This window comes from Chitinophaga silvisoli (assembly GCF_003412465.1).
In the GTDB taxonomy this organism is placed as follows: Bacteria; Bacteroidota; Bacteroidia; order Chitinophagales; family Chitinophagaceae; genus Chitinophaga; species Chitinophaga silvisoli.
This window is the reverse complement of sequence record NZ_QTJV01000001.1, coordinates 692057-922742: the sequence shown is the minus strand read 5'-3', so window position 1 is coordinate 922742 and position 230686 is coordinate 692057. Positions and strand designations below refer to the sequence as shown.

166 protein-coding genes and 1 other RNA gene (1 of these 167 only partly in view) are annotated in these 230686 nt (G+C 45.5%); 57 read left to right on the top strand and 110 right to left on the bottom strand.

Translation table 11 applies throughout. From position 1 onward, the window contains the following. The 3 genes in view from DXN04_RS03725 to DXN04_RS03715 are tightly spaced (at most 49 nt apart) and all read right to left on the bottom strand, a layout consistent with a single transcriptional unit that may run on beyond the window. Positions 1-1171, bottom strand: the 5' portion of a protein-coding gene (locus DXN04_RS03725) for a DUF5458 family protein (protein WP_116851942.1). It extends 212 nt beyond the left edge of the window; 1171 of the gene's 1383 nt are visible here — the first part of the coding sequence; its start codon is at positions 1169-1171; the stop codon falls past the left edge of the window. Between the two features lie 23 nt (positions 1172-1194). After that, positions 1195-1638, bottom strand: coding sequence for a hypothetical protein (locus tag DXN04_RS03720; protein WP_199414978.1), 444 nt, complete (start codon positions 1636-1638; stop codon positions 1195-1197). A 49-nt stretch (positions 1639-1687) separates the two neighbouring features. Further along, positions 1688-4126 (bottom strand): AAA family ATPase, encoded by a 2439-nt coding sequence (locus DXN04_RS03715; RefSeq protein ID WP_116851940.1) that lies wholly within the window; start codon positions 4124-4126, stop codon positions 1688-1690. 616 nt (positions 4127-4742) lie between these two features. Between DXN04_RS03715 and tssD the strand changes: the two genes are divergently transcribed. From tssD to DXN04_RS03695, 4 genes are all read left to right on the top strand, one after another. Further along, on the top strand, positions 4743-5135 hold the full coding sequence (gene tssD, locus DXN04_RS03710) for a type VI secretion system tube protein TssD (protein ID WP_116851939.1): 393 nt from the start codon (positions 4743-4745) through the stop codon (positions 5133-5135). 107 nt (positions 5136-5242) lie between these two features. Then, a complete protein-coding gene (locus DXN04_RS03705; RefSeq protein WP_116851938.1) occupies positions 5243-6577 on the top strand; it encodes a hypothetical protein in 1335 nt (444 codons plus the stop codon). A gap of 253 nt (positions 6578-6830) precedes the next feature. Next, the gene (locus DXN04_RS03700) at positions 6831-7478 is read left to right on the top strand and encodes a redoxin domain-containing protein (protein WP_158568835.1); all 648 of its coding nucleotides are present in this window, start codon (positions 6831-6833) and stop codon (positions 7476-7478) included. Between the two features lie 57 nt (positions 7479-7535). Further along, the gene (locus tag DXN04_RS03695) at positions 7536-7823 is read left to right on the top strand and encodes a hypothetical protein (RefSeq protein WP_116851936.1); all 288 of its coding nucleotides are present in this window, start codon (positions 7536-7538) and stop codon (positions 7821-7823) included. Here DXN04_RS03695 and DXN04_RS03690 read toward each other — a convergent pair. From DXN04_RS03690 to dnaK, 3 genes are all read right to left on the bottom strand, one after another. Continuing rightward, positions 7792-9024, bottom strand: coding sequence for a DUF6807 domain-containing protein (locus tag DXN04_RS03690; RefSeq protein ID WP_116851935.1), 1233 nt, complete (start codon positions 9022-9024; stop codon positions 7792-7794). The genes DXN04_RS03695 and DXN04_RS03690 overlap by 32 nt on opposite strands. A 6-nt stretch (positions 9025-9030) precedes the next feature. Beyond that, positions 9031-10041, bottom strand: a complete 1011-nt coding sequence (locus DXN04_RS03685) for a dipeptide epimerase (RefSeq protein ID WP_116851934.1) — start codon at positions 10039-10041, stop codon at positions 9031-9033. A gap of 106 nt (positions 10042-10147) precedes the next feature. Next, positions 10148-12049: a molecular chaperone DnaK gene (dnaK, locus tag DXN04_RS03680; RefSeq protein WP_116851933.1), complete on the bottom strand. Its 1902-nt coding sequence runs from the start codon at positions 12047-12049 to the stop codon at positions 10148-10150. A gap of 183 nt (positions 12050-12232) precedes the next feature. Here dnaK and DXN04_RS03675 point away from each other — a divergent pair, with 183 nt between their 5' ends. Continuing rightward, positions 12233-12817 (top strand): porin family protein, encoded by a 585-nt coding sequence (locus DXN04_RS03675; protein WP_116851932.1) that lies wholly within the window; start codon positions 12233-12235, stop codon positions 12815-12817. A gap of 88 nt (positions 12818-12905) precedes the next feature. Then, positions 12906-14831, top strand: coding sequence for an arginine--tRNA ligase (locus DXN04_RS03670; protein WP_116851931.1), 1926 nt, complete (start codon positions 12906-12908; stop codon positions 14829-14831). Between the two features lie 69 nt (positions 14832-14900). Here DXN04_RS03670 and DXN04_RS03665 read toward each other — a convergent pair whose 3' ends face one another. From DXN04_RS03665 to DXN04_RS03640, 6 genes are all read right to left on the bottom strand, one after another. Beyond that, entirely contained in the window at positions 14901-15491 is a 591-nt protein-coding gene (locus tag DXN04_RS03665) for a tetratricopeptide repeat protein (RefSeq protein WP_158568834.1), read from the bottom strand. A 60-nt stretch (positions 15492-15551) separates the two neighbouring features. Then, positions 15552-16040, bottom strand: coding sequence for a cytidine deaminase (cdd, locus tag DXN04_RS03660; RefSeq protein ID WP_116851929.1), 489 nt, complete (start codon positions 16038-16040; stop codon positions 15552-15554). Positions 16041-16214: 174 nt separating this feature from the next. Beyond that, positions 16215-16700 carry a nuclear transport factor 2 family protein gene (locus tag DXN04_RS03655; RefSeq protein ID WP_116851928.1) on the bottom strand — a complete coding sequence of 162 codons (486 nt, stop codon included), beginning with the start codon at positions 16698-16700 and terminating at the stop codon, positions 16215-16217. A gap of 156 nt (positions 16701-16856) precedes the next feature. Beyond that, positions 16857-18038: a signal peptidase I gene (gene lepB, locus DXN04_RS03650; protein ID WP_116851927.1), complete on the bottom strand. Its 1182-nt coding sequence runs from the start codon at positions 18036-18038 to the stop codon at positions 16857-16859. Between the two features lie 102 nt (positions 18039-18140). Next, on the bottom strand, positions 18141-18803 hold the full coding sequence (locus DXN04_RS03645; RefSeq protein ID WP_116851926.1) for an alpha/beta hydrolase: 663 nt from the start codon (positions 18801-18803) through the stop codon (positions 18141-18143). A 59-nt stretch (positions 18804-18862) separates the two neighbouring features. Beyond that, the gene (locus DXN04_RS03640) at positions 18863-20047 is read right to left on the bottom strand and encodes a sigma-54-dependent transcriptional regulator (RefSeq protein ID WP_116851925.1); all 1185 of its coding nucleotides are present in this window, start codon (positions 20045-20047) and stop codon (positions 18863-18865) included. Positions 20048-20240: 193 nt separating this feature from the next. Here DXN04_RS03640 and DXN04_RS03635 point away from each other — a divergent pair, with 193 nt between their 5' ends. Both DXN04_RS03635 and cysM read left to right on the top strand, forming a co-directional pair. Next, positions 20241-21050: a serine O-acetyltransferase gene (locus DXN04_RS03635; RefSeq protein WP_116852424.1), complete on the top strand. Its 810-nt coding sequence runs from the start codon at positions 20241-20243 to the stop codon at positions 21048-21050. 16 nt (positions 21051-21066) lie between these two features. Beyond that, positions 21067-21954: a cysteine synthase CysM gene (gene cysM / locus DXN04_RS03630; protein ID WP_116851924.1), complete on the top strand. Its 888-nt coding sequence runs from the start codon at positions 21067-21069 to the stop codon at positions 21952-21954. 122 nt (positions 21955-22076) lie between these two features. Here cysM and DXN04_RS03625 read toward each other — a convergent pair whose 3' ends face one another. Next, positions 22077-23207, bottom strand: a complete 1131-nt coding sequence (locus DXN04_RS03625; RefSeq protein WP_262512428.1) for a pyruvate dehydrogenase complex E1 component subunit beta — start codon at positions 23205-23207, stop codon at positions 22077-22079. Between the two features lie 36 nt (positions 23208-23243). Between DXN04_RS03625 and DXN04_RS03620 the strand changes: the two genes are divergently transcribed. After that, the gene (locus DXN04_RS03620; RefSeq protein WP_116851923.1) at positions 23244-23882 is read left to right on the top strand and encodes a hypothetical protein; all 639 of its coding nucleotides are present in this window, start codon (positions 23244-23246) and stop codon (positions 23880-23882) included. Positions 23883-23993: 111 nt separating this feature from the next. Here DXN04_RS03620 and DXN04_RS03615 read toward each other — a convergent pair whose 3' ends face one another. From DXN04_RS03615 to DXN04_RS03575, 9 genes are all read right to left on the bottom strand, one after another. After that, a complete protein-coding gene (locus DXN04_RS03615; RefSeq protein WP_116851922.1) occupies positions 23994-25166 on the bottom strand; it encodes an acetyl-CoA C-acyltransferase in 1173 nt (390 codons plus the stop codon). Positions 25167-25315: 149 nt separating this feature from the next. After that, positions 25316-26104, bottom strand: coding sequence for a DUF3575 domain-containing protein (locus DXN04_RS03610; RefSeq protein WP_116851921.1), 789 nt, complete (start codon positions 26102-26104; stop codon positions 25316-25318). A gap of 18 nt (positions 26105-26122) precedes the next feature. Beyond that, on the bottom strand, positions 26123-26755 hold the full coding sequence (locus DXN04_RS03605; protein WP_116851920.1) for a DUF3575 domain-containing protein: 633 nt from the start codon (positions 26753-26755) through the stop codon (positions 26123-26125). An 8-nt stretch (positions 26756-26763) separates the two neighbouring features. Next, entirely contained in the window at positions 26764-27504 is a 741-nt protein-coding gene (locus DXN04_RS03600) for an LVIVD repeat-containing protein (RefSeq protein WP_116851919.1), read from the bottom strand. Continuing rightward, positions 27504-28040 carry a hypothetical protein gene (locus tag DXN04_RS03595; protein ID WP_116851918.1) on the bottom strand — a complete coding sequence of 179 codons (537 nt, stop codon included), beginning with the start codon at positions 28038-28040 and terminating at the stop codon, positions 27504-27506. Before DXN04_RS03595 ends, DXN04_RS03600 begins: the two co-directional genes overlap by 1 nt. Before the next feature lie 149 nt (positions 28041-28189). Further along, positions 28190-29764 carry a RagB/SusD family nutrient uptake outer membrane protein gene (locus DXN04_RS03590; protein ID WP_116851917.1) on the bottom strand — a complete coding sequence of 525 codons (1575 nt, stop codon included), beginning with the start codon at positions 29762-29764 and terminating at the stop codon, positions 28190-28192. Positions 29765-29776: 12 nt separating this feature from the next. Further along, positions 29777-33190 (bottom strand): SusC/RagA family TonB-linked outer membrane protein, encoded by a 3414-nt coding sequence (locus DXN04_RS03585; RefSeq protein ID WP_116851916.1) that lies wholly within the window; start codon positions 33188-33190, stop codon positions 29777-29779. Positions 33191-33350: 160 nt separating this feature from the next. After that, a complete protein-coding gene (locus DXN04_RS03580; RefSeq protein ID WP_116851915.1) occupies positions 33351-34319 on the bottom strand; it encodes a FecR family protein in 969 nt (322 codons plus the stop codon). 38 nt (positions 34320-34357) lie between these two features. After that, positions 34358-34945 carry an RNA polymerase sigma factor gene (locus DXN04_RS03575; protein ID WP_116851914.1) on the bottom strand — a complete coding sequence of 196 codons (588 nt, stop codon included), beginning with the start codon at positions 34943-34945 and terminating at the stop codon, positions 34358-34360. Between the two features lie 167 nt (positions 34946-35112). On the opposite strand from DXN04_RS03575, the gene dnaG reads away from it, so the two are divergent. Then, complete coding sequence (gene dnaG / locus DXN04_RS03570) at positions 35113-37092, top strand: DNA primase (RefSeq protein WP_116851913.1); 1980 nt, start codon at positions 35113-35115, stop codon at positions 37090-37092. Between the two features lie 63 nt (positions 37093-37155). Here dnaG and DXN04_RS03565 read toward each other — a convergent pair whose 3' ends face one another. From DXN04_RS03565 to DXN04_RS03555, 3 genes are read right to left on the bottom strand one after another with little or no spacing between them, the layout of a single operon-like run. Continuing rightward, positions 37156-37653, bottom strand: a complete 498-nt coding sequence (locus tag DXN04_RS03565) for a dihydrofolate reductase (RefSeq protein ID WP_116851912.1) — start codon at positions 37651-37653, stop codon at positions 37156-37158. Positions 37654-37681: 28 nt separating this feature from the next. Continuing rightward, complete coding sequence (locus tag DXN04_RS03560; protein WP_116851911.1) at positions 37682-38476, bottom strand: thymidylate synthase; 795 nt, start codon at positions 38474-38476, stop codon at positions 37682-37684. Positions 38477-38508: 32 nt separating this feature from the next. Next, positions 38509-39687, bottom strand: a complete 1179-nt coding sequence (locus DXN04_RS03555; RefSeq protein ID WP_116852422.1) for a proline dehydrogenase family protein — start codon at positions 39685-39687, stop codon at positions 38509-38511. 201 nt (positions 39688-39888) lie between these two features. Between DXN04_RS03555 and DXN04_RS03550 the strand changes: the two genes are divergently transcribed. Then, on the top strand, positions 39889-40668 hold the full coding sequence (locus tag DXN04_RS03550) for a FecR family protein (protein WP_147319825.1): 780 nt from the start codon (positions 39889-39891) through the stop codon (positions 40666-40668). Between the two features lie 24 nt (positions 40669-40692). Further along, positions 40693-41970 (top strand): MgtC/SapB family protein, encoded by a 1278-nt coding sequence (locus DXN04_RS03545; protein ID WP_116851909.1) that lies wholly within the window; start codon positions 40693-40695, stop codon positions 41968-41970. Between the two features lie 105 nt (positions 41971-42075). Here the strand turns inward: DXN04_RS03545 and DXN04_RS03540 are convergent, their stop codons facing one another. From DXN04_RS03540 to DXN04_RS03480, 13 genes are all read right to left on the bottom strand, one after another. After that, positions 42076-42573 (bottom strand): hypothetical protein, encoded by a 498-nt coding sequence (locus tag DXN04_RS03540; RefSeq protein WP_116851908.1) that lies wholly within the window; start codon positions 42571-42573, stop codon positions 42076-42078. A gap of 165 nt (positions 42574-42738) precedes the next feature. Next, positions 42739-43737 carry a sugar phosphate isomerase/epimerase family protein gene (locus DXN04_RS03535; protein WP_233525511.1) on the bottom strand — a complete coding sequence of 333 codons (999 nt, stop codon included), beginning with the start codon at positions 43735-43737 and terminating at the stop codon, positions 42739-42741. A gap of 378 nt (positions 43738-44115) precedes the next feature. Continuing rightward, complete coding sequence (locus tag DXN04_RS03530; RefSeq protein ID WP_116851906.1) at positions 44116-45117, bottom strand: bile acid:sodium symporter family protein; 1002 nt, start codon at positions 45115-45117, stop codon at positions 44116-44118. 16 nt (positions 45118-45133) lie between these two features. Then, the gene (locus tag DXN04_RS03525) at positions 45134-46051 is read right to left on the bottom strand and encodes an RraA family protein (RefSeq protein ID WP_116851905.1); all 918 of its coding nucleotides are present in this window, start codon (positions 46049-46051) and stop codon (positions 45134-45136) included. A gap of 3 nt (positions 46052-46054) precedes the next feature. Then, entirely contained in the window at positions 46055-47290 is a 1236-nt protein-coding gene (locus DXN04_RS03520; protein ID WP_116851904.1) for an amidohydrolase/deacetylase family metallohydrolase, read from the bottom strand. Positions 47291-47378: 88 nt separating this feature from the next. Beyond that, entirely contained in the window at positions 47379-48617 is a 1239-nt protein-coding gene (locus tag DXN04_RS03515) for an aminotransferase class V-fold PLP-dependent enzyme (RefSeq protein WP_116851903.1), read from the bottom strand. Between the two features lie 81 nt (positions 48618-48698). Beyond that, positions 48699-49160 (bottom strand): RidA family protein, encoded by a 462-nt coding sequence (locus DXN04_RS03510; protein WP_116851902.1) that lies wholly within the window; start codon positions 49158-49160, stop codon positions 48699-48701. A 19-nt stretch (positions 49161-49179) separates the two neighbouring features. Continuing rightward, positions 49180-50700: a SusD/RagB family nutrient-binding outer membrane lipoprotein gene (locus DXN04_RS03505; RefSeq protein ID WP_116851901.1), complete on the bottom strand. Its 1521-nt coding sequence runs from the start codon at positions 50698-50700 to the stop codon at positions 49180-49182. 24 nt (positions 50701-50724) lie between these two features. Continuing rightward, a complete protein-coding gene (locus DXN04_RS03500; RefSeq protein ID WP_116851900.1) occupies positions 50725-54171 on the bottom strand; it encodes a SusC/RagA family TonB-linked outer membrane protein in 3447 nt (1148 codons plus the stop codon). A gap of 51 nt (positions 54172-54222) precedes the next feature. Then, positions 54223-55251, bottom strand: coding sequence for a FecR family protein (locus DXN04_RS03495; RefSeq protein WP_116851899.1), 1029 nt, complete (start codon positions 55249-55251; stop codon positions 54223-54225). Positions 55252-55296: 45 nt separating this feature from the next. Next, positions 55297-55911, bottom strand: a complete 615-nt coding sequence (locus DXN04_RS03490) for an RNA polymerase sigma factor (RefSeq protein WP_116851898.1) — start codon at positions 55909-55911, stop codon at positions 55297-55299. A gap of 43 nt (positions 55912-55954) precedes the next feature. Further along, entirely contained in the window at positions 55955-57019 is a 1065-nt protein-coding gene (locus DXN04_RS03485) for an acyltransferase family protein (protein WP_116851897.1), read from the bottom strand. A gap of 99 nt (positions 57020-57118) precedes the next feature. Continuing rightward, the gene (locus tag DXN04_RS03480) at positions 57119-57517 is read right to left on the bottom strand and encodes a hypothetical protein (RefSeq protein WP_116851896.1); all 399 of its coding nucleotides are present in this window, start codon (positions 57515-57517) and stop codon (positions 57119-57121) included. A gap of 127 nt (positions 57518-57644) precedes the next feature. Here DXN04_RS03480 and DXN04_RS03475 point away from each other — a divergent pair, with 127 nt between their 5' ends. Together DXN04_RS03475 and DXN04_RS03470 are read left to right on the top strand one after the other, a co-directional pair. Beyond that, positions 57645-58217, top strand: a complete 573-nt coding sequence (locus DXN04_RS03475; RefSeq protein WP_116851895.1) for an RNA polymerase sigma-70 factor — start codon at positions 57645-57647, stop codon at positions 58215-58217. Between the two features lie 2 nt (positions 58218-58219). Continuing rightward, positions 58220-59101, top strand: a complete 882-nt coding sequence (locus DXN04_RS03470) for a FecR family protein (RefSeq protein WP_116851894.1) — start codon at positions 58220-58222, stop codon at positions 59099-59101. Here the strand turns inward: DXN04_RS03470 and nfi are convergent, their stop codons facing one another. The 4 genes from nfi to DXN04_RS03450 all read right to left on the bottom strand — a co-directional run bounded on the left by nfi (position 59102) and on the right by DXN04_RS03450 (position 66379). Next, positions 59102-59773 carry a deoxyribonuclease V gene (nfi, locus tag DXN04_RS03465; protein WP_116851893.1) on the bottom strand — a complete coding sequence of 224 codons (672 nt, stop codon included), beginning with the start codon at positions 59771-59773 and terminating at the stop codon, positions 59102-59104. A 230-nt stretch (positions 59774-60003) separates the two neighbouring features. Continuing rightward, on the bottom strand, positions 60004-61470 hold the full coding sequence (locus DXN04_RS03460) for a RagB/SusD family nutrient uptake outer membrane protein (RefSeq protein WP_116852421.1): 1467 nt from the start codon (positions 61468-61470) through the stop codon (positions 60004-60006). Between the two features lie 16 nt (positions 61471-61486). After that, entirely contained in the window at positions 61487-64705 is a 3219-nt protein-coding gene (locus DXN04_RS03455) for a SusC/RagA family TonB-linked outer membrane protein (RefSeq protein ID WP_116852420.1), read from the bottom strand. 282 nt (positions 64706-64987) lie between these two features. Further along, the gene (locus DXN04_RS03450) at positions 64988-66379 is read right to left on the bottom strand and encodes an alpha-L-fucosidase (protein ID WP_116851892.1); all 1392 of its coding nucleotides are present in this window, start codon (positions 66377-66379) and stop codon (positions 64988-64990) included. A 225-nt stretch (positions 66380-66604) separates the two neighbouring features. On the opposite strand from DXN04_RS03450, the gene DXN04_RS03445 reads away from it, so the two are divergent. Next, positions 66605-67462, top strand: a complete 858-nt coding sequence (locus DXN04_RS03445; RefSeq protein ID WP_116851891.1) for an OmpA/MotB family protein — start codon at positions 66605-66607, stop codon at positions 67460-67462. 330 nt (positions 67463-67792) lie between these two features. After that, positions 67793-69844, top strand: a complete 2052-nt coding sequence (locus DXN04_RS03440) for a tetratricopeptide repeat-containing sensor histidine kinase (protein ID WP_158568832.1) — start codon at positions 67793-67795, stop codon at positions 69842-69844. Between the two features lie 6 nt (positions 69845-69850). Here the strand turns inward: DXN04_RS03440 and DXN04_RS03435 are convergent, their stop codons facing one another. The 21 genes from DXN04_RS03435 to DXN04_RS03335 form a co-directional block, all read right to left on the bottom strand. After that, positions 69851-70438, bottom strand: a complete 588-nt coding sequence (locus tag DXN04_RS03435; protein ID WP_116851889.1) for a sigma-70 family RNA polymerase sigma factor — start codon at positions 70436-70438, stop codon at positions 69851-69853. An 89-nt stretch (positions 70439-70527) separates the two neighbouring features. After that, positions 70528-71061 (bottom strand): collagen-like triple helix repeat-containing protein, encoded by a 534-nt coding sequence (locus tag DXN04_RS03430; RefSeq protein WP_116851888.1) that lies wholly within the window; start codon positions 71059-71061, stop codon positions 70528-70530. A 137-nt stretch (positions 71062-71198) separates the two neighbouring features. After that, positions 71199-72224 carry a PorP/SprF family type IX secretion system membrane protein gene (locus tag DXN04_RS03425; RefSeq protein ID WP_116851887.1) on the bottom strand — a complete coding sequence of 342 codons (1026 nt, stop codon included), beginning with the start codon at positions 72222-72224 and terminating at the stop codon, positions 71199-71201. 6 nt (positions 72225-72230) lie between these two features. Further along, the gene (locus DXN04_RS03420) at positions 72231-73994 is read right to left on the bottom strand and encodes an OmpA family protein (RefSeq protein ID WP_116851886.1); all 1764 of its coding nucleotides are present in this window, start codon (positions 73992-73994) and stop codon (positions 72231-72233) included. 16 nt (positions 73995-74010) lie between these two features. Next, a complete protein-coding gene (locus tag DXN04_RS03415; protein WP_116851885.1) occupies positions 74011-75018 on the bottom strand; it encodes a PorP/SprF family type IX secretion system membrane protein in 1008 nt (335 codons plus the stop codon). Positions 75019-75035: 17 nt separating this feature from the next. Then, positions 75036-79121, bottom strand: coding sequence for a PKD domain-containing protein (locus tag DXN04_RS03410; protein ID WP_116851884.1), 4086 nt, complete (start codon positions 79119-79121; stop codon positions 75036-75038). Between the two features lie 93 nt (positions 79122-79214). Then, complete coding sequence (locus DXN04_RS03405) at positions 79215-88139, bottom strand: Ig-like domain-containing protein (protein WP_116851883.1); 8925 nt, start codon at positions 88137-88139, stop codon at positions 79215-79217. A 38-nt stretch (positions 88140-88177) separates the two neighbouring features. Next, positions 88178-89458 (bottom strand): DUF4302 domain-containing protein, encoded by a 1281-nt coding sequence (locus DXN04_RS03400; protein ID WP_116851882.1) that lies wholly within the window; start codon positions 89456-89458, stop codon positions 88178-88180. 24 nt (positions 89459-89482) lie between these two features. After that, positions 89483-90394, bottom strand: coding sequence for a zinc-binding metallopeptidase (locus DXN04_RS03395; RefSeq protein WP_116851881.1), 912 nt, complete (start codon positions 90392-90394; stop codon positions 89483-89485). A 23-nt stretch (positions 90395-90417) separates the two neighbouring features. Then, positions 90418-91869 (bottom strand): RagB/SusD family nutrient uptake outer membrane protein, encoded by a 1452-nt coding sequence (locus tag DXN04_RS03390; protein WP_116851880.1) that lies wholly within the window; start codon positions 91867-91869, stop codon positions 90418-90420. Positions 91870-91885: 16 nt separating this feature from the next. Next, entirely contained in the window at positions 91886-95521 is a 3636-nt protein-coding gene (locus DXN04_RS03385; protein WP_116851879.1) for a SusC/RagA family TonB-linked outer membrane protein, read from the bottom strand. A gap of 419 nt (positions 95522-95940) precedes the next feature. Continuing rightward, the gene (locus DXN04_RS03380; protein WP_116851878.1) at positions 95941-96945 is read right to left on the bottom strand and encodes a FecR family protein; all 1005 of its coding nucleotides are present in this window, start codon (positions 96943-96945) and stop codon (positions 95941-95943) included. A gap of 226 nt (positions 96946-97171) precedes the next feature. Beyond that, a complete protein-coding gene (locus DXN04_RS03375; protein WP_116851877.1) occupies positions 97172-97762 on the bottom strand; it encodes an RNA polymerase sigma factor in 591 nt (196 codons plus the stop codon). Positions 97763-98093: 331 nt separating this feature from the next. Further along, a complete protein-coding gene (locus DXN04_RS03370) occupies positions 98094-100175 on the bottom strand; it encodes a zinc-dependent metalloprotease (RefSeq protein ID WP_116851876.1) in 2082 nt (693 codons plus the stop codon). A gap of 35 nt (positions 100176-100210) precedes the next feature. After that, positions 100211-101371 (bottom strand): carbohydrate-binding protein, encoded by a 1161-nt coding sequence (locus DXN04_RS03365; protein WP_116851875.1) that lies wholly within the window; start codon positions 101369-101371, stop codon positions 100211-100213. 58 nt (positions 101372-101429) lie between these two features. After that, a complete protein-coding gene (locus DXN04_RS03360; protein WP_116851874.1) occupies positions 101430-103031 on the bottom strand; it encodes a glycosyl hydrolase family 18 protein in 1602 nt (533 codons plus the stop codon). A gap of 27 nt (positions 103032-103058) precedes the next feature. Continuing rightward, a complete protein-coding gene (locus tag DXN04_RS03355) occupies positions 103059-104861 on the bottom strand; it encodes a carbohydrate-binding protein (RefSeq protein ID WP_116851873.1) in 1803 nt (600 codons plus the stop codon). Between the two features lie 385 nt (positions 104862-105246). Next, entirely contained in the window at positions 105247-109359 is a 4113-nt protein-coding gene (locus DXN04_RS03350) for a glycosyl hydrolase family 18 protein (protein ID WP_116851872.1), read from the bottom strand. 436 nt (positions 109360-109795) lie between these two features. After that, positions 109796-112138 (bottom strand): OmpA family protein, encoded by a 2343-nt coding sequence (locus DXN04_RS03345; protein ID WP_116851871.1) that lies wholly within the window; start codon positions 112136-112138, stop codon positions 109796-109798. Between the two features lie 21 nt (positions 112139-112159). After that, a complete protein-coding gene (locus DXN04_RS03340) occupies positions 112160-113170 on the bottom strand; it encodes a PorP/SprF family type IX secretion system membrane protein (RefSeq protein WP_158568830.1) in 1011 nt (336 codons plus the stop codon). A gap of 31 nt (positions 113171-113201) precedes the next feature. Then, a complete protein-coding gene (locus tag DXN04_RS03335; protein WP_158568828.1) occupies positions 113202-114953 on the bottom strand; it encodes a T9SS type B sorting domain-containing protein in 1752 nt (583 codons plus the stop codon). A 1355-nt stretch (positions 114954-116308) separates the two neighbouring features. On the opposite strand from DXN04_RS03335, the gene DXN04_RS03325 reads away from it, so the two are divergent. Further along, positions 116309-116974, top strand: coding sequence for a response regulator transcription factor (locus DXN04_RS03325; protein WP_116851867.1), 666 nt, complete (start codon positions 116309-116311; stop codon positions 116972-116974). Positions 116975-117129: 155 nt separating this feature from the next. Beyond that, positions 117130-119220: a S9 family peptidase gene (locus tag DXN04_RS03320; RefSeq protein ID WP_116851866.1), complete on the top strand. Its 2091-nt coding sequence runs from the start codon at positions 117130-117132 to the stop codon at positions 119218-119220. Positions 119221-119342: 122 nt separating this feature from the next. Here DXN04_RS03320 and DXN04_RS03315 read toward each other — a convergent pair whose 3' ends face one another. From DXN04_RS03315 to DXN04_RS03295, 5 genes are all read right to left on the bottom strand, one after another. Continuing rightward, the gene (locus DXN04_RS03315; RefSeq protein ID WP_116851865.1) at positions 119343-119780 is read right to left on the bottom strand and encodes a carboxymuconolactone decarboxylase family protein; all 438 of its coding nucleotides are present in this window, start codon (positions 119778-119780) and stop codon (positions 119343-119345) included. Positions 119781-119845: 65 nt separating this feature from the next. Beyond that, a complete protein-coding gene (locus tag DXN04_RS03310; RefSeq protein ID WP_116851864.1) occupies positions 119846-120415 on the bottom strand; it encodes a Crp/Fnr family transcriptional regulator in 570 nt (189 codons plus the stop codon). Between the two features lie 134 nt (positions 120416-120549). Further along, entirely contained in the window at positions 120550-122070 is a 1521-nt protein-coding gene (locus DXN04_RS03305; RefSeq protein ID WP_116851863.1) for a S10 family peptidase, read from the bottom strand. A gap of 93 nt (positions 122071-122163) precedes the next feature. Beyond that, entirely contained in the window at positions 122164-123663 is a 1500-nt protein-coding gene (locus DXN04_RS03300) for an alpha-amylase (RefSeq protein ID WP_233525510.1), read from the bottom strand. A gap of 25 nt (positions 123664-123688) precedes the next feature. Next, complete coding sequence (locus DXN04_RS03295; protein ID WP_116851862.1) at positions 123689-125938, bottom strand: DUF5703 domain-containing protein; 2250 nt, start codon at positions 125936-125938, stop codon at positions 123689-123691. A 226-nt stretch (positions 125939-126164) separates the two neighbouring features. Between DXN04_RS03295 and DXN04_RS03290 the strand changes: the two genes are divergently transcribed. From DXN04_RS03290 to DXN04_RS03280, 3 genes are read left to right on the top strand one after another with little or no spacing between them, the layout of a single operon-like run. Then, positions 126165-126596 carry an RrF2 family transcriptional regulator gene (locus tag DXN04_RS03290; protein ID WP_116851861.1) on the top strand — a complete coding sequence of 144 codons (432 nt, stop codon included), beginning with the start codon at positions 126165-126167 and terminating at the stop codon, positions 126594-126596. Between the two features lie 41 nt (positions 126597-126637). After that, positions 126638-127000, top strand: coding sequence for a group III truncated hemoglobin (locus DXN04_RS03285; protein ID WP_116851860.1), 363 nt, complete (start codon positions 126638-126640; stop codon positions 126998-127000). A 32-nt stretch (positions 127001-127032) separates the two neighbouring features. Next, complete coding sequence (locus DXN04_RS03280) at positions 127033-129279, top strand: nitric-oxide reductase large subunit (protein WP_116851859.1); 2247 nt, start codon at positions 127033-127035, stop codon at positions 129277-129279. Between the two features lie 55 nt (positions 129280-129334). On the opposite strand, the gene DXN04_RS03275 is transcribed toward DXN04_RS03280, so the two are convergent. Both DXN04_RS03275 and DXN04_RS03270 read right to left on the bottom strand, forming a co-directional pair. Beyond that, positions 129335-130096, bottom strand: a complete 762-nt coding sequence (locus DXN04_RS03275; protein WP_116851858.1) for a class I SAM-dependent methyltransferase — start codon at positions 130094-130096, stop codon at positions 129335-129337. Then, positions 130084-131043, bottom strand: coding sequence for an ABC transporter ATP-binding protein (locus DXN04_RS03270; protein WP_116851857.1), 960 nt, complete (start codon positions 131041-131043; stop codon positions 130084-130086). Before DXN04_RS03270 ends, DXN04_RS03275 begins: the two co-directional genes overlap by 13 nt. Before the next feature lie 99 nt (positions 131044-131142). Here DXN04_RS03270 and DXN04_RS03265 point away from each other — a divergent pair, with 99 nt between their 5' ends. The 3 genes from DXN04_RS03265 (at position 131143) to DXN04_RS03255 (ending at position 133694) form a co-directional block, all read left to right on the top strand. Continuing rightward, positions 131143-132090 carry an aldo/keto reductase gene (locus DXN04_RS03265; protein ID WP_116851856.1) on the top strand — a complete coding sequence of 316 codons (948 nt, stop codon included), beginning with the start codon at positions 131143-131145 and terminating at the stop codon, positions 132088-132090. Positions 132091-132226: 136 nt separating this feature from the next. Further along, complete coding sequence (locus tag DXN04_RS03260) at positions 132227-132994, top strand: ferritin-like domain-containing protein (protein WP_199414977.1); 768 nt, start codon at positions 132227-132229, stop codon at positions 132992-132994. Positions 132995-132998: 4 nt separating this feature from the next. Further along, the gene (locus DXN04_RS03255; RefSeq protein ID WP_116851855.1) at positions 132999-133694 is read left to right on the top strand and encodes a DUF1361 domain-containing protein; all 696 of its coding nucleotides are present in this window, start codon (positions 132999-133001) and stop codon (positions 133692-133694) included. 63 nt (positions 133695-133757) lie between these two features. Here DXN04_RS03255 and DXN04_RS03250 read toward each other — a convergent pair whose 3' ends face one another. Next, complete coding sequence (locus tag DXN04_RS03250) at positions 133758-135167, bottom strand: sugar MFS transporter (protein WP_116851854.1); 1410 nt, start codon at positions 135165-135167, stop codon at positions 133758-133760. A gap of 186 nt (positions 135168-135353) precedes the next feature. Here DXN04_RS03250 and DXN04_RS03245 point away from each other — a divergent pair, with 186 nt between their 5' ends. After that, positions 135354-136067: an NUDIX hydrolase gene (locus DXN04_RS03245; RefSeq protein WP_116851853.1), complete on the top strand. Its 714-nt coding sequence runs from the start codon at positions 135354-135356 to the stop codon at positions 136065-136067. Positions 136068-136317: 250 nt separating this feature from the next. Then, positions 136318-137697, top strand: coding sequence for a 4-alpha-glucanotransferase (gene malQ, locus DXN04_RS03240; RefSeq protein WP_116852418.1), 1380 nt, complete (start codon positions 136318-136320; stop codon positions 137695-137697). A gap of 151 nt (positions 137698-137848) precedes the next feature. Here the strand turns inward: malQ and DXN04_RS03235 are convergent, their stop codons facing one another. Further along, on the bottom strand, positions 137849-139315 hold the full coding sequence (locus tag DXN04_RS03235; protein WP_116851852.1) for an RICIN domain-containing protein: 1467 nt from the start codon (positions 139313-139315) through the stop codon (positions 137849-137851). A 153-nt stretch (positions 139316-139468) separates the two neighbouring features. On the opposite strand from DXN04_RS03235, the gene DXN04_RS03230 reads away from it, so the two are divergent. From DXN04_RS03230 to DXN04_RS03220, 3 genes are all read left to right on the top strand, one after another. Next, entirely contained in the window at positions 139469-139801 is a 333-nt protein-coding gene (locus DXN04_RS03230) for an MGMT family protein (RefSeq protein ID WP_116851851.1), read from the top strand. Between the two features lie 114 nt (positions 139802-139915). After that, positions 139916-140992, top strand: coding sequence for an aldo/keto reductase (locus DXN04_RS03225; RefSeq protein WP_116851850.1), 1077 nt, complete (start codon positions 139916-139918; stop codon positions 140990-140992). A gap of 3 nt (positions 140993-140995) precedes the next feature. Beyond that, positions 140996-141787: a helix-turn-helix domain-containing protein gene (locus DXN04_RS03220; protein WP_116851849.1), complete on the top strand. Its 792-nt coding sequence runs from the start codon at positions 140996-140998 to the stop codon at positions 141785-141787. Positions 141788-141834: 47 nt separating this feature from the next. Here DXN04_RS03220 and DXN04_RS03215 read toward each other — a convergent pair whose 3' ends face one another. The 3 genes from DXN04_RS03215 to DXN04_RS03205 all read right to left on the bottom strand — a co-directional run bounded on the left by DXN04_RS03215 (position 141835) and on the right by DXN04_RS03205 (position 147784). Beyond that, positions 141835-145209, bottom strand: a complete 3375-nt coding sequence (locus DXN04_RS03215; RefSeq protein ID WP_116851848.1) for a gliding motility-associated C-terminal domain-containing protein — start codon at positions 145207-145209, stop codon at positions 141835-141837. 282 nt (positions 145210-145491) lie between these two features. Further along, entirely contained in the window at positions 145492-146955 is a 1464-nt protein-coding gene (locus tag DXN04_RS03210) for a serine hydrolase domain-containing protein (RefSeq protein ID WP_116851847.1), read from the bottom strand. A gap of 25 nt (positions 146956-146980) precedes the next feature. After that, on the bottom strand, positions 146981-147784 hold the full coding sequence (locus DXN04_RS03205; protein ID WP_116852417.1) for a helix-turn-helix domain-containing protein: 804 nt from the start codon (positions 147782-147784) through the stop codon (positions 146981-146983). A gap of 284 nt (positions 147785-148068) precedes the next feature. Here DXN04_RS03205 and DXN04_RS03200 point away from each other — a divergent pair, with 284 nt between their 5' ends. After that, positions 148069-148608 (top strand): hypothetical protein, encoded by a 540-nt coding sequence (locus DXN04_RS03200; RefSeq protein WP_116851846.1) that lies wholly within the window; start codon positions 148069-148071, stop codon positions 148606-148608. Between the two features lie 63 nt (positions 148609-148671). Here DXN04_RS03200 and DXN04_RS03195 read toward each other — a convergent pair whose 3' ends face one another. From DXN04_RS03195 to DXN04_RS03175, 5 genes are all read right to left on the bottom strand, one after another. Continuing rightward, complete coding sequence (locus DXN04_RS03195) at positions 148672-149241, bottom strand: dihydrofolate reductase family protein (RefSeq protein ID WP_116851845.1); 570 nt, start codon at positions 149239-149241, stop codon at positions 148672-148674. A gap of 273 nt (positions 149242-149514) precedes the next feature. Beyond that, complete coding sequence (locus DXN04_RS03190; protein WP_116851844.1) at positions 149515-150948, bottom strand: TolC family protein; 1434 nt, start codon at positions 150946-150948, stop codon at positions 149515-149517. Continuing rightward, entirely contained in the window at positions 150941-154108 is a 3168-nt protein-coding gene (locus DXN04_RS03185; protein WP_116851843.1) for an efflux RND transporter permease subunit, read from the bottom strand. The genes DXN04_RS03190 and DXN04_RS03185 overlap by 8 nt, the downstream gene beginning before the upstream one ends. A 24-nt stretch (positions 154109-154132) precedes the next feature. Beyond that, positions 154133-155227, bottom strand: coding sequence for an efflux RND transporter periplasmic adaptor subunit (locus tag DXN04_RS03180; protein WP_116851842.1), 1095 nt, complete (start codon positions 155225-155227; stop codon positions 154133-154135). A 111-nt stretch (positions 155228-155338) separates the two neighbouring features. Then, positions 155339-155728 carry a hypothetical protein gene (locus DXN04_RS03175; protein WP_116851841.1) on the bottom strand — a complete coding sequence of 130 codons (390 nt, stop codon included), beginning with the start codon at positions 155726-155728 and terminating at the stop codon, positions 155339-155341. Between the two features lie 284 nt (positions 155729-156012). On the opposite strand from DXN04_RS03175, the gene DXN04_RS03170 reads away from it, so the two are divergent. Beyond that, the gene (locus DXN04_RS03170) at positions 156013-158445 is read left to right on the top strand and encodes a TonB-dependent receptor (protein WP_116851840.1); all 2433 of its coding nucleotides are present in this window, start codon (positions 156013-156015) and stop codon (positions 158443-158445) included. A gap of 72 nt (positions 158446-158517) precedes the next feature. On the opposite strand, the gene DXN04_RS03165 is transcribed toward DXN04_RS03170, so the two are convergent. From DXN04_RS03165 to DXN04_RS03150, 4 genes are all read right to left on the bottom strand, one after another. Beyond that, positions 158518-158898, bottom strand: a complete 381-nt coding sequence (locus DXN04_RS03165; protein WP_116851839.1) for a YidH family protein — start codon at positions 158896-158898, stop codon at positions 158518-158520. Beyond that, positions 158891-159289, bottom strand: a complete 399-nt coding sequence (locus DXN04_RS03160) for a hypothetical protein (protein WP_116851838.1) — start codon at positions 159287-159289, stop codon at positions 158891-158893. Before DXN04_RS03160 ends, DXN04_RS03165 begins: the two co-directional genes overlap by 8 nt. 90 nt (positions 159290-159379) lie before the next feature. Continuing rightward, positions 159380-159910, bottom strand: coding sequence for a Crp/Fnr family transcriptional regulator (locus DXN04_RS03155; protein WP_116851837.1), 531 nt, complete (start codon positions 159908-159910; stop codon positions 159380-159382). A 56-nt stretch (positions 159911-159966) separates the two neighbouring features. Then, positions 159967-162102 (bottom strand): S9 family peptidase, encoded by a 2136-nt coding sequence (locus tag DXN04_RS03150; RefSeq protein WP_233525509.1) that lies wholly within the window; start codon positions 162100-162102, stop codon positions 159967-159969. A 170-nt stretch (positions 162103-162272) separates the two neighbouring features. On the opposite strand from DXN04_RS03150, the gene DXN04_RS03145 reads away from it, so the two are divergent. Further along, positions 162273-164075, top strand: a complete 1803-nt coding sequence (locus tag DXN04_RS03145; RefSeq protein WP_116851835.1) for a DUF262 domain-containing protein — start codon at positions 162273-162275, stop codon at positions 164073-164075. Further along, a complete protein-coding gene (locus DXN04_RS03140) occupies positions 164065-166266 on the top strand; it encodes a DUF262 domain-containing protein (RefSeq protein WP_116851834.1) in 2202 nt (733 codons plus the stop codon). The genes DXN04_RS03145 and DXN04_RS03140 overlap by 11 nt, the downstream gene beginning before the upstream one ends. On the opposite strand, the gene DXN04_RS34710 is transcribed toward DXN04_RS03140, so the two are convergent. The 3 genes from DXN04_RS34710 to DXN04_RS03130 form a co-directional block, all read right to left on the bottom strand. Beyond that, a complete protein-coding gene (locus tag DXN04_RS34710) occupies positions 166255-166428 on the bottom strand; it encodes a hypothetical protein (RefSeq protein ID WP_158568826.1) in 174 nt (57 codons plus the stop codon). The two genes, DXN04_RS03140 and DXN04_RS34710, sit on opposite strands and share 12 nt — an antisense overlap. 4 nt (positions 166429-166432) lie before the next feature. Then, the gene (locus DXN04_RS03135; protein ID WP_147319823.1) at positions 166433-166702 is read right to left on the bottom strand and encodes a hypothetical protein; all 270 of its coding nucleotides are present in this window, start codon (positions 166700-166702) and stop codon (positions 166433-166435) included. Positions 166703-166792: 90 nt separating this feature from the next. After that, positions 166793-169891 (bottom strand): glycoside hydrolase family 2 TIM barrel-domain containing protein, encoded by a 3099-nt coding sequence (locus tag DXN04_RS03130; protein WP_199414976.1) that lies wholly within the window; start codon positions 169889-169891, stop codon positions 166793-166795. Positions 169892-170052: 161 nt separating this feature from the next. On the opposite strand from DXN04_RS03130, the gene DXN04_RS03125 reads away from it, so the two are divergent. Then, the gene (locus DXN04_RS03125) at positions 170053-170385 is read left to right on the top strand and encodes a HopJ type III effector protein (protein ID WP_116852415.1); all 333 of its coding nucleotides are present in this window, start codon (positions 170053-170055) and stop codon (positions 170383-170385) included. Positions 170386-170436: 51 nt separating this feature from the next. Here the strand turns inward: DXN04_RS03125 and DXN04_RS03120 are convergent, their stop codons facing one another. The 7 genes from DXN04_RS03120 to DXN04_RS03090 all read right to left on the bottom strand — a co-directional run bounded on the left by DXN04_RS03120 (position 170437) and on the right by DXN04_RS03090 (position 183965). Then, the gene (locus DXN04_RS03120) at positions 170437-170922 is read right to left on the bottom strand and encodes a DUF2004 domain-containing protein (RefSeq protein WP_116851832.1); all 486 of its coding nucleotides are present in this window, start codon (positions 170920-170922) and stop codon (positions 170437-170439) included. A 107-nt stretch (positions 170923-171029) separates the two neighbouring features. After that, entirely contained in the window at positions 171030-173585 is a 2556-nt protein-coding gene (locus DXN04_RS03115; RefSeq protein ID WP_116851831.1) for a glycoside hydrolase family 31 protein, read from the bottom strand. 115 nt (positions 173586-173700) lie between these two features. Then, entirely contained in the window at positions 173701-175839 is a 2139-nt protein-coding gene (locus DXN04_RS03110; RefSeq protein ID WP_116851830.1) for a DEAD/DEAH box helicase, read from the bottom strand. 2 nt (positions 175840-175841) lie between these two features. Continuing rightward, the gene (locus tag DXN04_RS03105) at positions 175842-177155 is read right to left on the bottom strand and encodes an ATP-binding protein (RefSeq protein WP_116851829.1); all 1314 of its coding nucleotides are present in this window, start codon (positions 177153-177155) and stop codon (positions 175842-175844) included. Next, positions 177156-178532: a tellurite resistance TerB C-terminal domain-containing protein gene (locus DXN04_RS03100; RefSeq protein WP_158568825.1), complete on the bottom strand. Its 1377-nt coding sequence runs from the start codon at positions 178530-178532 to the stop codon at positions 177156-177158. It lies immediately after the preceding gene. A gap of 155 nt (positions 178533-178687) precedes the next feature. Further along, positions 178688-182872, bottom strand: a complete 4185-nt coding sequence (locus tag DXN04_RS03095; RefSeq protein WP_116851827.1) for a CheR family methyltransferase — start codon at positions 182870-182872, stop codon at positions 178688-178690. A gap of 52 nt (positions 182873-182924) precedes the next feature. Continuing rightward, positions 182925-183965 carry a chemotaxis protein CheB gene (locus tag DXN04_RS03090; RefSeq protein WP_116851826.1) on the bottom strand — a complete coding sequence of 347 codons (1041 nt, stop codon included), beginning with the start codon at positions 183963-183965 and terminating at the stop codon, positions 182925-182927. A gap of 208 nt (positions 183966-184173) precedes the next feature. Here DXN04_RS03090 and DXN04_RS03085 point away from each other — a divergent pair, with 208 nt between their 5' ends. Then, a complete protein-coding gene (locus DXN04_RS03085) occupies positions 184174-184533 on the top strand; it encodes a hypothetical protein (protein WP_147319822.1) in 360 nt (119 codons plus the stop codon). Between the two features lie 41 nt (positions 184534-184574). Here the strand turns inward: DXN04_RS03085 and DXN04_RS03080 are convergent, their stop codons facing one another. After that, on the bottom strand, positions 184575-185678 hold the full coding sequence (locus DXN04_RS03080; RefSeq protein WP_116851824.1) for an erythromycin esterase family protein: 1104 nt from the start codon (positions 185676-185678) through the stop codon (positions 184575-184577). 44 nt (positions 185679-185722) lie between these two features. Here DXN04_RS03080 and DXN04_RS03075 point away from each other — a divergent pair, with 44 nt between their 5' ends. After that, positions 185723-186826 (top strand): WD40 repeat domain-containing protein, encoded by a 1104-nt coding sequence (locus tag DXN04_RS03075; RefSeq protein WP_116851823.1) that lies wholly within the window; start codon positions 185723-185725, stop codon positions 186824-186826. A 189-nt stretch (positions 186827-187015) separates the two neighbouring features. Here the strand turns inward: DXN04_RS03075 and DXN04_RS03070 are convergent, their stop codons facing one another. Next, positions 187016-187432: an SH3 domain-containing protein gene (locus tag DXN04_RS03070; RefSeq protein WP_116851822.1), complete on the bottom strand. Its 417-nt coding sequence runs from the start codon at positions 187430-187432 to the stop codon at positions 187016-187018. Between the two features lie 6 nt (positions 187433-187438). Beyond that, complete coding sequence (locus tag DXN04_RS03065; RefSeq protein WP_116851821.1) at positions 187439-187798, bottom strand: BON domain-containing protein; 360 nt, start codon at positions 187796-187798, stop codon at positions 187439-187441. A 906-nt stretch (positions 187799-188704) separates the two neighbouring features. Here DXN04_RS03065 and DXN04_RS03060 point away from each other — a divergent pair. Together DXN04_RS03060 and DXN04_RS03055 are read left to right on the top strand one after the other, a co-directional pair. Then, positions 188705-190924, top strand: a complete 2220-nt coding sequence (locus DXN04_RS03060; protein WP_199414975.1) for a GH92 family glycosyl hydrolase — start codon at positions 188705-188707, stop codon at positions 190922-190924. A 203-nt stretch (positions 190925-191127) separates the two neighbouring features. Next, on the top strand, positions 191128-193278 hold the full coding sequence (locus DXN04_RS03055) for a glycoside hydrolase family 31 protein (protein ID WP_116851820.1): 2151 nt from the start codon (positions 191128-191130) through the stop codon (positions 193276-193278). Between the two features lie 380 nt (positions 193279-193658). Here DXN04_RS03055 and DXN04_RS03050 read toward each other — a convergent pair whose 3' ends face one another. Next, on the bottom strand, positions 193659-193976 hold the full coding sequence (locus DXN04_RS03050) for a winged helix-turn-helix transcriptional regulator (protein WP_116851819.1): 318 nt from the start codon (positions 193974-193976) through the stop codon (positions 193659-193661). Between the two features lie 113 nt (positions 193977-194089). On the opposite strand from DXN04_RS03050, the gene DXN04_RS03045 reads away from it, so the two are divergent. Further along, on the top strand, positions 194090-194956 hold the full coding sequence (locus tag DXN04_RS03045) for an SDR family oxidoreductase (protein ID WP_116852413.1): 867 nt from the start codon (positions 194090-194092) through the stop codon (positions 194954-194956). A 275-nt stretch (positions 194957-195231) separates the two neighbouring features. Here the strand turns inward: DXN04_RS03045 and ssrA are convergent. Then, positions 195232-195605: a transfer-messenger RNA gene (ssrA, locus tag DXN04_RS03040) on the bottom strand. A gap of 326 nt (positions 195606-195931) precedes the next feature. Between ssrA and DXN04_RS35565 the strand changes: the two genes are divergently transcribed. Next, positions 195932-196066: a hypothetical protein gene (locus DXN04_RS35565; protein WP_262512427.1), complete on the top strand. Its 135-nt coding sequence runs from the start codon at positions 195932-195934 to the stop codon at positions 196064-196066. A gap of 61 nt (positions 196067-196127) precedes the next feature. Here DXN04_RS35565 and rseP read toward each other — a convergent pair whose 3' ends face one another. From rseP to DXN04_RS03025, 3 genes are all read right to left on the bottom strand, one after another. Then, positions 196128-197462: an RIP metalloprotease RseP gene (rseP, locus tag DXN04_RS03035; protein WP_116851818.1), complete on the bottom strand. Its 1335-nt coding sequence runs from the start codon at positions 197460-197462 to the stop codon at positions 196128-196130. Between the two features lie 97 nt (positions 197463-197559). Beyond that, positions 197560-198726, bottom strand: a complete 1167-nt coding sequence (locus DXN04_RS03030) for a 1-deoxy-D-xylulose-5-phosphate reductoisomerase (RefSeq protein ID WP_116851817.1) — start codon at positions 198724-198726, stop codon at positions 197560-197562. Positions 198727-198788: 62 nt separating this feature from the next. Continuing rightward, positions 198789-200285 (bottom strand): GH3 auxin-responsive promoter family protein, encoded by a 1497-nt coding sequence (locus DXN04_RS03025; RefSeq protein WP_116852412.1) that lies wholly within the window; start codon positions 200283-200285, stop codon positions 198789-198791. A 253-nt stretch (positions 200286-200538) separates the two neighbouring features. On the opposite strand from DXN04_RS03025, the gene rplU reads away from it, so the two are divergent. The 6 genes from rplU (at position 200539) to DXN04_RS02995 (ending at position 204946) form a co-directional block, all read left to right on the top strand. Beyond that, positions 200539-200934: a 50S ribosomal protein L21 gene (gene rplU, locus DXN04_RS03020; protein WP_233525508.1), complete on the top strand. Its 396-nt coding sequence runs from the start codon at positions 200539-200541 to the stop codon at positions 200932-200934. A gap of 28 nt (positions 200935-200962) precedes the next feature. Then, positions 200963-201235 (top strand): 50S ribosomal protein L27, encoded by a 273-nt coding sequence (gene rpmA, locus DXN04_RS03015; RefSeq protein WP_116851816.1) that lies wholly within the window; start codon positions 200963-200965, stop codon positions 201233-201235. Between the two features lie 73 nt (positions 201236-201308). After that, positions 201309-201935 (top strand): histone H1-like repetitive region-containing protein, encoded by a 627-nt coding sequence (locus DXN04_RS03010; RefSeq protein WP_116851815.1) that lies wholly within the window; start codon positions 201309-201311, stop codon positions 201933-201935. Between the two features lie 234 nt (positions 201936-202169). Further along, on the top strand, positions 202170-203825 hold the full coding sequence (locus DXN04_RS03005; RefSeq protein WP_116851814.1) for a DNA polymerase/3'-5' exonuclease PolX: 1656 nt from the start codon (positions 202170-202172) through the stop codon (positions 203823-203825). Between the two features lie 6 nt (positions 203826-203831). Next, on the top strand, positions 203832-204455 hold the full coding sequence (locus DXN04_RS03000) for a DsbA family protein (protein WP_116851813.1): 624 nt from the start codon (positions 203832-203834) through the stop codon (positions 204453-204455). After that, positions 204452-204946, top strand: a complete 495-nt coding sequence (locus DXN04_RS02995; RefSeq protein ID WP_199414974.1) for a GNAT family N-acetyltransferase — start codon at positions 204452-204454, stop codon at positions 204944-204946. Before DXN04_RS03000 ends, DXN04_RS02995 begins: the two co-directional genes overlap by 4 nt. A 288-nt stretch (positions 204947-205234) precedes the next feature. Here the strand turns inward: DXN04_RS02995 and DXN04_RS02990 are convergent, their stop codons facing one another. Beyond that, positions 205235-206137 carry a PorP/SprF family type IX secretion system membrane protein gene (locus tag DXN04_RS02990; RefSeq protein ID WP_116851811.1) on the bottom strand — a complete coding sequence of 301 codons (903 nt, stop codon included), beginning with the start codon at positions 206135-206137 and terminating at the stop codon, positions 205235-205237. A gap of 50 nt (positions 206138-206187) precedes the next feature. Beyond that, the gene (locus tag DXN04_RS02985) at positions 206188-212226 is read right to left on the bottom strand and encodes a T9SS type B sorting domain-containing protein (protein WP_116851810.1); all 6039 of its coding nucleotides are present in this window, start codon (positions 212224-212226) and stop codon (positions 206188-206190) included. Positions 212227-212750: 524 nt separating this feature from the next. Here DXN04_RS02985 and ahcY point away from each other — a divergent pair. Further along, a complete protein-coding gene (ahcY, locus tag DXN04_RS02980; protein ID WP_116851809.1) occupies positions 212751-214079 on the top strand; it encodes an adenosylhomocysteinase in 1329 nt (442 codons plus the stop codon). 83 nt (positions 214080-214162) lie between these two features. Beyond that, positions 214163-214900 (top strand): pyridoxine 5'-phosphate synthase, encoded by a 738-nt coding sequence (locus tag DXN04_RS02975; protein ID WP_116851808.1) that lies wholly within the window; start codon positions 214163-214165, stop codon positions 214898-214900. A gap of 4 nt (positions 214901-214904) precedes the next feature. On the opposite strand, the gene porQ is transcribed toward DXN04_RS02975, so the two are convergent. The 5 genes from porQ to DXN04_RS02950 form a co-directional block, all read right to left on the bottom strand. Next, entirely contained in the window at positions 214905-215939 is a 1035-nt protein-coding gene (gene porQ / locus DXN04_RS02970; protein WP_116851807.1) for a type IX secretion system protein PorQ, read from the bottom strand. Between the two features lie 128 nt (positions 215940-216067). Continuing rightward, positions 216068-218470, bottom strand: coding sequence for an endopeptidase La (gene lon, locus DXN04_RS02965; RefSeq protein WP_116851806.1), 2403 nt, complete (start codon positions 218468-218470; stop codon positions 216068-216070). A 226-nt stretch (positions 218471-218696) separates the two neighbouring features. Then, entirely contained in the window at positions 218697-219311 is a 615-nt protein-coding gene (locus DXN04_RS02960) for a porin family protein (protein WP_147319821.1), read from the bottom strand. A 162-nt stretch (positions 219312-219473) separates the two neighbouring features. Further along, the gene (locus DXN04_RS02955) at positions 219474-220421 is read right to left on the bottom strand and encodes a hypothetical protein (RefSeq protein WP_116851804.1); all 948 of its coding nucleotides are present in this window, start codon (positions 220419-220421) and stop codon (positions 219474-219476) included. A gap of 53 nt (positions 220422-220474) precedes the next feature. Continuing rightward, complete coding sequence (locus tag DXN04_RS02950; RefSeq protein ID WP_233525507.1) at positions 220475-221668, bottom strand: metallophosphoesterase; 1194 nt, start codon at positions 221666-221668, stop codon at positions 220475-220477. Between the two features lie 430 nt (positions 221669-222098). Between DXN04_RS02950 and DXN04_RS02945 the strand changes: the two genes are divergently transcribed. From DXN04_RS02945 to DXN04_RS02905, 9 genes are all read left to right on the top strand, one after another. Continuing rightward, complete coding sequence (locus tag DXN04_RS02945; RefSeq protein ID WP_116851802.1) at positions 222099-222779, top strand: metal-dependent hydrolase; 681 nt, start codon at positions 222099-222101, stop codon at positions 222777-222779. Positions 222780-222876: 97 nt separating this feature from the next. Beyond that, positions 222877-223698, top strand: coding sequence for a ParA family protein (locus DXN04_RS02940; RefSeq protein WP_116851801.1), 822 nt, complete (start codon positions 222877-222879; stop codon positions 223696-223698). Continuing rightward, positions 223682-224614: a ParB/RepB/Spo0J family partition protein gene (locus DXN04_RS02935; protein WP_116851800.1), complete on the top strand. Its 933-nt coding sequence runs from the start codon at positions 223682-223684 to the stop codon at positions 224612-224614. The genes DXN04_RS02940 and DXN04_RS02935 overlap by 17 nt, the downstream gene beginning before the upstream one ends. Continuing rightward, positions 224607-225335, top strand: a complete 729-nt coding sequence (locus DXN04_RS02930) for a DUF5683 domain-containing protein (protein WP_147319820.1) — start codon at positions 224607-224609, stop codon at positions 225333-225335. Before DXN04_RS02935 ends, DXN04_RS02930 begins: the two co-directional genes overlap by 8 nt. 25 nt (positions 225336-225360) lie before the next feature. Then, positions 225361-226077, top strand: coding sequence for a 4-hydroxy-tetrahydrodipicolinate reductase (gene dapB, locus DXN04_RS02925; protein ID WP_116851798.1), 717 nt, complete (start codon positions 225361-225363; stop codon positions 226075-226077). A gap of 30 nt (positions 226078-226107) precedes the next feature. Then, positions 226108-226533 carry an RrF2 family transcriptional regulator gene (locus DXN04_RS02920; RefSeq protein ID WP_116851797.1) on the top strand — a complete coding sequence of 142 codons (426 nt, stop codon included), beginning with the start codon at positions 226108-226110 and terminating at the stop codon, positions 226531-226533. Positions 226534-226679: 146 nt separating this feature from the next. Beyond that, a complete protein-coding gene (locus tag DXN04_RS02915) occupies positions 226680-227363 on the top strand; it encodes a phosphoadenylyl-sulfate reductase (protein WP_116851796.1) in 684 nt (227 codons plus the stop codon). A gap of 81 nt (positions 227364-227444) precedes the next feature. Then, positions 227445-228353 (top strand): sulfate adenylyltransferase subunit CysD, encoded by a 909-nt coding sequence (gene cysD, locus DXN04_RS02910; protein WP_116851795.1) that lies wholly within the window; start codon positions 227445-227447, stop codon positions 228351-228353. A 33-nt stretch (positions 228354-228386) separates the two neighbouring features. Further along, complete coding sequence (locus DXN04_RS02905; RefSeq protein WP_116851794.1) at positions 228387-229634, top strand: sulfate adenylyltransferase subunit 1; 1248 nt, start codon at positions 228387-228389, stop codon at positions 229632-229634. Positions 229635-229731: 97 nt separating this feature from the next. On the opposite strand, the gene DXN04_RS02900 is transcribed toward DXN04_RS02905, so the two are convergent. Beyond that, the gene (locus tag DXN04_RS02900) at positions 229732-230685 is read right to left on the bottom strand and encodes an L-threonine 3-dehydrogenase (protein ID WP_116851793.1); all 954 of its coding nucleotides are present in this window, start codon (positions 230683-230685) and stop codon (positions 229732-229734) included. Position 230686 lies beyond the last annotated feature (1 nt).

Here is a 230686-nt window from a genome sequence, read left to right as displayed (position 1 = left end):
GGATGATTTGTTTCATCAGGTCCTTGCGGGTATTGGCATTAAAGTTTTCAAATGCACGGCGGTTCAGGAAGTCCATCAGTACCTTGGTCACGTAGTCAAATACACGAACTACAGAATAGGTTTGCAGACCAATATTATCTCCATTGAACAAAGTTTTTGCACTGAAGGCCATTACCTTGCCGTATTCTTTAACCATGGGGATGAGGCCCATTTTTTCGAGGCTGGCAATTTCACTTTTCTTCAGTTCGAATTTCACGCCATCTACTTCGTTGATACCACCGAATTTTTTACCGGCGGTTACCTGCGACATGAGTGTTTTATAGATCTTACCTGCCAGTGCGCCGGAAGGGGGAACGTAAAGATTGTCCTGTTCATTGATCTCGTCAAACTTGCCACGGCCTACGAGCCAGTTGGCGGTCATGATCACATTGGAACGATGAATCTCGCCACCAGTCAGGTTGGCCAGTTCAAACATTTCCATCACGTCGTCTGGTGCATCCAGGTGAGAGAAGTCTGTCACCAGCATGGCTTTGTTTTCGTAGGCGATCTTCGCCCATTTCTCCAGCACCTTGTTGGAGCCCAGGTAACCGGGCAGCACCAGGAGGCTATAGTTATCACGCAGGTCAAGGCGATCGTAGTTCTGCACCAGTTCCTGATGAATGGCATCGATGAAACGGGTATTATCCAGGTCTTTGATCTGATCAGCTTCCACATTGATGAAGGAAATATTCTTCACCTTGTCGGACTCAGTATTTTTAAAGAACAGGGCGACGTTGCGGTAGGACTGTTCCAGTTCCCTGGTAGCTTCTACAGCTTCGGCCAGGTTATGGGTGAGTACATTGCCAGCCTGTTCGGAATGTTCAGTACAGTAGGTCACCATATCCGGAAGGTCCTGTGCTTCGGTGAGCACTTTCTCCCAGAGTTCCAGTGTTTTTTTCAGGTATTCTCTTTCTCCTTTTTTGGAGCTTTCGGTCAGGAAGATATTGCGGCGGGCTTTACGTTCGGGGTTCAGGTTTTGTACGCCTTCAATGGTGCCTTCCAGCAGATCGAATCCACCGTATTTGGCCAGTATATCAAGATTTTCCTGTAATGATGCGGATTGCTTTTGTCCGGGCGCGGTTTGCAGTTGTTCTTCCTGCTGTCCCCCCTGTTGTTTTTGTAATTCTGTCATGGGTAAGAATTAAATGGTACGAACTACTTTTTCAGATCGGCGAGCAGCTGTCTGATAGAACCGAGTAAAGCTTCTCTGGCGGAAGGGTCTGCCAGTGCGGCTTTCAGGATCTTGTTTGTTTTCAGGTGTTTCATGATCCTGAGATACTGTTCTTTCTCGGTAGCGAGATCGTTCAGGAATTGGCTTTGGGCGGTAATACCTTTCACGCCAAAATCACCCAGGTTATGAAATTCCAGGTTTTCGGGTATGGTACGGCCTTCGGCATCATGAAAGAGCATGTTTACAGTGGGTTTGTAATGCTCAAACACATCTTCCACAGACGTTAATCCCTGTACTATCTCTGGTTTAACAGGGGTTTGCTGGGTCAACTTTTCAGCAAACAGGGTCCGGTTGTGGGAGATTTCAACAATGGCCTCATTGGCGTCGAGCTTCACCTCGGTGCCGCCAATTCCGTAATTATCATTCATAATAAATGGTTTTTACTACAATAAATGCGCTATGGTTCTACATTCTAAGTTAACGAATATCCCAGACTAATCCACCATTTCCATCCACATCCAATGCTACCTGCCGGTGTGGTTGTAAACTCCCTTCTATGATCATTTTTGAAAGCGGCTTCCGCAGTTTGGCACGAATCACTTCTTTCAGCGGTCTTGCTCCGTACTGTGGGGAATATCCTTCTGCGGCCAGCTGTTCTTTTGCTGCGACAGACACTTCCAGTTCAATTTGCTGTTGCTTCAGCAATTGCAGCAGGTGTTGCAAGTGGATGTCAAATATCTTTACTACATTTTCTGCCTGTATGGGTCCAAACGGCACTATTTCGGTCAGTCGGCCTAAGAATTCAGGTCGGAAATTCTTTGCCATAATTTCCATCAGTTGTTGTGATGGAGGGATGATGCCCTGGCGGAAAGAACTGGCAATGATTTCACTGCCTATATTGGATGTGAACAGGATAAGGGCATTGGAGAAATCGCCTGTTTTACCAAGACGGTCATGCAATTTACCTTCATCCATGATCTGTAAAAATATATCGAATACAGAAGGGTGGGCCTTTTCAATTTCGTCAAACAGTACAACAGCATAGGGTTGCTGACGGATTTTGTTAACCAGCAGACCACCTTCTTCGTAACCAACATAACCCGGAGGGGCTCCATACAACAATGCGGCTGAATGTTCTTCTTTAAATTCAGACATATCAAACCGGATCATGCTTCTCTCATCCTGGAACAAAAAATTTGCCAAAGATTTGGCCAGTTCGGTCTTCCCGGTGCCTGTAGGGCCAAGGAAGAAGAAAGAGCCGATAGGCTGCCCCGGCCGGCTCAGCCCGGAACGGGATTCGAGAATCGCCTCGGATACCGTTTTCAGGGCATGATCCTGGCCTACTACCCGCTTGCGCAATTCTACATCCATGTTCACAAGTCGCTCACGCTCACTACTTTGGATCTTCCCAAGTGGAATACCGGTACTTTCGGCAATCATGGTAGCCAAATCCACGGTTTTAACCGCATTGTGGACTTCCGTGACATAAGTATCGAGTTGGGCCAGGATATCGCCTAAAACGGCCTTTAAAGTGGCAACATCTTCAATCTTCGTTACCTCCTGTTCAATATGCAGTCTTGTAGTCAGCAAAGCACTCAGTCGCTGCATACATTGCTGGTACCACCAGAGAAGTTCAGTACGGTCCTCTTCAATCGCTTCAAACTGCTTCCGCAAATCGGACACTACCTGTTTTCCGGTATCCGCTGTAGTCCGGATGGCAGCCAGGGTACGATCCAGCAAATTGATTGCACTATCCGGCAGGCTACGTTCTTTCAGATAACGGCGGGAAAGGCGGATCGCTTCAGTAATCACCTCGTTATCCACAGTCAGGTTGTAATAACTTTCATAATCAGGAATGACTGCTTTGATCATTCTTGCTGCCAGCGATTCATCTGGTTCTGCTAAGTTCATGGTCTCAAAACAATGACGCAACAGGCTATCCGGTTCTATCATTTTGCGGAAACCCTCAGGTGTACAGGTACCAATGACAATAATTTCACCCTTTCCGATAGCGGCTTTGAGCACATTGCCCATCCCGCCTGCAGAGCCGGGCTGCTTGTCCAGCAAGGTATGCAGGTTGTCAATGAATAATACATGACGACCTCGCTCCTGTAAATGAGCGATAATTTGCTGTAGCCTGTCTTCCAGTTCGTTCTTATAAGCAGCGCCGGCTATGAATGCGCCATAGTCGAGTGCATAAATATCAGTATGCTGTAACTGTGCAGGGACTTGTTTTTGCACGATCGCCCTTGCGAGGGCTTCTGCCATAGAAGTCTTGCCCACACCACCTTCACCGATCAGGAGAATGCTGGAACGGCCTTTACGGGAAAGGATTTCCTGCATGGTACGTACTTCTGCATCCCTGCCTGCAAGCGCATGCTTCATTTGCAGGAACTGTGGATCAGTGAGGCGATAAATGTATTTCAGTTTCCCGGCAGCAGCTGTTTTTGGAATGCCGTTCAGGTTAGGCTGCGGCACATCTTTAATGAAATGAGTAAGCAGCTGTGTACGCTGTACCGGAAATGATTTGAGTTGTTCGAATGTAAAACCTACACCGGGGGTACTGATAGCTACCAGGAGGCACCAGGCATCTGCCAGATCCATATCGTATTCAAGCCTGATAGCATCAGCTTCCTGCAATACGTTGGCGGCATTCTCATCAGCCTCAGGTTCGTCCGGAATCCGGGACCCTTTGGGTAATCCGTCCAGTCTCACTTCAGCCCATTCTTCGAGGTAATAGACATCAATCCCCATTGCCTGCAAGGCTGCAGTGAGATTCAATTCTTTGTGCAAACATGCCAGTAAAAGGTGTGCAGGAGTATATTGCACATGCTGATGTTCTTTGGCCAGGGCCTGGGCAATACGTATGGCAGCCTGCACCTCCGGAGCTTGAATTGTATAAGTAGCCAGGGTCATTTGGATGATCTAAGGTTTTTCTAAAAATATTATCCGATCAAGGGTTAATACTGTTTTGGGTCATTATTTCGCGGTAAAGATACGCGAAAATGTATATAAATTATTTAATAAGCGGTTAATCATTAAGGTTTTCCTGTTTACTGTTGGAACGGTAAAAGGACCTACCATATAGTTATATTCATTACGGTAATAGTTAAACGACTACAATTCAATCAGATTTAATCACAATGCAACGTAAATTTAAATTCAATTTATTTATCATTTTAAAATTAATCATTAAACGATAAGCATTAATTTTTTATTTTATTAAGCCGCATTTGAAAAGTAATTTTAATCGAAGAAGCGTCGAACTAGCGTCGAAGAAGCGTCGAAGAACGGTCGAAGAAGCGTCGAAGAACGGTCGAAGAACAGTCGAAGAACAGTCGAAGAACAGTCGAACAATCCCCTTGCAGCATTTGAAGAACATTCGAACAAAAAAAATTCCCAATATCTACCAGAATATTTATTTTCGTGCTGACCATATTTACTTAGAGCGTTAATCCGGCATCTGAAATTGATATAACCCCAATTCATTTGCTGCACCATAAATTTATTGTTAAAACAAAACCTTCAAGGTATGTCATTCAAAGCAGTAATGCGATTAGACGGAGAAGAAATCAATGTACTGGACTGTCAGTATTCTTTTACCCAACACACAGATCATAATGGTAAACCCGCCGCCCGCCCTATCGGGGGATCTTTGACTGTATTGCTTGAATCAGACGGCGACACCAATCTGTTTGACTGGATGATCTCTAATACGCAAACCAAGAGTGGCAGTATTATCTTCTATCGCCGCGATGCTATGTCCAAAATGAAAGAGCTTAAATTTACCGATGCTTACTGTGTAGAATATTTTGAGCACTTCAAAGCCAGTGGTGAAATTCCCATGCAGGTAAAACTTGTACTCTCCGCCAGAGAACTACAGCTCGGTAGCTCTACCTTCCAGAATCCATGGCCACAGGCTTAAAGTGGATGAGATGAAGCTATATCAAAAGTCATTTGAATGTGCTGCTACTGCAGGCTTCCGGTATTTGGAATCAGCCATGAGTGTTGAAAGGGAAACAATAAAGTAGCATGAATGAACATAATCCGATTGCCCAACTGGTCATGAAAATCCAGCAGGCCTGGATGGAAAAGGTATCCGGCAATCCAAACCTACATTTTGTACGCGTACTGATCAAACCCGAAGAATCGCGGGTATATGAAGGCTTTTGTAAACTGGAATCGACACAACACGGAAGATTGCCGGAAGTGTTTGTAACGCAGCTCACTGATTTCGAAGACAATGATACTTTTAGCGCTGCATTAATGAAAGACTGGCTGGCGGAATATGATAAAAGTGAAGAGATTATTGCACAGGCAGATTTTAAATGGGATCCACAGCCATGGCGCAGCACTGACACCCACCAACGGGATGAAGCGTTTCTTTCTATGCTGGGTTCATTTCGTACTGCTTTGTCAAAAGACTTAGTGCTCGCACTCATTCCAAGACAAGTAAGCAATACTCTTCACTTAAAAAACTGGATCATCACCTTATTAAAAAAAGGCATGCCTCAAGGTGTAAAGATCATGTTAATTGACCATGTAGGCAAAGAACAATTCGCTATTGCAGATAAGCAATTCCCGGGCATGATCTGTAACCTGCATGTACCTATGAATTTATCAGATGCTATCCAGAAACTGGCAGGACAAGGCGATCCAAACAATCCCGAAATCATGCTGCGGAAATGTGTGTTTGAAATGGGGAATGCATTAAAGGACAAAGACCTGAAACGCTTACACAGATGGGGCCAGCAGGCATTAGACTGTACACAACGAAGCGGCAACAAAGGCCTCTTTGCCACCGCGCATATTATGTACGCAGGCCTGCTCTTTCATTATAAACGTGAACCACAGATCCCACAATTATTAGAAAGAGGTTTACGCATTGCCAAACAAGGAATGACACAGAATGATCCCGCCTGCCTGCCACTGGTCATACAGTTCTACGGCTACCAGGCAGCCTATGCACAGATCCGAAGACGATTCTCCGAAGCCATTCCTCTCTATATACAACAGGCCGAATTTGCAGAACAACAACACATGCAGACCGCAGCGCTGAATGCATGGTACCAGGCAGCAGAATTGTGCAGACGAAAAGATGCAGGCCGCTATTACGATGTACTTGAAAAAGGATATAAAGCAGGTCTCAGTTTATCCGATGACGAAGTCAGCGCCTCTATCTATATCTATATCCTCCGGGATTACTATAATTATGCCTTCTCCAATAAGCAGACCAGTATCGTCCATGAAATAGATGCAAAAATGAACCGTTTATTTGGCCCGGAATGGAAAACTGACGTGGATAATATCCGGAAAAACCGGGCTCCGATGCCCCTCCCCCTGGAAATATCCAACTTAAGCAACTGATAATCAATCTTAAAAAATATTACCCTACAAAGTTGGTAGAGTAATAATAATTCCCTTATCTTTGTGTTGTTAATAACAGGCAATCATCTAAAAATTTATCACATGCCTAACAAGACAACATCAGAAAAATTCAATGGCCAATTTTGTTCTACAACCCCAGGTGCCTGCTGTTGTATGTGCATGTGACCCTAGCCTTTTATTCCGTTTCTTAAAAATCGAACTACCATTAACAAATCAAATCAACCTTACTACCATGGCCACTAACAATAATAATTTATATAGATACGCTGATATCGCTCCTGAATTTGAAGTTGAATTTTTTCCTAAAAGAAGTCAGGACAGAACACCGATCAATCCATTACAGGCAGGTGAGCATTTACCTACCTTCCATATACATAAAAAGAACATCATTGCTACTTCTGATACGCTCAAAACACTGAATGGTTCCCTGCCTGTTACACAGGTGATAGACCGTCCGCTGGTACTGGCGTTTCACTCTATTCACTGGAATAATTATGGTAATACCCTGCTGGAAAAACTGCAGGAAGTATATGCTGATATCCGTGTACTGGGTGGTCAGCTGCTGGTAGCAACTACTGATGATAAACAAACTTTCGAAAACGCAACCGCGCAATACCAGCTGCCATTTGCTACCATCTTTGACCAGTACAATGGTATTGCAAAGAAAGCAGGTTTGTATGCTAGCACCGATCCTATCTGGGACAGAGTAGCAGGCATTGAAGCAGACGTACCGGTTCCGGGTATCTACGTACTTACCCCTTCTCTGAAGATTGTGTATGCCAGTGTAGATAAGTGGTTTGACCAGCCGTTTGCAAAAGAAGCCTTACTGGAAGCTTTGGAAGCAGCCAGCCAGGAACAGGAACACGCTATCGCAATTTAAAATCTTAGATATTAGAACAGTTAAAAAAGCTTTTGTCTTCCGGCAAAAGCTTTTTTTATGTATATTACTATCATGTCTACAAAACGTCATGATGAAGATGTCTCCACCTGGACCACTGTCGTCTGGACGACCCTCCTTACCCTCGTTGGATTTGGTTTTGCTTTCTTGCGGTACATGCAGTTTTACCATAATTTCGATGCAGGGAGCTTTAACCAGCTTTCCAGGATAGAACGATTCATATACCGGGCTACCGGTCAGTGGGGCCTCATCGTCATCCTGCTGCTCATGGGTTTTGTGGGCCTCTTTAACGCTATTATTGCTTACCGGGAAGTAAGACGCAGGTAATCCCGGGCGGATGCGCATATGCCTGCCACGCAGCTTCTGCTTCTGCAACTGACAGATCATTATCAAACACCACTACACGATAACGTTGCCTGTATTCCCTGCCGTAATTTAATCGCCATTCCTTCATCTTCGTCGGACTATAATTCAACATCAGTTCTCCATGTTCTGCTTTATCGTCCCAAATACGCAAAGGTTGCGGTGCGTCAAAATTGTCAGGTGCACAGAGGATTAACATGCCAGAACGGCCTTTGGCTGTATTGCCCGTAATCTTTACCCAGCGGGCACGGGTACTGTCTGTATTATTCCGGGTGGTACCGGCATCGGTGATCAATGTGGTGTTATCACCCTTCCATTCCGCAGTAGCACGTAAACCAAATCCGCCGCCATACCTGTATTGCAGCATTGTGATGCCATCAGGGGTGGCACAGTTCAGGGTAGAAGTATAGTCCCATGTATAGCGGGTAGTATCTGAACCGCTGTGATATACTTTTACATCCAGCAGTTCATCCATGACCTTGTCCGACCCTGCTATATGGGCCTGTAAAGCCTTGAAACCACCATATACATTGCCCATGGTTTTACTTACAAAACTTACGAATTCCACGCGACCTTCCCTTTTCTGCAGATTCCAGAAGTCTACTTCTTTCCCCCCGGTTTTCGTATGTGTCCAGGGGTTCCAGATGCCGTAATGATGATAATGATCTTTCGGCTGAATATTGGTCAGCACCTGCCCGTTAGGGGCATATAAAGGGTGGATAAATCCACTGCGCTGATAAATACTATCTACACCCGGAGGTGCTTTCATCACTGACGCATGGTATTTTAAACGGGCTTTGCCAAAATCGGTGATAATCAATCCATCTGTGCTATCAGGCATCACCCACATGGCATTTATTGTCAATTTTGGCTGGCGTGCCTTCTCTTCCAGCTCAAATACCCTTGTTTCTCCTGCCCGGGTATTCCCTTCCAGCAGTATCCAGATATTCCCGGGTTCGAGCTGAAATGGCCTTTGAATGCGTTCATTTCCCTTCAGCTCTACCAGCTGTAATTCCTCTGCATCTACCAAAGTATCGAAAGCACAATGAAGGGGTAAATCCGCGCAGGGATAAGCTCCTGCTTTTACTGTAAAACGGGCTATCTGCTGTGCCTGCAAAAGGATGGAGCAGCACAGCAACAGAACAAGGGTTACTGTATATTTCATAACGTTTTATTTCAGGATTGCACCTGTACCGGGCCTGTCGGCATAGTAGATTTTCCCATCTACGATCTTTACGCCATCCGCCACATCTTCCGCCAGTAACAAGGGACCATCCATATCCACATAATCCAGGTAAGGCAACAGGTGAGCTACTGCCGATGTACCTACTGTACTTTCATTCATGCTCCCCGTCATCAATTTCAATCCCAGTTGCCTTGCTTCAGCGATCATCCTGCGGGCAGGCGTGATGCCCCCGCACTTGGTAAGCTTAATATTGATGCCATGAAACAGGCCTTTGCAGGCGGCTACATCCGATTCGGTAATACAGCTTTCATCAGCAATCAGTGGCAATGCGGATTTTGCAAACACCTCTTTCATCCCTTCCCTGTTTTCAGCAGGCATGGGTTGTTCTATAAACTCTACGCCCAGTTCCGCGAAGGCAGCTGCGTTTCGCAAGGTTTCTTCCACTCCCCAGGCACAGTTTGCATCGACCCTGAAGGTGGCATTTGTATGCCTGCGTAATTCTTTTATGATAGCAATGTCATCCTTTGTACCCAGCTTGATCTTATAGATCGGCCAGGGAAATTCTTCCAGCTTCTTCACCATGTTCTCCACCGTATCGATCCCGATTGTATAATCCGTCATTGGGTTATGAGAAATGTCCAGTCCCCACACTTCATACAGCTTCTTCCCCTGCATTTTAGCATACAGGTCATGTGCTGCCAGGTCCAGTGCACAGAGTGCAAAGAGATTATCTTTCAGCAGTGGATACATAGTTTCCCAGAATGCTTCAGGAGTAGTGAGATGATAGTTTTCTATAAGGGCACGGTGAGCGTTGATATCTTCCATGAGTTTGGGTACGGTGATGTGATAATAGGCATTATCAGCAGTTTCCCCCAGACCACTAAAACCATCCTGTTCAAGTGCTACGACCAGTAAGGGTTGTACATCTTTGGACTTGCGCGAAATCGTGAATGTATATCTGAACTTTAATTCGAAAGGATGTAGTGTCAATTGCATAGGATATAAATATAATAAAACTGGTATTGTATTTTATAAAAAAGCCCAAAAAAAAGAGGATGTACCATTGTTATGATACATCCTCTTTTAACTATTTGATGGAAGCTTATTTCACTTCTTCGAATTCTGCATCGGTTACACCGTCGTTACCTGCTGCACTGCCCTGAGGTGCTCCCTGGCCGCCTTGTGCGCCGCCCTGAGCATCCTGAGTAGCTTTGTACATTTCTTCACTTGCTGCAGTCCATGCACCGTTCAGTTCAGCAACTGCTGCATCTACAGCTGTAACTTCCTGAGTTTTGTGCGCTTCTTTCAGCTTAGCCAGTGCCGCTTCGATCGGCGCTTTTTTATCAGCAGAGATCTTGTCACCGTATTCCTTCAGTTGTTTTTCTGTCTGGAAGATCAGGCTGTCTGCCTGGTTCAGTTTCTCGATCTTTTCGCGTGCTTCTTTATCTGTAGACTCATTCGCTTTCGCTTCAGCCTTCATCTTTTCGATTTCTTCCTTGCTCAAGCCGCTACCTGCTTCGATACGGATGTTCTGGCTCTTACCAGTTCCTTTATCTTTCGCAGTTACGTGCAGGATACCGTTTGCATCGATGTCGAAGGTTACTTCGATCTGAGGCACACCGCGTGGAGCAGGTGGAATATCGCTCAGAATGAAACGGCCCAGTGTACGGTTTTGGTTAGCCATTGGACGCTCACCCTGCAGGATGTGGATTTCAACGCTAGGCTGGTTATCAGCTGCGGTAGAGAAGGTTTCAGATTTCTTGCTTGGAATAGTTGTGTTAGACTCGATCAGTTTGGTCATTACACCACCCATTGTTTCGATACCGAGAGACAGTGGAGTTACGTCCAGCAGCAGTACATCTTTTACTTCACCGGTCAGTACACCACCCTGGATAGCAGCACCAATTGCTACTACTTCGTCAGGGTTCACACCTCTGTTTGGTTTCTTACCAAAGAATTTCTCAACCACTTCCTGGATCTTAGGAATACGGGTAGAACCACCTACCAGGATTACCTCATCGATTTCAGAAGCACCCATACCTGCATCTTTCAGTGCTTTACGGCAAGGTTCCAGTGTTCTTTCCACCAGGCTGTCGCTCAGCTGCTCGAATTTAGCACGGGTCAGTTTCTTCACCATGTGTTTAGGCACGCCGTCAACAGCGGTGATATAAGGCAGGTTGATTTCAGTTTCCTGAGAAGAAGAGAGTTCGATCTTCGCTTTCTCTGCTGCTTCTTTCAGACGCTGCCATGCCATTGGATCTTTGTGCAGGTCAACCGCTTCGTCCTTCTTGAACTCTTCAGCCAGCCAGTCCATGATCACTTTATCGAAGTCATCACCACCCAGGTGAGTATCACCGTTGGTAGATTTTACTTCAAATACGCCATCACCCAGCTCCAGTACGGATACGTCGAACGTACCACCACCTAAGTCGAATACAGCGATTTTGCTATCCTGGTGTTTCTTGTCCATACCGTAAGCCAGTGCAGCTGCGGTAGGTTCGTTGATGATACGGCGTACATTCAGACCAGCGATTTCACCAGCCTCTTTTGTAGCCTGACGCTGTGCGTCATTAAAGTAAGCAGGAACAGTGATAACTGCTTCGTTTACTTCCTGACCCAGGTAGTCTTCAGCAGTTTTCTTCATTTTCTGAAGAATCATTGCAGAGATCTCCTGCGGTGTATATAATCTACCGTCGATGTCAATACGGGTAGTATTGTTTTCACCTCTGGCTACTTTATAACTCCAGTGAGGAATTTCATTAGACACTTCGTCAAAGTGGCGTCCCATAAAACGCTTCACTGACATGATGGTGTTAACGGGGTTTGTGATAGCCTGACGTTTTGCTGGGTCACCTACTTTTCTTTCCCCATTCTTCAAAAACGCCACCACAGAAGGGGTCGTCCTACGACCTTCATCATTTGCGATTACTACCGGCTCGTTACCTTCCATTACGGCAACGCAAGAGTTGGTAGTTCCTAAGTCGATACCTATTATCTTTCCCATAGTTTATATAATTCTCGATTGTAGTTGTAGATAGATTGTCTTCTATCCGCTATAAGTCAATCTTTATGCCAATGGGATATAACATGAAATTATGTCAGTCGAGGTTGTCAGTATCGTGGAGGGCCTTACCCATAAAGGTTCGGCATAATATTTGACTTTGAAGCGAAAATTTGACCTTATATTATGAAAAAATCTATCCTCGCTGTACTGCTGGTAGCCTGCGCTGCTGTAGGAGCCAAAGCACAAACCCTCACTTTTGGCGTGAAAGGCGGTTTAAACGTTGCCAAACTGACAAACATCGATGATTCCCACACCAGGGCATCCATTTACGCAGGTGGTTTTGCCAATTTTGCGCTCAATGACATGTTTGCCATTCAGCCGGAACTGCTGTACTCCGGCCAGGGATATTACTACAGGGACGCTTTCGATAATAAGTATACTACCAAACTGGGTTATATCAACATCCCGGTGATGTTCCAGGTACACCTGGTAGAGGAGTTCTTCCTGGAAGCAGGTCCTCAGGTAGGTTTCCTGGCATCCGCCAAGGCAAAAGCAGGCAAAGTAACCGTTGATATCAAAGATGATATGTCAACTGCTGATTTTGGCGTAGGATTCGGCCTGGGCTACCAGTTCCCTATCGGCGTAGGTGTTACCGCCCGCTATATGTTTGGGCTGACAGATGCTTACAAGAATGCTACTGAAGCCCACAAGAACAGTGTAGCGAGCATAGGTCTGACCTATACCTTCAATAAGAAGTTTAAGTTATAAGTACAATGCTAATTTTTATAGAAAACGCTCCCATCTGAGGTGGGAGCGTTTTTTATTTTACCTTTGCCGTTCGCAACAATGTTTCAGCATGAGTGTAGTATTAAATATTAAAACGGCTGCGGCCACCGCCATCAAGGCCCTGTTTGACCAGGATGTTCCTGCACAGGATATCGCTATCAATTCTACCAAACCTGAGTTTGAAGGAGAATACACTATCCTCGTGTTCCCTTTCACCAAATTCAGCCGACTGAAACCGGAAGATACTGCCGATAAACTGGGAACCTACCTGGTGGCAAATTTCCCAGACCTGATTGCTGGCTATAATGTCATCAAGGGGTTTCTAAACCTGTCCATTGCTGAAAAGTACTGGGTACAGGACCTGCAACAGCGCTTCAACAACAGAAATATTGGCAGAAAACCAGCTAATGGCCAGAAGGTAATGGTGGAGTACTCCTCCCCTAACACCAACAAACCACTTCACCTGGGTCACCTCCGCAATAACTTCCTCGGTTACTCCGTATCCGAAATACTGAAAGCCAATGGTTATGAAGTCATCAAGGCAAACCTTGTCAATGACAGGGGTATTCATATCTGTAAATCCATGCTCGCATGGCAGATCTTTGCCCATGGCGATACCCCGCAAAGCACCGGTATTAAAGGTGATCACCTGGTAGGCGATTACTACGTGAAGTTCGAAACCATCCTGAAAGAACAGACAGCACCTATCATGACAAGGGCGCTGGAAAATGATTTCAGAGACTTCAGCGGCGAGGACCTCGACAAAGTACAGAAACTGGTCACGGCCTCCCAAAAACCTGAAGTAAAGGCCGATGCTGAAAAGTCCAAAAAGATCCTCGATGACATCAGGGAACTGGCCAGGAAACAAACAGAGATCATGCAGCAGGCTAAGATCATGCTGCAACAGTGGGAAGCCGGTAATCCTGAAGTACGCGCTCTCTGGAGTACTATGAATGGCTGGGTGTACGAAGGCTTTGAGCAGACTTACAAACGCCTCGGCATCAACTTCGATAAGATGTACTATGAGAGCAATACCTACCTCTTAGGTAAAGATCTCGTAGAAGACGGCCTTCGCAAAGGCGTTTTATTCAAAAAAGAAGACAACTCCGTTTGGATTGACCTCACCGCTGACGGCCTGGATGAAAAACTCCTGCTGCGTGGCGATGGTACCTCTGTATATATCACACAGGACCTGGGCACTGCCCGTCTCAAGTACGAAGACTTCCACATGGACCGTAGCGTATATGTGGTAGCCGATGAGCAGAATTATCACTTCAAAGTACTGCAACTGATCCTGCAAAAAATGCAGGAACCGGGTGCCGATGGCATCTTCCACCTGTCTTACGGCATGGTTGAATTGCCCCATGGCCGTATGAAAAGCCGTGAAGGTACCGTAGTAGATGCAGATGACCTGATCGATGAAATGATTGTGACAGCAAAGGAAAATACTGATTCAGAAAAACTGAAAGACCTGAGTGATGATGAGATGGATGCACTGTATGAAATGATTGGCCTGGGTGGTCTGAAATTCTTCCTGCTGCGTGTGGATCCTAAGAAGAAAATGGTCTTCGATCCAAAGGAATCTATCGATCTCCATGGCTTTACCGGTGCTTTCGTTCAATATGGCCATGCACGTATCAAATCAATACTCCGCGACTTACAGCCTGATGTCACAAAGCTGGAAGGCTACTGTCATAAGGGCAGCCTGTTGCCACTGGAGAAAGAGCTGATCCTGCTGAATGAGCAGTATGATACTGTGTTGGAAGAAGCGGCAAAGGAAATGAGTCCATCTGTCATTGCTAACTATGTATATAAACTGACCCAGACGTTCAACAGCTTCTATGCTGCGAAAGAAGATGGCGTATATACATACGCGGTAAGAAATGCGGAATCGCCTGAAAAGCAGAAACTGCGTACGCAGATCATTATGCTGACGGCTAATACTATTACTGCGGCAATGAAACTGTTAGGTATAAATGTACCTGAGAGAATGTAATCATATTATACTAAAAACGGAGGCTGCTTTTTAAAAAGCAGCCTCCGTTTTTTATTCAGCTGTATGTATTTATAAGTCTGCAGTTGCCTGCTCACACCACTCTTCCCCCTTCTTCTTATCACCGTGTTCCATATAAGATTTGCCAAGCATGAACATGGCAAATGCATTCTTTGGCTGAATGCGCAACAATTGCTCCCAGTAAATGATGGCTTGTTTGTAATCCTGCTGCTGGTAATAAGCCTGCGCAATAGTCTGCAGAGCCACGGTATCATTTGGACGCAGGTTCAGACAATGATTCAGGTGATGAATCCCCTTGTTGTATTGTTTGGATTGCAGGCAGGCAGTACCCAGGTGCAGGTAGTAATCAGCATCCCGCTTATATCCTTTTTCTCCTGCTTCTTCAAATGCAGCTGCCGACTCAGCAAACTGGCGGTTATTAAAGTAAATAACACCTAATGCATAATAAAAGAGTGGCTCCTTAGGTTCCTTTTCTATAGCTGCTTTGATAGCATGCAGGTAGGAGCTGTCTCCTCCCGGAGATTCACTATTATAATACATGATAGCAGGACATATTGGATTGAGTTCCCCCTGGCATGGAATCATTCTATAACGTGTGCGGCTGTAAGCAGTGTGCACAGTAAGCACAGCCAGTATTAGCATACATAGGATACGGATATACAACATAGGTTTGAGTAGACCGTAAAGATAATCAAATTCTCTCTACTCCATATCTTCTGCTGTGAATCCGAATGGCAGCAGGTGTTTGGCTGTCTGTAAGATGTAAACTTTTCCGCTCTGCCCGCTCATGATGATGCGAATGGGGGTATTTTGCCTGTTTTCATATTCGGTGATGGTCTGCCGGCAGATTCCACAGGGGGAAATGGGGGCATCGTTTTTCCCTCCGTTATGATTGTTGTAGCTCACAGCAATTGTATCGATGGCTACACCAGGGTAGAGGGAACTGGCCGCAGATAAAGCTGTTCTTTCCGCACAGATGCCTACAGGGAAAGAAGCGTTTTCCTGGTTAGTTCCTTTCACTGTTTCCCCGTTTTCTAAATGGATTACAGCGCCTACAAAGAAATTGGAATAAGGTGCATAGGCTTGCTCAGTCACTTTGCGGGCGGCACTCAGCAGTTGCTGATCTGCAGGTGTCAGTTCGCTGATATCTGAAAAAGAGGTGTATTCAAATGTAAATTGTTGCGTCGTCATGCCTGAAATTACGAAAAAAATGCTTCTGCCTTTGGCATCCGCATTTTTCGGCCGTGTTGTAGTTTGAATGATACCGGGTTGTATGGTAAATGGACTTCGCTCAAAGGTTTGCAGGAAAGGGTGATTATTGTTGTTAATTGGAATTTTCAGAATGGATGAAAGGCCGCCGGGGCGCTATTTGGCCCGGTGATCATAGCTCAATGCTTCGCTTGCTTTCCATTTTCCATCGACTAATAACCAGACAATCGTAAATCTTGCTACACCTGCCTGGTGACGTTCCTTGCCCTTCTCCGTCATATAAAAAGCATGGTCACCATTTTCAATGGCCCCATATAGCACGCCATTTTTCTCTAAGGGAAACACCTGGAGCGAACCGGGGATTAATAACCTTTCCATTTTATACTCCTGCTTGCAGATGCCGGTTTGCATGCTTTCAATAAAGGCGGCTTTGCCGGAGGTAATACCACCTTTATCATGAAAAAACCGGAAATCATCTGCAACAATATCATTGTAGGGGGCAAGGTTACAGGTATTAAAACCGATATCGAAGATGAGGCTATCCCCGGTTTTGATAGCTTTATACAGGGCACTGGTATCGGCTACCTGTGCGAAAAGTTGCGTGCTGATGAGACAAAAACAACAAAGGAAGAAGGCTTTCATGTGTCATTGATTTTATAACACAAAGAAAGGGGAGCCATGTGAGGCGGGAAAAAAGAACTGACGAACTGAAGGAAATCAATGACAGAAAAGCTGCTGAAACAAAAAAGCTATTGTCCGAAGACAATAGCTTTTTTGATATTTATAAGGTCTGTTTGCTTATTTGATCGTGCGGAACAGGCGGCTCCAGCGAATACTGCCTTTACCATAACTCATCCAGATCAACCATGCCTTACCTACGATATGATCTTCCGGAACGAAACCCCAGTAACGGGAGTCCAGTGAGTTATCGCGGTTATCTCCCATCATCCAGTAGTAGTTCATCTTGAATGTGTAGGAGTCAGCCGGTTTACCGTTGATAGAGATCTGACCGTTGTTAATTTCCAGTTTGTTGCCTTCGTACACGCTGATAATACGATCGTAGAAAGCAATATTAGAAGCATCTATCTTCACTGTTACCCCTTTTTTAGGGATGTACATCGGCCCGAAATTGTGTTCTGTCCAATGATAGTGTGCAGTATCGTGCGGGAACACAGCTACTTCTTCAGCACTTGGATTTACAAATGGCGTGAGGTTTTTCACTACCGGCCAGGACTTGAGGGTTGCTGCTGCTGCCGGAGTCAGGTTATACCTGTACTTAGCAGAATCATAAGGGCCGTCAGTACCGGGATCGATGTCCATTTCATCCAGGCGGGAAGGGTTCAGGGCATCGCCTGTAGTAGTTACCCAGTAACGGCGCTCGCTCTCCGGTGGAATAGGAGCCTGTTGCCCGTTGATGAATACAACACCATCTTTTATAGAAAGGGTATCACCTGCAACACCCATACATCTCTTAATATAGTTCTCTCTTTTATCTACCGGGCGGGAAATCACATGGTTCTGCTCCCACACTGCATCACGGCCAAAAGCACGCACCATCTGGTAGTAGCTCTGGTCCTGGTTTTCCAGGGCCACAGTATCACCTTCCGGGAAGTTGAACACCACTACATCATAGCGCTTTACATCCGAGAAACCAGGTAAACGTCTGTATTTCCAATGTACTGCTTCAGAATAGGCTTTGGAATATTTTGTAAAAGGCAGGGTATGATGTGTGAAAGGTACTGCCAGCGGCGTCATTGGGATACGGGGGCCGTAACTGATTTTGCTTACGAACAGGAAATCGTTCACCAGCAAAGTTTTTTCCATAGACGGGGTAGGAATAGTGTATGCCTCAAAAATAAAAGTGCGGATCAAAGTAGCAGCGATGATGGCGAATATGGCTGCATCAAACCACTCTCTTACGGCAGATTTTTTCTTCTTTGGCTGACCCTCGTTATTCTTTTTCCAAAAAGCCAGGTTCATTCAGATGGTGTTTAAGATAGTTAATTTTACAAATATAATATTCTGTCGTTTGCAAGCTACTGAATAACAGATAAAAGTTTTCTTAAAATATTTTAACCTTGTTTAGTTCAGCTCGTTTTTTAGTATGGCGCTGATTTCCTTCGCCCTGTTGTAGACCATAAAGTGGCCTCCGTCGGGAATCACATAATCCGCCTTGACGGTATGGATGGGTAAAGTAAGGTCTTTCCCACCATGGATGTGCACCAGTGGGGAGGGCACCGTTTCGTTTTCCCAGCCGATCAGGACCCTGATTGCCCAGCGGAGGTACACAAAATCAGTATTCTTCACATAATCCAGGAGTAATTCCTTCTCTGCCGGCGATTCGGCCTTCAAAAAGAAAGGAATGATCAGGTTGCGGTGCTTTCCAAACAGGATGGCATCCGGCAAAGCCAGTAGTGCCAGCAGGCGGGTACGGCGAACCAGGTTAAAATAGACTGGACGCTCAGCGCTGGTCTTGATGCTGCTGATCAGGATTACCTTGCTCACCGGGCGCTGCCGGGCTATTTCTATTGAGAGGATGCCGCCCATAGATACACCTACCAGGGTGATATCTTCATCGGCTGGAATGTGGGCTGTCATGCGGGAAGCGTAACCGGCAAGGGGTTCATCCGGCAATGGGGTAAGCCAGGGAATGAAATGGAGCGTATACTGATCCGGGAAAGTAATGTTTTGAAACACCCGTTCATCGGAGCCCATACCACTAAGCAAGTATAGGTGTTTTGCCATGGGAATAACAATTGGGAAAAACGCTCCCACCCTGGGCAGGAGCGTTTTCTTAAATATGATCAGGCATTCACTTTCTTCTTATCTCTCGCAGGTACGACGTAGTCTACCACGTCTTCGGTGGTGATGGTCTTGCCTGACAGGATGACGAGTCGTGCTACCACGTTGCCCAGTTCACGGATATTACCGGACCAGTTGTGGTTCTGCAGCGCTTTCATAGCATCCTTCTCAATACCTTTTTTCGCCATACCGTACTCCTGGCAGGCACTTTCCAGGAAATGTTCTACCAGGGCAGGGATATCGTCACGACGATCGTTCAGCGAAGGAACGTGAATCAGGATCACGCTGAGACGGTGATAGAGGTCAAGACGGAAGTTTTTGTCTTCCACCTCTTTCAGCAGGTCTTTGTTGGTAGCGGCTACCACACGCACATCCACGCTGATTTCCTTATCGCCACCCACCCGGGTGATCTTGCCTTCCTGAAGGGCACGGAGTACCTTGGCCTGTGCGCTGAGGCTCATATCGCCAATTTCATCGAGGAAGAGGGTACCGCCGTTCGCCTGTTCGAATTTACCAATACGTTGTTTTACGGCAGAGGTGAAGGAGCCTTTTTCATGACCAAAGAGCTCACTTTCTATCAGTTCGCTGGGTATAGCAGCGCAGTTTACTTCTACGATAGGACCAGCTGCACGGTGGCTGCGCTCATGGAGCCAGCGGGCTACCAGTTCCTTACCCACCCCGTTTTCACCTGTTACCAGTACACGGGCATCGGTAGGTGCCACCTTTTCGATGGTTTCCTTGATCTTGAGGATAGGAGCTGACTGGCCGATCATTTCCTGGGTTCTGTTCACTTTGCGGCGGAGCACCTTGGTTTCTGCCACAAGGGTACTCTTGTCCATCGCATTGCGCAGGGTGACTAACAACCTGTTCAGATCCGGTGGTTTGGAGATATAATCATATGCTCCCTTTTTTACGGCTTCTACCGCTGTATCGATATTGCCATGGCCTGACACCATCACAATGGGAACATCCGGATTGGCTTCTTTGGCTTTTTCCAGAAATTCCAGCCCATCCATCTTGGGCATTTTAATATCACAAAGCACTGCATCGTACTGCTTGTCTTTAAACATCTTAAAGCCTTCAGCACCATCCGCAGCTTCGTCTACTTTGTAGCCCTCATAGCTTAAGATCTCCGACAGTGTTTTGCGGATACTCTTTTCGTCATCGATTATCAGAATGTTGGCCATATCTTGGTTTTAGTGAACAACAGGCAAAAATAATATAAAAAAGGATTGGGTAACAAATCGCATTTCGGGGGATCTTTTGACAGGAAAATGAAAGCTATGCACTACCAAATGATATTTATCTACTACTTTTATGGACTTTTCCGTAATTTCAGGAAATAGGAAGATTCACTATAGGCCTGTAATTCACTTGCATATGCAACAACTTTTAGAAGAATTAAGAAGGAGGCACCAGCAGGCTGCTGCAACTGCCTATCCCTCGACCAGTGCGGTAAACGATTTTGCGAATAATTTTATCAATTGGTTATTCCCCGAATACCAGGGAAAGGTGATGCCTGATCTCGTGTTGCTGGAAGAATACGCGCACATGTTGCAAAATGAATTGCAACACCTCTTACAACCCATGCAAACACAGTTGCCGGGTGATGCTGCTAAGCTGAGCCAGCAGTTCATGGCCCAGGCACCAGATATTTATGATGCACTGAATAAGGATGCAGAAGCCTTGCTGCAGGGAGACCCCGCAGCCACCTGCCTTTATGAGGTGATCAGGGCCTATCCCGGTTTTTATGCAATTGCATTTTACCGGGTAGCTCATGCTTTACAGCGACTTCACGTCCCTCTCCTGCCCCGTATGATTACTGAGCAGGCCCATAGCCGTACCGGCATCGACATACATCCTGCTGCAGTCATCGCTCCCTACTTTTGCATGGACCATGGAACAGGGATCGTAATTGGTGAAACCACCGAAATCGGTGCACATGTAAAACTCTACCAGGGTGTCACACTGGGTGCCCTGAGTGTGGATAAGGATATGGCCAGGAGCAAAAGGCACCCGACGATCGAAGACCACGTAGTAATCTATGCCGGCGCTACCATCCTGGGCGGGGATACCGTAGTAGGCCATCACAGCATTATCGGTGGTAATGTATGGCTGATCAAGAGTACAGAGCCTTTCAGCAGGATCTACTACAAGGCAGACGGGAGTATGAACACAGTGAACGTGTGATAAAACAATATAACTGATGCAAGGAAAAGGAATTTTGGAATTGGTAGGCAACACGCCTATGGTTACGCTGAAAAACATCAGCGCCAATCCGAATGTGACCATTCTGGCAAAGCTGGAAGGCACCAACCCGGGAGGTAGTGTGAAAGACAGGGCGGCTTATGGCATGATCAAAGGCGCACTGGACAGAGGAGAACTGAAACCCGGAATTAAACTGATAGAAGCGACCAGCGGCAATACCGGTATTGCACTGGCCATGATCGCCAGCCTGTTTGGCGTAGAGATAGAACTGGTAATGCCGGAAGATGCTACCAGGGAAAGGGTACTGACCATGGAAGCCTTTGGTGCAAAAGTGATTCTCACTCCTAAGGAGCAGTCTATGGAAGGGTCTATTGATTATGCCAATGCCCAGGTGGCCAAGGGCGGGTATCATATGCTCAACCAGTTCGGCAACCCGGATAACTATGGTATGCACTACAAGACTACCGGACCTGAGATCTGGAGAGATACAGAGGGTACTGTGACGCACTTTGTGAGTGCTATGGGTACTACGGGTACGATTATGGGAGTTTCCAAATACCTGAAAGAAGTGAATGAAGCCGTGCAGATAGTGGGTTGTCAGCCTACAGACGGGTCGAAAATTCCCGGCATCCGTAAATGGCCGGAGGCTTACCTGCCGAAGATTTTTGATCGCCAGCGGGTAGACAGGATTATGGATATAGCGGAGGAAGAGGCGAAGATCATGACGAGGAGACTGGCGAAGGAAGAAGGAGTCTTCTGTGGGATGAGTAGTGGTGGTGCGGTGTCTGCAGCTGAGAGATTGTCGAGGGAGTTGGATAAAGGGGTGATCGTGTGTATAATATGTGATAGAGGAGACAGGTATTTGTCTTCAGATTTGTTCGGATGATCATTAGGTTTAAAAACTAATTCATTCGGACTGATTTATCCGGTTGAAAACAATCTGACAATTTGGTTTAAAATAAAAAAGCCGCCTCTATTGAGACGGCTTTTTCTATTTCCCTGAAATAATTACTTCTTCATGTACATTACTTCTTTCACCAGTTTTACTGTTCTTTCCACATCAGGCAGATATGCTTTCACCAGGTTTGGTGCATAGTGCATAGGCGCATCAGCAGCAGTAATACGACGAATAGGAGCATCCAGGTAGTCGAAACCTTCCTTCTGGATTCTGTAAGAGATCTCGGAAGAAATGCTGGAGAATGGCCACTGTTCTTCAACGATCACCAGGCGGTTAGTCTTCTTAACAGACTCCAGGATGGTGAACCAGTCCAGCGGGCGAATAGTACGGAGGTCAATTACTTCTGCCTCGATACCTTCTTTAGCCAGTTCTTCAGCTGCACCCAGTGCAACCTTCATCATTTTATTGAAAGATACGATGGTAACGTCTCTACCAGCGCGTTTGATATCAGCTTTACCAATAGGAATGATGTACTCTTCTTCAGGTACTTCACCCATATCACCATACATCTGCTCGCTCTCCATGAACACAACCGGATCATTGTCACGGATAGCCGCTTTCAACAGACCTTTAGCATCGTATGGGTTGGAAACAGAGATAACTTTTAAACCTGGGATATTTGCATAGTAGCTTTCAAAAGCAGTGGAGTGCTGAGCACCCAGCTGACCAGCAGAACCGTTAGGGCCGCGGAATACGATCGGGCAACCTACCTGTCCACCACTCATAGCGAGCATTTTAGAAGCAGTATTCAGGATCTGGTCCAGGGCCAGTACGGCGAAGTTCCAGGTCATGAATTCCAGAACCGGACGAAGCCCGTTCTGAGCAGCACCTACTCCGATTGCAGTAAAACCCAGCTCGGCAATAGGGGTATCTATCACTCTTTTTGCCCCAAATTCATCCAGCATTCCCTGGCTAACTTTATAGGCACCATTGTATTCGGCTACTTCCTCTCCCATCAGGAAAACCCGCTCGTCACGGCGCATTTCTTCCTGTAAGGCTTCTCGTAAGGCTTGTCTGAAAGCTATCTGACGCATGCTGTTACTCTTAAAGTTTGAAAGATGATTGCCTTTGTTTTTCTCAAAGGCAGGGGCAAAATTATTGTTTAATGGTGAAAAAAGCAAAGATAAATTGATAGCTGCCTGCTTCGGTGGCTCACAAGCTTTTCTATTTAAATAATACATATATATTATATATATTAGCTGCGAATATCCTTACCTATGTTTACCTTAACTGTCCTATCTATCTGCTTCCTTGCAGCCATCTCCTGCAAGATCAAAAAGGTGAAAGCACCTGTCATCACCCAGCTGATGTGGTATTTCCACCTCTCCATGCTCTTTTTCTCCGTACTCTGCGTGATCCTCCTCATTGCCGGCTATGGGTTTAAAGGCACTTACACCGAAAGAGTCTTCTTCACCTTTTACGCAGGTTCTGCCATCATTTTATACGGCCTTACCCAACCAGAGGTGACCGGAAAAAGAGTTTACCTGGCAGCATTCTATTGCTTCCCCTTCGTACTGGCAGCAGGCCTGCTCCTGCCTCCTTTACGTACCCTGGCAGTAATTATGGGGTTGGGACTCCTGTCGGACGCAAAACTGGAAAGGTACCGGATAGATGATGACTTTGCCCTGCAAACCAAGACTATAGATATCATAGACAGGCATCCTACTTTTAGCCTGGTACAGGATAAATATTATTTATTCGAAAAGATTACCAGTGATGTGATTATGCCGGAAAAGAATATCCTGGCGGTAAAGATGGAAAAAAGAGGAAAGGATAGCGTATGGCTCCGATTGAATATGGTGGAAGAAACCGGGAAAGGGGCAAAACTGGATACGACCTTAAGCTTATATAGATAAGAGGTTGTAGCAAAAGTAATTTCCCGGATTTATCCGGGAACCTGATGGAGAGAATTTTCTTTTATTGAATGCTAAATTCCATCCTATTACTTTTGATACAACCTCTTTTTTTTAGACTCTTTCGATGATAATGGCACTCGCTCCTCCGCCTCCGTTACAAATCCCCGCCACTCCATATCTTGCATTATTCTGATGCAGTATTGAATTCAGCGTCACTACAATCCTCGCTCCGCTACAACCGATCGGATGCCCCAGGGCTACTGCCCCACCCCACACATTCACCTTCTCCATATCCAGGCCCAGGTCCCGCTGATTTGCAATCGGCACACAGGAAAATGCTTCATTGATTTCCGCAAAATCCATCTGATCGATGCTCATTCCCGCTTTCTTCAGGGCATTGTTCACCGCTTTCACAGGCGTAGTGGTAAACCATTCGGGGGCCTGAGAGGCATCTGCAAAACTGATGATCTTTGCCAATGGCTTCAAACCCAGTTCTTTCAGCTTCTCACCGCTGACCAAAACGACTGCGGCAGCCCCATCGTTGATGTTGGAAGCATTTGCAGCTGTAATAGTACCGTCTTTCTGGAATGTGGGTTTGAGTGTTGGGATCTTTTCGAAGTTAACCTTTTTATAATCTTCATCTTCGGCGACTGTAACGACTGTTTTTCCGGGGATTTCTACTGGTACGATCTCATTTTTAAAATATCCTTTCTCAAAGGCGGCTGCCGCTCGTTTATAACTCCGCGAGGCATATTCATCCTGTTCCTCCCGCGATATTTTATATTCAGTGGCGCAGATCTCAGCTGCATTGCCCATGTGAAAGTCCTTGTATGGATCCCAGAGGCCATCCCGGATAATACCGTCCGACAGTGTACCATGACCGAGTTTGTATCCGTTTCTTGCCTTATCCAGGTAATAAGGTACGGCACTCATATTCTCCATGCCACCAGCCACGACCACATCATTATCTCCCAGCAGGATGCTCTGCGCTCCCAGCATAATAGATTTCATGCCCGAGGCACAGACCTTATTTACAGTGGTACAAGGCACGGTATCCGGCAGTCCGGCATAGATACTCGCCTGGTTGGCTGGTGCCTGTCCCAGGTTGGCACTGAGTACATTGCCCATAAATACTTCATTGACAGCACTCGCTGCAACACCCGCCTGTTCCAGGGCGGCTTTGATTACAATTGCTCCCATCCGGGTAGCTGGCAGGGTCGACAAAGCGCCATTAAACGAGCCGATTGGGGTACGCACAGCGGCGACAATAAATACTTCTTTCATTCCGTGAATTCTTTAAGATTGATTTGGTGACTATCAACCAAATATAACGGAATCGGCAACGGTATCCAAAACCGGAACGATTCGAAAGAGTAGATCATTTCACATTTAATCCCAAAAGCAATACATACCCATCCATTAATTATAAGCCGTCAAAACCTATACCCCAACTTCACACAAACCGGCAGATACGCATACTGGTTCGGGTACATATACCCATATTTATAAGAGAACCCGAAATCAGTCGGGACATTTGGATCATTTCTCCTATTTGCCAGGAAAGCCGTCCGTTCAGCCGAACGACCCGGAAAACGCTTCCACTTCCCCCCTACTCCCATATACACCTCCAACGCCAGGCGGTGCCTTTCCCTATCCAGGTATTTCTTAAACCCAAAAATGAACGCATACCCCAGCATCCGCTTATTCTCTACCGTCGTTTTCGCAGCTGTAAAACTCGGTCCTCCTGCCATCCCATCATCCGGCAGTGATGTATATGCCTTGTAATGCACTTGTGTAAACAAAGCTCCCACTCCTACAAAAGGCATGATCTTATGGTGCCTGGGCAGGATATAATATTTCAGGTCCGGTTGAAAACGAAAACCATAATGCGGAAAATCGTCTGAACCGGTATAAAGCACCCAGCTCCCCTGTAATCCCACTTCCAGGTGTTTTGAAAACCTGTATTCCACCCACAATGATGGTCCTGCATCTTCCTCTGCCAATGAAAGGAAGTTCGTACCCACAGTCAGCCCAGGCTCACTGGGAGATGGAGGCCTTGAGTTCCGTGCCTGATCTTTGATATATTTCTTCCTCAACTTTTCTTTACGAATCAATTCTGCCTTTGTTCGTCTTATTGACTTCTCCGGGTTCAGGCCAATGTCCTGTGACCTACCTTCCAATGCAAACATGAGGGTTATATAAATGAGTAATGTTCTCTTCATATTCTAAACAATCTGTGATTATAAACGATATCCGAATCTTACTTTAAATGGCACATCCGGCAGCCAGCCCTCTGTATCAAACAAGGGCTTACGTCCGCGCTTCATACTCCCCTCAGGTGGACGCTGAATGAAATGTGTCCCTTTCCATCTGAACCCTGATCCCACAGAGAGCTCCACAAAGAATTTCTCTTTCTTTCCCCCAAAATTGGATTGCACGCCAAAACGCCCTCCAAAAGCAAACACCTGCTTTTGCTTCTCAAAAGTTCTCAGTTCCTCGTATACCTGTTCATTATCTTCATAATGCGGGATGATGTAGTCTTCAAATGAATTCACCTGTTTATATAAAGCCTGCGCAGCAAAAAACCATTTATAACGATGCTTTCTGCCGGGGAGAAAGAACTTTATCTCCGGTGTAAATCGGAAACCATGACTTTCTGCGTCCCAATCGTTTGCATCGTATAAGATCCACTGCCCTTCCAGTGCTACGCTGATATTATTTTTGATTCGGTACTCCAGTCCCAGCGCCGGCCCACCATCAAATTCTGTAAATGAAGGTACGTTCACGAAAATGCGCATCCCCTTCAAAGATGATTGTGCCCTGGCTACCATCATGCAACCCGTCAGCAAAAAAATAAAGTATAATTGTTTCATGCTTTGAATCAGTTTGGAAACTGTGAAATCAATACAGGTTTTTGAGGATTGCTGATGTCATAGCAATCCAGTGTGCTTTTTGTCCGGGCATACAGCCTGGTGCCGGCAATTTGTAACTGATAACAGGCCCTGGCGGGAAACGAAGTTTTCACAGTATTGCCGGGTATATCCACTACGACTAATCCATCTTTCTCATTGGATACATAAAGGGTATTTTCTGTTGCTACCATGCCGGATACATTTTCCATGTAAATACTACCTGCCAATTCAGGGGTAGCAGTAGTGTTTATGTTGTAGATCCGCACACTGTTATCAGGATTTTCGCCGGTACAGGAATAACCTGGTTTATCAGTGACGAATGCTTTATCACCATATAAGGCGACTTTATTACAACTCCCCCATGGCCAATAGATGCCTGAACTGTTGAAAGCTCCCGAAGACACATCAAATACATCTGTGCCATAAAAATTGTCACGGCATACCACGAGATTTTGATGATACATGTATAAAGAATCTATCCCTGCGCTCAGATGCTGACGATCTTTTTCTGCAGGAGTAGCAGGTTGGGAAATGTCGTAACTGACTAAATCGGCATTATCGGCAATAAACAGGTTATTGCCATCGATGATGATGCCTGCCTGTGCCACCGTTTTGTAAGGTGCTACATAACGTACGCTGACAGGAGTAGAAGTAGACATCAATAAGGGGGCTGACAGTAAGAACAGATAGCGTATGTAAATTTTCTTCATTATCTACGGCATTTTACAGAGGTTCCGGAAAGGTCTTCACTAAGTTTCCAGGCAACGATAGTGCCTTTGGTCGTGTCGGCGCATTCAAAGAGTACACCGGTGAAGGGAGGATAATCGTCCAGGTGCCATGCCTGTGAAATCCTGCCTGCTTCCTGCATGGTAGTGAAACTGTTCAGGCGAATGGTGACAAGATCGTCGTAGTTACTGACGTACAGGTAGTCGCCTTTGATAGCAGCAGCGCGGAAACCGGGAATGCTGATGAAAGCCAGTTTCTTGGGATGAGCAGGATCCTGGTAAGAGATGACATGTAAACCGGCGTCTTTTTCTTCTTCCAGTACATAATCGCCGGAGGTGTAAAGATTTCCACCGTTAAGGGTGGAACGGGGAGCTAGGAAACGAACATGCTTTGTGCTGGGGTCTGCATTATAAACGGGTTCGTAGGGGGTCGAACTGGTGTCCCATTCATTCTCCGACCTACAGGCATTTAATAGTAACAGTCCCCCGAACAAGGTACAGAATAACAGTCGGGTAGGCATAAAGATTTTTAAGTAAAGCGAAATATAGGGGCCGCAAGTTACTTTATGTTGGAGATATTAACATGCCTTTAACTAGTGGGCTACACAAATACTAAAAAAGCTCCTGCATATGCAGGAGCTTTTTTAGTATTGGCGGGGGATTGACTAAATCACCATCCTGTGTTATTGGGCAATGCTGCCGAATTCACAGAAATTTCAGACTGAGGAACTGGCCAGAGATAATCACGTGGATTGGTAAAGTTCCTGGTTTCAATCACTACATGACTACCGTAATCAGAACGGCTTGCATCATAATTGTTCAGGATACCATGTGCTACTCCCGGCATTACATTCTCAGCTATTTTCCAGCGACGGATGTCGAAAATGCGGTTATCTTCCATTGGGAACTCCACATGTCTTTCACGACGTACCAACTGTCTCAGTGCTTCCTGTGTAGGCGCAGTAGCTGCAGTTACAGCAGGCATCCCTACTCCCGGACGCTGTCTTACCAGGTTGATCGCATCATACACTGACTGGTCGATCTGGTTCAACTCAATTTTTGCTTCTGCATACGTCAGCAGCACCTCTGCATAACGCATCAGCACCATGTCATTGTAAGAGTTACTATCCCAGTTACCATTAATATCAGCAGGCACATATTTCTTGTAATAATAACCAGTGAATGAAGCATTGTTTTTACCCAGGGCATCCAGGCCACTCTTATTGGTTACATCAATCACTACACCATTCAGGGTATCTCCTGGAGTTACCACCACCTTTCTCAAACGTGGGTCACGATTTTTGAAAGGATTCGCTGGATCATAGAGCGGAGACTGATCGATAGGCAAACCATCGGTACATTCAAACGCATCTACGAGGGATTGCAAAGGTACTACCTGTGACCAGCCCCCCATTGAAGGACCACCCACCCAGGTAGCTATTGCATTTGCTTTGGTCGTCTTCACATAACCTGCTGTCAGGATCAGTTCCAGGCTATTCTTGTTTGTACCGTTGAACAGGCTGTTGTAGTTCGCATCAATCTGGTAGTAACCCAGGTCCATTACTGCTTTAGCAGCAGTAGCAGCATTTGCATAATCGCCTTCGTAGAGCAGTGTACGTGCTTTCAGTGCCAATGCAGCACCACGGGTAATTCTACCCTGATCAGTAGAACCATAGGAGACAGGCAGTAACGGTGCAATGGCATCCATTTCATCTACGATCCATTTCGCTACCGTAGCACGGGGTGTACGTGCCTGGGTGAATTCAGATGCTGATGGCGTATGGTCTCTGAACACAACGTCGCCATACAGCCCGATCAGCTGCTGATAGGAATACGCCCTGATAAAACGTGCTTCGCTTTTCAGACGTGCTTTCAGGTCAGCATCCATATTCACCCTGTCAATATTATCCGTCACATCATTACAGGTGGCAATCATGTGGTATAAATTGCTCCAGAAGTTGGCAAAGGTACCTGTACTGATAGAACCACTACCGTTGCCCACCAGCCTTACATCACTAGGCCAGTCGCTCCAGCTGTAACTATCATCTGTAGCACAGGAAATGAAGATGCGGTTATCCACATCACCCAGACGTGTATAACAATTGTTTACAGCATTGGTGGCATCTGTGGCAGTCGCCCAGTAAGTTGCCTGGCTGGTACTGGATTGTGGCTGATCATCCAGTTGCTTATTACAACCGGCAAATGCGATTCCACCCAGCATTATTAAGATCGATAATTTCTTCATGGCTTACTAAGTTTAGAATGACACATTTAATCCGAAAGTGAAGGTCTTCACCTGTGGGTAATACCTGCTGTCGTTTGGAGATTCCGGATCTATATCATTAGGCAGTGAAGAGAAAGTAAGGAGGTTAGCACCACTTACATACACACGCACTCTGTCAAATCCTGACTTGCCCAGGATGTTTGATGGCAGGGAATATCCCAGCTGTACGTTCTTCAGGCGCAGGTAGGCACCACTTCTTACCCAGAAGGAAGAAGCCTGGTAGTTCTGTGTAGTTGTCAGCAATCTTGGGAAAGCAGCACCGGTGTTGGTTGTAGACCAGCTATCCAGGTGTTCTTCCCTGAAGTTACCATCGTTACTGATAGGTGCCCTTTCAATCGGCATGGTCATGATATCAACCTTACCTACACCCTGGAAGAATGCAGAGAAATCGAAGTGCCTGTAAGAAGCACCCAGGTTGAAACCATAGGTAAAGCGGGGCATAGTGTTTCCAAGATAAACCATATCACCACCTTTGCTATCCAGGGCCTGTGTGATGGTACCATCACCATTGATATCTTTGTACATCAGGTCACCGGGGCCGGTAGTACCAACGGTTTGTTTGGCATGGCCTGCTACCTGTTCTGCTGTCTGGAAGATGCCTTCTGATTTATAACCATACAGCGCGTTGATTGGCTGACCCGTAACGTACCCAGTGTAAATGCTGTTGGTATTGGCACTGATCTGGTCTGTACCTTTTACATCCAGGATCTTGTTTTTCACATCAGAGATGTTGAAACCAACATTGTATTTAAATCCTTTGTCTCCAATTGTATTATGATAGTTGAGACCCAGTTCCCATCCAAGGTTCTGTACTTTGGCAGCATTCATTGCAGAAGCCCCCAGACCTACAGAAGACGGGATAGGCAGTGTCATAAGAATGTTCTTTGTAGTCCTGTTATACCAGTCAAAAGTTACATCGAATACCTTCAGCACAGTCGCATCCAGACCGATATCAGTCATGGTAGAAGTTTCCCATGTCAATCCACTGTTTGGATAAATAGTGATCCCCGCAGTTGGATTCAGCACTCCTCCAAAAGGATAGCTACCATAGCTGTAAGTAGTCTGGTAAGGATAGTTGAAAGAAGTAGGATCATCACTTACAATCACCCTGTCATTACCTAACTGACCCCATGATCCACGTACTTTCAGGTCATTCAGCCAGTTTACATCCTGCATAAATGATTCCTGAGATACTCTCCAGCCCAGTGAGAAGGAAGGGAAGGTGCCCCACTTCTGACCTTCCGGGAAGCGGGAGGATCCATCACGACGGATGTTCGCTTCGAAGAGGTATTTCTCATCGTAATTATAGTTTAACCTGCCAAAGAAAGATACCAGGTTATATTCCATTGCATAACCTTTGTTGCTCTGGCTGGCCTGATCACCACCATTTAACTGTGTGGTACCGGTAGCAAGATTTTTTCTGAAACCGTACAGGTAGTCGGTTGTTTCATTCAGCTGAGAGGCACCGCCTAACAGTTTGAAGGAATGTTTACCTAATTGTTTGGTGTATTCAGCTAATGCCTGGAAGTTCCTGAACCAGTAACCCTGTGCTTCTTTGCTCAGGTCATCCTGGCCCAGCTGCAGGATAGTGGAATTAGTAGGATGATCAGTATAATAATTCAGCGTCTTGTCACGGAGTGAGTTGAAATCAGATTGGTAGTTGACTGCTGCGGTACCTGTCAGTTTCAGACCTTTTGCCAGGTCATAAATACCTTTGAAGTTGCCGGAGAACAGGTTACTCTTGTAATTGTACAAACCACCTTCTTCCTGTAAGCGGATAGGGTTTTGACCACCTCTTACAATACCCCAGGTACCATCTTTATATTTGTTTACGGTGAGCGGGTTGATCACAGCTCCCTGGCCAAACTGGTACCATGCGGAACCGGATACACCCTGTGGTTCGTTCCTGTCATTCAGGCGGGCAGAGATGTCTGCACTGAAAGTCAGTTTCTTTGTCACATTGATATCTGTGTTCAGACGAACAGTAATCCTGTTGAAGTCCATGTTCTGAATCAAACCTTTCTGATCGAAATAGTTAGCGGAGAAATGGTATTTCACATTCTCGGAACCACCTGCTACACCCAGGCTATGTTCCTGTTGAAACCCGCTACCGGTCAGAATTTTCTTCAGCCAGTAGTTGTCAGGGTAAAGATCTGTATCACGGTTAGGATCATTATAGGCGGAGATCTGGGTATCAGAATAAACCGCAGCACCACCACTGTTGAGGGCTGTCTGGTTTACCAGTTTCATGAAATCCTGTGCACCAACATACTTTGCAAGGCGTGCAGGATTCTGCCAGCCGAAATAGTTGGAATAAGTCACTTTTGCTTTGCCGGTACTCCCTCTTTTGGTAGTAATGAGGATAACACCATTTGCAGCGCGTACACCATAGATGGCAGCGGCAGCAGCGTCTTTCAGAACAGAATAGGTAGCGATATCATTGGCATCTACATCGTTCATGCTCATCTGTACACCATCTACCAATACCAAAGGATCGGTATTGTTCAGGGTACCGACACCACGAATCCTGATAGTACCCTGGTCTACACCCGGCTGGCCGGAAGCTGTAGTAACGGTTACACCAGGAGCCACCCCCTGCAGTGCAGTAGATACCTGGCCTACAGGCTTCGCGCTGATTTCCTTACCATCGATGGCTGTCACAGCACCTGTGAGGTTTACCTTTTTCTGGGTACCATAACCTACTACCACTACTTCGGACATACTTGTTACATCTGAAGCAAGTTTGATAGAAAAGTTAGTGGTGCCGTTCACAGGCACTTCCTGTTTTACATACCCGATAAAGGAAAATTCCAGTACCGCATTTGCATCAGGTACATTCAGTTTCCATGCACCATTTACATCGGTAGTCGTACCGGTAGTAGTACCTTTTACGATAACGGTTACACCGGGAATAGGTTGTCCTTTATCGTCGGTAACCACACCTGAAACAGGAATGGCTCTCAGTGCAGCAGCAGTGATAGCTTCAGGAGCGATGGAGGAAGAAGTGATTGTATTTAATTCGCCATTGGAAGTAGTAGGCGTAGCCGGTTCATCATCCTGTGCAAAGATGATATAGAAACCTTCTCCGAGTTTTTTATAACGCAGTTTATTTGGAACGGTGATAGATTTCAGTTCCTCTTCGATAGAATTGGTGCTTTCCTCTACGTTCGACAACTGCAATTTGGCCAGCTTACTTTTGTACATGAAATGCACATTGTACTTGAGCTCCAGTCTGTCCAGAACTGTCTTCAGCGATTTTGTCTGCGTTCTTTCGAAGGGTGCAGTGCCGGATTTCGCCAGCATAGCCAGGTCCTGGGCACTGGCAGGCATGTTATTTAAACATGCCATGCCCATAGCCGCCATAAAGGCACTAACGAACTTGTTCATGTGAGTGTGGTTTGTGTTACTTTACCTAAAAGTCATAGGAAGTCCTGCTCCGCTATTGAGCGAATAGTGCTACGGCCTTTAAGCATAAAATGAAATTAAAGCGCTGTTACTGTGCATGCTGTTGTACACCAACATACATCTCTTACGGCATTGGTTGTTTTTACTTCTCTTTCTCTATTACTACTGTGTTGTTTTCCTTTGTAATCTTTACATGAAATAGTTCCGATAATCCTTCCAGCAACATATCCATTTGCTGACCGGGTACAGTGCCGGTAAACTGCTGGCGTAACAGAGAGGAGTCCCTGATCTCTACTGTCACTCCATAGGTATCTTCCAGTTGCTGTGCCAGTTGTGCGAAAGTGGCATTTTCAAAATGGAGGTTTCGCTTGGTCCAGGAAGTATAAGTCAACGTATCTGTATGCTTCCTTTGCACCGTCTGCTGTTGCTGTTTGAATTCAACCAGGTCCCCTGGCTGCATAACGATTGCCTTTTCAGGTTCTTTGCTGCTGTGCAGACGAACTTTACCGGAACTGAGCACTACCTGCATACGACCATGCCTGTCGATGAGATTGAAGGTCGTTCCCAGTACTTCTACCTGCATTTTGCTGGCTGTATTGACCAGAAAAGGACGTGGAACGGGTGTTGAGTGAACGGAGAACCAGGCTTCCCCTTCTATCCACACTTCCCTGTTTTTCGCGTGTTTCCAATTATCATAATAGCGTAAAGTACTGTTGGCATTCAGGGTAATTACCGATTGATCCGGTAATACGACGGTACGCAGTTCTCCATAAGCTGTATGAATTACTTTCAACTGTTGATAATGAAAAAGGGCTACTCCGGCATAGGTGGTCACTATCAACCCAGCGGCGACAGCGGCTACTCTCAGCAAAGTATGGATGCGGCGGCGACGGGGCTGGCCTGTGATCGTGTTCATCACGTTCTCAAACATGGCCGGTGGCGCAGTGACATCACTTCCTTTTTCTTCCTCCAGGTCACGCATAATCGATTCCTCCAGGTATTTTTTACCATCATCCGTGGAGAACCATTCCAGTACAATCCTGTATTCTTCGGGTGTACACTGGTCCTGTCTGAATTTTTGTAAAAGATGCTGGTCGATAAGCGGCTTCATATATAGTACTACACCTGAAGATTAAGAAAGTATTATACCTAAGAAAAAAAAACTTTGCAGACGATTACAGAGAGGAGAAAAATAACCTTCAATACAGATTTAAGAGCTTTGCTGGCTTGTGAATACTGGAATTTAACAGTGTTGATACTCAGACCTAAGCGCTGGGCGACTTCCTCGTTGGAAAGGCCCTCTTCTGATTTCATTTTAAAGATATGCTTCTTTTGGGCAGAGAGGCTGTTGATCGCCGTATCTACTACCTTTTTATAATCATTGAAAATAATGGCGGACTCAGTTTCCTGGTGAATTTCGCCTGCATTGTAAGAAATCTCATAGTTCTTGACAAGCATACGCTTGTTGTTTCTGATGAGGTTCAGGATATGGAATTTAAGGGTTTTGAACAGGTAATTGCGCACGCCCTGCAACGGATCCAGTCTGTCTCTGTGGGTCCACAGTCTGACGAAAGTTTCGTGAACAGCATCTTCAGCAACTGCTGCGCTCTTCAAGTATTTGAATGCCACACTGTACAGTAACTGGTGATATGTAGCATACAATTCCTCAAATGCGGAGTGGTCGCCGTTCTTCAGACGCGTGGCCAGAATTTGATCGTTGTTGATTATTGATTCCATTCCGAGATAGATAAAATTAGGCCGGTTATGGAACTTAATTAAATGTAAAATTACCCATTACAGGTATTTTTTTATCAGGAAGGGGTAATTGGGGTTGATTATAAAGGAATTACTCCGGCTATGCCAGCAAGCGCCCCCCATTCCCCTAAATACCCTAACTTTACGCCGTGATATCGCAACAAACCATACAACAGATCCTCGCCCGCATTGACATTGTAGAGATCGTCGGCAATTTCGTTAAACTGAAAAAGAGGGGAGCCAACTACCTTGGCCTCTGCCCTTTTCACAACGAAAAAAGCCCCTCTTTTACTGTCACCCCCAGCAAGGAAATCTACAAATGCTTCGGTTGCGGTGCCAGCGGAAACGCCATCAAATTCCTCATGGAGCATGAAAAATACTCCTATGTGGAAGCCCTCCGATGGCTCGCCCAGCGCTATGATGTCACCGTAGAAGAGACGGAAGTCAGCGCCGAAGTAAAGCAACAGCAGCAGCTGGCTGATAGCCTTTATATCATCAACAACTTCGCAAGAGAATACTTTTCCAATACCCTCTTTAATACGGAAGAAGGCCAGAACGTAGGCCTCAGCTACTTCGAGGAAAGAGGTTTCACACAGGAAACCATCCGCAAGTTCCAGCTGGGTTACAGCCTAAATGCATGGGATGCCTTTACAAAAACTGCCCTCGCCAAAGGATATAACCTGGAATACCTGCAAAAAACAGGTCTCGTTACCATCCGGAATGAACAACCCGGGGATAACTACAGGGGCCGCGTGGTATTCCCTATCCACAACCAGAGCGGGAAAGTACTGGGATTTGGGGCCCGTATCCTCGTCAAAAACGACCGTGCACCCAAATACGTTAACTCGCCGGAAAACGAGATCTATGTTAAAAACAGGGTCTTGTATGGTACCTACTTCGCCCGCCATTCTATCGACAAACTGAATGAATGTCTGCTGGTAGAAGGGTATACCGACGTGATCTCCCTGCACCAGGCGGGGATTGAGAATGTGGTGGCCTCCAGCGGTACCTCCCTTACACAACACCAGCTTCGCCTCATCAAGAAATACACGAACAACCTGACCATCCTCTTCGATGGTGACAATGCCGGTGTAAAGGCTGCATTGCGCGGCCTCGATATGGCGATTGAAGAAGGGTTGAACGTGAAGCTGGTACTAATCCCGGATAAAGAAGACCCGGATAGCTATGTACAAAAAATAGGCGCAGAAGCCTTCCGCCAGTTCATTGCAGATAATAAACAGGACTTCATCCTGTTTAAACTGCAGATATCCATGCAGGATGCTGGTAACGATACTACCAAAAAATCACAGCTGGTAAATGAAATCGCGGAAACCATTGCCAAGATTGATAAGACGGAAGACTTTACCCGGCAACAGGATTACATCCGCCAGTGTAGCCAGGTGCTGAAAATTGATGAACAGGGCCTGATCAACCTGGTCAATAAATTCATCAGGGAGAAATTTCAGAAGAAAGAACAACAGTTTAACAGGGACCAGGAGAAGAATGCCCCTCCACATGACGATGATTTGTCGCCGGAGGCCATTGCCGCCATGGAAGCCATGGAAAATGGCGGTGTCGTGGCGGACAACTTCTTTAATCCTGATGAAAGACAGGAAAGAGAACTCGTAAAAATACTGCTCCGCTTTGGAGATAAACCGTTCAGTGAAGAAGATCAGAATACGGTTGCTGATTATATTTTCCACCTGCCTTATGATTTCGAATCACTGGCGGATAATGAAATTGTGAAACGCATACTCAGGGAATATAAACAGATGTATGATGAAGATAATCTGCCCGATAAAAAATGGTTCCTCTATCATAGCGATCACGATGTAACTGCACTGGTGGTACAGATCATGGAAGATAAAGAAGCAGAGCTGAGTCCGAAATGGAAAGAGGAATTTGAGATTGATACGGTGTATGGTGATAATGCTTACCTGAAAGATACCATCTCTACGACGAACTATCTCATGCTCCGGAAGATAAGAAAGATGATCATCGAAAACCAGCAGGAGATGGAGCGATCGACAGATTTTGAGGCGCAGATCAATTGTATAAAAATGCATAAACACCTGAAGCAACTGGAGAATGAGTTGACGAATGGATTGGGGACGGTGATCTTCAGATAATTAAAACAAAAAGCGCTTGTACCGATGGTACAAGCGCTTTTTTGTTACGCCGTAAGGGCCTTATTATTTCTTAAATTCCCATACCTGGAAACTCATTGAGTACTTGTGTCGCTCATCTTTCTCATACTTCTCATCCTTCACCTTCTCCCACTTTGTCTGGTCAAAAGCAGGAAAATACGTATCTCCTTCCACTTCCGCATGCACCCTGGTCAGGTAGATCCTATCCACAATTTCCTTTTCAATAGCCATTTTGAAGATCTCCCCACCTCCTGTCACAAACACTTCCTCCGTACCAAAGGTCTTCGCCTTTTCGATACCCGCTTCCAGGGAAGGAACTACAATCAATCCGGGACTGGTATAATCCGGCTGACGGGTGATCATGATATTAGGTCTGCCTGGCAGCACTTTCCCTAACTCTTCAAATGATTTACGACCCATGACAATTGGTTTCCCCATTGTCGTATCCTTGAAATATTTCATATCCACCGGCAGGTGCCATGGCAGATGATTATGAATACCGATTACATTATTTTCAGATGCAGCAACGATGATAGAAACCATGCAGAAATTTTAAATTAAGAGGAATTACTTAGACAGCTACCGGCGCTTTGATATGCGGATGGAACTGGTAATTTACCAGCTCGAAATCTTCATACTCAAAGGAAAATATATCCTTCTTTTCAGGATTGATCTTCATCTGCGGCAGTGGGTAAGGAGTACGGCTCAGCTGCAGCTTTGCCTGTTCTATATGATTGCTGTACAGGTGTACGTCGCCAAATGTATGTACAAAATCGCCCGGTTCCAGGTCACAAACCTGCGCGATCATCATGGTGAGCAGCGCATAGGAAGCGATGTTGAAAGGTACGCCCAGGAACACATCCGCACTACGCTGGTAGAGCTGGCAACTGAGGCGGCCATCTGCTACATAAAACTGGAACAGGCAGTGGCAGGGACTGAGCGCCATCGCTGGCAGATCGGCTGGATTCCATGCTGTTACAATGATACGGCGGGAGTCAGGGTTCTTTTTGATGGTATTGATAGCATCCGCGATCTGGTCAATGACTTTGCCGTCTTTGGTTTCCCAGCTACGCCATTGTTTACCATATACAGGACCGAGATCGCCGTTTTCGTTGGCCCATTCATCCCAGATCCTTACGCCATTGTCTTTCAGGTATTTAATATTCGTATCGCCCTTCAGGAACCAGAGCAGTTCGTAAATAATGGATTTCAGGTGCAGCTTCTTGGTAGTGACCAGTGGAAAGCCTTCCTGCAGATTAAAACGTAACTGAGCTCCAAAGCAGCTGATAGTGCCTGTACCAGTACGGTCGGTTTTTACAGCCCCCTGGTCCAGGATATGTTGGAGTAAGTTGAGGTATTGTTCCATTTCGCAAAAGTAAGGAAAAAGGATCCTTCTCCCTACAAGCCCCTTCTTTTCATTTCCCTGCGCAGCAATCCCAACTCACGGCCCATTTGTCCGGAGATGGAAGTATTTTCCTGTGCACGGCGGATCAGGTAGGGCATTACATCCTTTACAGGTCCATAAGGCAGGTACTTGGATACACGGTAACCAGCATGTGCCAGGTTAAAGGTGATGTTGTCGCTCATTCCATATAATTGGGAGAAGCTGACATGTGGGTGTTGGTGAGGCAGATTTTGTTGTTCCAGCAGCCGGGCCCCCAGCATACTACTGTCTTCATTGTGTGTACCAATGAAAACAGCCAGTTGATCGAGGTGTTGCATGCAGAATGCTACCGCAGCGTTGTAATCAGCATCGGTAGCTGCTTTGTTTGGTTGGATAGGGGATGGATATCCCATTTCTTCGGCGCGTTTACGCTCCTTTTCCATATAAGCCCCTCTTACCAGTTTAGCACCCAGCAGGTAGCCCTGTTGCTGTGCTTTCAGGAAAGAGGCTTTTAAAAACTCCAGGCGATCGTGACGATACAACTGGAAAGTATTGAAAATGATTACGTTTTCTTTGTTGAACTGTGCCATCAGCATATCGGCCAGGTCGTCTACCGGCTGTTGGAGCCAGCTCTCTTCCGCATCAATCAGCAGCCCTTTGCTGTATTTGGCAGCAGTCGCAGCAATGGTCTGGATCCGCTTAGTCACCCTGTCGAACTCCGCTTTTTCTTCAGCACTGAGGGTTTCGCCGGCATGCATTTTTTCCAGCAGGGAAATACGGGCAAAGCCGGTGACCTTGATGGCAATGAATGGAATGCTGGCCTTGTTACCGGCATATTCGATGGCCCGGATGAATTCCGGTACCGCGTGGTCATAGTTCTCCTCCCCTTCCATCGCTTCTACACCATAATCCAGTGCTACGCCTACATGGTATTTATCCAGCGTTTCAGCGGTACGGGCCGCTTCTTCCAGGTTTTCCCCGCCGCAGAACTGGTCGAAAATGGTTGTTTTAATCAGGCCCTTGATGGGCAGGTGCATCTTAAAGGCTAAGGGCGTAAGGGCTGCTCCCAGCTTTACCAGCCAGGGCTTGCCAATGTTACTAAACAGGAAATCAGCTTTTTTCAATGCTTTATCCGTTCTGGATTCAAAGGCGATAGCGGTATTCTCAAATGACAAAGGTTGCTGCTTTTCCATGGGGCGCAAAGTTAAGGTGCCACCCAACATCATTAACAAAGGGGGCTTCCTGCTCCTGGTCAGGTTTAGATAATATCAAATCAAGTGAAGTTTTAATTAAATAAATTGACAATAAAGGATCATTTTTTATTTGATCCTATTGGGGATACGCCCTATAATTTTTTCTTTATTTTTATACCTTCAACAAAATCAAAATTCCCAGTGCCTTCAAACACAAAGTCCAGCAAGTGGCTGTATATCATTATCGTTGTTATTTTATGTGGCACCACAACCGCCATGTGGTATTTTAAAGGGGGAAAGAAGCCTGCCCTGGCATCGTTCAGGGAACCGCAGGTGAATTATACACCACATACCGGTACACAGGGAGCCCGTACACGCTTTACTTTGCCGGATAGTACTGAAGTACTGCTGAACGGGAAATCGACGGTGCTGGTGCCTGACAATTATGCACAGACTCATACTTTACTGCTGGATGGGGAAGCCTGGTTCAATACACGGCATAACCTGAAGGTGGTGACCAATATTCTCACGATTACCAATACTGCTCCTGCTGCCTTCAGGATCCGCTGCTTCGAAGTACAACAGGGAGCTACTGCTTACCTGGGCAGCGGCACCGTACTGGCAGCCAAGTCTTACCATTCCACTACCGATAACCAGTCGGAAACACTGGGTATTGGCAATATGGTGCTGGCAAATAAAGAGATCGATCTGATGGAAAAGGAAACTTACCAGCCGGCAGAACTGGAGCGCTGGCTGAAAGGGGAACTGAGTTTTGCCAATGTACCCTTTATGAATGCAATGCATACACTGGAAGAATGGTATGGTACGGAGATTTATGTAGAGGGCAATGTGTCTGAACTGGGCAATGTGAATGGAGAATTTCCAAATCAGTCATTGGATCAGGTATTAAATACCCTCCGGGATAAAATGCGTTTCACTTATCAGTTCAAGGGAGATAGGGTGAAGGTAAAAGTGAATTAGTCAATTAAAAAAGGTTTTTAACCCATGAATGAAATCGCGCACCTGGATGCTACCCCGATAGCATTGAAAATGGCAGTAGCCATAGGTATTGGAATGCTGGTAGGAATGGAACGAAAATGGTCACAAAAGGAGGCCGGCATTCGTACATTCTCTATCGTTGCATTGTTGGGTATGCTGAGTGCTGTGATCAGCGAGCAGTTTATAGTGATTGCAATGATCGGCGTATTCCTGCTGGTGATTGCCATCAATGCCCGGAGTCTGCTGGCAGAGAAACAGGTTGAAATCACCACCTCTGCTGCCCTCATCGTCAACTGTGTATTGGGTGTCCTGGTAGGCCTGGGGCATATCTTCACGCCGGTGGCAGGGGCTATTGTAATGACCATGCTGCTCGCCTGGAAATCAGAACTGAATAAATTTGCCGGTGGCCTGCTACCTTCAGAAATCCGGAGTGCCATCCTGCTGGGCCTGATTGGTTTTGTCATCTACCCTATACTCCCGGATAAATATATTGACCGCTGGGAACTGTTTAATCCCAGCGATGCCTGGCTCAGCGTCATTGCCATAGCCGGAATCGGTTTTGTCAACTATGTATGCCTAAGGGTTTTCAGTACCAGTGGATTGTACCTGGGTGCTGTATTTGGCGGCCTGGTGAACAGTAGCGCTACAGTGGCTGAAGTGAGTTCGCGGGTGCAGACATCTGGTCTGACTTCCAAAATGACGACGCTTTGTATGCTGACTACCATCGCCATGTTTGTCCGCAACCTGGTGATCGCTACTTTGTTTTCTCCGGCCTCCCTGTCTTCTACCCTGATTCCATTACTGGCTATGTCTATCATAGCAGGACTTTTTATCTGGAGAGAAAAATTTCATGAATCCAAAATCTCAGATGATGAAGGTACCTTAAAACTTGCCTCTCCTATTTCATTGCCAAAAGTGTTGTGGTTTGGCTTACTGTTTATCATGATCCAGGTAGGAGGCACCTTACTGACAAGGGTATTTGGTAGCTATGGTTTACTTGCCACCGGGGTGTTCGGGGGATTGGTGAGTAGTGCCAGTACCACAGCTGCAGCAGCTACCATGGCTATGCATAACAGGATCAGCCCTGCCCTGGCAGGGAATGTCGCGATCTTATCTTCGCTGGCAAGTGCGGTAATCAACCTGCCGATTGTCTGGAAAAATATCCAGGATAAAGGTGTTGTGAAAAAAATGACAGTTGAGTTAATGGTGGTAATAGGCGTAGGAATTGTGTTAGTGATCCTTGACAGGGCCTTCCAGCTTTCTGAAATGCTTTTGAAATTATAAACAGGGATTGATCTGAGTATGAGTTTTCTTTTCATTCGGGTGTGTCACAAGCCTCCTGCATCGGACATGCAAAAAGAGCCCTGTTTCATTGAACTGCAACCAGGATCAGTTCTCCTGCATCCAGTCCAGCGTCCAGGTATCCGCCATATCATCCGCAGTTAGCTCCACCGCATCAACCACTACCGTGATCTTATTACTCACCCGGTCCATGGTATCATAAGCGGCATATTGCAGGGTAAACTGCTTTCCCTGCAGCTTTTCAGGAATTCCTATGACAATAGCATCATCCCCATAGTTCCCGATCTTGTACAGCAGGCGTGTGCCCACAACCTGTACAAAATACCCTGCCAGAAAAGGGTCCCTGGGATTGGGATAGAGATACACGTACTGGTTATCCACATTCCTGTGAATACCAATCAACAGTTCCGGCGCTTCCGGAGAAGCTGATGCGACAGGGAATCCTCCTTTGATACAGGTTCCATAACCTACTTCCAACACCTCATTTTCGCCTATATCCTCAAAGAAGGATATCAGCTTATCGATATAAAAGGCAAGGATAAACATCGTACTTGCCAGGACTCCGAATAAAATTAACTTATCCATTAAGGGAAGTTGTGCTACAAACTTAAAGTTGCTGACAAAGATTTTCGGGATGAACTGCTAAACGGCGGACGAAAGAGAGAGGTAAAAACCGACTACTAAGATATTATAAAATTATCATTCCAAATATAATGGATAAATGATAAGAAAAAGTAAAAAGGGAGGAACTTAGCTAAGTTCCTCTCCCACTTTCTTCAGGAGTGCTAATGTTTTTTTCACTCCCTCGTCTTCGGACAATTGGTTGCCCTCGAACTCTATACCGATATGACCTGTATAACCGGCCTCTTTCACGATCTTCAGCATTTTATGATAGTCTGTTTCTACGCAGTTGCCATTTGCATCGAAATCATAGGTCTTGGCACTCACGCCTTTTGCAAAGGGCATTAGTTCGGTTACTCCCTCATAGCGATCATACTCTTCCAGGCATTTTGTTTTTGCCCAGGCCTCAGGCGTGTTCGCTTCGGGTTTGGTTCTGTTCAGGCAGAAATTGCCAAAGTCAGGGAGGGTACCGCAGTTAGAGCGGTTGATGGTTTTCATGACACCAGACAGCCACTTACCATTAGAGGAAATGCCGCCATGGTTTTCTACGATGACATTGATATTGTGCGTACTTGCGAATTCTGATAATTTAGTCAGGGATTCTACCACCCTTTTGGCTACCTCCTCCGGCTTCCCTTCACCGGCAGCGTTTACACGGATGGCGTGACAACCCAGGTATTCTGCGGCCTCTACCCACTTGTAATGATTCTCTACTGCCTGGAGGCGTTTCTTTGCATCCTGATCGCCCATCTCACCTTCTCCATCACACATGATCAGAACGCTCCTCACACCATTGTCACTACAGCGTTTTTTCAGATCAGCCAGGTAACCTTTGTCATTCGCCTTATCTTTGAAAAACTGGTTAACATATTCAACTGCCTCTATTCCGAAATCCTTTTTTGCTTTTACAGGAAAATCCAAATGGCTCATCTGGTTGGCAAATAATGCCCGGTGAAAGGACCATTCAGCCAGGGAGATTTTAAAGAAGAGGGACCTGGCCGTACCCAGCGCTTCGGCTTTGGTGGCGGCAGTAGAATCCTTTGAATCTGATTCTTTTGTTGACTGACCATTATTACAAGCTGCAAGGAGACCTGGAACCATACCGGCACCCATTGTGTATAATGCCATTTGACGAAGGAATTCCCGACGATGAGAGGGAGAAGTCATATACGTGGTTTTGATTGATGAATGTGGATTCCGGCCTCGTTTTTGAGACCTGCTTAGTCTCTAATTTATCAAATTAACAGGACAAAAGAAAGATGACTGGAGATTATTTATAAAAATTTCGCCTAAAGGCATACTTTTTTCGCTTTTAGTTATTATCTTTTGCCTCTCATTCCCCGTTTGTCTTTATTATAGATTCCACCACGTGATGCCGAAAGGTGTCTTGTATGATAAAACTTGAGCCGTACTGCTTACGGTAGTACGGCTCCTCCACGTTATCTCTTCCTTATTTTTCATTTATTCTTCAGACTAATATTTAACTCCCGGGCTATTTTTTTAAAATCATGCCTGCTCCTCCGGCGGATGCCTGTGCCACCAGCTTGCCAGCAAAGACCCCGTCACATTCATCAGGGGACCAAACACTGCAGGTGCCAGCCCCACCGTCGCTATCTTGCCCATACTCTTGGCGATCGCCGATGCCAGCCCGCTATTCTGCATCCCCACCTCTATCGCAATCGTCCTGCAATCCTGTTCTTTCATCCTGATCAGCCTACATAACCAATATCCCAGTCCATACCCCGATAAATTATGAATAAGCGAACTCAATATGAGCAACAATCCCACGTCCAGCAGGCTATCCCTCCCATGTGCAGTAATGATCACAATGATCAGCCCAATGGCTGTCATAGAGATCTTCGGCATAATATCGTCCAGCCATTTCGCCCTCCCACTCAGGAAATGATTAAAGATCAAACCCGCTGCCACCGGCAGGATCACCAGCTTAAAAATATCCCACATCATATGCGTCACACTGATATCGATATAACTACCTGCTAACCAACGCATGAGCAAAGGCGTTACAAAAGGTGCCAGCATTGTTGAAATAGCAGTCAGCGTCACAGACAATGCTATGTTCGCCTTCGCCAGGTAAGAGATCACATTGGAAGCCATCCCACAAGGCACAGTGCCAACCAATACCACGCCCGCAGCTATCTCAGGCGGAAATCCAAACAAATGCGCAAGCCCCCAGCCAATGAAAGGCATAATCGTAAAATGACAGAGTACTCCCGTCAATACCCCCATCGGCATTTTGATCACACCATAAAAATCTCCCAGACTCATCGCTGTTCCCATACCAAACATGATGATCTGTAATAATGGAGTAATCAGCTTTGCCAGGTCATAATCCCCAATGTGGGTAAAATATTGCGGATAGTATAGCGAAGTTGTTACAGCGGCAAAAATCATTAACGTGTATACATAACCGCGGGTCTGTGGTTTTCTGGAAAATAATATTGCCAACAGGATCCAAAAACCAATAATATAAGGGCCCAGATGATTCATAAGTGGATATTTATTTTTACCATGTGCGTTTTTCTAACATTTTGTCCAGCTCCTGTCTGGTCATAGGTAACTTACCTACCTGCTTGTGCTGCCAATCCAGGAAAGCCTGCCTGATTGCATCTGTCCAGTTGTTATCCAGTTCACCGGGCGTATATTTTCCCGCCTTCAGCATCTCAAAACTAAATGCATCTTTCACTTGTATAAATGCTGCAATACCTATTACTTTTTCTGCCAGGTGTGCCGGTACAAAGATGACACCTTCTTTGGAAGTCAATACCAGGTCACCGGGCAGCACTACCGCTTTCCCCATACGAATCGGTACATTCATACCGGACAACATGACATTTTTTAAAAACGACGGATCCCAGTCTCTTACCAGTGCATTAAAGCCGGGTATTTCTTCCAGCCCTTCCAGGTCGCGCGCCGATGCATTGAAGACTACACCATTCCCTGTGCGGGCAAAGATAGCATTACCCAGCGTAGAACCAATGAGGGTACCATCGGCAATTTTTCCAAAGCCATCCGCCACATATACATCTCCTTTTGTCAGTTGCTGTATCGGCCATGAATTGGTATTTCCCTTCCAGCCTTTCTGCTGCCCGCGTTCCTTCAGGTGCTGCTCTACGTCGGGTCTCGCAGGAATAAACATTGCCGTCACAGCCCTCCCTGCAATCACACTATCCGGATGAATCATCTTAAACCCTCCTTCGAACTGGCAATGATAGCCTTCCCCTTCCAATATAGTCCATACATCATCCAGGCCTACTTCTTTCGCCTGTGTAATCACCGCATCCGGAATACGGGGCCGGCCGTCCGGAAAGCGTTCACCTTTCCAGTCGGCCGTTAATAAAATCAGTTCCTCTTTAGATATGGTCTGTGCTGCCAGGTGCAGATATCCCAGCAGGCAGAGTGGAATCAAAAAAAACAGTTTCATATTTTAATTTTCGGTTTGTACTGAAATACTATCCGCCAGCCCATTCAGGTCGTAAACGACTTTGCCCGCACGGATTGTCAACTCACAGGCTATACGCTCTGTTCCCTTCAGTTTTACGCCCATAGGATCTGCAAAGCCAAACTGCCCCTTCTCCAATCTTAAGATCGCAATGTCCGCCACAGTATTTTCTGACAGGCTTCCCAGTTCTTCATGGTGAATAGCTTTTGCCGCATCATCTGTCGTTGCCCTGATCAGTGCCGGAAAATTCATGCCCATTGCCAACATTTTCGACATCACATTCAGCAGGTCCTTCATCGCCGCATTCATACTGCCGGTGTGAATATCCGTACTGATGGTATTCGGCAGGAAACCAGCTTTCATAGCCGGCATTGCAATCTTGTAGGAGAAACTGGTACCTCCGTGACCTACGTCAAAGAGAATTCCTTTTTTACGCGCTGCCCAGATATAATCAGGTACTTTTCCATTTTCATCCACTACAGGCATACGACCTTTTACATTCGCATATACATGTGTAAAGATATCTCCGGGTCGCAGGTGTTTTTCAAATAGTTCATTCAGCGGTAAGGGCGGGTTACTGCCCCCAAAATCAATCATCACCGGTGTACCCGTCATCTCCCCTGCCTGTACGGCCCTGTCTACCGGTGTCCATTCCGCACCTTCAAAGTGTGCCACCTTGATACCTACCAGGTATTTTTTATACTGGCGAATGGTCAGTGCCGTCATCTTCGCATCCATATCATTCGTATCCTGTTCATAGGCACCGCCCCGCATACCACCACCTACAATATTTAAGAATGCCAGCACCCGCGTCTGCGAATGACGGATCGTCTGATCCAGGAATGTTTCAAAGCTGCGCCATCCCGAACTGCCTGCATCTACTACGGTAGTCACACCACAACGGAATGTAAAACCATCCGGTGCTACAGCACTGTAACTGTTGTTCAGATACCTGTTAGGCGTGGTCCCGATAAAATTATGTGTGTGAAGATCGATAAGCCCCGGTGTCACATAGAGTCCTTTTGCATCTATGACCATGGTGGCTTTCGTGGCATCTATGTGTGATGCTACCTTTGCAATGGTATCGTCCCTGAGTGCGATATCCATGACTGCATCAATATGATTTCTCGGGTCAATGACGTGCCCGTTTTTTATGAGGAGGCTGTATTGTTGTGCATGCAATGCACTCCCAGCCAGCATGAGTAATAGTAAGAACCTCATATGCCGTTACTTTAATGTTAAGACCTGTAGTAAAAATTAACAGGGAGCCCCAAAGACTCCCTGCGGTGACTAAACACACTCCAATTTATCAACCATGCGTTTCCGTAAGTGCCTTTTCTGTCAGCGCTTTTTTGAGTGCCGCAGCTACTATCTTTTCCTGTCCGGGTACCAGCATCCATGTAGTAATGGCAATGGCATGCTGGTTTTCCCCGTCTGCTACCTCAATAGAAGGAGAACCACTTCTTAATTTCTCTTTTAATTCGGCTGCCGTAGCAGGAATCTTCTTTGCATCCCAGGCTACATGCAGGGTAGGTACATGATTGGCGATAGCCGGCACTTTCACGGTGGTCGTCACACCCCCTACCGAAGTTGCTGCATCTCCAATCAGTTTGATCTGCGCTTCCCACATCTTCCATTCTTTATCATGGTCAGTAGCCAGATAGGTTTCCAGTGCTATCAGCATACCGAGTATTTCTTCTTTGTTTACTTTCAGACCACGGCCAATAGTATTCCCTCTTGGAGGTGCACTGAGCCTTGCCGCCTGAATGTATTTCTTTCTGCCCAGCAGCAGGCCCGCACTCTGCGGACCACGGATGCCTTTACCACCGGAGAAGCAGACCAGGTCATACCCCATGTTCGTATACTTCCACAGGTTTTCCACGGGAGGTACATCTGCCGCACAATCTATCATAGTAGGAATATTGTGCGCCTGTGCTATCTTCAGGAATTCTTCTACCTGTACAGGACCGTCAAAGTTGTTGGCGTTCAGAAAGTACATCAGTGCAGTCTTGTCAGAGATTGCATTGACCAGGTCTTCCTTTGTATCAGTATACACGATCTTTAAACCTGTATTTTTCAATGCATGTGCATAAGCAATATCATGCTTACGCTGGATGATCACCTCCGTCTTCATACCTGTTCCTTCCAGGTGAGGCAGCTGGGCGACTTTCTTCTCATCCATGCCGGTGAGCACACCTGCTGCACCCAGGGTCATGGCCGATGCACAACCGGAAGTTACCGTTGCATATTCACATTTCAGTAATTGTGCAATGCGTTCGCCTACCTTGTCCTGCAGCTCATCGAGCAATACAAAATCTTTAGAAGCATAGTTAATGGCATTCATTACCTCAGGTCGCATGAGCGACCCCGTCATTGCGGTATAAGTACCAGCGGCATTGATGAAGGTGCGAATACCCAGTTCTTTGAAATAGTCTTTGGCCACAGCAGTAGTTGCTGCGTCCGTTAATGGCAATATATTAGCGCTGCCTGCGAAAGCCCCGAATACAGGGATCACAGACATATTTTTCAATAAGTCTCTGCGGTTCATGAGTCGTAAAATAAAAACGTGAGGAAGAAAGAAGAGGTTGTATACTTTGATACAACCTCCGTAGAGAAGGGGGAACTATTGTTATAGAGATGCAATACAATCCATCTCTACAAGAGAGTCTCCCGGTACTCCTCCATATACAGCCACGGTAGTTCTTACCGGAGGATTAGGTCCAAAACGGCCTCTGAATACCTCGTTCATGGCCTTATAATCGTTCAGGTCATGCAGGAATACGCTTACCTTCAATACCTTGTCCATCGAAGAACCTGCCTTTTTTAACTGTGCTTCCATTTCCTTCAGCACATGATCTGTATGTGCCTTGATATCGCCTTCAAAGTGGGCACCGATACCTGCAATGTATACCGTGTTGCCATGTACTTTGAAACTGGAGAATAAAGGTACTTCCTGATCATAAACTACATTTCCGTTTTCAGTGGTGGCAGGCAGCGTAGCGCCGGCAGCTTTTGCAACAGCACTGATACCGGTGAATCCGGCTGCCGCAGCCAACATCTTCTTTAATACTGATCTTCTTTGGTTTTGCATGATAGAAAATTTGAGAGGATTATTCTTTATCCCACCATACGCGGGTTGTCATAAGGTTTGCTCCCTGCCTGTCTACTGCTTCCTGTAAGCTTGCAGCATTTACACTCTCTTCTGAAGGTGGATACAGCAGGCGGCGGGGAATAGTACCACCAGTAATGTTCCCGGAGATGTTCACCGGTGTCAGTGCAGGATAACCCAGACGACGCCAGTTAGCATGAATCTGCTGCTCATCGAGGAAGAGTGATACATAGAACTCATTGCCGATCATTTCCAGCTGTTGTGCAGTCGTACCAGCCAGTACATGTGTAGCCTGGTAAGCGGTGATCCTGCTTTCAGCAATGACACCGGCAGCACCAAACTGTGCCCAGTTGCGCATAGAAGCACCGATGGCATTTGCAAACAGCGTTGCCGCAGTACCGGTATACCAGCCTCTTACAGCTGCTTCTGCCAGGTAGAGATTTACTTCTGCAGCACTCATCACGATGATAGGTGCGGTATATTGTAAAATAGTAGCAGGATTTGGTTCTGAGTAAGAAGCAAAATTATCAGGCTTCAGCAGCAGGCCATTGGGCATACCTGACTGTAAAGCGGTACTTGTATCGGCCTTACCATTATTCCATACAATGGCTATTACGTTCAGGCGCGGATCATTATTATTCTTCAGCATATTGATGAAGGTCTGTGCCAGTTTACCACCTTCTGTATTACTCTTACCATCGGCTACGGCGTAGTCGTTCGAGAGCAGTGCAGCCGCCTTTGGATTTCTGTTCAGCGCTGTACCATCTGTATACTTCATGGTAGCAATGTCTGCATCATCAGTGATCACACCACCTGCAATTGCTTTCTGCACCCATGTCTGAGCAGATGCAGCATCTGCTTTTGACATACGCATACCCAGGCGCAGCATGAGTGAGTAAGCAAATTTCTTCCACCTGGTCACATTGCCTGCGTAGATATAATCACCGGCACCAAAAGTTGGCTTGGATGCATCGAGTGCAGTTGCAGATTCATCCAGTTCCTTCAGCATGTCAGCATAGATTGCCTGCTGCGCATCGTACTTCGGTGTGAAGTTGTTCGAAGTATATCCCTTCGCAGCTTCAGAATAAGGAATATCACCATAGATATCCGTCATGCGGCTCATGATGAATACACGCCAGATACGGGCAATAGAAAGTTTGTTGGTTTCTGATGTATCAAGTGCGTTGATCACTGTGGCTATTTCATTCACAGCGCCGGGATAACCGGTAGTAAAAAAATCATAGGGATAAGTACCCTGCTGAAAATAATATTTGTCCCCTATACCCGGTACATCCTTGTAAGTGGCGAACTGCTGCATGGAGCCACCGCAAGCCAGTGCATCGGTAGCAAACCAGCTATTGTTCAGCGCATCCAGCAATGATTTGCTGAACATATATTCCGGTACTACAGTAGTAGAAGCATCCGGGTTTACATTCATTTCTTCAAAGCCTTTGTCACATGACTGGACCGTTAAGGTAGCTGCTATGGCTGTATATATCAGGAAGTTAAAACGCATTTTCATAATTCGAGTGTGTAACATGAACAATTAGAATTTAGCCATCAGGTTCAGACCAAAGCTCCTGGTGCGTGGAATACCAAACGCTTCAAAGCCCTGTGCATTACTGTTAGTGTAGCTGGATTCCGGATCAAAGTTGTCCGTATTCTTGTACAGGGTAAGCAGGTTACGTGCTACGAAAGACAGGGAAGCGCTCTGTAAGATCTTCAGCCTTTGTACAGGAATCTGGTAGCTCAGTACTACCTGGCGCAGTTTTACAAAACTTCCATCGTACATGAACTGATCAGTGTAGTTCTTGGTATTGTCGTAGTAAAGACGCAGGTTCGATACGGGAATGGTGTTCGTGTAAGGATTTCCATTCTGATCTACGCCACTCAGTGCGAGTCCGTTTTCACGACCAGCCAGGGTCTTCTTGTGCAGACCGAAACGGGTAGCGTATACGTCCATTACAGAGAATACTTTGTTACCGAATTTGCCGTCAACAAGGATGTCGAGTGACAGGCGTTTGTAGTTGAAGGTATTGCTGAAACCCATCGTCAGTGGCGGTACACCATTGCCTAAATATTTCAATGCACTCTTTTGTTCGTAGCCGGTAGCACTGTTATAGATGGTTTCACCCTTCTCATTTTTCGCTACTGAATACCCCATGATCACGCCATAGGGGCGACCTACGGAGTTGTGTACGAATGCCCAGCTACCTACGCTGGTCGCCATCTGTAAGGTGGTCAGACCTGCTGCCAGCTGTTCTACTTCGCTCTTGTTGTAAGCCATATTGTAGCTCACATTCCAGGTGAAGTTTTTAGATTTTACAGGCGTACCTGTCAGGAGTACTTCAATCCCTTTGTTGGACAATTTACCTACGTTCAGCAGCGCATTGTTATAACCGGAAGCAGTAGAGATAGCGGTACTAACAATGTCGTTGGTCGTTTGCTTGCTATAGTAAGTGATGTCAAAACCGATACGGTTATGCAGGAATTGAGCTTCCAGACCTGCTTCGTAGGTAGTAGAGGTGAGTGGCTTCAGGCTGGAATTCGTCACGAGGTTTACACCGCCGGACTGGGTAACCGTCTGAACAGGCTGCCCTTCATGTCCGCCCTGTACCATGGTGTAGCTCTGGTTTAAGATGTATGGGTCAGGTGTAGCACCGCCCACTTGTGCCCATGAGGCACGTGCTTTGGCATAGCTTATGGCTTTAGGTAACTGAATCGCATCGGAGATAATGAAGCTGGTACCTACAGCAGGATAAAAAATGTGGTTATTCTGAGGACTCAGGGTAGAGAACCAGTCCTGACGGCTGCTGAAGTTCAGGAACAGCACAGATTTGTAATCCAGATCAATTGCTCCGAATACAGAGTTGGTCGCTACATTATTTCTTGTTGGCGTAGTAGTAACGGTACTTAAGTTGGTATAGCTATAGAAGAACGGGATGATGAACTGTGTACCTGTGATGGCAGTCTGGTTTGATTTGTAACGGCGTGCGTTGGTACCCGCCAGTACATTCAAACCAATCGTTCCAGCCAGTTTGGTATTGTAGTTGGCAGTCAGCATAGAGTTGGTTTCTGACACTGCGTTTCTCAGGCCGCTGTACTCACCCGCCGCTCCTGTAGTATATACAGTACCGGTAGGAATGATACCTACATAATCGTAGTTAAAGAAGTCACGGCTCACATTTGCTTTCACATACAGGTTTTTCATGAGATCGTATTTCACGCTTGCCTGACCAATGAAACGGTTCTTGGTATCATTGTTCTTAAAGCGGTTCACTACGAAATAAGGGTTGGAAGCATAAGCTGTTTCATTCCACTGTATTTCACGACCTGTTGCATCATAACCCGGATCCAGGGAGCGGATGTCTACTGTATTTGCGATCATGTATACGCCCCAGTTGGGGTTGCCGGTGGCATCCCCGGAACTGGAACGGTTTGTGGCATTCTCTACATTGTATTGCGCTATAGCTTCTATGCTCAGTCTTTTACCCAATGTAGCATTCAGGTTCAGGTTCGCAATTTTCTTGTCGAACTTGGAATTTGGAACGATACTTTTACTGTTGGTATTGGACAGCGAGAAGCGGAAATTCAGTGATTCATTACCACCGTTAAAAGCAACGGTGTTTGTATAGGTAGAACCTGTACGGTAGAAGTTCTTAATATTATTCTTTTGTGGGGAATAGGGATGTTCCTTACCATCGAAAGCGATGTAGTTCTGGCCATCCATTTTCGCACCCCAGCTACGGCGGCCCCAGGTCACCGCCTGTGATTGTGACGAAGGTTTTACGCCGCCATCACCCTGGCCATATTCATATTGCCAGTCAGGATATACAGAGGGTGTCTCTGCGGTGAAAGTGGTGTTGTAGTCTACCCCGATACCTTTGCGGGAACGCCCTTTCTTGGTGGTGATGAGGATAACGCCATTGGCTGCACGGGAGCCGTAAAGGGCCGCAGCAGTACCACCTTTCAGCACGCTGATGGTTTCGATATCATCAGGGTTGATACCACCGATACCATCGCCACGGTCTACGTTCTGACCACCCCCACCGGTAGTAGGGCTACCACCTGGAGTCGTGTTGTCGATCGGCATACCATTTACCACATACAGGGGTTGGTTATCACCATTAAGGGAGGTGTTACCACGGATGATCACACGGCTGGAACCACCAGGGCCGCTAGCCAGGCTGGTGGCGTTCACGCCTGCAATTTTACCCGTCAGTGCATTGGCTACATTCACCTCGCGGGCCTGCGTAAAATCGCTACCCTTTACTTCGGTGACGGCATATGCCAGTGCTTTCTTATCCTTTTTGATACCCAATGCGGTCACTACAACTTCAGAAAGTGCCTTATTGGATTCAGCCAGTTTCACGCTCACAACATCCGCGGCACTGTTTACAGTGATCTCCTGTTTGTCAAATCCAATGGATGAAACAACCAAAACTACAGGTAGTGCAGCATCTTTCAGATTGAGTTCGAATTCTCCTTTATCATTGGCAACAGTTACGAGAGAAGGATTACCTTTTACAGAGATAGTGGCACCTGGTACAGGAGCGCCATCAGGACCGGTAATTTTACCTTTGAGTTTATCGGCAAAGAGTGAATTATAATTAAGAATAGTCGCATTTGCTTCACTGGTATAAATAGAATACTGTGTCTTGTTGACACGCATATAAGCGAGTGCGAAATCTGACAGTAATAATTTTAAGGCAGCTTCTGCCTCCATTGTTTCTGCTCTGTCTACGAGGTCCGCAGGGACCATTTTACCGTCCAGCAGTCCCTCCCTGTATGCGAAACGGATATTTTGCAGCTTTTTCAGCCTTACCAATGCATCTTTAAGTGACATTGTTCCTGCCTTATGGTGTGGGATATTATCTGTCTGCCTCATGGAAGCATACATCGCGGGCGTCTGTGCGCTGACAGGTGCAGCAATACCTGGTAGCAGGGCACAGGAAAGCAGCCCCAAAAGTAGATTTTGGTTTAAGATGTTCATTAGTTTTTTTTTACGTGTACTGTTTATACGCGCTTCCTTCGCGTACTCCCTTTACTTTCCTGATGTGATGACCAGTTCCTTTTTGGAAGGTTGATCGATTTTTACGTTTAGCGTAGTGGTAATTACGGTTAAGAGTTCTTCGACATTCGTTACGTTAATATCTCCTTCAATCATTAACTTCCGGAGTGAGGCATCAGCTACTTTTACGGTATAGCCATAGTTGTCCTGCAGTGTTTCTATGATCTCACCTAAAGTGGCATCTGTAAACGTAAGCTGTATCTCGGTCCAGCGCTTAATCTTCTCGGGCTTATCTAATTTCCTTGTTACTGACAGTTGGTTGTTTGCGTATTCCACATAGTCACCGGGCAACATGACGAGCGAGCGATCCTTATTATAATCTACTTTAATCTTACCGGTAATCAGTCCGACTTTGGTTCGGCCATGACGGCTTCTTACATTGAAGGATGTACCGAGTACTTCTATACTAATGCCATTGCTATGTACTATAAATTGCTGGCCGGGGCCGGTTCGGTTGATATGCTTTACATCGAAATAGGCTTCACCTTCTATCCATACTTCCCTTGCTTTTTTATCGCTCCATTCTTCATTGAATGAGATGGCAGAAGATGCATTGAGTGTTACGGTGCTGTGGTCTGGCAAGGTCACTGTTCTCATTTCTCCATAACCAGTTGCTATCTGCTCCATTTGTGGCCGGAAGTAATGGTTCACAATCATATAAACTCCGGCGCTGATGACAAGAGCCACTGCTGCTGCACGCATCCAGTTGTTCAACCAACGCATACGTACAGGCCGTGCATCCTGTATTGCTATAGTAGCCGTGATCCTTTCGAGTACACGGGCTTTGCTATCTTTATTGTCCCAGAACTCCTGTGACCGGTAGGAACGGATCACAGTGACAGCAAACTCAAAGTTGGCAGCTGCTGCAGGATACAGTACAGGGTATTCGCTCCAGAATTGTGCTGCTACAGGGTCTTGCTCCTTACCTGACACCCACTTAATGAAAGCATCATCGTCCAAAAAATCCTGTAGTGAATACTTTAAATATTTATCATTGTTCATCACGCTATCCCCTGTTTATTGGTATTATACATGACATAGTGAAAATTATCCCTCCGGAATCGGAATTTTTTTTGAAAAATTTTTCAGGAGGAAAAAAAGGCAGCCGATCAGCAGCCAGGTTTGTTTGTTGGAGGCCTTTTGCAGGTTATCGAGGGCTTTATATAATAATTTATACGTGGAACTCATATTGATGTCCATAATGACAGAGATCTCTTCGTAGGACATACCTTCATAAAAACGCAGGAAGATAATTTCCTGCTGCCTGGCAGGTAGTGTGTTCACCATTTCTATTACCTGCTTTCGCAGTTCCTGTTCTTCCTGCCTGAAAGAGGCATCAGGAATAAAGTTGACAGTAAAGCCGCCCCCTTCTCCATCCAATTCCACAAACCTGGACAGAGACTGGATTTTGCGGAATAAGGTAGAACGGAATGCCTTGTACAAATAATTTTTTACAGATACAGGTTGACCCAGACGTTGACGCGTGGTCCATATTCTAACAAAAAGATCGTGCACTACGTCATGAATGAGGTCCTCATCGCGCGTGAACTTTCGGCCATAGTTGTTCAATAGTTCGTAAAACTCTCCATAGAGAGCGGTAAAAGCATCCCAGTCGCCCTGTTTAAACGCATTCCACCATAATACGTGACTCTCCGATTGCATGGGCAGTTGATTTTGGAAGACGCTTAATAATACAAAAAACTGGTCAAATCTTCACGATAATATTTCGCTTGTACATAATCCATACAGGTATGAGCATGAGTAGTACCAGTGTGATAGCCGCTGCCAATGAGGCATTCAGCGGTGACAACAAAGGCATGAACAGGGAGGATGGGATACTGTGTATACGTGGTACCAGGCCGGACAATACATAAGCCGTAATCGCGTTACGCCCGAAGGCCACAAAGGGTGCCGTACCTTTTTTATAGCCCTGTACATCTATCAGCCAGTAACACAATGCCAGGCCCATGCTGGCCAGGCCAGCCGTAAACAGGACAAAGGAACTGGTCCACAATTGTTTGTTGATAGGGAAAAAGCCATCCCATATCAATCCTGCCAGTACAGCGATAAATCCAGCTGCAAATAACCAGGCTACTTTTTCTGCTTCAGGTGTATCTTTCCGCCTTACCCAATCGCCCACCATGATTCCTAATAAACCGGTACCGATCGCCGGCAGGGTGCTCAGGATGCCCTCCGGGTCCCAGGTCCGGGATGATTTCCAGAGATGATCAGGCGTGAGAATGGTTCTGTCCAGCCATGCACCCAGGTTGGTTTCCGGCTCCAGGTTGGGATAGCCCACTCCTGGTACAGGTACAAGGGTCATGAGCAGGTAGTATACAAGCAGCAGGCCGGCGCAGATCCAGATGCGGGTTTTGCTGCCGGTCTTCAGATACAGGAGGGAGATGATGAGGTAAACGACCGCAATCCTGGCCAATACACCGGGTATACGAACGTGTGCAAAGTCAAACTTAGGTATGAGTCCAAAAGCCAGGCCGATGCCAAATATGATGGCCGCACGGCGAAATATGTGGAGGATGAGTGATTTATGTAGCGTTGGGTCTTCCCGCCTGCTGCTAAGGGCAAAAGATACTGCCACACCCACCATAAAAAGGAAGAAGGGAAATACCAGGTCCGTAGGCGTGCAGCCATTCCATTTTGAGTGCTCCAGGGGGGCGTAGATATGGCCCCAGTCGCCAGGATTATTCACGAGGATCATTCCGGCTACGGTAACGCCGCGAAAAAAGTCTAAGGAAAGTAAGCGCTGTTTCATTGAATGAAAAATATAAAAAAAATGGGAATCATTATAGTGATTCCCATTCTGGCATTATATCAATTTTATTTTAAGTTCAAAAAGAGACTCCTTTTCTCTTTATTCAGTTTTCCCGGACTGCATTTTCACCAGGGTAGCCCGGTCATAAAATATCAGTTTGCTGATTTTTAATGACTTTTCATCGTCAAACTGTATATCCACCTGGTAATAGCCGGGGAATTTATCCTTTGGCGAATAATACCTGCACCTGAAAAACACGGTACTATCCGTCTTCATGGCTGTGATGGCCGGAATCGTCATCTCTGCTACCTCCCTGATGCTTTCGGCCGTTATCTTCATCCCCGACTTCAGGTGATCATCGTACTTCACTTTGCCCGGATCCGGTAAAGTAGCTGCCCTGTCTGGTTTACCATCCTGCACATATTCCATAAAGCTGATAGCGGCTTCCCGCTGATTAATATTTCCCAGGGACTGGGCAAAAGAGGGTTGCCATGCCATTCATGCACTCGTACAGGCCAAAGACCTGGAAACCGCCAAAGCCATGCTGCCTGAAGAAAGGATTTATCAAAAATAATTTCCCCTGTAAGGGTGTTTGTAATTTCCGGTTGTCTACCTTTGGGCATTCGTGAAAGAAAAACTATCAGATAATAATGCTATAGAGCAATATTTCTTCGAATATTTCGAAGCATTGCATCGCTATGCCTATACGCTGCTGAACGATAGTGAGGAAGCTAAAGATGTGGTGCAACAGATCTTTATGCACCTGTGGGAGAAGAAAGAAACGCTCACTATCACACAGTCAGTAAGGGCTTATCTCTATACCACCACACATAATCACTGTCTGAACAGGATCAAGAGCCGGCAAACCCGGCAGCGGCATTATCATCAGTTTGCGAGCGGGCAGGAACACGCGACCCTGGACAATGAAGAGCAGCTCTCCGTCCGCGCACTGAAACAGGAAGTTTTATCAGCCATGGATACCTTGCCGGATAAATGCAGGGAGGTATTCTATAAGAGCAGGTTTGAAGAAAAGACCTACCCTGAAATTGCAAAAGAACTTGACATCTCCGTTAAAACAGTTGAAGCACACATGGGCAGAGCACTCCGTACCTTACGAACTATGTTGTCAGACAGAACGTATTTCTGGCTCCTGATCTCATTTCGTTTATTGTCTGACATTCAAAAATTCTTTCACTGATTATGGCAAATATTCAAATCACCGACGAGCTGCTGTCTAAATACTTCGCCGGAGAGGCCCTCCCGGAGGAAGCAATGGCAATTGATGATTGGAAGAACAGCCATGCGGACAATGCCAGTCTTTTCCACGCCAGTTGGGATGCATGGCAGATGACCAGTGCACATCCCTATATAAAACCAGACTTACAGGCCATATGGCAACAAACAAATGCCAAACGCCCTCAAAAAATACGTGTACTGCCCTGGGCAGCAGCTGCTGCAGCACTGCTTACCGCCGTCGTCCTGATATGGTTGCAACAACGTAAACCGGTGACCATGACCATCGCTGCCACCCAGCAAACGGTCACCCAGACATTGCCGGATGGTTCCGTAGCCAAAGTAACACCAGGCAGCACCATCAGCTATACCAACCGGACTATCCAACTGAAAGGAAATGGTGATTTTGATGTAAAGTCTGATCCTGAAAAACCATTCATCGTGCAGGCAGGCCCTGTGCAGATTACAGTCCTGGGCACCGCCTTTCACGTAGAAGAAAGCGATTCACTGGTTATAGTTCAGGTGAGTAGCGGAAAGGTGAGGATGGATAAAGCCGGTAAAGACATCACGGTCGCTGCCGGACAAATGGGCTATTATAAAGCAGGTGCACTGGTACTGGAAAACTACCACTTTACTTTTGACAACAACTCACTGGGCAGCATTCTCGAAAGGCTTTCCATGGCTTATCATAAAAAGATCGTATTGCAGGACCCCGCTATGGCAGACCTGAGAATTTCCAGCGTGTTTGAAAACAAACCGCTTGACTATATGCTGGAAGTAATTACTTCTACCCTCAACCTGAAATATTCCTATCGCAACCGGGATGAAATCTATATCGAAGAAGAATAGTTATTGCCCATTCGCCTTATACGCAATCATGGCTTCCCTCCCATAATGATCCGCCTTGCGGGTCGTCTCCGGCAGGCGATATTCAGCCGCCATTTTCAACACTATTTCTGTAGCTGTATCAATACTGATCTTATGCCCCGGCGATACGAATACGGGGTTGATACCCGCCTGTGTACGCAATACATTGCCCACCTGCTCCTTATTATCTTCTGCCAGTAAGGGAGCGATACTGCCACGTGCTTCGGCCAATGGCTCATAATCGCCAAACAGGCGCGTTTTTCCGCATCCTAATGTTGGAATGTCCAGTACTATTCCGAGGTGACAAGCCAGCCCAAATCGCCTCGGATGAGCCAATCCATGGCCATCACAGACAATAAGATCAGGGTGTAGCGCCAGTTTTTTCCAGGCCTCCAGTAAGACCGGCATTTCCCTGAAAGAAAATAAACCCGGGATGTAGGGGAAAGTCACATGCATAACATGGGTAGCAAGTGCTTTTACTTCAAGTGTGTGAAAGTCCAGTACAGCAATAGCACCGGCTATCAGGTCGGATTCTTTATCATATTCTACATCCACGCCAGCTATGAGTTGTAGATCTGTTGGTAACTGATCTCTGAGAATCAGTTGTTCGCGAAGGTTTTCCTGTAGTTCGATCGCAGCTTGTTCAGTTAGCATGCTATAAAAGTAAAATCTACTTTTTAAACTTCCAGCAGGTTTTTCATTTCTATAACAAGGAAAAGTAAAAGGACCCCTCGTAATAATTTCAAGAGTCCGGCATTAATACAATCAGTACATTATAAGGTCACCATAAGTACACCAAAAGGTCACCTGTATATCGAATCGATATTGAGGTGACCTTTTGGTGATGTATTAGTACCCTTTTGATATTAAAGAAGCACAGGATCTTAATACCCTGTATTCTGCTCATACAGACCTCCACTTGCAGAGATTTCCGCAGATGGTACCGGGTAAAGCACATAGGCAGGCACCACCGTTTCCACATTCGTCACCCCATCCGCAGCAATCCAGGCATTCATTGTAGTCACCGCCATACCTTCGCGTACCAGGTCGTTCCATCTCAGGCCTTCGCCCAGGAACTCCTTCCTGCGTTCTTCCATCAATTGTTCAATAGTTACATTGGAGATATCACTCAAACCAGCTCTTTCTCTCACCTTGTTCACAATGGCATCCACATCCGCCTGCGAGCCGGAAGCGCCATGCAGGATACATTCTGCCTTCATCATCAGCACATCAGTATATCGCAGTACGATGAAGTTAATCGGCCAGTCAGTACCACTGGTACCCTTGTAAGTCGTATTGATATATTTCTTAATAAAAGGACCTGCTGTATAGGTCGTAGCAATATTGAATGCTTTGCGTGTATCAGTATTGCCATAAGAAGTTTTGAGATTGCTGGTCACCGCAAAGTTGCTCGCGCCATACCCATTACCATAGGAATTGGACAGTCCTAAACCAGTCCAGTAAGCCACCGGTACGAGATAACTCGGGAAACCTGCTCCATTGTTGCTGCTCATGTATTGCACATCAAAGATCACTTCTGCATTATTCTCATTGGTATAAGAGAAGATATCGGGGTAACTGTTCAAAAATGAATAAGCACCACTCGCGATGATTTCATTGAACAAAGCCAGTGCCTTATCATATTCACCACTGTTTAAACCCGGACCACTGATGCCGTAGTCAGGACCGGAACGTGTCAGGTACACCTGTCCCAGCAAGCCTTTGGCTGCATAAGCAGTCGCCCTGCCTACATTTGAACCGGTATAGGCGGTGGGTAAGTGTGCACCCGCATATGTGAGGTCGGAGATGATGGTATCATATACCTGGGAAACAGCTGTTCTCGCTACCTTGCCTGCTTCTGCAGATGTCATCGGGGTCGTGATCAAAGGCACTTTCCCGAATAACTTCACCAGCTCGAAATAATAAAACGCCCTCAGGTAGTGACATTCGGCAGTCAGTCGTGCACGCAGGGTGGTATCTGTGACAATACTCCCTTTGTTCGCCAGTGCATCCAGGGCACTGTTTGCATTGAAGATGCCATTGTAATTATTCTGCCATGCGCTTGTGATAAATGTGACTGCTGTAATATCGGGAGACATATCATTGATTCCCTGCCAGTCACGGTTACCATCGGAGATGGCATTGATATTATCACTGCGCATTTCACCCAGCCACAGGGCCATAGATGGATAGTTCTTCAGTCCTGAGTAAACCCCATTCACTGCCTGTACAAAATCGTTCTGGGTGGCATAGAAATTCGTCGTAGTTGAATTGGATACCGGTGTCTGATCCAGCTGTTTGGAGCAGGATGCAAATAGCAGCCCCAATAGAAAAATATATCCTGATTTCATCGTTTTACTTTTAAAATTAGAAGGTGACATTCAGACCAATAACTGCAGATTTGCTCAAAGGCACTGCACCATAATCGCCTGGCAATGCATAGCTGCTGTTACCACTGGTATTGGTATTCTGCGCCTCAGGGTTTGCACCACCTTTATACTTATCGTGCCCAAACCAGTTCTGTAATGAAGCAGTGATACGGGCACCGCCGATAGCATTGGTTCTGAGAATGTGTTTCAGGTTGTACCCTAATGTGATGTTCTGGATACGCCAGAAATCAGAGCTGTAGATCCAGTCAGAAGTCACGTTAGGTACAGTATAAGTAGAAGCGGCTTTACCACGGGGTGCGCTGAAGTTCTGGTTCGCATCAGTATACCTGTCTCTCCATACGCCCAGGGTATTTGCAGTCGTACTACCGGAGAAGTCGATAGCCCTGCCCAGGTAAGAAAGGATAGAACCACCATGCTGGCCATAAATCGTAACACCCAGGTCGAAATCTTTATACTTAAAAGTATTGGTGATACCCCAGGTATATTTGGGTGTTGGCTGACCATATACCACCCTGTCTGCAGAGGTAATGGAACCATCACCATTGGCATCGTAGTATTTGGCATCGCCCACTCTTTCCTTAGATACTCTTGCTACTTTCGCATTATCGATATCTGCCTGCGTGAGCAGGCCATTCACCTTGGTTACATAGTAGCTGAACAATGGCAGACCTTTTTTCAGCAGGTAAGGGGCGTTGCTGCCACTGTAGGCAGAGGATATTTCAATAGGTGCGCCATCAGGACCGAGTTCCAATACCTTATTCTGATTGAAGGCAATATTCGCATTGGTAGACCATTCAAAGTCTTTCAGGCGAACGTTCACACTGTTCACACCAATTTCAAGACCCTGGTTCTGTACGGCACCAATGTTCTGCAGACTGGTGGTAAAACCACTTGCACCTACTACAGGCAGGTTCAGCAACAGGTCTGTATTTTTCTTTCTGTATACATCCACGATTACATTGAGGCGGCTGCGCAGGAAGCTACCATCGATACCAGCATTCCAGGTAGAAGAGGTTTCCCATTTCAGGTTAGGATTTGCCAGGCCTGCCACTACCTGACCGGTAGCAGCCGTCGCACTGTTACCGCCAAAGCTGTAAGTTGCGCTGGTAAGCGTAGGAATAGAACCATAATCACCGATGTTGTTATTACCTGATTTACCCCAGCTTACACGTACTTTCAGGTCATTGATAAAGTGCACGCTCTTCAGGAATGGTTCTTCTGACAAGCGCCATCCGACGGATGCGGAAGGGAATGTACCCCAACGGCTATCCGCACCGAACCTGGAAGAGGCATCTTTTCTCAAACTTGCTGTCACCAGGTATTTGCCGGCGTAATCATATTGTACCCTTCCAAACCAGGAATACAGTGTGTTGTTGCTTTCGGCAGTAGAACCGGTGGTAGTAACGCCTGCACTATTCGGAATGGCATTGTTCAGTGTCTGAATAATATCGTTGGCATACCCACCTGCAGTGGCAATGCTGAAGTTTTCGTAGTGAACCTTATTGAATGACTCACCCAATACTGCGGAGATATTGTGTTTCCCTGCGAGGGTTTTGGAATAGGTAAGGGTATTTTCGTTGATGAAGTTTTGTTTGATATAGCCGCCGTAGGAACCGGAAGCATTCTTACCCGGGTTGGTAACCAGTTCTGTTGCAGCACCTACCACTACATCGTCAGGAATATATCTTTTGGTAGTGAGGTTCATCTGGTCCAGGTTCACAGTTGATTTCAGCACCAGGCCCGGAATAATCTCATACTGACCATACATAGATCCCAGCAGGCGTGTTGTTTTCACCAGGCTGGTTACTTCCTTCAGGTAAGCATAGGGACTGATCAGTTTTGGACTTGCCCAGGTATAGGTAGCGCGGCCACCTGCACCTGTCATATTACCGGCAGTAGATTCCACTACAGGCACCATTTGCAGGGCTTTCATTACCTGGTTATCCTTTCCTTCCGCATCAGGTGCATGGTTTTCAGAATAGCTTGGAGCGAGGTTCAGACCTACCTTAACATGCCTGCCTACATTTGCTTCCACATTTGCTCTGGCACCATAATTCCTGTAAGAAGAATTGATAACGGTACCATCCTGGTTTAGGTAATTGCCGGAGATAAAATAATGTACATTGTCAGTACCACCACTGGCAGCCACTTCGTAGTTACCGAAAGGTGCAGTTCTGAAAATCTCGTCCTGCCAGTCAAGGTAGGTAAGACCAGGATGACCTGGTTCAGCCCAGCGGTCATCCGTCATATACGAGGTGTTTACAGTGCCACTGGCAAGGCCTAAGAGGGCAGCACGTTCTGCATTCGTTTGTGAAGCAGTTCTGCCGGAACCCGAAGCCACCCAGTTGGTATTTGCTACTTCCGTTGCCATTTTCACCCATTCATCTGCACTGAGCAGATCCGTTTTGCGTTGGATCTTACTTATACCGGTAGTTGCATTGAAAGCGATTTTCGCTTTACCTGACTGCCCTCTTTTGGTGGTGATGATTACTACACCATTTGCCGCACGGGAGCCATAGATAGCACCGGCAGCAGCATCTTTCAATACCTGGATACTTTCGATATCATTCGGGTTCAGGTTATTCAGCGGACTGGCTGTAAAACCACCCGAGCCATTATTGCTCACCACGTCTAACGGGAACCCATCTACTACGTATAAGGGTTCTGTACCTGCGGTAACAGATCCACCACCACGTACAGTAATGCTGAGGCCCTGACCGGGCATACCTGTCTGCTGTTTTACCTGTACACCGGGCATTTGTCCTATCAGTGCCTGTTCTACTCTCCCCAATGGTTTTTCGATCAGGTTGCCGGTAGGCATAGTAGTAACAGCACCGAGGATATTACCTTTTTGCTGGGTACCATATCCTACCACAACGACTTCACTCAGTGCACTCTCAGAAGAGGCGAGTTTTACGTTGAGATGCTTCTGGCCGGCAACAGGTACTTCCTGCCTGCCATAGCCTACATAAGAGAAAACCAGTACTGCATACTGGTCGGGTACATTGATTGTGAAGGTACCGTCAGTGCCGGTAGAAGTTCCTGTACTGGTACCTTTGAGCTGAACGCTGACACCGGGTAGCGCTTGTCCTTTTTCATCTGTCACTTTACCGGAAATAGGGATAGTGGCTGCAATGGATTGTAAGCAGCTGAGCAGGATCAATACACAGCTCAGGTATGGCAATATTATAGCCATTCCGCGCCTTCCTTGTTTTTGCATCTCGAAGTCGGTTTAATTAAGTAAAAAGCATGGTGACTGCTATAGTTGGCGATAGCAGCAATTAAAATTGCAAGTAAAAAAAGGAGTACTACTATTGGTGGTAGCAGCGGGTTTGGTTGTACTACAGTTGGTGGCAGTAGTAGCGAATCGGGGGCAAATATACAAAGTCTACCAAATTGGTAGGTAATTTATTTTATGTTTTTTTTAACTTAGGGTACAAACAAAAACGCTTTTGCCTGGGGCAAAAGCGTTTTCTATTTATTTTCTTTCGTTGTATACACCGAATTCTGCTATGGCCGGTGCTGCATTACTTTCTTCAATTTGTATTCTCACCTTCCCTCCTCTCACACGATCAAAGCGATGGATCCTGACACGTCCCTGTTGTACTCCGCCGGGTAATGGTTTCCATACACCACCATCGTTGTACTCCAGTTTATACTTCTTAATATGATCTCCATCTTCAACAATTGTCACCATATTAAAATCCTTTTCACGATCAAAATCCACTTGATACCAGGGTTGTTTTACCATTGGATTTGACTGCCAGCTGGTACGGAAATTATCATCATTTGCAAAGTCCATGATATTCATATCATCACTCCAGCTGGAATTGCTATACTTATACTTTGCAAAGTTCTGTGCAGTGATCGGTGCTTCTCCTTTAGGCAGGGCAGGCAGGGGACCTGCCGGTTTCCACATCTTACCCATTTGTGCTAAGGCAGCTACGGCATTATCATCAATCAGCCCTTCACGGTTTGGAGCTACGTTCAGGATGAAATTGCACCAGGCTTTATTCAACTGTACCAGGTTGTCATTTACCAGTTTCACCGGATCTTTCACAGGTGTAGTTGGGAAACTTGTTTTCCAGAACCAGTTCTGGTTAATTGGTAAACAGGACAATGCAGGCAGTTGATTACTTTCCTTTGAGATATGCTGCCCGGCACCCTGTTCGTAAGATTTGATATCTGTGTAGAAGAGTGCATCTGTCGGATACTTCGCTGCATTCAGGTCCATGAGCAGACAGTTAGGCTGCAATGTCTTTACCAGGTGATAGATGTCATCAAATGGTACGTCTTCGTAAGAAATGCGTGACCAGGGTGCATCCCAGCCATCGATAATCAAAGCAGTGATCTCACCGTAATTGGTCAGTAATTCTGTGAGCTGTGCTTTGATCATTTCAATATCCTTTTGGGTAATGCCATGCGGACGAATTTTATGATGTGTATCCAGGATAGAATAGTACAGCATTACTTTCAGTCCTTTTGCCCTGAATGCGGTGACGTATTCTTTAACGACATCACGTTTCAGTGGACTATTCATAACATTATAATCCGTTGTCTTCGTGTTCCAGATACAGAAACCGCTATGGTGCTTGGTGGTCAGGCAGCCGTAGGACATATTCGCTGCTTTGGCGGTGTTGGCCCACTGGTTGCAATCGAGTTTAGTCGGATTGAAAGCAGTAGCCGGTGTTTCAGGATCAGGCCAGTCCTGGTCCATGAATGTCGGAATGTTAAAGTGAATGAACATACCAAACCTCAGGTCAACAAATTGTTGCTGCAGTGTGGATAATGATTTTGATTGTGCGCTTAAAATGGCTGGTGACAAAAACAGTAACCCTGCCAGTAAGCGGGAAAAGATTAATTGCTTCATATGAGACCTATACGTGGTAAATAAAATCCAATATAATATAAGCTTTGCGCACTGTACACTACCTGATAAAGAACTATCATGATTAGTGAAATTCTCATCAATCTCAGCATTTTAACAAATTTACAGGTATGGTTCACCCCGCCAAAAGAGATTGTGGCAAGGTTTTGGAATATCAGCACTGTACAGGTACAAACCAGAGAGTCATTTAATTAAAATACAATTCATATGAAACTAAGGATCATATCATTGGCAGTATCGTTGCCTGTATTATTGTTTTCCTGTGTCGGTACGAAGAAGTATAAAGCTTCGGAAGCACGCTATGTTTCTCTGAGTGAGAAATATGCAGCACTGCAGGGACAATTACAGGATTGCCAGCGTAATCTTCGTGATTCCACTGCTGCTTTTGAACATCGCAGAAACGTAGCGGAAGAACGTACAGAAGGATTGAAAAAGAACAACAACGAACTGCTTGATCAGCTGAAAAATCTGTCTGTGATCAGTAATTCACAGGCTGAAAGTATCAAGAAATCATTGGATAATATCGGCGCGAAAGATGCCTACATCCAGGATCTGCAATCAGCGATTGCCAAAAAAGACTCCCTCAACATGGCCCTGGTCATGAACCTGAAAGGAGCAATTGGCGACCTGAATGACCAGGATATCAACATCAAAGTTGACAAGGGCGTGGTTTACATAGATATCTCTGATAAACTGCTGTTTGAAAGTGGTAGCTATGACATTACCAACCGTGCAAAAGAAGTGCTGGGTAAAGTGGCAAAGGTGCTGAACAACCAGCCTAATATCGAGTTTCTCGTAGAGGGTCATACCGATACCAACCCATACAAGAAAGGTGTACTGCTGGACAACTGGGATCTGAGTGTGAAGAGAGCAACTGCTGTAACCCGTGTATTACAAAACGATTATGGCATCAACCCGGCACGTATTACAGCTGCAGGTCGCAGCGAATATATTCCTGTAGCATCTAACGATACACCGGAAGGACGGGCTGCCAACCGTAGAACAAGGATTGTGATTCTGCCGCAACTGGATCAGTTCTTCAAACTGTTGGAAAAGAAACAATAAATGGATGGCTGAGGATCACGAAGGTGGTCCTCAGTTTTTTCTATCCCCCATACACCGCATCACCTGAAATCTAATCGCATTAAATTTCCCTATTAATTGAAGAAGTATCCTTATATCAAAATACCACTTACATGTAATTTTTCCCACCCTGTTATACATAGTGCAAAAAACGCTTTAACTTACACTACGGTGGACAATACCAGTACCTGTTACAATATGTTTTGCTAAAAAATACTTTAGCGATTATTAACGTTATAAGATGTAATGTTTATTTGTAGTATAAAAGAATTATCCCGCTGGCGAGTGTTCTGGTATGTGTTGTTTGTGTGCATGCTTATAGAATGTATTGCCTGTAACCCCGGTCAACAGGACAGCGTTGATCATCCAAAATTTTTCGAGGCAGTCATTAACCACGCTGACAGTCTGGGTACGAATCCGGACAGGGAAAGAGGGCTACGTTATTTGGATTCTGTATACATTCATTTCCAACATGCAGGCCCCGGCGATCTGTACCGTAAATACCTGTTCAAAAAAGGGTATTATTATGACAAAGATTACTCAAAAAGCCTGATCTATTGTGACAGCATGCTGTACATATTGAAAGATCTCGCTGGCCATAAAAAGTATACAAAGTCTTATGTCAATGCACTTTTGAATAAAGGGGATGTATTGGTTGCACAGAAACGGCTGACTGAAGCATTCGAATATTATTACAAGGCAAAGCAAATAGGTGAAACTACTCATGACACTGCTTTCCTGGCTGATTATTACAATCAGCTGGGCATGATCTGTTACAGGCAGGATAAGTTCACTGAAGCTGCCAGGAATTTCAAACTGGCCACACAATTGCGCCTTATTTGTGGCACCCAGGATTTTGCAGCTTTCTCGTTTATCCAGGAAAATATTGATAATATCGCTCTTGCTTTTGATCGTGCAGGTAACTATGACAGTGCCGGTGTATACTTTCAGAAAGCACTCAGTTATATCAATGCCAATGAAGCCAGATTCAACACGGTGGCCAACCAGCGGCGCTATGTGGCCATGGCAAAAGGTATTGTATACGGCAACCAGTCGTTCATGTACCTAAAAAAAGGAGATACCGCCAGTGTTGAACCACTGCTGCTGGAAAGTATCCGCATTAATAACCAGCCTGGTTATGCCAATGAAGATGCCTATTATACACAACTCCGGCTCGCTAACCTCTATATCAATACTAACCGGATGCCCGAAGCATTCGGCTTACTGAAAAAAATAAAATCAGCACTGGATTCAATCGCAATGCCCGACAGGGAGCTGCGCCTCAGATGGCTCAAATCAGAAGAAACCTGGTATGCGAAAACTCATCAACCGGATAAAGCATATGCTTTCCTGAAAGAATATACTTACATCAAAGATTCGCTGGATAACCGCAACCGGAAAATTCACGAAGCAGATATCAGCAGGGAATTTGATAATGTTGCCCGCCAGCAGGAGATCATTGCATTGAAGAATGATGATCGCCTGAAAACGATTTTCCTGGTCATTACCACACTCTTCCTGGCATCGGTCATCGCTATTTCCTTCCTGATCTGGCGAACCTGGCTGCGATCCAAACAGAACCTGCGGCTGGTAGGCATACAGAACGACAGGCTCACAACTGCCCTGCGCAACCTGGAAAGCAGGGACCAGGAAAATGCAGCCCTGCTCAAAGTGATCATTCATGACCTGAAAAACCCGGTGGGCAATATCGGCGCTATTGCAGGCCTGCTGCTGGACAGTGAGGAATTTGATCCCGCACAGCGTAAGGCCATGTACCAAATGATTGCCAACGCAGGCAACCAGGCATTTGAAATCATCAACCAGCTACTGGAAAATAAAAATAAAGGACAACTATCCGGTTTAAAAACGGAACTGACAGACCTCCCCCTCCTTTTAATGGAATGTATCAATCTGCTACAGTTCAAAGCACAGCAGAAGAGACAACGTATCAGGGTAGGCCGCATTCCCGCAGGTATAGCAAATCTTGACAGGGATAAGATCTGGCAGCTCTTTACCAACCTGATCGACAATGCGATCAAGTTCAGTCAGGAGAAGTCAGTAATCAGTATCAGTGCTACCCGGACAGACAATACCTTTACCATTATGATCAAGGATAAAGGCATTGGTATTCCGCCGGAATTAAAGGAAAAGATCTTTGAGATGCATACTTCTGCTGGAAGACCGGGTACAGCCGGTGAACAGTCCTTCGGACTGGGGTTATCCATCTCCAGAAAAATTGCAGAAATGCACAATGGGCATCTGTGGTTTGAGAGTGTGCCTGGCAAGGAAACAACCTTTTATGTAGAACTTCCCTGCGAGCCTAGTAAGCAACCTGCTGTCAAAGGTGCGCGTCTGAACGTATAGTGTTGGTTAAAATACTGCTTCCACGGCCTCACGCTCCATCAGTTTCCGCATGTTGATGATGGCATAACGAACCCTTCCCAAAGCGGTGTTGATGCCTACATTGACAGTTTGGGCAATCTCCTTAAAACTCAGATCTGCATAGTAACGCAGGATCAGTGCTTCCCGCTGTGTTTCAGGCAGGCGATCCATCAGTGCCTGTACTGCGGTATTGGTTTCCCTGGTAATGATCAGCTGCTCCTGGCTTGGGTCCATCCGGTTATCACCACTGGTAATGTCATCATTGTAGATGAGCGCAAAAGAAGGCCGTGCATTCTTCTTACGGAAATGGCTGATACAGCAGTTGTGTGCAATTCTCACCGCCCAGGCAATGAAGCGGCTGTTGTCCAGGTAATGGCCTTCATTGAGCGCATTGATAATTTTGATAAATACATCCTGGAAGATATCTTCTGCCAGGTGACGGTCTTTTACTAACAGCATAATGGTCGTAAAGATCCTGTTTTTATGCCTGTATACCAGTACCGAGAAAGCACTATCGTCTCCCGATCTGTAGAGTTTTATTAATTCTTCATCTGTCAATTCACTATATCTTTTCATGGTATGATTATTAGATGTTGAAAAAATTGGCCGCTCTCGATAAAGCAGCCCTGTTACTTGTGGTTTTGATGGAGATGGTCATTAGTAAACTAGTTCTTAAGATGCAGGTAAGCTTTTACCTGTTCGTAATTGTTCCAGTCGATACCAGCTTTGCGTGCAGCAGCCTGGCCGCCAGGAATGATTACATATCTGTATTGGAAAGCCCTGTTTCCACTATCGTCAGTATATGAGCTGAAATCTGCATTGCTGTAAATTTCAAAGCCACCAGCAAAGATGGATACATTGAGAATGAAGCTGCCATCAAAGTATGGTAATGGCATTACCACCAGTTCGCCGGCGCTGGAATAGTATTGTGTATATACTTTTACATCGCCGCTATTCAGGATGCTGGATGTGATCTTTGGCGCATCAATATCTACAAAGTAAGTAGCACCGTCAGATGCCAGGCCGAAAGTTGCATCAGCCCATTCGGAATAAATTATACCTGCATTACCGGCTACCCCTGAGTCGCCTTTCTCACCCTGAGGACCTGCAGGACCTGTATCACCTTTCTTACAAGAAGTCATTCCAAGGGTAAGGGAGAACATACATGCCACGAATAAATAACCGAAAACCTTTTTCATAATTTAAATTTTGATTGTTTGTTTTTGATAGAATTGTTTTTAAATAATTTTTATCTCCATCTTAGTTTGCATATAATCGTTCGCTTTGCGAACATGGGTCAAGGGCCTGAACCTGCCGGCGGCCTAACTGATTTTTTTTAGAAATTACGCGGACACAGATCTCCATACCTGTTTCCTATTAAGAACCCAATCAATATCTCATGTGTCCCCTTACTCACCGTATTCAATGACGATGTCGTATAATCATACGAATACCCGATATTGATCGTTGAATTAATGTTCAATCCCAACATAGCTGCATACCCATCCTGTATGCGATATGAAGCTCCTACCCACATCCTGTCTCTATATTGAAACTTCGCATTCAGATCAAAACTCACAGGTGCCGCCGTTATCATCCTCACCATCACAGAAGGCAACACACTCAGGTCATCATTGATAAATGCCCGGTATCCGCCGGAAACAAATAAATGTGGAACCAGTTTGCCCCTGTACAAAGAATCACCTACCACTTTTCCATTATCATACGCTATTCCCTGTGGAATGATATTCTGCACTGCAGCACTGATGTAATAACTACTGCTGTACAACATTATCCCCGCATTCACTTCCGGCCTCCACTTATTCAGCAGTGTACTTGCTGCTATCACCGGATCACCTGCCTGCTCAAAATCCAGTTTCGATGCATCCAGCGACATCTGCTGCATACCGACTGAAATTCCCGCACTCACACTGGTACGTGCCGAAATTGGAATATGATGTGCGTAGGTACCTGTGATAGAAAACCTGTTCAGCGGACCTGTTTTATCATTCAGAATGGTCAGGCCTACACCCGCATGTGCAGGCGGCGTGGTATACTGCTGCCAGTACGCCCTGCCTCTTGGATTTTCACCCGGAGGTGTCAAACCTGTGATACTCGCTTCAGGATAATCACTCTTGCGCAAAGGCCCGTGTATGGTGAGGTAAGAAGTAACCGGCGCACCATTCAATCCTGTCCACTGATGGCGATGGCTCGCCTTTACATCCCAGTAGTTCTCAATCCCTGCCACAGCAGGGTTGATGATAAACGTATTGAGAACATACTGGGTGTAATGCGGTTGTTGCTGTGCATAGCTGCCGGCTGACCAGGCCAGCAGCAACAACAGCAGTGGTAATCTTTTCATAGTTTACTATTTAATCACTTTGAATTCCGTCCTTCTGTTCCTGGCCCTGCCTTCCGGATTATCAGATCCATCAGCATTGGTATTAGGCGCTATCGGCATTGTAGCCGCATATCCCTTCCAGGTAAGACGTTCTGCCGCAACTCCCTTGCTCACGAGATAATCCACACAACTCTTCGCACGTGCTTCGGACAATTTCTGATTCAGCTCATCCGAACCTTTGCTATCTGTGTGTGCGCTCAACTCTATCTTTACTTCAGGATGTGCCTGCAGCATAGCCACCAGTTTATCCAATGCTGGATAAGAGGCCGGTTGCAGATATGACTGGCTGAAATCGTAGTATACATTGTCCAGCACTACAGGTACCTCAGCAGGTGGTGGCGCTACAGCTACAGGAGTTTCAGGTACTGGTGGTGGGGGCGGCGGTGGTGGCACACGCTTGTTCAGGGTAAACAATTCCAGGCAACAGCTGGCAGAGCGATCTGATGATAACCATACCGCTTCCAGGATATTGTCTTTACTACCCTTGCTGGTGAAGTACAGGTCATCCTTTACAGAGTTCACCGGGTAACCGAAATTTACGGGTGTAGTATAGCTGCCTGCACTGTCTTTTGTATAGAAGAAATCATAACCACCCATGCCTACTCTCCCATCTGTAGAGAAGACCAATAAACCTGATGGCGCATGGTAATAAGGTGCCTGTTCGTTTGCAGCAGTATTCACTACCGGACCTAAATTCTTTGTAAAAAAAGGCGTGCCATCACCATTCAGTTGCGCTTCCCAGATGTCCAGTCCTCCTTCACCACCCGGTCTGTCACTGGCATATAAGAGGCGCTTACCATCAGCCGTTACAAATGGCTGCTGTGCACTAAAACCAGCTGCATTCACAATCGTATCCAGCAATACAGGTTCGCCCCAGGTATCACCATTTTTATGACTGCTATAAATGGCCGCCTTCTTGTTCTTTATCCACCTGGTCAGGAAGAGTGTATTGCCATCAGGAGTAATGCTGATCACACCCTGCTCTTCATTCTTAGGCTGCGGTAATGCATACCTCGAAATACTGTCTGGCACTGCACCACTAAACCTGGCACCATACACCCTGTTGGTAAATACATGGTTCTTTGCAGCACCATTATCAGGCCTGGTAGAGGTAAATAACAGCAGTGTATCTCCTAACCATACAGGAGCATAGTTTGCACCTTCAGGATTCAGTGTCGTATTCCCTTTCTCAATTGTATATAAAGAGAGATCAGGACGAGCCAGTTGTACGATGATGAAATGCAGGTTCTGTTGTTCACGCTTTGCATCATCACGGTATTTATCTTCTGCCTGGTAGGTATCGAGAAAATAAGCGAATGCTTTTTCAGCCAGGTCATAGCGGCTCAGCGCACGGAGCGATACTGCATAGTAATAAGGAGCTAAGGGATATTCTGATTTTTCAAACTCCATAGCTTCTGCATACCAGGGTACTGCTTTGCTGTAATCATTCAGCAAGCGGTAGCTCTCTGCCAGCTTATAGATAGCCTGGTGCTCGGAACTTACAGGCAATTGCTTTTTGCTTGCTACCTGTTGTGTGTTGTATGGTTTATATACGGCATTGCTGACGATGGAACGGTTACCTGCCAGGTATTTTTCATAATACTGTGCAGCAGAATTATAGTCCGCGTTCCTGAAATAATAGTCAGCAGCCTTGAGATAATTGTAAGCAAATTGTGCTTTGCCTGCCATTACTGCACCTAACAGTGCTGCTGTGAATAAGATCTTTTTCATAGTTCTTTATTAGATTTTAGAGACGTGGGCACACAAATTCTACTTCAGGGGTTTTAAAGAGTTTTCTGCCTATCCAGGTCAGCGAAATTTCGAAGCTGTTAGCGCCTCTTGCTATCTTGCCCAGATCAGATGTATTGATGTCATAGCTGGCACCGAGGGTAAAGCCGCCATAGGTAAAGCCTGCATGAGGAGCGATGGCATCCTTGAAACGATAGTTCACACCCAGCAGGAAATCGACAGTCGGTGTTACATACATCTGTCCGTAGGCACCTATCATTTTCTCTTCTGCATTACCCTGGTGCAGGTACAATAAATTTGGTGTGATGCTGAAGGTTTCATTGACTGCGATCTTCACACCCGCATGACCTGTAAAGCGCATAGGGAAACGCGCATCGCCACTGGCACTAAACTGGTCTGTAGGTCGTGTCAGGTGACTCACACTGAAACCACCGAAGATGTTGTATTTCTTGCCCGGCTCTGCATCGTAATACAATACACCGGCACCAGCATCGAATGAGGTTGCAGATGTTCTGCCCAATACCTCTGCACTGGGTGTACCGGGATTATAGCCAGTCACCGGGTTCCACTGGTCACCAAAAGTGAGTTTGGAAGCATCGAAACGGCGCTGAATAATGCCCGCCTGGATCCCGAACACCAGCCTGTGATTCTGACTGGCACCCAGTTTCACACCAGTATAGGAGGCACTGGCATAACCGGTTGTATAGTTATATCCACCATCACCAGCGGATTGATTCAATACACTGGCACCAACATTGAATTGTTTATTGGTGGTAATATCACCTGCCACACCATAAGTCGAAAAGGGACTGCTGATATTGCCCCACTGGGTACGGTAAATGGCCGATACCCTGTAGTCGCCGTCAAAAGCACCAGTCAGTGCGGGGTTCAGCCAGGAGGGATACACATAGTACTGGGAGAAATGCGGATCAGTTTGCGCATTTGCCTTATCAGCCATTACAAACAACAGCGGGCAAAGCAGGATGAAGGTGATGAAATTTTTCATTGCGAGTTATTATTTGCTTATTGAAGTATCGTGACGTACCCGGTGAGAGGTGCGAACCCGTTTTTCAGTTTGATGATGTAATAGTATGTCGCCAGCGGCAGCAGCTTGCCCTTCCACATACCATCCCATGGCGTTTCATAGCCGACAGAATAGTAGACCCTTTGCCCGTACCTGTTGAATACTTCTATACTGGCACCAGGATAATCGGCGAGGTTAGTAATCACCCAGCGATCATTCATACCATCTCCGTTTGGCGAGAAAGCATTCGGTATTTTCACAGGCTTCAGCACTTTTACAGCCATTTGATCCTGTGCACCACAACTACCTTTGCCGATAGCAGTAAGTGTATAGACCTGGTCTGCCATTGCTACCAGCCATGGGTTCAGCGCATTCGCGGATGACAGCCCTTCACCCGGTGACCAGCGGAAGACCAGTTGGGTGCTATCATTGGCAGTCGCGTTGAATTGAATGAGAGTACCCTGTGGTACTACGAAGTCATCGCCGGCATCGATCACAGGTTGCAGGTATACTACTACCTGGCTGCTTACCGGAGTCGATATACAACCTGCACCGTTTGTCACGGTGAGTTGTACCGTATATTCGCCCGGCATACTATATTCCTTGATCGGGTTACGGCTGGTAGAACTACTACCATCGCCGAAGGTCCAGCTCCAGGTAGTGATGTTATCACTGGCATCTGTACTCTGATCGGTGAATATACTTTCGGTACCCTGGCAAAGCGTATCAGGCGATACGGAGAACTGAGCCACCGGTTGGGTAAAGAAGGCACTCAGCACCTTGTCTTTCGTACTGCTGCAACCAAACTTAGTACTAGTGGTCAGCGTCACCGTATAGCTGCCTGCCTGCTGATACACATGCGTAGGCGAAGCCGTGGTACTGGTGGCAGTGCCATCACCGAAGTTCCACTGATAGCTCATAGCTGATTTATCAGGCGTAGAAGAGTTATTGGTGAATTCAGCAATACCTTCCGGCATACAGATATGCGCAGGCAATGTAAAATCAGTCGATGGGTTAGGATGTACAGCCACTGTGCCGGTAGCGGTATCGCTCGTGCAACCATTATCGCTCACCGCTACCAGTTTCACAGTGTAGCTCTTCCAGACAGTGTATGTTTTGTTGAAGGTTGTATTATCAGTATGTGTTTCGCTGTTACCATCACCGAAGTTCCAGTTCCAGGATATGATGTTGCCTGTCGGGATGGTTGACTGATCACTGATTACTACCGGTGCGCCAAGACATACATCATTTGCTGTGAAAGCAGCAGCTGGTTTTGGATTCACCTTGATAGTAGTTGAGATAGAATCGATACAACCACTGCCGGTAGTGAACACATACCAGATAGTGTGTGTACCTGCACCTGCTGTAGCCGGATTGAAAACACCTGAAGTGCTGGTACCGGGACCCTTATACACACCTGTACCTGTTACACCATTGGTCACCGCAGCTTTTGCCACATCGATTGTTCCTTTCTGGTTTACACAGATAGAATCCAGTTTGGTGTAAGTGAGTTTCGGTTTCAGTTTGAAGACCGCAGTAACAGTGGTATCTTTTGTACAACCATTTACAGTGGTCGCACTGTATTTGATCGTATAAGTGCCAAATGAAGTATATGTATGCTGCGGGTTGGCATCTGTACTGGTATTGGGATTCCCTGGTGTGGCAGCTGCATCTCCGAAATCCCAGGTATAGGCACCCAGTGTTTGCGCATCAGGGGATGTTGTGGTACTTGTGAATTGTACAATGCCGTCCACAGCCAGACAGTTGTCAGGGTAGGTAAAGGAAGGAACCGGTTTTGCATAGACCGTTACAGCTTTCGTTACGGTATCGCTCACACAGAGATCACTCACCTTTACTACATGTTTTATATTATAAGTGCCGTATGCATCATAGTGTTCTGCCTGGCTGGCATTCGTCGTATTGTTGTTGACAGTGCCATTGTCACCATCCCAGTACCAGCCTACGATAGGACCGCTACCTGCAAAAGTTGACTGATCGGTAAGGGTCACATCACCACCTTCACATACATTTTGTACACTGGTAGTAAAGTCCGCAGTAGGTCTCGGATAGATGGTAATACTGGCCGTGGTATCCGCCACACACCCTTCTTCAGTAATCACATTCAGCTGGATATTTTGCTGACCGGCTGCAAAAGCATGTATCACATGCTGACCACTATCCACTGCCGGCCCGGGGAAGGTCCATTTCCAGCGATTCACATCATAGCCGTTTGCACTGGTATCACCTGTAAAGTAGACGGAGTCTTTTGTACAACCGGTATGTGTATAAGAGAACTTAGCAGAAGGTTTCTTCTTTACAGTTACTGAAATTTTCACCTGTTCAGTGTGATCACATTTTTCAATCTCAGGATTGGTGTTTGTAATCGTGATATCGTAAGTGCCAGTAGTATTAAACTGGTAAGTACCAGGCAAAGTGTATTTGTAATAAGGCACCCCATTCACAATTTCCTGGCCTGTGCTGACAGGGTTCATCACCACTACGTCACTATTGGGCGCAATCACACTACCCAGCTGACTGATCTGCCACACCATCTTTGTAGGATGATAAGCCAGCAATACAGAAAGTTCTACAGGTGTATTGGTACAGGTAAATTCATTCTTTGTTTTGGCTGTATCATACTGGTTGTGAATAGTACCTACAGCATTCAGGTTATTGATGAGGGTACCGGCATTGTAGCCATAGCTTTCTGCGCCGCCCAGACCATACGTAACTGCAGTGAAGGCAGAGTCGCTGGATACCAGGCATTGTGCCTGTGCAGCCGGCCAGCGTTTGATTACGACTGAATATCCCGGCAGGTTAGGATGTGCATAAGTATAGTTCCAGTTATTATTAAGCCCATCTATTTTCAATGTCTGCGTACCCATAGTAGGGATAATCAGCGTGAGATAATTCGTCACAATTACCTCCCTTGTATTGCGATAGAAGCCGATATTTTTAATAGCCTGTTCGATCGGGCTGAGGTACACCATTTCCGGGTCCCCATTTCCACTGGTATTGGGGCATCCGCCGGAAGATGACATAAACTGTGCAACCATCACCGGCTTGTCGGATTCTATATAATCAGCTGTGGCACTGGTAAAACGATAATAGCTGTTTGCAATCAGCCCCGTCAGTACCACACCATTCCTTTTCACTACTGTAGCCGGGTCCTTCACCAGCACTTTGTAGACGTTCGTCATAAAAGTAGATGGGGAAAGGTCCGTACTGGTAGGTGCCAGCAGGTAGCGTTTACCCCATGCCTGGGAAGGGAACACCTGCTGCATATTGTTATCACCACTACCACTGCCGCCAGGTGTACAATTGATCGCAGTACGGCTGCTCCCGGAGAATACGGCAATCGGATAACAGGTATCACTTGAATTTGCAACAGAACGTACCTTCGTTCCTGTTAATTCAGGCCCTGAGCTGCCACTGGTACTACCTACCACCTGGTAGATCTGTCCTTTATTCAATGTGACCGTAAAAGGCACATTCGCAGGAAATCCGGTACGGGTCAGTGCAGAAGGAGTAATTTCTACTACAGTACTATCATGACTCGCGATCACATACATCCAGGAGAAACAGTCGGGCTGATAGTCCTGCTCACTGTTCAGCGATACATAGTAATATCCCCAGGTATTCACCGGCAATAAAGTAGTCGCACCGGAAGAAGTAGAACCAAATATATGTGCATAGGCTACGATAGGTACATTGCTCACAATATGGATGCCCTTGTACCTGAAAATACCTTCACCACCTGTACCACCAAAAGCTGGAGGTACTGAATACAAACGCGCATCGTAGGTACCGCCTTTCGGGATAAAATCACTGGCTATAACTGTATTGGCAGGGATAGAGTAAGTCCGGCTCCAGCCAAGGCTATCTACAGACACTGTTACTACAGCGGGTTGCTCTGCACTCAGGTACAACACCATCTCCTGCGAGTTGGTCCAGCCTGGCTCCATGAACTCATGGTGACCGTAGGCTGTCCAGAACTCAGTTCCCCTGTTGGAGAGGTTCTGTGCATGACCTGATAATACGAGGATGAACAACGAGAGAACTGTGAGCCACAAGGACTTTTGCATGCTGCCGCTGTTGCCCCCACCCGTAGGTGGAGAGCAATAGCAAGCAGTATAATTTAAAAAAGGATACTTCATGGGATAACTATTTTATTAGGCTTACCTGATCAGGTTTACTGAACCCTTACGATCTACCGCACTACCATCAATCAGTTTCAGTTTTACAACATAGATGTATACACCTGAAGGCTGTGCCTTACTCTTGTAGAAACCATCCCAGCCTATTTGCTGGTCATTTGATTCAAACACCTTCTCACCCCACTGGTTGAAGACCATAAAGTGTACTTCACGGATCACAGCACCATATACTTTCAGCACATCGTTCAGGCCATCGCCATTTGGAGAGAATGCATTTGGAATGTAGATACCATCGGTCAGCGTGATGGCTGATACCGGATCGGAGAGCTTGTCTTCACAGCCTTTCACTTTCACGATCAGCGTCACCTCCTGCACAGGCCTCAATCCTGTCACTACATGTTCAGTACCCTGCGGACCAGAAGAAGGATCAGACCAGGTATTACCATTGTCGGTACTTACTTCGTAACCGGTAGCACCAGGTATTGCATTCCATTTGAAGCGGATGGTGTTTACACCGATACTGTCTACTTCTACCACCGGAGCTGTCAGCTGTGGCAGTACGGTCACCTTCGCTGCAGTGCGGGATGTGCTCACACAACCGTTCTTCATCGCTTCTACATAATAGATACCAGGCGTGGTCACCGGATTGATGGTAAAGGTGTTGCCTGTATCCAGCCGTGCACCCCCTGTCCTGGCATTGAACCAGCTATAGGTTACACCGGCTTCCGGATCTTTCACCGTGAAGGTGACAGATGAGTTGTAGCATACAGTAAAGCTGTCGGTTACGAGTTTCGCCGCAGTAGGTTCGTTCGCTACCACTTCTTTCGTAGTATCACCGATACAACCTTCAGAAGTGATGATGTGCAGCTCTTCTACATAGGTACCGGCAGCAGGATATTGCCTGGTCACCTTTTGTGTAGCGGCTGTAGTACCATCTGCGAAATTCCATTTCCAGGTATTGATTGCTGCATTGTTTTCAGTAGTCACACTACCGGTCAGCTCAGCAATGTCAGCCACACAACCAGAGTAATCCACACTGTAATCCACAACTGGTTTCCTGATTACCTTGATGGTGAGCATCACTTCGGAGGTGTTGTCACAGCTTTCAATTTCAGGATGCTGCATCTTCATCGGGATATAATAAGTACCTGGTGAGGTGAACATGTAATCACCTGTCAGATCATATTTATAATAAGTCTTGCCATTGGCTACGATGCTATCCAGTGCTACAGGGTTGGTTTGAGTTACATCACCTGCAGGCAACAGGTTGCTTACCTGGCTCAGTTCCCATGTAATGGACACTGGTTTAATAGGCAGCATGGCCGTGAAGTGGAATGGTGTTCCGGCACAGGTATAATTAGAGCTGGAACCGGTACCATAGTTATTGTTGAAAGAAGTAGTCGCATTCAGGTTTCTTACCAGCGTACCGGCATTGAAACCATAGCTTTCCACACTACCCATACCATAGGTCACTGCAGTAAAGGCAGAATCACTGGTTACGATACACTGTGCAGATGCTGCAGACCATCTCTTCACTACTACAGTATATCCTGGTTTATTAGGATGAGCATAAGTATAGTCGAAGAGGTTACTGTTATCGATCAGCAGAGATGGTAAACCACCTGTTGGAATGATTACCGTGAGGTAATTCACCTCTATCGCCTGCAATACGTTGCGATACAGGCCTACAGTATTAATACCCTGTTCCAGCGGACTGATATAGAACATTTCAGGATCACCCATTGAACCGGTATTCGGACATGCTTCTTCTGATGCCATGTACTGAGCCACCATGATCGGCTGGTTAGATTCCAGGTAATCGGCTGTGTTGCTCTGGTACTGGTAATAGCGGCCATTGATCAAACCTGTCAGCGGCACATTATTCAGTTTCACTACAGTGCTGGTGTCTTTTACCATTACACGGAAGATGTTCGTACTGAGTGTAGCCGCATCATCAGAGCTGGAAGTAGGTGCTGTGAGATAGTGCATACCCCATGCCTGTGACGGGAAGTTTTGCTGGATGGCATTATCACCAGAGCTGCCCAATGAACCGTCACAACCTAACGTAGTGCGGCTGTTACCAGAGAAGACAGCTACAGGATAACATTTACCAGCTGAGTTGGTGATGGATCTCACTTTACTACCAGACAGGTCATATCCTTCCGATCCACTTATAATCGCACCCAGTACCTGGTACACCTGGCCCTTATTCAGGGTGACAGTAAATGGTACCTTGGCTGGTTTCCCCGCCAGTGTAGGCACGGAAGGGGTGATCTCAACTACGGTATTATCATTATCTGCAATGATGTAGAACCAGGAATAAGAAGTATTACTATAGTTCTGGCGGGAGGTCAGCGCATAGTATTCATAGCCGTATGTTCCTACAGGCAACAGCATGGTTGCACCGGAAGAAGCATCGCTATAGATGTGTGCATAGGCTACGATAGGCACGTCACTTTCGATACTGATGCCCTGTTCATAGAGACCTTCGCCTAAGAGACGGGCATCGCTCAATCCTGATTTAGGAATGACATCGGTAGCCAGTACAGAGTTGGCTGCTACCGTATATTCTTTCCTGTAACTGGTACCATGGATCTTCACCACCACATGTGCAGGTTGTTGTGCACTCAGGTACAGCACCATGTTCTGTGAGTTATCCACATTCATATAGTACTGGTGGCCATAGCCCACCCAGAAGCGGGTACCCCTGTTGGAACTATCCGGCAGCGCAGGGAAGTTCGGTACATCAGGCTGACTGCCTTTGAGACCGGTATACCTGTCGAGGTATGATAACTGGTTTTCAGAGATGATCTTGAAGTCAGTATCGATCTTACTGCTGTCATTCACAATCCAGGCTGAGTCATTATTGGTACGGCCCAGGTGAATTGTCTTTTCATCTGCAAATGTACCCTGCCATGAAGGCACATAGTATTGTTTGAAATCGAAATTGCTGTACGCGCCACTTGCATCAATGTCGGTATAGAAGTACATGAATTCCTGTGCAGGATCCAGGTTTGGTGGTTTCATCCCTGAGTAGCGTTTCAGTGTCAGGGAAGTTGGTACTGCACCTGAAGCTGCCCAGGTCACTTTCGCAACGGTATCTGTACCGAACATGAATGTCTGGGTAATACCAGGAGATGGTGCCGCAGGCACCGGTGTTAACAACACCGGATCTACAGCTGGCAGGAACTCATAAGCACCCATATCAGGCACACCTTCTGCCAGGGTTTGCGGACGGTATGCACCGTTTATATCGTGTGCATTGCCTCTTACCTGTACACCACGGCCATGAATCGCCCATACTTCAGGGTTATTCAGATCCGGCAGCAGGTTGTTGTTACCAGCCAGGAATGCAGGTTTGTAAACGATGGAGTGTACATCCTGGTCAGCAGCTGTCACAAAGTCATTCAGCGATGTATAGTTTACACCGGTATTGGAGTTCCTGACCAGGTTTGTACCTGAAGTATACAGTGTATTGTAATCACTATTGTGATAGCCCACACTGGTTACATACATGGCATAACCGCCACCAGTATGAGAGAAGATATTATTTCTGTAGAAGACATTGCTATAACCTGCAGAAGCGTGACCCAGGTAAGCGGCAATGTTGTTGTTGGATGAAGTAGCGGCACTCTGCACAGTATTGTTGTAGTACACGCTATTCGCATCACTGCTGCTGTATAAGCCATAGGAATTGTTACCTGAGGTAGCGATGTTGATCACGTTGTTCACGTTATTCACATAAGTAGAATACTGGTTGTACAGACCGTACATAGAACCGGTATTACCTGTGACAGCAATGATCCTGTTACCATCCATCTGTGCGGTATCTGCCTGCGATGCATCACAGCTGTAGGTATAGATACCGTAGGTAGTGGTAGTGGCATTGCTGATAGTTACAGTGTTGTGATTTGTCTTGAACGCACCATCATCATAGTAATTATAGATCCCGTATGAAGAGCTGGCCAGGGGAGCATTCATCAGCACATTGTTCCGGGTAATCACGATGTGATCTACATAAGAGCTATAGATACCATTTACATATGCACCAGCCACCATGTTGCTGTCTATCACGATAGACGATGCCTGTTCGCTCGATCCTGCACCTGTGAAGTAGATACCACTTGCACCGTTCAGGATGGTATTTCCAACAATTGCATTATTGTTTCCTTTAAAGCTGTTGGCATAGACACCTACCATATTGGTACTGTTGCTGGTAGTAGACGGCATGGTGATGACGTTGGTGAGCAGACTATCATAGGCAGTAGTACCCGCCAGTTCCACCACTCTTCCATAGGTAGAGCCGGTTGCTTTAATGGTAATATTCTTATAAGTCACATAGCTTGCGCTATCCAGTTTCAATACATAATTAGCAGCTGCAGTAGGGGCTTTCGTCAATACTACAGATCCAGGGTCGCCATTCTGACTCCGGAAGGTGACACGGCTGGTATCAGATGCACCTGGGATCTTGTGCATGCGGATCTGTTCTGTGTAGGTACCAGGTACTACATCGAAGATGACCCAGCCTGCGATACCACATTCCAGCGCTGTTACCGCCTGCTGGAAGGAAGTGAAGTTGCGGTTGCCTGTACCTGTAGGATTGATGGTATATAATCCTTTCACAAGCGGAGCATTCATATTCACGAAGGCCACTGTGGAGAATGCACTATCGGTACCGGAGCACACGATCTTACAACGGAAGTAATTGAGCATGCCCAGTTCCATCTTGTACTGAGATACATAGAGAGTATCAGATACATTGATCCATGGACCATTGGCGCTATAAGAAGCCTGCCATTGGTAGGTCATGCGGCCACCCGGTGTATTGTTTGTCAGATCGAGTGCAATCTGCGTACCCATACAGATATTACTGTTTGGTGTTACGACTGCAGTGCCAGGGTTCAATGGAGACACACATGGTACGATGTCTATTTCATAGGCACCGATATCAGGCGTAGTCGTACTCCTTGTTTTGTGCACGATATCGTTGGTAATACCTAATGGGATACCGGTATTATCCAGCGGATAGATCACAGGAGTGAGATTACCATTTGGCGCATCGGCATAGATAGGGTCTATACTGATGGTAGCGGCATCCTGACCGGTAGCAGCCTTCCAGTCTGCCAGGGTGGCCTGGTCGCTGCTGCTGTAACCGATATATTTATTGTTGCCACCACCCGCTACAAAGTAGTCGTTATGGTCAGCAAAGAACTCGGTACCGGTGGATGACAGGTAGACTGCATATTTATAGTTTGCACCGGTGTTATTGATCGTAATGATGTTATTCTTGAAATTAATACCAGTAGTAGTGCTGGACTGATAGTAGCCTCTTGAATAATAAGAAGAGCTACCACCGGTATTATCCAGGGAGATGGTATTGTGGTAGTAATTGATGCCTGGAGAGTTGTAGTTGTAAATAGCATACTGCTCGCCCGCACCAGTGGTTTTGTACATTATATTGTTCGCTACCAGTATTGGTGTATTTACATTGGATGACACACTGCTGAAGTAGATACCATAGAAGTAATTGGTAGAGGTCAATGCACCACCGAATGGATTGGTAAATTTATTTTCCAGTACATTCAGGTTAGTGTTCTCACCATAAGCATACAATCCATAATAGTAACCAACATTGGTACGGGTAGGTCGCTGGATGGTATTACCCTTCAGCAGCGTACCGGAAGTATATTCCAGGTAGAAGCCATAGTAGTAGAAATCCTGCAGTATATTGTTCCTAACAGTCGTATTGTAAACAGGATCACTGTTTCCACCTACTATTGTTATACTGTAGAAACCACCTGTCACGGTATTACTGTCAATCACGTTTCCGGTACAACGGGTAGCACCGTTACTGGTTGCATCATCATCTGCTTCATTGATCACCACACCTGCATAATCGGTATTAAATCCATCAGTTGTATTGGTAATGATGTTACAATGCTTCACAACGTTGCTGTCTGCATGGTCTATGAACTGTACACCGTAACCATAGGAACCCGTACCGGTTGCATCTATGTTCAGACTATCAAAGATGATGTGGTCTGTGTGCTTCAGTTTAATTACCGCACGTTCATCGGTGGTATTGGAACTATAGTGAATAGTATTACCATTACCCAGGAAGGTGATGGTATTGATTGCAGAAGTACCTCTTACAGAATCCAGGCTGAACTGTTCTTCATAAGGTGTACGGCCTGCTACCACGTTGAAAACTACCGGACCTGTGATACCACATTCCAGGGCAGCTTTTACCGCTGCAAAGCTTGGATAGTTGGTCGCACTGGCTGGCAATGTCTTATCTACCGTATAGATATTCGGAGGTAGTGCAGGGTTCACCGTCAGCAATACAGGCGTAGCATAAGCAGTGCTGCCGCTACAGGTTACTGCTGCACGGTAGTACAAGGTAGCCGTAGATACAATTACAGTATCAGGGTAATTGAGTGGCGTACCCAGGTTTGTCCATGGTCCTGTAGCAGTGGTAGAATATTGCCACTGGTAAGTTTGAGTGAGACCATTACTATTGCCGGTAAGACCTAAACCTACATTCGTGCCCACACATACCGGGTTCTTGTTTACAGTAGCAGTACCAGCTACCGGTGGTGCGGTACAAGGATCAGGAGTGAATTCATAGGCACCCATATCAGGCGTAGAAGTACTACGGGCAGCGCTGTTGATATCTGCTACGATGCCTACAGGGAAACCTCTGTCATTCACCGTCTGGCTGCTGGGTGCATAGTTGCCATTGGTGCTGTCCTTGTAGATAGGATTTGCTGCCAGGGAATTGGCATCCTGTGAAGAAGCCGTTTGCCAGTCAGTCAGTGTGGTCCTGTTGGCAGCATAATAACCGGTGAAGGCACTCGTTGCAGCCGGAGCCAGGTAGATATTGTTGTAATTAGATACGATATCACTGGATGTGGTACTGAAGTAGAGACCATGCTTCACGTTCTGTCCACCACGATTAATGGTGATCATGTTATCTCTCAGGTAAATACCTGCCGCCTGGGTAGTCTGGTAGAAACCCCTGGTTACATAAGAGCTGCCTGGGGTAGCAGATCCATCCAGTGAAAGTGTATTGTGATAATAGTATACGTTGTCTGAAGAACTGTTGTAGAAAGCATACACAGAACCACTACCGGTGAGGTTGTAGATCAGGTTATTGCTTACTATGTTTTCCAGCGTATTCAGGGCATCTACACTTGTAAAGTAAATACCGTAGAAAGTGCTGGTGCTGGCGGGGCTACCGCCAAATGGATTCGTGATCCTGTTTGCATTGATGTTTAATTTCGTACTCAGGTTCGTCACATAGATACCGTAGAAATTATCTACAGAAGTACGTGAAGGACGGCTGATGGTATTTTTCTCAAATGTCAGGTTGTAGGATCCAGAAATGTACATACCGTAGTAGTAGAAATCCAGGAGCTTGTTGTTGATAATCTTATTGCCTGCATTGGAGGTCGTAGAGCTGGCTACCAGTGTAATACTGTAATAACCGCCTATGATGGTATTATTGCTGAAAGTGTTATTATCAGAGTTGGTGTCACCACTACCGGTAGCAGAGGTGGCAGAAGCACTCACGACGATACCTGCATAATCACTGGAGGTAGAAGTCGTGTTGATGAGGATTTTACAATTATTGATGGTGTTGTAATCCGCATTATTGAGCAATTGTACACCAAAGCCGTATTGGCTGGAGGAACTGCCTTTGGCCTGAATCACGAGATCATTGAAAGTGATATAATCTGCGCCATTCAGTTTGATCACAGCCCTTTCAGCACTTGCCGTGCTCAGGAAAGCGATCGTATCATTATTCCCGTTGAAGGTAACGGTATTGGTAGCCGATGCACCGGGTACCGGTATCATGATCAGCTGCTCATTGTAAGCAGTAGCAGCATTTGCGGCCACATTGAATACAACGGCTCCGTCAATACCGCATTTGATATAATTGTATGCGTCATTGAAGGAGGCAAAGTTGCCGGCACCGGTAGGCAATGCTTTATTGATAGTGAAGGTACCGTGTACTAAGGACGGACTTGTAACCTGTACGCTCGTAGAGTTCGCCGAACTACTGCTGGCAGTACAGGTAACCACACAACGATAATATGTGGATGCAGTCTGCGTGGTAGTAAGTGATGACAATGTATCATTTGGAATGTTTGTCCAGGTGCTATTGTCAGTAGATTTTTGCCACTGGTATTTAAGACCGGAAGCAACTGTAGTACCGCTGAGAGAAAGTGTAAAGCTTTCGTTCAGACATACGCTGGAAGCACTGCTGGCTGCTGTACCGGCGGTGGGAGTGCCGGTACATGCAGCTGCAGGAGTCCAGTTGAAAATGATATCGGGACGGGTAGTCGATGCGGAGTTCACCTGGTTGGTGCCACAAAGACTGGTACCCGCATCCTGGTAATAGGTATGAGATCCGTTGAACGCAAGACCTGTTGTGTAAGGGAATACGGGATTATGTGTATAGGATGCCGCGCCACCACAAACCTCTATCAGGATGTTGTCCGTACCATTCCAGAAAAATCCGGAAGGAATGGGAAAGGAGTTAATCCCGACCACTGGCAGATAATCCACTGGTCCGAAGAAGTTATTGCCTACAGGCTCATAATATGAATCAGATAGTGAGGCAACAGTAGTACCAACTATCTTGATAGCATATTGTTCTGCTCCGTCTACATCGCTTCCTACGGAGGTGGCATTGAATTTAACAGCATTGATCATACCGGGGCCCATGCCTTTGGCCGTCAATTCTGAAGCTCGATAAAGATATTGGGCCCGGGTAGCCTGATACCAGTCTTGAATAGGACAAGGATAAGTTGTCGTAGAGTTGCTGCCGTTGCCCAGACCGATAGTAATATCAGTCTGTGCACGCAAGCCAATGGCCGGCAGCAACAACAATAACAGGTATAAGACAGCCCCGAGGCGTACAGAAACAGGCTTGGTTCTCATATGGTTCTCTTTTTCTATTATTTAGAGGGGTTAATGGATTAGTATAATTGCCAGCTGATCCAGCTACGGGCATCTTTTACATTCACCATATCATAGGTATTGTAGTCACTGGTCTGCACAAAGTAGTAACCGGTGCTCTCTGTGAACCTGGTGACGATGTTAGATATGGCGGTGGTGCTATAGTCAGGGATCGTATAGAAAGTGCCTCCGTAGGTGAATGTGGTAATCCCGGAAGCGTTGAACTTTGCCTTAAAAGCCGGGCCATAGTAAGAATCCTCCATGAGCCCATTGAAGTCATATCCGCTCTGTCCGAAATTTGGATAATAAAAGAGGTAGGCAAATCCCGGAATGGATGCGAAATTGTAATAATCATCCTGACCGTCTACATGAAAGCCCAAAGGCGTGATGTAGTAGGTCGCCGCATTCAGGGCAGTATTGTACCAGCGGGGGCCGGCAGTACTGTCTACGATATAGGGCTTCTTGTCACTGGTGATGGTAGCTGCTCTGCCATTCACCTTGAGACTCATGACCTGATTGTCTGCAGACCAGGACACATCTTCAAATCCATAAATGGTTTCCCCCGCATCCGTAAATGGTTTATCGAAAGAAACGCCGAGGGGTGTTAAATAATAACCGGCACTGAATTTTACGTTGGCATTTACAATCTTAATGCTTTTAAAGCTCTGGTTAATGTAGATGTCATAATCACCTTTACCGGTGTGCAGCTTTTTAAAATAAGTAAGAAACCGGGAAGAATAGTCGAAGTCCCGGTTCCGTTTTCTATCGTAATAATCCTGTGCCTCTTTGGAGGTAGCTTTGACGAGCACCGCCTTAGTGGCGTGCTGGCGTCCTGTAAGTTTAATAGTATCACCATTGCTGCTCATGCCGTCCAGAATGAACTCAAAATCGGACAGCAGACCGCCGCCATAATAACCGCCGTTGATGCTGGCATCGGGATCGCAGAGTATATGAATGTAACTGTAGGTATCAAATAGTAAACACGGTTGCTGCAGTGCCTTCAGGCGATAGCTGCTTTCACGCATGTTGTTAAGCGTAGATGAGTCCCAGTCGGAATACATCTGCACACGGTTCGCCGTATCGAACTTAAAATAAAAACTAAAAGGTACTGTGGATACAGCCGAGGGATATACAATCCCTTTCCACCCGTATTCGGCGCTGGTAAGCGCATTACTGTAAGTACTAAGTACTTCATTAATCCTGTCATCAGGCGATTGTTTAAATACATTATCATCCTCCTTTTTACAGGCGGCAAATAATAACGCAGTAAGTAAAATATAGAGAGATAAATTTGTTCTCATAATGCATTTAGATTTTGGTGCGCATCAATAAAAAAGTGCGTTAATACTATCTCTGGTTGCTTTCTGCAATGCGTAGAAGTCTACATCGTAAGCGGACTTGTAATAGTTCACCACCATCGCTTCTTTCTGTCTCAGGGCAGCTACTGCCTGTGCCTGGGTGGTACCGTTATCACTGGTTTTGTCCTGCACACTGTTCACGATCCTGTCAAATCCTTCCTTCCCTTCTATCAGCATAGTAGAGATCATTTCTACGAAATCCTCATTTTCACTGCTCATGGCATAGGCGGTCACAAAACCATCCTGGTGCGCATCAGCATCGTAGATATTATTCCAGTTGGCCGTATAAAGCCCTACACTGATCTTTTTGAACTCGGTCGGATACATAATATTCTGGTGGAGGATGTGCCCAAATTCGTGCTCTATTACGTGAAAGATCTGCTTTACATTGGCAGTATCCCGTGGCTGGTAGCCATCCATTCCCTTGGTACGGAATTCATTGAGCAGGTACATCACTACCTTACGGCCACCTTCGGCAGTACCCAGGGTGATGGTACCATTGTCATTCCAGCTGGCACTACCTGATAGGATGAAAAATTTGGGAGAATACTTCTTGAAGAAAAGTTCTCCGGCATATTTTATATAATTATCTATCCATACCTTCATAATTGCCTGCATAGCCGGGATCACCACTTCTTCTTTAGGTGGTACCAGTGTTTTGGTCACATCAAATTCAAACTGGTCCCATTTGTACTTCACCTCTATATTGTAAGGCACGGTGAGGGAATCATGCAGCCATTTGTCTAAAGAACCCTCGACCCAGGTGTCGCCACCCAGGCCGGGGATGTCTTGCACACCACTTAGATCATCGTTTTCTTTTGAACACGCCGCCAGTGCGATCACCAGCAGGAAGAAAAAGAATGCGTTTAACGGTTTCATATATGCGAAATATTTTTTGGTTGTTATCTGGGATTTAAAGCGAGGCCTGCTGTCTGGGCAGACAATGGTATTTGCAATACACGACGGTTATCGTCAGCAGCTACCGTAGTCTTATTACCATAGATATCGTAGTGGGTTACGGTGATGCCATACCGCTGTAGATCGAACCAGCGGTGTCCTTCCTGGATGAATTCTGCTCTCTTGAAATCAAGTATTGTATTCAGCAGGGCGTTCTTACTATTGGAGGTGTTATAGTAAGTCTGGGCTTTGGCAATACTTACATCATGCTTAGTCGCATCGTAGTTTACAATGCGCTTGCTGGCAAAGAGATTCAGATCAGAAAGCACATCGGCGGTATTGCCCAGGTAAAGATTCGCCTCTGCCCTGTTGAACAATACTTCTTCGGTGGTAAACAGTGGCACCATTACATAAGGATCACCAATCGTTGCATTCACAGATGCCTTTACAAAGTATTCAGTCAGCTTTGGTACGAAGTAATCGCGGGTACCATAGTAATATATTGGATAGGTGTAGTTGCCACCGGTCACGTTATCTCCCAGAATGGAAGTTTCTATGTAGTTGTCCATACCGAAGCGGTATTGTGCTACATTCCTGCCGTACACTGACTGGGTCTCTACCAGCAGCAGGTTACATTTTTCAGTAGCCCTGGCATAAGTTTCCCACAGTACAGACGGGGTCATTGTTCTGTAGGTCGTATTCCATGGGCGCATGTAACTGGCCAGGTCGTTATTAGGGAATGTCTTGTTGGCAAACTCCACCACCTTTGCATAATCTTTTTTGAACAGGTAAAACCTGGTAGCAAAGGCATAAGCCGCCGATTTATTGAAGTGGTAATGAGGAACCTGGTATTTTTCATCGTTAATCAGCGGGATGCCGGCCAGTAAATCTCTCTCTATATTGTCATACACTCCGGCAACCGTGCCACGGTTGTATTGCTTGAATACTATTGTCTCAGGCTCCGTTACATAAGGGATACCCGGATCAGTAGCTGCAGTGGCAGGATTATAAAATCTGGAGAAGAAGGTCACCAGCATAAAGTGAGCATAAGCCCTTGCTACCAACGCCTCTCCTTTTTGTGCCTGATACTGGGTGGTATCAGCAGCGTTCTCACAGGCCTTGAGTGCATTGTTACAGGCAGCTATGGCTTTGTAGCATGCTGTCCAGTACCACTCAGGAGAATCTTCTTTGATGTCGTTTACATCATTGAAGAAATATGGATCTTCATTTGTCCTTTCTACAACCCCGGCACCTTTGTCTGTTACATTGTCAGACATCGCTTCACAAAACACGATATAATTGGCCTGCGGATAAGCAGTACCTAATAACTGAGATACCTTTTGCGGTGTATTTAATTCTGTCCAGGTACTATCAGGAGATTGGTCCAGATATTTACTGCAGCTACTCATAGCAAGCAGGCCCAGACTGATCAATGATACCCGTGTAAAATTTTTCATGTTAGTCTTCTTCTTTTTAGAGTCCTACTTTTAATGAAAGTGTGAATTGCTTTTGGATAGGCTGTGCTACACCTCCGGTGTTGAAGAATTCAGGATCCTGTCCTCTCAGCTTACTGTCTGAATAAATCAGCCATGGGTTGATGGCAGCAGCAGTTACGGATACATTGCTAAACCCGCCTTTCCTGATTAGGTGCTGCGGCAGCTGATAAGTGAGGGAAACTGTCTTCAGGCGGATCATATCTCCTTTGGCCACTCTGTCGGTCGAATAGTTATAGTTGTTATATGGGTAAGTGCCGTAGATCACATTTTGCTCCAGCGCATCGAGTATAGAAGGTGTTCTTGTCACGGCCTCGTCTCCAGGCATTACCCAACGGTCATAAAACTCCTTAGGCATCGCGTCCAGATCAGAATACGCTGTTTTGAAAGCAGGGTATAACCTGATCTTGTTGCCCCATTGATAAGTGACAAATACATTCAGGGATAAATTCTTGTAATGGAAAGTATTGGACAGACCACCATTGGCAGGGGGATCTACCGGTCCCTGGTATACGAGGTGAGAGGTATTCAGGTCCTGCAGGTAAACATCGCGGCTTAGCTGACCATCCTGGTTCAGGAAGAGGGGATAACCATTCTTTGGATCCAGCCCTTCGTATTTAATAGAGAACAACCCTCTTACAGGATATCCTTCTTTATTACCTCCCTCAGGCACTACCAGGTCAAAAATGGAAGGGATGTTCTTGGCATTGGTGATCCTGTTGGTATTGTATCCGAAGGTTACATTCGCTTTCCAGCCCCAGTCTTTCCTGCGCACGATATCACCACCTACCAGTATTTCTATACCCTTTGAATTCATATCCGCATAGTTGGCGGCCTTGTACAGTTCACCACCTATACCTGATGTCTTGATCAGGCTGATCAGGTCAAAGCTCTTTTTGGTGTATGCATCTACAGTGAAGTTGAGTCGTCTGTCAAAGAAGGTACCATCCAGTCCGATGTTAGTGGTATACATCTTCTCCCAGGTGAGGTCATCATTCTGCAGGTGCGCAATCTTGATCACAGATTCTACTTCGTCGAGGTGACCACGGTTTGTATTGACGGTCTGGTAAACAATATTGGAGTTGGTAGCGGGTCCCATACTGGCAGTGAGGCCATAGCTGGCGCGCAATGCAAGGTAATCTACCCAGCTGGCTGGTTTCATAAATGCTTCCTTGTCGATGTTCCAGCTACCCGATATACTCCAGGTAGGCAGCCAGCGTGCATTTTTAGAACGACCCAGTTTGTTCGAACCGTCGTAGCGGGTAGTTCCTGTCAGGTTATACTTCTCCTTGAAAGCATAAGTAGCAGTGGCGTAAAATGCTGCAAAGCGGTCATAGTCCTGGCTCATACCATAGTACGGAAAATTGCTTTCGATGGTCTGTTTCAGGATGCGGGGATCTGTGAACGCCACACCACCATTCTCATACTGGTAACCATAACCGGTGTTCGATGAGTTCTGTCTGTCAGCATACTTTACCTGCTGCCCTACCAGTACGTTCAGGTTATGCCTGTCTGCTACATTGAGGGAGTAGTTCAAACTGTTACGGAAATCGTAGTTCACAAGCAGGTCTTCCGTACGGTTGTAGAAACCACCATATGGCAGTACTACCTGTGGCAATGCATCAGGGTTGTCCGGGTCACGGTAGAGGAACTTATTGTTCTCTGCGATAGTAGAGTTACCATTTGCACGGTAAGCATTGGCCATATTACTGTTCTCCGTGATCTGGTGTTCACGTGAGGACTTCACATAGCGCAGTGCACCTACCAGTTCATAGCGAAGGTTCTTCGCGAGCTTCCAGGAGAAGTCTCCCTGCAGGCGAAGGTCCATCATGTTTATTTTGAGGTAATTGTTTTCTACTTCAGTGAGAATGTTGAAGGGTGCAAAGTTTCTTCTGAAGTATTCCCTTTTACCACTTTCGTCAAAGGCAGTCAGCGTACGGCTGGTGTTCAGTGCATAGCTGAATGGATTGATATCAAAGTCGCGGTCGTATTGGCCTTCCACAGGGTTGCTGGTACGGCTCAGGGCACCGGGTGCTTTTTGCTGACGTACGGAGCCTAAGACAGAGAAGCCGGCCGAAACCTTTTCGGACAACTTATAGTTGTTCCGGAAGTTGAGTGTGTACCGGCTTACCCTGTCGGCTACTGTCCAGCCATTATCGTGATAATAGCTGGTGGAGAAATAGGACTGAGACTTGTCTGTACCGGAGGAAATACTGAGGGAGTGCTCCTGGATAAAGCTGGTGCGGAACAGGATGTTGAACCAGTCAGTATTGGCAGAAGCATATCTCAGCAGGAACTGCCGCTTTGCCTCCGGGGTGTTTTCTAAGGGAAAGTTGCCGTTTTCATCTGCATTCAGCTGCTCATACATCTTTCCATAAACCCCGTTATCAGCACGGGAAAGGATATCTGAAGTCAGCGCACCTTTGCGTTCCAGCTCTGCCAGTACTGACATCTGCTGGGCTGAGTTCATGATATTATAATTACCATAGTTGGGTTTCAGCTGTGTGCTGAAGTTGCCGCTGTATACGACATTTGGCTTACCTACCCTACCTTTCTTCGTGGTGATCACTACCACCCCGTTCATTGCACGGGCACCATACAGCGCAGTAGCAGCAGCATCTTTGAGGATATCGAAGCTTTCAATATCGTTGGGGTTCAGACCTGCTACAGAAGACCCCATCAATGTGGTAGGGTCGCCACTGGAGAGCTGATCATTACTGATGTTTACCACATCTTCCAGCACGACCCCGTCTACCACCCACAAAGGTTTGTTGTCACCATTGATAGAGGTAGCACCACGTACACGGATCTTGGGAGCAGAACCAAAAGTGCTGGATACGTTTTGAATAGATACACCGGCTACACGACCTTCCAGCATACGGCTTACATCGGGCATCCCATCTATCTTTGCGTCCTCCATTTTAATACGGGTAGCAGCACCAGAAAACTTATTTTTATCAATGTTTTGAAACCCGGTTACAACTACCTCCTGTAGCTTGGTTGTTTTTTCTTTCAGAAGAACGGTCAACATGTCTCCTTTGAAAGTGGCCATGGCAATCTCTTGGGATTCGTAGCCAGTGAGATTGATGACGAGAACGGCATTAGCCGGAATATTTTTCAGCTCGAACACACCTTTATCATTGGTAGTAGTCCCCCTGGTTGTCCCTTTAATCATTACTGCTACACCTGGCAGTGGTTCGTTGTTAGCGGTGAGCACGACACCTTTAATGTCTTGTGTGCGGAAGGCCACGGCATGGCCTGTGCTGGTTACACTTGAATTAATCTTCTTTTCTGCCTGGCGGATGATGATACGATCATACAATACGGTATACGACAGAGAATAAGGTTTTAATAATCTATTGAGGAGCGTTCCTACCTTCTCATTATGAGCATTCACATCGACCTTGTCGATGGCGGTGACAGAGTTGCCGGCGTATATAAATGATACGTCAGCGAGATTCCCGATCTTGTCCAATGCTTCTTTTAGCAACACATCTTTTAACTCAAGGGATATTTTCTTTTCAAGTGCATCCTGTATACCAAAACCGGAAGCGTGTATGGATAACAGTGACACCAACACGGTTAGTTGAAGGAATAGGGTCGCCTTTTTAAGCATTGGTCATAAATTGTTTTGTGCGTTTCAGGAAATAGAATGCCCATTCCGGCTCTTGTGAAGCCAGGGCAATAGCGCACCTGCTGCGGTGCAGGACATAGTTTTTTCAGTGGATTAACCGATTTTTCGAAAATGGTTACCCGGACGGCGTGCGTTTAGATTTCGTCATGTTTTTGCGATTCATTTTGGTTGTTGCAATGTTTGCTTTTCACAGTAAAATGGCTAACCTCTATTGGGTTTCACAGCGATCACAATAGGCCGATTGTAATCATGCAGTACAGGGTCAGGTGGCCAGCCTGTAGCAGGGTTGCGTACTAACCCCGGCAAGGCGCACCTTCACAGTACAAAAATGCTAGTTCTATCCTCTCATAAGGTTGTCTCGGTTAACTGTTTGTGTCTCTTTTTCCGATTTCGTTTTTTTTCTACTGACAGCTACCTCCACTGATGGTGAATCCGTTTCCGGTGCTGTCTTTTTTGATCCTGGCGTTCAACGATAAAGCAATTACGTTCAGGGCTTTCTCCGGTTCATCAATAGTATTGAAATCACCATAAAAGGCGCAATGCTGTAAGCGTTTGTCTACTGTAACATTAATATTGTAATACCTTTGCAGGTCGTTAACCACTTTCATCAATTCAGTGCCGTCGTACATAAATCGGCCCTGTTGCTTCTGTAAATAAAATCTCGCATCATCGGAAGCTTCTGACATTTGCAGTTGGTCGGTAGTTTTGTTGTAAACGGCCCTTTTATTGGCGGTGAGGATGACTTCCTGACCATCTTTACTATTTCCATCTATAGCCTGTACCTGTACCATTCCTGTCAAAACCACCACTTTTGCTTCCCGGGGATCCCTGGCTTCTATATTAAAAGAAGTCCCCAGCACCCGTGTGTTTATTAACGGCGACGCAACGACGAAAGGATGAGCATTGTCGTGCTGTACATCGAACAGCGCCTCTCCTGACAATACTACTTCGCGCTTCGCCTTACCATAATCTCCTTTATATTTTAATGAGGACCGGGGTTCCATGAACACCTTCGATCCATCCGGCAACGTCACTTGCTTTCGTTGCATCCCTGATAATACAATCAATTCCTTTACGGGCGGATGTGATACCTCGTAGTATCCTATCCCTGCTGCCAGTACCAGCATTGCCGCTGCCGCTACCTTCCACCATAGTCTTCTTACTATAGGCTGTAGTTGTGGCTTTGCCGTGATGCGCTGATGGATATTTCTCAATATCCTCTCAGAGTCCTCCCTGGCCAGTACCGGTTCGGCTGTAAACAGGTCCGCATTGAATTCCTCCGCGGCTAGTTCCTGTAATTCCGTAAGATCTTTTTCATCCAAATATTGCAGTAACCACGCTCTGTCTTCCTGTGTCCAGTCTCTATTATGCAACAGATGTTTGAGGTATTCCTTCCTGTTCTGCACTATTTTGATTGCTTATTTATACTAAATACGCAGAGGTGGTAATTGTGGGTGGGTTGTTTTGGAAAAAAATTTACATATTCTTAATACTAATATGTTGGGTAAAAAGATTTGTGAAAAGATACAGTTGTAAATTGCAGGAATAACGGTACCTCTTTATGCAGGTATATACGAAAAAAAACAGGCCCTCCTGTAAAGAGAGCCCGGTCAGAACAGTGTAAAGCTCATCCTAGTCGTGATAATTCAGGAATAGGAGGAATAACACTATGTATTTATGTTCTTTGTTTTTTTGAATATATTCATTGAGTTTAGCCATAGCTATAGACAGATGTTCCTTCACCGTATTCCGGGAAATATTCATCTCTGCCGCCACCTCATCATAGGTCTTCCCTTCCAGTTTGCACATGGTTACGATCTTTCTTTTCTTGGGAGAAAGCTGTGCAATCGCCTCTTCGAGCAATTGATACTGCTCTTCATACACATTATTATTATCCAGTCCTAAATCCTCGTCCGGATTTATATTATAAAGCTCCTTGTGAATGGTTTGCTCGCGCAGTTTGCGCCTTACATAATCTACCGATAAATTAAAACTGATTACAAATAACCATCCGGCCACCGATTGGGTAGCATTAATTTCCTTTCTCTTCTCCCACAACTTGGTAAATACCTCCTGGAGAATATCCTCAGTTCCAATTGGTTCCTTTACAAACTTGAAAATGTTACGGTACACTGCCTGGTGATATTTCCAGTACAGCGAATCAAAAGCACTAACATCGTCCTGTTGTAACAATACTACTAACTCGGCATCTTGTGTATTCATATCACGACATTTATATAACTCGTGTTTTTATAATACAAGTTATATGGCTGTTTAAATGGGTCCGGGTTTCAATACAATGGCTCCATCAATCCGACAGATAAAATAGTAACATTTCTTTTTATTGTGCACTATTTTATAATAAAAAATTAAATTAAAACTATTTGGAATGTATTTGCCCTTGGAATATCGATGCAAAGTAATGTACGTATTAAAAAGCAAAACCACCAGTTAACAAATGTAACCGGTGGTTTTACTATTGGCAGGGTTTGCTGGTCACAACGCAGCCACGCTGTAACTGCTTCCCAGGCCTTTTTTGCTTAGCAATTCATCATCAGTATTTTACAATCTTTCTTGTTGTTGTTTCCTGACCATTGAACACTCTTACAAGATAAATACCCGGAGCTGTCCTGGACAAGTCTATCTTGTCGCCGCTCACAATACGTTTTGGCGCTACGATAGTCTTGCCATCCAGCGTATAGATGCTTACATACAGGTAGCCATCTTTAGACGGACCTTTCACCTGTACTTCGTTAGCTGTTGGGTTAGGCGTTACTGTGAGTGTAGTTTCCAGTTTAGCCTCTTCCGTTACTCCCTCCTGTACTTTCTCTGCAGAAGCAGCAGGCGCTGCAGTGGTACGGGCAGCTGATGCCGTTGAAGCCCGTACGATCAGGGATGTGGTCCAGTCATTCAGGTTTACTGTAGAACCGTCAGACAGACCTACAGATACCAGGCAGGACCAGTCGCCCCTGAACAGATATGCATCGCCGGAGAAGTTGATATCTTTATACAGGATCACTTCGTAACCGCTCGCTATCTTCATAGAAGAAACGTCGTCATTAGCCGCACCCAATGCAATCAGGTCAGCCATGTTGTAGCTACCTACACCCAGGTTGATCGCATAACCGTTATAGTTACAATCCTTGTAAATAGTAGCTGCAGCAGATGATGGCGTAGACACTGTACCCGTGATCTGGTAACTACCCAGTGATCCATAATTGGAGTAGCCGGTAGTAGCCGGATCCAGGTAGCCTGTACCTGTGATAGATAAATAATAAGTACCGGCAGCAAGTGTGGTACTCAGGGTAGCTGGCAAACCAGCAGGGTTGCCGGTAGCTACTACGCTTCCGCTACTATTGTACAAGGTAGCCAGGATATCGAGGTTAGGCTGACGGGTAGGTGTCGCAATGCTCAGAGACAATGCTCCCCCACCTGTAGTGAAAGAGAAGAAGTCCTGATCGCCGGTACGCTCTATTACACCACTCTTGTTTACAGCACCGCTGGTACTTACACCCAGTGAAGAAGCAGTAGCAATTGTACCACCATAATCATCTGTTCTGTAACCCACACCATAGGTAGCGCTGGAAATCTTAGCCAGATCATCCTCCGTGTTGTTCGCATACTGGTATTCACCCTTGCTCCACTGGCAAACCGGTACATAGTAACCGGCACCCATGATTGGTGCCCAGGTTCCATTACCCAGGTAGTAACCTTCAGATGGATTAGTACGGCCATCATGCCCAAGGCCAAATGTATGGCCTACTTCGTGTGAAGCTGCATCACCGGCACCTTTTACACCACCGTTGAATACCCAGCATGGCGTTTCATTACCCCAGTTGAAAGAACCGATGTAAGCTACGCCGCCACTACCAGGAGCAGCAGTATTGGTTGGTGTGAAAATGCAACGCATTCTTCTGTTAGCAGGATATGAATTGTACACTGCTTCATCATTGGTAATGTTCAGCTGGAATGGACGGTAATCCTCACTTACCAGTTCCCATACTTCCAGCTGTTCAGCTTCGCTCAGGTTTGCAGGAGCCGCATTGATGGTCACACCATTGTTCCAGTAAGAACTGGTTACAACCTGACCATCAAAATCCAGCAGGACTACACCATTTGCGTTTGGTAAACTTTGCAGTGAACCCAGCGCAGCAACACTGCTGGTAGCAGGAGTAGATGCCACCTTAGCATTTCCCTGGGGAGCAGGTGCCGGTGTGTAATCAGTACAAAGTACTGAATCCAGTGGTACCTGTTTCACATAGGCGGTTCCGTTTTCTGTATAATATTTATAACTGGTTTTGGTTTTGCGAAGAATAACGAAACCACGTACCTCTTCACCTTTTACTTCCAGGTAGAAGGAAGAACCAGCTACGCCATCGATTTCACCCGCTACAAATTCCTCTGTTTTGTTATCTGTACGGCGGGCGTTTACTTTACCGGTCAATACAGTATTAGGACCTACTTTTAACTCTGCAGCGCTGGTCAGACGTGCATTAGAAGATTTTGCCTGTGCTCTGATATCGTCGCGAAGGCCCGCAGGTGAACCTAAGCGATAAGGTTGTTGTTGCCCGAAAGCAAGTGCCGCCGACATCATCAGCATGGTTGCGCCAGATAGAAATTTTACAATTGTGCTCATAAGGGTTTACGTTGATAGATTAAACAAATGCTCTTTTACAATTTTGTAATCTTGAACCAGTTCAGATTCCAGCCTCCGGATTGGGCGTAAATACCGAAGTTGTAAGTACCGGCATTGATAGTTACGGTATGGGAAACCGTAGTCCAGTTCTGCCAGCCACCTGTAGACGGAATATCCAGGTAACCTAATATGGTAGAACCTGCATTCAGGTCAAGGGAGAGACGACCACCACCACTCTGGGAAGCTACACGGTATTCAATTTTGTAAGTACCGGTAGTAGGAATGGTAATGCTGTTGTAAGCCATCCAATCGCCAGTGTCGATGTAACCAACATTTGAACCACCATTGGTATCGGTAGTGGTTTCTGTTTGTACACCAGACATAGAGCTGTAAGATTCTGCTTCTACCTGTTTTGTAAATGTGCTGGTACCACCACCATCTTGATATACTCTTACATAATCCACATACATTTTAGCAGGGAATGCAGCGTTATTGATGGTGAAACCTGGCCAGTTACCGCCAACAGCGAAGTTCAGGATAATGAAGAATGCCTTCTGGAATTCTTCAGTGCTGCCTACATTGTTAGCGATGTTGATTTCATTGTACTGAGCACCATCTACGAACCACTTAATATAAGTAGGGGTCCATTCGATGGAATAAACGTGGTAACCGGTCACGGACACAGGTGTATTGCTGCCATAGTCAGCCTGGCCACCATTCGTACCTACCCAGTGTACAGTACCGTACACGTTGGGATCTGTGTTGATGTGCTCCATGATATCGATCTCACCGCAGGCTGGCCAGCCTACAGAACCGATGTTGTCGCCCAGCATCCAGAATGCAGGCCATGAACCGGAAAATGAGGGCATTGCAATACGGGCTTCAATTTTGCCGTATGTCCATGATTTTTTGCCCTGAGTCTTCATACGGGTGGAAGTGTAACTGGCACCGCCGTAGCTCTCGTTTTTTGCGGTGATTACCAGTTGTCCATTCTCGATACTGGCATTCTCTGCCCGGTAGTATTCCAGCTCGTTGTTGCCCCAGCCGCCGGCACCTGTCTCAAATACCCAGTCAGGGCCAATGCTGCTGGTGAACTCGTCGGCCCATACCAGTTGCCAGTTTTGTGCCATAGCTGCGCTACCTGTCAGCGCCAGCATGGCGGTTAACAATAGAGGGAATTTCAAGGATCGAATCATAATTGAGGGTTTTGGTTTTAAATGGTTAATAAAAAAACGATATGGTATATCTAAAGCCTTATTGTTTTACAAACTTTTGAGTGATTCGCTTTTCACCTTTTGTATAGGTTAACAGGTAAGTACCGGTTGGTAATCCGGCTACTGCGATCTGCTGTACCCCACTCTTTACATTTAGTACCTGCTTGCCATTCAGGTCGTAAACAGTGAGGTAACCACCTGGTTGGGTGTACTCACCCCTCAGGTGCAGATCGCTTGCTACAGGATTAGGGTATATAATCACGCTGCTCTCATGCGTATCTGCAGCGGTTATGGTAGTTGTGCCTGCTGCTGATTTCGCAGCTGAAGATACTTTGGTAATCTTAATCCAGTTCAGGTTCCAGCCGCCTGCCTGTGCATATATGCCCAGTGCATAGGTACCCGCTGTAACGCTCACATTGTGTGAAATAGTGGTCCATGTCTGCCAGCCTCCGGTAGATGGTACATCCAGGTAGCCCAATACCGTTGATCCTGCATTCAGGTCCAGTGAAAGACGACCACCACCGCTGAGGGAAGCTACACGGTATTCAACTTTGTAAGTGCCGGAAGTAGGAAAATTAATATTAGCATAAGCCATCCAGTCGCCGGTATCAATGTATCCTACATTCAGACCACCACCTGAATCAGTAGTAGTTTCCGTCTGTACACCTGACATAGATGTATAATTCTCGGCCTGTATAGTTGTAGAAGTGCCACCGCCGGTATTACCCTGCAAGAATGCCAGTTCAGTAGCAATAGCCGATACGAGTGAATAGGTTCCTGTTGCATCACCTGACAGTTCCCAGATCATAATACCGCCACCTGAATTGTAAGCCAGGTCGGTTTTAGCTTTGATCGTATTGATACCATTGTAACCAACGCCACTATACGTATCGCTGTATGGATCAGCCCCTCTTGCTATCAGCGCTGCATAAGTTTCCCAGGAAGGACGACCGTAAAACGGTACACCCAGAATAGCCTTGCCGGCAGCCAGGCCCCTGCCCTTCCAGTATGTGATAGCCTGTGATGCATAAGAATAAGTAGAGTGATCGTAGTTGTTATAATCATAGGCCATGATGTTCAGGAAATCTACCTGTGCAAATACGCTGCTCAGAATACTCTCTCCACCTGTACCTACTACGGCAGCAGTCAGCAGTTTACCCTGGTTATGCAGCGCTGTAGACAGCTGGGTCATGAGCGATACATAGTTGTTCGCAGAAGCGCCCGCATCAGGATATTCCCAGTCAATATCCACACCGTCCAGACCGTATTGGTTTACGAAACCAAGCAGATTGTTTACGAACGTGGTACGGTAACCACTGTTTGCCGCAATGGATTCAAAACCACTGTCATCACCATTGTTCCAGCCACCTACTGCTATCAGTACTTTCTTTCCGTTTGCATGGGCGAGAGATACAAGACTGGAAAGCTTTGAAGCATTCTCTATAGCCTGCAGACCACCTGTTGCGGTAGGCAGTAAAAAAGCATAGTTGATGTGCGTTAGTTTGCTATACTGTATAGCATTCACATCACCAGACCATGAAGGCATATATCCCACCACTTTGAACTGCGAGAATGCCTGTGAAGAGAAGATAAGGGTTGCAATACTGAGGAATGCAGCCCTTATCCATTTGTTTGTTTGCATATGGTTTATTTTGAGGGAGTGAAAAAATTAATGTTTGATAAATTGACGGGTAGTACGATTACCATCTTTTGTAAACACCAGTGTATAAGTTCCGGGTGTCAACTGAGAGATATTAATCGTATTGCTTGCAGGCTTTACAATCATGACCTGGTGCCCGGACATATCATAGATCTGTACCAGTGCATCCCTGATGTCTGCATTGATTTTTAATTCCTGCCGGGCAGGGTTTGGATAGATCTTAAATGCCGTGGGTGTTACAGATGCTGAAGCGGCTACTCTTGCAGTTGATACAGGTGTGATGCTCCACCAGTTCAGGTTCCAGCCACCTGATTGGGCATAGATCCCGAAGGCATAAGTACCGGCAGTGATACTTACAGTCTGGGATACAGTCTGCCAGGTTTGCCAGCCGCCCGTTATTGGTACGGTCTGGTATCCCAGTATAGTAGTGCCTCCATTGAGGTCCAGGGATAGCTGCCCACCTGTTGATTCACTGGCCACGCGATAATCTATGCGATAAGTGCCGGTAGCCGGAATCGTAATATTGGAATACGCCATCCAGTCGCCGGTATCTATATATCCTACACTTAAACCACCGTCCGTATCAGTTGTGCTTTCGGTCTGCACACCAGCCATAGAACTATAATTTTCGGCCTGGATTTTAGTGGTAGTGGCAGGGGTAGCAGAAGAGATTTTCAATGAACTGATGAGGTCATTAAAGCTGTTATTTACCAGGCAGCTATTATTTGCATTCACCAGCAGGGAACTACCACCATAATTATCATTTGCATACACAGTCGTCTGATACCCGCTGTTCACCTGTATAGAAGAAATATCATCGTTCAGGATGCCATGTGATAATAATTGGGCAAGGGTATAATTGCCTGTTGGCAGACTAATACCCAAACCACTATAATTGCAATCCTTATAAAAAGTAGCGGCGGCTGTATTCTTACTACCACCACCAAACACACTATTCACTGCAGTGGCATAACTGGCAGTAGCACCTGAATTGTCAATATCATCGTACAACCAGATGAAACCTCCACCCAGTTTACTGCTACAACTGCTCTTCCATCCATTCAATGTGCTGGTCACCTGTGAAGTAGATTTTTCTGCATCCCACAAACCTGCATAAACAGGAATAGCGCCGAAGTTCCAGCTACTACTGCAGGGGCTGTTGCCTGCCCCACCGGAATAACATTGCAGGTCTACCCGGGTAACGGTGCCGGCCAGCTGATTGTTTGTATTAGTAGCTACGCTGGTCCAGTAACCGGCATTAATATATGGTACCAGCGTTACCTTATATCCCAGGTTACCTAACATTAGGGCCAGGGCTGTGGAGGAACTTACATCATAAGTGCTTTCATCGTCAAAAGCAATGGCATCTACGGCAGGAATGGCATTTTTCAGTGCCTGGAAATTTTTGTACAGGATGCTGGTACTACCGGTACCCTGTGACGCGATCAGGTTTTTAATGTTCGCAAAGGTGCCGGAACCCCATGCGCTGATACAAAACTCTACCCTGTTGATAGTAGTCGGAGCTGACTTGAGCAGGGCAATATCATTTGCAAAATTGGGGTAGGTACTGGCACCTATATATGATCCGTTTTGCACTAAGGGGAATTCGGCATTGAAGTTAAAGTTGCCGCTGGCATCGATATGTATGGTCCATACCACTACATATGTAAAACCTGAATTTTTGAGTTCACTGATGGAGTAGTTTCTGTTTTTATATACAGGTCCACCAGCATAAATACCTGATTGAGCAAAGAGCGAAGAGTGACCCAATAGCGCTACAAGCAGCAGTACGATACAGTTCTTAGCATTCATAATGAATGATTTTAGCCTGTTAGTAAATGGTAGTGGTATCTGTTTATTTTCCGCCAGGCCAGCCAAAGGCAAATTCCTGACTCAGAAGGGTCTTTAATGAAATAACAAGGATGCACTACCTGATCAATGAGAATCAACGTGGAAAAAAATGAAGAATAAAATGGTAGGAGTGTAAAGGTTTAGCTCATGCAAGTTCAGTTTTAAAACGTGAAAAAAAGCCGCATCGGAGACCGCCCCGCTTCGGGGGCGGTTCCTGCGGTGAGGGAAAAGTAAAAAATCTTACTGCGGTAATTTTTCAAAAACCAGAATTAGGAACTACGGGTTTTTAATCACCCGCAGTTCCTAACTTATTAAAAGGATAGATGGAGCGTGTCCGCTCAGTTAATTACATTTTAATCACTTTCGCAGCACCATTGCGACCGGTTTTCGCATTGGATGTTTTCAGGATCCATGTACCCTGGGGCAAACGGCTTACATCCAGTGTAATCACCTGTGCTCCTTTGGCACCAGCCACATATTCTTTCCTGATTACCGGGGTGCTGCCATTGATGTTCCACAGTTCCACCCAGATTTTTTCGCCGGCAGCAGCAGTTAAGCTTACCTGCAGGTTATTTCCTGTTACAGGGTTAGGGAACACGAGGATCTGGTCTTTGGCAGTTGTTTCAGCCGCAACTACAGTTGTATTGGTAGTTCTCGCAGCAGAAGCAGTACAAGCACCCAGTGGTTGCCACCAGTAGTCAGCAGTACCCGGAGTCACATTGTACAGGCTATTTGCAAGGCTTACATACAGGTAACCGTTGTATACTACTTTATCACCTGCATTATACACAGAAGGATAAGGCTGGTAAGTAGCGACACCTGCACAGTTGCCGGTGCTGGTAGAACCGCTTACAGTGATGTTAACAGCAGCGCTGGTAGTGGAATTGCCACTGTTGTCAGTCGCTTTTGCTGTCAGAGAATAAGTACCCGCAGCTACGTTGGTCCAGCTGTAAGTATAAGGTGAAGCAGTCACCGTACCCAGCAGCGTCGAACCGTTGTAGAATGCTACGCCCGCGATAGTGCCATCAGCATCAGATGCAGCAGCAGTGATAGATACAGAAGCAGGGGCAGTAAATGAAGCACCTGCAGATGGAGAAGAGATGCTTACCGTTGGAGCAGCACCACCACCGGTGTTACCACCGCCGGAACAATCACCTGTATATGTCCATACCTGGCTATCGCCAACGTGCGTATCAGGCTGTTCGCCCTGTGTCCACCATTTAGCAGTGTAAATTTTACTGTTGTACACCACCTTGGTACCACCGGTGTAGATACCGGTAGCAGTCCAGGCAGCGATACCGTCGCAAGTACCGCCACCTGTGCTACTTGTTACTACAACTGAAACAGCAGCAGAAGTCGTTGTTGCACCGGCGTTGTCTGTCGCCTTTGCCGTCAGAGAATAGCTGCCTGCTGCCACACTATTCCATGTATAGGTATAGGGACTGGTAGTAGATGTACCCAACAGTGTAGAACCGTTGTAGAATTCTACCTTGGCTATTGAACCATCGGAATCAGTAGCAGAAGCTGTGATAGTCACAGAAGCCGGTGCTGTAAATGAAGCATTCGCAGCAGGAGAAGTGATGCTCACAGATGGTGACTGATTACCACCGGTAGAACCAAAGAAGAATGGATAATAATTGCTGGCGAATTCTTTGTTATTCACCGCATCCCAGTTGATAGACCAGGTCATGATACCACGCAGACCGGAATAACCAGCGCTGTTGCGTAAGGTATAAGTACCACCATAGGACTGACCCTTTACTAAATAATTCAGCGCTTTCAACACCGCAGCTGGTGCTGTATAACCGCTACCTGCTGCACCCGGAGCCGCTGGCAGACCGAAGGCTACCTGGTCAGGACGCAATGCAGGGAATGTCTGGCTGGTACCGGCAACCGGGAAACCAGTCATCAGCATTTCTGTCATAGATACGATAAAGTCAGCTGTAGCAGAGCTGTATACTTTATTATCCAGGGCAGTTACTGAACCGGTGTTGTACAGCTGTGGCTGAATCCAGGACAGCTGATCTTTCAGACCATAAATGATAGGCAGGTAAGCACCTACCAGTGGAGAATAGGTAGCACCGTAGGCAGTCTGCACATAATATGTTTCAGGTGCCATGGTCAGCAGACAGTTTTTACCCTGTGCCGTACGGTAAGAAATAATCTCTTTACATGCAGCGATCAGGTTTACCACTTTAGCAGTAGTAGGCGCAGTAAAATTATTATCACCATTATCCAGCTGGAGGGAAGTACCACCTTCGATATCCAGGTCGAAACCATCGAAGTTGTATTTGTCTAACACAGCTTTCATGCTGGAAATGAAGCTGGCTTTAGCTGTAGCAGAAGACAGCAACAGGGTACCATTTTCACCGCCGATAGACAGTAAAACCTTTCTACCCTGTGCCTGTAAAGTAGCAATGTCAGATTTGATTTCACTTTCAGAAGTAAGACTTGCATCAGGAGTGAAACTTACTGTAGCGTAGTCACTACCTGTAGTAGCAAATGCAACTTCAATTACATTATATCTGGAATCAACATCTTTCAGACGGATGTATGGTGCAGAAGCCAGGTTCCAGTCATGCCAGTAACCTACCAGCACTTTGCCTGAAGAGTTGTCAGAAGAAGTTGTCTTAACAGTTAGGGCTACTGCGGCAGAAGTGGTGGTAGCACCAGCATTGTCGGTAGCAACGGCAGTGATGGAATAGCTACCTGCACTTACATTGCTCCAGGTATAAGTATATGGAGCAGCAGTAACAGTACTTAACAGCGTAGCACCGTTATAGAATGCCACTTTGCTCACAGATCCATCGGCATCAGCAGCAGTAGCTGTAATAGTGATAGATCCACCGGCAGTATACGAAGCGCCACCGGCAGGAGAAGTGATGTTCACAGTTGGTGACTGGTTAGTAGTACCCGTACCATTTGCAAATACAGCGTTCAGTTTATTTACCAGCGGAGAGGTAGTAGCAGGACAATAAATCAGTTTGCCCTTAGGCGTAGTACTGCTGGTCATATTCAGCATGTCGCCGAATACCTGCCATACGATCACACCTGCCAGGCCATTGTCATTGATGTATTGGGCTTTCAGGCCAATAGACTTTTCGTTGTCATAGCTCAGGAAGTAATTGCCTTTAGTCATATAAGGCACCTTGGCATTGTCATCCCAGTGGTCAGTCCAACCAGAGCCGGAGCCGGTTTGCTGCAGGATGTAGCTGTAATTGGGAGTACCATCCCAAAGGTTCAGCGCCCAGTTGGTATAGTCAGCGCAGGTGGAGATAGGACCATCCGGTTGTACGGTTTCAGCACGTTTGGAAGTAGCACCATTCAGCGCAGCTGTACCGGTACATACTACACCACGGCCGTAGAACGGCGCACCGATGTTCACTTTAGCCATGTTCACACCCAGTGCTTTCACACCTTTCACAGTCGCATCGATAGAGAATCCTGAATACTCAGCCCCCGGATAATCATACAAAGGAGCATTGTGTCCGGCGATGTTTGACCAGCCACCATTATAGTCATATGTCATCAGGTTGAAGTAATCCATAGATTTGTTCAGGCGAGTCCAGTCGAAACCTGACAATTTGGAAGGAACAGCGGAGAAAGCTGCAGTGATCAGTTTGCTGCTGCCGATAGCCGCTCTCACTGCTTCTACAAGAGTAGCGAAGTTGGCATAGTCAGCCTGGCTGTAGTTCTCGATGTTCATACCAGGTCCATTAGGATATTCCCAGTCGAAGTCGATACCGTCAAAACCCATGTTGATCAGGTCAACACAGTTGGCTACGAATTTAGCACGCATGGTCGCATTAGCGGCAGTAGAAGGATAGTGTTTACACATACTCCAGCCACCGATAGAGGCCATACATTTGATGCCTTTCTGATGGCAAAGATCGATCAGGCCGGGAGCACCACCCTGTTTAGGAACGCTTAACGGGAAACTACCGGATGCACCTGTGTTCACGTTAGTCCAGCCGGCACCTGAGTTACGGTATCCCAGTGAATAGGCATAGCTGCCATCTGTGATATAATAAAGCGGTGCGTCCAGTTCTCCTTTAAGGAGGTACAGATCCCAGCTGCTGTAAATATCCTCATTTATCAAAGCGGCAGGTTCCTGTACGGCACCAACCTGATAAATGTTCTTGTTGCGGAAGTCACCGCTGTGGAGAGAACCATCTTTTGCCACTCCAAAAAAGGAGAAGTTGAGGATGGTGTATTGGGAATAGTCCACATTCAGTTGGTTGTAGCCACCTTTGGGAACAATACCTGATACGTCTTTCCATGCATCCCACTGGGTGATATAACCTATCACCTGTTTCTTGTGGTTCTTGGTAGTCGCGGTTACTGAAGGGCTTACCTGGGCCCTGGCCTTACCGAGGCCGGTTATGAGCAGAAGGAAAAGAATTGCATGTCTTGCATAGGTGCATAGCCATGCATTACGAAAGGTAAAGTTTACTTTCATTATCGCTGGATTTTTGTAGACGATATGGATAGGACTGCGCCACTCACATTATCTACCTGCTTGCGCTCTCTGGTGGGAGGGATCCACCCGGGCTGAAATGGCAGTAGCGGGTATAGGCACACGTCTGACTCTCTGACGGATATGCTTTATTGTAATTACAGGCCGGGTTTTCAAGGTTTTTCGGGTACTGTAATAATAGGGCAATAAAGCCGGTGTTTCACAGAATAGAAAAATTGTTTTCGATGATTATACCTGGTTAGGTAGGTGAAGCAGTCTACTTTAGCCTGATATAATATCTTCTCTTAATGAATATGGTTATAAATAAAGTCACTATATAGGAGTCGGGCGATGGGAGAAAAGGTACTATCAGAATCTTAAAAAAAATAAAAATCCCCGCCGGCAGGTGCCGGCGGGGATTCTCTCCTTTATGTCTATCTTAATTCTTACGAATGATTTTCAACATGGTACGTCTGCTGAACTTATACTGTTCTTCCGTACAGTTTGAACCCTTACAAGGATCGTTCGGATCTTTACCAATGTTTTCATAATACAACCTGCTGCTCGCCACACCTTTCTTAATCAGGTAGTCAATCACCGCATAACATCTCATTGCAGACAAGTCCTTATTATAGGCATCAGATCCACGGTTATCAGTATAAGAAGTGATCTTCAGCTTCCAGGCTGGGAACTGGTTCAATACTACTGCTACCCTATCCAGCATATCCCTTGACTTGGTAGTCAGGATAGCACTGTTGTAATCGTAGAAGAACATCAGTTTTTCCAGCTTATCGATAATCGCGTTATCCATTTCAGTGAAAGGCTGTTCTTCTTCCGCTGCTGGTGTTGATGTTGGAACTGGTGCCGGAGTTGGTACCGGTTCTGCAACCGGTGTAACAGGCTCTGGCTTAGGCTCAGGCAGTGTTGCTTTTGGCTCTGGTCTTACCGGACGCTTAGGCGTTGACTGTCTTGGACCTGGTTTCCTGGTTTCTGTTTTCTTTGGCTCTTCCTTCACTGGTTCTGCTGGTGCAGGAGCAGGCTCAGCATGCGTAACAGTAGGCTCAGTATATGGAACAGTTACCGGTTGCATAGGACTGGTTACTACTGGTTCTTCCTTAGCAGGAGGCGTTGAAACGGTTGGTGCAGGTGTTGGAGTGGAAGGAACCGGAACAGGCACTGGTACTGGTACCACAGCTGTTGATTTTCCTTTATCTCCTCTGCTATGTTTGGAAGGTTTCTCCTTTTCTTCTTTTGGAGCGTCCTTCTTTTTATCTTCTATAGGAGTTTCCTTCTTTGATTCTTTCTTGCTATCCTTCTTCGTCTCAGTCTTTACATCTTCAGGCTTTACTACCGGATCTGCCGCAGCCAGTACCACTGGTGCCGGTTCTGAACCCGGGGCTGGTGCCTGGTATGGAGCCATACCACCTTCATTGTTGAAGCGCTCAGCAAAGTGGGTATCCATGAAGCGGTAGATATCATCACTACCACCACCACCAGGACGGTTAGAAGCAAAGTACCCCTCATACATATTCGCTTTCATGATGAAACCCAGGTCGTCGCCACCGGAGTTGAACGGCCAGCGCAGGTTCTGCAGCTTGGTCCAGTTGCTCCCTACACCGGTTGCCCGGTAGATGTCGAAACCTCCCATACCGGGATGCCCTTTACTGGAGAAATATAACATGCCTGCCTCATTGTAGGTAGGGAATGCTTCGTCAAAAGGTGTATTGAGGATAGGACCACAGTTTTTAGGCTTGCCCCATTTACCATTCTTTTGTTTTTCACTATACCAGATATCCATTCCACCCACACTACCTTTCCTGTCAGAAGTGAAATACATCAGCTGACCATCGCGGCTCAGCGCTACGTGACCGGAAGAAAAACCTGGAGCGTTAATTTCTTTCAGCGGTTCCAGCGGAGCCCAGGTATCGCCTGTTTTGTAAGACCAGAACACGATCATTACACGCTCACCATTTACTGGCCCACGCTTTGTTTTGTTCGCTATATCCTGCTGCCAGGAGTTCAGTGTTACATAAACAGTATCCTCTCTTGGATTAAAACATACAGGGCCAACGTGGTAAGGTACCTTGCCCAGCAGTTCCGGTAAAATTTCTTCCACATAGGTATTGGCAACACCCTGTGCATACTGCTTAAAGAGGTATGCTTTAAAATAAGGCTGCCCTGTGCGTGTATCAATTTGTGGTGTTTTTTCCGGGGCATTGGAGATCGCCATTTTCCGGTAACCGTTTGATACAAGCAAAAGCCCCTGCCGGGTTACCCCGCTTACATAGTCGGAGCCGGAGGAGCTCAATTCTTTAATATCTTCCATCGCCATATCGACACGATCAGCTTTCCACATGATGGCGCTATCACAGCCTGCCATCATTATATTTTTTAATCGTAGGCTATCTGGCTTGGTGGTGACAAATTTTGCTATCTGTACTTTTGCCTGCTCATATTTTTGCAGGTTCTTTAGTGTCTCTCCATATAAAAGATGTGCAACGTTAGGACAGTTAGGTAGTGCATCGAGCTTTTTGAACCAGTTGGCGGCTTCTTCATAGTAGCCTACCTCACGGTAGCACATTGAAATTTTTTGCAGCAACTCGACATTAGACTTATTACGTTGCTTATTTGCCAGTTTCGAATATAAGGACCCGGCTGTGGCAAATTCCTGCCTGTCGTAAGCCTCGTCAGCCAACTCACGCACACTCTTTGATTCCTGCCCAAAGAGTGCGGCAGGGACGACCAAAAGTGTGCATAATAAAATTGCGTAACAACGTAGCATATTAATTCGATGATCTTAAGATTAAAAATACCGGGGATTGGAAGTACTGTATTGCTTAGAATTAAATAGAATGCCGATTGAAATTTCGTGGCTGCCGCTTTGCATGCCAGCCAGTTTATTTAAAGTCATATCATAGGAATAGCCGATGCGGTATTTGCTCGTAATGTAGTACTCTAATATAGCACTTGCAGCATTGGAAGATTCTACCGGAGTAGCAGAAGTAATCGCTTTGTTTGTAAATACGCCTACGTTGGTTCTGTAAGATCCGCCGATCCACAGCAGATTATCGATGTACATCATCAGATTCAGGTCTAAACCTGCAGGACCTGCGAAGTCACTCTTAAACATCACAGATGGTTTCAGTGATACCTGCTCAGACAAACTATACATATAGCCTGCAGTCAGGTAAATAGACTGTCTTCTGCGAATGCTCTCGTATGTATAGCCTCTCCATTTATAACCACTGCTGGTAAATTTGGAAAACAGATCCAGTGCGGATACACCGAAATAAAAGGTAGGAGAATAATAGTAGATACCTACGCGTGCATCAGGAGTTGTTTCCTTTGCAGTACCATCAGGTACGATACGGTCACCGGCATCCAGGTATTCGAGCTGAGTACCATCCAGACCATACTGGGTAGCACCAACACCGATACCGAAGCAGATACGCTTGGTATCTTCATCATCGAGACGGATACGGTAAGAATAAGATCCGTAGATGGAAATAGCGCTCTGAGGGCCTAATTTATCCATCATAGCCTGTACACCCAAACCTACGTTTGCATCTCTGTTCGGACGCTTCAGCGGACCATCCAGCGATACCATTCCTGTTTTAGGTGCACCAGGGTAACCACTCCACTGATCGCGGAAGGTTGCATTCAGGTACATTACATCTTTATAACCAGCGTACGCAGGGTTTACTGACAGGCCATTAAAGATATACTGGCTGAACTGAACACTTTGTTGTGCCTTGGCGCCTGCTCCCAGACAAAGTAATAATACTACAGTAAACCAATTTTTTCTTGTGTACATATTTGCACTTTTAGAAATACAGTTCATTCAATTATCTAATAATCATGACCCAGCCCTTGTAGGTGGTATATGTATCAACTCCACCAGTACTGGAAGCGGGGTTGTGTAATTCAACTTTATAGAAATATGTCCCTTCTGCGAGTCCTGTTCCTTTCCAGTCGTTCTGATAGTTATTGGAGTAATAGATCTGAGCTCCCCAGCGATTGAAGATATACAGCCTGGAACCCGGATATTCATCAAGATTTCTGATATAGAAATAGTCATTCTTACCGTCATTGTTTGGCGTAACCACATTACTTACAAACAGACCAGGCTTACCACCCTGTACAGAAATACTTGTAATTGTTTTCCCTTCACAACCACTTTCATTAGGGTCACAGTTCATTGTATTCTTGATGGTATCACCGTTGTTGACTGTTGCAGTACTTGTAATTGAAGGAATCTGAGTCAGATCCTCATCGGCCGTCACTGTGTAGCGTACAGTACTGATCGCACCGGCTACCAGGTTCTGCACAGTCCAGTATACAGTCTGCACTTCAGTGTTCAATGGGTGCGTAGCACCATCATAACCCTGTGTGTAAGTGGTACCGGTTGGTACTACTACGTTGATCTGTAATTTTGGAATGGTCACACTACCCGTGTTGCGTGTGTATATATAATATGTCAGTACATCGCTGGAGTTGACATAAGTGCTGCCGTTTTCATTCAGTACAATCATCCATGTTTCGAAACTTGATGAGCTGGAGATAGCTATTGAAGTAGAATTACCCAGGTTGGAAGCAGTATTCGGATTGCTGGCATCACCAGTTACGGATGGATAGGTAGCTATCTTGCCTTTACCATTCTGATTATCAACATAAGCAGTGTTGGTAATTGCAGAAGCCCCGGTAAGGTCAGTAGATACCTTTACGCGATACGCCCTGGTCACATCCGCACTATTGACATTCAGGTTTGGAATTGTCCAGGTGATCAGCCCCGTTCCATCGGCGGTCACAGAGTTGTCACCATCAATAAAGGTGGTATAAGCCGGTACATAAGCATAGATAACCAGGTTGGCCAGATCTACAGTACCTGTGTTACGGATGTGTACTGTGTAAGTCAGTACATCCCCCGCAGTAGCTGAACCAGATGAACCGGAAGAACTAACACTGAGCCATGCTACAGAGTTGGCACCGTTATCCACCGGGGAGGCAACCGCCGGCCAGGAAGTATAAGTACCATTCTGCATACCTGGAGTAGGCTGCAGGCCATTTCCATCATTTACATCTACGTAGGCAGTATTATTAATGTATGCCACACCGGTAAGATTTGAGCCTACAGTCACTGTAAAGTTTACAAAGCCTGTACCCCCTGCAGCGATGTTTGCGATCGTCCAGGTAATCTTGCCATTCGCATCCGGTACCATACCGCCGCTCGCACCATAAAATGAAGTGTTCGCAGGCAGGGTGTCCACTACAGTCACATTCGTGAGGGCAGTAGAACCGGTGTTCTGTACATAAATAGTGTAAATGATGTTGTTACCACTTGCATAGGTTCCACCAGATCCTGTTGGCGTTCCGCTTGGGGTGGCAGTTATCCAGGTGGAAACAGTACCTGCTGTGGGGTGGTCAGCATTATTTACTATAGTAGCCGCACTGGCCGGCATCCAGGCCAGACCTGCAAAAAGCAGGAACAGAGCCAGACAATAATCTGTGATTTTCTTGGCGCCAGTGTGAATCAGGCCTACTCGCTGCTGCCTGTAAACCGGCAGGGTAAAACGAGCGGAATTGTAATGTTTGCGCATAGGCATAGGATTACTATAAACTAGTGGTAAGTTTCGAATACTTTGTCCCAATGAATTGCTCAGTTACATGAACCGACGTTGCTCCCTCTCCTTATTATATATATAATATACCCGCACAGGTCTGAGGCGGTAAGATGGCGCCCTCAGCAACTCGTTCAGAGCGGTCCAGATCTGATATAATGCAGCGTTTATCATTGGTTATGGTTTTTTGACTATAAATTCCCGATTGTCAAGGATATAGTTAATTCGAATATAAAAATATCTATATTTATTGATAAAACAATATTTTTTAGAAAATTAATGCCTCATTAATACCCCCATTTGGTTATTATAAATCAAACTATTACAGATTTATTCCCTCCTCATACCAGGTGCCCTCCTCCTAAAAATCAGATCAATATTTACAAATAATGAGTAGTACTCACCATCACCTTTCCGCCCAATAAGTACTCCCCGCAAAGGATTGCTGGAAATTTTAATATGTTCCGCTCTATGCTTTTTCGGATAGCCATTAGAGTAAGTTGAAATCAGTTTTCCGGGCATATTTTTGCCCAAATTGCAGCTTTAGGAAATGCGTACAATGTGGATAACTTTTTTTTAAAGAGGGGGATTTCAAAAGAAATGGATTTTATAATATGATGCTATTTTAACATGTTTTTATAATTACAGATCATCAGCTGAGAACTTTAAAAATTAGTATATTTACTAATGCATTTGTGGCCCGCTTATTAGGTAATGATTTGGTTTATAAGCAAATGGTCTAATTTCTGTACTGTAGACAAAGGCTATCATCCCGTAGCCAACACGATGATGAGGAAGGTTACATATAAAATAAAGCCTGGCGTACTTATAGTAGACCAGGCCGGTAAGTGGTTATAAGGATATTGATGTGCTTAGTTTGAGAGCCCGGCAAAGTTGTTAAATCAAGCTGAAAGCGAAAATCCTTTTCGTTTCGCCGTTGTTTAAAATGAGGTATCAGCACATCTATTTTTGAGTACTAGCGCTTATTTTACTGGTATGCAATAGTATTCCTTGAAGCCACACCCGTTATTTCATACATATTTACGCAGAAGAAAGACCACTCCCATATCTTTTAGAAAAAAACCTGACTATATCAACTGATGGAGGCAGATCTTAACAGGCCCTAAAAAAGCCCGTTTCTATTTGTATATCACCGGAGGTAAAAATCTTAATATTAACCAAGTAAAAGATGTACACGATTACACCGTTTTTTTCGGGCGTTATGCGCTATCAAGACTCAGTTCCTGTCCCCATTTATTTACCCAGGCATGAGCAGGCAACACTTTGAACGTTGCGCCTGCTAAATTTTTCATACCTGTATATCAACTTTTCTAATGAACACTGCAGTCTATAAAATATTACTTGTAGATGAAGACCAGGTATTTGTAAGACAAACGCGTCAGTTACTTGTATCACAATCATATGACACATACACAGCCGCGTCAGAGGAAGAAGGGATCATCATCTGTCAACAACATCAACCCGACCTTATCATTTGCGGTGCCCACTTACGCGGTACCGGAGGCCACCATTTTATCATGGCCCTCAGAAATGATCCGGCTTATGATCACATCCCGCTCATATTCATCAGCTTGCGGGACAACCGGCAGGAGATGCGTATGGCCATGAACCTCGGTGCCGACGATTACCTGGCCAGACCCTTCAGAAAACGGGACCTGCTCCTGAGTATCCGCTCCCGCCTGGGCCGCTTCGCTAAGTTTAACCACGTAAGACCTCCTGAAGAAACCAGCACCGTCTCACTGGCTAATCCCAACACTGCTCAACAAACACTGTATCACAGATTGGGTAAGGCAGAAAACAGAATCATCAAAATGATCGCTGAAGGTAAAAGTACCCGGCAAATGGCAGATGAACTGGGCGTGTCTATCCGCACAATCGAGAACCACCGCTACAGAATTGCCGGTAAACTGGGCGTTTCCGGCCGTAACGCACTCACCGAATTCGTGATCAGGAACATTATCCAGCAACAAAAATCTTAATTCCACAGAAATTGGTTTTTGCTTAATCTAATGCAGGTCCACAACTAAACATCGCTGATGGTTCACGCGTCAGCGATGTTTAGCTGCATTTTTTAAAAATTGACATTATCTTAGCCCCACCACCATCCTTCCCACCATTGTAAACCAGATAATGCATGCGCAAACCATCTTTACTAACAGCTTTTTATCTATGCTTCGCCTCCATGACCTATGGCCAGCATTACTCCATGGAAGCCATCACCGGTTATCCATTCCCTTCTGAACTCACCCCTGCCGCACAGGGATCTAAAGTAGCATGGGCAGTGAACGAACAGGGAAAAAGAAACGTTTATGTGGCCACCGGACCCGATTTCTCTCCCCGCAAACTCAGTAATTATACACAGGATGATGGACAGGAAATCACCAGCCTTTCCATATCCGACAACGGTAAATGGGTCGTGTATACCCGGGGCGGCGATCATAGCGGCAAAGACGGTTTTACCCCCGTCAACCCCACACACGACCCCATCCCTCCTAAAACTGAAATCTGGTCCGTTCCCTTTGAAGGCGGCACTGCCAAAGTATTGTCCGAAGGAGATTATCCAGCTGTATCCCCACATGGCGATAGCGTCGCCTTTATCAAAGGCGGTCAGGCCTACATCATCGCTATCGATGGCTCCGCTCCCCCCCGCGTACTATTCAGTATCAAAGGCAACAGCAGCTCCCTGGAATGGTCGCCCGATGGTAGCAAAATCGCTTTTGTATCCGATCGCAACGGGCATAGCTTCATTGGTGTATATACCAGTGCTACCGCACCTATCCAGTGGATTTCCCCGGGTTTCGCACAGGATAATTCTCCCCGCTGGTCGCCAGATGGAACACAGATCGCCTTTGTCCGTACACCCGGTACAGGCGGAGCACCGGATTCTATTCTCGCCCGCCGCCATAAACCCTGGGAAATAAGAGTAGCAAACATCAGCGAGGGCAATTCTACATTACTGTGGAAAGCACCAGCCACATTAAGTGGCTCTATCCCTACAACTGATGGTGCTACAAACCTGCACTGGGGTGCTAACAACAGTGTAACCTTTCTTTCTTATCACGATGGATGGCCACACCTCTACTCCATACCAGGTAAAGGCGGTACACCATTACTGCTCACACCAGGCAATTTTATGTGTGAACAGATCTCACTCACTGCCGATAAAAAATGGCTGGTGTTCAGCGCCAATAACGGCCCCTCTCCACAGGATATTGACAGGCGACATATTGCCCGCGTTCCTGTTGACAAAGCAGCCATGGAAATGCTGACCACCGGTGATGGCATCGAAACTTACCCGGTGGTGACCGGTGATGGTCAAAACATCATCCTATTCACGGCTACCGCCCAGCAGCCTCTGCTCACAGCAAAGATGCCTTTTGGAAAAGGAAAGCCTTCGCTGATCAGCGCATCTCTCCTGCCTAAAGATTTCCCTGCCGCTAAATTAATCACCCCTACCCAGGTCATCTTCAAAGCACCGGATGGTACACCCGTTCATGCTCAATTATACCAACCTGCCGGCGGCCCTGCTAAAAAACCTGCCATCGTTTATGTACATGGCGGCCCACAACGCCAGATGGTCTTAGGCTGGCACTGGATGGATTATTATTCTATTGACTACGCTTTAAATCAATACCTCGTAGATAACGGTTTCATTGTACTGGCTATCAATTACCGCCTGGGTATCGGCTATGGCTATGAGTTTCACAAACCTGCCAATGCAGGTGTATTGGGTGCCTCAGAATACCAGGATGTAAAAGCAGCAGGCGAATGGCTCGCTGCACAATCACAGGTAGATCCAAAGCGAATTGGTATTTATGGTGGTTCCTATGGCGGATTCCTGACCGCACATGCACTGGGCAGAGACTCCCGCTTATTTGCTGCAGGAGTAGATATTCATGGAGTACATAACCGGTCACAATTTGCTGCGCCGCCTGCTACACCCCCTGCACCAGACGCTGATACTGCAGAGAAAGTCGCCCTTCTCTCCTCTCCCGTAGCCTATGTTGATACATGGACTTCGCCGGTGTTATTAATTCATGCCGATGATGACAGGAATGTAAATTTTAACCAAAGCATAGACCTGATCAATCGCCTGGAAAAAAAAGGCGTGAATTATGAAACGCTGAGTATTCCTGATGATACACATCACTGGATGAAATATAGCAATGAACTCAAAGTAAATAAAGCTGCCGCTGAATTCTTGATCCGGCAACTCGGGAAATAAATAAAAGAGGAAATATCAAAAGCCCTTCAGATTACTTTTGATATTTCCTCTTTCCTATCCTGCCTGAATAGCTGGCTGTAGCTCCCTGTCACATTTTTTTACTCATACGAATTCAGTATATGCTATTCCGGCTGCATATTCGTAGAAATCCCAATCCGGTTCCAGCTATTGATCACAATCGTTGCCATAATCACCTGCGCAATCGTCTGTTCATCCAATACCTTCGCTGCCGCTGCATACGTCTCATCCTTCACATGCCCTTTGCTGATCTCCGTTACCTCTTCTACCAGCGCCAGTATCGCTCTTTCTTCTGCTGTAAAGAATGGCGTTTCTCTCCAGGCAGACAAAGTATAAATCCTTTGCTCTGTCTCGCCCAGCTTACGTGCATCTTTTGTATGCATATCCAGGCAATATGCACAACCATTGATCTGTGAAGCCCTGATTTTAATTAATTCACGTTGAATAGGGGTCAGTCTGGTACCATGTACGTACTTCTCAAACGCCATCATTACTTTATACGCTTCGGGTTCTACCTGTCCAAGGTTAATTCTGTTTTGCATGTCTTTGTGTTTTTGTTGTTGACACAAAGTTGCAACAGAATTACCCCTGAAAATCTTGAACTAGTTCAAGATTTCTTAGCCCTTATTTTACTTAGAAACTCAGCACTGAAACCCAGGTAAGAAGCTAACATATATTGAGGAATCCGCTGTATAAATTCAGGAAACAAACTATTAAAATGATTATATCGTTCTTCACCACTCGTAGTAAAAATATACTTGATCCGCATCATCGATGCGGCGTAAGACCGCTGTAATACCAGCCTGAAATAGCGCTCCATTTTCGGCACCCTCCGAAACAATTCTTCCTCCATACTTTTGTCCAGCACCAGCAATTCGGATGGCTCTACTGCCTGGATAGAGAACTCCGAAGGTTGCTGCCTGTCCAGACTATCATAATCCGCTATCCACCAGTTTTCCAGTGCAAAATGCGTAATCTGCTCTGCCCCGTTTTCACCGATGATATACTGGCGCAACAATCCCTTCGTCACAAAATATCTTGCCGTACAGATCTTTCCCTGTTTCAGCAAATGTGATTTCTTTTGCACTTCTTCATACCGCATGCAGGCAAGCAACAGCTCCTGTTCTTCGCTGTCCAATTCTACATAGCGTTGTACATGTTGTAGCAGTCTTTCCATAGTGCTATAAAAAGAAGAGGTTATCTTAAAAGTAAAACTGAAGTTACCGGAATTCGTCTATTCAGCATTTCCTTACATCAGGTACCCGGATAAAACCAGGCAGCATTTTACCTGTAAGACAACCTCCTGCAATTTTATTCATATTTCGCCGGCGTACCCTTGGCAGGTGTCGCCTCTTTAATAAACTTCCTCAGGTTCTCAGTCGCAGTAGCCAGATCATCCTTGCGCAGGTACATCATATGACCACTTCTGTAACCTTCCCATTTGATGCGGCTTTTCAGCTTACCACCCGGATCCATTTGCCAGATGCTATACTTTGCATTGAAGTAATCACAGGCACCATCATAGTAACCGGATTGTACCAGCAGGTGCAGGAACGGGTTCTGTGCAATAGCCTGGCGCAGGTTTTCACCAGTCTTGTTATTCTGACTATCCCATGGCCATACCTGTCCGAACATGTTATACTTCAGGTCAGTTTTATATTCCAATTCATCACGCAGGTAAATGTTGATCGCCGGAGTAAAAGCCTGTAACCATGCAGTCAGTTCCGCATTATAATCAGGCCTGTTACCAGCAGTTTGCTTATCCAGCCCTTTATATCTTGAATCCAGGCGACCAATTGTATAACCCTGATCGCGCAGCAGTTCTTTCCAGAATAAATTATAAGGAACCACGAGGTTATTTTCTAAATACACCTGTGCAGATAAACCACTGTAGCGGCTCATACGTTGAGCCAGTGCCTTGCGCTGCGCATCGTCCAGGGAACCTCCTTTGGAAATAGCAGGTACCAGTTCGTTGATGGTAAAGTTTTCTACTTCCGGCAATACATCATTCAGGTCTTTTGACTGCAGATCAGCAGGAAGTTTTTTGTGATACCAGGCAGTAGCTGCATAGTAAGGCAGACTCAGTGCCTGATCCAGCGGGCCACTCCGTTCAATACCCAGGTCAGTAGGTGATACCAGGATCACCCCATTCAGGTACATCCACTGTTCATCCTGCAGCTCCAGCGCTAAACCGGATACACGGGTGGTACCATAGCTCTCCCCGATCAGGAATTTAGGAGATGCCCAGCGACCTTTGCGGGTCACGAAAGTATTGATCCACTCTGCGAGGTACTTAATATCTGCATTCACGCCATAAAAGCGGGAACCTGGTACATCCTTGCTCACAGGACGGGAATAACCCGTATTTACCGGATCTACGTATACAATGTCCGCCACATCCAGGATAGAGTTGGGATTGTCCCGCATACCAAAAGGCTGTACAGGATAACCTTCATCATCTATGTTGAGCAAACGGGGACCGGTATAGCCTATTTCCATCCAAACAGAAGGTGTACCTGGACCACCATTGAAAGAGACCACCAACGGGCGGTTTGATTTATCCTTGATATCCTCTCTTTCATAATAAGTGTAGAACACTCCTGCTACCGGACGGCCATCTTCATCCCAGATGGGCATACTGCCGGCTGAAGCAGAGTAAGGTACGCGCTGCCCCTTGATAGTAACTTCATGATGGGTGACTACAGCAGAATCAATTTTCAGAATCCGGCTGGGTGATACCGGCGCATCATTTTTAAATTCTTTATTCTGTGCTTTTAATTGGCTGAGTATGCTGCATGACAGCGCCAAAGAGAGACAAAGGATTTTGGTCATAATTCAGGTTTAGAGTGCATAAAGATAGAAGGTTTTAACCAAGGGCTAAAACCTTCTATCCATAAAACCAGCTATCCATAAAACTGCTCTCCGTCAAGCTTCCGCCCACACCGCCACAGACCCCGCCCCACACGTAAACTCCGCCCAGCCCTCTTCATTCACCGTAATCTCTTCCTCCCTGCTCCCCGTTATATCCCTGAACTTTTTCCCCGCATGCCGCTTCCCGATCTCCATATGCTTATTCCCCTCCTCTCCATTACTCATTACCACCGCACATCCGGAACCTGCATGGTCCTCATCTCCTTCCCGGGTCCAGCCAACACAATTCGGATGATCGAAATAATCCCGCTGCACGCCATAAGCATACTTATCCCGTGCTGAAATCAATTTATCCAGCCCTAAAACAGGCGCAATCAGGATATGACAGTCATTCCCTTCCCTATCCTTATCCGTGTATTCCGCTCCATATAAATCTGCATAAAACACGCATGGATACCCATGTTCCCTCAGCAGGATCAATGCATAAGCCAGCGGCTTAAACCAGTCATCCAGCGGTGCCTCCAGGGCCTGCAAAGGCTGCGTATCATGATTCCCGGCTACCGTCACTGCCAGGAAAGGCTTAGCGGATACCAGAGTATCGTCCAGAATCTTACTCAGGTCATAGTCCTTTCCACCTTTTGACGCGCTATGGAGGTTATGATGAAGCGAAGAATCAAACAATGACATCTTTCCCTCTGTCGCATCTATATATTTCAGTAACAAATCTAACTGTCCGGGTGCCCAATACTCCCCTACTGCAAACATTTCACGGCCTGTATGCGCCCGCATATGCTCCAGCCATTCCCTGAAAAAATGAGGCGTAATATGCTTCACCGCATCCAGTCTGAAACCATCAAATTTCACCGTATTATAATACCATTCTCCCCATCTTCTGAACTCCTCTCTCACTTCAGGGTTCCTGAATTCCACATCCGCCCCCATCAGGTAATCGAAATTGCCTTTTTCATCATCCACCACTTCTTCCCATCCTTCGCCATATTCGTTCTGGATGGTAAAGATTCCCGTCTCCTGCGTATCCGCCGCGTAGTCAATACCCGTAAAACAACGGTGATCCCATACAAACTGTGAATATTTCCCTTTCCTGCCGGGAAAGGTGAATTTAGTGTAAGCCTCTATCTCATATGGCTCTGAAATGAACTCATTCCTATTTTCCGGGTCTACTTTGCGTACGGTGATTTTCTCCGTTTCATCGGCCCCTATCAGGTGATTGGCCACCACATCCACGTAAAGCTGCATACCTGCCTCCTTAATAGCTTTTGCAGCCGCCAGGTATTCGTCTTTTGTACCGAATCGGGTGCGCACAGAGCCTTTCTGATCAAACTCACCCAGGTCGTACATATCGTAAACATCATAGCCATGGCTATTCGGGCCATCTGCCCCTTTATAAGCCGGGGGTAGCCATACGGCATTGATGCCCATCGCTGCCAGGGCTTTGGCATTCTTCTTCACTTCATTCCATAAACTGCCATCTGCGGGAGTATACCAGTGGAAATACTGGATCATGGTACCGTTTTGCATATCAGTGCTATCCATTTGGGGATAACTGAGTTAAATCAAATCATATGCCACCCCGGTTTGGATATATCACGTCTTTTGCCCTTGCTGCAGGATGCACTTTCAGGGAAATCAATTTTCCTCCCTTTACCACCCCCTCCACTGTCGTTTCATAAGGTGCATGCAATTTGAAGGAGACATCCCAGTTTGCAGGCCATGCAGGCAGTAAATAGATCTTTCGGTCATCCGTTTGTAACAGCATTTCCTGTACCCCTACCATAGCCGATCCACCCCAGTTGTGGTCCGGTGTCCAGTCAAAACCAGGTCCCCAGAATGCAGGAAAACGATGAGGCCCATCTTTGAATTTCAGTACACTTAATCTCGCGGCATCTGCTGTCAGCCCAAGCCTGGCAGCAAAGATGGAATACTGTTTCCAACCCACATAATCCCATTGCGCCACAGCTTGTGGATCGTATTTGTAGGTATTGATAGCAGTATCCAGCCCCGGTTTGCCAATGCCATAAATCCCCCAGGGAAATACAGGATACAGTTGTGGCGTTTCCCTGTTTTGGATACGCTCCCATTTCTCTGCGGGTAAGATGGTAGTATGACCTTCGTATTCGCCTAGCGGAACAGGCGGTAGATGTGCAAGCATAGTATCCCATCGTGGATTAGCAGTTACCTGTTTGAGCCTTTGCAAAATCGTCTGCATAGCTGCAATCACAGTCGTGGAATTATACGTCAGCTTATAGGTCTCTGCAGCCGACGTAGGATAAAAAATATAATGCCCCCGGGCATCAAACTGATGATAATGCGCCTCATAAAAAGACAGGCAACTATCTATAAATGGAAGATACTGCTGAATACTCCCCCCCCCATATCGCTGCTGATCCAACATCATCAGGCAAAACTCAAATACCGTTTCCCATTCATATTCCAGCCACTTATTGTACTCTACACCAGGATCAGTACCTGCAGGGCGTTTAGGATGATATTCCGTGATATTCGGCAGACCAAAATTTTCTATCTGCTCCGTAAAGCAGGCACCTCCATGATTCCAGTAGACCCGGCTCCGCAATGATGCATTATGCAGCATACGCAGATAAAAATCAAATTGTCCTTTCAGCATATCCCCATCTCCATTTTTCAACATAGGATAGTACACGAGCCGCTGGTTTTGCGCAGTCATCGTACCCCCACCCCATGCCCTGAAATCAGGTGAGAAATGTTTTGTACTATCTACATAGCAGGGATCAAAAGTGAATAAGCCACCATTAAATTTTGTGGGCCATTCTCCATATGCATTGCAGGCGAGCTGATATCGGAATAGTTCGTAGTTAGCGCCCAGGGAATCACAGCGAACATAACTACGCTCCCGGAATTGCTTCCACCATTGAATGCTGCGCCGCCGCGCTGCTGAAGGATCAGCCGATAATTCAACCGATACCGGCTTCGGTGTATGCGCCGGGATTTTTACCAAAGCCCCCAGCCCATTCTCCCATTCCTCCAGTGTACTTGTCTGTGCTACATGCAGTCCAATTATAATCTCCTGTGACTTTTCCGGCTTAGCCGTTTTCAACTCCCAGCCACGGTATTTTGTATCAGCATACTGCCCCTCCGTATTTCCTCCAGCTATCATTCCCTTTCCTACCATCGCACCGCCAAAAGTATTATGGCGGATAGGATTATATAACTGGTCCTTCACGGAAGACATGCCTTCCATTCTCACCGTATAATCAAAGATATCCTCTATATCTGCCCTGTTGCGATGGTAAAAAACCACTCCGTCCCCTACAAAAGATACAGCATCCTTATAAGTAAGCAGGGGGAAATCCTGCAAGACCTTATATGAATTTGCCCTGCACTCCACCGGATCCGTGATCACATGATCCTCATATCTCCAGGTTTCATATACAGCACTCATCCGCACCGCTGTCTTACTCTCCATACTCACATGCACCAGGGGATGAAATACATCCACCCACAATACAAAACGTACCCCACCCCCACTTACAATCACGCTCCCATCCTGTAAATGCAGTTCCTGCCGGAAATCCCCTTTGTCAAAAGGATGCCCTTCTACCCGAATGCGTACCCGTCCCAACTTTAACATCGCATTATTCTCATCAAAGGTGCCGCTACGTGACAGATAAAACAGGAGATCGCCCTTCTCCACCCACACATTCAAACCAATATCTCCGCCACCGCAAGGCATGGATTCCCCGGCATGCCGGCTCTGGGACTTCCACACCAACTGGGCATTGGCGGCAAAAGATAAAACTAACAAACAGGATAACAATAGTCTATATAACATGGAATTGATTGTAAATGCTACACTTAAAAATACGGCATACGCTACCAAAAATGAAATTCCCTATTTAGAGCCATATCATTCCTTTTAATTCCTCTCCAATTACTCCATATTGCCTATAGGCACCTAGCGAAGCTCATTGACCGTAAAATCCCGGAATAATTCAAAAGACAACACCAGGGAATAAAATACTTTTTTGTCTTTTATTATTTCCCCCTATCTTTGCCCTATGTTTTCAAAAACCTGCGAATACGGCATCAGGGCAATGATCTACATTGCACAACAGTCCAAAAACGACATTAAAGTGGGCGTAAAGGACATTGCTGCGGGTATTAACTCCCCTGAATATTTCATTGCCAAGATCCTGCAGGAACTTACCAGAAAAGGCCTCTTACTCTCCTTCAAAGGCCCCACCGGGGGCTTTTACCTGGATGAAAAAGCCCTTCAATGCTCCATCGCCGATATTGTAAAAGCCATCGACGGCGACAAAATCTTCTCCGGCTGCGGACTCGGCCTGGATTACTGCTCGGAAACCAAGCCCTGCCCTATCCACCACGAATTCAAGAAAATCAGGGAAGACATGTCGCAGATGCTGAACAACACCAAACTGGACGAGTTTCACGAAAAACTCAGTAAAGACATTGGATTCCTGAAACGCTGACATTTTTTTTATTCTAATAAAAGACAAAAAGGTATTAAATTATGCTAACCGATATCACTACCGAAGAAGACATAAAACTCATGGTGCATACATTTTATGCCAGGGTAAGAGAAGACGATACTATCGGACCTATCTTCAACTCCCGCATCAAAGACTGGGATACGCACCTGCAGAAACTATGTAACTTCTGGAGTACACTCCTGCTCTATACCAAAACGTATGAGGGCGATCCGATGAGTGTACACCGTGGTATGGCTATCGATACTGTGCACTTCAACGCCTGGCTTTCCATCTTTAATAAAACCATCGATGACCTGTTCGCCGGCGAAACCGCACAGGCAGCCAAAAACAGGGCACTAAAAATATCGGCCGTCATGCAACATGTTGTAAACCGCCCGGCATAAATTTAAATCTCCTCTTACCTAAATTCACTAAAATGACCGTACGAAAACTATGGATAGGCCTTGCCATGGTCTTACTATCCAGCTTTGCCGTATTAATCTGGTTCGGCAGAGACATTTATCACCAGCTTCCTCCAATACCGGATAAAGTCACCGACGAATCAGGCAACATACTCTTCACCGGACAGGATATCCGCGACGGACAAAACGTATGGCAATCCATCGGCGGACAAACCGTAGGCAGCATCTGGGGCCATGGCAGCTATATTGCCCCCGACTGGACGGCAGACTACCTGCACAGGGAATCAAGCATCATGCTGAATGCACTCGCAGCTGCAGACCAAAAAGATTATGCACAACAGCCTGATGATATTCAGGCAATGTACCTGCAACGACTCAAAAAAATTATCCGTAAAAACACATTCGATGCTGCGGCCAACACCATCGTATTTGCACCTGCAAGAGTAGCAGCGTTCAATGAACTCTCTACTTACTATGCTCACCTGTTCATGCTGGAAGGCGATCCTGCCTTCGCTAAACTCCGCGAACAATATGCTATTCCGGGAAATACAATTAAAGACCCTGAGCGCATGCGTAAGATGAATGCATTCTTCGCATGGTCTACCTGGGTTTGTATTACTGAACGTCCCGGTGGAACAGTGAGCTATACGAACAACTGGCCCGGCGACGAAACAGTGGGCAATGTCCCTTCTTCCTCCCTGCACCTCTGGTCAGGATTCAGTGTGTTACTTTTACTGGCATGTACTGCACTGCTCATATTATACCATGCACGCAACGCAGAAGAAACACCTGCTATCCTGCCTGATGAAGATCCCCTGCGCCATACCGTGATTACACCATCTATGAAGGCTACCTTAAAGTACTTCTGGATTGTGAGTGCCCTCATCATTGTACAGATGCTGGCAGGTGTAATCACGGCTCACTATGGCGTGGAAGGAAACGCATTCTATGGATTACCCTTAGATAAATTCCTGCCAGCTTCCGTATCCCGTAGCTGGCACGTACAGCTGGCCATCTTCTGGATCGCTACCTCCTGGCTCGCTACAGGACTCTACATTGCACCTGCTGTATCCGGCTATGAGCCTAAGTTCCAGCGCCTGGGTGTAAATATCTTATTTGGTGCATTGCTCATAGTAGTGGTAGGTTCCCTCATCGGTCAATGGATGGGTGTTATGCAGAAACTCGGACTGGTAGACAATTTCCTCTGGGGCCACCAGGGGTATGAATATATTGAACTGGGAAGAATATGGCAGATACTGCTGCTCGCAGGACTCGTGATCTGGCTGGTATTGATGTTGAGAGCACTGTTGCCTGCATTGCGGAAAAAAGATGAAAGCCGCCACCTCCTCACCCTGTTCGTCATTGCGTCTATTGCAATCGCCGTGTTCTATGCCGCAGGATTGATGTATGGCAGGCAGACACACATGGCCGTTGCTGAGTACTGGCGCTGGTGGGTAGTGCATCTGTGGGTAGAAGGCTTCTTTGAAGTGTTTGCCACAGTGGTGGGAGCTTTCCTTTTCTGCCGCCTGGGATTATTACAAATCAGATCTGCTACCACTGCAGTACTTTTCTCTACCATCATCTTCCTCTTCGGCGGCATCATTGGTACATTCCATCACCTGTACTTCAGTGCCACACCCATTTCTGTGCTGGCATTGGGCGCTACTTTCAGCGCACTGGAAATAGTACCACTGGTGGTGATTGGCTACGAAGCGTATCATAACTATACACTGAGTAAGTCTACCCCATGGATCAAGGCTTATAAATGGCCGATCTACTGCCTGGTAGCCATGTGCTTCTGGAACTTTCTCGGTGCCGGGATCTTTGGTTTTGCCATCAACCCTCCTATCGCACTGTATTATATCCAGGGCCTGAATACAACCGCTGTACATGGCCACGCTGCGTTGTTTGGTGTGTATGGGATACTGGGTATCGGCCTGATGCTGTTTGTACTGAGAGGTTTGTATCCTGACAGGCAATGGAATGATCAGCTGCTGGGATGGTCTTTCTGGCTCACTAATATAGGCCTGCTCGTTATGGTGACTATAAGCATGCTCCCGATGGGCATCCTGCAGGCAATCGCCTCCATACAACATGGTTACTGGTATGCCAGATCTGCGGAGTTTATGCATACTGATACTATGCAGACACTGCGCTGGTTAAGAGTGCCAGGCGATATATTGCTGGCAGCCGGTGAATCACTGCTGGTAATTTTTGTAATTGGATTAAAGACCGGCTGGTCTTTAAAAGAAGAGCGTTAAAAGATGCAATGCCTGCTGCAGGCTCTCCTGCGGCAGGCTCTTTTTAGAACACGTCCTATTTATTAATGTACAACTTCGTATCATAAGTAATCGTCACCTCCCCATCGCGCTGATTCGTTTCAAACAAATCCCTGAGCGCCTCCATCATCTCCTCATAATTTTTCTGCCCGGGTTGCGGCATATATGAAGAACTCAATACCTGTCCAAGCAAACCTTCAAAGTCAAGCTGCTGGCTATGCCTGAAGTAATGCACTTCCATCTCTGCCGGCGCAAAAAATTCAGTTAATTCCGGCTCATGTGCCTTTCGGATTTCATGATAATCCGTACCATATTTTGCCTTCAGCTCTTCATACCCCTTATCAAAAGTTGAGTCCAGTGTACGCAGATTCCACAACAGGGCAATGTGACCACCAGGTAATAAAATACGGTCAAATTCCTTTCTCGCTACAACAGGATCTATCCAGTGAAATGCCTGCGCAACGGTAATGAGTTGTACCGACTGATCAGGTAAACCAGTGGCTTCACCCGAACCATTGAGAGATGAAAAATTGGGATACTCATTCAATTGCGCTTCTGCAGCTTCACGCATCTTCGCATTCGGCTCTATAGCATACACAGTCCATCCTTTCTTTAATAATAATTCCGTGAGGATACCTGTACCTGAACCAATATCAGCCACCGCAGCATCACTGCTCAGTCCAGCCTTTGTATTCAAAAATTCAATTAAAGCATCAGGATAGCCAGGCCGGTATTTCTTATAGTTGTCTACCCTGTCTGAAAATCTTTCCTTAGAGTTAAACTTGTCTACAGATGCCATATACTATCAGGTTTAATAGCTATATATACAGTATTTCCTTTTTTAGGTAATGGTGTTACATCCACAGCCCTTACCAGCACAGTGCCACCGGGCAACTTTACACGAATCTCATATGCACTCCCCATATAGTTTACTTCTTCTACAAGGCCTTTGATACCTGCTTTATATCCAAAGTATAAATTCTCCGGACGGACAAATACCTTCTTTTCACCTGTCAGTTCCAGCACCTTCGCTTCCACCAGGTTATAAGGGCCAAATAAACCAGCCGTATATTCATCCACAGGATGATTATATACATCAATCGGCGTACCTTTTTGCACGATCTCTCCATCTTTTATCACCAGGATTTCATCTGCCCAGGACAAGGTATCCTGTGGATCATGTGATACCAGCAGACAGGTAAGATCGAGTTTCTCCCCGATATCCTTAATCACTGTTTTCAGCATCTGCTTATGTGAATAGTCCAGGTTAGAGAAAGGTTCATCCAGCAGGAATAACCTGGGGTTGCCGATTAACAAACGGGCCATAGCCACACGTTGTTTTTCTCCGCCGGAGAGCTGGTCGGTTTTTCTTTTCATCAGGTGATCGATCCTGCATATGCGATAGAGTTCAGCGGCTTCTTCCTCCGTCATCTTATTCGCATATTCCAGTACTTCTTCCACCCGGTAGTTCAGTCGCAGTTCATAATGCTGACTCAGGTAAGCGATGCCGGGTTCACCAGGAAGCAGTCTTTCGAGAGGGCCTTTTACCCGCTTGTCCTCAAATCGTACTTCTCCTTCGTCAGTTTGCATCAACCCGGCTACAATCTTCAGTAAGGTACTTTTCCCGGAACCGGAAGCACCCACAATTGCAATCTGCTGGTGCTTTTCCTGCGAAAAATCAATACCCTTCAATACCCATTCGCCATTCACCTGTGTACGAATCCCTGTTACTGTTAAAAAACTCATAATGAACAAAAGTAAAAGAAATCTACAACTAATTGCCCCCATTTTACAAACCCTGCGATTGCCATTAGGGGTAATTTTACACACTCAAATTGATGACAGATGAAAAAGATTACAATAGGTAAAACAGATTTACAGGTAGCCCCTGTCAACTTTGGCGGTAATGTATTCGGATGGACGCTGGACGAAAAACAATCATTTGAAATACTGGATGCTTTCGTCCATGCCGGCTTTAACTTTATTGATACTGCGGACACTTATTCATGGTGGGCGGCCGGCAATAAAGGTGGCGAATCAGAAACGATCATTGGCAAATGGATGAAAGCCCGTGGAAACCGTGACCAGATCATCCTGGCGACCAAAGTGGGTGCCCAGAACAGAGAACATAAAGAAGATGTGAGCAGGGCACACATCCTGAAATCAGTAGATGAGTCACTGCAGCGTTTACAGACAGATCATATCGATCTGTACTATACCCACTTTGATGATAATGTGACACCTGTGGAAGAAACATTATCAGCTTATGATGAGATTATTAAGGCGGGTAAGGTGAGGCACATAGCTGCTTCCAACTTAACTCCGGAGCGCCTGACCGAGTCCCTGAAGCTGGCGGAGGAAAAAGGTCTGCCCCGTTACCAGGCTTTGCAGCCGCATTATAACCTGCTGGAGCGGGAGAACTTTGAAACGAAATACCAACCGATAGCAAAGCAATATGGATTGAGTGTGATGCCCTACTGGTCACTGGCAGCGGGGTTCCTGACAGGGAAGTACCGCTCAGAAGAAGATTTGAAGAAGAGTGTGCGTGGTGAAGGTGTCAGAAAATACCTGAACGAAAAAGGTATTGGTGTATTAAATGCATTGGATAAAGTAGCTGCTAAACATAACACTAAACCTGCAACAGTTGCCCTGGCATGGTTGCTGGCGCAACCAACTATCGCAGCGCCGGTGGTGAGCGCTACGAGTCAGCGCCAGCTGGATACCCTGGTAGCTGCTCCTGCCCTACAGCTGGATGCTGCAGATCTGGAACTGCTGGATCAGGCCAGCAAATAATTAACTTTTCGTTGAAAAGGCCTGCCGCAGGACATCTACCCTGCAAAAAGATCGCTTCTGCCACTGGTAGAAGCGATTTTTTTTGCCCGCTAAAAATAATTTTTATTTACTTTGTATTGCAAAGCACTTTCAGTATATGAAAACAAGTACCCAATGGATCGCTCATTTTGAGCTAAATGCCACCAAACACAGGATCGACTGGTCCATTCCCCCCAGTATCACCCCTGAAGAACTCGTCCCCATCCTCCGCTCGCTCCAGGCCTGGCAACTGGGAGAAACCTCTGATGGCAGTCACCTGCTACGCACAGCCACCAGCTATGCGAACCGGATCAAGGATCCTGCTTATATCACTGCTGTGCAACTCTTCATCAAAGAAGAACAAAAGCATGGCAACAATCTCGGTCGCTACCTCGATGCGATTCATCAACCCCGGGTAAAATCTGACTGGGGCGATACCCTGTTCAGAAAATGCCGCTATTTCAATACCAGTATGGACTTCTGGACACTTACCGTACTCACGGTAGAGAGCGCCGCCCAGATCTTCTACCAGTCTCTCAAAGATGCCAGCAATTGTACCCTGCTCAAACAGATCTGCACTGATATCCTGGTTGACGAAGCCCCGCATATTGAATTCCAGGCAGAGCGCCTTTTTATCCTTTTCAGGGAAAAATTCGTGCTTTTCCGCCCCTTCTGGCGCTTCTTTTACCAGCTTGCCTTCTTTTCTATCGCATTGGTAGTATGGTTTGGCCATCGCAAACTCTTCAAAGCCGGTGGTAATACCTTCAGCTCATTTATTGATAAAATGACCTATAAATATCATAAAACGATTGCCAGGGTAAGTTCCCCCATACCGCATCCCCGCTTTACCTATGCGCCATCATTGCAGCCAAAAACAGTAAATTGATTTTATGAAAAGCCTGACCATTATGTTGAAAAGAATCTCCCCGCTGGAAAAAATGCTGACTTTGGCCATCGCCTTTACGATGACACTGTTATTGGTACGTGTACTCCGTTATCATGATTATTTTTACCTGTTTTATATCTGGAATACATTTTTAGGGGTCTTGCCTTTATTTTTTAGTCGTAAACTGGACAAATTATCAGGAATCAACCTGCGTACGATAATGATACTGGCTTGCTGGCTGATGTTTTTCCCCAATGCACCTTATATGATCACGGATCTTTTTCACTTTAGTGAAAGGCCGCCGGTCCCCTTATGGTATGACCTGCTCATTGTATCATCTGCTGCCTGGAATGGGCTCTTGTTAGGGATTATCTCATTGATGCAGGTGGAGCATTTCCTGGTACGGCACCTGAAAGGACCATGGGTAAAAGTGATCGTGCTGGTGAGTTTTGTATTGTGTGGATATGGCGTGTATATAGGCCGTTATTTGCGGTTTAATAGCTGGGATGCGGTGACGAATCCGGAAGCCTTGCTTTTTACAATGGCAGGACATGTGCTTAAGCCGTATAATCATTTGGGGGCCTGGGCGTTTAGTATAGGCTTTGGAGGAATGTTTGGGATTATCTATTATACCTTGCAGCAACTGCATCATCATAAAAAAAGCGCCCCTCAGAACGAGGGACGCTTTTTTATATCTTAATAACCTGGCTATTGCCGTTTTTTCTTAACCAATTTGTCCACGATGCTCACTTCCATCCAGGCACTAGTGCCCTGACTTCACCGATGTCATTTCCAGGTTCTTAAACCGCTTCATACAATAGAAACCGAAATTCAGGATCACTGCATAACAGATCAATGGAACAATCAACGCATGTTGCACACCAATTTCATCGGCCAGTGCACCCTGTATTACAGGCATAATCGCGCCGCCCAGAATGGCCATTACCAGCAGAGATGAACCCTGGCTGGTATAAGTACCCAGCTTGGCAATCGCCAGTGTATAGATGTTGGAGAACATGATAGAGTTGAAAATACCAATACCCACAATGCTGAACATCGCAATCTCACCCTTGTTAATGATCGCGCTCGCCAACAGGAACATATTGATCAGGGAGAAAATAACCAGGGTACGGGCCGGAGCAGAACGACCGACCAGGAATCCCACAAAGTTCAGTGCAATGAAGATCAGGAAGAAACTGATTTGTTCAAACGGCATACCTACCAGCAGGTAGATCACCACAAATACAGCCAGCGCTGTCACCAGCATATAAGCCGCCTTCCTGGCCTGACTCATAGAATGGCTCAGGGAAATAGCTCCAACAAAACGGCCTATCATTGCACCACCCCAGTAAATTGCCAGGTATTTCTTGGCTTCACCTTCCTGCAAACCAGCGATATCCTGCAGACCCAGGAAGCTAATCATAAAGCTACCTACGGCTACTTCACCACCTACATAACAAAAAATAGAAAGAATACCTCTTTTCAGCTGCGGGAACTGTAAAACACCCAGTCCCTTCGGCTGATTTTCAGCATCCTGTGCGAAATTAGGCAGTTTTACACGCCAGATCAGCAGCGCTACCAGCATGAGGATGCCTGCAAAGATGAGGTAAGGAATTCTTGTTGCAGCAGCACTGAAACCACCATTTGGATCCTTAAACAATTCAAAGATCAGGTGTCCGCCTAATATAGGCGCTATCGTAGTACCAAATGAGTTAAACGCCTGTGTGAGGTTCAACCTGCTGGAAGCTGTATCTTCCGGCCCCAGCAGTGACACATAGGCATTCGCGGTAATCTGCAATACTGTAAAGCCCAATCCCAGCACAAACAATGCACTCAGGAACAAACCATACACACCATATGTAGCAGCTGGCAGGAATAATACGCAACCCAGCGCTGACAGGATAATACCAAAGATTATCCCCTTCTTGTACCCTACTTTGTTAACAGGGTCCCCGTTGTAATAGGAAATAATGAAATAGATCAGCGAACCGATAAAATACGCGCCGAAAAACGCAAACTGAACCAGCATCGATTTGAAGAAGGTGAGCTGGAACAACTCTTTCAGGTAAGGGATCAAAATATCGTTCATACACGTGATAAATCCCCACATAAAAAACAATAACGTGATCGTGATCAGTGGAATTGCATTGTTTCCTTTCTTATGATTGTTCATAACCCGGACTTACGTTTCTTAATTAAAGTTTGGCAAAACACAAACATACGGCTATCTGAATCAATTTTGTCAAAAAAAGCGACAAAAACTTTCAAAATCATATAAGTTTCCCAGCCATGAGAACGGGAATCAGTCAATTCCCCGGGCAAAATCATCACTAATGTTAAATCTATTTATCTTTGTCGTATGCGGAATACTGATATTGAAAAAGCCAGCGAGGCGTTATGGAAAAATGCCCTACCTCACCTATCTGTCGACTGCGTGGTATTTGGCTATCACCAGGGCAGTTTCAATGTACTGCTGGCAAAAATGAAAGGAGATAATGGCTGGATTCTCCCCGGGGGTTATATTCAAAAAACGGAATCGATTGACGACGCTGCCAAGCGGATCCTCTTCGAACGAAGTGGTGCTGAGAAAGTGTTTCTGGAAGTGTTTGGCGTGTTTGGTGAACCAAACCGTTCGCAGGATTACTTTGTCGAATATGATGACAACCTCTGGCATAAGATGCGTTTTGTAACGATCGGCTACTATGCAGTTATTGACCAGTCACAGGTTACACCGGTACCTGATATGTTCAGCGATGCCTGCGAATGGATGCCTGTATACGAATTGCCCGAAATGGTGATGGATCATAAACAGATCATCGAAAAGGCACTGGAAAAGTTACGGGATCAGCTGTATCATAAACCGATTGGTTATAACCTGCTGCCGGAGATCTTCACCCTGCCACAACTGCAAGCCCTCTACGAGAAGATTATGAATCAGAAGTTTAACAGGGGGAATTTCTACAGGAAGATTATGAAGGAAAATATCCTGATTAAACAAGGGGAGGCAAAGACAGGAGGTGCGCATAAAGCCCCACACCTGTATAAGTTTGATCCGGCGATTTATACGAAATAGTTTTTTAGGGTTCACGTTATTCAGGTACCAATTCGATCCAGGTGGTTTTAGCAGGTAAGGGCATTGATTCCTTTCCTACCTGGTAAAAATCATTTACACCAGATAAAATCGGGCTCACCAACACAAAGGATGACAGGCTTCTCTTAGCCTTGTCACGGAGATGTGCGTGCTTAAACGCTTTGGCTCAGCCTCACCATTAAATCATTCTATCCTTCACCGGACTGGCACAGAAGTAGCTGTACATGCGCATATGACAACTCTATCAAAACGCAGCGCCGGTATACTTCTTCATATCACTTCTTTACCCGGGCCTTTTGGCTCCGGCGATTTAGGGCCATCCGCTTATCACTTTGCTGATCAGCTACAACTTGCTAAACAACGCTACTGGCAGGTATTACCCATCAATCCCCTGCATCCGCAACACTTATCACCATACAGCCCTATCAGCAGTATGGCTGGTGAACCCATATTGATTAGCCCGGAATTACTGGCTGATGAAGGGTTATTATCTGCCGCCCAACTCAACAAGTGTAAGCTGCCCATTTCCGACAAAGCCGATTTTGAAAAAGCCATTCCCATTAAACTGGCGCTCCTCGAAATCGCCTACCTGAATTTTGTGCAGTCAGCAGATCAGGCAGCATTTGAAAGCTATTGCCAGCAGGAGGCCCACTGGCTCAACGAATTCACTGATAACCCAAGAGAGAAATGGTACCAGTTTAAATTCGACCAGCAATGGTCCGCACTCAAAACTTATTGCAATGAAAAAGGCATTCTCCTCTTCGGTGATCTTCCCTTCTACATGCATGGCGACGCGGTCGATGTAAAGGCCAATCCCACATTCTTCAATCTCAATGGCATTGGTGGTGTTCCCCCTGATTATTTCAGTGAAACCGGGCAATGCTGGAATGTACCTGTCTACAACTGGGAAGCCCTTAAGGCGGACAATTACAGCTGGTGGATCCGCAGAATGCAACGCAACCTGTCCCGGTTCGACCTGATCCGGCTCGATCACTTTCGTGCTTTCTCCGCCTATTGGGAAATTCCCGCAGGTGAAACTACGGCTGTGAATGGACAATGGAAACCAGGCCCCGCTGCAGATCTGTTTAAGGAGTTTCAAAAATTATTTCCCGACATGCCTTTCATTGCAGAAGACCTGGGTACCATCGATGAACCGGTAAGAGCCCTGCAGGAAGAATTTAATTTAAAAGGCATGCGGGTTTTACAATTTGGTTTTGGTGAAGACCTGCCACAGACTGACCATGCTCCCCATCATTTCATTACCAATATTGTTGCCGTAACAGGTACCCATGATAATAACACTACCCGCGGATGGTATGAAGAAGATGCAGATCGCAAAACAAGGGAGAATCTCCGGCAGTATACAGGCATTAAAGTAACAGGCAAAAAGGCAGCCCGTATCCTGAGCAGGATCGCCTATGCTTCAGTAGCTGATATCGTGATTATACCCATGCAGGATGTGTTGGAACTACCAGCCAATGCACGGATGAATCATCCCTCCGGTAGTGATAAAAACTGGAAGTGGAGAATGCTGCCGGGACAGTTTAAAAAGGAGAAAATAAAACGCCTGGGAAAGTGGGTAAAACTATATGGCCGCGAATGCGAAAAATAAAATTCTAATTATTTAGCAAGCATAAGATGAGGCTGTAGTAAAAGTAAAATTCCGAAATTTAATATGGATGCATGATGCAGAAAATTCCTTTTATAAAATTCTACATGCCATCAAATTACTTTTAATACAACCTCATCTTTCTATTTTTTTTCTACAACGCCGTTATCTGCCATTGCTGATTCGTGCCACTATTCCAATTCCACTGTATCACACCTGCCCCATTCGTAGCCGAACCTCCATTCACATCCAACGCAAAGCCACTATTCCTGTTCAGTATTTTATAATACCCAAACCCAATATCAATTACCTGCCACTGCTGATTTGCACCACCAGCATAATCATACTGAATAATCCCGGCACCAGCTGTCGTAGATGCACCATTCACATCCAGGGCCTTTGCACTATTCCTGTTAATCACCGACTGATAATTACTTCCCAACGCATTAAATGTCCACTGCTGGTTTGCACCTCCCCAATAATCCCACTGATCAATAGCAGCACTATTCGCAGTAGACTGATTATACACTTCCAATGATTTCCCACTGTTCTTATTGATTACTTTGTAATAGGTACCTGCTGTAAACGAAGCGTACGGCGGCGTAATCGTACCCGTACCCCACGCATATTTTAACCTGGTCAAACCAGAAGTATTATTAGTCGTCAATGCAGACCCCGTAGATGTAAACATGCTATACGTATCCCCTGTTCTCAATCCAGGCCAGTACACACAACCTACACCCAGATCATGGAGTGAATTTGTCATTCCCTGCAAATAGGTGTTATTCACATTCGAACCTGGTGCCCCTGTATAATTTGTTCCATCCGTCATCACAGTTCCAAACTCTGTAACAATAGTTCTTGTAGGATAGGTCAATGACTTCACGGGTTGCTCCCAGTCAGCAGTCGTAGTCTTGCTGGTTTCAAACCAGGTGTAATCATGGAATGACAGGAGACAACTATCAAAACGTGTATCTGCACCAATCGTATTCACACCGGAGGAATACCCTGTACCATCTAATACAAACCTGTTTTTGGGCACACCCGGATAGCGGGTGATAAACGTATTGTAGAGTGTTTTCAGATCCGTGGCACTATATCCATGCGGCTCATTGAAGCACTCAAAATACACCAGCGTGTTCGATTTGTAATTCGCCACAATCGTGTCCCACATCTGCCAGAAAGTAGTCGTGTTGTCAATAAGGCCATCGCGGGAAGATGAGCCCTCCCAATAGCCCAGCAGCACCTTCATGTTTTTGGAACTTGCTTTGTCGATAGCGCCTTTGTAAGTGGACCAGAAAGAACTGATCACTGTGGATGGATTCACTGGCAGTCGCACGGTGTTGGCACCGGCGGCAATAAAACCATTCAGGATGTAGTCCGCCTTTGTTTGCATACTCGCATAGGTATCTGTTGATACCGTGCCCGAAAGGATCAACGCATCATCGGCAAAGTTATCCCTGCTATCCGCCCAGTTCACACCCTTAAAATCACCGGAGCTGACGGCGACGGCTGCTATAGCAGTAGAATTGGACAATTGGAGTGATGACAGATCTGCCTGTTCTTTATTGCAGGCAAAAGCTAGCATTGCGCTCGCAATGAGGGTTAATTTGGTTTTCATAAACGTGAGAATTAATTGTATAATTTACAATTAAAAAACTGATTGGAAAAAACAATCTTGATTTTTATTGAATGATTAGCTGAATGGTTGTTTGCAACACCATTGTTTATGAAGGAATTTCAAAAAACCTAAAAGGTTTCCTACATTTGAAAAATGCAAAACGATCCGGACTTCAATAAACTTGTCTTCGACATCGCCCGCTCCATTCCCAAAGGCCGTGTCACCTCTTATGGCGCTATCGCCAAAGCCCTTGGCAAAGGGAACCTTTCCCGCATGGTAGGCAGGGCGATGGGATTGATAGATGGGGAAAAACCACCTGTTCCTTTTCAGCGGGTTGTGAACAGCCAGGGACAACTGACCGGTGATCCCAGGGGGATTGCCAACAGGAAGAAGTTGCTGGAGAAAGAAGGGGTGGAAGTGAAGAATGATAAGGTGGTGAATTTCAGAACGATCTTCTGGGACCCTTCTGAAGAGATAGATGTTTAGGATGACTGCATTTCCCCCCTTCAAATACCCCGCCTTTTAAACAAACCAATTCCGCCCTTTAAACAAAACATCCCGCGCATATCGCCGCTAATTTTGTCCTACAAATTTACGCATATGCAACTCGATTCTTTCAGAACACTCGGCCATTCCGGCCTCAAAGTAAGCCCTCTCTGCCTGGGAGGTATGACCCTCGGTGACGACTGGAACTGGGGCGCAGACGAAACCACCGCTGCCCAACTCATTCACCAATACATCGACCTCGGCGGCAACTTCATCGACACCGCCAACATCTATACCAATGGCCACTCCGAAAAAATAATCGGCGATACCATCGGCAGATATCCATCCCAACGCAATCGTATTGTAATTGGTACCAAATGCAGCGCCAATACCCTCCCCGGCAATCCAAATGCCGGCGGTGGCAGCACCCATTCCATCCTCTACAATGTCCATGAATCCCTCAGGAGATTACAGACAGATTACATCGACCTGCTATGGGTTCATCAATGGGACTGGACCACGCCTTTTGAAGAAACCATGCGTACCCTGCACAACCTCGTATCCAGTGGAAAAGTCCGTTACATTGGTGTCAGTTACGCCCCCGCATGGAAGATCGCGCAGGCACAAACCACTGCCCTTCTCAAAGACTGGACTCCCTTCATCGGCCTGCAAATTGAATACTCGCTCTTAGAAAGAAGTATTGAAGATGAACTGGTTCCTATGGCCGCCGAATTAGGTTTAGGTATCACCCCATGGTCTCCTCTCAAAGGTGGTATCCTCTCAGGGAAATACCAGGCAGGTAACCAAAGTGGCGATAGCCGCATGGGGGGCGCTTACCAGCTCAGTGAAAAAGAAATCAGGGTCATTGAAAAGGTAAAAGACATTGCAGCCGTTCATAACACGAGTCCTGCTGCCGTAGCCCTCGCCTGGGTGCTGCATAAACAAGCTACCACCTCTATCATCCTGGGTGTAAGAAAGCCGGATCAGTTAAAACAAAACATGGCTGCCCTGGAAGTAAACTTAACACAGCAGGAAATGGATGAATTAGACGCTATTTCAAAGCCAGCTCCTACCTTTGTAACAAATTATAAAGAGTATAGCCGCAGTTTTCTACACGGTGGTATTGAGATCAATGGTTTAAAAGCTTCGCCACTGCCCGCTTTTCAACAAATGACACCCGGTAAATATTAAAACATGGAATATCAGGGAGCCCCCATCAAAGGCAACATATTTCTGTCCTGCTCAAAACAGACGCATTACAGCCGTGAAGTAATCCTGTCACAACACGCCTTGCTGCATGTCTTTGATGGGGAGCTTCGGGTACACAATGGCACTGCAGAAAAAGTCTATCATAGCGGGGATACCGTACTCATTCCCCGCAATTACCTCTGCCGGCTTAGCAAGTACCCTGTGAATGAAAAGCCTTTCAAATCTATCTCCATTCTATTTCCCGAAGAGCAAATAAGAAAACATTTTGAACCGAATACAGGAAAGAAACATAGCGGTCACCTCACCATCGCGCCGCATCCATTGTTAGAAAGCCTGTTCAGTTCTCTGCTGCCTTATTTTGACATGCATGAGGAGTTACCGGCGGATCTCGCAGCAATTAAGATAGACGAAACAATGACGATTCTGAAAAAAGTATATCAGCCAACGAGTGAAGTGCTGGCCACTTTTGATGAACCAGGAAAGATTGATCTGGGGGAATATATGGAGCAGCATTATATGTATAATCTACCCCTGGAAAAATTCGGGTATCTCACAGGCAGAAGCCTGACTACTTTTAAGAAAGATTTTAAACACATTTATCAGACGACTCCCGGGAAATGGCTGACGCAAAAGAGATTGGCGCTGGCACATTACCAGATTTTTGTTCAAAAGAAGAAGGTGACGGATGTATATCTGGATGCGGGGTTTGAGAACCTGTCGCATTTCTCTTTTGCTTTTAAAAAGCAATATGGGTATAGTCCTACGAATAATAAATAGTGCAAAAAGGCGCTCTTACCTTCGGTAAGAGCGCCTTTTTGCTGACCTTATCTCGTCACCACCACACTACCACTCTGCTCCACATGCTTCCCTTCCGATGTCACCGCGCTAATCATATACACATACGCACCCAGGGGTGCCTCCTGCCCTTTTTGCAATCCACTCCAGCCCTCACTGATGTCATGCGTTTCAAACACTAACTGCCCCAACCTGTTAAACACCCTCATCATAAACGCCACCGGTATGTCCGATGTCTTCACCCTAAACACATCATTCAATCCATCCCCGTTCGGTGAAAATGCCGTAGGCAAAATATAATAGATCTTACAATCCGCACTCAATCCCAGGTACACCTCCGCAGTACCCACACAACCACCTGCATCCGTACCCTTCACTGTATAACTGATATCTCCCCTGAATGTCGCCGTTACATGATTCCCCTTCTCCGATGATAAATACGTAGCCGGACTCCACTCATACGTCTCTGCTCCCGTGGCTCTCAATGTCACCGTATCATTAATACAATAACTTCCCATGGCCGGAGTTACCGAAACCTCCGGTGCCAATCCTACTGTCACCACTTTCTCTACCTTCGATTCACAAGCCCCGTCATAAATTGTCAATTTCACCGTATAATCCCCCGGATCTCTCCACATCACCTCATAAGGCCCCGGATCATTCCCCGTTACATCAATCGCATTATAGAAGTTCCAGGTATAAATTGCTGTAGCTGATCCATCAGGTATCAGGGTAACCTTCATCGGCGTACCCGCACAACCTCCACTGGTTGTAAAATCTGCCTGCGGGCTCTTCACCACCGTCACCGTCATGGGTGCCCTCGCACTCTCACAACCATCCGTCTGACTCACATAATAGGTGGTCGTTCCCGTTACCAGCGTAGACGGTACTGGTGCTGTAGCTGAACCCGTACCACCAGTTGCCGATGTATACCACAACAATGAAGTACCTGTTGCCTCCAATGCCTCAGCTGTCGCATACTGGCATAGCGTCAATGGCGCTACCACCGGTGAGGCCGCGGTATTGATTGTCACAGTCAATGCTGCACGATCGCTCTCACAACCCGTATTCTGCGTTACATAATAAGTCGTGGATCCCGTGCTCAATGTAACAGGGATCGGCGCATTGGCGGTACCCGTACCACCTGCCGCAGATGTATACCACTGCAACGAAGTACCCGTAGCTGTCAAAGGCGGTACGACTTCATTCAAGCAATAATCTATATCTGCAACTACCGGTGCTGCCGGCTGTGCATTTACTGTTACGGTCAGGGTTGCACGCTCACTCTCACATCCTCCTGCATCCTGCTGTGTCACGTAATAAACGGTGGCACCCGTAGCTGAAGTCTGGGGCACCGGCGCTGTAGCAGTACCTGTACCGCCTGTAGCCGTTGTATACCAAAGTAGATTTGTGCCTGAGGCGGAGAGCATACCCACTGCCGCATGCTGGCAATAAGTCAGATCATGGGTAACAGGAGGTGTCGCCTGGCTGCCTATAGTCACGGTCAGGGCTGCACGTTCACTCTCACATCCCGTATTCTGTGTTACATAGTAAGTAGTTGAACCGTTCACCGCCGTAGATGGCGTAGGGGCTGTAGCAGTACCAATTCCACCAGTTGCTGATGTATACCACATCAGGTTGGTACCAGTCGCTGTCAGTGCTGCTGGCGTGGCACCCTCACAATACCTCACATCCGAAACTACCGGCAACGGTGGGTTATTCGTCACCGTTACCTTTATAGGTGTACGCGCACTTTCACAGCTTCCTGTTTCAGTTTGTGTCACATAGTAATAAGTTGTACCATTCACACTTGTATTGGGTGTAGGTGCAATAGTACTGCCACTACCACCTGATGCATATAAATACCAGGTCAGGTTCACTCCTGTAGCCGTCAACGGTGTTGCTGTGGCACCTATACAATACACTACATCTGATACTATGGGTGCTGCAGATCCGGGACTTACCGTCACCTGCAGAGGCGAACGGGCACTCTCACATGCTCCGGCCACCGTTTGTGTCACATAGTAATAAGTAGTCCCTGTAGAAGTGGTAAGCGGTGTAGGTGCTGTTGCAGATCCTGTGCCGCCGCTTGAAGCCGTATACCAAAGCAGGTTATCGCCCGTAGCTACCAGTGGCGTTGCAGTTGTATTCTGACAAAAGGATTGTATCGCCACCGTTGGCGCTGCTGATATCGTCTTTGTAGATTCATAAATTCCCATATCCACCGTCTTCACCACGCGTGGATTACCATCATAATCTGTTGTACTGCTCCCTACTGCAGGAAGGATGGTTGCATCAATCACAGGAGAACAGGCTGCTACATGAAAATCATAATTAGGTCCATCTACAAATTGCGGATCACTATTAATATTCGAAGCAGGTAAATTCGCATCATCCACATAAATATCGCTGTCATGCCAGGTGATATTTGCATCACTAAAGTTGGATGCTGCATACTTCGCGCCAGGTCTCCAGATGATTGCGAATTCTATATACGGGCTACCTGTTGCGCCATTCGTAAGCGCATTATATGCCAGGTCTTCCCCATTATCCCAGAACACCACGTTATCCATCCATGGTCTGTGTTGGGTAGTTGTTCCATCCAGGATATTTGCAATCACTGAACCATGCCCGGAACTTGCCTTATTGCCAATGAAAATGCTATTGTCCGTATAATCATTCCCCCAGCATGCACCCTGGTAGGAAACTGCAATACCACCACCCGCTGTATGGGCCGTGTTGCCGATAAAAATACATTTAGACACCTTGCTTGCCAGGTATGGTTGGGTAGTACCTGAAGCGACTCCCAGGATTCCCAGTCCCGCACCATAGATCGCATAGTTGTTTGTAAACGTACAATTCACCACCGTCGCTGCCACTGTTGGTGCTGCCGCATCCGCATACAGGCACATACCGGCACCGGTATTAAACTGGTTTGCCGTCAGCGCAGGAAAGCCATCATCTGCCTGCCCGTCCCTGATCGTCACACCGTCTACCGTTGCGTTGATGATCCGAACCACGTTGTATGAATTATCGCTTGCTATCCCGGCAGTCCCGATATCCCCACTCAGGATCGTCACATTGGTTTTCCAGTTTCGCTGCGAAAGCAGTACTTCTGTTCCATTGAATCCTCCATAAATCACCTGGGATGGTTTGGGTGCAAATGCAATCGTTCTGTCGCCCGTAGTAGTCGGCAGGTAGGTACCCTGCGCTACCCAGAATGTATCTGCCTGATTTCCCGCAGCTAATGCGGTGGCCAGGTCATTGTACGCCGTCGCCCAGCTACTCCCGGTACCAGGTATAGGATTGTTTACGTTGACGTAAATACGGTTGAAAGCATAAGCGGCTTGCACAGGAAACAATGCAATGATCAGCCATAGGCATAGGCTCGTTGGTTTAGACATTAGCTATCTGATTAAGATTCAGGGTTGTAGTGTTGCTCCTAAATGTTGGCGGCCCCCTCCGGACAAAAGTAAAATAATATTTAGATTAAATTACATTTAATATGTATTGACGGTGTATCAATTTGAATTTAATGCAACCGGCTATAAGCCCTTTCCGGGTTCATGTAAGCAAAGGTGACTGTTGAAAGAAAAATGGAATCAGGCGGATATTAAGAGCGGCAAAAATGAAGTATGAACGAGGTTTTATCAAAAAATGCTTTTGATAAAACCTCGTTTTTGTTTTTAATAAATTGCAGGCAGGATGTAATGCTCCATCATCTTATCCACCTGTCCGTGTGCATAAGGCATATTATACGCTGTAGCCGTGATTACAATGACCAGGTCTTTGAAGATAAAGATCTTATTGCCTCCATTGCCGGAGCAATAGTAAGTTTCATACTGACCATATTTTTTATTCCAGAATAAGTAGCCATAATATTCATCTTTTCTGCCAGTGATAGGTAGTTGATGCGAAAGACTTTTCTCCACCCATTTTGCCGGGATAATCTTTTTATTCGCGTAGCACAATCCAAACTTCGCAAAATCAAGACTCTTCAGGCGGATACCGCCGGCGGTATTGGGTGCATGCTGTGGTGTATACTGCCATTGATAATTGGTAATGTGCAGCGGCGCAAAGAGATTTTTATCTGCATATTTCTCCAATCCTCCGGGTATGATTTTGTCGAGTGTACTACCCAAAAGCATGACACCTGCGGTGAAGTAATGCCATTGGCCATGGTACTTGTTTGTATCTACAGGTAGGTTCAGGGTGAAATCCACCCAGTTATCAGTGGGGTACATGTTCTCTTCATTACCTGGTGAGTGTTCATCATTGTCATCACCATCAAAGGGTGCGCTCATGGTAAGGAGTTGTTTTAAAGTAATAGCGGCTTTCTCCTGAGGCAGATGATAAAACTCTCCCAGGCTTTGATTTTCTGATTTCAGGTATCCGTCACGAATAGCTAAACCTGTCAATGCCGCGGCGAATGTTTTGCCTACAGACCGTACATCGTGCAGGCTATCCCGGCCGCTGTTGTCAAAATATTCTTCGAACAGGATCTTGTTATTTTTGATAGCGACTACGCTGGTGATGTGCCGGAATACGCCCGCTTCGATCTCTCCTTTTAATTGCATGATCCTGGTGGTATCGAAATACTCGTGTGAGACAGGCAGGTCTTTGTAAGGCAATACTTTTGCCAATGGCAATGGGGTAGCGGAGCCAGTACGCTTTACATTTAAATGAAACTGCCCTTCGGCAATGATCTCCCCTATGTTCAAATCAGGTGCTTTTACATAAGGGCGCAATTCGATTTTTAAAGTATGTGGTCCTTCAGTGAGTGCACTGTCTCCCCCATTTTTCATAAAACGATACCAGGCAAACTGGCTCCAGTAAGCTCCTTCATGATTGTAATCGATGAGTGGCTTAGACCAGCTTTGCTCATTGGGGTCAGGGTATCCCGGCCATAATTCGGTATGATAAATCAGGTGATTGTCTATGTAAAAAGAGAACTGGTAGTTACCCTTTTTTTCGAGCGAATCCTGGTTAGGGGCGAGTTGTTTTAAATAATCAATCAGGGGCTGTTGGAGTGAGACAGTGATTGATAAATTTGATTTATTCGTGAAAATGGAATCGCCTTTGAAGGTAATAGACTGGGCATAGGTCTGACCAGTTATTAATAACATAATAATGAGCACATGTCTTTTCATACTCAAATTTATAGGGTGGGAATTTTTAAAAATAGAATCCTGTTAACATTTTGCGATAAGCCAGCGGGGTCATTTTCTGCACTTGTTTAAACTGACGGATGAAATGGCTTTGGTCGGAAAATCCGCAGCTGGCAGCAATAGCCGACAAGGTCTGGTTTTTATCGCCCAGGAGGCTCAGGGCTTTTTGCAGTTTCAGTTGCCGCTGGTAGTCACTAAGGCGGGCATTGAAGTATAAAGGGAATGTTCTTGATAAATGTACGGGGTGTACTGAAACGGCAGTAGCCAGTTCTTTTAAGGTGTAGAGATGGCTTTCTTTATCATCGTGTAGTAACTCATTTAATTTCCGCGCCCATGGCGGGAGCTGTTCGTCTTTTACGGTTTCATGATTGAATAATTCTATCAACAGGGTGTCAATAGCTGCCTTGCAATCCTGCACCTTGCTCTCTTTGAAGATCCGGTACATCTGGAGTTTCAGGCGGGGATCTTTGAGTCGTACGCTGCCTTCAATCAGGTTGTGTGGCAGGTCGTATTGTGCAAACCAGGCCGGATTGATTTCAATGTGAAAACCGCGGGTAAAACCGGGAGGTTTGATATTGTAATGGGCATCCTGCCAGTGGTGAAAAAGCAGGTCTCCTGCCCCACAGTGATAGACTTCTTTCTTATTGCCTTCTATAACCCGTCCCTGTAGAATGAAGGTGAAATACGCATTTTCATGGTAATGCCAGTCTACTTCCGGCAGGGTATATTCCGTGTCGGTGAGGGTAAGGCCATTTTGCTGGAAACAATGATTGGTCTGGCCATAAAATTGTCCTGTTTCACGGGCGATCATAGTCATTCTATGTTTTAAGGGGCGAGCATTATTCGCTTTAAAATTAACCCATTTAGGGATTCATTTCACTTAATCAAAATTACCTCCGATGAACAGGTAGTAAGCACGAAGCTATAATAAGATACTATCATTTTATTAGCACCCAAAGGATACCAATTGGTCACTTCATTATCCAATCGATAATGAGATGATAATTTAGTGATATTATCTTGTCTAATTGGTAATCTTATCGCTCAGAAGCTGTATATTAGATAGAAGATTTTTTAACCCCTAAATGATTGTATATGGCCATTGTAGAAGGCAATATGTTACTTCAGTTCGTGAACGGCACCATCGGTGACCAGGTCACAATCTACGAGCGGAACGGCCGGATTATCATGGCCCAAAAACGCGGTCCCTCAAAGAAACCTCCTACTCAGAAACAACTGGAAGTGAGATATAAAATGACCGTGGCGAGTGCCTATGCAAAGGTGATGCTACTGGATCCTGAGCTCAAAGCTTACTACCAGTCTAAGGCCGGCCCGGGCCAGAATGCCTATAACATGGCGGTGAAGGATGCTTTTCATTTGCCTGAAATTCAGAATCTTACATTGGAAGACAGCACAGTGACCGTGAGTACAAAAAATGAGTTCAGGGTCGCAGAGGTAAAAGTGTACGTATATGACAAGGAAGGGAAGATAGTGGAAAGTGGCAAGGCGATACCGGCGAGAAATGGGGTAGATTGGGAGTATAAGGTGGGTCATCTTCCCAAAAAAGGGAAGATCAAAGCTGTTGTAGAAGACTTGCCGGGGAATACGAGGGAGCGGCAGATACTGTTGGAGTAAGCTGGCAGGGAAATGACTGGCAGTAAAGTTAGAGTAACCTGCAGGTACTGATTTAAAGTCTCTCTATTTCTGATAAGTATGTGCAACAATTCCTCCGGGAAACGCCTTTGCTTCTACTAACTTCAGGTCTGTCTCTGCTGTGACACCATTGAAGATAGGGAATCCTGTGCCCAGCAGTAGCGGATGAATGGCCAAATGGTATTCATCTACCAACCCGGCAGCAATGAGGTTCCGCATAAATCCGGCCCCACCAATCGCTGTAATCGGCTTTCCCGGTTGTGATTTAAGTTTCATAATTTCTTCCACAAGATCGCCATCGCAAACCTGTGCCTGTGTCCAGGAGTTTTCTATGCCTGCAGATACATTCCGGGGATCAAATCCCTTTTGTGTAAATACTGCCTTAGGTATTTCATTCATCGGTGCTGCAAAAGGACCGCTTGCTTCCGGCCAGTAAGCCGCCATCATCTCAAATGATTTTCTACCCATGATAATCAAACCGGCCTCCCAGCTTTTTTCAACAGCCCAGGCCCTGGAAGTCTCATCTGAAGATTTGAAGATCCAGTTGGATGCACCATTAAGGTCGCATACGAAACCGTCCAGTGAGACGGACATTTTCATCATTAACTTGCGCATAACGAATAGTTTGTTAAACAAATGTAGGGCAGTGTTTTTGATGATATGGAGGGGTAAAACGACAATATGAAGGGTGATTGCGACTTAAAGGCAATGCCTGCTATATTTCGGTCCATCCGACTAAAGATGCTACTTATTCTATGCAATCTTTGCGTTAAATAAGTCCCATAATCACTGCACTCCAAAATATTCAACGCATTATCAGGTAGGTAAACACAAAAAGGCCGGGGAATAAATCCCCGGCCCTTCACCTCGTAAAAATTAAAACCGCGATCAATTCCAGCCGCCTCCCAATGCCTGGTAAATATTCACCACTGCATTCATCTGCTGCTTCTTAGTTTCGATCAGCTCAAACTTTGACTCCAGTGCATCACGCTGGGTCATTAATACCTCTAAATATTCCGCTCTGGATGACTTAAACAGGTCATTAGAAATATCTATACTCTGCGTCAGCGCATCCACTTCTTTTGATTTCAACTCATAACTCTTCTCCAGGTTGCCAATTTTCGACAACTGGTTAGTCACCTCCCTATAAGCATTCAACACCGTCTTCTGGTAGTTGTACACCGCCTGGATCTGCTTGGCACTAGCCGTCAGGTAAGTAGCCTTGATCGCATTCCTGTTCACCAGCGGTGCCACCAGGTCACCAGCCAGGGAATACATCAGCGAAGCCGGCGTAGAGAACAGGTAAGTAGGACTATACGCCTCATATCCTATCCAACCGGAAAGTCCCAGTGAAGGATAGAACCTCGCCTTTGCCACCTTGATATCCAGTCTTGCTGCAGCCAGCTCCAACTCCGCCTGCCTGATATCAGGACGGTTAGACAAAAGGTCTGCCGGTATCCCTGCATGCACCATGGCCGGTACCTGCTCATTAAAGCCCTGTGTATTTCTCGCAATTGGCTGTGGATAACGACCTAACAAAAAGTTGATCTTATTCTCCGTCTCCGTAATCTGCTGCCTGATATCATACTGCAAACTCTGCGTATTCAACACCTCTGCCTCAAATTTACGTACGGCCAGCTCCGTTGTCTTCGCCGCCTCTTTCTGCAATTTCACTATCTCCAGTGCATCCGTCTGAATCTTGATATTCTGCTGCACAATTTCCAGCTGGTTATCCAGCGCCAGCAACTCATAATAAGAATTCGCAATCTCAGCTATCAGGTTTGTCACCACGAAGTTTTTACCCTCTACACTTGCCAGGTAGCGTACTACCGCCGCCTTCTTCTGGTTGTGCAACTTGTGCCAGATATCCACTTCCCAGTTAGCATACAATCCCAGTAATAAATTAGGCACCGGATCCGGCATGGAATGCCCTTCACGGATCTCCGTATGCTCTTCCATCGCACCGATGTTGGTATACTTACCTACCTTATCCACATCCGCACCTACTTTCACTCCTACTGATGGCAGATACTCCCCTTTCGCAGCACGCACCTCATTATTGGCAATCTCAATCTCCTGCAGGGTGATGTTCAGCTCCTGGTTGTTCTGCAATGCCGTATCGATCAATGCCGCCAGGTAAGGATCTGTGAAATACTCCTTCCACTTCACCCTGGCAGTGTTCGTAGAATCCTGCGCGTTGCTGAAATTCGCAGGAAGGTTTTTGTTTTCCTGTTTGTCAACTATAGCCGGGATTTTACACGCTGAATACGTCAGCGAGAGACAGGCGATCCCTAAGCAATGGTATATCTTTCTCTTAAACATTGTGGTCAAATTCTTCAGTTAATGGATTCTCTTCTTCATTCTTCAACAGCTTCCGTTTCTCTGCAATCTTGCCGAAGATGAGGTACAGCCCTGGTACTACGATTACACCGAATACAGTACCAAACAACATACCGCCGGCAGCCGCCGTACCAATCGTACGGTTACCGATCGCACCCGGACCAGTAGCATACACCAGCGGAATCAGACCTGCAATGAATGCAAAGGAGGTCATGAGGATCGGGCGGAAACGCGTTCTTGCACCTTCGATCGCTGCATTAAATACCGTATCCCCCGCACGATGCCGCTGCACCGCAAACTCCACGATCAGTACCGCGTTCTTACCTAACAGACCAATCAACATCACCAGACCTACCTGTGCATAGATATTGTTTTCCAGGCCCATTAATTTCACTAACAGGAAGGAACCAAATACACCCGCAGGCAGTGACAGGATCACCGCAAATGGCAGCATGAAACTTTCATACTGCGCAGCCAGTACCATGTATACGAAGATCAGACAGATGAGGAAGATATAGATCGCTTCATTACCACGGCCTACCTCATCCTTCGTCATACCACCCCAGTCAATACCATAGCCTCTCGGCAATGTCTCTGCCGCTACTTCCTGGATAGCTTTGATCGCGTCTCCACTACTGTAACCCGGTGCCGGTGCACCCTTGATGGCAGATGATGTAAACATATTATAGCGGGTGATCTCATTCAGTCCATAGAATTTGTCCATCTTCATGAATGCAGACATCGGTACCATTTCATCTTTATCATTCTTCACATACAGTTTCAGGATATCCTCAGGCAATGCCCTGTACTGCGGTGCTGCCTGCACCATCACTTTATACAAACGACCGTAACGGATAAAACTGGTTTCGTAGTTACTACCAACCAATGTTGATATGGTGGTCATGGCATTCTCGATCGTCACCCCTTTCTGTTGCGCCACATCGTTGTCAATCTTCAGCATGTACTGTGGATAAGATGCGCTATAGAATGAGAAGATAGATGTCAGTTCCTTACGCTTCTGCAATGCATCTACGAAGTCCTTGTTCACCTTTTCAAACTTCTTATAGTCGGCAGTACCGGTCTTATCGAGCAGGCGTAAATCGAGACCGCCGGCAGCACCATAACCAGGTACGGCTGGTGGCTGGAAGAACTCGATCGTAGCACCCGGAATATCTTTGGCTTTTTCTTCCAGTTCACGGATGATCTCTTCTGCTGATTGCTTACGTTCGGACCAGTCCTTCAGGTTGATCAGGCAGGTACCTGCGTTGGAACCGGTTCCTTCCGTCAGGATCTCATAACCGGCGAGTGCAGATACGGAACTGATACCATCGATTTTCTCCGCGATCTTCTGTAAGCGTTCTGCAATTTCGTTGGTTCTTTCCAGTGATGAACCTGGAGGAGCCTGGATGATACCGTAGATCATACCCTGGTCTTCTGCAGGGATAAAACCGGATTGCAGGGTGGTACTGATCCCCCAGGTGAGCAGACAGAAGCCTATCAGCATACCCCAGGTCACGGTACGTACATTTACGATCTTCCTCAGTAAACCGGTATAACGGCCGGTGAGTCTTTCGAAGCTCCTGTTGAAGGCATCGAGACCTTTGGTCATCAGGTTTTTCTTCTTCGGCTGGCCATGATTGTTCTTCAGGATCATGGCACACAATGCCGGTGTCAGTGTCAATGCCACCACACCGGAGATCACGATAGATACCGCCATGGTGATCGCGAACTGCCTGTAGAACACACCCACAGGACCTGTCATGAATGCCACCGGCACGAATACGGCCACCATCAGGAAGGTGATCGCGATAACCGCACCCGCAATCTCATGCACCACTTTCTTGGTAGCCATGTATGGTGAAAGATGTTCTTCTTCCATCTTGGCATGCACGGCCTCCATTACCACAATCGCGTTGTCCACCACGATACCGATAGCCAGTACCAGTGCGAAGAGCGTGATCATGTTCATGGTCAGGCCAAATATACCCATGAAAATGAAGGTACCTATCAGCGATACAGGTACAGCCAGTGTAGGGATCAACGTAGAGCGCCAGTCGCCGAGGAAGACGAATACTACGATACCTACCAGCACAAACGCTTCTACCAGCGTGTGGATTACCTTTTCGATAGAGGCATCGAGGAATTTGGATACGTCATAACTGATGGCATAATCCATTCCCGGAGGGAAGGTGGTTTTCTTCAGCTCCTGCAGTTTCTCTTTCACCTCTTCGATCACCTTGCTCGCGTTACTACCATACAGCTGTTTTACCACGATCGCGGCAGAAGGTCTGCCATTCAGGTTGGAATAGATATCGTAGAACAAGCTACCGAATTCAATATCAGCCACATCTTTCAGACGTAGTAATTCACCATTCGGATTGGCACGCAGGATGATATTTTCATACTCTTCTTTGGTACTGAAACGCCCGGAGTATTTCATTACATACTCAAATGCCTGGGATCTCTTACCGGAGCTTTCACCGGTTTTACCAGGAGAAGCTTCGAGGGACTGGTTGCCCAATGCTTCCATGACTTCCTGGGAGGAGATCTTATACGCCAGCATACGGTCAGGCTTCAGCCAGATACGCATGGAGTACTCACGGGTACCAAGTATACGTGCACTACCTACACCCTGCAAACGGGTGAGCTCGGGCATGATATTGATATCGGCAAAGTTGTACAGGAACCTTTCATCCGTTTTCGGATCTTTTGAATAGAGGTTCAGGTACATCAACATCGCAGGCTGCTCGAGGGAGGTGAGCAGACCTTCACGGATCACCAGTGGCGGGAGCTTATTCAGCACCTTGGCTATACGGTTCTGTACGTTCAGGGATGCCGTGTTTGGATCGGTACCCAGGTCAAAGATAATCTGGATGTTTGCCTCACCGGTGTTGGTAGCATCAGAAGTCATGTACTTCATGCCGGGTACACCGTTGATCGCTCTTTCCAGCGGGATGATTACAGTTTTTACCAACAGCTCACCATTCGCACCCGGGTACTCTGCGGAAACCTTTACGGTCACGGGCGAGATGGCAGGGAACTGCGTGATGGGGAGCTGGGTGATACCCAATATTCCTAAAAAGACAATTAGGACGGATATGATAATTGAAAGGACGGGCCTTTTAAGAATATTACTGAACATTTAAATACTTTTTGGATACTTAGACTATTCAGCCTTCAGTCTCAGATGCGAGATTACTTTAGCTGGTTCCTCAAACTCGTAGGTGATCTTGTCATTGTCTCTCACCTTCTGCACGCCTTCGAGCAGTATTTTGTCAGTATCGGAAAGTCCGTCTCCTACTACAAACAGGTCAGGCATTTCTGCTGCTACAGTGATCTCTGTTGATTTCACCCTGCTATCTTTGTCTACGATAAATACATAGTGCTTATCCTGGATTTCGAAGGTTGCTTTCTGCGGAATCACAATGGCATTTTTCAGCGGTACGACCATCTGCACTTTACCGGTTTCACCGTGCCTGAGCAGGCCTTCAGGATTAGGGAAAGTAGCACGGAAAGCGATGTTCCCGGTTTCGTTGTTAAACTCACTTTCGATCGTTTCCACGTTGCCGGTATGTTTGAACACTTCGCTGTTAGCCATGAGCAGGTTTACAGGCATCTTACCTTTTTTCTCTTTCACCCCTTCTTCATAGTTCAGGTATTCAGGTTCAGATACGTTGAAGTATACGTACATCTGGCGGTTGTCAGAAAGGCTGGTGAGCAGTTCACCTTCGTCCACCAGGCTACCCAGTTTCAGTGGCAGGCGGTCGATGATACCATCAAAAGGAGCTTTGATGTCGGTAAATGCCAGGTGTACTTTGGCCAGGGACAGTTCGGCTTTAGCTTTAGCCAGGTTGGCCTGTGCCATTGCCAGTTCATTTTTTGATACGACGTTTTTGTCGGCGAGGGACTTGGTGTTCTGCAGTTCGATCTCTGCTGCCTGGGCTTCCGCCTGGGCTTTTTCGAGTTCTGCTTCATACACTTTAGGCATAATCTTGAACAGGAGCTGGCCTTCTTTTACAAACTGGCCTTCATCTACATAGATGTTTTGCAGGTAGCCTTTCTCCTGCGCCCTGAGTTCGATGTTACGGAAAGAACGTATCTGGGATACATATTCTTTGGTAACAGAGGTGTCCATTTTAACAGGAGTGGTAACGAGGTATTTGGTTTCCCCTTCCTTTTCTTCCTCTTTCTTTGATGATTTACAGCTTGCAAAACACAACAGTGCAAACAAGCCCACGACGAGCATTGAACTTCTCTTCATAATAAGGATGCGATTCTATTTTTTTAAGTGGTGTGCGAATGACAATAAACCTCCGTATCCTGTGGACGTGGAAGTTCTAAGCAATAAAAAAACACTGGTTGGAAAAATATATCAGATACGTAGTACACCGTGCCTTATATAAAGACACTGGGCAGTACTGTTGGCAGGATATGAATTGGAAAGAAAATACGGGTGGTGGTAATCGGGAGCGGGTGGGGAAAAAACAGTGGTAAAGTTATTACCGATGGTGAGATGCTTTTTAAAACCTGACATCTCATCGGTATCATCCTCATTATCAGTCTCAGTGAATCTTAAATTTAAGCGCTCGAAACTCCGTGGATGATTGCGGATGTTCAATACACCGTCCTCCTGTTCAATAAGCATAAGCATCCTGCTGGCCGACGTCGAGACATGGTCCCGTGGCGTGGTGGCCTTCAGGTGACTATACCCGGTGAGTATCAGGATACAGAGTGAAAGAAATATCCTTATTAGCTTCTTCATCCGGGGCGCAAAATAGATAAGTTATATTATACATACAAAGCTGGCTGTGATGAGCGGCAAGCAGTAAATGCAGGTTTACACGGGGGAATACAGTACCGTAGGTGCTTACACGGTGATTATTAAAAAGTCCTTAAAAGATTTTAAATAAGGCCAGAATTTAATACTTTATAAAAATCTGGACTGGTTATCAACGGTTTTTTTCCGGATAGCGTAAACATAATTCCCAAATGTTAAAATGCCTTAACTGATAAGTTTCCACCTTTGCGGCGCAAACTTATACAGCGATGAGATCCATTCTATTACTAATTTCGACGTTCTTATTATTATGTACCGGCATTTTATCGGCCAACGACCTGGATGGAAACGGCACCATTAAAGGAAAAATTACCACAACTGACGGCAGGCCAGCCGGCCTGGTGACGGTAGTGCTAAAAGGCACTAAGCGTTCTACTGTGACTGAAGATGACGGTACTTTCATAATAAATCATGTTAAACCGGGTAATTACACCTTACAGGTGAGACTGGTAGGTTATGGTACGAAAGAGGAGACTGTTACAGTTATTGAAAATAGTACCGCCCAGGTCAATCTGACCCTGGAAGTTTCCGACACCCAGCTGCAGGAGGTAGAAATTGCTACCGGTCGTGCGAAATTTGGTAAAAAGGAATCTGATCAGATAGCACGTTTGCCTATCAAAAACCTGGAAAATCCACAGGTCTATAGCTCCATCTCCAAAGATCTGCTGAAAGAGCAGGTAGTCACCAACTTCGACGATGCGTTGAAGAACACCCCGGGCCTGACCAAATTATGGTCATCTACCGGCCGCCCGAACGATGGCGCAGGTTACTTCTCTATCAGGGGTTTCTCCATACAGCCGACTATGATCAATGGTGTACCGGGCCTGACCAATGGTGGTATTGATCCTGCCAATGTAGAAAGAATTGAGGTGATCAAAGGCCCCAGCGGTACTTTGTTTGGCAGCAGCTATATTTCATTTGGCGGTCTGTTGAACATTGTGACCAAGCGTCCTTACGATCATTTTGGTGGCGAGGTAGCTTATACAATCGGTGGTTATGGCCTGAGCCGTTTTACTGCTGATGTAAATGCGCCGCTGAATGATGATAAATCTGCGATCCTGCGTGTGAATGCAGCTTACCATACAGAAGGTAGTTTCCAGGATGCGGGTTTCAAAAAATCTTTCTTCGTTGCCCCCAGCCTGGCATTCAAAGCGAATGAGCGCCTGTCATTCCTGATCAATGCAGAGATTTATAACAGTGAAGCCACCAATACCATGATGCTGTTCCTGAACCGTAGCCGTAAGCTGAAAGCGAATACACCGGAAGAACTGCATATGGACTTCAATAAATCCTATACTTCCAATGACCTGACTTATAAGAACCCTACCGTAAATTTCTATGGTCAGGCAAATTATAAGCTCTCTAATAACTGGACTTCACAAACGAACCTGTCAAGAAGTTCCCGTAAGAGCGATGGTTATTATTCTTACGTAATGTTCCTGGACCAGGGAGTGGTAGCACCAAGTGATTCACTGGCCAGCCGTTTCGCATATCTCCAGAACTCAACTACAGTTACTACCGATATCCAGCAGAACTTCATTGGCGATTTCAGGATCGCTGGTATGCGTAACCGCGTAGTATTCGGTCTGGACTTCAACGACCAGAGTACGACTAACAATAACAGTGCATCTCCCAGGTTCGATATCGTGGATGTCACCAATCCTAAAGATGCCAGCTATGGCACCCTGAGCAGGGCAAGTGTAGATGCGAAACTGGCCGGAACAACCGGTAGCAAGAACGGTAATAGTGCACAGGTATACAGTGCTTATGTGTCTGATGTGTTCAACATTACAGATGCCTTGCTGGTAATGGCGAGTGTACGTGTAGACCGTTTTGAAAGCAAAGGTAGCACTAACTACCTAACGGGTGTGACTAGTGGTAAATATGGCCAGACAGGAGTATCTCCTAAATTTGGTGTTGTGTACCAGGTAGTGAAAGACCAGGTAAGTGTGTTTGCTAACTATATGAATGGTTTCAAAAACGTAGCCCCGGTTAATAACTATAGTCTGCCAGGTTATCCTGATGTGCTGAAACCACAACAGGCCAATCAGTGGGAAGGTGGTGTGAAAATGGATGTGCTGGATCACAAGCTGGGCTTTACAGCGAGCTACTATGATATTTCTGTTACTAACAACTCTGTTCAGCAGACGGTGACTGTAGGTGATACTTCTTATAACGTGACTGTACAGAATGGTACGCAGGTGAGTAAGGGTGTGGAGCTGGAACTGGCAGCGAATCCATTGCCAGGATTGAATATCATTGCGGGTTATAGCTATAATGACAGCAAACTGACGAAGTCTTATTATTACCAGGAAGGTTTAAGGCCGGTATCTGCGGGTCCTAATACACTGGTGAACCTGTGGGCAAGTTATACATTTGTACAGGGAGATCTGAAAGGCCTGGGTGCTGGTTTTGGTGGTAACTATGCAAGTGATAATGTTATTACGAATGATACAAGGACCGGTAGGTTTACTTTGCCTTCTTATGTGATTATGAATGCGACCCTGTTTTATAATGCACCTAAGTATCGCCTGGCATTGAAGCTGGATAACCTGGCTAACAAGGAGTACTTCTCAGGATGGACGACTGTAGAAAAGCAGATGCCAAGAAGATTGGCAGCTAGTTTTGCGTATAAGTTTTAAGTGTTTAGATAAGATCGAAAAGGAAAGGCTGCCTGCTCAGGCAGTCTTTTTTTTGTTTTACCCCGGTGCGGATCAGGTACTTTCTACTAAATACGCAATCAGGAAGATACTCGCTATCATTAATGTGATGACCAGTACATATAAAAAAACAGGTGAATGCTGGTAACTGTTATTGTTGATTTGTTGCGTTGTTCTTTTATACCGCACCAATGATAATAATAAACTCAATGCCCCTGTGATGACCATCAAAATCCCGATAGGCGCAGAATACCCATATTGATGTACTGTATTAGGTTTGCCCAGCGCCAAACTGATCTGTTTCACAAACAGCGAGAACTTTACAACTACAAATCCAAAGGCCATGATGCCGATACCGGTTCTTACCCAGGCAAGGAGGGTTCGTTCATTAGCAAGATGATCACTGGTATTACCTTTTCTCAGTTCATTATTCATGCTGTATTTTTTTAGGCTGCCGCATCATCTTCCTGGTCAGCAGTACCGCTAAAATATAACAATCCGCGACTAACAGATATACGATTATAGCCATCGACTTGTGCTGCAGCAACCATTCATGATGGGTGAAATAAATAATAAAGTTCAGCAATAATAGGACCACAATGATATGAGTGCCCTGCAGCAGCATCCTGTTCTCTTTGAATAGTGATTGCAATAAGCACCAGGCTCCATAATTTAAGACTCCTCCTATAGGCAGGTAGAGGAGATTGAAACGAAGCACCGCTGTAAATACATCGGATTTATATCCTTCTATTGCGGTAACGAGTACCATAGATTCGAGGAATAGAATAAGCTGGTATGCAAAGACCAGGGAGAGGTTTTTATTCATGTAATATTTGTAGCAAAAAATGTGCTGGTTAGCGGGTTAATAAGAAATGTAGTGCAAATGGATATAGAGCGCAATGGATTAGTTAGTGGCCTATGAGCTAAAATCAAGATAAGAAGCAATGTAGTGCAAAGGAGTACGAAGTGCGATATCAGCATGGGTTTGAAAAAACTGCTGGTAGCGTTCTTTGGTATGCAGTCCTTTCAATTGATTTTTCTCTGCGATCTTTTTGGCCAGTGAGACCTGCATAATCTTATTGAAGATATTCATCCAGGAAGGCAATTCCTTCGCCAGCGTCTTTTCATTTTCCAAGGACAACAGCAGCAATTCACAATCCGTGATCGCCTGTATACTGACCGGAGAAGGTTTGCCATAAAGATAGCTTTCCAGGGGAACGAGGAATTGGGATTCATGAAAGAAGTGGTTGGTAATGTCGTTACCTGCGTCATCGTACCAGTGTGTGCGGAGCACGCCGGAAGAGACGAAAAGGATCGAATTGACCTGATCACCGGAATGCAGGAAGTGGTGAGTTTTGTGGAGTGAAAAGGGGCTGAAGAAAGAAGAAATTTTGTCAAGGTCTCCCTGAGAGAGACTAAAGTTGGACCTTAGGAAATAACTTAGCATTCTCAATTAGTATATTATGAGTTGCGGACGCAACGCATCCGCAACTCATATGGTGATTACAAAAATCTACTAAAGAACTCATAGGTCCTCAACATCTGGTCTATCCGCTGCCTGTTATCCCCACTCCTCACCAGTTCATGACTTGCACCCGGATGCCTTACATACTCCACCGGCTTACCCAGGGTATTCAGGCTTTTAAACAGCATCTCACTTTGTGATACCCCGGTCCTCAAATCACTTTCTCCATGGAAGATCAACAGGGGTGTAGTTATATCTTTTACATAGTTAATCGGTGATTGCTCTTCCAGCACTCCCTTCACACTATCCACATAAGGGAAGCCGCCGAAATAATTCTCCAGCATCTTGCCCGCATTGCCTTCTCCAAAAAACGTCTTGAAATCATATACCCCACGCTGACAGCTGGCCGCCCTGAACCGATGATCATGCCCTACTATCCATGCTGTCAGATAACCTGCATAGGATCCACCACTCAAAAACCGCTTTGTCGTATCTATCCATCCCTGTGCCTCTGCCTTTGTAAGAGCAGTCAATACATCGCTGGATGGCCCTACACCCCAGTCACGATAATTGGCCCGCAGGAACTGGTTGCCATATCCACCGGAGCCCCTGGGATTACAATATACTACGCCAAAGCCTTTTCCACAGAAGAACTGGAACTCATGCCACATGCTGGGCTCTCCTGGTCCCCACATGGCAGAAGGGCCACCATGCATGTCCAGTAATACAGGGTATTTTTTTGCAGGATCAAAGTTTACAGGTTTCATCACCCAGTACTCCACGGTCAAACCCAGGTTGTTCGTGAATGTGAACTTCTGCGGGATAGACAATTCCCGTTCGCTCAGCCATCCAGTATTAAGCTGGGTGATCATCTTAGGCGCTTTCACATTCAGGTCTGACACGAAAATCTCCGATGGATTCTGAATCCAGGTCTTTGGGAAGATCAGCTGGTTGCCGCTGATATCAAATTCACTGATTCCTTCATCTTCAGACGTTAGTTTTTCCGCCTTCCCTGTTTTCACATCGGCCTTGTATAAACTGGTACCCCCGTTATTCACGGCAGTAAAATAGATCGTCTTTTCATCGGCGGAGAATTTGGTCTTCCCCTTGATCCGGTCTACGGGCACCCGAACCGGCGATGCCAGGGTTGCCAGGGGACAAATGAGCATCTCCCCTACATCAATCTGCTTTTCACTGGCACGCTGGAAGACCAGCCATTTTCCGGAGGGGGAAACTGCTTCCAGGAAGTAGGAGGAATCTTTTGCATACATTAACCGGGTCAGGTTATTACCATCGGTACCCACAGCGTAGATCTCCGCTTCCTTTGTATCGTCCGGGTGCTGGCGTGGGTTCATATAGAGTGAAACGAGGATCTTGTCATTGCCGGCGAAGGCGGGATTGTGGTAGGAAAAGAAGCCATGCGTCAATTCCCTTGGAGTAGATCCCACAGCTGTATCTGTGATAAAGATGTGAGAGAGGTTCACCTCAGGATTGACATAGGTCTCTGCCTGGAATTTGGAATGGGTAATGACCTTGGCCTTTTTATCCTTTGCATTATCATACAGGTAAGCCCTGATGGCCCTCAGATCGCCATCGGGGTCAGGATTGGTTGTATCTGTCAGCAGGTCCTGGTTATGGGTAAAACCGGGTGCACCATCATTCCAGGAAGGCACCATCCTGCCGGGGTTCAGTACCTTGTCATTGACCAGTTCCTGCAGGGTAATGTCGGTGGTGAATACCAGTTGCTTTCCATCCGGACTCCAAACCGGCTCGCTACAGCCATAGGAAAAGTCTGTCAGCTGGCGGACCTTGCCGTTGGCGGTGTAATACAGGAAGATCTGGGGTTTACCTTTGACGGGCCTGATAAAAGCGATGCTGTTGCCTGATGGATTATATGCAGGTGAAGAGGTAGCACCTGTGTCGAGTAACTGAGCCTTGCCTGACAGGTCTGTGATGTAGAGCTGGCGGAGGTAGGTGTAGTCCTTTTTCTTTGCAGTATCGGGGATGATGCTGGTCACGGAGTAGACAGCGTGTTTCCCGTCGGGGCTGAACTTCACATCGGATGCTCTTTTTATTTTGAGCATGTCGGTGACGGCGATGGGTTTCTTTTGGCCATAACTGACATGCATGGCAGTCAAACAAAGGAGTGCCTGTAGGGCTGATTTAATGTTCATAAGAGATTTAGGTTGAGTGTTGTGCTTATTGAAAAATAGGAAATAAATGGAAGAAAAAAAAGAGGGGGGACGGGGTGGGTGAAATTTTACGCATATCTTTATTTACTCAACAGCATATTGCATTGTTATGGCGGGGCCAGATAGATAAATAAAATGAATAAGATTTAACGATGGAAAATTTAATCCCCTTACCAATTGGAGACTTATCCGGCAAAAAGTTCTTTATTCCACACTACCAGAGAGGCTATCGATGGACGAAATTACAGGTTCAACAATTACTGGAAGATATTGACAGTTTCAGGCCTGAAGGGCAAAACAGGAAAACATTTTATTGTCTTCAGCCGGTGGTCATAAAACTACTGGATGCTGACACCAAAGGCAGGTATGAACTAGATGGAGACTGGTACGAGGTAGTCGACGGACAACAAAGACTCACGACTATTTATTTAATCCTTCGATATATAAAGGAACGTTGGTCCAAAGAAGATAGCAATGTATCTTTTGAACTCTTTTATGAGACGAGAACCCAATGTGTGAATTTCCTGCATAACATCAGAGTGAATACGAATAATGATGTGGATATTGACAAGGGCAATATTGACTTCTATTATATCAGTAGTGCCTACCAGGCCATCAGGAGCTGGGAGGCTGATAAGACCAACCTTGACAGAGATAGCTTTGAATCGAAATTCCTCCGTCAGTCTAAAGTAATCTGGTACCACGTAGCTTCGCATGTAAACAGCCAGGAATTATTTGAGCGATTGAACCTGGGAAAAATTCCGCTGACGAATGCAGAACTGACGAAAGCACTCTTTTTATCATCTGAAAGTTTTAAGGGAACAGCAAGGGAAGAAGCTAAGATAAAGCAGATAGAGATTGCGATTCTCTGGGATGAGATTGAACATAGGCTGAATGAACCCGACAATAAATTCTGGTCTTTTATTACGAATAAGAACAGGGCAGCGTATGAGACGAAGATAGAGCTGATCCTTGATTTGATTTCAGAAAAAAAGGATGATGAAAAAGACCCTTTGTTTACTTTCTTATTCCTTATAAAAAAACAGCAGGCGACCGGTACTTTAGCACTCTGGAAAAAGATTGAAGATTTCTACTATACTGTTTCCGAATGGTACCTGGACAAAGACTATTATCATAAAATAGGTTATCTGGTAGCTGCAAGAAAAATACCTGGTTACAGTGGGATACAACTGAATCATTTGGTAATGGCCGCTATGGAAACACCTAAAAATGCATTCCATGAGAAAATCAACGCCTATATAAGCGCATCTGTGAAGGTAGATTTACTGGAGCTAAGGTATGAAACTCATTATAACGAGATTTTCAATATCCTCTTACTCTTTAATGTTGAGACCAACAGAAAGACTGATGCAGAATTCTATCCTTTCAAATGGCATAAAGATAACTCCTGGAGTATAGAACATATACATGCACGAAACTCAGAGAACTTTGACAGGAATAAAAAAGATCCATGGATGAAATGGCTGGACCTGCATCAACAATTACTGAAAGAAAAATTCCAGGACAAGATGGACAAAGATGTGCAGGAATTGCTGGACCAGATTAGCAAATGGAACCATACTGATGATTTGACATGGGTGAGATTCGATGACTTATTTAAGCGCGTCAATGACCTGCTTACCCTGGACCCGGAAAGCATGGATAAGGGCTGCGAAGGCATTGGAAATCTAGCCCTGTTATGCCAGGAAGACAATGCAAGCCTTAGCAACGGGGTATTTGAAATAAAGAGAAGAGCGATCATTGAGTTAGATAAGGATGGTTCCTTCATACCGGTTTGTACCAGGAGAGTATTTATGAAATACTATAATGACAAAGGTATCAATACTGACTATTTCTATTGGTCTGAATTGGACAGAACTGCGTACATCGACGCTCTGACTGGCATGCTTAAAGATTATTTACCCAAGACCCACATGAAGGAAAATGCAAACTAACAGCCTCCTGCAATTATTAAAGGAATATAAAATAGTCATTCCCCCTATACAAAGAGATTATGCACAGGGAAGAAATACAGGTAAAATTCCACAGATAAGAGGACGATTTTTAGACGCGATTGTACAGGTACTCACTGATGCTTCCTTACGCCCACTGGAGCTCGACTTTATTTATGGTTATACAGGGCAGGATCAGGATCAGCTCTTTTTTTATCCGCTGGATGGGCAGCAGCGACTCACTACTTTATTCCTCATTCATTGGTATGTGGCACAAAAAGAGAAGATAAGTGAACAGCTATTGGAAAAGTTCTCTTATGCCACCAGGAAAAGTTCCAGGGAATTCTGTCAGAGACTTGTTTCATTTAAAGCGAAAGGAGGTTTTGATTCTATAGATGAAGAAATCATGAACCAGTCCTGGTTCTTTGCTTCATGGCAAAACGATCCTACCATCAATGCGATGTTAGTTATGCTAAAGGAGATCGAAAAAAGCTTTCAAACACTCCCAAATAGGGTCTGGGAGCAACTGGCGGGTGATCATCCCAGGCTGATCTTCCATATATTACCTATGGATGACCTGGGTTTGCCTGATGACTTGTATATTAAAATGAATGCAAGAGGAAAAGAGCTGACCGATTTTGAGCATTTTAAGTCTAAGTTTTCAGAAATACTGGATAGTAAAAATGCGGGGGTATTCAATATCGCTGTGGATAAAGAATGGTCTGATCTATTCTGGAATATTTTTAAGAATAATGAAAAGATAACTGATCTTGCGAAAGATGTGGATAATGGATTTTTGAATTTCTTCTGGTACCTAACGCATATCTTAACGACACAACAGGAAATTCAGCTGGATGTAAAGGAAGACTGGATTACAACAATAAATAAGGTATATAAAGGAAGAGAAGACAATATTCAATTTCTTTTTGCCTGCCTCAATTTATTTGAAGACCTGCAAAGAAAACCAGGGCAGGTATGGACGGACTATTTTTACACAGAAGCTGCCGATTTCCATCCATCAAAAGTGAGGTTATTTTATATCAACGCAAAAATTAACCTGTTTGAGAAATGCGCTGTTAACTATATGACAGATACCTTTGTGCTTAGAGAACAATTAATCCTATATACTTTTATTCATATCCATTTAAACCAGAAAACCGTACCTGCTGAATTCTATAGAACACTTAGGAATCATTTAGAATTTGCATCTGATAGTTTTGTAAAAATCAGTAACCTAAAAGTGCTCTATGCAACCATGGATAAATTGGTGGAGGGCTTGATTGCTGAAGATGATCTTTCTTTTTCCAAAAGACAAATAGAGGAAGAAAAGAAGAAAAAAGAGCTGATAGCAAAGTATCCCGACCTGAAAGAAATAGTCTATCACCTGGAAGATCATACTTTACTGAGAGGAAATATTGGCATCTTTGATTTTGACGCGGAGTTAAAGATTTACGGGGATTTGTTTAACCAGATCTTTATAGAGAAATTTGATTACTTCGGTATTAGTAAGGCGCTATTAACTTTCGGCAATTATACACAGGAATATGGACAATACATGAGAAGGTTTGGCAATACGAGTATTATCGTATGGAGAGAGATCTTCAATGAAAGTGCAAACAGGAAGGGGTTTGAGCATACTAAGAAAATTCTGAAAGCATACCTGGATAAATTCCGGTACAACCCTGCTATTACCAATGAAATTATTCTCCAGGAATACCTGGACCAATTTGTACAGGATGCGGACCGGCCTAAAGACATTTTCTATTACTACTTAAAGCATCCGAATTTCTCAACATGGAATGGCAGTTCAACAGATGGTTATTATTGGTGGCAGGATTTTAAAAATAAACCGTATGAAGCCGTCATGTTATTCAGGACTAATTATATAGGCCGTCACTGGAGTCCATTTCTCTTAGAACTATCATTCAGGAATGAAAACTGTAAGCTGGAAAACTACGATGCACCATTAGTGTTTTCGAATGGCCAGGTGATTTTCGAGATCAGGAATGTGAATAACGGATTCCGTTTTAAAGCGGCAGATGATCTCTCTGCTGCTTATTTACAGGAAATAATCAAAGGGAATGAGCAATTTACTGACGATGGTATTTACAAAATTACTCAGAACGCTGATGGCCTCGACCTGGAAGACCGCATTGAAAAATGCAACACCTTCCTCAACTCCCTAATTCATTAACCGCCTCCGCACCGCGCTGGTAATCTCCTCAGGCAATCTCAAATGGCGGGCAAGGCTCGCCATTGCCTTCTCCTCCCCAGGAGAATACACCCCATTTTTCAAACACTTCTTCAATGCCTTCTCATACCAGATCTTCCCCACCTTTTCATGCAGGCATTGCACAATATCATTTTTCAATCCCAGGCACATCCTGCAGGCGATCGAGATTCGCATCCCCCTCATACCCGATCTGATCTCTCCTTAATATAAAATTCAGATACGCCGCATAAAACTCCTCCATATTCAAGGGAAACATACGATTCACATCCACCTTATACTCCACCCCTATTTTAAGGATCATCGCTCTTCTGAGCTGCGCTATAGGTGTAGTGGCCAATAAATTATTCACTGCTATGACAGCATTCTCCTCCGGTTGCTGCTGAAATACTTTCTGCAAAAAACTCCGCTGTAACGGATGGAACCGGATGCACCAAGCTGGTGAAATATGCAAAATAAAAGGGTGGAGCTTAGCTCCACCCTTTTATTTTTAAAAGCCATTTTTGATTGGCGTGATCGTAAATGTAAAGTGATAGTCCTGGTAATGTAAGCGGTATTTTTCAAGCGGCAGCTGTCCCCAGCTATCTATACCACCTAATCCCATCTGCGCTTTATCTATACATACATTTGTGAGTGGGTCCTGTTGTAATAATTCGCTGTGACGCTGATGTTTTCTATCACCCTCATCCAATGTACCAATAGTAAAGTGCAAAGCGGAAATAGAGAAACTGGTATCGCTTGTAAAACGCAATCCGTTACCGCCTGTTGTCATCTGGTTCCACCACCGTACATCTGTTTTAGTACCTGTTTCCTGCGGACGAATATAAGGATAGAACTGCTGATCAACCGTCTGGGAATAAATACCCAGTTTGGCTGCATTGTTCCTGTCAATATAATTTTCTCCGGGGCCACGACCATAATACCTGATATGGTCTGCATTTTTCGGCATTTGTAGTTGCATACCAAAACGGAACATGTCAGATACCTTTGCGGTCTTATCTGCGCTCAGGTCCTGTGTCACCCTGATTTCACCTTCATTGGTAATCTCGTAGGTCAGTGACAGTTTTCCTGATACCGCAGGCATATCGTAAGCAGCCCGGATAGTAATAATTCCATTTGTAGTCTGACTATTAAATGCAGTCAGTTTCAATTCAGGATTTTTCCATACACGGTACCTGTGTTGCAGACCTGCTCCCATATCATTGTCTGTAGGTGCACGCCAGAAATTGGGTGACAGGTAGGTACCTTCTTTCATCATCGCCTGTCCTGCTACGATATACTGACTCAGGAAACCATTATGCTTATTGAACTCGATATTTATCTTATTGTTTTTAATGATGAGGTAATTTTCATCGTTATCCTGTACATGCAAAGAATCTGCAAGTACATTCGCTGCAATGGTGTTACTGAAAGTATATCCAGAAACATTCAGCTGGTTCGTTGCCACTGTAAACCCGGCAGGCAGCAGGGTTTCAGCTTTTTTCAATTTAAAGCTGATATTCAGCAGCACTTCTTTTCCTGCAGGTATTTCGTAATCGAGCTTATATTCTTTTTTCTGGTGTGCCGGCACATCAATATCTGACAACAAGCCGGATTGGATCTTCTCACCATCTGCCAGCAGTTCCCATTCTGCATAATAGTTATCCAGGTTACGGAAGAAATTCTCATTGTAAATAGTCACCTTACCCTGGCTGAGATCTGCCGGCGTTACCCAGATATTCTGATAGAAATATCCTACTTCATATGCATGTGGATTTGGTCTTCTGTCCGGGGAAATCAAACCATTGTCAAGGAAGTTATTATCAGAAGGATCGTATTTATTGAAGTCACCTCCGTAAGCATAAAACATCCGTCCCTCCGCATCTTTCATATGCAGGGACTGATCTACCCAATCCCAGATAAATCCACCCTGGTATTTTGGATACTTACGCACCAGGTCCCAGTATTCTTTAAAGTTTCCATCCGAATTACCCATTGCGTGCGCATATTCACACTGGATAAGCGGTTTGTTGATATTTCCCTGGCTGTACTTTTCAGATGCTGCAGGAGATAAATACATGGGGCAATAGATATCTGTAAAATCGTTGGTACCTGCCTGTTCGAACTGTACCGGACGGGTTTTGTCTTCTGCTTTGATCCATTTATAACACGCTTCGAAGTTAGGACCAAAACCTGCCTCATTACCCAATGACCAGATGATCACCGCAGGATGGTTATAGTTACGCTGTACATTGCGTTCATTGCGTTCCAGGTGAGCTTTGGCATAAGCTGGATTCTTAGCCAGCGTTTTTTCGTCATATCCCATCCCGTGAGATTCCACGTTTGCTTCAGCCACCATGTAAATTCCGTACTGGTCGCAGAGTTCATACCACAGGTTATCGTCCGGATAGTGACAGGTACGCACAGCATTTACATTCAGTTCTTTCATCAGCCGGATATCTTCCAGCATACGTTCCCTGGATACTACGTAGCCAAAATCCGGATCCATTTCATGGCGATTCACCCCTTTTATCAACACCGGCTGACCATTGACCAGCAACTGTGCATTTTTGATCTCCACTTTGCGGAAGCCGACCTGCTGGCGGATGACTTCTGCTACTTTATCTTTATTTTTTACTGTCACAAAGAGCTGGTACAGGTAAGGATTTTCGGCTGACCATTTTTCAGGAGCGCTTACTTTCAGCGATGCCTTTTGGGTGCCAGTACCTTTTGCCTGTGTAGCCGTCACCAGCTTACCCTGTTTATCAAAGAGCTGAATATCCACCGTTGCGTCGCCTTTTAATTGCAGGTTCACAAGCAGGTTGGCATCCTTGTATTGTTCATCCAATTCAGGTGTCACCCTGACATCCTCCACATGTACTGCATTTCTTGCATAGAGGTAACAATCCCGTCCTACACCTGAGAGGCGCCAGAAATCCTGGTCTTCCAGGTAGCTACCGTCACACCAGCGAAATGCCTGGAATGCAATCAGGTTAGACTGACCTGGCTTCAGGTATTTAGTCAGGTCAAACTCGGCTTCCAGCTTGCTATCTTCACTATAGCCTACATATTGGCCATTTACCCACAGGTACATATTGGAAGTGACAGAGCCAAAATGAGCGATAATTTGCCGGCCTGACCATGAAGCGGGAACTTTAATTTCCTTACGGTAAGAGCCTACATGGTTTTTTTCCGCAGGAACAATGGGGGGATTCAGAGGTGCCTGAAAATGCCAGGGATATTCGATGTTAGTATACATCGGATCACCATAACCATTCAATTCCCAGATTCCCGGTACAGGTATTTCCTTCCATCCCTTGTCATTAAAGCCCTGCCTGAAAAAGTCTGTCGGACGTGCATCTGCATCAGGCACCCAGTTGAATTTCCAATAGCCGTTCAGGGTAAGGAAATTCGATGAGTTTTCTTTCACACCTTGTCTGGCAAGACTTTCATTCTCATAGGCAAAAAAGTTCGTATGCATTGGCAAACGGTTGACCGCATTGACATTTGGGTCCAACCATTCATTTGATTGGGCATACAGGTTGTGTGGTTGAAGAGAGCAACAAAGCATGGTTGCAATGAGTGCGACTCCGTTGAGACCGTTTTTCATAATTTCAAGATTATAATATTGGCATGGCGTTAAATATAATAAAAGTATTGCTGGCTCCATAGACGAAAATGATACTTTTCCCAATTTATATTATCCAGAGATGTTGGTTAAGCAGATGGGCACCTGCCTTTGTTATTGCGGAAATTTATATTTTTGGGGGTATGAAAGAACCATTATTGAATAAATTAAAAGAAAATTCAATTTCATTTAAAGAGGTGATTGAATTTATTGAAGCAGCTTATACACATCAGCCTACGGCTTTTAAGAACGGGGATGCCTATAATGAAGCGACACAGAATCAGGGTAGTGCGAAAGTGTTTGCATTTGCAAAGTTGAATGGATGGAGTAAGGAAGAGACCCTGTTATTGTTCGCCGAGCATTACCAGGCAGTGTTGAATCATCCCGATGCTACAGATCATCAAAATATCAGGCAATTTATGCAGCATGGATGGGATGGAATTGTGTTTGAAGGAACGGCGCTGACAGCAAAATAATTGGAAAAGAGGTTGTATAAAAGTAAAGTTTTAATACTACCTCTTTCCATTTTAACTCTCGACTGTGATGTAGGTAAGGTCACCATCTTCGTCAGTATTAATAACGAGTACATAATTGGTAAAGTCTTTTCCGAAGGTATAATCATATACTGCAAACTGGTGGCTATCCGGGTAAAGCCCTATTCTGACAGGATGAATTTTATTTAACAACTGCTCATCCGCATCCCCTGTTTCATTTATGCCCAGCTCTTCTATTCCGGCTTCTTCTTTGTGAAATTCAAAATAGAAACGTACCCCATCTGCTGCATCTTCATCTGCATAATTCTCACTGATAAATTCTCTTGTTTTTAACAGGTGATCTTCGAGATTATCAAGATATTTATTCAGGATTGACAAACTGGATGGTTCGATGCTTTTTCCTGAGAAGTTCAGGTCAAGGCTGATATCGTAGCCGGCAATACGAATTTCTGTTTCATAATTATTTTCCAGTGCGCCGGAATCAATGGATCCAAAGTAGGGCAAGGTGAACTGAGGCATTTGACAATCTATTTTTTCAAAAGATAGGCAATATGTTTTAAAAAATAAAAGAGGCTCATGAATGACATCATGAACCCCTTTACTTTATTGACTCGTCTATTTAAAAACTATTTCTTTGGCTCCAACGGCGCTGTTATCTTTCTGAGTGTATTTGCATCCACCCCCGGATAATTTTTCATTGTTTGAATACAAGGAATAATTTCATTATTCAATTTCTCAATCAATGATACCGTTTGCTCCGGATGATATTGAATGATGGAAGAAATATTAGATAATGACAGGATACAATCAGATGTATTCGCTACCCAATCGATCCGGGCTGTCTCATACTTCATCTCTTCTGTTGACTGTGGCAAGCGGGACAGGATCACTGCCGCCTGGTAGAGAAGGTTTTCCTTTCCTTTGCCTGCTGCATTTGGCAATACTTTCACTTCTACCTGTTGTGCACAGGAAGTAGCAGGGATACTTACAATCGCCGTCAATCCATCAGCAGTATATTTCCAGGTAGCCGGCTGACCATTCACGGTGATAGCGGAAGGCGGATAGATGGAAGGATACCTGATCTCGTAACTTCTGGCAGCAGGCATGCCTTTGTAAGCGCCTTCCCGTGGAGAGATGGTAAGCGTCATCGCACCATCGGCAGCGACTACATTTTTCACAGGAGTGATGCTATAACCCTTGTCTTTATATTCTTCAGAGTTACCATCATCTTCATACAACTTTGTAGCACCGCTACCACCAGGGATCACGGCCAGCACCAATGTATCAGGTTGCCTTTGCAGGTTTTTGATATTCCCGTACATAGGAATGATACTGCCTCCTTTGATGAATACAGGTACCTGGTCCAGTGTATATGTATTTTCTACAAACCTGTTCCCTGTTGTGAGGGAGCCGGAGAAATAATCAAACCACTGACCGGCAGGCAACCATACTTTCTTGTTTGAAAGATGTGTGAGAGAATCTGCCTTTGCAGTAATTGGAGCCACAATCATATCATCGCCAAACATGTACTGTTCTTTTGTCGTGTAAGCTTCCGGTGCCTCAGGATAGTCATAGTACATAGGACGGCAGATAGATACCCCTGAATCAAATGCTTCGTGAGAGGCGGTATAGATGTAGGGATTCAGCATATACCTGAGCTGGTATGCTTTGAGCATCATCTTGTAGTGTTCAGGGAATTTCCAGATCCTGCGTTCATTGAATGCACTCTTTGAACAGTGGGTTCTGAAGATGGGGCTGAAGGTACCGTACTGGATCCAGCGGAGGTACAGTTCAGGATCAGGATTGTCAGCTACGTGGCCACCAATATCGTGACTCCAGTAGCCATAGCCTACATTACTTGCGGTAGCGGTAAAGTAGGGTTGATAAGCAAGTCCGGCCCAGGTGCTGCGGCTATCGCCGGAGAAACCGATTTGATAACGGTGATTGCCTAAGCCCCCCCAGCGGTGGAATAAAAGTGGGCGACCACCTTCTCTCTGCTTGTCGGTGAAGAAAGTATAGTTCAACCACCATGTATTGCTCAGGCCTTTCAGGTTGCGGTTTTCCAGCCATTGTTGCCAGTCGAGCCACCAGAAGTCAATGCCTTGTTTTTCTATGGGATGCAGGACACTGTCGAAGTAGATCTTTGTCCATTTTTTATCTTCTATTTTGAAAGGGATGTTCTTCTGGCCGGTGGTATCGAAGTCGTAGGCTTTGGCAAAAGCATTGTATTGTGCTTCCATGGGAGCAATACCTGAGGCAGGGTGCAGGTTCAGCGCGGTTTTCACACCACGTTGATGCGCCCATGTGAGGAATGCTTCAGGCTCTGGGAAGAGGTTTTTATTCCAGGTATAGCCAGTCCATCCTGTAGGTTCGCCCATCATATCTCTTTTCCAATCACGATTCAGTCCCCAGGTGTAGTGCCAGTCCATATCGATGATCAGCACATCGATGGGGATATTGTAGGTGTTGAAATCGTTGAGGAGGCTTCTGAGTTCATTGTCAGAATATGTCCAGTAACGTGACCACCAGTAGCCGAATGCGTACTTAGGCGGCATAGGTATTTTACCTGCCACACGGGTATAATCGTATAAGGCTTTTTTATACTCGTGGCCGTAGCCGAAGAAGTACCAGTCCTGGGTATCACCTTCACTTCTGGCAGTGGCCCAGTTCCAGTCTTTATCGCCATCGAAGAGGAGTTGCCTGGAATCATCGACCAGGGTCCAGCCGCTGCGGGAGATGAGGCCGTCTTCGAGTTTGGCATCACCATCGGTCTGGTCGAGGGTACGGGTGGTGCCTTTGAGATTCAGGGAATCTTTGAGGCCGGGCACCCAGTCTACTTTGCGACCGTTGAGGGTGAGGGTGATCTTCAGGTTGTCTTTTGAAAATTTGCCTGTGTTCTTTTTGTAACGCAGGGTAAGATGGGTGGTTTTTATTTCGAGAAATTCACCTGCGTCCTTTTTTTGGAAGGGGGTGACAGGGAGGTTTCTGTTGATAAAAACGAGGGAGGCTTTGTCCTCAAAGGCGGCTTTTTCATTCCATTCCATGCGGATGAGGCTGGGCGTGAGAACGGTAAAGCGGGCATTGCCTGTGGTCACTTGTGAGGCCGGGTTGGCGACAGGATTTTGAGACCGGGCAGAGAGGGAGAGGAAAAGCAGGAAAATGTTGAGAACTCTGTAATTCATGATTTGACGCGGAAATTCTAGTAAGGCGGGAAGGTAGGGAGAATATTTGGGGGGAGGAATGATGGTAGTCAGCGGGTCGGGAGATAGTTGTCCTGGACCCGCTGGCGGGAGATAGTTAGCTGTTGGTGTGTGTGTGGATGGAGGAAGTATGAGCGGTAGAAAGGAAGTCCATAGCTCCTGCAAAGTCAAAACGCTTGTCTCTTACTAAATGCACCTGATATTTAAGGGGTAGGTAAGCGCCAAATTTTGAAAATGAAAGAAGTGCAGGATCCTTCTCAACAGCACTTACCAAATAAGGTTCGAGCACATCGTAGGCCTTCATTGCTTTTTGAATAATTAATTCAAAATCACCTGCATCAAATTTGAATTTACTTTCTAAATCCCACCTTTCATGCGTAATGCCAGCAACGTCAAATAAAAAAGAGAGACTACCATTGACCCTTGTACCATGAAAAGAATACCAATACATATCTTTCACCTGTACCCTCAAAGGACGATCAACCTCGAAATCTTCTATTTTATAATGTTCAAATTCAAGTTTTAACTGGCGGATCGCTTCAGCTGCATCTTCACTCATAGGAGGCATTTCAGCATCTGTAATCAATAATCTAAGCATTTCCTGCCTGATCTTTGGATGCACTTCACCTCCGAAGCCGGAAAATACCGGTTTTTTCCCATCCATTGCCGGAATAACAGTAATCCTTTTTGCACGGATATCTATATCTATAATTTTCCAGATCCTGGCTGCCAGTAAAATATTCTGATCCACCTTTGTCAGGTATGAATAAGGGATTTCCCCTATCGGCTTATCCTGTACCTGTACTTTAAATAAAGGTTCGGTCTGGAATACACTATAAAAGTCCTTCGTATTTACAATCTTCTCTCCTTCTACACCAATGATCAATTTCCCGCCAATCAATTCCAGCAGGTCTGTTTGTTGCAGATGTGTTACAATTTCTTTCATCTCATCTGGCGGAATGAATTTAAATGAAGAATTGATAGATAATTTATGAATCAACTCTTCCTGCGTACATTCCGAAACCTGGCGCACCTGTGCCAATGCCTGGTGAAGGAATATATCATAAGGCTTTTCGGTATATTCAATCGGCTCTACAAACCCTTCCCTTTTAAATAAGGTGATACAGGCAATCCCCTGCAGAAGGTTCCATGGGTCAGTTGCGTATAATGACAACTTACTTGTTTCATCATTTCGTCTGCCACTTCGTCCAATCCGCTGAATTAATCCGGCAATTGAATGGGTAGCATTTATCTGTACAACCCTGTCAACAGACCCGATGTCTATACCTAATTCTAAGGTAGAGGTACAGGCAATGGCAAACGGATAGCGAACATTATTTTTAGCAAATGCCTCAATGTATTCCCGCAACTCTTTATGAACAGAAGAGTGATGAGAGAAGTAATAGGGATGGCCCCCTACCTTCTGTGAAATCTTATGCAGTTTTACGGCTACTTCCTCCGCAGTACCCCTGGCATTCGGGAATATGAGTACCTTACTATTGCATACACTCAGGTAAAGATCTTTAAGCAAGGCGAGTGGCAATTCTGTAAGATTGCCCTGTTCAAAGTATTTAAATTCTGTTTCTATTTCCTTGCCGGTAGTATCCCGCAAGATCCTTGTACTGTCCACCGGACCTACCATTTCCTTTGCCTGCTCAAAACTGCCAATCGTTGCAGACAATCCAATTACCCGAACATTGCCGGTATTAAACTGCCGTAAGCGGAAAATCAATGACTGCAATTGCTTACCACGATCAGTACCAAGGAATGCATGAATCTCATCAATTACTATAAACTTCAGGTTACTAAAAAGCCCTTTTGCTTTATACTCCGAATTCACCAGCATTGCCTCTATCGACTCAGGAGTAATTAACACTACTCCCCTGGGATCACTCACCAGCTTGTTTTTTAAAGTCTGACTCGCTTCACCATGCCACTTGGTCACGGGTACATCCAGGTGTTCACATAATTCCTGCACGCGGATAAATTGGTCATTTATCAACGCGATTAAAGGAGAAATATACAATACCTGTACACCCGGATCATTAAAATTTACGCGGGACAGAATCGGCAAAAATGCGGCTTCAGTCTTACCGGAAGCCGTACGTGAAGCAAGAATGAGATTATCTTCAGACTGCATTACCTTTTGGATGGAAGCAGATTGAATAGGACGTAAACTATCCCACTTCTTTTCTCTTACATACCTGCGTATAGGTTCTGATAATAGCTCGTACACGGTTATAATTCTTCTATATCAGCTAATAGGGTTTCATTTGGCCGTTCATCCTTCACCTGGATATCACCGAACAACTGCTGCTTGTTGACACCAGGATTCTGGCGAATTATGCTCAGTACATTCAGGAAATCACGGATCACCTCGCGTGGTGTCAGGAATTCATGTGCCCCCGGTTTATTATAAAGCTCCTCCATAAACAAGCGAACATCTTCATCATTTACATCTATCGTGATGTTGTAATTCAATTCAAACACGGCCTTCAGCTTCTTTAGCAATACGAATATTTCATTATTGTTCAATGGCATCAACCTGATTACAGGTTGCGCAAAATCACGCACTGCCAGGTTCTCAAACTTATTTGTCTCTAACCTTGATTTTAATGCCTGGTAACTGAATAAGCCTCTTCTTGGGTTTTCCAGAAACTCCCCTGTACCAGCAAAGTTGATAAACAGGTTGCTCACTTTACCCTGAAAACAATCATTGTAAATAGAAAGAATCTTCTCATAATTCTTCTCCCTCATCGCAGCTGTAGCGATCTTATACAAATTAATCGCCTCGTCCAGGTTGATCATAAACCCGCTATACCCAATACTTACAAATAGCTTTGTGAAGTTCTTCAGCATATCATAATAGTTCAGGTCATTGATAATTTCCCGAACCCCCAAATCCTGCTTCGCTTCAGTTTTAGTCTTATATTCTCCCTTCAACCATTTCAATGCATTCCTTCTCAGCAGTTCATCGTGCTTAATAAAACCTTCATAGTACTTCATGATCACATGCGCAAAATCAAAGGCCCCGACTTCGGTCACTTCATTCACCGTCTTTAAAATATTCCGCTGTATCAGTTCTATATATTGTTCATTCCTGATTTCAGTCGGAGAGATTCCATTTTCCTGGGCAGTATTGATCATGATCTGCTCGATCCATTTATCCAGCAGGGTAGGCAGTGCCCCCCCCTCGGGCTTCGTCTGGATCGCAATGTTATCCATGATGGCGGAGTATAATACCACCGCCTTACCATCAGTTGAATACAGGCGGTTGTCCGGAGTAAAGTCTGCATTTGAAACTACGAACTTCTGCTTCAGGGCAACGGTATTCAGCAAATGCATCATGAACGACTTACCTGATCCAAAATCGCCGATCCAGAATTTCACGATGCTATGACCATTCTTCACATCCTCCAATGCATGCAGGAAAGCATCCACTTCTGCTGAACGGCCAACGGTAATATGCTGTACGCCAATCTTTGGCACCACGCCTCCTAATAAGGAATTAATGATTGCGGTTACTTCTTTAGGCTTAATATTTAAGGACATTTAGGAAAATATTTGAGTGTAGTAATTAATGTTGATTGTGTACTGATCGTCATCTTCTTCGATGAGCACATCATCCAGTACTTCGTAGCAGGCTTCGTTGATACTGTCGAGCAACTGGTTTTTAAACAAACCTTTGCCCAATGCAAATGCCTCTACAGCGCTGGCACTTAGCTGGTAGTCATCGGGGAACAGCCGCAGGAATTCGACCTGCAAAGGGCTTAAGGGGGCAGCTGATTGCTGAATAGGTTCCTTAACAGGTTCGGGGATGATAATGACTTCTTCTTCCTGAAGGTAACCATTTAAGGTCTCGACAGTGATGCTATGTGCGTCTGTGACCGCCTGAATCTGGTTGTGGTCCAGTTCTATTATCCGGCGTTTAGGCAGGCAAATTGTATCTACCTTCATGGTAGCCTTCAACAAGTTCTGGTCTTTGATTAATTCGTTTACGATGGCCTGGAACTCTGCCAACTGGGATTGATCGGTAAAGAGTTTTTTCTGAAGAGATTTATTAAGCTCTTTCTGATCGAACTTTGACGACTTCAGGTCGTGGTAAATGTAATGAAGGTATAGCTTCAGCGTTTCCGGCTTGTCATAAGCAGCCATGAAACGTGCAGCTTCGTAATAAATATTCTCCCGGGCAGGATTACGCAGGTTCTGACTGCCAAGGTGGTAGAGCGCTTTTACAGTTGTGTCCTTAGAATAGGAGGCTGTGATCTCCTCCATTTTATCTTTCCAGCGGGTAGTGGTAGCGGCATTCAGCTCCAGTTCTATCTGTTCATCCGTTTGCCCGATGGTCGGCTGCAGATAGGCAACGATTTCATCTACAAGGGGGCCTAATTTACTGTTAAACTGGTCTTTGGCGGCTGTGCTGTAGCTGGTATACTCTGCGGAGATCTTCCGCTTATGGCCCCAGGCAGCTCTTACCATGGCTTCCGCCTTTTTATAAATGGTATAAAAGGCCTCTGCCTCAGCGGCCTGCTGGATGTAGGTATTGTCGTAGCCCATGAAGTATTCCGGGGACTGTAAGGACTTTTCACGGATGCGCGATATTTCCTGTTCCAGGCTACTTCCCTCCGTCTTCAGGCGTTTGTTAAGCGACTTGACTGTGAGCAGGAATAGTTTGACAATTGCGATTTCACATCCTTCAATACTGTTAAATGCATTGCGGAAGCAATAGAATGAATTGAGCCATGTGATTTCGTCCGGGCTGAGATTGAGTCGTGTCTGGTATTTTTTGCCCAGTTTAATATCTTCCAGGTATGCCGGCTCCTGTTCCGGTCCGGGCAGGTGATTCTGGGATGGGATTCGCAGGTCGTCAGGATTAACCATGCTGTTGACATCGATCACATCCTTATCGGGATTTTGATAGTTTGCCATAATGGAATCGATATATGGGATTTTAGGGTATTGAACATGACAATTGATTATCATTCAAAGTCGTCAGTACGAATATGCATTTCAAGGTAAGAAAAAGCTGCCTATTATAAGGCAGCTTTTAAAATTTTTTGCAATAAATAGCCCAGCCCGGTTAACTACACCGGCAAAATAAAAGAGAAAGTAGACCCACGTCCTTCTTCACTCTGCACGGCAATACTTCCCTGGTGCCTGTTGATAATCTGCGCAGAAATATACAACCCTAACCCAACTCCCGGATAGGTATCCAGGTTGCTGGTCGTAACACGATAAAACCGATCAAATATTTTCTGCTGCTCCCCTACCGGGATACCCAGTCCCATATCCTTTACACTTACCCTGATTCCCTCCTCTACCCTCTCTGTTCTGATTACTATACCCGACTTTTCAGGTGAATACTTAATAGCATTGGACAACAGATTGGTTACTACCTGCCCGATACGCTCCTGATCGGCATTAACTTCAGGCAATTCCCCGACCTGGAGATCCAGGTAATGGCTTGTAACTCTGCTCATTTCTTCCACCCTTTCCCTGACCACATCATTTATATTCATCGGTGCAAAAGTAAAACTCATCCTGCCTTCAGAAATCCTGGTAGTATCCAGCAGATCATTGATCAGGTGAGTAAGGCGGTCTATTTGCGTGTTAAGTCTGCCCAGCAATTCAGCATCTTCCGTATTCCCGCTCTCAATTAATTTTTCATGAACGATCTCCGCATAGACCTTCATACTCGTTACCGGTGTTTTCAGTTCATGGCTGGCTACACCAATGAAATCATCTTTCTGCCGAAGCAGGACTTTCAGTTGTTGTTCACTGCTTTGCAAGGCTTCTTCCGCCTGTTTTCTTTCCGTGATGTCGATGATGACTGCTGCTGTTGATTCCGGCTTTCCCGTAAAGTCCCGGATTGGAGCCATGCTTATATTCACCCAGATAGCATTATTATCATACCGGATCAGTCTCTTTTCTGTTCCAAAAGGCTCTGCGGTGGATTCCAGCCTTTTGAACATTTTCCTGTACTCTTCCAGGTCATCAGGATGTGCAAGGTCCCAGATTGTTTTACCAATCAGTTCCCCTTCCGGATAACCCAGCATCTCGCATAGTTTCTTATTGACAAAGGTCAGTTTTCCATCCAGCATGGTTCTGCAAATACCTGCAGTAGCCTGGTTGACAATTGCCTTATATCGTTCTTCACTCTGGCGCAGGGCTGCTTCTGCCTGTGCACGTTCTGTCAACTCAGTATGCCGGGAAATGATGATGGCGGCAGCATGTGTGATGATGCCTGCAAGTTCCAGCTCACGCGGCAATGGTTCACGGACAGTAGGAAAATATACTGCTAAGGTACCGACTACGGGACCGCCGAGTGTTTTCAGGGGGAAGGACCAGCAGGCCCTGTATCCATGTTTACGGGCAAGTGAAATAAACGGGATCCAGTGAGCTTCCTGTTCCACGTCAGGGGTGATCACGGGCTCCAAGTTATGCATGGCCAGTCCACAGGCTGTTGAATCGGCACCTACTTTAAATCCATCTACGTCGCGTGCATATTCTTCAGACATGCCTACGATATGATGCAGTGTTTTATAATCTGATGATACCCTGAAAAAAGCATCCCTGGCTTCATTCTTTGTTTGGGCGACCACTGTGCGGACAAGGGCTGCCAGTGAAGATGACAGGGGCTGTCCATTCATAGCTGCCTGAAAGGCTTCTTTCTGCCCGTTGATCCAGACTTCATTTTCTCTTAGCACTGCTTCTGCCTTCTTGTGCTGGGTCATGTCAACAAAAGTGATCACTACCCCATTAATACGATCCTCTTCGGTACGATAGGGTAATAAGCGCATTAAAAATACACGCCCATCTACTGCAATCACTTCCCGCTCTACGGTTTGTAATTTATCCAGCACGACTACAGCATCACTGATAATATTTGGATCAGAAAGTTTGTTGGTAATATCCGATAAAGGCCTGCCGATATCATTAGGGATGAGGTTGAAAACAGTCCTTGCCGGCGGGGTAAATAATACGACCCTGAAACTGCGATCCAAAAAGATGGTGCCTATTTCGGCAGAGTTAATCAGGTTTTGCAGGTTATTGCTGGCTATGGTCGTTTCTTCTACCTTCACTTTCAGCTCCTGGTTGACTGTACGTAATTCCTCATTGATGGATTGCAGTTCTTCCTTACTGGTCTCCAGTTCTTCAGCAGCAGAACGTAATTCTTCGTTCATAGCCTGAAGTTCTTCATTAGAAGCTTTCAATTCTTCCTGCTGAAATTCGTGCTGCTCAACGGAGGCGCGCAGTTGTGCTTTCAGGCGTATCAGTTCATCTTCCAGCTGACGTGCAACCGGTTCGTCGGAGGAGACGATGACTTCCTGATCAGGTACTTCATTTGCGCCCCTTTCAAAGATGACCAGGATTAATCCGTTTGCATGGTCTCCTTTGCGGAACACAGGGCGGATATGTATATTAAGTGATTCTTTCTGTCCATTGATGTCAACAGTCAGGCCTCTGGCTTCTACGGAAGTTTGACGCTGAACTGCCTGATAAAGTGCTGAACGCAGATCCAGGCGGATATCCTGCCTGATTAACTTTAACAGGTTCTGGGATAGTTCCCCTCCTGTCATCTGCAGGTATTTGACAACACGTTCTGACAAATGAAGGATATCAAATTCCTCATTGATCACCAGTGAAGGGGGAGCATATTCTTCCAGGAGCCGCTGATGCAAATCGCCCATTCCTATACGTTCGCGGCTACGATTTTCCTGCGGTGCTGCAGGGGAGAAATTGATCGGTTCAGGGAATTTAAAATTAGGAACGGACTCTGGGACAGGGTAGCTGCTGTATTTGATCTGGCGGGACTGGAAAATATGATATTCCCGGTTTGATGTAATGTAAAGGTCACTGGTACTTTCGGCTGATTCAGACAAACCGAGGAACAGGAAACCACCTGGTTTGAGTGAAAAATGGAATGTTTCCATCACGCGTTCCTGTGCGGTATGGTTCAGGTAGATCAATACATTTCTGCAGGATACCAGGTCCAGATGAGAGAAGGGCGGATCCTTCAGGATGTTATGGTTGGCGAAAAGGATCATTTCTCTTATTTCGCGCCTGATACGGTAGCCATCATCTTCTTTATTGAAGAACCGGCGTAAACGTTCAGAGGAGATATCGGCAGCATCGTTGATGGTATAATAACCTTCGCGTGCTATTCCGATAGCAGCATCATCTATATCAGTCGCAAAGATCTGTATTTTAGGTGCATCTATTACGCCCAGTGTTTTCTCGGCGAACAGTATTGCCAGGGAATATGCTTCTTCGCCGGTAGCACATCCGGCAATCCAGATCCTTACCTGGTCTTCTGCATTTTTTGATTGCAATATTGTTGAGACTACATCATTTTCAAGCGCCTCGAAAGCCTTTTTGTCACGAAAGAAATTTGTGACAGATATCAGGAGGTCTTTGAGCAATGAGGTCACTTCATCCGGGTTATGCTGTAAATACACTGCATATTCTTTTAATCCGTTGAGGTTACGGACATTGATCCGGCGTTCTATCCGACGTAGTAAGGTGGGACGTTTGTAATTAGAGAAATCATGCCCGGTACGCAGACGAAGGTGTGTAAAGACTTTACGTAATGCATGCTGTTGCTCTTCTGCACGATTTTCCCTATCCAGGGGAATTTCCACAGAGCCAATGTTCAGTTTATAAGCAATGATTTTACCGGGAATCTCTGCTACTGGCAGTACATCGTCGACCAATTCAGTAGCGATGGCATTGCGGGGCATTTCATTGAATTCTGCCTCGCGGGGGTTTTGTACAAAGACTGCACCTCCACTTTCTTTTACACGGCGCAATCCCATGGAGCCATTGGCCCCAGTACCGGATAGGATCACACATACAGCGCGGGGTCCGAGAGAATTGGCCATTGTTCTGAAAAAAATATCTACCGGTGCCCGTCTTTCTTCCATGTTTGCATTCTCAGCCACCAGGATATATCCATCAGCCATCAGCAGGTGTTGACTGGGAGGTACTACATATACATGATTCATCTCCACCAGGGTTCTTTCTTCTACCCGGGTTACCTTTAAAGAAGTCACCTGTTGTATTACTTCGGCAAGCTTGCTATCATAGTCAGGTGATAAATGCAGGATCACTACGTAGGCCATACCCGGGTTAGCTGGTACATTCTCAAAAAATATACGCAGTGCCTGCACGCCTCCTGCGGATGCGCCGATACCTACTACCAAAAGATCCCCTTTATCTGGTCTTCCAGCGAGCATGCTATTTTCCGGCAAGGATTGTTCTTCTTTCATGAATATCTATCTAATTGCGAAAGATGCTGTAAGTTAACATTTTGCCTGAATTTTAATTCGGCTGTTCGTTGGCCTGGTCCCTGATATTATCTGTATTCAGTTGTTCATGATTGAATGTTGCCTGTCGGATTACATCTGCCAGGCGGGCAGCATCTGCAGCTTTTTTGAAATACATGGCCGCAACTTTGGGTTGATTGGCTTCTGCAAAATGATCGCCCATATGATTGAGGAGCAGGATACTCTCCTGCACGCTACGCAGGGTATTCCACAAAGTTTCTTCCACATAACCGGTAATACCGGCCAACAGACTATCAGCTGAAAATGCGTGACCTGTGTGGCAACGAAAACGAATACGGTCTCCTTCCCGCAGGGCGGTTAGTACACCGTGGCATTCCGGGCAGGTGTATGGTGTAAGTTCGCCGTATTCGAAAATTTCTTTTTTTGATAATTTTTCGTTCATAGCAAGACGTACCTCCATGACGGTTCTTTCGTGATCAATATTTTCGCCGGAAGTTGGTGCGGGTGCCTGTTCCTGAACGAGTTTAGTAAGCAGGGCACCCATATCTTTTATAGGTACTATATGGTTTACTCTTACAGCATTGATTGCATTGGCAGGCATTGATGATACTTCTGCATCAAGGGGGTCCTGTACTACCGCTAAACCTCCCTGTTGTTTGATAGCCCATAACCCGGCAACGCCATCGTCCAGCGCACCAGACAGTATCACCCCTATTACACGTGATGCGTAGCTAAATGCCGCAGAGCGAAACAGGGGATCAATCGCCGGGCGGAACCGGTTTTCTTTGGGTCCGCGGGTGACCCGGACCCTGTCGTCTTCAATTAATAAATGATGATCCGGAGGAGCAACATACACATGCCTGTTGATGAACTTCTCTTTATCTATTGCATGTGAAGCCTTGAGCCTGCCCATTTTATTGATAACATGTGGGAGTATACCACGAACATCGGGTGACATATGCCATACGATGAAGATTGCTGCATCGAGGTCGGCAGGAAGGTCGTTGATCAGTTGCTTAATGGCTTCGAACCCTCCTGCCGAGGCACCTATGACGATGATGTTTCTATTCTCCATATTGGGTGTACCACAATAAAGGGGCCATCTCCGATATTTATTATATATTCACGGATATTTTAAAAATCCATATTTTGTAATGAAAACAACCCTTTCGATTTTATTTATCCTTATTTGTTCGTTAAATGGCTTTGCTCAAAAAAAATGGAATACTGAAGTCCCCAAGCAAATCATTATAATTAGAAGTACAAAAAGTTATGACGAGGCATTGAAAGCTGCAAAAGATGCGTCAAAGCAACTGGGGAAGAAACTTGATTTGCGGGAATTGGTGCCGGATGCAAAAACAGGACTGACATGGCCTGAATCACGCTGCAAAACAGGTGAAAGCGATGAAAAAGATTTTCCTTATTATCCCGCGAGAGGAGATGGAAATGCGGATAATGACGATTATATTTCTGTAGAATATTCTGATGCTTATAAGGGCTTCGCAAAAGGATTTTATATCGTGGTAGCAGGGATAACAGATGTGAGTGGAGCAGCAGCGGAAAAGCAGCTGGCAGATGTGAAGAAGGTGTATAAAGATGCCTATGCAAAGCGGGCGATGATCTGGTATGGCCCCATGGATTAAAGATCTTAAAAAAGGTTGTTCCTCGCCGAACAACCTTTTTTTTATAGTACAGTGGCGTAAGGAATTACCTTTGCTTTTACGCTGATGATGATGCTCTCATTGTTATTTGGCAGGCAGTTGCTGTCTGCATTTTTGACCAGCAGTTCTAAGCCTATCCTGTTATCTTTTTCAGGTGCCGGCAGACAATCAAGCGGTCCATAAATACCTATATTACAGTATTGCTGGTTCCATTTATGGCGGATATATGCCCCCATCCAGTGTTGGTTGCCGAAAGTATTGCTTTCCTGCAAATGTTGCGCGGCAGCCCATATCATAGCTTTATGCGTGGATATCTGCAAACATAAATTATTAAACATAGTCGTATCCCGATATACAACACCGTTGGGATCTGTGAAGAAGCCCGACATACATACAAGAGAAGCCAGGTTAGCCTGTAAGTATCTGTCTTCGTTTTTGCTAAGGTAATTGCTGATGTGTTGTACTTTCCCTGCTGCGTTGGCAGCTTCTTTTTTAAGGCTGTCTACAGTGTAAATACGGAAGATGTGTTTGTAGTCCATATAATCGCGATAGTATTTGCTGTATATATTGACTGCATCGGCGAGCTCGCTTTGTAAGGCTTGTGGCAGGTAATCTTTGATCACGTTTGCCAGGTTCTGCGGATGCTGGAAGTCCATGCCGGCAATGGAAATTTTATTATTGTGTAAGGTGTTGTATGCTTTGATCCAGTTTAGCAGCGCGACTATTTCAGGAGTGTTGTATACATTATGCAGGATATAATTGTTAGTGGCATTCATTTCGGTCAGCAATTGGTTGAGATGAATCGTAGTGTTGCCTTTTACATATTTGTTGAGTTGAAGACAGGTATTCATGTCTGCTTCAAAGAGCAGCAGATCAAAATCATTTTGGAGAATCAGTTCACGTACTAACTGGGACTTAATCCTGTAAAAAGTACCTTTTAGATGATCGGCTTCGCCGAGACCTATGATGCTGTGTTGTTTTGTATTTTTAATGATAAGGTCTACCTGCGCTGTTGAGAGGGTATCACTATTAAAATCTCTTTCCGTGTAGATATATTGTGCTTTGCAAGGTGTGATGAATGAAATGGCAAATGCTACAATGAATAATACATAAGCGGGTTGGGTCATTTTTTGCTATGATTTAGGAGGTATTAAAGTTATAAATTTTTATTATGCTACACCAGTTATTTGATGACAAAGGCGGGAAATCAATAACGCTCTCCTGCGAGGAAACAACATTGACTACGGAGACGAATACTGACGGTAAAGTAAAGACGACCAGTAAGTCCTTTGCAGATCACAAAGAAGCGATCACACAATTATTAAAAAAGGAATGGGAACTGCTAAAGAAAGGTGCTGTGATGAAAGCGCCTGCAGCAGCTTTAGGGCATCCTTTATTACATATTTATACAGGAAAGGGGTATACGGGCTGTTTATCGTTTGCAGGCACTCCACATGGAATCTATGTATACCGGCCCGGAGATGAGGTCAGGGATGAGCTATTACGCATTACTGCGGATGGGAATATTGCGGAAGTGCTGACTTTACCCCGTTTACTGGCATGGGAGATCTGCTATGATGCGCAACGGAATATGCTGCTGCTGGACCTGGATCATTATATTTATCAATATGATTTTGAGCAGGCATCGTTTACAGCATTGACACATACATTGGATAAGCCGGGCAGTTTTGCTACGGTAGGTGGTAATACATGGGCGTATGCGACACATCCCGCTTATTATATCAATAATAAAAAATTTCCCCTGGAGCTAAATTTTGTCAATGGTTCTCTTCCGGTCTGTGCCAGTCTTTCGCCGGATGGGCAAGTGTTGGCATTACATAACAAAGTGGGGGAAATTCAACTCATCAATACAGTGGATGATAGTTTGGTAACTATTCTAAAAGGAGATTTTAAAATAGCGAAAAAATTGTTGTGGACGAGGGATAGCAGTCTTATTCTTGTTCATGAATTGTATGGTGGTATACGTTTTTTTGAGCTGGCGACCGGGGAAGAAGTGAGCCTGGAAGGATTGCAGATACCTGGGTATTCAAAGGATGTGAGTGATTGTTGTTTGAATGAAGAGAATTCCTTGCTGGTTTGTACGCAGCGTACACGTGGGTATGTGTTTGATTTTGTAAACAGGAGCTTCCTGTATGAATTTCCGTTACAGCATTGTGTTAAGACGGCGCAGGTCAGGTTTATAGACAATAGGACATTGGGGGTGCGTACAGATTATGGTTGTTTTAGTCTTTACCGTATTGGTTCCAGCCAATGACATCAAAGAGGAAATGGCTACCTGGCCATATAAACAACACCTCGGTGCACTGGTGGCAGACCAGTACCCGGATAGCATATGGAGGCTGTATCAAAAGCAATCTGAAAGCATTGAGAATTGATTTTTCCCATCAGGTGCCCGATTAAAATCAGGACCATTTACTTTTGATACAACCTCCATAAGTTGATATTATGCCTGTTCGAGATATTGTGAATAGGCATACCCTTCTACGCCTTTATCAGTTCTTACAAGGCTCCATTGGTCATTAGGTTTGCTGATGACGGTGATGATTTCGCCATGGGCAGCTTTGCCTAAGATTTCCTGGTCTGTACCGGGGCCTTTGCGAATATTCAGATTAGATGATTGCGTAATTACTTTCGCTTTAGTACCGGCAGCGGCGGAGGCATCGATATTGAGGATGAGATCGCCTGCGCGGTAGTCCGGGTCTATCTTGCCATAGATGGCCCAGAGATTATCTTTGACCTGACCACTGGATGCGGTGCCGTCGATATGGAGCACATTATTCTGTTCTGTTACTTTCAAATCGTTTACACCAGCGGCTTTGGCGGCATCAATCAATTCTTTGTATTTGTCCTGTAAAGCCATGGGAGCTTATTTAATGGTGAGCTGATTGTTTACCTTTTTAGGATTTGTAGCGTTCACAGCCTGTAAGAGTTTTGGCAGTTTGGCTTTTGAGATTTCACCGGTGAGGGTGACTTCGCCATTGCTAACGCTGGCTGACACACCAGGGTAGTCTTTGATGGCATCATTGGCTTTGGTGGTCAAAGAGTCGTCGGCAGCGGCTTCTGCGGGTGGAGGTGGTGGTGGCGTGAGAGCAGTATCGGTAGCCTCGGGAGCGATGGTCGCAGCAGTGTCAGTAGTGGAGGTAGTGTTGTTTTTTCCTTTGCAGGCAAAGAAAGAGATGGAGGTAGCTACGGCTACGGAGAGAAGCAAGGTTTTCGAATGTTTCATGTGATTAAAATTTTATGATTAGTATAAAGGACATTAAAAAACATGCCAAATGATTGATAATGAGGAGTAAATTGGTTTTGGGGAATTGAATTGGGAATTGGATTGGGGAATTGTTTTGGAACAGCATCCAACTGTTTGGGGTAAGATGATCAGTTATTTTTAGAAAATCATTCAACTGTTTGAAAAGAAATATTTAACTGCGCAGAAAAACTGCGCACATGTGCTGATATCTTTGTATTGTTACGGAAACAATAAATAATCCCGGTGTCGTAGAGAAGGATTTCTTCGGGTTAAGGTGGAATGCTGGTACATAGTTCGGGCTTCGAAAGGAGTGTTGGATGACAAGCGCCATCGTAAGTGCCTTTTCGGTTTTTTACCCGGTTTTATTTTTACAATATTCAGGTGCCGTAAGAAGGAAATACATCGCCCCTTAGGGGAGGCATACTGGCAGTATTTGTAAGTGTCGTAGAGTAGAGTTACTTCGGCTATGGATCGGGTGGTTGCAGGTTCGAGTCCTGCTTTCGCGGTAAAATGCGGAATGGCGCAATGGTAGCGCACCTTGTACTTTGCTTGATTGTTACCTTACAATGTAATTAGACCGTCTTTGAAGAGAGACGGTCTTTTTTTTATTTTATAAAATCGGGATCATTTGCCTGGGGAATTCATTCTTTAATTTGAGGGTAGGAAAATCAGATTACTCCTGCTGGCATTGATGCTGTTTATTCATTTACTTACGGATGGTTTTAGGTGATGCGCTGAGATTCAACCATTGTAAATCTGCAAGCGTGCAAAACATTATTTATTAAAATCATTGTTTTTGTAAATAATATTTTACACTATTAAGATCGCAAATATTCCGACTATCCACGGGTCGTGAATAACCTTAATCATTTAACCTATAAAATAATGGTATTTGAAATGAATGGTATTCAGGTAAGAAGTATCAGGCTCATTATCGTATTTCTTTTCTGCTTTCAGTGCAGGCACCTGATAGCGCAGACAAGCAGCGGGATAAATTACGCAGAAAAAGTAAACACCCTTATTGGTTCGAAAGGGAAAGGTCACGGTATTCAGGAGCGTTATCTTGAGGCAGGGTACACCTTTCCAGGTGCTATGTATCCCTTTGGAATGGTACAGTTTACTCCTACATTTTTTACGGAACACAAAGGCTTTGTTGTCAATCAGCTCAGCGGAGCTGGTTGTGAACACCTGGGAAATTTTCCCATGCTGCCCTTGCCGGGGGAACTTAAAGCTTCACCCGATTCAATGGAGCACCTGGATCCCCGCTACCAGGTTAACAAAGCGATTGCAGGGTATTATAAGGTGAAGGTAAAAGAGAAAATTGATTGTGAGCTTACCGTCACCAAAAGAACAGGTATGGCAAGGATTAGCTGCCTACCCTCTGAGAAAAAAATAACGGTGATAATTGGGTCGGGAATTAATTCGACGAAAATAACAGATGCGCAGATCAGGATAACCGGTCCCGGAAAATGTGAAGGGTATGCAAATACAGGTTCTTTCTGCGGCTCACCATCTTCCCTGAAGGTATACTTTGTGGCTGAATTCGATGCTCGTCCCACTGCGTCAGGAACATGGAAAGGTAAGGCTTTTGAACCTTCTTCAAAGTCAGCAGCAGGGGAGAATTCCGGTGCTTATTTTACTTTTGATATTTCTTCAGGGAAACCCGTAGGGTATAAATTCGGCATTTCCTATGTGTCCCTTGAAAATGCAAAACAGAACCTTGCAACTGAAAATCCCGGGTGGTCCTTTGACAAGGTAAAGCAGGAAACGGCAGCTGCCTGGAATAAATACCTGGGAAAAATAGAAGTCAGCAGTGGAAATACTGAGCAGCTTACCCAATTTTATACCCATCTGTACCATTCTTTTGGCCATCCGAATGTTTTTAATGATGTAAACGGCGAATACACAGGTGCAGACCATAAAGTACATAAGGCGGAACGGGGTGATTATTACACGTCGTTCAGCAACTGGGACACCTATCGGACCCAGGGGCAACTGATCAGTATACTGGCTCCAAAGGAAATGTCGGAGATGGTTTCTTCCCAGCTGGTATTTGCAGAGCAGTCAGGCGGAGGCTTTGCCCGCTGGATCATGGGAGACACTGAAACGGGCATCATGCAGGGCGACCCCACTTCTATACTGGTTGCCAATGCCTATGCATTCGGGGCAACGGATTTTGATTCAAAGAAAGCGCTGGAAATTATGCGAAGGGGAGCTGAGGTGCCGGGAACGAAATCACAGAATATTCTCACGCGCCCTTTCCTGGAGCAGTATCTTGGAAAAGGATATATGCACGCTTCGATGATGCTTGAATATACTTCTGCAGATTTTGCCATTGGTCGTTTTGCCCTGGAGGCGTTTAAGGACAGTACGCTTTGGCGCAGGTACCTGAAAAGAGCACAGGCCTGGAAAAACCTGTATAACCCATCTTCCGGCTGGCTTCAGTCCCGTAATAATGACGGATCATGGAAAAAGTATGATGAAGACTGGCGCGAAGCCAGCTATAAGAATTATTTCTGGATGGTTCCTTATAACCTGGATGGTCTGATCACAGTGTCAGGCGGAAAAGCAAAAGCAGAACAGCGGCTTGATGAATTCTTCAGCCAGCTTAATGCAAGCTACAACCAGGAATGGTTTGCTGCTGGAAATGAGCCCGATTTCCAGGTTCCCTGGGTGTATAACTGGATTAGTGTACCTTATAAAACTCAGGAGACAGTCCGACGGATCCTTAATGAACAATATAGCAATCGCGATAATGGTCTGCCTGGGAATGATGATCTTGGCGCGATGGGTGCCTGGTATGTTTTTGCTGACATTGGTTTGTATCCCATGGTTCCGGGAGTTGGGGGATTTTCCGTCAACAGCCCCATCTTTTCTACTATAAACATTCATCTGGGAACAGGACAGACCCTGGCTATACGAGGTGGCGATGCTGACAAAAAGTATATCACTTCTTTAAAGCTAAATGGCAGACCTTTGGATGGAACCTGGATACCATGGAGCAGTATCCGGAACGGTGGTGAGCTTGCCTTCACTTTATCAGCCGTACCCGATAAGAACTGGGGGACTCAGGCCGCGCCACCTTCATACGATAATGAGGACTAAACACTGTGCAATTGAAGGGAAGCATCCTGTAATTGCACCCGGCCATTATCCGTTTTTTTAAAGAGACAATGAGCGAAAACGTTTTGAAAATATGGGGCGCTTTCCGCTTAAAAAGCGTCCCTTATTATTTTAAAAGTATACGGGATTTAACCGTTCAAGTGATTTGGGATAGTGAGGTTTAAAATGCAATTGTATATTTAGTTATGAAATTTGTAAATCGGATTATATTAATACTGTTCTTTCTTCATGGCAGGGTCTTTTTTACTTTTGCCCAGCCAACTGCAGAGATCACAAGGGTGGCACCAGGTGTAATTAAACTGACTTCTGGCAAGCCCGAGCAATTTTCCCCATATTACTTCTGCAATGAAAAACCGATGACAGCTGCCATGGGCAAACTGCCTGAAGGCAAGCTACCTTTCAACATCCAGGATATCAGGATAGATATTACAGAACGTGGTGTTCTGGTAGAGATTCCCTTAGACAAGCAGGAGCAACTGTATGGATTCGGTCTGCAAATGGGTTCCTTCAACCAGAAAGGGCTCAGGAAAAAACCAATCGTCAACGACAATCCCTCCCACGACCTGGGATATACCCATGCACCCATGCCATTCTATGTGTCTAACAAAGGTTACGGCATCCTCGTTAATACATCCCACTATGCTACATTTTACTGTGGCAGCACCGCCAAAAACACAGGTGCCATTAAGCTGAGTGATGGCAAAAGCGGTAATTCGGTGGCGGAACTTTATAAAAATGAAAGTCCGGCCTCTGGCTATGTTGCTGTGGATGTTCCCGGGGTGCAGGGCGTTGAAGTGTATGTATTTGAAGGGCCTGAGCTGCTCAATGTGTTACAGCGCTACAACCTTTTTTCAGGCGGCGGAGCTTTACCGGCCATGTGGGGACTAGGCATTAAATATCGTGTAAAAGCAGACTTTAACCAACAACAGGTGGGTAAAATGGCGGAGTATTTCCGGGCGAATGATATTCCCTGCGATGTACTGGGACTGGAACCGAAATGGCAGACTGCTGCCTACTCCTGTTCTTATGTATGGAATAAAGATTTTTTCCCTACACACGATCAGTTCATAGACACTATGAGATCAAAAGGATATCATATTAATTTGTGGGAACATGCCTTCGTAAATCCTAAGTCACCGCTATATGCACCCTTGCAGAACAAGTCAGGTAATTACCTGGTCTGGAATGGCCTGGTACCTGATTTTGTTGATACTTCGGCCAGTAAATTATTTGCCAACTATCATAAGGAGACCTTCGTTCTCAAAGGTATATCAGGATTTAAAATGGATGAGTGTGATAATTCTAACCTTACCATGGGAAATGCTACCTGGAGCTTCCCTGAGCACAGTCGTTTTCCCTCAGGGATCGACGGCGAGCAAATGCACCAGGTATTCGGCATTGTTTACCAGAAAGCCGTTTATAACATTTATAAAGAACTTAATACCCGAACCTTTCTGGATGTGCGTGCTTCCAATGCATTTGCTTCTTCTTACCCGGCATCGCTTTACAGTGACACTTATGATCATCATGAATACATTCAAATGATCATAAATTCCGGTTTTTCAGGACTAATGTGGTCACCTGAGGTAAGGGAATCCAGGTCGATCGCGGACCTGATGCGCCGGAGTCAGACAGCGGTACTTTCTGCTCAGACACTTTATAATTCCTGGTACCTGCAAAATCCGCCATGGCTGCAGATCAATATCGATAAAAATAATAAGAATGAGTTTATGGAGAACGCGAAAGCCGTAGAAGCAGATGTACGTAAACTCCTTAATTTCAGAATGAGCCTGGTGCCCTATCTTTATAGTGCATTTGCCGATTACCATTTAAAAGGTATTCCACCGTTCAGGGCCCTGGTAGTCGATTATCCGGATGATCCGAAAGTTTTCAATATTGACGATGAATATATGATCGGACAGGGAATGCTGGCGGCTCCGCTTACAGCAGAGAGTGATGAGCGAAAGGTGTATCTTCCGGCAGGTAACTGGTATGACTTTAACACCCGGAAAAAATATGCGGGCGGTCAGGAATATGTTATCAAGACTGGTTATACTGATTTGCCAATCTTTATTAAAGAAGGTACAATATTACCTTTGGCCCGACCAGTAGAGTACATTAGTCCAGACACACGGTTCGAGTTGACCTGCTATGTGTATGGTGAGCAGGCGGAGACTTTTTCTTTATTTGAAGATGACGGCGTTACGTTTGACTTTGAAAAAGGGAAATACAACATCCTGAATTTAAGCTATCAGAATGGGAAAGGTACGGTCATGAAAACTGGTGGTTTTAAAGGCAGCCGGTTCCAGGTAAAGAAATGGGAGGTGATCAGATAAGGACATTAAAAGGAGCAATGCTAACGAAGGCAATGCAACAATCTGTGCACTTGAAGGATTTGGAATATAACTCCTGGCTATTGAGCAACCATTAAAACACTTTTCTTTTACGGTTCAAGGAATAATAGATAAAAAAGGAAAGTATTTTAATGGTTGTTCAACAGTCCGTATCCTTCACCAGGGTGAAAGTGGTCCGACATGACATCTGTATAGTAATGGAGTGTCTGATATTGTTAGGTGATCGTATTTGAAAGGCCATTTTCAAAATCCTTCCATAGTCAATGATCGTTTGCCTGGAGATCAAACTAAGTTTCCAGCAGGTCTTCCAATCCAGGATTTCTCTTTACCGTATTGTGATGAAAATGGGCATATTGGTTAGATTATCCAATATTTTTTCTTTTCCAGGCTGCTATATCAATTAACAAAGGGCACAGGCTTTTTCCAAAATCAGTGAGTGCATACTCTACACGGGGAGGAAGCTCCTTGTACTCTTTCCTGCTGATTAAGCCATCAGCTTCAAGCTCTCTCAATTGTTCGGTTAACACCTTTTTTGAAATAGCAGGGATCCTAACCTGGATCTCGCCAAAACGCCTGGTATTCCTGGACAGCACATATAAAATCAACAACTTCCACCGCCCTCCAAACAGGGCTATCGTTGCTGTAACAGGACAGTCAGCATGGTCTAATTCATTTTCCATTAGTCACTTTTAGGTTACCACTATTTGTCTCGTTACCTAATGCAAGGGTAACTTTTCAAAATCGATATTTGTATGTTTACATACCAAATGTAATTAATCTAAAGACAAAAAATATGATCTTAGTAACCGGTGCAACAGGGAATTTAGGTAAAGCCACAATAAATTCATTATTAAACAGAGGTATAGCTCCAAACGATATTACTGCATTAGTAAGAGATGAAAGCAAGTCAGCAGAATTAAAATCAAAAGGACTTCATATAAAAATTGGCGACTATCAGGATTATGAGTCTTTAAAGAGTGCTTTCCAAGGTGTGGATAAGCTGCTGCTTATATCTTCTTCATCAGATATAAGCAAAAGATTTGAGCAGCACAAAAACGCGATCAATGCAGCCAAAGAAACTGGTGTTGGCCATATGATTTATACGAGCTTTGACATGAAAAATTTGCAACAAAGTATAATGGGTGAAGAGGTTCAATATCATGCATACACAGCTGATTATTTAAAACAAGCAGGCATTCCTTATACTTTAATGGATAATACCATGTATGCTGACATGATTCCCTTTCTTGCTGGAAAGGACATATTAAATAATGGAATTTCTACTCCTGCCGGAGACGGCAAAACGCCTTTCTTGCCAATAACAGAAATGGCTGAAGCTTTAGCGGTTGTACTGACAACTCCGGGTCACGAAAATAAGGAATATGTCATCGCTGCAGAAACTGCTTTCTCCTTCGCGGAGATTGCTGAGCTATTATCGGACATTACCGGAAAAACAATAGCTTATCACCAACCGGAGCTAAGTTCATATATTGCGCGGCTTATACAGATGGGTGCTTCTGAGGATGATGTAGCGTACATTGCGAGGTTTTGTGGAGCGATTGCTAAGGGAGAATTTGATACTAATAAAAGTGATGTGAGAAAATTACTAGGCAGGAGTCCGGTTGGATTAAAGGAATTTTTGCAAAGCATGTATAGTTAGGTCCGGAGGAGGGTAATAGTGTTAGAATATTAATTTAATATACAACATCGACAGGGCCTTTAAAGGGCCCTTTTCTAAATCCTAAAGTTTGATAAATTCACTTGTTGTCTTATTGATCAACAACACCATTAAGGCTTTCTTTTTAAGCGGTAATGGAAGATTTGGCGAGTATTTGTATAAAAACAAAAAAGCCTGCATCTTTTCAAATGCAGGCTAATAAAGCTTTTAACTGTAAGAATGGTAATTTTTACCATCCTTTTTAGCTTTGATAATTTTTGTGGAGCTGGCGGGAATCGAACCCGCGTCCAAACACATCCTCCGAAAGGCTTCTACATGCTTATTTATGCATTATTTTTTCGAGACACGGCAGGGGCAAAACTAACCAACCTTGTCCTTATCCGTTGTTGTTTCAGCACTCACTCACAGAAACCATGAGTACCTATTTTACATAGTTTTGATTCGGCGGCGGCTGCAGGAGTAAACGGCCTGCGTGCGGCGGCTATAATGGGTGTCTAATCTCTGATTAGGCAGCCATGGCGTAGTTAGATTCGCCATTTAGAGTTTGGGTATTCAGATTTACGTGCTAATTATCCAACGCACGACATGCTTACACTTTCAAAGACCTATGCTGTCAAAACCGGGCAGCCCCTGGTTTGCTTTCGCAGCTTACAAAGATAGGAAGATTTTAGATATAAATAAAATGTAGCGCATTTAGGAGTGCTGTAATTTGAATTATATCGGACTTGTAGGGCCAATGGCATTCGCTCAAAGGACTACAGAAATGGGTAATTCCGTTGTTAATTGGAAAATCCAACACAATATGGATGGGATTTTAAAAAAAATACAATTCATACATTATTGGATTGATCGGGGGAGGATCGTTTCAATAACCATATGATTTTCAATAAATTATAAGGCATAAAATTGGAAGACCAGCAAGAATTGAGTAAATTGGGGTAAATGGAAGGATACAATATGTCAAATTCACAATTTACCATAGTGCTCGGCGCACTCAGGTCCATGGAGCAAAAGCTAAGCCTGCGGTTTATGGCCCTTAACAAGCGCATAGAAACCCTGGAACAACGCATCCATGAACTGGAACAAAGATGATCTAAAACAAAGAAGGAAGAAGCCTTCCGACCTCTTCCTTCTTCAAAATTTAAATTTATACTTACTTCCCAAATATACGCCTGTAAATATCCAAGCCATTCGCATACAACAGCAACCCAAACAATATCACCATCCCCACTATCTGTGCATACTCCAAAAACTTCTCACTCGGCTTACGTCCTGTCACCATCTCATAAATCAGGAACAACACATGTCCCCCATCTAACGCAGGAATCGGCAGAATGTTCATAAACGCCAGGATGATAGACAATAAAGCCGTCATCTCCCAAAACGCCATCCAATCCCATGCACCAGGAAACAGGTTCGCAATCGTCATAAAACCACCCAATGATTCACTCGCCTTCACCTCTTTCGATACAAAGATCAAACGCAGCTGCTGAACATAATCTACCAGTGTCTTGATACATTTTTTAAACCCTGCCGGAATCGCTTCGAAGAAGGTAAAATGCTTCACGGAGAATGTAAACATCTTTTCTACGTTTACATTAAAACCTAACACAGCAGTTTCCGGTACATGTACTGTCAGATTCACTGTATCTCCACCACGCAACACCTGCAATGGTACCACTTTGTTCCTATCTTTTACTATTTCATTCTTGAATTCATGGTAATAATAAGCAGGCTGTCCGTTCAGTGTCAATAACTGATCACCTTTACGGATCCCGGCGCTATCAGCAGCCGATTTAGCGGCGATTGTATCTACCAGGAAAGGCACTCTCACATCCACCAGGGATAGCTTGTACTTGATCATCTTACCTACAACACCATCTGGTATTGCGATATCCATTTTCTGTCCCTCGCGGGAGATCTGGATCGTTTTTGCCTGGCGCAAAATAATCTGTCCAGGAACCGCCTTGAAGTTCTCCACAGGCTGGTTTTCCACGCCCAGGATCATATCTCCATCCCTGAGCCCAATAGATTGGGCCAGGGAATCTGTTGCGATCCCATAAGTCGTATTTGCCGTAGGCAGGTAGGTTTCACCCCAATGCCACAGTATCATGGAATAGATGAGAAAACCTAAGATCAGGTTCACAGTTACACCACCAATCATGATGATGAGGCGCTGCCACGCTTTCTTGGAACGGAACTCCCAATCCTCCGGTGGCTTCGCCAGCTGTTCGCGGTCCATGCTTTCGTCTACCATACCGGAGATCTTAACATAACCACCCAGGGGTAACCAACCTATTCCATACTCTGTCTCACCTTTCCTGAATTTGAATAATGAAAACCAGGGGTCAAAAAAGAGATAAAATTTCTCTACGCGCGTCTTAAACAGTTTTGCAGGGATAAAGTGCCCGAGTTCATGCAATACTACCAGGATAGATAGTGACAGTATCAACTGCGCGGCTTTTATCAATATTTGTGCTGTTGTCATGTATACAGTAAATATATGTTGTTTTTTCTCTATAACAGGAATGGCAAAGATAGCCGGTATAACTGCGATTATGCAGCTATTACATGTTATAAAGTTCTTAAATTATGATAGCGTTGATCATATTGTTCGCATGTTCCCTTGCAGCCAGGTCACTTTCATAGTAGTCATGCAGGGTTGGGCGCTCGATGAACGGTACTTTGCCCATGATTTCTTCTATTACATCCGTCATCTGCAGGAAGCCAATACGGTTTTTCAGGAATGCATGTACTACTTCTTCGTTTGCCGCATTCATTACACAAGCCGCATTACCGCCCTTCATCATCGCCTCGATAGCGATGCCCAGGTTGCGGAAGGTCTTGGTATCAGGTTGTTCGAATGTGAGGTTAGAATAGTTTCTGAAAGAAAAACGAGGAAAATCGTTCGCCAGTCTTTCAGGATAGCCTAATGCAAACTGAATAGGCAGTTTCATATCAGGCAGGCCCATCTGGGCTTTCATGCTGCCATCTACAAATTGTACCAGGGAGTGAATGATGGATTGCGGGTGAATCACGACCTCGATCTTGTCCGGATCGATATTGAACAACCAGCGGGCCTCGATCATTTCCAGGCCCTTGTTCATCAGGGTCGCACTGTCAATCGTGATCTTCGGCCCCATGCGCCAGTTAGGATGCTGAAGAGCGTGGTCCTTTTTCACATTGATGAGGAAGTTGGTTTTCTTGCCCAGGAACGGGCCGCCGGAAGCGGTGAGAATCATCTTCTCCACTTTGGCAGAAGACTCGCCCATCATACACTGGAAGATAGCCGAATGCTCAGAATCTACCGGTATTACAGGTACATTTCTTTTTCTGGCAGCACCCATTACGATATCGCCGGCTACTACAAGGGTTTCCTTGTTCGCCAGGGCAATAGGGGTACCCTGTTCAATAGCCGCCAGGGTGGGTGCCAGACCGGCAAAGCCCATAATGGCAGCCAGCATCATATCGATGGAGCTCCAGGAAGCTACTTCTACCATGGCTTTGGCACCGGCAAATACCTTGATACCTTTGTCAAAAAGTACTTCCTTTACGCTTTCGTATTTTGATTCATCAGCGATGACTACAGCATTCGGTCTGAACTTGAGGGCCTGTTCTATGAGCAGATCAGCATTGACACCAGCGGTCAATACTTCGACACTGAACTTATCAGGATGCGCCTCGATTACCTCCAGCGCCTGTATACCAATTGATCCTGTGGAGCCAAAAATGGCTATATTTTTCTTACTCATTGTTGCAATAATAAGGGAATTACAAGAAATGCGGACATGAGTCGTCCGACATTACTCCTGCTTTATGCCAGGTAATTCATCAGCTCGTCTGCCAATGCTCTGTCGTTGCTCAATCTTGGAACTTTGTTCTGACCTCCCAGTTTACCTACTGACTTCATATAATCGATGAAGCCCTGTTTCTTCACTGTTCTGATCTTTAATGGTTGCAGAATGTTGCCGGTAAGCAGGTCGTCGTAATAAATATTCTTTTTACGGAGTTTGTCATCTACCCTTTTTGCAAAGGCACTAAGGTCTGCCGGGGGATTTTCAAACTCCACAAACCACTCGTGGTAAGGCAGTTCACCCGCTGCAGGACTCACCATAGGTGCTACGGTAAACTCCGTGATCTGTAAATTATCTTCCTTCGCTACGCTCATCAGGCTGTATTCTACTTCTTCCCCGATTACGTGTTCACCGAATGCGGAAATGAAATGCTTGATACGGCCCGTTACCAGCAGGCGGTAAGGATTAGTGGATACAAATTTCACCGTATCGCCAATGTTGTAGCCCCACAGGCCTGCATTGGTGCTTACTACGAGGGCGTAGTTGACACCGACTTCCACATCTTTCAGGGAAAGACGGGTAGGATTCTCATTGAAGATTTCATTGGCAGGTATGAATTCGTAGAAAATACCTGAGTTGGTATTCAGCAAAAGTCCTTTGTGCTCCTGCGTATCCTGGAAGGCAAAGAAACCTTCTGATGCAGGGAAAGTCTCGATAGTATTGATCGGACGACCTACTGATGCCATGAGTTTTGCACGGTAAGGTTCGAAGTTCACACCACCGTATACAAGTACATTGAGGTTCTTAAACAGCTCTCCTACCGGCTTGCCGCTACGTTCTATCAACCTGTCGAAATACATCTGCATCCATGGTGGAATACCGGAGATGAGGGTCATATCCTGATTGATGGTTTCGTCTACTATCTTATCCAGCTTGGTTTCCCAGTCCTCGATACAGTTCGTTTCGTAAGTGGGCAGCTGATTGGTGCGCAGGTAGCGGGGCACGTGGTGATTAACGATACCACTGAGGCGGCCATATGGAATACCCCCTACCCTTTCCAGCACGGGAGAACCGGAGAGAAAGATGAGTTTACCATCGGCAAAATCAGTATGACCAGTTTCCGCCATGTAGTTGAGCAGGGCATTCCTGGCTGTATCGATATGATTAGAGATAGATTCCTTGGTGATTGGAATATACTTTACCCCACTGGTAGTTCCAGAGGTTTTGGCAAGGTAGATGGGCAAGCCTTTCCAGAGGATGTTCTGTTTACCTTCCTTAATTTTATTAATGTAAGGCTTAAACTGTTCATAATCTCTGATAGGTACTGCCTGTCTGAAATCATTATAGGAATGGATATTGTCAAAGTGGTGGTCTTTTCCAAATTCGGTCTTCCTGCCTGTTTTAATCAACTCCTCCAGGATAGCTTCCTGGTCTTCTACCGCCCTCTGCATCTCCTTCCTGATCCTGTTGGCTACAATGGAAGCAAATGGTTTGGCAAGCAGTGATTTAAGCTTCATGCCCATTATTTTAGAATATGTGAAAGGACAAATGTATAAAATAAAAATTGTTATAAAAGGAATGGAATGAACTGCGTTGAAGCAGTTTTTTTGTTGATGCCTTTTATGTTTGAATAATAGCTAAATCAGCTATGAGTGTGACTTTTAAGGTAATGTTGTGCATAGTGGATCGTGGAACTTACATATAATAACAAACTATATTAAAATAAACTACGTATCTTTGAAAATGTATAGTATTCTCCTTTAAAAACGTATGCCTTGGGGGCAAACGCATTTTAAATATGGAGAAAACTTTGTCAATTTAAAAACAAATCCTACTTTTGCAGGAAATTATTTTTGGATCACTATGTTTGCAGTTGTAAAAATCGCAGGTCAGCAATTCAAAGTACAAAAAGACCAAGAAATCTTTGTACAGCAGTTGCAGGGAAATATCGGAGATAAAGTGCAGTTCTCTGAAGTGCTGTTAATAGATAATGGCGGCGCGCTGACCGTTGGTACTGATGTAAAATCAGTAGTTAAAGCAGAAATCCTGAGCCACGTTCAGGGAGATAAGGTTATTGCTTTCAAAATGAAACGTAGAAAAGGTTTCAGAAAGAAAGTTGGTCACCGTACTCACTTTACGAAGATCCGTATTTCAGAAATTGCTTAATTAATTAAAGTTTTAAACTTACATAGAAATGGCACATAAAAAAGGTGAAGGTAGTGTAAAGAATGGCCGTGACTCTCAAAGCAAAAGGCTGGGAGTAAAAATATTTGGTGGTCAACCTGCTGTATCTGGCAACATCATCGTTCGTCAGCGCGGTACTGTTTACCACCCAGGTGCTAACGTTGGAATTGGTAGAGATTTTACCATTTTCGCGGTAGCTGATGGTGTTGTTGAGTTCAGAAAAGGACGCGAGAACAGAACCATCGTTTCTGTAAAATCATTTGACACCACTGCCCAGGCGTAAGCTTGGCGCAGTGTTTGCCATAAAGTTTTTTTTAATACCCAATTTTAATTACTAACCCAAAATTCAAAAAACAATGGCAACAATTAAAAAAGCGGCTAAAAAAGCTGCTCCTAAAAAAGCAGCTGCAAAGAAGGCAACTGCTAAGAAAGCCGCTCCTAAAAAAGCTGCTGCTAAGAAAGCAACTGCTAAGAAAGCTGCTCCTAAAAAAGCTGCTGCTAAGAAAGCCGCTCCTAAAAAAGCTGCTGCTAAGAAAGCAACCGCTAAGAAAGCTGCTCCTAAGAAAGCTGCTGCTAAAAAAGCAACTGCTAAGAAAGCTGCTCCTAAAAAAGCTGCTGCTAAGAAAGCTGCTCCTAAAAAGGCTGCTGCTAAGAAAGCTGCTCCTAAAAAAGCTGCTGCTAAGAAAGCTGCTCCTAAAAAGGCTGCTGCTAAGAAAGCTGCTCCTAAAAAAGCTGCTGCTAAGAAAGCTGCTCCTAAAAAGGCTGCTGCTAAGAAAGCTGCTCCTAAAAAAGCTGCTGCTAAGAAAGCTGCTCCTAAAAAGGCTGCTGCTAAGAAAGCTGCTCCTAAAAAAGCTGCTGCTAAGAAAGCTGCTCCTAAAAAGGCTGCTGCTAAGAAAGCTGCTCCTAAGAAGAAGGCTGCTGCTAAGAAGAAAGTGGTTGCTCCAGTGGCACCACAGACCGATGCTCCTTCAACTGAAGCATAAGAACGATTTTACACACTGTGAAATAAAGGTTCTGGTGAATAACCAGGACCTTTCGTGTTTTATATAGGGATCAATATTCCTTTTTAATGGCCTACAACAGCAAAGAAAGATTTCATTTTTCTTTTTGAAACAAGCGCCCTTTCCCCTAAAGGAGTGATTTCCAAGGCCTAAAACACTTAAAAAAGGGACCAATTCCATTTCTAAAAAACCGAAATTCGCAGTTCAAATCAAATTATGCCGGATAACAGCACAATCGCCGACAACTTCTCGTTGCTGTCCAAACTCATGGACATCCATGGGGAAAACAGCTTCAAAGCAAAGTCATTCGCCAATGCAGCCTTTACTGTAGAAAAGCTCAGTATTCCCCTGCAGGATATGCCCACTGAGGAAATCGCCAAAATCAAAGGGATCGGTGAATCCATCAGCAAGAGCATCCGGGAAATGCTGCAAACAGAACAATGGAGCCTGCTCGATACCTATATCGAAAAAACTCCCTCCGGCATCCTTGAAATGATGAAAATCAAAGGCCTGGGACCAAAAAAAATCGCTTCCATTTGGAAAGACCTGGAAGTAGAATCCCTCGGCGAACTCCTTTACGCCTGCAATGAAAACCGCCTCATGCTCCTGAAAGGCTTCGGCCAGAAAACACAGGATAGCGTAAAACAAAGCATCGAATTCTATTTCAGTAACCGCAACCGCTACCTCTTCGCCGAAGTGGAAGTACTGGCCAATGAACTGGAAAAAGAAATACAAACACTCCTCGCTCCTGCTTCCGTGTCACTCACCGGACAAATAAGGAGACAGGAAATCATCATCGATGAAATTGAACTGGTTGCAGATGCTGCTCCTGAATACATTCAGGAGAAATTAAACATGCTCAGTTTCATCGAAGAAACACCTAACTCCCTGCTGTTCCAGCACGCACAAAAAGTTAAGGTCAGGGTCTATCCCGCCGCTATCGACGATTTTGGCAAATCACTCTTCCTGACCACCGCCACACCCGCTTTCATCGAAAGCTTCTTTGTCGCTGGCGGTGCTGCCGGTCTCACACCCGGTGCTACAGAAGAAAAAATCTTCTCACAGGCAAACCTGCCCTACCTCCCACCCTGCCTTCGCAACGACGGCAGCATGCTGGATGTACAGCAGCTTCCTGAACTGATCACACCACAGGATATCAAAGGCATCATCCACTCCCACTCCACCTGGAGTGATGGTCAATACAGCCTGGAAGAAATGGCACTCGCTGCCAAAGCACAAGGCTTTGAATACCTCGTGATCAGCGACCACTCCCGCTCTGCATTTTATGCAAACGGACTCAGTATTGAGCGCATTGCTGAACAGCATGCACAGATCGATGCTCTCAATCAACAACTCGCTCCTTTCCGCATTTTCAAGAGCATTGAAGCAGATATTCTCAATGACGGTAACCTCGATTACCCGGATGAAGTACTCGCATCTTTCGATCTCGTTATTGCTTCCGTTCACTCCAATCTTAAAATGAGTGAAGAGAAAGCCATGAGCCGACTGCTGAAAGCGATCGAAAATCCATATACTACCATTTTAGGCCACATGACCGGACGACTCCTGCTGAGCCGTAACGGTTATCCTGTAGATCACCGCCGTATCATAGATGCCTGTGCCGAACACAATGTTGTCATTGAACTGAATGCACATCCCCGCCGGCTGGACATTGACTGGGAATGGATTCCTTATGCCCGTAAAAAAGGTGTACTGCTTTCCATTGATCCCGATGCCCACAGCATAGAAGGTTACAAAGATGTCTACTACGGTACTTTAGCCGCCCGCAAAGGAGGTTTAACTGCCGAAGGTAATCTGAGTAGCTATTCGAAAGAAGCTTTAGAGAAATATATCCACAACAGGAAAAAATAACGAACAATGAAACTGATTTATATCTATGATCCCATCTGCGGATGGTGTTATGGTTTTACGCCCGTGATCCAGGAGATCCAGGAGCAATTGAAAGGAGAAATCTCAGTAGAAATACTGTCTGGCGGCATGTTATTAAGTGCCAACCGCCGCCCTGCCTCCGCTATGTACAACTACATCAAGGAAGCTCACAAACAGGTCGAAAATACTACTGGTATCACATTTGGTGATCCATTCCTGAACGAATACCTCCGCTCAGACGATATCATGGATTCTGAAAAACCAAGTATCGCACTGACCGTATTCAAACAATACCAGCCGGAAAATGCAGTAAATTTTGCACATGATCTGCAGGTAGCACTCAACTTTGAAGGCAAGAGCCTCAATGATATTGACACCTACATCCCCATCCTGGAAAAATACGATATTCCGGTACAGGCCTTCCTGAACAATATGAAGGAAGATGACAACAAATATGCAACGCAGCAGGAATTCAATATCGTACAGCAATGGGGCATCACCGGTTTCCCGGCCGCTATCCTCGAAAAAGACGAACAACTTTATCTGATAGCCCGCGGCTTTACTCCCAAAGCAAAACTGCTACAGGTGATTGAAGAAATAAAAAATAAATGATGTACCAGATTACACAGGCAGGCATACAGCATATTCCACTTATACAGGAACTGACCAATCAGATCTGGCCGGCTACCTACCTGTCTATCCTTAGTCAGGAGCAACTGGACTATATGATAGCCATGATGTATAATACAGAAGAACTAAGCAGGCAACTTAATTCGGATCATACTTTTCTGCTGATATGGGATGGAGAAAGCGCTATCGGCTTCGCCGGCTATAGCCCGAAAGAAGAGACTGGTATTTACAAGCTGAACAAAATATACCTCCACCCGGATTACCAGGGAAAAGGTGCAGGAAAACTATTGCTCAATGCTGTCATTGACCAGGTAAAAGCCGCCGGTGCAAATGTGCTTGAACTGAATGTAAACAGGTATAACAAGGCGAAATCCTTCTATGAGAAAATCGGCTTCGAAGTATTTGAAGAGAAAGATATTGACATTGGAAATGGCTACTGGATGAATGATTACGTGATGAGGAAAGTGCTATAAAAAAATCCAGCCTGGTAAAAATACCAGGCTGTTTCCCAAGTTAACCATTAAAAGACACAACTTTTCTAATTAAAATCTTTAGGTGTTGTCCAGCCAGAGTGATGCTGAACTTTCACCGCTATGAAGATACATACGATAAATGTTTAAACACGGATTTTCTTTGAGATTTATTTTTTTATTTTTTTTCTAGCTTTTTATTACCGATTAAAAATCAACCAGATAGAAAATAAAATTCCCGCACTTTTGGTGCGGGAACTGATGACCCCGTAGGGCGTTTCGGTTAATAGACTAAAAAAGTCGGGGTAAAATTTCGTGATCGCTACTCCATCCGAATCTATAGCTGATCATCAGTTCATGTGATACTGACTGTGCTCCCTTTAAATTCGAATTTGTAGGTGTATCGTATGAATATCCCATTTCCAATTGAGGTGTAATCCTCACTCCTACCATACCTGTCACCGTCTTCTCTGATCTCCAGGAGGCACCCAGCCACACCAGTTCTCTCAAGAGTACGCTGGCATTGAAATCATAACTCAGTCCTGCTCCTTTTACATCTCTCAGCAATAAAGTAGGCTTGAATTTCAGATCATCGTTGATATCAAATACATAGGCTGCCTGCATGTAATAATGCGGTTTTGACACAATCCTGTTCACACTCTTTCCAAGATCAAAACTCTTGAACATCGGCGCACCTAAACCTAAATAAAATCTCTCTGTAAATAATGCAAATCCGAAGCCAACATTTGTCTTCATGTAACTCAGGTTGCTTGCAAAAGTAGGATCAGTTGTCGTGAGCGAATTATTATTCTCTTTGTACTGCGACATGCCGACTATCAGGCCCATTGCCAGGTGCAACTCCTCGGTGAGGTTTACCTTCTGTGATGCAAAGAGGTTTAAATCTGTACGGGTATCTACTGTGATGCTTTCCCTCATAGCAGAAAATCCCAATGTAGTTCCCCTTTCATTGAGTGGTGAATAAAATGAAAATGTAGCAGTTTTAGGGGCTCCGTCTACACCCACCCATTGATTACGGCCATCTACAGTTAACCTGGCTGACTCATCCAAACTTGCATAGGCAGGATTAATGGCCAGGCCATTGAACATATACTGGGAATAGATAGGATCCTGTTGTGCCTTTGAAGGCAGATAACATGCAATTAAGACAAACAGCGTAATTATTACTTTCTTCATATGTAAGGATTACAGACAATGGAAGCTAATGCCTCCATTGTCTGGTTTTCTTATGATCTCTTTATGACAAGGAATCCGGTGTATTTGATCTTCTTACCTGTTGCATCTGTCGCATGGATAATGAAGAAATAAGAACCATCCGGAACATCCTGATTTTTAGCACTGCCTGTATTCGCCTTACCGTTGAAATTGTTAGAACTGTTATTATAGCCTTTCGTTGTAAATACAGTACCACCCCAACGGTTGAATACTGTTACTTCATTATCAGGATATGCATCAATATTTTCAATGTACATCGCATCGTTACCCAAGCCATCGCCGTTCGGAGACATTGCAGGATGCACACGCAGGTTACCATTATTATTATCCTTCCATCTGCCATCAGTAATGAAACGCTCTACATAATCAGGTACCCCGTCACCATCATAATCACAATCCATACAGATTTCAATCAGGCCAGTAGCGGTGCTCAGTGAATCGAGGATTGGAATATTCTGAGTGGATGATACGGTAGCTCTGAGTAAGCGCATACCAAACATCTTGTTCTTTTCCACGCTGTTTACCAGTACAGGAATTGATGTGCTGCTGGTATTTGGCATAATAAGCAACGGTGTTACAGAAGCATCATAATCCTTACCTGCAGTTGCCACTGTTGTACCTGCCAGCAGTTCACCACTTCCCGGTTCGTAGAACTCATAGTAAATAGTGATGATACGGGAGCTGGCACGATTCATTTTTAATTCAAACGGAAGCGGCATGCCTGTTGTATCGAACGGCACTACTACTGAGAACTGGCTCTGACTGAATCCTATCCTCAACGTGTCATTGTCAGTCACTGTATTCTTAATCTCACTTGCAAGACCTACGTAATAAGCAGGGCCACTGCTCAGCGGATCGTATGCCTGTACACTTGCCTGTAACCATCCGTCATCATCATTCAGTTCATTGTCATCCACCACAACTGTGAAATATGTTTCCTGTGCACCGGCAGGCATGGTAACGATCACCTTGTTGCCAGACACTGTTCCATTATGAATTGTAACAGTCCTGTATACATCGTTCGTTACAGCTACTGTAATGGGCAGGTCTAAGTTGATAGACTTCGTAGTTCTTACAAAGAATTTCACAGAGTCACCTTCCACAATCGTGCTGGTAGAGGCGAACAGGTTGACCTGTGGGGTGTCTACATTATTATTAAAAATGTTCACCGTTGAAATACCACTGCTCGTACTAACCGGCCATGTCACCAGCGGAATGCTGGAAGTTACACCAGTCAGTGAAGCGGTTACACTCTTGGTCGGACCAGCTGTCAGCAGACCTGCAGGCACCACATCGAATGTCGCCATGCTGGAACCCGCAGGGATCACAACACTACCACTCAGCGCTATGTAGTCTGTACCAGCGATGGCTGTACCGGTTACCGTATAAGCAGCTGTTACATCCTGTGTAGCTACCAGTGTAGAGTCGTTGAATCGTACGCGGAACTGACCGCTTGTAGATGGCTGATATGCATCGGCCATCCGTTCGATCACCATTGTACGGGCTTCTGCCTGCACGCCGGAATCACTGCTTTCATCATCGAATACGTTCATGTACATAGTACCGCCGCTCACATACATGCTCTTGGTAGTACCACCCTGTTCTGTTGTAGCACCCGTGAGCTTTACCTGCAATACCAGGTTACCCTGGAGGATGATGTCATCTATAATATATACCGGTATTGTTACTGAAAGACTGCCGGCCGGAATAATCACAGTAGTCTGTACATCCTTAATATTTGTTCCGGCATAGGTAGCTGTCATAGTAACACTTACATCGGTAGTAGATACTGCTGGCATCACTACTTTGAAAGCACCATCTGTAGCTGGTTCTCCCGCATCTGTCACTTTCTCTAAGGTGATTGCCTGACCTTCCGGATCCAGGATATTCAGCGGTGCGATAGATGCAAATGAGTATCCGGCTGCACTGTCTGTAAACTGTAATACAGTAGGCCCTTCTATTTTGTAATTGTTAGGTATATTCAGGAAGAAGGTGACATAGTTAGAGTCTTTCGGCAGTGTTACAAATCTTGGAAGACCTGTATAGTTTGTGGTATCCGCAGTAGACGATACATCAGGTATTACTGTGATGATGATATCGCTGGCTGAAGTCATACCGCTGTTTACAAATCCGATCCTTACTTTGGTAGTGCTGCCTTTGTGAATGCTGCTGGAATCGATGATCATCTGCAGCTGTGTGCTGGTGAGTGCATCATCAATATAAAGATCCAGGCTATCTACACTTACATTGCTCATACCAGGTGTGTTACCTAATATTCTCAGCATTTCGGAACCTTCGATGATATAATCAGCTTTGGCAGTGATTACAAAGTCACCATAACCGCTGGTATCGATTGTTACTGTAGTTGGTACACCGGTATAATCGCCGGTACCTGCTACGGAGAGGTTGCTCGCTGTTACATTCAGTGTTACCGGTGTATACAGCTTGATACCAGCCGGGAAGCTTGCTCTTACTGTATATGTATTACCTTCTTCCACATGATCACCTTGTGATGCAGGTTCCGGAGTGAGGGTAATTTTCATATTTGCAGGATCATCAGCAGTAACGTCCACCATGTTCAGTGTCACAGAATCACTTGGGTAACCTGCTGCTTCTACTAATACTACCAGCGTTTCATTATCTCCAATTATATTATCAGTCAGCGCTGATACCGGAACCGGGATTGTGACTGAACTGGTGGTCATCGTCACCGTCTGCGGCAATCCAGCGTATCCACTGCTTGCCTGCGAACTATTGCCGCGGCTCAGCGTGAGTGTCAATGGCGCAGGTGGTGTGCCTGGCAAAGAGATCGTGATGTATGCTCCTGCACCACCTTCTACGATATCATTACGATCTGTGCTGAGCGTAAAACTCCCTAATTCAGTTTTATCCTTGATGGTTACTGTAGCTGCCTGGTTTACGGTAACACCTGCTGTCAGTGCTGTTGATGCTGTACCGCCCAGGATCAGCTGCTCATTGCTTTCCAGGATATTATCCTGAACTATGTTGATTGCTGTTGCATTTGAAGTAGGATGATTAGCATCGAGTGTGATGGTTGCAGAGTCCAGTGTGAAGTCTGAAGCATCTGCAGTAGAACCAGTCAGGATCGATGGTGTAATGGTAATCGGCACTTCGGTAGTAATACCTGCAGGCAGGCTGAATGTATAAGTGTAAGTACTACCTTCTTCCATTTCAGTAGCACCTGGTGTGATAGAGACAATCCTGTTGGCAGCATTGTCGCTGGTCGCATCTGTGATAGAACCGGAGATGGAGTTGATAGTCAGACCTGAAACTGAAGTAGTGGATGCATTTAATTTAAACGCTTCTGTATTCTCCAGGATATTGTCAGTCAGTGCGCTAAAGCCATTTGTCACCGTCTTACTGTTAGTATTAGGTGGCATGTAAATGGTGTTCGCTGCACCGATGTAATAATCAGATGGAGCAGCTACGGAAGTACCATCCGGTGTCAGTACTATCGCCAGTGAATCGCCGGCCATGATTCCAGCCTTGGCAAATGCCAGGGTAAGATTGGAACTGTTTCCTTCTTTGAGAGAAGGGGTGTTCATGACCAGGTTCAGCACTTTATTGCCAGCGATTAATCCTGTTGTATCCCTGATGGTGATCAGACAGGAGTCTTTGATATAACCTGCAGGAGAAGCGACTACATAATAGGATTCATCATTTTCCAGCAGACTGTCTTTCAGTGCTTTTACAGTTAAAGTGGCATTTGTCTTATTCTTAGCGATGGTAAGGGTGCTGAGAGACATGGTTGCATCTGAAGCGATTGCTTTGGATGAAACACTCCTTGCAACCGGGATAGTCATAGCAGATCCTGCCTTGAGTCCATTCGGTAAGGTTACTGTCACTGTACTGCTGGTGCCTTCCAGTATGGAAGCAGGTGAAGCCGTTACGATCATTGACATACTTGAATCGTAGTCGCCATCCTTAATTTTCAGGGTATCGCCCTTATAAGGATAAGAACGGCCAGCGCCCACATTGTCCACTGAAGTTACATCCAGCACAATGGTTTCGGGAGTAGGTCCTTCGAGTAAACCATCGGCGTATGCAATAATATAGATGTTCGCACCAGTTCCCAGTTTTGGAATGGTCACCGGACCATTATAATACCAGAAATCGAAGTCATCACCATCACTCGCAGTTGATTTGGAATAATCAAAATCTACGTTGACAGTAATAGGTACTTCTGTACTTACACCATCCGGCAGCTGGAACCGAACATAGCCTTCGTATCCTTCCGTTATCGGGTTGATCGAGGATGGATTTACATAACTGGATACGATCTTGGCATATGCAGGATTGAAGTAAGTACTATCATTGATGGTAAGACTTGTCTGGCCAGTTACGTTAATACCCAGAACAGTGCCCTTGAATTGTAATACCAGGTTCTCTGTATTTTCCAACACTTTATCAGACTTGGCGCTGATGGTAAAGTCAGGGCTGTAAGTACTGTTTGCCGGGATGGTAATAGAAGTTGGCACTACATAATCTGTATCCCCTGCAGTAGAAGATGCATGGGTAGAGAAAGTAATCACTACATCTTCAGGAGAGGTAGAAGTCATTTTCACCCTTGCCTTGGTAGAGTTACCTTCCAGGATAGCGGTACTATCCATGGTGAGGGTCATACCACGGGCCTCATCATCCACGATGGTGAAATCACACTGGGAGGTACCTGAGATGGTGATCAGGTCCGTACAGGTGGCCGCCAGTTTGAGGCGGAGGGTACGGCTGTATTCCAATTTGTCGTTACCTATAATATGAAGATTCGGGATCTTAATAGTTTTAGCGGTGGTATAGTCACCTGCAGGAATCAATACTCCCTGTTCCGGCAGTGTAAAGTCTGTACCCACAACTGCCGGATGCGCATAACTATAAGCCGGATCATACTGCAATAAAACATAAACCGGGGCATTGAGTTTGCCACCGGAAACTTTTAGGGTTACGCTTGAATCAATATGTTCGCCCTGTGCTGCACTACCTTCAGTAGTAGACAGGGTGGCACTCGAGAACTGTACCGACACATTGCCCCATCCCGTGACGGGAATAGAGTCTACTAATGCGGCAACAGTATCGAATTCATTTTTGGTGGTACCATAACCGGATAATACACGGAAAGTCCTGTAGTTCACAGGAGTCGCCGTAAAGTTGTTATCATAAATAGGCATGGTACGCATAATACCCATAGAACGGCCACGACCATCCACACCATCAGCAATTACGTTGTGCGGGTACAATCCATCATCATCCAGGTAGAAACGGTTCTCCGGGATAGATGCTTCAAAGGATTTGAATTTTCTGTACATGCGATACACATGGCTACGGGGTGATTCTGCTGTTTCAGAACAGGCGGCATCCCTGTAGATACCGATGGTAGTGGTATCACTATTGATAAATCCATAGCCACATTTACTGGCTTCGTCCGGATCAGCGGTTGCATTAGGTCCCATTACCACCTGTTCAGAAAGGTAAAACAGTACGCTGGTAAAGTCATTGGTACTTACCTGCGGCATGTGCATCACATAGTCCAGGAAGAAGTAGCTTGTATTTTTCACATAGGTAATAATACAAGTGACGGTACCCGTCTGACCAGTTGGATATTTATAATAAGGATCGAGTACAGTACCTACTACATGAATTTTATAAGGATCGGCATAAGAACCTGAACCAGATATAGGGGAAATGTAACAACTACTGGGGGTCTGAGGGGTAGTTCTGTCTGCCATGTGAGACAGGTTCTTAAAATCGAAAAAAGCCCTCATACCAAGAGAGCTGTCTGCCCGGTTGTAGGTTTCGGTGAGACCATTGCGGGTCACCACGATACTACCATCGGTGTAGATATCAATCTTAAGATCCTTGGTGCCGCTGGCACCTCCGGTGGGATTGATAGTAGCCTTTACAGTCTGCGCGATAACCTGACTCTGACTGCATAACAATAACAACAGTACTGCAAAGAACATCCTTTTAAGTGTATGCGACACTTTCCGGGGTGTAGTAGTTGCATTCCATTTCACAGAATTGGGAAGCTTGAACATAGTAAAGCGTGTAAAGTTCTATAATCCATCTAATTTCTTTAATCAGCCATGTTTTAACCATTAGAGAAATGGCTAAAGCCCTCACGAAAAATGCAAAAAGGCATGGTAATGAAAACGTTACCTGCAACAGTATTGTAGGAAGTGAGGGATTGGGACACTATGCTGATTCACCGGAGGCCTATAATTAACCATTCACTGTACATCACACTGCGCTATAAGATAACCTTAATATATCGAAATACAAACATATTCAATATTCCATATTTACACAAAATATTTTATATAAATTGTTAATATGTCAGTACCGTAAATGGGGATAACTACTCAGGGCAACTCAGGATCAGATGATTGCGAATTCACATATTTATCCACATTCCACTATTTTAAGGGGAAGCTGATAGTATTTTATCGCGACTCTAAAATTGGCTTAAAAAAACACCTGTTCTGTTTTCAACAATAAAAAAAGAACAAATGCATTGTTTTTACCCATAAAATAAATTTAGATTTGCAAAAAACTAGTAATAATGTCTACAATAGCTAAATCTAACATTGACTTTGCTCTTCCTTATAAAGTAAAGGATATGTCTCTGGCAGAGTGGGGACGTAAAGAAATCGAGCTGGCGGAAGCTGAAATGCCAGGTCTGATGTCGCTGAGAGAAGAATATGGTAACAGCAAGCCACTGGCAGGTGCGCGTATTGCTGGTTGCTTACATATGACTATCCAGACAGCTGTGCTGATCGAAACCCTGGTACACCTGGGTGCTGAAGTACGCTGGAGCTCCTGCAATATCTTTTCTACCCAGGATCATGCTGCTGCTGCTGTTGCTGCTGCAGGTGTACCTGTATTTGCATGGAAAGGTCTGAATGAGCAGGAATTTGACTGGTGTATTGAACAGACCCTGTTCTTTGGTGGTGCTGATCGTCCGCTGAACATGATCCTGGATGACGGTGGTGACCTTACAAACATGGTGTTTGACAAGTACACTGAACTGATCCAGCATGTGAAAGGTCTGAGCGAAGAGACTACTACCGGTGTACACCGTTTATACGAGCGTATGCAGAAAGGTACTTTGCCTATCCCTGCTATCAATATCAATGACTCTGTAACCAAATCCAAATTTGACAACAAGTATGGTTGCCGTGAATCCTGCGTAGATGCGATCCGTCGTGCTACTGACGTAATGATTGCCGGTAAGGTAGCTGTTGTAGCTGGTTTCGGTGACGTAGGTAAGGGTTCTGCTGAGTCTCTGAGAGGCGCTGGTGCCCGTGTGATCGTAACTGAAATCGATCCTATCTGTGCACTGCAGGCTGCTATGGAAGGTTATGAAGTGAAGAAAATGTCTGATGCTGTAAAAGAAGCTGATATCATCGTAACCACTACCGGTTGCCGCGACATCATCACTGGTGAGCACTTCAAACTGATGAAGGACAAATGTATCGTATCCAACATCGGTCACTTCGACATCGAAATCGACGTTGCATGGCTGAACAAGAACTACGGTAACACCAAGGTTGAAATCAAACCTCAGGTAGATAAATATACTATCGATGGTAAAGACATCATCCTGCTGGCTGAAGGCCGCCTGGTAAACCTGGGTTGTGCTACCGGTCACCCATCTTTCGTGATGAGTAACTCCTTCACCAACCAGACCCTGGCTCAGCTGGAACTGTGGCTGCATACTGACAAGTATGAGAACAAAGTATACGTTCTGCCTAAGCACCTGGATGAGAAAGTTGCCCGTCTGCACCTGAAGAAAATCGGTGTTGAACTGGATGTACTGACACCAACTCAGTCTGAATACCTGAGCATTCCTGCAGAAGGTCCATACAAACCTGACTATTACAGATACTAATAGGCGCAATTGTGCTATAAAAAAGGGGCTGCCAGTGGTAGCCCCTTTTTGTTTTTAGTGGCTTTACCGTTACATTTGTTATTATGACAAAGTTGAGCGTAAATATTAACAAGTTTGCCACCCTGCGCAATGCCAGAGGTGGTAACCTCCCGGATATTTTGAAAGTAGCACAGGATTGCGAACGTTTTGGTGCCGATGGCATCACTGTTCACCCCAGACCAGATGAACGTCATATCCGTTACCAGGATGTATTGGACCTGAAGCCATTAGTAACCACAGAATTCAATATCGAAGGCTATCCATCAAAAGACTTTATCGACCTGGTATTGTCTGTGAAGCCTGAACAGGTAACGCTGGTGCCGGATCCTCCCCATGCTATCACTTCCAATACCGGATGGGATACTATCGCCAACCAGTCATTCCTGCAGGAAGTAATCGGCACTTTCAAAGCCGCTGGTATCAGGGTCTCTATTTTCCTGAATGCAGAACCTGATAAAGTAGAAGCAGCTAAAACTGCCGGTGCCGACAGGATTGAATTATACACAGGTCCTTATGCGGAAGAATTTAACAATGCAAGGACACAACAACAGAACTTCCAACTGCTGAATGATTATAAAAACACAGCCCGTGCTGCTACTGCTATCGGTCTGGATATTAATGCAGGACACGATCTGAACCTGGACAACCTGCGCTTCTTCAAACTGCACATTCCGCAGCTGAAAGAGGTATCCATCGGTCACGCATTAGTATGTGATGCGCTGTATCTGGGTCTGGAAAACACCATTCAATTGTATAAGCGACAACTGAAGGTAGCCGAGTAGTTTACTAATAACTCCATTCCTTCAGGGGCAAATTTATTCCGAACTGGTTCAGCGCAGCACTGCGCTGATACCAGGCCCTCGCATAACGGAGCTGGATCTTCCTCGTCACCACCCCTACCCCAGCCGAAAATCCACTCAGGCCTCTCAATTGTGGATCTGATAATTCCTGTCTCCTGAGATGATTATAACCCGCCGTCAGGGTAACAAATCGCCCGATTTCCCAATGTGCGGCCAGTACAAAATGCCTGAAGATCTTATCTACAGCCTGCCCGCTTGTCTTTACAGTATCCCCGTTGGTGATTAAGCTGCTTTCCTGGAATCCGGGATCTGCATAACGTACGTCGTATTGATAAATATGATGAAGGGTAGCTGATAATTGCAAGGGCAGCTGATTCAATCTTTTGGAAATCCCCACCTGTAAATCAAACGGTAAGGGTTCCTGGTTGCCAGGCGTATAAGTACTGAGCTGTAAGCCCATATTCTTTGCCAGCAGACCTGCCTGCCAATGGTGAGTAGTGTCTTCGTAAGTGAGCCCAAAGTGTAATACCAGGCCCGAGGAATTATATTGCTGGTAGCGGGATTGTACAAATTGTAAAGTAGCACCATAGTGCCACCTCTCGAGGTATTGGCGGGAAGCGGTGACCTGGATAGACAGATCTCTTGGCCTGAAGGACCCCTGAATACTACCGCTGGCATCCGTCTGGGTAACAGCGCCGTAATCTATATATTGAATACCGCCTGCAAAGGTGGTCTGAAGGTGGACTGAATGATAGCCGAAAAGTGCATGTGCATACAGTACGTCCGCAAAATAACTGGTGTAGTTGAGTTGCATATGGGTATGCATATCCGGCCGTAATAAGGCAGGATTGAGCGTAGACAATGCAATGTCATTCCCCTGCTGGCTTACATTGATGCTGCCCAGTGCTGTCTGTGCCGGTGATACCGGAAGGTCCAGGAATGCAAAGGTGGTTTTTCCTCCCAGTACCTGGGCAACGGAGGAATGGGTAATCAGTAGGAATAGGAATATGAGTCGGTACATTTTGACAAATATACAAAAACAATAAGGCCATTCTGCCGGGGAGCAGGATGGCCTTACTTTAAACCCTTAAAACAATCAACATATATCCATTACCGGTCCCAACTGTGAAAAGGGCCGGTATAGACTTGTTACTTCTTTAATAACGCTATATCGATCACTTGGTTCATTTCTTTGACAAAATGGAACTTCACCCCTTTGATATAGTCGGGATTAATTTCCTTGATATCTTTCTCATTCTGCCAACAGAGGATGATTTCTTTAATCCCCGCCCTTTTGGCAGCCAGTATTTTTTCTTTGATACCTCCCACCGGCAATACCTGTCCCCTGAGGGTGATTTCGCCTGTCATAGCCAGGTAGGATTTCACCTTTCTGCCTGTGAATGCGGAAGTTAAAGCGGTCAGCATTGTAATACCTGCACTTGGACCATCCTTTGGAACAGCACCTTCAGGTACGTGGATATGGATATTCCGCTCCCTGAACAGCTTTGGACTGATATTGAACTGGTGTGCATTTGCCTGCAGGTAGCTCAGTGCGGTGCTGGCAGATTCCTTCATCACATTACCCAGGTTACCGGTCAGCTGCAGTTCACCTTTCCCTTCACTGAGGCTGCTTTCGATAAAGAGGATATCCCCGCCTACATATGTCCAGGCAAGGCCTACGGCCACACCAGGAGGATTACCTACCTTGTATATTTCGTTGGAATAACGGGCCTTACCCAATATTTCTTCTACGTGTTCTTCGGTCAGACTGTCTGGCAGTTCTTCTTCCAGGGCCACATCCTTCGCCAGGGAACGCATGATGGAGGCCATTTGCCTGTCCAGCTCACGTACACCACTTTCGCGGGTATAGTCCTGTATGATCCTGTCCAGCACACTGTTGCTGATCCTCATTTTCAGCTGCTTGAGGCCATGGGCTTCTTTCTGCTTGGGCACCAGGTGGCGCTTGGCAATTTCTACTTTTTCCTCGATGGAATAACCACTCAGGTCAATGATTTCCAGGCGGTCACGCAGCGCGGGACTGATAGCATTGATATCATTTGCTGTAGCGATGAACAGGACCTTGCTCAGATCATATTCCAGCTCCAGGTAGTTGTCGTAAAAGGTGCCATTCTGCTCAGGATCCAGTACTTCCAGCATTGCGGAACTAGGATCGCCACGGTGATCGTTGCCAATCTTATCGATTTCGTCCAGGATCATTACGGGGTTGGAAGTCTTTACCTTGCGGATGCTTTGCAGGATCCGGCCGGGCATCGCCCCGATGTACGTTTTACGGTGACCACGGATCTCGCTTTCGTCGTGCAGACCACCCAGGCTGAGACGCACATATTTGCGGCCAATGGCGCTGGCGATGGAACGACCTAAAGAAGTCTTACCAATACCCGGAGGGCCTACGAAGCAGAGGATGGGTGACTTCATGTCACCTTTCAGCTTCAGTACAGCCAGGTATTCGAGGATGCGCTCCTTGATTTTGTCCATGCCATAATGATCATTGTCCAGTATCTTTTTCGCCTTTTTCAGGTCGTAGCTGTCTTCGGTATATTCCTGCCATGGCAGGTCCAGCATCAGGTCCAGGTGGTTATATACCACCGAATAATCCGGGGTGCTGGGATGCATACGCTCCAGCTTTTCAATTCCTTTGCGGAAAAGTTCACCGGCAGCTTCTGTCCATTTTTTCTTCTCTGCTTTGCGCTGGAGCTCCTTTACCTCACGGTCATTGCTGTCGCCACCCAATTCTTCCTTGATGGATTTGAGCTGTTGCTGCAGGAAGTATTCACGTTGTTGCTTGTCAAGATCCGCCTTTGTTTTGTTGGTGATCTTGTTTTTCAGTTCTGCCAGCTGAAGTTCAACCTGCAACAGTTTGAGCAGGAGCTCTGCACGGGTGCGCAGGTTATTGATTTCCAGCAATTGCTGTTTCTCTTTCAGGTCGCAGTTCAGGTTGGAAGAAACGAAGTGCACAAGGAAAGATTCATTTTCAATATTCTTGAGAATGATGCTGGCTTCTGATGGCAGATTGGGGGACAACTGTATAATTTGTCCTGCCAGGTCCTTGATAGTAGAGATGTATGCGTCAAATTCAGGATCGTCCGTTACGATTTCGTCCTGCAATATATCTATACGTGCTTTGAAGTATGGATCTTCAGCAACGATCTCATTGATCTTAAATCTTTTACGTCCCTGAATGATGATAGTAGTACCACCATCAGGCATTTTGATCAGTTTTACGATACGGGCTACTGTACCTACCTCTGCCAGATCGGCAATGATAGGATCTTCCACAGTGCTGTCTTTCTGAGCGACAACGCCAATGAGCTTATCGCCACGATAAGCATCGTTTACAGCCTTAATGGATTTATCTCTGCCAACCGTGATGGGCAAAACCACACCAGGGAAAAGTACCGTATTTCTCAAAGGTAAGAGTGCCAGCTCATCGGGTATATTATCCTCTTCCTGCCCCTCCCCATCTTCATTCAGAGGGATAATTGGCATGAATTCCATTTCCTCTTCCGAATTCGTTAAGTAAAATCTATTCATCTCGGTAATTTAAATACAAAAAGTAGCCAATTTGTCAGCCTGTGGCTATCCTTTTCGCCTTTTTTCTAAGCATAGGTATATTGTCAAGATTAATGCCACGAAAAAAGAAAAGGGTATTCTATTATAAATATACATAATACCGTTTTACCTAAGTTTAAAATAAAAACTCGCTTTTACCTGGCGATAAAAGCGAGTTTTTATTAAGGTTTGCCTGAGCAAAATATGATTACAGTGTCACACCAACACCCAGCTGAATCGCCTGATTCTTCCAGTTGCCGGTATTGGCTACATCGTCAATCTTCTTCACATCGGTGAAACCTACAATGTAACGCGCACTGATATTGATGATCGGCAGCTGGATCCACAGACCTGCTACGCCGGAAACATCACCACCATTGAAGGCATCGTTTGATGCTTTGAATACGTTCTTGTCAGAAACCAATGCACTGAACTGGGGACCAACCTGCAGTTTGATACGGGGGCTACCCAGGGAGAAGTTTGCCAGGATCGGGATGCTCAGGTAGTTCAGCTTAATCTTCTTCCCATTATCACTCAGGTTATCAGTATTGTATACTTCACTAAAGTCGCTGGTAGTTTTAGTCTGGGTAGAGGAGAAAATCAATTCACCCTGTACACCGAAACCTTTTGTGAGGTTTACCTGTGCGAAACCACCCAGGTGGTAGCCGAGGTTAAAACCATCTTTGTAGCCTTTACCATCCAGTTTACCCAGATTGGCACCGCCTTTCAGACCAAAATGCAAGAATCCGGACTGGGCATTAACAGTTGTAGAAGAGAAGGCAGTCACACACAGTACTGCTGCGGCGAAAAACAGTTTTTTCATATAGCGTTTTTTTTTCAACAAGGTTTTTAAGTAAACGGATAAATGGTTTTTCTATTATAAAAGACGAGCCACACAAAAAATACCCCTATCGCCAACATAGCGATGTGAGCAAAATCTATGCTACATTTCTTATTTAATGAAAATGTGAAGAAAACGTGAATATTATTTTTTTAATGTATAGGCAACACGCGCTGTGAAGTAGTTAACCAGCTTTTTGTCGGAACCCTGGAATGGCTGGAAAACGGTATAGGATGGTGCCAGGGTGAATTTACCCACGATATAGGATGCACTTATTGTCAGATCCAAAGCCCTCATTTCGAATCCTGTATCCGACTTCCGGGTCGTTTCAGGGTGAAATATTTCATGTGGCGCATCTCCTTTCATCCATGGTGAACGGGAGATATATTGAAATGCACGTAAGTTACTGTAATAACGGGCGGTCCCCATAGTCAGGCCTACCGAAGGGGTAAGCAGGAAAGCATCATCTCTTTTCAGTACATCCACAAATATAAATGGATGGCGCACCGCTGCTACGACATTGAAGTCATTGCCAGATAGATTTCGGGTAAGTGCCGGTTCTCCATTAGGACCCTTAGGACCAGTTGCTTCTGTACAACTTCCCCAACCAAAATCCAGGCTGACCCCAGGCTGAATCCACCAGTCGCGGTAATAGAAATAAGCAAAGAGTTCATTATTAATAGGCGTGGCCGGAACGTCAGCAGAATCGGCGAAGATATACCTGGTATAAGATATACCAGTCATAAAATGCTTGCTTTTGGAATAATCATAACCAACAGAAAAGTCCCATTCAAACCATGGTGTTCCCAATGAGTTGAACAGGTAATAATTACTGACGGTACCATAGATACCACTTTTATGATAATATCCAAGGGTGGGAGAAAGGAAGGTTTTCATAACCACGGGCCGTTCTCCATTGTTCACTTTACTACCGTAAGCCGGGTTGTTACCATATCCGAGACCTACTATCAATTCACTTTTCTCCCGCTTTCTCAGCAAGGAGTCAAGTTGCTTTTCCAGTTCGGCAAGGGACTGGCTCCATACAGCCTGACTACAAAACAGAAATAAGAAAATACAAAAGCAGCGGCGCATGCACGAAGCGTTTAACTAGCTGCAAGATAAGCGAAATAAATTAACATTACTGTCTATACCAGTTCAATGACGGTTATTTCAGGCAGGATCCCGACCCGGCCAGGGTAGCCGAGGAAACCAAAGCCACGGTTTACATACAGGCGCTGATTTCCTTCACGATACAGTCCTGCCCATTCTTTGAAGACGAATCGGGAAGGACTCCATTTGAATCCGGGAATTTCAACGCCGAATTGCATACCATGGGTGTGTCCTGCCAGCATCAGATCTATATCCGGGTATTCTGTTCTTACCTGTGCATCCCAATGGGTAGGGTCGTGGGACATCAATATCTTAAACGGCAGCTTTTCAGCGCCTTCATATGCTTTCTTCATGTCGCCATATTTCGGGAAACGGGCCATTGCACTCCAGTTCTCAATCCCCAGCAGGCCTATTTGCTGTCCTGCTCTTTCCAGCACCACATGTTCATTCATCATCAGCCGCCAGCCCATATCGGCATGTACCTGTTTCAGGGCCTCCAGGTTTTGCATACGCTGATGACTAAAACCGCTGGCATCTTTGTCGGGCCATGCGTGATAATCGCCATAGTCATGATTACCCAATGTAGAATAAACGCCCATAGGTGCTTTAATCTGGCTAAACAGGGATTTGTATTGGTCCATCTCCTCCGCCAGTTCATTCACCAGGTCACCCGTAAACAGCACGATATCAGCCTTTTGTGCATTGATCATTTCCACTCCCTTGCGTACAGCATCATAATTATCAAAGCTACCGGAGTGGATATCAGAGAGTTGTAATATTCTCAGTCCTTTGAAAGCGGGTGGCAGGTTTTTGAAAGCAAGCTTCATCTGCCTGACTTTATAATTATATTTATTGGAGAGACCATATATAAAGGTGGCGAACATACCGCCGCCGGTGATCAATGCCAGCTGGGTCAGGAAGCGGGAACGGGAGATACCTCTTACGGTCATATCCGCTGCCTGTGGAGTTGTAAACCGCTGAATCACCCAGGTGACACCTCTGCGCAGGTCATCTAATAATAAGAAGACAGCAACCAGCAGTTTGGCAAAAACAACTGCAAAAATAATGGTGAGAACATAGCCCTTGACATGTTTGGACCAATCCTGCCAGTGGATATAAGGCATCAATAGAACCAGGAGTAGTACCAGGGCTGAAATGACCCAGTAAGTACTGAAAGCGATAGTTTTGATACGGGCAGCCGCACCATAAAATACAGCCCTGATGGCCATAAATACATATAAATCCAATAAAAATAGTAGCCCAGCTAGTAAAAATGTGTTTAATCCCGTGCGCATCTGCTTAACTTTTTTCCGCTAATCATTTACAATACAAAAATAGTGCGACCCTGTGTAAAAATAGGTAGACGAATGAGCGTGGAACATATTGCATGGAACATTATGTTTTTTCTCTTTCATTTAACAATTTGATCCAATTAATTGATTAATAATAAATTAACAATAGGAAGCAGGCAGTCCTGTGAATAAATAAATATACCCCCTCCACTGAATTTTCTTTAATCGTTGTACTTTTGTCGAACTTGGGTTATTTATAGTTAGTAATGAGGGCATAACAGTTGAGGAATAATACAGTGGCATTGAATTTGCGGACTGGAGTATTCTAAATAATTGATTGTTAAGGCATAAAGACACTTAGAAAGATATGAAGTTTACATTTTACGGTCATTCCTGTTTTGCGGTAGAAATTAAGGGTAAAAAGATTGTATTTGATCCATTTATCACTTACAACGAGTTAGCCAGGGGTATTGATGTCAATACACTGGAAGCTGACTATATATTTATGTCACATGGTCACGAGGATCATATTGCAGATCTCGTTCCTTTGGCAAAACGTACCCAGGCTACTGTAGTTGCAGTGCCTGAAGTACTGGGTTGGACTAAGAAACAGGGCGTGGAGAAAGGCCACCCAATGAACATTGGCGGTAAATGGAACTTTGACTTTGGTACCGTGAAGTGTGTGGTAGCTACTCATACCAGCTCTATGCCTGACGGATCTTATGGTGGTAACCCTGTAGGATATGTGTTTACCACAGCAGAAGGTAACTTCTACTTTTCAGGTGATACCGGTCTTACCATGGATATGCAGCTGATTCCCCGCTGGGCGAAATTAGATTTTGCGGTGTTGCCACTTGGGGATAACTTCACAATGGGAGCAGAAGATGCGATTATCGCTGCGGAATTTATTGATTGTAAAAGGATTGTTGGTATTCACTACGATACATTTGGATATATTAAGATAGATCAGGAGAAGACGAAACAACAGTTTGCCCAGGCAGGTTTGGAATTGCTTTTACCCGCAATAGGAGCTACTATCGATTTATAAGAATAAGTATATATTACACACATGGGAAATGACGATTGTCTTTTAGCCATGGCCTATTTATTATCCTATAGTAAACCTAAGAAATACCTAATCAACAATGGCAAGAGTAATTGCAATCGCGAATCAAAAAGGTGGTGTAGGAAAGACTACCAGCGCTATTAACCTGGCAAGCAGCCTGGCAGTGCTGGAGTACAAAACACTGCTGGTGGATGCCGACCCACAGGCAAATAGCACCACTGGCTTGGGTTTTGACCTCCGCAACATACAGCAGAGTTTATATGACTGTATGGTAAACGATGTTCAGGCCAAAGACGTGATCCTGGAATCGGATACCCCGAACCTGAAGGTACTCGCCTCCCATATTGATCTGGTAGGTGCTGAACTGGAGCTCATCAACCACCCGAACAGGGAACAGGTGATGAAGCAGGTAATAGATGGTGTACGGGATGAATATGACTTTGTAATAGTAGACTGCTCCCCTTCCCTGGGTCTGATCACTGTAAATGCCCTCGTGGCATCCGACTCTGTGATCATCCCGGTTCAGTGTGAGTTCTTCGCGCTGGAAGGTCTGGGCAAGTTATTAAATACAATAAAAATCGTTCAGAGCCGCCTGAATACCAGCCTGGCCATAGAGGGCATCCTCATGACCATGTATGATGGCCGCCTCCGCCTGAGCAACCAGGTAGTGGACGAAGTGAAACAACATTTTGAAGAAAGCGTGTTCAATACGATTATTCACCGTAATACCAAACTGGGTGAAGCACCTAGTTTCGGTAAATCCGTAATCATGTATGACGCGGCAAGTACAGGGGCTATCAATTACCTGAACCTTGCCAAGGAAATACTGCAGAAGAATAATTTCACACGTATTAACCTTGAAGATAAAATATTAGCAATCAACAATGAGCAATCAGAGTAAGGGCACTCCTAATAAGAAAGAGGCGCTGGGTAAAGGTATCCGCTCGCTGCTGGCAAACATTGATACTGACCTGAAGCACACCTCCAATGCGCTCAATGAGCAGGTGGTATCACAGGCCACTGGTATCGAGCGCATTCCGCTGGACCAGATTGACATCAATCCGAAACAGCCGCGCCGGGACTTCGATGAGAAGGCTTTGCAGGAACTGAGTATGTCCATTTCTTTGCACGACGTAATCCAGCCGATTACCGTGTCAAAACTGGGGCCCAAAAAATACCAGCTGATAGCAGGTGAACGCCGTTTGCGCGCAAGCCGGATGGCAGGTCTGAAAGACATTCCTGCTTACATCCGCCAGGTAAACGACCAGGAACTGCTGGAACTGGCACTGCTGGAAAACTTACAGCGTGAAAATCTGAATGCCATTGAAATTGGTTTGAGCTACAAACGCCTCATGGATGAGGTGATGCTCACCCAGGAACAGGTGGCCGACCGTATGGGTAAAGAAAGAAGTACGGTAACCAACTATATCCGTCTCCTCAAACTGCCGCCAGACATCCAGGTAGCCGTAAGAAACGGACAAATCAGTATGGGTCATGCCCGCGCACTGATCGCCGTTGAAAATGTGGAAAAACAACTTTTCATCTTCAATGAGATTATGCAAAACGGCCTTTCCGTACGCCAGACAGAAGAACTGGTGCGGAAAACCTCCCATATCGATAAAGGCAACGTTAAAAAACCAACTAAGAGCACATTACCTCCTCCCTATCAGAAAATAGAAGATAACCTGGCCAGCCACTTTGCTACAAAGGTGAAACTTGATAGAAATAAGAATGGAAAAGGAAGCGTAACGATCGAGTTCTACTCTGATGAAGAACTGGATAGTATATTAGAAAAAATAGACTTATACGGTGGCTAAAAAGTCCGGAAACATACTTCATTTTTTATTACGCATTTGTTTCCTGGCTTTGCCGGTATTATGCTTACTGCATACTACTGCAAATGCACAGGACAGTACCAAAGCAGAATGGTTGAGAAAACAACAGCCGGATAACCGTAAAGACAGTGCCGAGCTTTTTATCACAAAAAAGGATTCCTCAGTAGTCGTTAAAAAAGACTCTGCCGGACCTATTGTACAAGCTCCCATTCACAGCCCCCGCAAGGCAGCCCTCTACTCAGCAGTATTGCCAGGTCTGGGGCAGATCTACAACAGGGAATACTGGAAACTGCCACTCATTTATGCGGCACTGGGGATCACTACCGGTACGTATATCTTCAATATGAACAAATACAGAACCTACCGCGATGCCTACCGTATACGTATGGATGGCAATGCGGATACCGTAGACGACTACGTGGGTCTGTACAGTGATGCCGGCCTGAAATACCTGCGTGACGGATACAGGGAGTATGTGGATTATTCCGTACTCGTATTCGTATTGGCATATGGCCTGAATATCGTAGATGCAACCGTATTTGCCCACCTGCGAAACTTTGATATGAGCGATGATCTGAGTTTTAAAATCACGCCCACCGTGATCAATAACCAGGCACTGGGCTTCTGCCTCAAAGTCAACCTGGGCGGCTCTAAAAAGAAGTCTGTGAATTCACTGGCCATGGCCGCTCCTACCAAATGGTAAAACACATACAATCAACATACAAAGGATGAAAATAGCGTTAATTGGTTACGGTAAAATGGGCAAGGCAATAGAAGCTATTGCCATTGCAAAAGGACATGAGATCGTAGCTCGTATTGATAAAGAGAACCAGGATCTCCTGAATAAGGAAACCCTGCAGCATGCCGATGTGGCTATTGAATTTACGGGACCAGAAACTGCTTACAATAATATCCTAAAGTGTTTTGAAGCGAATGTACCTGTGATCTGCGGCAGCACCGGCTGGCTGGAAAAAATGCCGGAGGTTACAGCCCTGTGCCTCCAGAAAAACCAGGCATTCCTCTATGCAAGTAATTTCAGCATTGGTGTAAACATCTTCTTCGAACTGAATAAACGCCTGGCCGAACTGATGGCACCACAGCCACAATACAATGTAACGATGGAAGAAATCCATCACACCCAGAAGCGCGATGCACCAAGTGGTACAGCCATCTCCCTGGCGGAGCAGGTACTGGAAAAAGTGACCAGAAAGCAAAACTGGGTAAATAACGAAACTACAGCTCCAACAGAACTGTCTATCATTTCCAAAAGAATAGATCCGGCACCGGGCACACATATCATCAACTATACCTCCCCTATCGACGACATCACCATCACGCACACCGCTCATTCCAGAGAAGGTTTTGCCTCCGGTGCCGTTGTTGCAGCTGAATGGATTCAGGGCAGAAAAGGAGTGTTCAGTATGAAAGATGTGTTAAGCCTATAGTAAATAAAAAGGGGTTATCTTTGTATAAGTATGCTATCGAAAAAAACACAATACGCTTTTCATGCACTTATTCACCTGGCAGAGAACCAAGATAAAGGACCGATCCTGATATCTGAGATTGCGCAGGAGAAAAATATATCCATTAAGTTCCTGGAAAACATTCTGCTGGAGTTGAAAAACGCCGGTATTCTGGGAAGTAAAAAGGGTAAAGGCGGTGGCTATTATCTGATGAAGCCGCCAAAGGAGATAGCCCTGGCTAAAATCATCCGCCTGCTGGACGGGGCCATCGCCCTGTTGCCATGCGTGAGCCTGAACTACTATGAGCGATGTGAGAATTGCAAAGATGAGGCAATATGCGGGCTCAATGAGGTAATGAGTAAGGTAAGGGACGCTTCCCTTAAAATCCTGGAAAATAAGACTTTAAAGGATATATTAACCAGACAGGTTACCATCTAAGAAATTGATTATCAATTGAATCCCGCTACGTTCCGTAGCGGGATTTTTTTTTAAGCTTAGTTTATCAAAATAAGTCTATCTTTTTTATAGAGTTTATGTAATTTTGTTGAATCTGTAAGAAGCTAAGGAAGTTTTTATTATTTAAGATGAAAGACATCAGACAAGCAATTGAAGGCCTTGATGCACCCGCAGCAATGGCCTGGCTGGCAGCAGAGTTTCCGGGAGCCGTGGCATTTTCCACCTCCTTCGGACAAGAAGATCAGGTTATAGCGGACATGATCTGGCGCCACAAGATCCCTGTAAGGGTTTTCACATTGGATACGGGACGTCTCTTCCAGGAGACATATGACCTTATGGATCTGACCCGTGCCCGTTACAAGCAAGATTTTGAAGTCTACTTCCCTGAAACCTCGAGCGTGGAAACACTGCTTAAGGAGAAAGGTCCCAACAGCTTCTACGAGTCGGTGGAAAACCGCAAGGAATGCTGTAACATCCGCAAGGTAGTGCCGCTGAACAGGGCACTGCAGGGGGTGAAAGTCTGGATCACAGGACTGCGTGCCGAGCAATCGGAAAACCGCCAGTCGCTCCACGACATCGAATGGGACGAAAGCCGGCAGTTATATAAATACCAGCCCCTGATCAACTGGACATTTGAGCAGATGCTGGATTACCTGAAAACAAACAACGTACCTTATAATAAGCTCCATGACCAGGGTTTCATCAGCATTGGCTGTGCACCTTGTACCAGGGCCATTGAACCAGGAGAACACCCACGCGCCGGTCGCTGGTGGTGGGAAATCTCCAAGAAAGAATGTGGCTTGCACGGATAAAGGATTACGTGTATTTTTCAGTTAAAATTTCTTTACGGTAAAAAGTTCCCATTTTCCGGATGGGCAGTTAAACCAAGATATATGAGTAATAAAATACAGTGGGAGTTTCCGCAGGCATTGGAAGATGAGGCCATCTATATTTTACGTGAAACGGCTGCTCAGTTTGAAAGGCCAGCCATCTTATTCTCAGGTGGTAAAGATTCTATCACCATCGTAAGACTGGCTCAGAAGGCTTTTTACCCAGGTAAGTGTCCTTTCCCTTTATTGCATATCGACACAGGGCATAACTTCCCTGAAACTATCCAATTCCGTGACTGGCTGGTAGCATCCCTGGGCCTGGAACTGGTGGTAAGAAACGTACAGGATAGCATTAACCAGGGAAAAGTTCAGGAAGAAACCGGAAAATATGCCAGCCGCAATGCGCTGCAAACAGTAACCCTGCTGGATGCCATCGAAGAGATGAAGTATGATGCTTGTATAGGTGGTGCCCGCCGTGATGAGGAAAAAGCCCGTGCCAAGGAAAGAATCTTCTCTGTAAGAGATGAATTCGGCCAATGGAACGCTAAAATGCAACGTCCTGAACTGTTCGACATGCTGAATGGTAAAATCAACATCGGCGAGAACGTTCGTGTATTCCCTATCTCCAACTGGACAGAGCTGGATGTATGGAACTATATCCGCAGAGAAAAACTGGAAATACCTTCTATCTATTTCTCTCACGAAAGAGATATCATAGAAAGAGATGGAATGTACTGGCCAGCTTCTCCATTCCTGAATACCACAGATGAAGAAGTACCGTTCCGCCAGAAAGTACGTTTCCGTACCGTAGGCGATATGACATGTACCGCTGCTGTGATTTCCGAAGCCGATAAACTGGAAGATATCATCTCTGAGATACTGGAAGCCAAAATCTCTGAAAGAGGTGCCCGTATCGATGATAAACGCTCGGAAGCTGCTATGGAAAAACGTAAGCAGGCAGGTTATTTCTAAACAATTACTCTTAACATTCTGAAATTTCAATAAATGGAGGTTTTACGTATAACTACATCCGGCAGTGTGGATGACGGTAAAAGCACTTTGATAGGTAGACTGCTGTATGATACAAACTCTATCCCACAGGATAAAATGGAAGCGTTGCACGCAGCCAGCAAGCGCAAAGGCCTGGACTTCACTGACCTGTCCCTGCTCACTGATGGCCTGGTAGCTGAAAGAGAACAAGGTATCACCATAGATGTGGCGCATATCTATTTCTCTACGCCTAACCGTAAATATATTATTGCTGATACTCCGGGCCACGTTGAGTATACCAGGAACATGGTGACCGGCGCTTCCAACGCTCAGGTTTCCCTGATCCTGATAGATGCCCGTAAAGGTATCGTGGAGCAGACTTACAGGCACTTCTTTATTGCCAGCCTGCTGCGCATCCCTTACCTGGTAGTATGTGTGAATAAAATGGACCTGGTTGAATACAGCGAAGCACGCTTCAATCAGATCGTTGAAGATTTCCAGGCTCTCGTAGCCAGCGCCAGCTTTAAAGCACCTTCCATCAAGTTCATCCCGATCTCCTCCCTTTATGGTGAGAACGTAGCCGGAAAATCTGAAAAGATCAGCTGGTACAAGGGTGACTCCCTGCTGGATTACCTGGAACAAATCACCTTTGACCATGCAGACAGCAGCCATCCGGCACGCTTCCCTGTACAGTCAGTGATCCGCCCGAGAACTGAAGCCTTCCACGACTTCCGTGGCTTTGCCGGTAAAGTAGCCAGCGGTCAGTTCAATGTAGGCGATGAAATTATCTCCCTGCCTTCTCAGCAGACCAGCAAAATCAAATCTATCGAACAGTTTGAAAAACAACTGGAGGTAGCACAGGCCCGCGAGAGCGTGGTGATCACCCTGGAAACAGAGATCGATACAAGCCGTGGTAGCATGCTGGCTAAAGTGGATAATGCCCCTGCCCTGCTGAAAGATATTACTGCAAACATCTGCTGGATGGATCAGCAAAAACTGGTTCCCGGTAAGACTTACCTGCTGCAGCACGGTATTAACCGTGTAAAGGCAAAAGTGCAGCAATTACTGGAAGTGGTAGACGTAACTTCCAACCAACTGGTAGAAGATAAAAAAGAAATGGGACTGAACGATATTGGTAAGATTGCAATTAAAACCGCTGCGCCGATTTTTGCAGATGCCTATAGCGTGAATCCTGCAAATGGTGCGTTCATCCTGATCGATGAGTTTAGTAATTCAACTGTTGCAGTTGGGTTCGTAGCATAAATGATTTTGAATGTAATTGAAAAGGCCCGGTTTCCTTCGGAACCGGGCCTTTTTTTTCGATTATTCTGGTGTAGAGTGCTTGCCAGCAAATCTCTTACTACTGTACGGTTTCTTTCAGATTCTTCAGCATATCTGTCGTCATCTTCTCCAGGCAGTATTCCGGCTTCCAGCCCCAGTCATTTCTCGCTTTTTCATCATCGATACTCTGTGGCCATCCATCAGCAATTGCCTGCCTGTAATCAGGCGCATAATCAATGGTAAACTCAGGAATATGTTTCTTTATTTCAGCAGCGATTTCCTTCGGAGAAAAGCTCATCGCGCCTAAATTATAGGAAGAACGAACCTTGATCTTTTCCTTGTCAGCTTCCATCAGTTCAATGGTTGCACGGATCGCATCCGGCATATACATCATCGGCAGGTAAGTTCCTTCTGAAAGGAAACAGGTATATTTCTTTTCTTCCAGCGCTTCGTGGAAGATCTCGATTGCATAATCGGTGGTACCACCGCCCGGAGCAGACTTATAGCTGATCAGACCCGGATAGCGCAGACTACGTACATCTACGCCATAACGGTGATGGTAGTACTCACACCAGCGTTCACCGGCAAACTTACTGATACCATAGATGGTAGTAGGCTCGATGATGGTGTGCTGTGGAGTGCTATCCTTAGGTGAATCAGGTCCGAATACGGCAATGGAACTAGGCCAGTATACCTTATCAATACCTTCTTCTTTTGCAATATCCAGTACATTCAGCAGGCTGGCCATATTGATATGCCATGCCAGCAACGGATTCTTTTCGCCGGTAGCAGAGAGGATGGCTGCGAGCAGGTAAATCTGGGTAATGTTGTGACGGATAACCAGTACATGCAGCATTTCCTTGTTCATCACATCCAGAGAGACATAGGGTCCGGAACCTTTCAGTAATTCATGTTCTTCCCGAAGGTCAGAGGCAATTACATTTGCATCGCCATACATTTTCCTGAGCGCCAGTGTCAATTCAACACCGATCTGCCCACAGGCACCAATTACCAGGATTTTGTCTTTCTTCATG

Coding starts and splice junctions, on each gene's coding strand:
- DXN04_RS03720 (WP_199414978.1), bottom strand. CDS start 1,638: ATGAATGATAATTACGGAATTGGCGGCACCGAGGTGAAGCTCGACGCC.
- DXN04_RS03715 (WP_116851940.1), bottom strand. CDS start 4,126: ATGACCCTGGCTACTTATACAATTCAAGCTCCGGAGGTGCAGGCTGCC.
- tssD (WP_116851939.1), top strand. CDS start 4,743: ATGTCATTCAAAGCAGTAATGCGATTAGACGGAGAAGAAATCAATGTA.
- DXN04_RS03705 (WP_116851938.1), top strand. CDS start 5,243: ATGAATGAACATAATCCGATTGCCCAACTGGTCATGAAAATCCAGCAG.
- DXN04_RS03700 (WP_158568835.1), top strand. CDS start 6,831: ATGGCCACTAACAATAATAATTTATATAGATACGCTGATATCGCTCCT.
- DXN04_RS03695 (WP_116851936.1), top strand. CDS start 7,536: ATGTATATTACTATCATGTCTACAAAACGTCATGATGAAGATGTCTCC.
- DXN04_RS03690 (WP_116851935.1), bottom strand. CDS start 9,024: ATGAAATATACAGTAACCCTTGTTCTGTTGCTGTGCTGCTCCATCCTT.
- DXN04_RS03685 (WP_116851934.1), bottom strand. CDS start 10,041: ATGCAATTGACACTACATCCTTTCGAATTAAAGTTCAGATATACATTC.
- dnaK (WP_116851933.1), bottom strand. CDS start 12,049: ATGGGAAAGATAATAGGTATCGACTTAGGAACTACCAACTCTTGCGTT.
- DXN04_RS03675 (WP_116851932.1), top strand. CDS start 12,233: ATGAAAAAATCTATCCTCGCTGTACTGCTGGTAGCCTGCGCTGCTGTA.
- DXN04_RS03670 (WP_116851931.1), top strand. CDS start 12,906: ATGAGTGTAGTATTAAATATTAAAACGGCTGCGGCCACCGCCATCAAG.
- DXN04_RS03665 (WP_158568834.1), bottom strand. CDS start 15,491: ATGCTAATACTGGCTGTGCTTACTGTGCACACTGCTTACAGCCGCACA.
- cdd (WP_116851929.1), bottom strand. CDS start 16,040: ATGACGACGCAACAATTTACATTTGAATACACCTCTTTTTCAGATATC.
- DXN04_RS03655 (WP_116851928.1), bottom strand. CDS start 16,700: ATGAAAGCCTTCTTCCTTTGTTGTTTTTGTCTCATCAGCACGCAACTT.
- lepB (WP_116851927.1), bottom strand. CDS start 18,038: ATGAACCTGGCTTTTTGGAAAAAGAATAACGAGGGTCAGCCAAAGAAG.
- DXN04_RS03645 (WP_116851926.1), bottom strand. CDS start 18,803: ATGGCAAAACACCTATACTTGCTTAGTGGTATGGGCTCCGATGAACGG.
- DXN04_RS03640 (WP_116851925.1), bottom strand. CDS start 20,047: ATGGCCAACATTCTGATAATCGATGACGAAAAGAGTATCCGCAAAACA.
- DXN04_RS03635 (WP_116852424.1), top strand. CDS start 20,241: ATGCAACAACTTTTAGAAGAATTAAGAAGGAGGCACCAGCAGGCTGCT.
- cysM (WP_116851924.1), top strand. CDS start 21,067: ATGCAAGGAAAAGGAATTTTGGAATTGGTAGGCAACACGCCTATGGTT.
- DXN04_RS03625 (WP_262512428.1), bottom strand. CDS start 23,207: ATGTATTATTTAAATAGAAAAGCTTGTGAGCCACCGAAGCAGGCAGCT.
- DXN04_RS03620 (WP_116851923.1), top strand. CDS start 23,244: ATGTTTACCTTAACTGTCCTATCTATCTGCTTCCTTGCAGCCATCTCC.
- DXN04_RS03615 (WP_116851922.1), bottom strand. CDS start 25,166: ATGAAAGAAGTATTTATTGTCGCCGCTGTGCGTACCCCAATCGGCTCG.
- DXN04_RS03610 (WP_116851921.1), bottom strand. CDS start 26,104: ATGAAGAGAACATTACTCATTTATATAACCCTCATGTTTGCATTGGAA.
- DXN04_RS03605 (WP_116851920.1), bottom strand. CDS start 26,755: ATGAAACAATTATACTTTATTTTTTTGCTGACGGGTTGCATGATGGTA.
- DXN04_RS03600 (WP_116851919.1), bottom strand. CDS start 27,504: ATGAAGAAAATTTACATACGCTATCTGTTCTTACTGTCAGCCCCCTTA.
- DXN04_RS03595 (WP_116851918.1), bottom strand. CDS start 28,040: ATGCCTACCCGACTGTTATTCTGTACCTTGTTCGGGGGACTGTTACTA.
- DXN04_RS03590 (WP_116851917.1), bottom strand. CDS start 29,764: ATGAAGAAATTATCGATCTTAATAATGCTGGGTGGAATCGCATTTGCC.
- DXN04_RS03585 (WP_116851916.1), bottom strand. CDS start 33,190: ATGAACAAGTTCGTTAGTGCCTTTATGGCGGCTATGGGCATGGCATGT.
- DXN04_RS03580 (WP_116851915.1), bottom strand. CDS start 34,319: ATGAAGCCGCTTATCGACCAGCATCTTTTACAAAAATTCAGACAGGAC.
- DXN04_RS03575 (WP_116851914.1), bottom strand. CDS start 34,945: ATGGAATCAATAATCAACAACGATCAAATTCTGGCCACGCGTCTGAAG.
- DXN04_RS03565 (WP_116851912.1), bottom strand. CDS start 37,653: ATGGTTTCTATCATCGTTGCTGCATCTGAAAATAATGTAATCGGTATT.
- DXN04_RS03560 (WP_116851911.1), bottom strand. CDS start 38,476: ATGGAACAATACCTCAACTTACTCCAACATATCCTGGACCAGGGGGCT.
- DXN04_RS03555 (WP_116852422.1), bottom strand. CDS start 39,687: ATGGAAAAGCAGCAACCTTTGTCATTTGAGAATACCGCTATCGCCTTT.
- DXN04_RS03545 (WP_116851909.1), top strand. CDS start 40,693: ATGAATGAAATCGCGCACCTGGATGCTACCCCGATAGCATTGAAAATG.
- DXN04_RS03540 (WP_116851908.1), bottom strand. CDS start 42,573: ATGGATAAGTTAATTTTATTCGGAGTCCTGGCAAGTACGATGTTTATC.
- DXN04_RS03535 (WP_233525511.1), bottom strand. CDS start 43,737: ATGGCATTATACACAATGGGTGCCGGTATGGTTCCAGGTCTCCTTGCA.
- DXN04_RS03530 (WP_116851906.1), bottom strand. CDS start 45,117: ATGAATCATCTGGGCCCTTATATTATTGGTTTTTGGATCCTGTTGGCA.
- DXN04_RS03525 (WP_116851905.1), bottom strand. CDS start 46,051: ATGAAACTGTTTTTTTTGATTCCACTCTGCCTGCTGGGATATCTGCAC.
- DXN04_RS03520 (WP_116851904.1), bottom strand. CDS start 47,290: ATGAGGTTCTTACTATTACTCATGCTGGCTGGGAGTGCATTGCATGCA.
- DXN04_RS03515 (WP_116851903.1), bottom strand. CDS start 48,617: ATGAACCGCAGAGACTTATTGAAAAATATGTCTGTGATCCCTGTATTC.
- DXN04_RS03510 (WP_116851902.1), bottom strand. CDS start 49,160: ATGCAAAACCAAAGAAGATCAGTATTAAAGAAGATGTTGGCTGCGGCA.
- DXN04_RS03505 (WP_116851901.1), bottom strand. CDS start 50,700: ATGAAAATGCGTTTTAACTTCCTGATATATACAGCCATAGCAGCTACC.
- DXN04_RS03500 (WP_116851900.1), bottom strand. CDS start 54,171: ATGAACATCTTAAACCAAAATCTACTTTTGGGGCTGCTTTCCTGTGCC.
- DXN04_RS03495 (WP_116851899.1), bottom strand. CDS start 55,251: ATGAACAATGATAAATATTTAAAGTATTCACTACAGGATTTTTTGGAC.
- DXN04_RS03490 (WP_116851898.1), bottom strand. CDS start 55,911: ATGCAATCGGAGAGTCACGTATTATGGTGGAATGCGTTTAAACAGGGC.
- DXN04_RS03485 (WP_116851897.1), bottom strand. CDS start 57,019: ATGAAACAGCGCTTACTTTCCTTAGACTTTTTTCGCGGCGTTACCGTA.
- DXN04_RS03480 (WP_116851896.1), bottom strand. CDS start 57,517: ATGGCATGGCAACCCTCTTTTGCCCAGTCCCTGGGAAATATTAATCAG.
- DXN04_RS03470 (WP_116851894.1), top strand. CDS start 58,220: ATGGCAAATATTCAAATCACCGACGAGCTGCTGTCTAAATACTTCGCC.
- nfi (WP_116851893.1), bottom strand. CDS start 59,773: ATGCTAACTGAACAAGCTGCGATCGAACTACAGGAAAACCTTCGCGAA.
- DXN04_RS03460 (WP_116852421.1), bottom strand. CDS start 61,470: ATGAAATCAGGATATATTTTTCTATTGGGGCTGCTATTTGCATCCTGC.
- DXN04_RS03455 (WP_116852420.1), bottom strand. CDS start 64,705: ATGGCTATAATATTGCCATACCTGAGCTGTGTATTGATCCTGCTCAGC.
- DXN04_RS03450 (WP_116851892.1), bottom strand. CDS start 66,379: ATGAAGCAATTAATCTTTTCCCGCTTACTGGCAGGGTTACTGTTTTTG.
- DXN04_RS03445 (WP_116851891.1), top strand. CDS start 66,605: ATGAAACTAAGGATCATATCATTGGCAGTATCGTTGCCTGTATTATTG.
- DXN04_RS03440 (WP_158568832.1), top strand. CDS start 67,793: ATGCTTATAGAATGTATTGCCTGTAACCCCGGTCAACAGGACAGCGTT.
- DXN04_RS03435 (WP_116851889.1), bottom strand. CDS start 70,438: ATGAAAAGATATAGTGAATTGACAGATGAAGAATTAATAAAACTCTAC.
- DXN04_RS03430 (WP_116851888.1), bottom strand. CDS start 71,061: ATGAAAAAGGTTTTCGGTTATTTATTCGTGGCATGTATGTTCTCCCTT.
- DXN04_RS03425 (WP_116851887.1), bottom strand. CDS start 72,224: ATGAAAAGATTACCACTGCTGTTGTTGCTGCTGGCCTGGTCAGCCGGC.
- DXN04_RS03420 (WP_116851886.1), bottom strand. CDS start 73,994: ATGAAAAAGATCTTATTCACAGCAGCACTGTTAGGTGCAGTAATGGCA.
- DXN04_RS03415 (WP_116851885.1), bottom strand. CDS start 75,018: ATGAAAAATTTCATCACCTTCATCCTGCTTTGCCCGCTGTTGTTTGTA.
- DXN04_RS03410 (WP_116851884.1), bottom strand. CDS start 79,121: ATGCAAAAGTCCTTGTGGCTCACAGTTCTCTCGTTGTTCATCCTCGTA.
- DXN04_RS03405 (WP_116851883.1), bottom strand. CDS start 88,139: ATGAGAACCAAGCCTGTTTCTGTACGCCTCGGGGCTGTCTTATACCTG.
- DXN04_RS03400 (WP_116851882.1), bottom strand. CDS start 89,458: ATGAGAACAAATTTATCTCTCTATATTTTACTTACTGCGTTATTATTT.
- DXN04_RS03395 (WP_116851881.1), bottom strand. CDS start 90,394: ATGAAACCGTTAAACGCATTCTTTTTCTTCCTGCTGGTGATCGCACTG.
- DXN04_RS03390 (WP_116851880.1), bottom strand. CDS start 91,869: ATGAAAAATTTTACACGGGTATCATTGATCAGTCTGGGCCTGCTTGCT.
- DXN04_RS03385 (WP_116851879.1), bottom strand. CDS start 95,521: ATGCTTAAAAAGGCGACCCTATTCCTTCAACTAACCGTGTTGGTGTCA.
- DXN04_RS03375 (WP_116851877.1), bottom strand. CDS start 97,762: ATGAATACACAAGATGCCGAGTTAGTAGTATTGTTACAACAGGACGAT.
- DXN04_RS03370 (WP_116851876.1), bottom strand. CDS start 100,175: ATGAGCACAATTGTAAAATTTCTATCTGGCGCAACCATGCTGATGATG.
- DXN04_RS03365 (WP_116851875.1), bottom strand. CDS start 101,371: ATGATTCGATCCTTGAAATTCCCTCTATTGTTAACCGCCATGCTGGCG.
- DXN04_RS03360 (WP_116851874.1), bottom strand. CDS start 103,031: ATGCAAACAAACAAATGGATAAGGGCTGCATTCCTCAGTATTGCAACC.
- DXN04_RS03355 (WP_116851873.1), bottom strand. CDS start 104,861: ATGAATGCTAAGAACTGTATCGTACTGCTGCTTGTAGCGCTATTGGGT.
- DXN04_RS03350 (WP_116851872.1), bottom strand. CDS start 109,359: ATGAAAGTAAACTTTACCTTTCGTAATGCATGGCTATGCACCTATGCA.
- DXN04_RS03345 (WP_116851871.1), bottom strand. CDS start 112,138: ATGCTACGTTGTTACGCAATTTTATTATGCACACTTTTGGTCGTCCCT.
- DXN04_RS03340 (WP_158568830.1), bottom strand. CDS start 113,170: ATGTACACAAGAAAAAATTGGTTTACTGTAGTATTATTACTTTGTCTG.
- DXN04_RS03335 (WP_158568828.1), bottom strand. CDS start 114,953: ATGCGCAAACATTACAATTCCGCTCGTTTTACCCTGCCGGTTTACAGG.
- DXN04_RS03325 (WP_116851867.1), top strand. CDS start 116,309: ATGAACACTGCAGTCTATAAAATATTACTTGTAGATGAAGACCAGGTA.
- DXN04_RS03320 (WP_116851866.1), top strand. CDS start 117,130: ATGCGCAAACCATCTTTACTAACAGCTTTTTATCTATGCTTCGCCTCC.
- DXN04_RS03315 (WP_116851865.1), bottom strand. CDS start 119,780: ATGCAAAACAGAATTAACCTTGGACAGGTAGAACCCGAAGCGTATAAA.
- DXN04_RS03310 (WP_116851864.1), bottom strand. CDS start 120,415: ATGGAAAGACTGCTACAACATGTACAACGCTATGTAGAATTGGACAGC.
- DXN04_RS03305 (WP_116851863.1), bottom strand. CDS start 122,070: ATGACCAAAATCCTTTGTCTCTCTTTGGCGCTGTCATGCAGCATACTC.
- DXN04_RS03300 (WP_233525510.1), bottom strand. CDS start 123,663: ATGGATAGCACTGATATGCAAAACGGTACCATGATCCAGTATTTCCAC.
- DXN04_RS03295 (WP_116851862.1), bottom strand. CDS start 125,938: ATGTTATATAGACTATTGTTATCCTGTTTGTTAGTTTTATCTTTTGCC.
- DXN04_RS03290 (WP_116851861.1), top strand. CDS start 126,165: ATGTTTTCAAAAACCTGCGAATACGGCATCAGGGCAATGATCTACATT.
- DXN04_RS03285 (WP_116851860.1), top strand. CDS start 126,638: ATGCTAACCGATATCACTACCGAAGAAGACATAAAACTCATGGTGCAT.
- DXN04_RS03280 (WP_116851859.1), top strand. CDS start 127,033: ATGACCGTACGAAAACTATGGATAGGCCTTGCCATGGTCTTACTATCC.
- DXN04_RS03275 (WP_116851858.1), bottom strand. CDS start 130,096: ATGGCATCTGTAGACAAGTTTAACTCTAAGGAAAGATTTTCAGACAGG.
- DXN04_RS03270 (WP_116851857.1), bottom strand. CDS start 131,043: ATGAGTTTTTTAACAGTAACAGGGATTCGTACACAGGTGAATGGCGAA.
- DXN04_RS03265 (WP_116851856.1), top strand. CDS start 131,143: ATGAAAAAGATTACAATAGGTAAAACAGATTTACAGGTAGCCCCTGTC.
- DXN04_RS03260 (WP_199414977.1), top strand. CDS start 132,227: ATGAAAACAAGTACCCAATGGATCGCTCATTTTGAGCTAAATGCCACC.
- DXN04_RS03255 (WP_116851855.1), top strand. CDS start 132,999: ATGAAAAGCCTGACCATTATGTTGAAAAGAATCTCCCCGCTGGAAAAA.
- DXN04_RS03250 (WP_116851854.1), bottom strand. CDS start 135,167: ATGAACAATCATAAGAAAGGAAACAATGCAATTCCACTGATCACGATC.
- DXN04_RS03245 (WP_116851853.1), top strand. CDS start 135,354: ATGCGGAATACTGATATTGAAAAAGCCAGCGAGGCGTTATGGAAAAAT.
- malQ (WP_116852418.1), top strand. CDS start 136,318: ATGACAACTCTATCAAAACGCAGCGCCGGTATACTTCTTCATATCACT.
- DXN04_RS03235 (WP_116851852.1), bottom strand. CDS start 139,315: ATGAAAACCAAATTAACCCTCATTGCGAGCGCAATGCTAGCTTTTGCC.
- DXN04_RS03230 (WP_116851851.1), top strand. CDS start 139,469: ATGCAAAACGATCCGGACTTCAATAAACTTGTCTTCGACATCGCCCGC.
- DXN04_RS03225 (WP_116851850.1), top strand. CDS start 139,916: ATGCAACTCGATTCTTTCAGAACACTCGGCCATTCCGGCCTCAAAGTA.
- DXN04_RS03220 (WP_116851849.1), top strand. CDS start 140,996: ATGGAATATCAGGGAGCCCCCATCAAAGGCAACATATTTCTGTCCTGC.
- DXN04_RS03215 (WP_116851848.1), bottom strand. CDS start 145,209: ATGTCTAAACCAACGAGCCTATGCCTATGGCTGATCATTGCATTGTTT.
- DXN04_RS03210 (WP_116851847.1), bottom strand. CDS start 146,955: ATGAAAAGACATGTGCTCATTATTATGTTATTAATAACTGGTCAGACC.
- DXN04_RS03205 (WP_116852417.1), bottom strand. CDS start 147,784: ATGATCGCCCGTGAAACAGGACAATTTTATGGCCAGACCAATCATTGT.
- DXN04_RS03200 (WP_116851846.1), top strand. CDS start 148,069: ATGGCCATTGTAGAAGGCAATATGTTACTTCAGTTCGTGAACGGCACC.
- DXN04_RS03195 (WP_116851845.1), bottom strand. CDS start 149,241: ATGCGCAAGTTAATGATGAAAATGTCCGTCTCACTGGACGGTTTCGTA.
- DXN04_RS03190 (WP_116851844.1), bottom strand. CDS start 150,948: ATGTTTAAGAGAAAGATATACCATTGCTTAGGGATCGCCTGTCTCTCG.
- DXN04_RS03185 (WP_116851843.1), bottom strand. CDS start 154,108: ATGTTCAGTAATATTCTTAAAAGGCCCGTCCTTTCAATTATCATATCC.
- DXN04_RS03180 (WP_116851842.1), bottom strand. CDS start 155,227: ATGAAGAGAAGTTCAATGCTCGTCGTGGGCTTGTTTGCACTGTTGTGT.
- DXN04_RS03175 (WP_116851841.1), bottom strand. CDS start 155,728: ATGAAGAAGCTAATAAGGATATTTCTTTCACTCTGTATCCTGATACTC.
- DXN04_RS03170 (WP_116851840.1), top strand. CDS start 156,013: ATGAGATCCATTCTATTACTAATTTCGACGTTCTTATTATTATGTACC.
- DXN04_RS03165 (WP_116851839.1), bottom strand. CDS start 158,898: ATGAATAATGAACTGAGAAAAGGTAATACCAGTGATCATCTTGCTAAT.
- DXN04_RS03160 (WP_116851838.1), bottom strand. CDS start 159,289: ATGAATAAAAACCTCTCCCTGGTCTTTGCATACCAGCTTATTCTATTC.
- DXN04_RS03155 (WP_116851837.1), bottom strand. CDS start 159,910: ATGCTAAGTTATTTCCTAAGGTCCAACTTTAGTCTCTCTCAGGGAGAC.
- DXN04_RS03150 (WP_233525509.1), bottom strand. CDS start 162,102: ATGAACATTAAATCAGCCCTACAGGCACTCCTTTGTTTGACTGCCATG.
- DXN04_RS03145 (WP_116851835.1), top strand. CDS start 162,273: ATGGAAAATTTAATCCCCTTACCAATTGGAGACTTATCCGGCAAAAAG.
- DXN04_RS03140 (WP_116851834.1), top strand. CDS start 164,065: ATGCAAACTAACAGCCTCCTGCAATTATTAAAGGAATATAAAATAGTC.
- DXN04_RS03130 (WP_199414976.1), bottom strand. CDS start 169,891: ATGAAAAACGGTCTCAACGGAGTCGCACTCATTGCAACCATGCTTTGT.
- DXN04_RS03125 (WP_116852415.1), top strand. CDS start 170,053: ATGAAAGAACCATTATTGAATAAATTAAAAGAAAATTCAATTTCATTT.
- DXN04_RS03120 (WP_116851832.1), bottom strand. CDS start 170,922: ATGCCTCAGTTCACCTTGCCCTACTTTGGATCCATTGATTCCGGCGCA.
- DXN04_RS03115 (WP_116851831.1), bottom strand. CDS start 173,585: ATGAATTACAGAGTTCTCAACATTTTCCTGCTTTTCCTCTCCCTCTCT.
- DXN04_RS03105 (WP_116851829.1), bottom strand. CDS start 177,155: ATGTCCTTAAATATTAAGCCTAAAGAAGTAACCGCAATCATTAATTCC.
- DXN04_RS03100 (WP_158568825.1), bottom strand. CDS start 178,532: ATGGCAAACTATCAAAATCCCGATAAGGATGTGATCGATGTCAACAGC.
- DXN04_RS03095 (WP_116851827.1), bottom strand. CDS start 182,872: ATGAAAGAAGAACAATCCTTGCCGGAAAATAGCATGCTCGCTGGAAGA.
- DXN04_RS03090 (WP_116851826.1), bottom strand. CDS start 183,965: ATGGAGAATAGAAACATCATCGTCATAGGTGCCTCGGCAGGAGGGTTC.
- DXN04_RS03080 (WP_116851824.1), bottom strand. CDS start 185,678: ATGACCCAACCCGCTTATGTATTATTCATTGTAGCATTTGCCATTTCA.
- DXN04_RS03075 (WP_116851823.1), top strand. CDS start 185,723: ATGCTACACCAGTTATTTGATGACAAAGGCGGGAAATCAATAACGCTC.
- DXN04_RS03070 (WP_116851822.1), bottom strand. CDS start 187,432: ATGGCTTTACAGGACAAATACAAAGAATTGATTGATGCCGCCAAAGCC.
- DXN04_RS03065 (WP_116851821.1), bottom strand. CDS start 187,798: ATGAAACATTCGAAAACCTTGCTTCTCTCCGTAGCCGTAGCTACCTCC.
- DXN04_RS03060 (WP_199414975.1), top strand. CDS start 188,705: ATGGTATTTGAAATGAATGGTATTCAGGTAAGAAGTATCAGGCTCATT.
- DXN04_RS03055 (WP_116851820.1), top strand. CDS start 191,128: ATGAAATTTGTAAATCGGATTATATTAATACTGTTCTTTCTTCATGGC.
- DXN04_RS03050 (WP_116851819.1), bottom strand. CDS start 193,976: ATGGAAAATGAATTAGACCATGCTGACTGTCCTGTTACAGCAACGATA.
- DXN04_RS03045 (WP_116852413.1), top strand. CDS start 194,090: ATGATCTTAGTAACCGGTGCAACAGGGAATTTAGGTAAAGCCACAATA.
- DXN04_RS35565 (WP_262512427.1), top strand. CDS start 195,932: ATGTCAAATTCACAATTTACCATAGTGCTCGGCGCACTCAGGTCCATG.
- rseP (WP_116851818.1), bottom strand. CDS start 197,462: ATGACAACAGCACAAATATTGATAAAAGCCGCGCAGTTGATACTGTCA.
- DXN04_RS03030 (WP_116851817.1), bottom strand. CDS start 198,726: ATGAGTAAGAAAAATATAGCCATTTTTGGCTCCACAGGATCAATTGGT.
- DXN04_RS03025 (WP_116852412.1), bottom strand. CDS start 200,285: ATGAAGCTTAAATCACTGCTTGCCAAACCATTTGCTTCCATTGTAGCC.
- rplU (WP_233525508.1), top strand. CDS start 200,539: ATGCCTTGGGGGCAAACGCATTTTAAATATGGAGAAAACTTTGTCAAT.
- rpmA (WP_116851816.1), top strand. CDS start 200,963: ATGGCACATAAAAAAGGTGAAGGTAGTGTAAAGAATGGCCGTGACTCT.
- DXN04_RS03010 (WP_116851815.1), top strand. CDS start 201,309: ATGGCAACAATTAAAAAAGCGGCTAAAAAAGCTGCTCCTAAAAAAGCA.
- DXN04_RS03005 (WP_116851814.1), top strand. CDS start 202,170: ATGCCGGATAACAGCACAATCGCCGACAACTTCTCGTTGCTGTCCAAA.
- DXN04_RS03000 (WP_116851813.1), top strand. CDS start 203,832: ATGAAACTGATTTATATCTATGATCCCATCTGCGGATGGTGTTATGGT.
- DXN04_RS02995 (WP_199414974.1), top strand. CDS start 204,452: ATGATGTACCAGATTACACAGGCAGGCATACAGCATATTCCACTTATA.
- DXN04_RS02990 (WP_116851811.1), bottom strand. CDS start 206,137: ATGAAGAAAGTAATAATTACGCTGTTTGTCTTAATTGCATGTTATCTG.
- DXN04_RS02985 (WP_116851810.1), bottom strand. CDS start 212,226: ATGTTCAAGCTTCCCAATTCTGTGAAATGGAATGCAACTACTACACCC.
- ahcY (WP_116851809.1), top strand. CDS start 212,751: ATGTCTACAATAGCTAAATCTAACATTGACTTTGCTCTTCCTTATAAA.
- DXN04_RS02975 (WP_116851808.1), top strand. CDS start 214,163: ATGACAAAGTTGAGCGTAAATATTAACAAGTTTGCCACCCTGCGCAAT.
- porQ (WP_116851807.1), bottom strand. CDS start 215,939: ATGTACCGACTCATATTCCTATTCCTACTGATTACCCATTCCTCCGTT.
- lon (WP_116851806.1), bottom strand. CDS start 218,470: ATGAATAGATTTTACTTAACGAATTCGGAAGAGGAAATGGAATTCATG.
- DXN04_RS02960 (WP_147319821.1), bottom strand. CDS start 219,311: ATGAAAAAACTGTTTTTCGCCGCAGCAGTACTGTGTGTGACTGCCTTC.
- DXN04_RS02955 (WP_116851804.1), bottom strand. CDS start 220,421: ATGCGCCGCTGCTTTTGTATTTTCTTATTTCTGTTTTGTAGTCAGGCT.
- DXN04_RS02950 (WP_233525507.1), bottom strand. CDS start 221,668: ATGGCCATCAGGGCTGTATTTTATGGTGCGGCTGCCCGTATCAAAACT.
- DXN04_RS02945 (WP_116851802.1), top strand. CDS start 222,099: ATGAAGTTTACATTTTACGGTCATTCCTGTTTTGCGGTAGAAATTAAG.
- DXN04_RS02940 (WP_116851801.1), top strand. CDS start 222,877: ATGGCAAGAGTAATTGCAATCGCGAATCAAAAAGGTGGTGTAGGAAAG.
- DXN04_RS02935 (WP_116851800.1), top strand. CDS start 223,682: ATGAGCAATCAGAGTAAGGGCACTCCTAATAAGAAAGAGGCGCTGGGT.
- dapB (WP_116851798.1), top strand. CDS start 225,361: ATGAAAATAGCGTTAATTGGTTACGGTAAAATGGGCAAGGCAATAGAA.
- DXN04_RS02920 (WP_116851797.1), top strand. CDS start 226,108: ATGCTATCGAAAAAAACACAATACGCTTTTCATGCACTTATTCACCTG.
- DXN04_RS02915 (WP_116851796.1), top strand. CDS start 226,680: ATGAAAGACATCAGACAAGCAATTGAAGGCCTTGATGCACCCGCAGCA.
- cysD (WP_116851795.1), top strand. CDS start 227,445: ATGAGTAATAAAATACAGTGGGAGTTTCCGCAGGCATTGGAAGATGAG.
- DXN04_RS02905 (WP_116851794.1), top strand. CDS start 228,387: ATGGAGGTTTTACGTATAACTACATCCGGCAGTGTGGATGACGGTAAA.
- DXN04_RS02900 (WP_116851793.1), bottom strand. CDS start 230,685: ATGAAGAAAGACAAAATCCTGGTAATTGGTGCCTGTGGGCAGATCGGT.